The organism is Bordetella parapertussis, assembly GCF_020735925.1.
Classification (GTDB): domain Bacteria; phylum Pseudomonadota; class Gammaproteobacteria; order Burkholderiales; family Burkholderiaceae_B; genus Bordetella; species Bordetella pertussis.
In genome coordinates this window covers 3068943-3297552 of record NZ_CP085971.1, presented here as the reverse complement: position 1 = coordinate 3297552, position 228610 = coordinate 3068943, and the positions used below count along the sequence as shown (strand labels likewise).

The 228610-nt window shown below is 67.2% G+C and carries 200 protein-coding genes, 3 tRNA genes and 5 pseudogenes (2 of these 208 only partly in view); 123 read left to right on the top strand and 85 right to left on the bottom strand.

The genetic code is table 11. The features are described 5' to 3' along the window. Nucleotides 1-266, bottom strand: partial view of a DUF1841 family protein gene (locus LK409_RS15535; RefSeq protein ID WP_010929081.1) — the 5' portion only. 160 nt of this gene lie to the left of the window's left edge; the window shows 266 of its 426 coding nt (coding positions 1-266); it begins with the start codon at nucleotides 264-266; its stop codon lies off the left edge, out of view. 202 nt (nucleotides 267-468) lie between these two features. On the opposite strand from LK409_RS15535, the gene icd reads away from it, so the two are divergent. The 3 genes from icd to LK409_RS15520 all read left to right on the top strand — a co-directional run bounded on the left by icd (nucleotide 469) and on the right by LK409_RS15520 (nucleotide 4305). Beyond that, the gene (icd, locus tag LK409_RS15530; RefSeq protein ID WP_003821191.1) at nucleotides 469-1725 is read left to right on the top strand and encodes an NADP-dependent isocitrate dehydrogenase; all 1257 of its coding nucleotides are present in this window, start codon (nucleotides 469-471) and stop codon (nucleotides 1723-1725) included. Nucleotides 1726-1999: 274 nt separating this feature from the next. Continuing rightward, nucleotides 2000-2905 carry a glycosyltransferase family 9 protein gene (locus tag LK409_RS15525; RefSeq protein ID WP_010929080.1) on the top strand — a complete coding sequence of 302 codons (906 nt, stop codon included), beginning with the start codon at nucleotides 2000-2002 and terminating at the stop codon, nucleotides 2903-2905. Between the two features lie 149 nt (nucleotides 2906-3054). Next, nucleotides 3055-4305 (top strand): O-antigen ligase family protein, encoded by a 1251-nt coding sequence (locus LK409_RS15520; RefSeq protein WP_010929079.1) that lies wholly within the window; start codon nucleotides 3055-3057, stop codon nucleotides 4303-4305. Nucleotides 4306-4312: 7 nt separating this feature from the next. Here LK409_RS15520 and kdpE read toward each other — a convergent pair whose 3' ends face one another. The 6 genes from kdpE to kdpF form a co-directional block, all read right to left on the bottom strand. Continuing rightward, on the bottom strand, nucleotides 4313-5008 hold the full coding sequence (gene kdpE, locus LK409_RS15515; protein ID WP_010929078.1) for a two-component system response regulator KdpE: 696 nt from the start codon (nucleotides 5006-5008) through the stop codon (nucleotides 4313-4315). Between the two features lie 6 nt (nucleotides 5009-5014). Beyond that, complete coding sequence (locus LK409_RS15510; RefSeq protein ID WP_256623964.1) at nucleotides 5015-7762, bottom strand: sensor histidine kinase; 2748 nt, start codon at nucleotides 7760-7762, stop codon at nucleotides 5015-5017. Nucleotides 7763-7827: 65 nt separating this feature from the next. After that, nucleotides 7828-8427, bottom strand: coding sequence for a potassium-transporting ATPase subunit KdpC (kdpC, locus tag LK409_RS15505; RefSeq protein WP_003821197.1), 600 nt, complete (start codon nucleotides 8425-8427; stop codon nucleotides 7828-7830). Between the two features lie 10 nt (nucleotides 8428-8437). Beyond that, nucleotides 8438-10603 carry a potassium-transporting ATPase subunit KdpB gene (kdpB, locus tag LK409_RS15500; protein ID WP_010929076.1) on the bottom strand — a complete coding sequence of 722 codons (2166 nt, stop codon included), beginning with the start codon at nucleotides 10601-10603 and terminating at the stop codon, nucleotides 8438-8440. Between the two features lie 23 nt (nucleotides 10604-10626). Further along, nucleotides 10627-12411: a potassium-transporting ATPase subunit KdpA gene (kdpA, locus tag LK409_RS15495; protein WP_010929075.1), complete on the bottom strand. Its 1785-nt coding sequence runs from the start codon at nucleotides 12409-12411 to the stop codon at nucleotides 10627-10629. Then, nucleotides 12411-12500: a K(+)-transporting ATPase subunit F gene (kdpF, locus tag LK409_RS15490; RefSeq protein ID WP_017685545.1), complete on the bottom strand. Its 90-nt coding sequence runs from the start codon at nucleotides 12498-12500 to the stop codon at nucleotides 12411-12413. Before kdpF ends, kdpA begins: the two co-directional genes overlap by 1 nt. Before the next feature lie 692 nt (nucleotides 12501-13192). On the opposite strand from kdpF, the gene LK409_RS15485 reads away from it, so the two are divergent. Together LK409_RS15485 and LK409_RS15480 are read left to right on the top strand one after the other, a co-directional pair. Continuing rightward, nucleotides 13193-13465, top strand: a complete 273-nt coding sequence (locus LK409_RS15485; protein ID WP_003814042.1) for a DUF4212 domain-containing protein — start codon at nucleotides 13193-13195, stop codon at nucleotides 13463-13465. Continuing rightward, nucleotides 13465-15531 (top strand): sodium:solute symporter family protein, encoded by a 2067-nt coding sequence (locus LK409_RS15480; RefSeq protein ID WP_010929074.1) that lies wholly within the window; start codon nucleotides 13465-13467, stop codon nucleotides 15529-15531. Before LK409_RS15485 ends, LK409_RS15480 begins: the two co-directional genes overlap by 1 nt. Before the next feature lie 13 nt (nucleotides 15532-15544). On the opposite strand, the gene LK409_RS15475 is transcribed toward LK409_RS15480, so the two are convergent. Genes LK409_RS15475 through trxB form a run of 3 tightly spaced genes read right to left on the bottom strand, consistent with a single transcriptional unit; the run spans nucleotide 15545 to nucleotide 17506 of the window. Further along, on the bottom strand, nucleotides 15545-15877 hold the full coding sequence (locus tag LK409_RS15475) for an SMR family transporter (RefSeq protein ID WP_003814037.1): 333 nt from the start codon (nucleotides 15875-15877) through the stop codon (nucleotides 15545-15547). Further along, nucleotides 15874-16560, bottom strand: a complete 687-nt coding sequence (locus tag LK409_RS15470) for a Smr/MutS family protein (RefSeq protein ID WP_010929073.1) — start codon at nucleotides 16558-16560, stop codon at nucleotides 15874-15876. The genes LK409_RS15475 and LK409_RS15470 overlap by 4 nt, the downstream gene beginning before the upstream one ends. Continuing rightward, nucleotides 16547-17506 carry a thioredoxin-disulfide reductase gene (trxB, locus tag LK409_RS15465; RefSeq protein ID WP_041937275.1) on the bottom strand — a complete coding sequence of 320 codons (960 nt, stop codon included), beginning with the start codon at nucleotides 17504-17506 and terminating at the stop codon, nucleotides 16547-16549. The genes LK409_RS15470 and trxB overlap by 14 nt, the downstream gene beginning before the upstream one ends. A gap of 41 nt (nucleotides 17507-17547) precedes the next feature. Here trxB and LK409_RS15460 point away from each other — a divergent pair, with 41 nt between their 5' ends. The 6 genes from LK409_RS15460 to LK409_RS15435 all read left to right on the top strand — a co-directional run bounded on the left by LK409_RS15460 (nucleotide 17548) and on the right by LK409_RS15435 (nucleotide 25355). Then, nucleotides 17548-19908, top strand: a complete 2361-nt coding sequence (locus LK409_RS15460; protein WP_003814032.1) for a DNA translocase FtsK — start codon at nucleotides 17548-17550, stop codon at nucleotides 19906-19908. Beyond that, nucleotides 19908-20540: an outer membrane lipoprotein chaperone LolA gene (lolA, locus tag LK409_RS15455; protein WP_010929071.1), complete on the top strand. Its 633-nt coding sequence runs from the start codon at nucleotides 19908-19910 to the stop codon at nucleotides 20538-20540. The genes LK409_RS15460 and lolA overlap by 1 nt, the downstream gene beginning before the upstream one ends. A gap of 101 nt (nucleotides 20541-20641) precedes the next feature. Further along, nucleotides 20642-21982, top strand: coding sequence for a replication-associated recombination protein A (locus LK409_RS15450; RefSeq protein WP_010930945.1), 1341 nt, complete (start codon nucleotides 20642-20644; stop codon nucleotides 21980-21982). Between the two features lie 46 nt (nucleotides 21983-22028). Then, nucleotides 22029-23384 carry a serine--tRNA ligase gene (serS, locus tag LK409_RS15445; protein ID WP_003814026.1) on the top strand — a complete coding sequence of 452 codons (1356 nt, stop codon included), beginning with the start codon at nucleotides 22029-22031 and terminating at the stop codon, nucleotides 23382-23384. Between the two features lie 278 nt (nucleotides 23385-23662). Then, entirely contained in the window at nucleotides 23663-23911 is a 249-nt protein-coding gene (locus tag LK409_RS22825) for a hypothetical protein (protein WP_003814025.1), read from the top strand. Between the two features lie 223 nt (nucleotides 23912-24134). Further along, a complete protein-coding gene (locus LK409_RS15435) occupies nucleotides 24135-25355 on the top strand; it encodes an ISL3-like element IS1001 family transposase (protein WP_010927279.1) in 1221 nt (406 codons plus the stop codon). 58 nt (nucleotides 25356-25413) lie between these two features. On the opposite strand, the gene LK409_RS15430 is transcribed toward LK409_RS15435, so the two are convergent. Together LK409_RS15430 and LK409_RS15425 are read right to left on the bottom strand one after the other, a co-directional pair. Beyond that, nucleotides 25414-25731: a virulence factor gene (locus tag LK409_RS15430; RefSeq protein WP_003814024.1), complete on the bottom strand. Its 318-nt coding sequence runs from the start codon at nucleotides 25729-25731 to the stop codon at nucleotides 25414-25416. Between the two features lie 272 nt (nucleotides 25732-26003). Beyond that, nucleotides 26004-26519, bottom strand: coding sequence for a hypothetical protein (locus LK409_RS15425; protein ID WP_010929069.1), 516 nt, complete (start codon nucleotides 26517-26519; stop codon nucleotides 26004-26006). Nucleotides 26520-26639: 120 nt separating this feature from the next. Between LK409_RS15425 and LK409_RS15420 the strand changes: the two genes are divergently transcribed. After that, on the top strand, nucleotides 26640-26849 hold the full coding sequence (locus LK409_RS15420) for a hypothetical protein (protein ID WP_162096903.1): 210 nt from the start codon (nucleotides 26640-26642) through the stop codon (nucleotides 26847-26849). A gap of 15 nt (nucleotides 26850-26864) precedes the next feature. Here the strand turns inward: LK409_RS15420 and LK409_RS15415 are convergent, their stop codons facing one another. Further along, nucleotides 26865-27620 carry a GGDEF domain-containing protein gene (locus tag LK409_RS15415; RefSeq protein ID WP_003814021.1) on the bottom strand — a complete coding sequence of 252 codons (756 nt, stop codon included), beginning with the start codon at nucleotides 27618-27620 and terminating at the stop codon, nucleotides 26865-26867. 338 nt (nucleotides 27621-27958) lie between these two features. On the opposite strand from LK409_RS15415, the gene LK409_RS15410 reads away from it, so the two are divergent. Further along, nucleotides 27959-28165 carry a hypothetical protein gene (locus tag LK409_RS15410; RefSeq protein WP_033446552.1) on the top strand — a complete coding sequence of 69 codons (207 nt, stop codon included), beginning with the start codon at nucleotides 27959-27961 and terminating at the stop codon, nucleotides 28163-28165. Nucleotides 28166-28172: 7 nt separating this feature from the next. On the opposite strand, the gene LK409_RS15405 is transcribed toward LK409_RS15410, so the two are convergent. The 10 genes from LK409_RS15405 to LK409_RS15360 all read right to left on the bottom strand — a co-directional run bounded on the left by LK409_RS15405 (nucleotide 28173) and on the right by LK409_RS15360 (nucleotide 40183). Continuing rightward, nucleotides 28173-28832 (bottom strand): MarC family protein, encoded by a 660-nt coding sequence (locus LK409_RS15405; protein WP_003814020.1) that lies wholly within the window; start codon nucleotides 28830-28832, stop codon nucleotides 28173-28175. Nucleotides 28833-29126: 294 nt separating this feature from the next. Then, the gene (gene fauA / locus LK409_RS15400; protein ID WP_010929067.1) at nucleotides 29127-31331 is read right to left on the bottom strand and encodes a TonB-dependent alcaligin siderophore receptor FauA; all 2205 of its coding nucleotides are present in this window, start codon (nucleotides 31329-31331) and stop codon (nucleotides 29127-29129) included. 111 nt (nucleotides 31332-31442) lie between these two features. Beyond that, complete coding sequence (bcr, locus tag LK409_RS15395) at nucleotides 31443-32666, bottom strand: alcaligin export MFS transporter Bcr (RefSeq protein ID WP_010929066.1); 1224 nt, start codon at nucleotides 32664-32666, stop codon at nucleotides 31443-31445. Nucleotides 32667-32788: 122 nt separating this feature from the next. Next, nucleotides 32789-33763 (bottom strand): alcaligin siderophore biosynthesis transcriptional regulator AlcR, encoded by a 975-nt coding sequence (gene alcR / locus LK409_RS15390; RefSeq protein ID WP_041937273.1) that lies wholly within the window; start codon nucleotides 33761-33763, stop codon nucleotides 32789-32791. Between the two features lie 67 nt (nucleotides 33764-33830). Further along, a complete protein-coding gene (gene alcE, locus LK409_RS15385; protein WP_005013753.1) occupies nucleotides 33831-35024 on the bottom strand; it encodes an alcaligin biosynthesis hydroxylase AlcE in 1194 nt (397 codons plus the stop codon). A gap of 14 nt (nucleotides 35025-35038) precedes the next feature. Continuing rightward, nucleotides 35039-35839: an alcaligin biosynthesis protein AlcD gene (gene alcD, locus LK409_RS15380; protein WP_010929064.1), complete on the bottom strand. Its 801-nt coding sequence runs from the start codon at nucleotides 35837-35839 to the stop codon at nucleotides 35039-35041. Further along, complete coding sequence (alcC, locus tag LK409_RS15375; protein ID WP_010926978.1) at nucleotides 35836-37692, bottom strand: alcaligin biosynthesis protein AlcC; 1857 nt, start codon at nucleotides 37690-37692, stop codon at nucleotides 35836-35838. The genes alcD and alcC overlap by 4 nt, the downstream gene beginning before the upstream one ends. Continuing rightward, the gene (alcB, locus tag LK409_RS15370; protein WP_003814014.1) at nucleotides 37689-38294 is read right to left on the bottom strand and encodes an alcaligin biosynthesis acetyltransferase AlcB; all 606 of its coding nucleotides are present in this window, start codon (nucleotides 38292-38294) and stop codon (nucleotides 37689-37691) included. The genes alcC and alcB overlap by 4 nt, the downstream gene beginning before the upstream one ends. An 18-nt stretch (nucleotides 38295-38312) precedes the next feature. After that, nucleotides 38313-39698 (bottom strand): alcaligin biosynthesis hydroxylase AlcA, encoded by a 1386-nt coding sequence (gene alcA, locus LK409_RS15365; protein WP_003814013.1) that lies wholly within the window; start codon nucleotides 39696-39698, stop codon nucleotides 38313-38315. 395 nt (nucleotides 39699-40093) lie between these two features. Beyond that, nucleotides 40094-40183, bottom strand: a tRNA-Ser gene (locus tag LK409_RS15360). Between the two features lie 233 nt (nucleotides 40184-40416). Here LK409_RS15360 and LK409_RS15355 point away from each other — a divergent pair. The 4 genes from LK409_RS15355 to LK409_RS15340 all read left to right on the top strand — a co-directional run bounded on the left by LK409_RS15355 (nucleotide 40417) and on the right by LK409_RS15340 (nucleotide 44513). After that, complete coding sequence (locus tag LK409_RS15355; protein ID WP_041937272.1) at nucleotides 40417-41589, top strand: cation:proton antiporter domain-containing protein; 1173 nt, start codon at nucleotides 40417-40419, stop codon at nucleotides 41587-41589. Between the two features lie 88 nt (nucleotides 41590-41677). Next, the gene (locus LK409_RS15350; protein ID WP_003814011.1) at nucleotides 41678-42460 is read left to right on the top strand and encodes a 3-hydroxybutyrate dehydrogenase; all 783 of its coding nucleotides are present in this window, start codon (nucleotides 41678-41680) and stop codon (nucleotides 42458-42460) included. A 26-nt stretch (nucleotides 42461-42486) separates the two neighbouring features. Beyond that, entirely contained in the window at nucleotides 42487-43260 is a 774-nt protein-coding gene (yaaA, locus tag LK409_RS15345) for a peroxide stress protein YaaA (RefSeq protein ID WP_003814010.1), read from the top strand. A gap of 11 nt (nucleotides 43261-43271) precedes the next feature. Next, nucleotides 43272-44513, top strand: a complete 1242-nt coding sequence (locus tag LK409_RS15340) for an MFS transporter (protein ID WP_010929062.1) — start codon at nucleotides 43272-43274, stop codon at nucleotides 44511-44513. 6 nt (nucleotides 44514-44519) lie between these two features. Here LK409_RS15340 and LK409_RS15335 read toward each other — a convergent pair whose 3' ends face one another. Beyond that, nucleotides 44520-46748 carry an FUSC family protein gene (locus tag LK409_RS15335; protein ID WP_010929061.1) on the bottom strand — a complete coding sequence of 743 codons (2229 nt, stop codon included), beginning with the start codon at nucleotides 46746-46748 and terminating at the stop codon, nucleotides 44520-44522. 416 nt (nucleotides 46749-47164) lie between these two features. Here LK409_RS15335 and LK409_RS15330 point away from each other — a divergent pair, with 416 nt between their 5' ends. The 4 genes from LK409_RS15330 to pssA all read left to right on the top strand — a co-directional run bounded on the left by LK409_RS15330 (nucleotide 47165) and on the right by pssA (nucleotide 51472). Next, entirely contained in the window at nucleotides 47165-48934 is a 1770-nt protein-coding gene (locus LK409_RS15330) for an acetolactate synthase 3 catalytic subunit (RefSeq protein WP_223851196.1), read from the top strand. Nucleotides 48935-48944: 10 nt separating this feature from the next. Further along, on the top strand, nucleotides 48945-49436 hold the full coding sequence (gene ilvN / locus LK409_RS15325) for an acetolactate synthase small subunit (protein ID WP_010929060.1): 492 nt from the start codon (nucleotides 48945-48947) through the stop codon (nucleotides 49434-49436). Between the two features lie 72 nt (nucleotides 49437-49508). Next, nucleotides 49509-50525, top strand: coding sequence for a ketol-acid reductoisomerase (ilvC, locus tag LK409_RS15320; RefSeq protein ID WP_003814005.1), 1017 nt, complete (start codon nucleotides 49509-49511; stop codon nucleotides 50523-50525). 167 nt (nucleotides 50526-50692) lie between these two features. Beyond that, the gene (gene pssA / locus LK409_RS15315) at nucleotides 50693-51472 is read left to right on the top strand and encodes a CDP-diacylglycerol--serine O-phosphatidyltransferase (RefSeq protein ID WP_003814004.1); all 780 of its coding nucleotides are present in this window, start codon (nucleotides 50693-50695) and stop codon (nucleotides 51470-51472) included. Nucleotides 51473-51490: 18 nt separating this feature from the next. Here the strand turns inward: pssA and LK409_RS15310 are convergent, their stop codons facing one another. After that, entirely contained in the window at nucleotides 51491-52018 is a 528-nt protein-coding gene (locus LK409_RS15310; RefSeq protein ID WP_010929059.1) for a hypothetical protein, read from the bottom strand. Between the two features lie 293 nt (nucleotides 52019-52311). On the opposite strand from LK409_RS15310, the gene rpsO reads away from it, so the two are divergent. The 4 genes from rpsO (at nucleotide 52312) to LK409_RS15290 (ending at nucleotide 56927) form a co-directional block, all read left to right on the top strand. Further along, nucleotides 52312-52581: a 30S ribosomal protein S15 gene (rpsO, locus tag LK409_RS15305; protein ID WP_003814002.1), complete on the top strand. Its 270-nt coding sequence runs from the start codon at nucleotides 52312-52314 to the stop codon at nucleotides 52579-52581. Nucleotides 52582-52671: 90 nt separating this feature from the next. Continuing rightward, the gene (pnp, locus tag LK409_RS15300; protein ID WP_003821234.1) at nucleotides 52672-54831 is read left to right on the top strand and encodes a polyribonucleotide nucleotidyltransferase; all 2160 of its coding nucleotides are present in this window, start codon (nucleotides 52672-52674) and stop codon (nucleotides 54829-54831) included. A 120-nt stretch (nucleotides 54832-54951) separates the two neighbouring features. Then, on the top strand, nucleotides 54952-55671 hold the full coding sequence (locus tag LK409_RS15295; protein WP_003814000.1) for a lipoprotein: 720 nt from the start codon (nucleotides 54952-54954) through the stop codon (nucleotides 55669-55671). Nucleotides 55672-55709: 38 nt separating this feature from the next. Continuing rightward, entirely contained in the window at nucleotides 55710-56927 is a 1218-nt protein-coding gene (locus tag LK409_RS15290; RefSeq protein WP_003813999.1) for a threonine ammonia-lyase, read from the top strand. Here the strand turns inward: LK409_RS15290 and LK409_RS15285 are convergent. Beyond that, nucleotides 56921-57532, bottom strand: coding sequence for a PIN domain-containing protein (locus LK409_RS15285; protein WP_010929058.1), 612 nt, complete (start codon nucleotides 57530-57532; stop codon nucleotides 56921-56923). The two genes, LK409_RS15290 and LK409_RS15285, sit on opposite strands and share 7 nt — an antisense overlap. 59 nt (nucleotides 57533-57591) lie before the next feature. Beyond that, nucleotides 57592-57676 (bottom strand) — tRNA-Leu (locus tag LK409_RS15280). A 489-nt stretch (nucleotides 57677-58165) separates the two neighbouring features. Here LK409_RS15280 and LK409_RS15275 point away from each other — a divergent pair. The 5 genes from LK409_RS15275 (at nucleotide 58166) to betT (ending at nucleotide 63622) form a co-directional block, all read left to right on the top strand. Continuing rightward, complete coding sequence (locus tag LK409_RS15275; protein ID WP_010929057.1) at nucleotides 58166-59143, top strand: NAD(P)H-quinone oxidoreductase; 978 nt, start codon at nucleotides 58166-58168, stop codon at nucleotides 59141-59143. A gap of 144 nt (nucleotides 59144-59287) precedes the next feature. Further along, the gene (gene tpiA, locus LK409_RS15270; RefSeq protein WP_003813996.1) at nucleotides 59288-60034 is read left to right on the top strand and encodes a triose-phosphate isomerase; all 747 of its coding nucleotides are present in this window, start codon (nucleotides 59288-59290) and stop codon (nucleotides 60032-60034) included. A 21-nt stretch (nucleotides 60035-60055) separates the two neighbouring features. After that, the gene (gene secG / locus LK409_RS15265) at nucleotides 60056-60520 is read left to right on the top strand and encodes a preprotein translocase subunit SecG (protein WP_003813995.1); all 465 of its coding nucleotides are present in this window, start codon (nucleotides 60056-60058) and stop codon (nucleotides 60518-60520) included. A gap of 126 nt (nucleotides 60521-60646) precedes the next feature. Continuing rightward, a tRNA-Leu gene (locus LK409_RS15260) sits at nucleotides 60647-60731 on the top strand. A gap of 659 nt (nucleotides 60732-61390) precedes the next feature. Further along, complete coding sequence (gene betT / locus LK409_RS15255; RefSeq protein ID WP_003813994.1) at nucleotides 61391-63622, top strand: choline BCCT transporter BetT; 2232 nt, start codon at nucleotides 61391-61393, stop codon at nucleotides 63620-63622. A gap of 22 nt (nucleotides 63623-63644) precedes the next feature. Here betT and LK409_RS15250 read toward each other — a convergent pair whose 3' ends face one another. Then, nucleotides 63645-64445, bottom strand: a complete 801-nt coding sequence (locus tag LK409_RS15250) for an IclR family transcriptional regulator (RefSeq protein WP_010929056.1) — start codon at nucleotides 64443-64445, stop codon at nucleotides 63645-63647. A gap of 281 nt (nucleotides 64446-64726) precedes the next feature. Here LK409_RS15250 and LK409_RS15245 point away from each other — a divergent pair, with 281 nt between their 5' ends. From LK409_RS15245 to LK409_RS15225, 5 genes are all read left to right on the top strand, one after another. Then, nucleotides 64727-65959, top strand: a complete 1233-nt coding sequence (locus tag LK409_RS15245; RefSeq protein ID WP_010929055.1) for a methylaspartate ammonia-lyase — start codon at nucleotides 64727-64729, stop codon at nucleotides 65957-65959. Nucleotides 65960-66069: 110 nt separating this feature from the next. Further along, on the top strand, nucleotides 66070-67059 hold the full coding sequence (locus LK409_RS15240) for a tripartite tricarboxylate transporter substrate binding protein (RefSeq protein ID WP_010929054.1): 990 nt from the start codon (nucleotides 66070-66072) through the stop codon (nucleotides 67057-67059). Between the two features lie 30 nt (nucleotides 67060-67089). After that, a complete protein-coding gene (locus LK409_RS15235) occupies nucleotides 67090-68478 on the top strand; it encodes an MmgE/PrpD family protein (protein WP_010929053.1) in 1389 nt (462 codons plus the stop codon). A 47-nt stretch (nucleotides 68479-68525) separates the two neighbouring features. Beyond that, nucleotides 68526-70019 carry an argininosuccinate lyase gene (locus LK409_RS15230; protein WP_010929052.1) on the top strand — a complete coding sequence of 498 codons (1494 nt, stop codon included), beginning with the start codon at nucleotides 68526-68528 and terminating at the stop codon, nucleotides 70017-70019. Nucleotides 70020-70077: 58 nt separating this feature from the next. Next, on the top strand, nucleotides 70078-71061 hold the full coding sequence (locus tag LK409_RS15225) for a tripartite tricarboxylate transporter substrate binding protein (protein ID WP_003813988.1): 984 nt from the start codon (nucleotides 70078-70080) through the stop codon (nucleotides 71059-71061). A 197-nt stretch (nucleotides 71062-71258) separates the two neighbouring features. Here the strand turns inward: LK409_RS15225 and LK409_RS15220 are convergent, their stop codons facing one another. Both LK409_RS15220 and LK409_RS15215 read right to left on the bottom strand, forming a co-directional pair. Further along, nucleotides 71259-72083: an SDR family oxidoreductase gene (locus tag LK409_RS15220; protein ID WP_003813987.1), complete on the bottom strand. Its 825-nt coding sequence runs from the start codon at nucleotides 72081-72083 to the stop codon at nucleotides 71259-71261. A gap of 77 nt (nucleotides 72084-72160) precedes the next feature. After that, nucleotides 72161-73084 (bottom strand): LysR substrate-binding domain-containing protein, encoded by a 924-nt coding sequence (locus LK409_RS15215; RefSeq protein ID WP_010929050.1) that lies wholly within the window; start codon nucleotides 73082-73084, stop codon nucleotides 72161-72163. A gap of 170 nt (nucleotides 73085-73254) precedes the next feature. Here LK409_RS15215 and metC point away from each other — a divergent pair, with 170 nt between their 5' ends. From metC to LK409_RS15195, 4 genes are all read left to right on the top strand, one after another. Continuing rightward, nucleotides 73255-74406, top strand: a complete 1152-nt coding sequence (gene metC, locus LK409_RS15210) for a cystathionine beta-lyase (RefSeq protein WP_010930021.1) — start codon at nucleotides 73255-73257, stop codon at nucleotides 74404-74406. Between the two features lie 3 nt (nucleotides 74407-74409). Further along, nucleotides 74410-75438 (top strand): M14 family metallopeptidase, encoded by a 1029-nt coding sequence (locus tag LK409_RS15205; protein WP_010929049.1) that lies wholly within the window; start codon nucleotides 74410-74412, stop codon nucleotides 75436-75438. A 129-nt stretch (nucleotides 75439-75567) separates the two neighbouring features. Then, nucleotides 75568-76542 carry a tripartite tricarboxylate transporter substrate binding protein gene (locus tag LK409_RS15200; RefSeq protein ID WP_041937448.1) on the top strand — a complete coding sequence of 325 codons (975 nt, stop codon included), beginning with the start codon at nucleotides 75568-75570 and terminating at the stop codon, nucleotides 76540-76542. A 24-nt stretch (nucleotides 76543-76566) separates the two neighbouring features. Further along, the gene (locus LK409_RS15195; protein ID WP_010929047.1) at nucleotides 76567-78657 is read left to right on the top strand and encodes a rhodanese-like domain-containing protein; all 2091 of its coding nucleotides are present in this window, start codon (nucleotides 76567-76569) and stop codon (nucleotides 78655-78657) included. 67 nt (nucleotides 78658-78724) lie between these two features. Here LK409_RS15195 and LK409_RS15190 read toward each other — a convergent pair whose 3' ends face one another. The 4 genes and pseudogenes from LK409_RS15190 to LK409_RS15175 all read right to left on the bottom strand — a co-directional run bounded on the left by LK409_RS15190 (nucleotide 78725) and on the right by LK409_RS15175 (nucleotide 85202). Beyond that, nucleotides 78725-79717 (bottom strand): Bug family tripartite tricarboxylate transporter substrate binding protein, encoded by a 993-nt coding sequence (locus LK409_RS15190; protein WP_010929046.1) that lies wholly within the window; start codon nucleotides 79715-79717, stop codon nucleotides 78725-78727. A gap of 108 nt (nucleotides 79718-79825) precedes the next feature. Then, a complete protein-coding gene (locus LK409_RS15185; RefSeq protein ID WP_010929045.1) occupies nucleotides 79826-81121 on the bottom strand; it encodes an NAD(P)/FAD-dependent oxidoreductase in 1296 nt (431 codons plus the stop codon). Between the two features lie 25 nt (nucleotides 81122-81146). After that, nucleotides 81147-83157, bottom strand: a pseudogene (locus tag LK409_RS15180) (hydantoinase B/oxoprolinase family protein). Continuing rightward, on the bottom strand, nucleotides 83154-85202 hold the full coding sequence (locus LK409_RS15175) for a hydantoinase/oxoprolinase family protein (protein WP_010929044.1): 2049 nt from the start codon (nucleotides 85200-85202) through the stop codon (nucleotides 83154-83156). The pseudogene LK409_RS15180 and the gene LK409_RS15175 overlap by 4 nt, the downstream one beginning before the upstream one ends. 103 nt (nucleotides 85203-85305) lie before the next feature. Here LK409_RS15175 and LK409_RS15170 point away from each other — a divergent pair, with 103 nt between their 5' ends. Together LK409_RS15170 and azu are read left to right on the top strand one after the other, a co-directional pair. Then, nucleotides 85306-85953 carry a helix-turn-helix domain-containing protein gene (locus LK409_RS15170; RefSeq protein ID WP_010929043.1) on the top strand — a complete coding sequence of 216 codons (648 nt, stop codon included), beginning with the start codon at nucleotides 85306-85308 and terminating at the stop codon, nucleotides 85951-85953. A gap of 148 nt (nucleotides 85954-86101) precedes the next feature. Beyond that, entirely contained in the window at nucleotides 86102-86596 is a 495-nt protein-coding gene (gene azu, locus LK409_RS15165; RefSeq protein ID WP_003813974.1) for an azurin, read from the top strand. Nucleotides 86597-86639: 43 nt separating this feature from the next. On the opposite strand, the gene LK409_RS15160 is transcribed toward azu, so the two are convergent. The 5 genes and pseudogenes from LK409_RS15160 to LK409_RS15140 all read right to left on the bottom strand — a co-directional run bounded on the left by LK409_RS15160 (nucleotide 86640) and on the right by LK409_RS15140 (nucleotide 93807). Next, nucleotides 86640-87311 (bottom strand): helix-turn-helix transcriptional regulator, encoded by a 672-nt coding sequence (locus tag LK409_RS15160; protein ID WP_003821266.1) that lies wholly within the window; start codon nucleotides 87309-87311, stop codon nucleotides 86640-86642. A gap of 14 nt (nucleotides 87312-87325) precedes the next feature. Further along, entirely contained in the window at nucleotides 87326-88789 is a 1464-nt protein-coding gene (locus tag LK409_RS15155; RefSeq protein WP_010929042.1) for an efflux transporter outer membrane subunit, read from the bottom strand. Continuing rightward, nucleotides 88786-91897: pseudogene (locus LK409_RS15150) on the bottom strand (MexW/MexI family multidrug efflux RND transporter permease subunit). Before LK409_RS15150 ends, LK409_RS15155 begins: the two are co-directional and overlap by 4 nt. A gap of 12 nt (nucleotides 91898-91909) precedes the next feature. Next, complete coding sequence (locus LK409_RS15145) at nucleotides 91910-93016, bottom strand: efflux RND transporter periplasmic adaptor subunit (protein ID WP_010929041.1); 1107 nt, start codon at nucleotides 93014-93016, stop codon at nucleotides 91910-91912. A gap of 122 nt (nucleotides 93017-93138) precedes the next feature. After that, complete coding sequence (locus LK409_RS15140) at nucleotides 93139-93807, bottom strand: winged helix-turn-helix transcriptional regulator (protein ID WP_010929040.1); 669 nt, start codon at nucleotides 93805-93807, stop codon at nucleotides 93139-93141. Nucleotides 93808-94009: 202 nt separating this feature from the next. Between LK409_RS15140 and LK409_RS15135 the strand changes: the two genes are divergently transcribed. From LK409_RS15135 to LK409_RS15115, 5 genes are read left to right on the top strand one after another with little or no spacing between them, the layout of a single operon-like run. Next, nucleotides 94010-95968, top strand: coding sequence for a BCCT family transporter (locus tag LK409_RS15135; RefSeq protein WP_010929039.1), 1959 nt, complete (start codon nucleotides 94010-94012; stop codon nucleotides 95966-95968). A gap of 27 nt (nucleotides 95969-95995) precedes the next feature. Continuing rightward, complete coding sequence (locus tag LK409_RS15130) at nucleotides 95996-96892, top strand: LysR family transcriptional regulator (RefSeq protein ID WP_003821275.1); 897 nt, start codon at nucleotides 95996-95998, stop codon at nucleotides 96890-96892. Nucleotides 96893-96936: 44 nt separating this feature from the next. Continuing rightward, entirely contained in the window at nucleotides 96937-97896 is a 960-nt protein-coding gene (locus LK409_RS15125; protein ID WP_003821276.1) for a diacylglycerol/lipid kinase family protein, read from the top strand. After that, nucleotides 97893-98708 carry a metallophosphoesterase family protein gene (locus LK409_RS15120; protein WP_010929038.1) on the top strand — a complete coding sequence of 272 codons (816 nt, stop codon included), beginning with the start codon at nucleotides 97893-97895 and terminating at the stop codon, nucleotides 98706-98708. Before LK409_RS15125 ends, LK409_RS15120 begins: the two co-directional genes overlap by 4 nt. 16 nt (nucleotides 98709-98724) lie before the next feature. Further along, nucleotides 98725-99528 carry a phosphatase PAP2 family protein gene (locus LK409_RS15115; protein WP_010929037.1) on the top strand — a complete coding sequence of 268 codons (804 nt, stop codon included), beginning with the start codon at nucleotides 98725-98727 and terminating at the stop codon, nucleotides 99526-99528. Here LK409_RS15115 and LK409_RS15110 read toward each other — a convergent pair. From LK409_RS15110 to LK409_RS15100, 3 genes are read right to left on the bottom strand one after another with little or no spacing between them, the layout of a single operon-like run. Further along, a complete protein-coding gene (locus LK409_RS15110; RefSeq protein ID WP_003821277.1) occupies nucleotides 99512-99946 on the bottom strand; it encodes an NAD(P)-binding domain-containing protein in 435 nt (144 codons plus the stop codon). The genes LK409_RS15115 and LK409_RS15110 overlap by 17 nt on opposite strands. Then, on the bottom strand, nucleotides 99943-100377 hold the full coding sequence (locus LK409_RS15105; RefSeq protein ID WP_003813949.1) for a PaaI family thioesterase: 435 nt from the start codon (nucleotides 100375-100377) through the stop codon (nucleotides 99943-99945). The genes LK409_RS15110 and LK409_RS15105 overlap by 4 nt, the downstream gene beginning before the upstream one ends. Before the next feature lies 1 nt (nucleotide 100378). Beyond that, entirely contained in the window at nucleotides 100379-100972 is a 594-nt protein-coding gene (locus LK409_RS15100) for a TetR/AcrR family transcriptional regulator (RefSeq protein WP_010929036.1), read from the bottom strand. A 454-nt stretch (nucleotides 100973-101426) separates the two neighbouring features. Here LK409_RS15100 and LK409_RS15095 point away from each other — a divergent pair, with 454 nt between their 5' ends. The 20 genes and pseudogenes from LK409_RS15095 to LK409_RS15000 form a co-directional block, all read left to right on the top strand. Then, on the top strand, nucleotides 101427-102593 hold the full coding sequence (locus tag LK409_RS15095; protein ID WP_003821279.1) for a porin: 1167 nt from the start codon (nucleotides 101427-101429) through the stop codon (nucleotides 102591-102593). A 189-nt stretch (nucleotides 102594-102782) separates the two neighbouring features. Beyond that, entirely contained in the window at nucleotides 102783-103142 is a 360-nt protein-coding gene (locus tag LK409_RS15090) for an NADH-quinone oxidoreductase subunit A (RefSeq protein ID WP_003813943.1), read from the top strand. A 36-nt stretch (nucleotides 103143-103178) separates the two neighbouring features. Next, nucleotides 103179-103655 carry a NuoB/complex I 20 kDa subunit family protein gene (locus tag LK409_RS15085; RefSeq protein WP_003813941.1) on the top strand — a complete coding sequence of 159 codons (477 nt, stop codon included), beginning with the start codon at nucleotides 103179-103181 and terminating at the stop codon, nucleotides 103653-103655. A 74-nt stretch (nucleotides 103656-103729) separates the two neighbouring features. After that, nucleotides 103730-104353 (top strand): NADH-quinone oxidoreductase subunit C, encoded by a 624-nt coding sequence (locus LK409_RS15080; RefSeq protein ID WP_010929035.1) that lies wholly within the window; start codon nucleotides 103730-103732, stop codon nucleotides 104351-104353. A gap of 2 nt (nucleotides 104354-104355) precedes the next feature. Beyond that, entirely contained in the window at nucleotides 104356-105612 is a 1257-nt protein-coding gene (locus LK409_RS15075; RefSeq protein WP_003813935.1) for an NADH-quinone oxidoreductase subunit D, read from the top strand. Between the two features lie 45 nt (nucleotides 105613-105657). After that, nucleotides 105658-106152 carry an NADH-quinone oxidoreductase subunit NuoE gene (gene nuoE, locus LK409_RS15070; RefSeq protein ID WP_010929034.1) on the top strand — a complete coding sequence of 165 codons (495 nt, stop codon included), beginning with the start codon at nucleotides 105658-105660 and terminating at the stop codon, nucleotides 106150-106152. After that, nucleotides 106149-107516, top strand: coding sequence for an NADH-quinone oxidoreductase subunit NuoF (gene nuoF / locus LK409_RS15065; protein ID WP_010929033.1), 1368 nt, complete (start codon nucleotides 106149-106151; stop codon nucleotides 107514-107516). The genes nuoE and nuoF overlap by 4 nt, the downstream gene beginning before the upstream one ends. 15 nt (nucleotides 107517-107531) lie before the next feature. Next, nucleotides 107532-109859: an NADH-quinone oxidoreductase subunit NuoG gene (gene nuoG, locus LK409_RS15060; protein ID WP_010929032.1), complete on the top strand. Its 2328-nt coding sequence runs from the start codon at nucleotides 107532-107534 to the stop codon at nucleotides 109857-109859. After that, complete coding sequence (gene nuoH, locus LK409_RS15055; protein WP_003813926.1) at nucleotides 109859-110932, top strand: NADH-quinone oxidoreductase subunit NuoH; 1074 nt, start codon at nucleotides 109859-109861, stop codon at nucleotides 110930-110932. Before nuoG ends, nuoH begins: the two co-directional genes overlap by 1 nt. A 21-nt stretch (nucleotides 110933-110953) precedes the next feature. Beyond that, entirely contained in the window at nucleotides 110954-111442 is a 489-nt protein-coding gene (gene nuoI, locus LK409_RS15050; protein ID WP_003813924.1) for an NADH-quinone oxidoreductase subunit NuoI, read from the top strand. 17 nt (nucleotides 111443-111459) lie between these two features. Beyond that, entirely contained in the window at nucleotides 111460-112107 is a 648-nt protein-coding gene (locus LK409_RS15045; RefSeq protein WP_003813921.1) for an NADH-quinone oxidoreductase subunit J, read from the top strand. Further along, nucleotides 112104-112412, top strand: coding sequence for an NADH-quinone oxidoreductase subunit NuoK (gene nuoK / locus LK409_RS15040; RefSeq protein ID WP_003813920.1), 309 nt, complete (start codon nucleotides 112104-112106; stop codon nucleotides 112410-112412). Before LK409_RS15045 ends, nuoK begins: the two co-directional genes overlap by 4 nt. Before the next feature lie 17 nt (nucleotides 112413-112429). Then, the gene (gene nuoL, locus LK409_RS15035; protein WP_010929030.1) at nucleotides 112430-114442 is read left to right on the top strand and encodes an NADH-quinone oxidoreductase subunit L; all 2013 of its coding nucleotides are present in this window, start codon (nucleotides 112430-112432) and stop codon (nucleotides 114440-114442) included. Continuing rightward, a complete protein-coding gene (locus LK409_RS15030) occupies nucleotides 114439-115941 on the top strand; it encodes an NADH-quinone oxidoreductase subunit M (protein ID WP_003813918.1) in 1503 nt (500 codons plus the stop codon). The genes nuoL and LK409_RS15030 overlap by 4 nt, the downstream gene beginning before the upstream one ends. A 10-nt stretch (nucleotides 115942-115951) precedes the next feature. Continuing rightward, nucleotides 115952-117436, top strand: a complete 1485-nt coding sequence (nuoN, locus tag LK409_RS15025) for an NADH-quinone oxidoreductase subunit NuoN (RefSeq protein ID WP_010929029.1) — start codon at nucleotides 115952-115954, stop codon at nucleotides 117434-117436. 16 nt (nucleotides 117437-117452) lie between these two features. Next, a complete protein-coding gene (locus LK409_RS15020; protein ID WP_003813915.1) occupies nucleotides 117453-117782 on the top strand; it encodes a DUF2818 family protein in 330 nt (109 codons plus the stop codon). A gap of 302 nt (nucleotides 117783-118084) precedes the next feature. After that, on the top strand, nucleotides 118085-120316 hold the full coding sequence (locus tag LK409_RS15015) for a TonB-dependent receptor (protein WP_010929028.1): 2232 nt from the start codon (nucleotides 118085-118087) through the stop codon (nucleotides 120314-120316). Between the two features lie 212 nt (nucleotides 120317-120528). After that, nucleotides 120529-122775, top strand: a pseudogene (locus LK409_RS15010) (TonB-dependent receptor); the annotation flags it as partial. A 115-nt stretch (nucleotides 122776-122890) separates the two neighbouring features. After that, nucleotides 122891-124111 carry an ISL3-like element IS1001 family transposase gene (locus LK409_RS15005; RefSeq protein ID WP_010927279.1) on the top strand — a complete coding sequence of 407 codons (1221 nt, stop codon included), beginning with the start codon at nucleotides 122891-122893 and terminating at the stop codon, nucleotides 124109-124111. Between the two features lie 75 nt (nucleotides 124112-124186). Next, a pseudogene (locus LK409_RS15000) lies at nucleotides 124187-124696 on the top strand (GNAT family N-acetyltransferase); the annotation flags it as partial. Nucleotides 124697-124713: 17 nt separating this feature from the next. Here the strand turns inward: LK409_RS15000 and LK409_RS14995 are convergent. Genes LK409_RS14995 through LK409_RS14985 form a run of 3 tightly spaced genes read right to left on the bottom strand, consistent with a single transcriptional unit; the run spans nucleotide 124714 to nucleotide 128317 of the window. Then, on the bottom strand, nucleotides 124714-125490 hold the full coding sequence (locus LK409_RS14995) for an SDR family oxidoreductase (protein WP_004566414.1): 777 nt from the start codon (nucleotides 125488-125490) through the stop codon (nucleotides 124714-124716). Then, nucleotides 125487-127277, bottom strand: a complete 1791-nt coding sequence (locus LK409_RS14990; RefSeq protein ID WP_102967415.1) for an acetolactate synthase catalytic subunit — start codon at nucleotides 127275-127277, stop codon at nucleotides 125487-125489. Before LK409_RS14990 ends, LK409_RS14995 begins: the two co-directional genes overlap by 4 nt. A 59-nt stretch (nucleotides 127278-127336) precedes the next feature. After that, nucleotides 127337-128317, bottom strand: coding sequence for a Bug family tripartite tricarboxylate transporter substrate binding protein (locus tag LK409_RS14985; protein WP_003821297.1), 981 nt, complete (start codon nucleotides 128315-128317; stop codon nucleotides 127337-127339). Between the two features lie 137 nt (nucleotides 128318-128454). On the opposite strand from LK409_RS14985, the gene LK409_RS14980 reads away from it, so the two are divergent. Further along, nucleotides 128455-129372, top strand: coding sequence for a LysR family transcriptional regulator (locus LK409_RS14980; RefSeq protein ID WP_003821300.1), 918 nt, complete (start codon nucleotides 128455-128457; stop codon nucleotides 129370-129372). A 100-nt stretch (nucleotides 129373-129472) separates the two neighbouring features. Here the strand turns inward: LK409_RS14980 and serB are convergent, their stop codons facing one another. Together serB and mfd are read right to left on the bottom strand one after the other, a co-directional pair. After that, nucleotides 129473-130333, bottom strand: coding sequence for a phosphoserine phosphatase SerB (serB, locus tag LK409_RS14975; RefSeq protein ID WP_010929026.1), 861 nt, complete (start codon nucleotides 130331-130333; stop codon nucleotides 129473-129475). Between the two features lie 35 nt (nucleotides 130334-130368). After that, nucleotides 130369-133824, bottom strand: coding sequence for a transcription-repair coupling factor (gene mfd, locus LK409_RS14970; protein WP_010929025.1), 3456 nt, complete (start codon nucleotides 133822-133824; stop codon nucleotides 130369-130371). Between the two features lie 29 nt (nucleotides 133825-133853). Between mfd and ispD the strand changes: the two genes are divergently transcribed. Next, on the top strand, nucleotides 133854-134537 hold the full coding sequence (gene ispD, locus LK409_RS14965) for a 2-C-methyl-D-erythritol 4-phosphate cytidylyltransferase (protein ID WP_010929024.1): 684 nt from the start codon (nucleotides 133854-133856) through the stop codon (nucleotides 134535-134537). Beyond that, the gene (ispF, locus tag LK409_RS14960; RefSeq protein WP_003813893.1) at nucleotides 134534-135022 is read left to right on the top strand and encodes a 2-C-methyl-D-erythritol 2,4-cyclodiphosphate synthase; all 489 of its coding nucleotides are present in this window, start codon (nucleotides 134534-134536) and stop codon (nucleotides 135020-135022) included. Before ispD ends, ispF begins: the two co-directional genes overlap by 4 nt. Nucleotides 135023-135031: 9 nt before the next feature. Here the strand turns inward: ispF and LK409_RS14955 are convergent, their stop codons facing one another. Then, nucleotides 135032-136000: an MFS transporter gene (locus LK409_RS14955; protein WP_227909704.1), complete on the bottom strand. Its 969-nt coding sequence runs from the start codon at nucleotides 135998-136000 to the stop codon at nucleotides 135032-135034. A 12-nt stretch (nucleotides 136001-136012) separates the two neighbouring features. Then, a complete protein-coding gene (locus tag LK409_RS14950; RefSeq protein WP_226376437.1) occupies nucleotides 136013-136282 on the bottom strand; it encodes a hypothetical protein in 270 nt (89 codons plus the stop codon). A 60-nt stretch (nucleotides 136283-136342) separates the two neighbouring features. Between LK409_RS14950 and LK409_RS14945 the strand changes: the two genes are divergently transcribed. After that, entirely contained in the window at nucleotides 136343-137170 is an 828-nt protein-coding gene (locus LK409_RS14945) for an AraC family transcriptional regulator (RefSeq protein WP_076879861.1), read from the top strand. A 67-nt stretch (nucleotides 137171-137237) separates the two neighbouring features. On the opposite strand, the gene LK409_RS14940 is transcribed toward LK409_RS14945, so the two are convergent. From LK409_RS14940 to risA, 4 genes are all read right to left on the bottom strand, one after another. Continuing rightward, nucleotides 137238-137756: a carboxymuconolactone decarboxylase family protein gene (locus LK409_RS14940; protein ID WP_003813887.1), complete on the bottom strand. Its 519-nt coding sequence runs from the start codon at nucleotides 137754-137756 to the stop codon at nucleotides 137238-137240. A 55-nt stretch (nucleotides 137757-137811) separates the two neighbouring features. After that, entirely contained in the window at nucleotides 137812-138360 is a 549-nt protein-coding gene (locus LK409_RS14935) for a peroxiredoxin (protein WP_003813886.1), read from the bottom strand. 62 nt (nucleotides 138361-138422) lie between these two features. After that, a complete protein-coding gene (gene risS / locus LK409_RS14930) occupies nucleotides 138423-139817 on the bottom strand; it encodes a sensor histidine kinase RisS (protein ID WP_033446543.1) in 1395 nt (464 codons plus the stop codon). 34 nt (nucleotides 139818-139851) lie between these two features. Further along, on the bottom strand, nucleotides 139852-140586 hold the full coding sequence (gene risA / locus LK409_RS14925) for a response regulator transcription factor RisA (protein WP_003813882.1): 735 nt from the start codon (nucleotides 140584-140586) through the stop codon (nucleotides 139852-139854). Between the two features lie 129 nt (nucleotides 140587-140715). Here risA and tsaB point away from each other — a divergent pair, with 129 nt between their 5' ends. Both tsaB and LK409_RS14915 read left to right on the top strand, forming a co-directional pair. Further along, the gene (gene tsaB / locus LK409_RS14920; protein ID WP_003813880.1) at nucleotides 140716-141963 is read left to right on the top strand and encodes a tRNA (adenosine(37)-N6)-threonylcarbamoyltransferase complex dimerization subunit type 1 TsaB; all 1248 of its coding nucleotides are present in this window, start codon (nucleotides 140716-140718) and stop codon (nucleotides 141961-141963) included. Beyond that, on the top strand, nucleotides 141950-142846 hold the full coding sequence (locus LK409_RS14915; protein WP_010929022.1) for a uracil-DNA glycosylase: 897 nt from the start codon (nucleotides 141950-141952) through the stop codon (nucleotides 142844-142846). The genes tsaB and LK409_RS14915 overlap by 14 nt, the downstream gene beginning before the upstream one ends. A gap of 18 nt (nucleotides 142847-142864) precedes the next feature. On the opposite strand, the gene lplT is transcribed toward LK409_RS14915, so the two are convergent. After that, nucleotides 142865-144175: a lysophospholipid transporter LplT gene (gene lplT / locus LK409_RS14910; RefSeq protein WP_010929021.1), complete on the bottom strand. Its 1311-nt coding sequence runs from the start codon at nucleotides 144173-144175 to the stop codon at nucleotides 142865-142867. Between the two features lie 262 nt (nucleotides 144176-144437). Here lplT and smc point away from each other — a divergent pair, with 262 nt between their 5' ends. From smc to ligA, 3 genes are read left to right on the top strand one after another with little or no spacing between them, the layout of a single operon-like run. After that, nucleotides 144438-147965 (top strand): chromosome segregation protein SMC, encoded by a 3528-nt coding sequence (gene smc, locus LK409_RS14905; RefSeq protein WP_033448079.1) that lies wholly within the window; start codon nucleotides 144438-144440, stop codon nucleotides 147963-147965. A gap of 44 nt (nucleotides 147966-148009) precedes the next feature. Beyond that, nucleotides 148010-149068 carry a cell division protein ZipA C-terminal FtsZ-binding domain-containing protein gene (locus LK409_RS14900; protein WP_003813876.1) on the top strand — a complete coding sequence of 353 codons (1059 nt, stop codon included), beginning with the start codon at nucleotides 148010-148012 and terminating at the stop codon, nucleotides 149066-149068. Then, nucleotides 149068-151158, top strand: a complete 2091-nt coding sequence (ligA, locus tag LK409_RS14895) for an NAD-dependent DNA ligase LigA (protein ID WP_010929020.1) — start codon at nucleotides 149068-149070, stop codon at nucleotides 151156-151158. Before LK409_RS14900 ends, ligA begins: the two co-directional genes overlap by 1 nt. 83 nt (nucleotides 151159-151241) lie before the next feature. Here the strand turns inward: ligA and LK409_RS14890 are convergent, their stop codons facing one another. The 4 genes from LK409_RS14890 to msrB are packed head-to-tail and all read right to left on the bottom strand — an operon-like array spanning nucleotide 151242 to nucleotide 153320. Further along, a complete protein-coding gene (locus tag LK409_RS14890; protein WP_003821314.1) occupies nucleotides 151242-152018 on the bottom strand; it encodes a peptidylprolyl isomerase in 777 nt (258 codons plus the stop codon). A 28-nt stretch (nucleotides 152019-152046) separates the two neighbouring features. Then, nucleotides 152047-152331 carry a BolA family protein gene (locus LK409_RS14885; RefSeq protein WP_010929019.1) on the bottom strand — a complete coding sequence of 95 codons (285 nt, stop codon included), beginning with the start codon at nucleotides 152329-152331 and terminating at the stop codon, nucleotides 152047-152049. 21 nt (nucleotides 152332-152352) lie between these two features. Continuing rightward, the gene (locus tag LK409_RS14880; RefSeq protein WP_003813872.1) at nucleotides 152353-152922 is read right to left on the bottom strand and encodes a septation protein A; all 570 of its coding nucleotides are present in this window, start codon (nucleotides 152920-152922) and stop codon (nucleotides 152353-152355) included. Further along, nucleotides 152919-153320 carry a peptide-methionine (R)-S-oxide reductase MsrB gene (msrB, locus tag LK409_RS14875; RefSeq protein WP_003813871.1) on the bottom strand — a complete coding sequence of 134 codons (402 nt, stop codon included), beginning with the start codon at nucleotides 153318-153320 and terminating at the stop codon, nucleotides 152919-152921. Before msrB ends, LK409_RS14880 begins: the two co-directional genes overlap by 4 nt. 51 nt (nucleotides 153321-153371) lie before the next feature. Here msrB and LK409_RS14870 point away from each other — a divergent pair, with 51 nt between their 5' ends. The 7 genes from LK409_RS14870 (at nucleotide 153372) to LK409_RS14840 (ending at nucleotide 160428) form a co-directional block, all read left to right on the top strand. Then, the gene (locus tag LK409_RS14870) at nucleotides 153372-154049 is read left to right on the top strand and encodes an energy-coupling factor ABC transporter ATP-binding protein (protein WP_010929018.1); all 678 of its coding nucleotides are present in this window, start codon (nucleotides 153372-153374) and stop codon (nucleotides 154047-154049) included. Continuing rightward, nucleotides 154046-154639, top strand: a complete 594-nt coding sequence (locus tag LK409_RS14865; protein WP_003821317.1) for an energy-coupling factor transporter transmembrane component T family protein — start codon at nucleotides 154046-154048, stop codon at nucleotides 154637-154639. Before LK409_RS14870 ends, LK409_RS14865 begins: the two co-directional genes overlap by 4 nt. A 43-nt stretch (nucleotides 154640-154682) precedes the next feature. Next, a complete protein-coding gene (locus LK409_RS14860) occupies nucleotides 154683-155240 on the top strand; it encodes a biotin transporter BioY (RefSeq protein WP_010929017.1) in 558 nt (185 codons plus the stop codon). A gap of 232 nt (nucleotides 155241-155472) precedes the next feature. Further along, entirely contained in the window at nucleotides 155473-156636 is a 1164-nt protein-coding gene (locus LK409_RS14855; RefSeq protein ID WP_003813867.1) for an ABC transporter substrate-binding protein, read from the top strand. A gap of 161 nt (nucleotides 156637-156797) precedes the next feature. After that, nucleotides 156798-157835, top strand: a complete 1038-nt coding sequence (locus LK409_RS14850; protein WP_003813866.1) for a branched-chain amino acid ABC transporter permease — start codon at nucleotides 156798-156800, stop codon at nucleotides 157833-157835. 5 nt (nucleotides 157836-157840) lie between these two features. Then, the gene (locus tag LK409_RS14845; RefSeq protein WP_003813865.1) at nucleotides 157841-159679 is read left to right on the top strand and encodes a branched-chain amino acid ABC transporter ATP-binding protein/permease; all 1839 of its coding nucleotides are present in this window, start codon (nucleotides 157841-157843) and stop codon (nucleotides 159677-159679) included. After that, a complete protein-coding gene (locus tag LK409_RS14840; RefSeq protein ID WP_003813864.1) occupies nucleotides 159676-160428 on the top strand; it encodes an ABC transporter ATP-binding protein in 753 nt (250 codons plus the stop codon). The genes LK409_RS14845 and LK409_RS14840 overlap by 4 nt, the downstream gene beginning before the upstream one ends. 46 nt (nucleotides 160429-160474) lie before the next feature. Here LK409_RS14840 and LK409_RS14835 read toward each other — a convergent pair whose 3' ends face one another. From LK409_RS14835 to fdxA, 12 genes are all read right to left on the bottom strand, one after another. Continuing rightward, a complete protein-coding gene (locus tag LK409_RS14835) occupies nucleotides 160475-161314 on the bottom strand; it encodes a branched-chain amino acid aminotransferase (RefSeq protein ID WP_010929016.1) in 840 nt (279 codons plus the stop codon). Nucleotides 161315-161345: 31 nt separating this feature from the next. Then, entirely contained in the window at nucleotides 161346-162344 is a 999-nt protein-coding gene (locus LK409_RS14830) for an ABC transporter substrate-binding protein (protein ID WP_010929015.1), read from the bottom strand. Nucleotides 162345-162439: 95 nt separating this feature from the next. Next, nucleotides 162440-163411: a branched-chain amino acid ABC transporter permease gene (locus LK409_RS14825; RefSeq protein WP_010929014.1), complete on the bottom strand. Its 972-nt coding sequence runs from the start codon at nucleotides 163409-163411 to the stop codon at nucleotides 162440-162442. Next, nucleotides 163408-164295 (bottom strand): branched-chain amino acid ABC transporter permease, encoded by an 888-nt coding sequence (locus tag LK409_RS14820; RefSeq protein ID WP_003813860.1) that lies wholly within the window; start codon nucleotides 164293-164295, stop codon nucleotides 163408-163410. The genes LK409_RS14825 and LK409_RS14820 overlap by 4 nt, the downstream gene beginning before the upstream one ends. A 91-nt stretch (nucleotides 164296-164386) precedes the next feature. Next, entirely contained in the window at nucleotides 164387-165601 is a 1215-nt protein-coding gene (locus tag LK409_RS14815) for an ABC transporter substrate-binding protein (RefSeq protein WP_010929013.1), read from the bottom strand. A gap of 58 nt (nucleotides 165602-165659) precedes the next feature. Then, on the bottom strand, nucleotides 165660-166370 hold the full coding sequence (locus LK409_RS14810) for an ABC transporter ATP-binding protein (RefSeq protein WP_010929012.1): 711 nt from the start codon (nucleotides 166368-166370) through the stop codon (nucleotides 165660-165662). After that, entirely contained in the window at nucleotides 166367-167140 is a 774-nt protein-coding gene (locus tag LK409_RS14805) for an ABC transporter ATP-binding protein (protein ID WP_003821323.1), read from the bottom strand. The genes LK409_RS14810 and LK409_RS14805 overlap by 4 nt, the downstream gene beginning before the upstream one ends. Before the next feature lie 259 nt (nucleotides 167141-167399). Further along, complete coding sequence (gene nth / locus LK409_RS14800; protein ID WP_003813856.1) at nucleotides 167400-168035, bottom strand: endonuclease III; 636 nt, start codon at nucleotides 168033-168035, stop codon at nucleotides 167400-167402. Further along, complete coding sequence (rsxB, locus tag LK409_RS14795; RefSeq protein WP_010929011.1) at nucleotides 168032-168673, bottom strand: electron transport complex subunit RsxB; 642 nt, start codon at nucleotides 168671-168673, stop codon at nucleotides 168032-168034. Before rsxB ends, nth begins: the two co-directional genes overlap by 4 nt. 57 nt (nucleotides 168674-168730) lie before the next feature. After that, nucleotides 168731-169957, bottom strand: coding sequence for a polyhydroxyalkanoate depolymerase (locus LK409_RS14790; RefSeq protein WP_010929010.1), 1227 nt, complete (start codon nucleotides 169955-169957; stop codon nucleotides 168731-168733). 144 nt (nucleotides 169958-170101) lie between these two features. Further along, complete coding sequence (locus LK409_RS14785) at nucleotides 170102-170899, bottom strand: ferredoxin--NADP reductase (protein WP_010929009.1); 798 nt, start codon at nucleotides 170897-170899, stop codon at nucleotides 170102-170104. Nucleotides 170900-170944: 45 nt separating this feature from the next. Further along, nucleotides 170945-171268 carry a ferredoxin FdxA gene (gene fdxA, locus LK409_RS14780; protein WP_010931551.1) on the bottom strand — a complete coding sequence of 108 codons (324 nt, stop codon included), beginning with the start codon at nucleotides 171266-171268 and terminating at the stop codon, nucleotides 170945-170947. Nucleotides 171269-171434: 166 nt separating this feature from the next. On the opposite strand from fdxA, the gene pncB reads away from it, so the two are divergent. Both pncB and LK409_RS14770 read left to right on the top strand, forming a co-directional pair. Beyond that, a complete protein-coding gene (gene pncB / locus LK409_RS14775; RefSeq protein ID WP_033459649.1) occupies nucleotides 171435-172610 on the top strand; it encodes a nicotinate phosphoribosyltransferase in 1176 nt (391 codons plus the stop codon). Between the two features lie 51 nt (nucleotides 172611-172661). Then, entirely contained in the window at nucleotides 172662-173012 is a 351-nt protein-coding gene (locus LK409_RS14770) for a RidA family protein (RefSeq protein ID WP_003813850.1), read from the top strand. A gap of 194 nt (nucleotides 173013-173206) precedes the next feature. On the opposite strand, the gene LK409_RS14765 is transcribed toward LK409_RS14770, so the two are convergent. Both LK409_RS14765 and LK409_RS14760 read right to left on the bottom strand, forming a co-directional pair. Next, on the bottom strand, nucleotides 173207-173716 hold the full coding sequence (locus LK409_RS14765; protein ID WP_003821327.1) for an NAD(P)H-dependent oxidoreductase: 510 nt from the start codon (nucleotides 173714-173716) through the stop codon (nucleotides 173207-173209). Next, nucleotides 173713-174546: a M90 family metallopeptidase gene (locus LK409_RS14760; RefSeq protein ID WP_003813848.1), complete on the bottom strand. Its 834-nt coding sequence runs from the start codon at nucleotides 174544-174546 to the stop codon at nucleotides 173713-173715. Before LK409_RS14760 ends, LK409_RS14765 begins: the two co-directional genes overlap by 4 nt. 83 nt (nucleotides 174547-174629) lie before the next feature. Between LK409_RS14760 and LK409_RS14755 the strand changes: the two are divergent. The 7 genes and pseudogenes from LK409_RS14755 (at nucleotide 174630) to LK409_RS14725 (ending at nucleotide 183226) form a co-directional block, all read left to right on the top strand. Continuing rightward, nucleotides 174630-176843 (top strand): annotated as a pseudogene (locus LK409_RS14755) (RelA/SpoT family protein). Nucleotides 176844-176919: 76 nt separating this feature from the next. Further along, nucleotides 176920-178071 carry an acetylornithine deacetylase gene (gene argE, locus LK409_RS14750; protein WP_041937268.1) on the top strand — a complete coding sequence of 384 codons (1152 nt, stop codon included), beginning with the start codon at nucleotides 176920-176922 and terminating at the stop codon, nucleotides 178069-178071. Nucleotides 178072-178180: 109 nt separating this feature from the next. After that, nucleotides 178181-179380 (top strand): tryptophan synthase subunit beta, encoded by a 1200-nt coding sequence (trpB, locus tag LK409_RS14745; protein ID WP_059565546.1) that lies wholly within the window; start codon nucleotides 178181-178183, stop codon nucleotides 179378-179380. Nucleotides 179381-179383: 3 nt separating this feature from the next. Then, nucleotides 179384-180241 (top strand): tryptophan synthase subunit alpha, encoded by an 858-nt coding sequence (gene trpA, locus LK409_RS14740; RefSeq protein ID WP_010929007.1) that lies wholly within the window; start codon nucleotides 179384-179386, stop codon nucleotides 180239-180241. A 36-nt stretch (nucleotides 180242-180277) separates the two neighbouring features. Beyond that, nucleotides 180278-181156, top strand: coding sequence for an acetyl-CoA carboxylase, carboxyltransferase subunit beta (gene accD / locus LK409_RS14735; protein WP_003813843.1), 879 nt, complete (start codon nucleotides 180278-180280; stop codon nucleotides 181154-181156). Between the two features lie 209 nt (nucleotides 181157-181365). Next, complete coding sequence (locus LK409_RS14730) at nucleotides 181366-181902, top strand: acyloxyacyl hydrolase (RefSeq protein WP_003813842.1); 537 nt, start codon at nucleotides 181366-181368, stop codon at nucleotides 181900-181902. Nucleotides 181903-182158: 256 nt separating this feature from the next. Then, nucleotides 182159-183226, top strand: coding sequence for a linear amide C-N hydrolase (locus LK409_RS14725; RefSeq protein WP_010929006.1), 1068 nt, complete (start codon nucleotides 182159-182161; stop codon nucleotides 183224-183226). A gap of 75 nt (nucleotides 183227-183301) precedes the next feature. On the opposite strand, the gene LK409_RS14720 is transcribed toward LK409_RS14725, so the two are convergent. Continuing rightward, nucleotides 183302-186427 (bottom strand): ribonuclease E/G, encoded by a 3126-nt coding sequence (locus LK409_RS14720; protein WP_010929005.1) that lies wholly within the window; start codon nucleotides 186425-186427, stop codon nucleotides 183302-183304. Between the two features lie 507 nt (nucleotides 186428-186934). Between LK409_RS14720 and LK409_RS14715 the strand changes: the two genes are divergently transcribed. The 4 genes from LK409_RS14715 (at nucleotide 186935) to msrQ (ending at nucleotide 190360) form a co-directional block, all read left to right on the top strand. Next, nucleotides 186935-187900, top strand: coding sequence for an RluA family pseudouridine synthase (locus LK409_RS14715; protein ID WP_003813839.1), 966 nt, complete (start codon nucleotides 186935-186937; stop codon nucleotides 187898-187900). Between the two features lie 2 nt (nucleotides 187901-187902). After that, the gene (locus LK409_RS14710; protein ID WP_003813838.1) at nucleotides 187903-188574 is read left to right on the top strand and encodes an HAD family hydrolase; all 672 of its coding nucleotides are present in this window, start codon (nucleotides 187903-187905) and stop codon (nucleotides 188572-188574) included. A 156-nt stretch (nucleotides 188575-188730) separates the two neighbouring features. Next, the gene (msrP, locus tag LK409_RS14705) at nucleotides 188731-189690 is read left to right on the top strand and encodes a protein-methionine-sulfoxide reductase catalytic subunit MsrP (protein WP_003813837.1); all 960 of its coding nucleotides are present in this window, start codon (nucleotides 188731-188733) and stop codon (nucleotides 189688-189690) included. Between the two features lie 7 nt (nucleotides 189691-189697). Further along, complete coding sequence (gene msrQ, locus LK409_RS14700) at nucleotides 189698-190360, top strand: protein-methionine-sulfoxide reductase heme-binding subunit MsrQ (RefSeq protein WP_010926950.1); 663 nt, start codon at nucleotides 189698-189700, stop codon at nucleotides 190358-190360. On the opposite strand, the gene LK409_RS14695 is transcribed toward msrQ, so the two are convergent. The 3 genes from LK409_RS14695 to LK409_RS14685 are packed head-to-tail and all read right to left on the bottom strand — an operon-like array spanning nucleotide 190357 to nucleotide 192492. Beyond that, nucleotides 190357-191184 carry an N-acetylmuramoyl-L-alanine amidase gene (locus LK409_RS14695; RefSeq protein ID WP_010926949.1) on the bottom strand — a complete coding sequence of 276 codons (828 nt, stop codon included), beginning with the start codon at nucleotides 191182-191184 and terminating at the stop codon, nucleotides 190357-190359. The genes msrQ and LK409_RS14695 overlap by 4 nt on opposite strands. A gap of 1 nt (nucleotide 191185) precedes the next feature. Continuing rightward, the gene (locus tag LK409_RS14690; RefSeq protein ID WP_010929004.1) at nucleotides 191186-191896 is read right to left on the bottom strand and encodes an SAM-dependent methyltransferase; all 711 of its coding nucleotides are present in this window, start codon (nucleotides 191894-191896) and stop codon (nucleotides 191186-191188) included. Continuing rightward, on the bottom strand, nucleotides 191893-192492 hold the full coding sequence (locus LK409_RS14685) for a Maf family nucleotide pyrophosphatase (protein ID WP_003813831.1): 600 nt from the start codon (nucleotides 192490-192492) through the stop codon (nucleotides 191893-191895). The genes LK409_RS14690 and LK409_RS14685 overlap by 4 nt, the downstream gene beginning before the upstream one ends. Nucleotides 192493-192600: 108 nt before the next feature. Here LK409_RS14685 and LK409_RS14680 point away from each other — a divergent pair, with 108 nt between their 5' ends. From LK409_RS14680 to LK409_RS14590, 19 genes are all read left to right on the top strand, one after another. Next, a complete protein-coding gene (locus LK409_RS14680; protein WP_010929003.1) occupies nucleotides 192601-193194 on the top strand; it encodes a YceD family protein in 594 nt (197 codons plus the stop codon). A gap of 51 nt (nucleotides 193195-193245) precedes the next feature. After that, nucleotides 193246-193428 (top strand): 50S ribosomal protein L32, encoded by a 183-nt coding sequence (gene rpmF, locus LK409_RS14675; RefSeq protein WP_003813827.1) that lies wholly within the window; start codon nucleotides 193246-193248, stop codon nucleotides 193426-193428. A gap of 56 nt (nucleotides 193429-193484) precedes the next feature. Then, nucleotides 193485-194543, top strand: coding sequence for a phosphate acyltransferase PlsX (gene plsX / locus LK409_RS14670; protein WP_003813826.1), 1059 nt, complete (start codon nucleotides 193485-193487; stop codon nucleotides 194541-194543). After that, the gene (locus LK409_RS14665; protein WP_041937267.1) at nucleotides 194543-195529 is read left to right on the top strand and encodes a beta-ketoacyl-ACP synthase III; all 987 of its coding nucleotides are present in this window, start codon (nucleotides 194543-194545) and stop codon (nucleotides 195527-195529) included. Before plsX ends, LK409_RS14665 begins: the two co-directional genes overlap by 1 nt. Nucleotides 195530-195610: 81 nt before the next feature. Beyond that, nucleotides 195611-196546 (top strand): ACP S-malonyltransferase, encoded by a 936-nt coding sequence (gene fabD / locus LK409_RS14660; protein ID WP_010929001.1) that lies wholly within the window; start codon nucleotides 195611-195613, stop codon nucleotides 196544-196546. 1 nt (nucleotide 196547) lies between these two features. Next, nucleotides 196548-197300: a 3-oxoacyl-ACP reductase FabG gene (gene fabG / locus LK409_RS14655; protein WP_010929000.1), complete on the top strand. Its 753-nt coding sequence runs from the start codon at nucleotides 196548-196550 to the stop codon at nucleotides 197298-197300. Between the two features lie 182 nt (nucleotides 197301-197482). Continuing rightward, complete coding sequence (gene acpP, locus LK409_RS14650; RefSeq protein WP_012248678.1) at nucleotides 197483-197722, top strand: acyl carrier protein; 240 nt, start codon at nucleotides 197483-197485, stop codon at nucleotides 197720-197722. Between the two features lie 189 nt (nucleotides 197723-197911). Then, entirely contained in the window at nucleotides 197912-199141 is a 1230-nt protein-coding gene (gene fabF / locus LK409_RS14645) for a beta-ketoacyl-ACP synthase II (RefSeq protein ID WP_003813802.1), read from the top strand. A gap of 1 nt (nucleotide 199142) precedes the next feature. Beyond that, complete coding sequence (locus LK409_RS14640) at nucleotides 199143-199643, top strand: hypothetical protein (protein ID WP_010928998.1); 501 nt, start codon at nucleotides 199143-199145, stop codon at nucleotides 199641-199643. Further along, nucleotides 199640-200239, top strand: a complete 600-nt coding sequence (gene rpoE / locus LK409_RS14635) for an RNA polymerase sigma factor RpoE (RefSeq protein ID WP_003813797.1) — start codon at nucleotides 199640-199642, stop codon at nucleotides 200237-200239. The genes LK409_RS14640 and rpoE overlap by 4 nt, the downstream gene beginning before the upstream one ends. 12 nt (nucleotides 200240-200251) lie before the next feature. Further along, nucleotides 200252-200752, top strand: a complete 501-nt coding sequence (locus LK409_RS14630) for a sigma-E factor negative regulatory protein (RefSeq protein ID WP_003813794.1) — start codon at nucleotides 200252-200254, stop codon at nucleotides 200750-200752. Continuing rightward, the gene (locus LK409_RS14625; RefSeq protein WP_042144922.1) at nucleotides 200752-201810 is read left to right on the top strand and encodes a MucB/RseB C-terminal domain-containing protein; all 1059 of its coding nucleotides are present in this window, start codon (nucleotides 200752-200754) and stop codon (nucleotides 201808-201810) included. The genes LK409_RS14630 and LK409_RS14625 overlap by 1 nt, the downstream gene beginning before the upstream one ends. 37 nt (nucleotides 201811-201847) lie before the next feature. Then, nucleotides 201848-203335, top strand: coding sequence for a DegQ family serine endoprotease (locus LK409_RS14620; RefSeq protein WP_003813791.1), 1488 nt, complete (start codon nucleotides 201848-201850; stop codon nucleotides 203333-203335). Between the two features lie 130 nt (nucleotides 203336-203465). Next, nucleotides 203466-205259 carry a translation elongation factor 4 gene (lepA, locus tag LK409_RS14615; protein WP_003813789.1) on the top strand — a complete coding sequence of 598 codons (1794 nt, stop codon included), beginning with the start codon at nucleotides 203466-203468 and terminating at the stop codon, nucleotides 205257-205259. Between the two features lie 22 nt (nucleotides 205260-205281). Then, nucleotides 205282-206166 (top strand): signal peptidase I, encoded by an 885-nt coding sequence (gene lepB, locus LK409_RS14610; protein WP_010928996.1) that lies wholly within the window; start codon nucleotides 205282-205284, stop codon nucleotides 206164-206166. A 5-nt stretch (nucleotides 206167-206171) separates the two neighbouring features. Continuing rightward, nucleotides 206172-206933, top strand: a complete 762-nt coding sequence (gene rnc / locus LK409_RS14605; RefSeq protein WP_023853248.1) for a ribonuclease III — start codon at nucleotides 206172-206174, stop codon at nucleotides 206931-206933. Then, entirely contained in the window at nucleotides 206930-207820 is an 891-nt protein-coding gene (gene era / locus LK409_RS14600; protein ID WP_003813784.1) for a GTPase Era, read from the top strand. Before rnc ends, era begins: the two co-directional genes overlap by 4 nt. Further along, the gene (recO, locus tag LK409_RS14595) at nucleotides 207813-208400 is read left to right on the top strand and encodes a DNA repair protein RecO (RefSeq protein WP_003813782.1); all 588 of its coding nucleotides are present in this window, start codon (nucleotides 207813-207815) and stop codon (nucleotides 208398-208400) included. Before era ends, recO begins: the two co-directional genes overlap by 8 nt. A gap of 19 nt (nucleotides 208401-208419) precedes the next feature. Beyond that, entirely contained in the window at nucleotides 208420-209340 is a 921-nt protein-coding gene (locus tag LK409_RS14590) for a LysR substrate-binding domain-containing protein (protein ID WP_041937266.1), read from the top strand. Here LK409_RS14590 and LK409_RS14585 read toward each other — a convergent pair. The 7 genes from LK409_RS14585 to LK409_RS14555 all read right to left on the bottom strand — a co-directional run bounded on the left by LK409_RS14585 (nucleotide 209337) and on the right by LK409_RS14555 (nucleotide 215693). Continuing rightward, nucleotides 209337-210437, bottom strand: a complete 1101-nt coding sequence (locus LK409_RS14585; RefSeq protein WP_010928994.1) for a PLP-dependent lyase/thiolase — start codon at nucleotides 210435-210437, stop codon at nucleotides 209337-209339. The two genes, LK409_RS14590 and LK409_RS14585, sit on opposite strands and share 4 nt — an antisense overlap. Before the next feature lie 3 nt (nucleotides 210438-210440). Beyond that, a complete protein-coding gene (locus LK409_RS14580) occupies nucleotides 210441-211421 on the bottom strand; it encodes a M14 family metallopeptidase (RefSeq protein ID WP_010926945.1) in 981 nt (326 codons plus the stop codon). Then, nucleotides 211418-212371, bottom strand: coding sequence for a Bug family tripartite tricarboxylate transporter substrate binding protein (locus LK409_RS14575; protein ID WP_076879831.1), 954 nt, complete (start codon nucleotides 212369-212371; stop codon nucleotides 211418-211420). Before LK409_RS14575 ends, LK409_RS14580 begins: the two co-directional genes overlap by 4 nt. A gap of 182 nt (nucleotides 212372-212553) precedes the next feature. Further along, nucleotides 212554-213264 carry a Bax inhibitor-1/YccA family protein gene (locus LK409_RS14570; protein WP_003813772.1) on the bottom strand — a complete coding sequence of 237 codons (711 nt, stop codon included), beginning with the start codon at nucleotides 213262-213264 and terminating at the stop codon, nucleotides 212554-212556. A gap of 99 nt (nucleotides 213265-213363) precedes the next feature. Beyond that, nucleotides 213364-213690 carry a hypothetical protein gene (locus LK409_RS14565; protein WP_003813770.1) on the bottom strand — a complete coding sequence of 109 codons (327 nt, stop codon included), beginning with the start codon at nucleotides 213688-213690 and terminating at the stop codon, nucleotides 213364-213366. Between the two features lie 30 nt (nucleotides 213691-213720). Further along, nucleotides 213721-214176, bottom strand: coding sequence for a DNA polymerase III subunit chi (locus tag LK409_RS14560; protein ID WP_003813769.1), 456 nt, complete (start codon nucleotides 214174-214176; stop codon nucleotides 213721-213723). A gap of 17 nt (nucleotides 214177-214193) precedes the next feature. Beyond that, entirely contained in the window at nucleotides 214194-215693 is a 1500-nt protein-coding gene (locus LK409_RS14555) for a leucyl aminopeptidase (protein ID WP_010928991.1), read from the bottom strand. A 53-nt stretch (nucleotides 215694-215746) separates the two neighbouring features. Between LK409_RS14555 and lptF the strand changes: the two genes are divergently transcribed. Continuing rightward, a complete protein-coding gene (gene lptF / locus LK409_RS14550; RefSeq protein ID WP_010928990.1) occupies nucleotides 215747-216859 on the top strand; it encodes an LPS export ABC transporter permease LptF in 1113 nt (370 codons plus the stop codon). On the opposite strand, the gene LK409_RS14545 is transcribed toward lptF, so the two are convergent. Next, on the bottom strand, nucleotides 216856-217776 hold the full coding sequence (locus tag LK409_RS14545; protein WP_010928989.1) for a LysR family transcriptional regulator: 921 nt from the start codon (nucleotides 217774-217776) through the stop codon (nucleotides 216856-216858). The genes lptF and LK409_RS14545 overlap by 4 nt on opposite strands. Before the next feature lie 139 nt (nucleotides 217777-217915). Here LK409_RS14545 and LK409_RS14540 point away from each other — a divergent pair, with 139 nt between their 5' ends. The 4 genes from LK409_RS14540 to LK409_RS14525 all read left to right on the top strand — a co-directional run bounded on the left by LK409_RS14540 (nucleotide 217916) and on the right by LK409_RS14525 (nucleotide 222294). Then, nucleotides 217916-219133, top strand: a complete 1218-nt coding sequence (locus LK409_RS14540) for an ABC transporter substrate-binding protein (RefSeq protein ID WP_010928988.1) — start codon at nucleotides 217916-217918, stop codon at nucleotides 219131-219133. Nucleotides 219134-219229: 96 nt separating this feature from the next. Further along, complete coding sequence (locus LK409_RS14535; RefSeq protein ID WP_003813760.1) at nucleotides 219230-220723, top strand: CoA-acylating methylmalonate-semialdehyde dehydrogenase; 1494 nt, start codon at nucleotides 219230-219232, stop codon at nucleotides 220721-220723. A 99-nt stretch (nucleotides 220724-220822) separates the two neighbouring features. Further along, nucleotides 220823-221767 carry a CysB family HTH-type transcriptional regulator gene (locus tag LK409_RS14530; protein WP_003813758.1) on the top strand — a complete coding sequence of 315 codons (945 nt, stop codon included), beginning with the start codon at nucleotides 220823-220825 and terminating at the stop codon, nucleotides 221765-221767. 215 nt (nucleotides 221768-221982) lie between these two features. Further along, nucleotides 221983-222294, top strand: coding sequence for a DUF2325 domain-containing protein (locus LK409_RS14525; protein WP_003813757.1), 312 nt, complete (start codon nucleotides 221983-221985; stop codon nucleotides 222292-222294). Between the two features lie 134 nt (nucleotides 222295-222428). Here the strand turns inward: LK409_RS14525 and LK409_RS14520 are convergent, their stop codons facing one another. After that, complete coding sequence (locus tag LK409_RS14520) at nucleotides 222429-223088, bottom strand: C40 family peptidase (protein ID WP_041937265.1); 660 nt, start codon at nucleotides 223086-223088, stop codon at nucleotides 222429-222431. 233 nt (nucleotides 223089-223321) lie between these two features. Here LK409_RS14520 and LK409_RS14515 point away from each other — a divergent pair, with 233 nt between their 5' ends. The 4 genes from LK409_RS14515 to acs all read left to right on the top strand — a co-directional run. After that, a complete protein-coding gene (locus tag LK409_RS14515; RefSeq protein ID WP_010928986.1) occupies nucleotides 223322-225211 on the top strand; it encodes a propionate--CoA ligase in 1890 nt (629 codons plus the stop codon). Continuing rightward, on the top strand, nucleotides 225208-225615 hold the full coding sequence (locus tag LK409_RS14510) for a heme-binding protein (protein WP_010926942.1): 408 nt from the start codon (nucleotides 225208-225210) through the stop codon (nucleotides 225613-225615). Before LK409_RS14515 ends, LK409_RS14510 begins: the two co-directional genes overlap by 4 nt. Continuing rightward, the gene (locus LK409_RS14505; RefSeq protein WP_010928985.1) at nucleotides 225612-226952 is read left to right on the top strand and encodes an MFS transporter; all 1341 of its coding nucleotides are present in this window, start codon (nucleotides 225612-225614) and stop codon (nucleotides 226950-226952) included. Before LK409_RS14510 ends, LK409_RS14505 begins: the two co-directional genes overlap by 4 nt. Before the next feature lie 211 nt (nucleotides 226953-227163). Then, nucleotides 227164-228610, top strand: partial view of an acetate--CoA ligase gene (acs, locus tag LK409_RS14500; protein ID WP_010928984.1) — the 5' portion only. Its footprint extends 533 nt past the window's final position; only the first 1447 of its 1980 coding nucleotides appear in the window; its start codon is at nucleotides 227164-227166; the stop codon falls past the right edge of the window.

Sequence of the window (228610 nt, the reverse complement as noted above, 5' to 3'; positions counted from 1 at the left end):
CGGATGTCGCGCGGATGGTCGATCGACAACTGCTCGGCGATCGCCAGGTGCATGGACAGGTGCAGGAACGGGTTGGTGCGGCCGTGTTCGACCGGGTACTCGGCGGTCATGGCCTCGGGGCTTTCGAGGTCGCCGTGGTACTCGGGATGTTCGAGGATCCAGTCCAGCGCCATGGATTCGAGCGGGGTCAGGACCTCGGTGGCGCGGTGCTTGCGCCAGGTTTCGATAAAGAATTCGCGAACCTGGTCGCGGGAAGGATTGAACATCGGCGCTTCAAAGACAGGCGGGAAGGATAGGCCATTTTACCGCCTGCCGGACCCCCTGCCGGGCGCGCCGGGCCAATGCGATATAGAATTGGAGGTTGTCCGCCATCCGGCCCGGGTTGCTTTGCGTGGTTACAAACGTGCATCTCCGGCAGAAACACGGTCAGGCGAGCGGTAAAAACCACCCGGAGCAACTGGAGCATTCATGTCCTATCAACATATCAAGGTTCCCACTGGGGGCCAAAAAATCACGGTCAACGCCGATTACTCGCTGAATGTGCCCGATCAGGTCATCATTCCGGTCATCGAGGGTGACGGTACGGGCGCCGACATCACGCCGGTGATGATCAAGGTCGTCGACGCGGCCGTGCAGAAGGCCTATGCGGGCAAGCGCAAGATCCACTGGATGGAAGTCTACGCCGGCGAGAAGGCCACCAAGGTCTACGGCCCGGACGTCTGGCTGCCCGAGGAAACCCTCGACGCCGTCAAGGACTACGTGGTGTCGATCAAGGGTCCGCTGACCACGCCGGTCGGCGGCGGCATCCGTTCGCTGAACGTGGCGCTGCGCCAGCAGCTGGACCTGTATGTCTGCCTGCGCCCGGTGCGCTATTTCAAGGGCGTGCCCTCGCCGGTGCGCGAGCCCGAGAAGACCGACATGGTCATCTTCCGCGAGAACTCGGAAGACATCTACGCGGGCATCGAGTACATGGCCGAGTCCGAGCAGGCCAAGGACCTGATCCAGTACCTGCAGACCAAGCTGGGCGCGACCAAGATCCGCTTCCCGAACACCTCGTCGATCGGCATCAAGCCGGTTTCGCGCGAAGGCACCGAGCGCCTGGTGCGCAAGGCGCTGCAGTACGCCATCGACAATGACCGCGCCTCGGTGACCCTGGTCCACAAGGGCAACATCATGAAGTTCACGGAAGGCGGCTTCCGCGACTGGGGCTACGCCCTGGCCCAGAACGAGTTCGGCGCGCAGCCGATCGACGGCGGCCCGTGGTGCAAGTTCAAGAATCCCAAGACGGGTCGCGAGATCATCGTCAAGGATTCGATCGCCGACGCCTTCCTGCAGCAGATCCTGCTGCGTCCGGCCGAATACGACGTGATCGCCACGCTGAACCTGAACGGCGACTACATCTCCGACGCGCTGGCCGCGCAAGTGGGCGGCATCGGCATTGCCCCGGGCGCCAACCTGTCGGACTCCGTGGCCATGTTCGAAGCCACCCACGGCACCGCGCCGAAGTACGCGGGCAAGGACTACGTGAACCCCGGTTCCGAAATCCTGTCGGCCGAAATGATGCTGCGCCACATGGGCTGGACCGAGGCCGCCGACCTGATCATCGCCAGCATGGAGAAATCCATCCTGTCCAAGAAGGTCACCTATGACTTCGCCCGTCTGCTCGAAGGCGCCACCCAGGTGTCGTGCTCGGGCTTCGGTCAGGTCATGATCGACAATATGTAATTGCTGTAAGGCTTCAGCCGCATCAGCCGAGAAACCCGCGCCCCTATGGGGGTAGCGGGTTTTTTGCCGAATGGGCAACGGCCATCCGTGGCCGGCATGACCCTGCCAGGCTCATAGGTATGTAACGTTTCGTTGTAAAATTTCCAGTTTTGCGTTTCAAATTTTATCCGGGGGACGTTGGCTCGGACGATAGAGAACATGGCTAAACCTGCTTCCGATATGCCCCCCCTACGACAAGGCGGCCGCGCTGCGCGGCCTGGCCGGCGCGCGCCGTGTGGCGCTGCTGATGGCGCCACGGCTGGGCGACACGCTGCTGATGATGAACATGGCCCGCAACCTGGCCGCGCACGGCCGCGAAGTCAGCATCTTCGGCGACTATATCCACGGCTTGCGCGACTGGTTCCCGGGCCTGGATATCCGCCCATCGCTGTCCGAGGAGCAGGCCGGCCAGGTGCTGCCCGGCTACGATTGCGCGGCCCAGATGCACGTGGGCTGGCCCTACGCGCTGCATGCGCACCAGCCGAACTATTTCTATTACGACGCGCATGTGGTGATTACCGGGCGCGGCTTCGTGAAGCTGTTCCAGATCCGCGATTTCTGTCGCGAGCAACTGGGGCTGGCGCAGGCCGGCGCCGATAACGGCTTGCGGCCGCCGCCGCAGGTGCAGCCGCACCGCAGCCATCCGCGCCGGGTGGCGCTGCATCCCACGTCGACGGGGGCCCAGCGGTGCTGGGCGCCGCGCCATTTCAAGGAGCTGGGGCTGCGCCTGCTGCACGAGGGCTACGAGCCGAACTACATCGTCGCGCCGCACGAGCGGGCCGAGTGGAGCTGGGTGCTGGACCATGGCCTGCATCTGCCCCAGTTTCCCTCCCTGTCCGAGGTGGCGGGCTTCATCCATGCTTCGGGCTGGTTCATCGGCAACGAGTCCGGCATCGGCCACCTGGCTTCCAACGTGGGCGTGCCCACCCTGTCGCTGACCGGCAGGCCCACCCGCACGCGCGCCTGGCGGCCGGCCTGGTCGACCTCGCGCATCGTCTACCCGGCCCTGATTCCCGGAGGCCGCTGGCGCGATCGCCTGTGGCGCGAGTGGCTCTCGCCGCGCCGCGTCATGTCGGCATTCCACAAGTTGCAGGCGGACGACCGGCGGCAGCCCGTGGGGGTGCCTTGGGGAAAAATCTGAGGCGATGGTGCACTGGCGCCGCGCTCAACGGTCCCAGGTGGATGTGGGATTCCGTTTCGGGTTGAGGCCGGTCCGGTATTTGCTTCTACACTGCTGCGGCGCTCAGTGCCCGATATGAAAGCGCCCCCTGTTTTTCTGCTCTTGATGCCATGCCTGTTGTCCAACTGAAAATCTTCGCCGTTCTTGCCCTGTTGATACCTGCGCTGGCGCTGGTCAGCAAAGGCGGGGGCGTCGCCGTGTTCTACACGCTCGCCGTACTGGCGTCGCTCGCAATCATGGTCTACGCCGGCCGTGGCCGCGCACAGCCGTCCTGGCGCGACCTGGCCTGGCCCGGCGCGGTGCTGGCGGTGCCCTTGCTGTCGATGCTGGTCACCAACGCCTATCTCGGTATCTGGAGCGGTTCCGAGTTCGAGAAACTGCTGCGGTTCGCGCTGGCGCTTCCCCTGTTCTGGGTACTGCTGTGCGTGCCGCGCCCATGGCTGCAACAGATCCAGTGGAGCCTGCTGTTCAGCGCCTATGCCGGCGCGATCATGCTTTATGTCATCGTCGGCTGGTACGGCGGGCGCATGCAGGTCAGCTTCTACGGCGCCGAGTACAACGCCGTGGCCTTCGCCAATCTGACGCTGTTCTTCGGGTTCGCCTCGCTGTTGACGCTGGGCTGGCGGCTGACGCCCTGGCCCGGCCTGGAAGCGCTGTTGAAGGTGGGGGCGGCATGCGCCGCGGTGTATGCGGCCCATGTATCGGAGACGCGCAGCAGCTGGATGCTGCTGCCGGTTTTCGGGCTGGTGTTCCTCATGTCCCGCCGTGTCTGGAGCCTGCGCAGGAAACTGACCGTGGGCCTGGTGCTGGTCGCGGCGCTGGCGGTGTTGGTGGGGGCGATGCTGTCCTCGCAGGGAAACCGGATGCACAAGATCCTGACGGATCTACAGCGCTATACCGTGCAGAACGATCGCAATACTTCCGTGGGCATACGCCTGCAGCTGTGGCATGCCTCGTGGATGATCTTCCAGGAGGCGCCGGTGCTGGGGGTGGGGCCGCGCAATTTCCGTACCGAGCTGGCCAAGCTGCGCGACCGGGGCGTGGTCACGCCGGAGGTCGCCAGCGGGTATGGCGAACCCCACAATGACTTCATGGCGGCCATGGCCGGCTACGGCCTGCTCGGCCTGCTGAGCATGCTGGCGCTGTATCTCGCGCCGGCCTGGGTGTTCCTGCGCCGCATGGCCAGCGACGACCGCGTCATACGGACGGGCGCGCAGATCGGCCTGTTGTTCTGCCTCGGTTATTGCGCTTTCAGCCTGACCGAGATGATGTTCCGCAACATGCGCAGCGTGCCCATCTACAGTGCCACGCTGGTGCTGCTGCTGGCGCTGACCGCGCCGCGCGCGCCGCGCGCAGCCTAGCGGGCGGCTATTCGCCCGCGTAGCGGTAGCCCACGCCGATTTCCGTCAGCAGGTAGCGCGGCCGGGCCGGATCGGCTTCCAGCTTCTGCCGCAGGTGGCCCATGTAGATGCGCAGGTAATGGTGGCTTTCCACATGGGAGGGCCCCCATACCTCGCGCAGCAGCTCGCGGTGCGTCATGACCTTGCCGCGCGATGCCACCAGCGCAGCGAGCAGCCGGTATTCGATCTGGGTGAGGTGTACGTGCTCGCCCGCGCGGGTGACGACCCGCCGGGCCAGGTCGATCTGCACGTCGCCGAAACCGGCCTGCGCGGCATTGCCGGCGCCGCCGCGGGCGTGCCGGCGCAACAGCACGCGCAGGTGCGCCAGCAGTTCGCCGACGCCGAACGGCTTGGTCAGGTAGTCGTCGGCGCCGGCATCCAGGGCAGCGATCTTGTCGCCTTCGCTGCTGCGCGCCGACAACACCAGCACCGGCAGTTCGGTCCAGCCGCGCAGTTCGCGCAACAGCGCCATGCCATCCTCGTCGGGCAGGCCCAGGTCCAGCACCACGGCATCGGGCTGGCGCGTGCCGGCCTCGATCAGCCCCCGCCTCACGGTGTCGGTCTCGTGGACCTCGCAGCCTTCGGCTTCGAGCGCGCTGCGCACGAAGCGGCGGATATGGGCATCGTCCTCGACGATCAGTACGGTGGGGCGGTAATCGGGCATGGCGGGTCAGGCGGGTTCGGGGGGCACGGCCGGCGGCGGGCTCAGCGGCAGCGCGAAGACGAAGCAGGCGCCGCGCAGGCGCCGGGCCGGCTCGACCCAGATGCGGCCCTGGTGGGCATCCAGGATGGCGCGGCATACGGCCAGCCCGAGGCCCGCGCCGGGGGTGGCCGACTCGCGCTGGCCGCGCGCGAATTTCTCGAAGATCCGCTGGCGGTCGGCCTGCGCGACGCCCGCCCCGTCATCGGCCACCCGTACCTGCAGGGTATGGGCGTCGGCCAGGGCGTCGATGTGGATGGCACTGCCGGGCGGCGTGTATTTGGCGGCATTTTCCAGCAGGTTGCACAGCACCCGTTCGATCAGGATGCCATCGCATTCCACCAGCGGCAGGGCAGAAAGCGGCGCGACCGTGACGGGGCGATCCTGCAGCGCGGCGTTCATGGCCGCCAGGGCCGAGCCCACCAGCTCCTCGACCGATTGCCATTGGCGCCGCAGCGGCGCATCGTGGCTTTGCAGCCGCGCCATGTCCAGCAGGTTGACGACCAGCGCGTGCATGCGCCGCGCCTGGTCCTGCATGGCGGCCACGGTTTCGAGCGCGGCCGGCGTCATGGCGGCGGGCGAGCGCTGCAGGGTCTCGGCCATGCCGAGCAAACTGGTCAGCGGCGTGCGCAGATCGTGCGAGACCGCCGCCAGCAGGGCGTTGCGCAGGCGTTCGGATTCGATACTGAGCAGCGCCTGCTGGGCGACTTCCACATAGTGCAGCCGTTCGATGGCGATGGCGATCAGGGTGGCGTAGGCGTCGAGTTGGCGGCGCGCCGGCGCCGCGCTGTAGAGCGGCGGGCCGGCGTGGTGCAGGGCCAGCACGCCGCGCACCCGCATGGGCGCGCGCAGGGGCAGGTACAGCACGGGGCTGTTCGACAGGGTGTCGGTGCCGGCGCCACAGGCCTGGCCGTGGTCGAAGGCCCATTGCGCCAGAGCGGGTTCGAGCGCCGCGTCGCCGGCGCCGGGCGCCAGCCGCAGCCGGTCGTCCAGGCCCAGTATGTAGAGGGCGCCGCGGGCGCCGAACGCGGCGTTCAGGAATGCCGAGGCCGCGCCGGCGATTTGCTCCGGCTGCAGGGCCGCGGACAGCTCCCGCGCGAACTCGTACAGGCCGCGCGCATCGGCCTCGCGCCTGGCGGCGGCCCGGGCCTGCTGGCGCAAGCCGGCGGTCAGCTGGCCGATCAGCAGCCCGACCGTCAGCAGGACCGCGAACGTCAGCAGGTACTGCACGTCCGAGACGGCGAACGAGGCCAATGGCTGCACGAAGAAGAAATCGAACAGCGCGACGCTGACCACCGAGGCCAGCGCCGCCGGCCCGCGTCCGTGGCGCAGGGCCGCCGCCACGACCGCCAGCAGGAAGATCATGACGATATTGGTCTGGTGCAGAACGGGAAAGGCCAGGCGCGAGGCTAGGGTGGCCGCCGCGCAATAGGCCAGGGTCCACAGGTAGGCGCCGGCGGCGGCGTGGCCGGCAGGCGCGGGAGCGTTGCGCCACGAACGCGGGTCGCGCCGCGGCGCGGCCGTGGCTGCCGAGGGCGCGCCGACCCGCACGATGTCCGCTTCCGGGCAGGCCGACGCCAGGGCATCGGCGAAGCTGCGCCGGCGCAGCAGCCGGCCCGGCGTCAGGGCGGCATCCAGCAGGCCCGACAGGCCGCGGCGGCGCCACGCGTCGCGCCCGACCACGGCCTTGGTGATGTTGTGGCGGCGCATGTAGCGGGTCGCGGCGTCGACCATGTCGGTGCCGGCCACGGTCTCGACATGCGCGCCCAGCGTCTCGGCCAGCGCCAGCGCCTGGTCCAGCCGCGCCCGGCCGGCGCGCGGCAGGGGCGCGACCCGCGGCGCCTCGATGGTGATGGCATGCCACTCGCAGTCCAGCTGCTGGGCCAGCCGGTGCGCGCTGCGCAGCACATGCTCGGCATGCGGGTCGGCGTCGATACAGGCGACCACGGCCTCGCGCGTGCGCCAGACCGGCTCGATCGCGCGTTCGTGGCGGTACGCGCGCACATCGTCGTCGACGTGTTCGGCGGTGCGGCGCAGCGCCAGTTCGCGCAGGGCGATCAGATTGCCCTTGCGGAAGAAGTGCCGGCTGGCGTGGCGGGCCTGTTCCGGCACATAGACCCGGCCTTCGCGCAGGCGGCGCAGCAATTCGTCGGCCGACAGGTCCACCAGGATGATCTCGTCGGCCGCATCGAATACCGAGTCGGGCACGGTTTCGCGCACACGCACGCCGGTGATGCCGCCGACTGCCTCGTTCAGGCTTTCCAGGTGCTGGACGTTGAGGGTGGTCCAGACGTCGATGCCGGCCGCCAGCAGTTCCTCGATGTCCTGCCAGCGCTTGGCGTGGCGCGCCCCGGGCGCGTTGGTGTGCGCCAGTTCGTCGAGCAGCAGCAGGCGGGGCCGGCGCGCCACGGCGGCCTGCAGGTCGAATTCGCGCAGGCGGCGTCCCTGGAAGTCGAGCGTCTGCAGGGGCAGGGCGGGCAGCGTATCGAGGAGCGCGGCGGTGTCGGCGCGGCCGTGGGTTTCGACCAGCCCCGCCACGACATCCACGCCCTGCGCGGCCTGGGCGCGCGCCGCGGCCAGCATGGCATAGGTCTTGCCTACGCCGGCGCAGGCGCCGAAGTAGATGCGCAGCCGCCCGCGCCGGGCGTCGGACTGCGCCTGCTCCAGGGTCTGGAGCAGGCGGTCGGGGTCGAGGCGGTCGTTGCCGGGGTCGGCCATGGGGTGGAGGTGTCGCGTCGGGACGGGTCGCGCGCAGGCGGCACGCATACTATACGCGCGCCGCTTCAGCGCAGGCGGTCCAGCGCCAGGTTGAGGGCCAGCACATTGACGACCGGTTCGCCCAGGATGTCCGGCACCGGGCGTTCCGTGTGCCGGGCGATGAGCTGCTCCACCGTGGCGGTGGGCAGGCCGCGGGCGCGCGCCACGCGGGCGGCCTGGTAACCGGCCGCCGCCGGGCTGATGTGCGGATCCAGGCCGCTGCCCGAAGCGGTGGCGAGATCCACCGGAATCGGCGCCGGATTGCCGGGATCGGCCGCCCGCAAGGCGGCGATGCGCGCCCGGACGGCCTGCGCCAGCGCCGGGTTGGCGGGGCCCAGGTTCGATCCGCCCGAGGCGGCGGCGTTGTAGGGCATGGGCGCGGTGGCCGATGGCCGGCCCCAGAAATAGCGCGGATCGGTGAACGACTGGCCGATCAGCGCCGAGCCGACCACGCGGCCGTCCTGCTCGAGCAGCGAGCCGCCGGCCTGGAAGGGCCACAGCAGGCGGGCCACGCCGGTGGTGGCCAGCGGATAAAGCAGTCCGAGCAGCACGGACAGCGCCAGGAAGATCACCAGGGCGGCGCGCAGGGGGCGCCCGGCGGGGGGAAGCGGAGGGTGCATGGTCATGCTCCTTTTGTCAGGTCCAGCCCAGGGCGGCCAGCGCCATGTCGATCAGTTTGATGCCGGCAAAGGGCGCCAGCAGCCCGCCCAGCCCATAGACCAGCAGGTTGCGGCGCAGCAGCACCGCCGCGCCGAGCGGGCGGTAGCGCACGCCCTTGAGCGCCAGCGGAATCAGGGCCACGATGATCAGGGCGTTGAAAATGACGGCCGAAAGAATGGCCGAGGCGGGCGTGGCCAGGCCCATCACATTGAGTTGCGCCAGCTGCGGGTACACCGCCATGAATGCCGCGGGAATGATGGCGAAGTACTTGGCGACGTCGTTGGCGACGCTGAAGGTGGTGAGCGCGCCGCGCGTCATCAGCATCTGCTTGCCGATTTCGACGATTTCGATCAGCTTGGTGGGGTTGGAGTCCAGGTCCACCATGTTGCCGGCCTCCTTGGCGGCCTGCGTGCCGGAGTTCATGGCGACCGCCACGTCGGCCTGGGCCAGCGCCGGCGCATCGTTGGTGCCGTCGCCCGTCATGGCCACCAGGTGGCCGTCGGCCTGGCAGGCGCGGATCAGTTCCAGCTTGGCTTGCGGGGTGGCTTCGGCCAGGAAGTCGTCCACGCCGGCCTCGGCGGCGATGGCGGCCGCGGTCAGGGCGTTGTCGCCGGTGATCATGACCGTCTTGATGCCCATGCGGCGCAACGCGGCAAAGCGCGGCTGGATCCCGGGCTTGACGATGTCCTTGAGCTCGATCACGCCCAGCGCCTGCCCGCCTTCGGCGACCACCAGGGGCGTGCTGCCGCGGCGCGCCACGTCGTCCACGTCGCGCGCCACGGCGGCGGGCAGGCCGCCCTGTCCTTCGCCCAGCCAGCGTGCCAGGGCGTCGGCCGCCCCCTTGCGGATGAGGCGGCCGTCGAGGTCCACGCCGCTCATGCGCGACTGGGCGGAGAACGGCACGAAGCGCGCGCCGGCGGGCGCCTCGCTGCGGGTGTCCAGGATGCGCTCGGCCAGGGCGACGATGCTGCGGCCCTCGGGCGTTTCGTCGGCCAGCGACGCCAGCCGCGCGGCCTCGGCCAGCATCGCCGGGGATATCCCTGGCGCGGGGACGAAGGCCGCGGCCTGGCGATTGCCGAACGTGATCGTGCCGGTCTTGTCCAGCAGCAGGACGCTGACATCGCCGGCCGCCTCGATCGCGCGCCCCGAGGTGGCGATGACGTTGGCCCGCATCATGCGGCTCATGCCCGCCACGCCGATGGCCGACAGCAGGCCGCCGATGGTGGTGGGGATCAGGCAGACCAGCAGGGCCACCAGCACGGTGATCGACACAGCCTGCCCCGCGCCCGAGGCGGACACCGCGTACATCGAGAACGGCAGCAGACTGGCCACGACCAGCAGGAACACCAGCGTCAGGCCCACCAGCAGGATGGTCAGCGCCAGCTCATTGGGGGTTTTCTGGCGGCGGGCGCTTTCCACCATGGCGATCATGCGGTCGAGGAAGCTGTCGCCAGGGTCGGCCGCGATGCGCACGAAGATCCAGTCGGACAGGACGCGCGTGCCGCCGGTGACCGAGCAGAAATCGCTGCCGGCCGCGCGGATCACCGGCGCCGATTCGCCGGTGATGGCGCTTTCGTCGACCGAGGCGATGCCGGCGATCACCTGCCCGTCGCCCGGCACGGTTTCGCCCGCTTCGATCAGGACCACGTCGTCCCTGCGCAGCGCGCCCGAGGGGCGCGAGGTGGCGCGCGAGCGCCAGTACGGCGGCAGTGCTGCGGCGGCGTCGCTATCGCGAAAGCCTGTCAGCACCCGCGCCTCGATGGTGGTGCGCAAGCCGCGCAGGGCGGCGGCCTGCTGCCTGCTGCGCCCCTCGGCCAATGCCTCGGCGAAGTTGGCGAACAGCACGGTGAACCAGAGGCCGGCTGCGACGGCGAGGATGAAGCCCGCGGGGGCCTCGGCCAGGCCGGCCAGGGCCAGCAGCCACAACAGGGTGGTCAGGATGCTGCCGGCGTAGACGACGAACATGACGGGGTTGCGCAACTGGGCGGCCGGCGACAGTTTGCGCAGGGTGTCGCGCAGGGCGGGGCCGGCCAGCGCGCGCGACCACAGGCCGAACGCGCGATGCGGCGTGGCCGCCGGCAGGGAGGGGCTTGCAGCCGGCAGGCCGGCCTGGGCGGACAGGGGGGTAGGGGAGTTGGCCATGGAGCGTTCTCGGTTCGGAACCGTCAGGGTTGCAGGTGTTCGGCCACCGGGCCCAGCGCCAGCGCCGGCACATAGGTCAGGGCGCCGACCAGCAGCACGGCGCCGACCAGCAGCGCGACGAACAGCGGGCCGGTGGTCGGCATGCCGCCGACGCTGGCCGGCAGCCGCGGCTTGGCGGCCAGCGAGCCGGCCAGCGCCAGGATGGCGACGATGATGGTGTAGCGGCCGAACCACATGGCCAGGCCCAGCAGGACGTTGTAGAAAGGGGTGTTGGCCGACAGGCCGGCGAACGCGCTGCCATTGTTGTTGGCGGCCGACGACATGGCGTACAGGATTTCCGAGAATCCATGCGCGCCGGGATTGAGCACGCCCGCCCTGCCCGCATCGGCCAGCACGGCGACGGCCGTGCCCGCCAGCACCAGCGCCGGCGTGGCCAGGATCACGAGGGCCACCATCTGCATGTCCAGGGCTTCGATCTTCTTGCCCAGGTACTCGGGCGTGCGGCCTATCATCAGCCCGGCGATGAACACCGCGAGAATGGCGAAGGCCAGCATGCCGTACAGGCCCGAGCCCACGCCGCCGTAGATCACCTCGCCCAGCTGCATCTGCAACAGCGGCGTGACGCCGCCCAGGGCGCTGAATGAATCGTGCATGCCATTGACCGCGCCGCACGAGGCCGCGGTGGTGACGGTGGCGAACAGCGCCGTGGCGGCCACGCCGAAGCGGGCTTCCTTGCCTTCGAGATTGCCGCCGTCGGCCAGCAGCGCCGCTTCGGCCTGGCGCAGGGCAGGCGTGGGCTGCTGCTCGAAATACGCCGCGCTGGCGGCGAATCCGGCAAACAGCACCGTCATGGCCGCCAGGATGGCGACGCCTTGCCGGCGGCTGCCGACCATCTCGCCGAAGGTCCAGCACAGCGCCGCCGGGATCAGGAGAATCGCCAGCATTTCCAGCAGGTTGGACCAGGCGTTGGGGTTTTCGTACGGGTGGGCGGAATTGGCGTTGAAAAAGCCGCCGCCGTTGGTTCCCAGCAGCTTGATGGCCTCTTGCGAGGCGACCGGGCCCATGGGCAGGGTCTGCACGCGGGTGACGACGGTGTCGGTCAGGGGTTGGCCGGCTGGTCCGGTCATGGGCTGGCCCTGCGCGTCCAGCCGCGCGGTCTCGTACTGCTGCGCCTGCACGGTTTGCGCTTCGACGTACGGGTCCAGGTTCTGCACCACGCCCTGGCTGACCAGCGCCAGCGCCAGGATGAACGACAGCGGCAGCAGCACGTACAGCGTGGCGCGCACCAGGTCGGCCCAGAAATTGCCCAGCGTGGCGGCGCTGTGGCGGGCCAGTCCGCGTACCAGGGCGATCAGCACGGCGATGCCGGTGGCGGCCGAAACGAAGTTCTGCACCGTCAGCGCCAGCATCTGCGTCAGGTAGCTCATCGTGCTTTCGCCGGCGTAGCCCTGCCAGTTGGTGTTGGTCACGAAGCTGATGGCCGTATTGAGCGCCGAGTCGGGCGCGACGCCCGGCAGCCCGGCGGGATTGAGCGGCAACCAACCCTGGAGGCGTTGCAGGGCGTAGACGGCCAGCACTCCCAGCACGTTGAAGACCAGCATGGCCACGGCATAGCGGCGCCAGTCCATTTCGGCGGCGGGGTCCACCCCCGCCAGGCGGTAGAGTCCGCGCTCCAGTGGCTGGCCCCAGGCGGTGAGCCAGGTGCGCTCGCCGTTCATGGCCTGGCGGATGTGGCGCCCGAGCAGCGGCGCGGCGCACAGCAGGATCGTCAGGTACAGCAGCAGCAAACCGAGGAAATCGGCGTTCATCAGAATTTCTCCGGATTGAACAGCGCGTAGGCCAGGTAGGCGAAGAGCAGCGCGGCCGTCAGGCCGCCGAGCCAGTAAAGCGCGGTCATGGGCGGCCTCTCGCGAACAGTCGGGCGCACAGGCGCAGTTGCGTGCCGGTCAGGGCCGCCATGGCGGCAAAGACGGCCAGGTAAACCAGATCCATGTAGCGTTCTCCTTGGGCGCGGGGCCGCGGGGTTGGGCCGGTGGTGCGTTGTGCACGGAGCACCGGCGGACGCTGGCAGGTTACGGATCGGCGGATAAAAACGGGGTAAATGTTCCGAGGCCGGGCGTAAACGCGGCGTAAAAAACCCCTTGCCGGCCGGGCGTCCATGCACACGTGTGGGGCGCTGGTGGATTCACCGCTTTTTAAAAAAACAAGTGCACGTTTGTCAATTTCGATGGCGAATTCACCGACAATTGGCGAAAATCGGCGATGTAAGCCTCAGAAAACGGTTTTTTGCACCATGTTGGTGCGTTTTATATGCATATGCGTGCGCCTTCTTAGGGCATTCCCCTAGTGTTGCCGGCCCGCTTATGGTGCAGAATCTCGTCCCATGCAGGTGAGGAGACAAAGCCCTGCATGGGCATAACCGGCGGCACCGGTATACAAATAGAAAGCGAAGCAGTACCCAAAAAAAGCAAAACGCACAACGGCTGGCACCTCACGGGCCAGCCGTTGTCGCTTAAAAAGCCGTCGCTGACAGGCCGACCGGCACGAAGGGCTTTTCAAGTGCTGCGTTTCGCGATATTCAGGTAAGCCATGCCGGAATCCCGCGTCAAATCCGAGCCGTCCCCCGCGCCATACTGGCGCCGCAATGTGCGGCTGATCGTGCTGCTGCTGGCCTGCTGGGCCGGGCTGACCTTCGTGCCGGCCTATTTCGCGCGCCAGCTTGCCTTCGATTTCATCGGCTGGCCCTTCTCGTTCTGGATGGCTGCCTATGGCGCCCCGCTGGCCTATTTGATCCTCATCGTGATCTATGCGCTGGTCATGAACCGGTTCGATGCCCGCTCGCGCACCCGGCGGGACGACTGATGCCCTTTACCGGCAATACCCCCCAGGAATTCGAACAGCGCCTGCGCCGTATCTACACGCTGTATACGCTGGGCTTCATCCTGCTGGTGCTGCTGCTGGCGCTGGCCGAGCTCATGGGTATGGCCCGCAGCTGGATCGGCTATGTGTTCCTGCTGGTGACGGTCAGCCTGTACGCCTGCATCGGCATCGTGTGCCGGACTTCCGACCAGGTCGAATACTACGTCGCGGGCCGGCGCGTGCCGGCCTTCTACAACGGCATGGCGACGGCGGCCGACTGGATGTCCGTGGCGTCGTTCATCGGCGTGGCGGGCACGCTGTACCTGACCGGCTACGGCGGGCTGGCCTACATCATGGGCTGGACGGGCGGCTATGTGCTGGTGGCGCTGCTGCTGGCGCCCTATCTGCGCAAATTCGGCCAGTACACCATTCCCGATTACCTGGGCGCGCGCTACGGCGGCAAGCTGCCGCGCCTGGCGGGGGTGTTCTGCGCCATCCTGTGCTCGTTCACCTACCTGGTGGCGCAAATCTACGGCGTGGGCATCATCACCACCCGCCTGACCGGCATCTCGTTCGAGCTGGGCATCTTCGTGGCCCTGGGCGGCATGCTGGTGTGCTCGTTCCTGGGCGGGATGCGCGCGGTGACGTGGACCCAGGTCGGCCAGTACATCATCCTGGTGATCGCCTACCTGGTGCCGGTGGTCTGGCTGTCGGTCAAGCATACCGGCATGCCGGTGCCGCAATTGTCGGCCGGCACGGTGCTGCAGGAGATCACCGAAAAGGAAGTCTATCTGGCCCACGACCCGGGCGAGCGGGCGGTGCGGCAGTTGTGGCGCAGCCGCGCCGACGAGATGGACGAGCGCCTGCGGGCCTTGCCCGATTCGCTGGCGCACGAGAAAGACCGGCTGCGCGGCCGCCTGGCGCAACTGAACGCCAGCGACGCGCCCATGGTGGAGATCCGCTCGCTGGAGCGCGAGCTGGCCAGCTACCCGGTCACGGTGGAGGAGGCGCGCACGCTCTGGTCGCAGGCGCGCGCCGCCTTCGAGGCGCGCGCCACCCCGCCGGTGCCGCACGCGGAGCCGTTTCCGGCCGAGGATCCGCGCGAGCGCGAGAACATGCGCATCAACTTCCTGGCGCTGGTGCTGTGCCTGATGCTGGGCACGGCCGGCATGCCGCACATACTGATGCGCTCATACACCACGCCATCGGTGGGCGAGGCGCGCCGCTCGGTGTGCTGGTCGCTGTTGTTCATCCTCCTGCTGTATTTCATGGCGCCGGCGCTGGCCCTGCTGGTCAAGTACGAGGTGTACACGCAGGTGGTCGGCACCAGTTTCCTCAGCCTGCCATCGTGGGTGCACGCCTGGAGCGCGGTCGACATCCATTTGCTGGACGTGTTCGACGTCAACCGCGACGGCATCGTGCAGCTGGGCGAAATCAGCATGGGGGCCGATGTGGTGGTGCTGGCCATGCCGGAGATCGGCGGGCTGCCCTACGTCGTGTCCGGCCTGGTGGCCGCCGGCGGGCTGGCCGCGGCGCTGTCCACCGCCGACGGGCTGCTGCTGACGCTGTCGAATTCGCTGTCTCACGATACCTGGTACCGCGTCGTGTCGCCGCGCATGTCGGCCGGCCGGCGGGTGATGGTGTCCAAGATCCTGCTGCTGCTGGTCGCGTTCGGCGCGGCCTGGGTGGCCGCGCGCAAGCCGGCCGACATCCTGTTCATGGTGTCGGCGGCGTTCTCGTTCGCGGCGTCGTCGTTCTTCCCCGCGCTGGTGATGGGGGTGTTCTGGCGGCGCGCCAACAAATGGGGCGCCACGCTGGGCATGTTTGCCGGGCTGGCCGCCACCTTCGCCTACATGGCGCACACCCATCCGTGGCTGCGCGAATGGGTGTTCGGCGTGACGCGCGCCGAGCCGGTGGACCTGTGGTGGGGCATCCAGCCGGTGGCCGCCGGCGTGTTCGGCGCGCCGATGGCGTTCCTGACGATTATCGTGGTGTCGTTGCTCACGCCGCGCCCGGACTCCGCCACCGAGGCCCTGGTCGACTATCTGCGCGAGCCCGGCGGCCGCTAGCGTGGCCGCGCCTTCAGTGGCCGACGGACTTCGAGAACACGTTCATGACCACCACGCCCGCCAGGATCAGCGCGATGCCGATGATGGCGGGCAGGTCCAGGTGCTGCTTGAACAACAGCGCGCCAACCAGCGAGATCAGCACGATGCCCACGCCGGACCAGATGGCGTAGGCGACCCCCACCGGGATGACCCGCAGCGTGAGGGCCAGGAAGTAGAACGCGATCGCGTAGCCCGCCACGGTGACCAGCGAGGGGAGCAGGCGGGTGAAGCCCTCCGAGCTTTTCAGGGCACTGGTGGCGATGATTTCGGCCACGATGGCCACCGACAGATGGATCCAGCTGTTCATGGCCTGCCTCCGGCTTCGGCCTGGCGCAGCAGCACCAGCAGCGCGCCGGCGCCGCCGCCGCGCTCCGGCGCTTCGGAAAACGCCAGGACGTCGGCCTTCTGCACCAGCCAGGTGCGGGCCTTGTCCTTGAGCACCGGTTCCAGCCCCTGCGAGCCGTAGCCTTTGCCGTGCACGATGCGCACGCAGCGGATGCCGTGTTCGAGGCATTCGTCCAGGAACGACAGCACCGCATGGCGGGCCTGTTCGACGCGCAGGCCATGCAGGTCGAGCTCGGCGCCCACCCGCCACTGGCCGCGCTTGAGGTTGCGCGCGGTGTCGGGCGCGACGCCGGCGCGCACGTAGGCCGTGCCGCCGTCGGTCAGCAAGGCGCCGATATCGCTGGCATCGGAGACGCCGGCATCGGCGCGCGGCGCCGCCTCGCCCAGCGCGGCGGCCCGGCGCGACGCCACGGCCGCGGCCGTGGCCGGCGTGGCATCGGGACGGCGGTTGGCGAGCCGGCCCGAGGGTTTGAGCGGCGTGGCGGCCTGGACCGCGCGCCGGAACGCGGCGACGTCGGCCTCGGGGGCGGCGGCCGACGCGCGGGCCGCCGCTTCGCGCTCGGCGGCCTCGGCCCGCGCCCGGGTCTCGCGCACTTGCTCGTGCAGCCGTTTCAGGTCGGCCAGCCCCGTCTTATTGCCCCGCATTCTCCAGCCACCGCTGAGCGTCCAGGGCCGCCATGCAGCCGGTGCCGGCGCTGGTGATGGCCTGGCGGTATACGTGGTCCTGCACGTCGCCGGCGGCGAACACGCCCGGCACCGAGGTCATGGTGGCCATGCCCGACAGGCCGCTCTTGGTGATGATGTAGCCGTCCTTCATCTCGAGCTGGCCTTCGAAGATGCCGGTATTGGGCTGATGGCCGATGGCGACGAAGCAGCCGGCCACGTCCAGGTCCTCGGTGGCGTCGGTCTCGGTGCTGCGGATGCGCACGCCGGTGACGCCGCTATCGTCGCCGAGCACCTCGTCCAGGGTGTGGAACAGCTTCAGTTCCATGTTGCCATTGGCGACCTTGTCCATCAGCTTGTCGACCAGGATGGGTTCGGCGCGGAACTTGTCGCGCCGGTGGATCAGGGTCACCTTGCGGCAGATGTTGGACAGGTACAGCGCCTCTTCGACCGCCGTATTGCCGCCGCCGATCACGACGACGTCCTTGTTGCGGTAGAGAAAGCCGTCGCAGGTGGCGCAGCCCGATACGCCGCGGCCCATGAAGGCCTGCTCGCTGGCCAGCCCCAGGTACTTGGCCGAGGCGCCGGTCGCGATGATGAGCGCGTCGCAGGTGTACAGGTTGCCGGTGTCGCCGGTCAGGGTGAACGGACGCCTGGAGAGGTCGACCTTGGCGACATGGTCGAACAGGATTTCGGTGTTGAAGCGCTCGGCGTGCTGCAGGAAGCGCTGCATCAGGTCGGGGCCCTGCACGCCCTGCACGTCGGCGGGCCAGTTGTCGACTTCCGTGGTGGTCATCAGCTGGCCGCCCTGGGCCAGGCCGGTGATGAGCGCGGGGCTGAGATTGGCGCGCGCCGCATAGACGGCAGCGGTGTAACCGGCGGGGCCGGAACCCAGAATCAGGACTTTGGCGTGTTTAGGCGTAGACATGGCGGGTATCTTTAGGATAACGCCCAATTATAATGAGCCGCATGCCGCGTATTTCGAATGCTACTCCGCGCGCCTCGCGCAACACCCGCAACGGGCCGTCTCCCTTTCAAGCGCGCATCTCCGCGCTCCTCAGGGAGGCCCGCTGGATCCTGTTCGCCGCGCTGGCCGCCTGGCTGACCCTGGTGCTTGCCACCTGGAGCCCGGCCGACCCTGGTTGGTCACATTCTGTTTCCGGTGACGCCATCCACAACGGCGGTGGCACGCTGGGCGCCTATCTCGCCGATATCCTGCTGTACCTGTTCGGATTTTCCGCCTGGTGGTGGGTCGTGCTGCTGCTGCACCGCGTGCGCGCCGGCTACCGCCGCCTGGCCAGCAACCTGCGCGTCACCAGCGGCAAGCAGCCCGACGCCTTGCCGCGCGTGCACTGGGAAGAGGGCATCGGCTTCGTGCTCCTGCTGACCGGTTCGCTGGGCATCGAGGCGCTGCGCCTGTACAGCTGGGGCATGCACCTGCCCGGCGGCACCGACGGCGAAAGCGGCGCCGGCGGCGTGATCGGCCAGATGCTGGCCGGCTGGCTGTCGCGCGGCGTGGGCTTTACCGGCGGCACCCTGGCCCTGCTGGTGCTGCTGGCGGTCGGCCTGAGCCTGTTCTTCTCGTTTTCGTGGCTGCAGATCGCCGAACGGGTCGGCAGCTGGCTCGAAGGCCTGGTGCGGCGCGTGCGCGATTCGTACGCCGCGCGCGAGGACCGCAAGGTCGGCGAGGTCGCCAAGGCGGTCCGTACCGAGCAGGTGGTGGCCAAGCAGGAAAAGCTGGTGCACGAGCAGCCCGTGCGCATCGAGCCCGCCATTACCGTGGTGCCGCGCTCGGATCGCGCCGAGAAGGAAAAGCAGCAAAGCCTGTTCGCGCCGCCGGCCGGCGAGAGCGACCTGCCGGCCATCGGGCTGCTGGATCCTCCCCTGCAGAACCAGGAAACCGTTTCCGCCGAGACGATCGAATTCACCTCGCGCCTGATCGAGAAGAAACTGGCCGATTTCGGCGTTTCCGTGGTCGTGGTGGCGGCGCAGGCCGGCCCGGTGATCACGCGCTACGAGATCGAGCCCGCCACGGGCGTGAAAGGCAGCCAGATCGTCAACCTGGCCAAGGATCTGGCGCGCGCGCTCAGCCTGGTCAGCATCCGCGTGGTGGAAACCATCCCGGGCAAGAACCTGATGGGCCTGGAGCTGCCCAACCCGCGCCGCCAGATGGTCAAGCTGTCGGAAATCCTCGGCTCGCAGACCTACCATGCCAGCCATTCGGTGCTGACCATGGCGCTGGGCAAGGACATCGCCGGCAACCCGGTGGTGGCCGACCTGGCCAAGATGCCGCACTTGCTGGTGGCCGGCACCACCGGCTCGGGCAAGTCGGTCGGCATCAACGCCATGATCCTGTCGCTGCTCTACAAGGCCGACGCCAGCCATACCCGGCTGATCCTGATCGACCCGAAGATGCTCGAGATGAGCGTCTACGAAGGCATTCCCCACCTGCTGGCGCCGGTGGTCACCGACATGCGCCATGCCGCCAACGCGCTGAACTGGTGCGTGGGCGAGATGGAAAAGCGCTATCGCCTGATGAGCAAGATGGGCGTGCGCAACCTGGCCGGCTACAACAGCAAGATTCGCGACGCCATCAAGCGCGAAGAGCCCATTCCCAATCCGTTCTCGCTGACGCCGGACGCGCCCGAGCCGCTGCAGGCGTTGCCGCATATCGTGGTGGTGATCGACGAGCTGGCCGACCTGATGATGGTGGTGGGCAAGAAGATCGAGGAGCTGATCGCCCGGCTGGCGCAGAAGGCCCGCGCCGCGGGCATCCACCTGGTGCTGGCCACCCAGCGCCCCAGCGTGGACGTGATCACCGGCCTGATCAAGGCCAACATCCCGACCCGTATCGCCTTCCAGGTGTCTTCCAAGATCGACTCGCGCACCATCCTGGACCAGATGGGCGCCGAAACCCTGCTGGGCCAGGGCGACATGCTGTACATGCCGCCGGGCACCGGCCTGCCGGTGCGGGTGCACGGCGCGTTCGTGCACGACGACGAGGTGCACCGCGTCGTCGAGGCGCTCAAGGCGCAGGGCGAGCCCAACTATATCGATGGCCTGCTCGAAGGCAGCGAAGGCGAGACCGGCGATGGCCTGAGCTCGGTCACCGGCATGGGCGACGCGGAGTCCGATCCGATGTACGACCAGGCCTGCGAAGTGGTGCTCAAGCACCGCCGCGCCTCGATCTCGCTGGTGCAGCGCCATCTGCGTATTGGTTACAACCGTGCCGCACGGTTACTCGAACAGATGGAGCAGGCGGGTATGGTGTCGCCCATGCAATCCAACGGCAACCGGGAAATCCTGGTGCCGGCCCGAGAGGAAGCCTGATGCACATGATCCGCCGCGCCGCCGGCGCGCTTGCCGTTTTCGCCGTGGCGGCCCTGGCCGCCGCGCCGGCCTGGGCCGCCACGGCCCAGGAGCAGCTCGACACCTTCGTGGCCACCGTCAAGGGCGCCACCGGCTCGTTCAAGCAATCGACCGTCAGCCCGCAGGGCGCCACCCAGCCCACGCAAAGCGGCACTTTCGCGTTCCAGCGCCCGGGCAAGTTCAAGTGGGCCGTCCAGCTGCCGTACGAGCAACTCATCGTGTCCGATGGCAAGCAGGTTTTCCAGTACGACCCGGACCTGGCGCAGGTCACCGTGCGCCAGGTCGATCAGGCCATCGGCACGTCGCCCGCCGCCATCCTGTTCGGCGCGGGCCAGCTGGGCCAGGCGTTTGCCGTCAGCGCGCTGCCCGACCGCGACGGCCTGCAATGGCTGCGCGCCAAGCCGCGCAACGCCGACGCGGGTTTCTCGCAGGTCGATATCGGCTTGCGCGACAACCAGCCCGCGCGCATCGAACTGGTCGACGCCTTCGGGCAGACCACGCGCGTCGAGCTGTCCAACCTGCTGCCCGGCGCCGTGCCGGCCTCCGAATTTCAGTTCACCCCGCCCCAGGGAGTGGACGTGGTGAAGATGTAGGGCCGCGACGCTCTGCGTCGCGCGCAGGGCAATCCTGCGGGCCAAGGCCGCCGCATGGTGTAATGCGCGTTGGATCCGCCCGTGTTTTTTTCCTGCTGTCCATGAGCAACGACCTGTTCGCCTCCGATCCGGCCCATCGGCCCTATGTGCCGCTGGCCGAACGCCTGCGGCCCCGTACGCTGTCCGATGTGGTCGGGCAGTCGCATCTGCTGGGGCCGGACAAACCGCTGCGCGTCGCGTTCGACTCCGGGCGGCCGCATTCGATGATCTTCTGGGGCCCGCCCGGCGTGGGCAAGACCACCCTCGCGCGCCTGATGGCAGACGGCTTCGATGCGCAGTTCATCGCCATTTCGGCCGTGCTGGGCGGCGTCAAGGACATTCGCGACGCAGTGGTGACTGCCCAGGTCGCGCAAGGGCAGGGGCGCCGCACGATCCTGTTCGTCGACGAGGTGCATCGCTTCAACAAATCGCAGCAGGACGCCTTTCTGCCGTATGTGGAAAGCGGCCTGTTCACCTTCATCGGCGCCACCACCGAGAACCCTTCCTTCGAGGTCAACTCGGCGCTGCTGTCGCGGGCGCGCGTCTACGTGCTGCAGTCGCTGTCGGCCGAGGAGTTGATGCAGCTGGTCGACCGCGCCGTCGCCGCGCTCAACGAGGGCCTGGAGGACGGGCAGCAGATCCGCTTCGAGGCCGAGGCGCGCGAGCAATTGGCGGCCTGGGCCGACGGCGATGCGCGCCGCCTGATCAGCGCGGTCGAGGTGGTGGCCGAGTCCGCCCAGGCCGCCGGGCGCGACAGCGTCGACGCGGCCTGGCTGGAAACCTCGCTGTCGCAGAACCTGCGCCGTTTCGACAAGGGGGGCGACGCCTTCTACGACCAGATCAGCGCGCTGCACAAGTCGGTGCGTGGCTCCGACCCGGACGCAGCGCTGTACTGGCTGGCCCGCATGCTCGACGGCGGCGCCGATCCCAAGTACCTGGCGCGCCGCCTGGTGCGCATGGCGATCGAGGATATCGGCCTGGCCGATCCGCGCGCCACCGAGCTGGCCGTCAACGGCGCCGACATCTACGAACGCCTGGGTTCGCCCGAAGGCGAGCTGGCGCTGGCGCAGGCGGTGGTCTACATGGCCTGTGCGGCCAAGTCCAATGCGGTCTACAACGCGTACAACGCCGCGCGCAAGTTCGCGGCCGAGCATGGCAGCGCGCCGGTGCCCTTGCATCTGCGCAATGCGCCCACCAAGCTGATGAAGCAGCTCGGCCATGGCAAGGCATATCGCTATGCCCACGACCAGCCGCATGCCTATGCCGCGGACGAGCAATATTTCCCCGACGGCCTCAATCCCACCTTCTACCGGCCGACCGACCGGGGGCTGGAGGCTAAAATCCAGCAGAAGCTGGCATTCCTGGATGAGCTTGACGCCCAGGAACGCGCCAGGAAACGGTAGCGGCGCGACCGCCGCCGCCGTGAATGCCAACCCTTACTGACACACCATGCTAGATCCGATACTGCTGCGCAAAGACCTGCAAACCGTCGTCGACCGCCTCAAGAGCCGTGGCGTCGATTTCGACATCGCCCGGTTCAACGAGCTGGAGTCCCGCCGCAAGGCCGTCCAGACCGAAACCGAGTCGCAGCAGGCGCGCCGCAATGCCTTGGCCAAGCAGATCGGCCAGCTCAAGGGCAAAGGCGCGCCCGAAGCGGAAGTGCAGGCCGTGATGGCCGAGTCGCAGGCCTTGCCGGCCCGGCTCAAGGCGCTCGAGGACGAACTGGCGCAGACGCAGGCGCAACTCAACGACCTGCTGATGTCCGTGCCCAACCTGCCGCACGCCAGCGTGCCGCAGGGCGCGTCCAGCGACGAGAACGTCGAGGTGCGGCGTTGGCTGCCGGGCGCGGCCGACGAGCGCGGCAACCCTGCGGCGCTGGGTTTCGAGGTGCGGGATCACGTGGCGGTGGGCGAGCCGCTGGGCCTGGATTTCGATCTGGCCGCACGGCTGTCGGGCGCGCGCTTTTCTTTCATGCGCGGCCAGATGGCGCGCCTGCACCGCGCGCTGGCGCAGTTCATGCTGGACTTGCAGACGGGCACGCATGGCTACACCGAGTGCTACACGCCCTACATCGTCAACAGCTCGACCTTGTTCGGCACCGGCCAACTGCCCAAGTTCAAGGACGACATGTTCTTCGTCACCAAGGGCGGCGGCGACGACGAGCCCAAGGTCGACGAGCAGGGCAACCCGCTGGCGCGCGAAGACCAATACCTGATCTCGACCTCGGAAATCACCCTGACCAGCGTGGTGCGCGAGACCATCGTGGCCGGCGCCGACCTGCCGCTGCGCCTGACCGCGCATACGCCGTGCTTCCGCTCCGAAGCCGGCAGCGGCGGGCGCGATACGCGCGGCATGATCCGCCAGCACCAGTTCGACAAGGTCGAGATGGTGCAGATCGCCCATCCCGAGCATTCGTACGAGGCGCTCGAGGAAATGGTCGGCCATGCCGAGCGCGTACTGCAGCTGCTGGAGCTGCCGTACCGCGTCATGCTGCTGTGCACCGGCGACATGGGTTTCGGCTCGGCCAAGACCTACGACCTGGAGGTCTGGCTGCCGGCGCAGGATACCTGGCGCGAGATCTCCTCGGTTTCCAACTGCGAAACATTCCAGGCGCGCCGCATGCAGGCCCGCTTCCGTAACGCGCAGAACAAGCCCGAATACGTGCATACGCTCAATGGGTCCGGGCTGGCCGTGGGCCGCGCCCTGGTGGCCGTGCTGGAAAACTGCCAGCAAGCCGACGGCAGCGTGCGGGTGCCGGCCGTGCTGCAGCCCTACATGGGCGGCCTGACCGTTCTCGAACCTTGAGACGGCCGCGCCGCACGTGAACCAGAAACGGAACCCGCGGGTTCCGTTTTTCATTTCGGCGGGCCGCCATGCGCGTATTGCAACGGCGCGCAACTGGTACAAACGCGGCCGGGGGTTTTCCCGGGTTAGCCACAAATTTGTCGCTTTTGGCAGGTAATCTCCGTAGAACAGCCTAAGTTGATGTGAATAAATGTGTACCGGCAATAAACAGGGCCATATCTGCGGCAAAATATCGCCTGGCAACACGTCCCCTTCATTTCAATAAAGGAAGCTGTTTTATGACTTCGCGAATGATTGGCGATTTTCGCGTCAGGTGTACCGTCGTTCAGGAAGAGGGCAATCAGTACAGCGTGCAGATCTGCACGCGCCGCGTCGGCGGCAATGCGCCTGAGAAATGCTGGACGGTGCCGGGCCAGGTTTCTTACCAGGACCGCGAGGACGCCGAGCGAACGAGCCAGCAGATCTTTGAAAGAATCAATGGAGTACGTTTCAATGGTGAACCGGAATTCGCACACGCGTCCGCATAACGGCTGGTGGAAGGCCTCCAGCGCGCCGCGCCGCTGGCTTGACGCCATGCGCAGCGACAAGCCCGCCGAGGGGCAGACGGCCGCGCCAGCCGCCAAGGTCCCGGCCGAACAGGCCTGAACCCAGCCGTGCCGCAAAAAAAGGTTCATCGCGCAATAGCGTGGAGGGGTTTGGCAAGTTTTCGTATTCTTGACGGCAGGTATTTGCCATCAGGAGTGCAGGGAGATGCTGGATCGCAAGTTGCTGGAGTCGCTGGGAGGCTGGCAGGGCTATGGCGTCGAACGCGTGGAATGGCCCGAAGACCCAGGGCGCACGCTGTCGATCTATTTGAAGCCAACGGCCAAGGTGATGCTGTGCGAGCAGTGCGGCGCGCGGTGTCGCCAGGTGCATGAGACCACGGTTCGACGGGTGCGAGATCTGCCGTTATTCGAGTATCGGGTCGTTCTGCACGTGCCGCGCCGACGCTTGTGGTGTGAGCAATGCGGCGGCCCGCGCCTGGAGCGGCTTGCCTGGCTGGGGCGATATCAACGGGTGACGGATCGGCTGGCGCAGGCCTGCAGCCAATTGCTGCAATCGAGCAACGTGCAGGCGGTGGCGAGGTTCTTCGAGCTGGGTTGGCATACCGTCAAGACGCTGGACAAGGCTCGGCTGCGTGCGTCGGTGCGCGAACCGGATTGGTCCAAGATCGAGTATTTGGCGATGGACGAGTTTGCCCTGCACAAAGGGCATCGCTACGCGACAGTGGTGGTCGATCCGATCGGCAGGCAGGTGCTGTGGATTGGCCCAGGACGCTCACGCGAGACGGCCCGGGCGTTCTTCGAACAATTGCCGCCTGGGGCCGCCCAACGCATCAAGGCCGTTGCCATCGACATGACCACCGCCTACGAGTTGGAGATCCAGGCCCACAGCCCACAGGCGGAGATCGTCTATGACTTGTTCCATGTCGTGGCCAAGTATGGACGAGAGGTCATTGATCGGGTGCGCGTGGATCAGGCCAATCAACTACGCCAGGATCGTCCCGCACGCAGGATCATCAAATCGAGTCGCTGGCTGCTGCTGCGCAACCGTGACAACCTGGATCGGCAGCAGGCCGTCCGGCTCGACGAATTGCTGCAAGCCAACCAGCCGCTGCTGACGGTCTATGTCCTGCGTGACGAACTCAAACGGCTCTGGTTCTACCAAAGACCTGCCTGGGCAAGACAAGCCTGGAACCACTGGTACGAGCAGGCCGAGCAAAGCGGAATAGCCGCCTTGAACACCTTCGCTCAGCGCTTGAAAGGCTATCTGCACGGCATCCTGGCCAGATGCCGACATCCCCTGAACACCAGCATTGTCGAGGGCATCAACAACACTATCAAGGTCATCAAGCGGCGCGCTTACGGCTACCGCGACCAGGAATACTTCTTCCTCAAAATCCGTGCCGCCTTCCCCGGCAATGCGCGATGAACCAAAAAAAAGGCCGCCCATCCGGGCGGCTTTTTCATTGATTTGCGGCGATCGCCGGTCAATCGCGCCAGTGGCCGCGGCCATGGCCGCGGTGGCCGCGATGGCCGCGGTCATAGTGCCGATGGCCCTTGTAGTAGCGGGGGCCGCCATAGTAGACGGGCGCCGGATACACCACCTGCGGGCGCACATAGACCGGCGCCGGGTAGTGCACCACGGGCGGCGGGGCATACACCGGGGCGGGCGCCACATACACGGGCGCCGGGTACACCACGCCCGGAATGCCGATCGACACCCCGATATCCACACGGGCCAGGGCGGCGCTGGAGAGCATGAGTCCGGCAGCGCCGATGCCGGCAGCAACGAACCACTTTTTCATTTTTCACCTGCCTTGCTGCGCGTGCAGCCAAGTTGACTAATCGACGGGCCTATTCTCGGCTGTTTTGCGCGTAAATTTGTGAAAACAGCCCCCGCAATGGCGACAATCCGCAACCGCCCGCAGTCCGGGACGCCGGCGTTTGCTGCGTTGCGGCAAATTTATCCCGCTGGGGCGGGCGCGGCTTTGAAATGGGTTGAAACGCGGGGGGAGCCAAGGCGGGCCCCAGGTGGGGTTACATTTCCACACCTTGCGTGGCCTGCCCGCCACGAGGATCAATGCCCGTTCTGGTTCAGCAGACGGAATTCCAGCACCCATACCCAGGGGTTGGCCGCCCAGGCGCGCGCGCCGTAGCGTTCGCACCAGGCCAGCGCAAACGCGGCCTGGGGCGGGGTTTCCGGCAGGAATTCATCCAGCCGGGATGCGGCGGCGAAGCCTTCGGCCGCCGCGTCGGCCTCGTTGATGGCCTGCAGGCGCTGGATGCGCACCCCCATCAGGATGGCCCGCCCGAACGGCTGGCCCGATTCGTGGGCCAGGTCGATCAGGTCGCCTGGCTTGCCGTAGGGACATACCAGCCATTTCGATACGGTCTGTGCGGGGGTCGCGTCATCCGGGCGAGCCGTGGCGGCGATCCAGCGTTCGGCGTGCGCGGGGTCGCAGTACCAAAGCGTGGCGGCCGGCGGGGGCTGCGGCTTGACGATCCGGCGCGCCTGCCGCTGCTTGCCGGCCTTGATGGCTTGTATCGACGCGCTCGCGAACACGAGCGGTGACGTACGCGGGCCGGGTGTCATGTGTGGCAGTATGCGCGCAATCGCCCCCTGGGGACACTGGCGTTTCGTCCAGGCAACGTTGTTCCCGGCGCTCTTGCGCTGCGTCAAGCCATGTGCATGTCTTGTTTGTATACTCGAGGCATGACGAATACGACCCACGACCTCAAGCCCGGGTACTACTGGTACACCATGGAAAACGATCCGTTGGCCATCATTCATATCCATGAAGATGGCGGCGCGACGTTGATGGGTACCGACTACCGCGTGGAGCCCGAAGGCGTCGCCAGCATGATCCGCCAGGGCGAACGTTTTTTCTGGATCGAACCGCCGGTCATCAGCCAGGAAGGCTGACCGGCCCGCGGGCCGTTATGCGCCAGCCGTGCGGCTGGCGATCAGGTGCAGGCGATTCTTGCCGGCCTGCTTGGCCCGGTAGAGCGCCCGGTCCGCATCGCTGTAGGCCTGCTCCCAGGTCAACGAGACGCCGGGAGCGATCCACGCCAGACCGAAGGTGGCCGTGACATGGCGCGGCCCGTGCGGCGTGTCCAGCGGCGCAATGGCGCGTATCGCGTCGAGCACGCGCTGGGCCTGCGCCAGCGCCGCCGACGCGCTGGGCGCCGACAGCACCGCGGCGAACTCGTCGCCGCCCACCCGGCACAGGTCGTCGCTGGTGCGGCGCATGCAGCGGCGCGCCGCCAGCGCCACGCGGCGCAGCAGGTAGTCGCCCGCGAAGTGGCCGTGGCGGTCGTTGATGGTCTTGAAATTGTCGATATCGAACAGGCACAGCGCCAGCCCGCCGCCGCGCACGCGTTCGCGCAGCGCATCGCGCAGCATGGTGGCGAAGTAGCGCCGGTTGTACGCCCCGGTCAGGTCGTCGGTCAGCGCCAGGCGGCGCAGCCGCGCATTTTCCAGCTCGAGCGTGTCGACCTGCGCCTGCAGTTCCTGCAGCGTCGCGGCGCCGGATACCGGCGGCTGCGGATAGCGGCGCCGGGGCAGGGCCGCTTCGGCGCGCAGGTAATTGGCGCTGGCACGGCAGCTGGCACGCGAGGACTTGCGCTGATCGTTCATGATGAGTGGCGGACGCCCGGTCATGGATGTGGCGTCGGCGTTGTCCAGCCTCGCCATCGCAATCCCTCCGGTTCTGATAAGTCGCATGTTGTTTTTCGGAGCAGGGGTTTCCGCTACCGGTGGGATGTCGATCCCACCACCAAGCGTAGGCTACGGCGTTTTGCTTGAAACCTCTACGGTTCGGCTGTCAACAATTGTCAATACGCGATTTCCCGCTTTTCAGGCTGCTTCAACGTAGCGTCCATCGCCTTCGCCGGCCTTGCGCGCATGCGCTGGTTCTCTCGAAGTGTTCGCCCGGCAGGGCGAGCTGAGTTATCGCCGCCTGGCGGCAGGAAGCGGCCCATCGCAAGAGTGTGATATATGTCACGTCTTATTTTGCACAGAGGGGCGGGTAGGTGGGCGCGACGCGTGAAGGTCGATCGGTCTGGTACGGTGACAGGCGCTATGAGTTCCTGTCGATAGAGCAGGCGATGGGATTCGTCAGGTTTCTGGACCAGGGCAAGGACCTGGATCATGCCTGCCGCATCTGGAGACCCAAGCGCATTTACGCCGGCGTCGGCGCCTGTGGCGAGCGTCCCGCGGCCGACGGGCAGGCTGCCTGACGCCGCTTCAGCCGTGGCCGATGATCGGACGCAGGAATTGCTCCAGCCCGGTCAGCATGATCTGCACGCCCACGCACAGCAGCAGGAACGCCGATACCCGGGTGACGATGCGGGTGCCGTCCGCGCCCAGGTAGCGCGCCAGCGTGCCGGCTCGGCTATAGGCGAGATATACCGTGGCGGCTACCGCCATGGTGATCAGGACCGACGCCAGGCTGGCCAGCAGGAAGTCGCGCAATTCGTTGGTGCGGTTGGCGCTCAGGGCGATGGTCGCCGCGACCGTGCCCGGGCCGGTGGTCAGGGGCATGGTGAGCGGGAAGAACACCATCTCGCGCGCCATGCTGGGCGTGATCTGCTGCAGCGCCTGGGCCTGCGGGTGCGGCTCCGGGGCGTTGAGCATGGCCCAGCCGGACACGGCCACCGACAGGCCGCCCGCCACGCGCAGCGCCTCCAGCGAAATGCCGAACAAGTGCAGGATGTAGGCGCCGATGAAAAACGTCACCAGCAGCAGGAACATTGCGTTGAGCGCCACGCTGTAGGCCAGCCGGGCGCGTTCCTCGGGCGTGAGCGTGGCGGTCTTGTTCAGGAAGACGAAGGCCAGGCCCAGCGGGTTGATGATGCTGATGAGCGTCGTGTAGCCAAACAGGATCTCCGACACGAAATTACCCATGTTCTTCCTCGCGGCCATCGGGGCGCAGCCAGTGTCCGCGCTTTTGCGCCGCCACGCAAGCCGGCGCCGGCCACGCAGCATTGCCAGGGGGTGCTGCCTTCACGGTGGCGGACGCGCCCATCGCCTGGGACCATGGCGTGACGGCCAATCCGTCGGTGGCGTTCTGAGGCCAAACCCGAAAGAAAAACCCCGCAGACGCTCGGTTCTACAGGGGTTTCCCGGGTATTTCGGCAGCCCTGATCTGGTCACCGATCCACTATCGCGGGTCGGGCCCTCCAGGCTGGCCGGACCACTTCAATACTGCGCCCGCAAGTTGAGCATTACATTGCGTGGCGCACCCCACCAACCCTGGCTGTAGAAGCCGATCTGATCGTAGTACTTTTTGTCGAACAGATTGTTCACGTTCAGTGTTGCCGACAGTTTTTTGTTAAAGTCGAAGCGCGCCATGAGGCTCACGAGTGCGTAGCTGTCCTGTTCGACTTCGACATTGCCGCGCGGACTGGCTGCGGCCTGGTACATGCGACTTTGCCAGTCAACGCCGCCGCCCACGGTAAGCCGGTGCAGGGCGCCCGGCAGGCGGTACGTGGTGTAGAGCTTGAACAGGCTGCGCGGATGATTGGTGTTGATGGGGTTGCCGCTGGCGTCCTTGGTGGTGAAGTGTGTATAGCTGGCGCCGATGTTCCAGTCGGGCAGGATCTGGCCGCTGGCCTCCAGGTCTATCCCCTCGACCTTGGCGCCGGAGGCGGCACGTGAGGCCTGCATGTTCGGAAAGCCCGGAATGGATGAGCCCGGGATGACCTGGGCCAGGTTATCCTGCCGCGTCTGAAAGAGCGCGGCGGAGGTATTGAGCCGTCCCTCCAGATAGGCTGCCTTCAGACCCAGCTCATAGCTCTTGCCTTTGATGGGAGGAAGAATGCCGCCGCTGGTGTCGCGCGCGTTCTGCGGCTGGAAGATCTCCGTATAGCTGGCGTACGCCGTGTAGGTGTCGTTGATGTCGTAGGTCAGACCGGCATAGGGGGTGAACTGATTCTTGATCCTGTATTCGCGGCGCGAGCCAAAATACATCTGTTTGGTTTTCCAGTCGCTCCAACGGCCGCCCACGATGAGGTGCAGGGGTTCGGCTAGTGCAAACCGGCCGACCAGATAGGCGCCGGTCTGCTTGGTGCGCACGTCGTCGGCGGGCGACAGCGTGTCGGCCCAGCTGGGCTCTTGGATGTGGGCGCGGCGCCAGTCGAAGAAGCTGCCGATGGCTGGGGCCGGTCCGACCATTGTGTATCGCTGGATGTCGCTATGGTTGTCGATGCTCATCCAGCCCAGGGCAACTTCGTGGCGCAGGCCGAAGGCCTCGAAAGGAGCGGACAAGGACAAATGGATGTCATCCCGATCGAGGTTGCCGTCGTAGTTGGAAAATGCAGGGGGGGCAGCGATGATGCCAGTATGGCGATCGGGGTAGCCGCCCCGGTACACATGTTTCATGAGATAGCGGCCATCAGTGTGGCTATAGGCCGCGCGCAGCTTCCAGTCATTGGTGAAGCGGTGCGTGAGGTCCACGAAATAGGTGGTGGCTTCGGTATCCTGCCGGGCCCAGGGAGCGTTGTTGGCCACCGAGCGGTTGAAATCGGTGCGCGAACCGTCGCTATAGAACAGCGGAAAGCCGCTGCCAAACCCGTTGCTGTGGTTGTGCTGGTACTCCACGCTGGTCGTCAGCACCGTATCCGGCGTCAGATCGGCGCTGACCACGCCATAGAATGTGCGCCGGCGCGTATCTAAAAAGTGCACATAGCTGTCGCCCTGACTGTAGGCGGCCACCAGGCGTGACCGTATTCTGCCGTCTTCCGTGATGGGCACGGAGATGTCGGCATCGCCGCGCACATAGTCCCAGCTGCCGACACTCGCATTGAACGTAGCCGCGAACTCACGCAAGGGACGCTTGCGCACGAAGTTCACGGCGGCTGAAGGATTGCCCGAGCCTGTCATCAGGCCTGTGGCGCCACGTACGATTTCCACGTGATCGTAGATGGCGGCGTCCATATCGGTCGAACCATAGTTCCATTGGCTCAGGATGGGCGATACCAGGCCGTCAAACTGGAAGTTGTCGATGGTGAAGCCGCGGGCCGAGAACGAATAGCGGTTGCTGTCGCTGCGCGTGACGGAAATCCCTGGCGCGGTCGCCAGGATGGCGCCGGTGTCGGTGAGGCCCTGATCCTCGATCTGCTGTCGGGTGACCACACTGACGGATTGTGGTGTTTCGCGTGGCGAGAGTGTCAGGCCCGTGGCCGTGCTCATGGCCTCGGTTGTGTAGGCGTTTGTACCCTCGGTGAGGTCGGAAATCTCACGACCTGTGACGCTTATGGCGGGCAACTGAGCGATATCGTTCCCCGTTCGTGCTTCCTGGGCCAGGGCGTGCTGGGTAAAGAGTGCGCCGAGCAGGTGCAGAACGTGGGCAAAGAAACGCAAACGGCGCGAATGCGCCGGGGAGAAGTGAGCGGGATCTGGCATGGGGACAGATGCAAGATGGCAAGAAATTAAAGGGAATAGGAATTATTATTTTTTGTAATCGGACGATTGTATCGGCGATGACGGAGTGCGTATGGAAAACGCCGAAGATGTTCAGCGTGCCTGGACCTTGGCCGATATTCTCGATAAATGCTGCAACCACGCCCAGGCCAGCGCGCTTGCCGTCACGCAGGCCAGCATGGCCAGGGCCAGGACCGAGGGCTGCCCATAGGTCAGCGGTACGCCCCAGCCGCTGGCTATCGAAAAGGCCAGCATCTGCATGAAACCCAGCACCGAGGCCCCTGTGCCGGAGAGCGCGGGCACAGACTCCAGGATGTGCAACGTCATGGCAGGCACCGACATGGCCAATCCGCAGGTGAATAAAGCGGGGGGCAGCACCGCCCAGGGCAGTGCCGGCGACAAGGCGGTCCAAAAATAGATGGCGTAGGCGAGGCAACTACCGTTCATGAGCAGATAGGCCAGTCCGATGATCCGTGTATCGCGCCAACGTCCGGCATGCCGCGCCGCGATCACGGCCCCGGTCATCGCGCCGGCCACCAGAGGGACGAATAGATAGGCAAAGTTGGTTTCGGGCAGATCGAGCACATTGGCGATGAAATCCGGCGCCGCACCGATCAGCAGGCCCTGTGCGGCGAAGACCAGGCTGAACGCCAGGCCGGGCGCGGTGAAATTTCCATTGCGCAACACGTCACGATAGCCCGCGGCCAGACCCCGCAAGGAGAGCGTTTGGCGCTTGGCGGGCGCGAGCGTTTCTGGTAGGCGCCAGGCGCATAGGGTCAGGGCAGTGGCGGCCAGAAGCCCCAACATGAAGAAGATCGAACGCCAACCATGATGGACGGCCAATTGACCTCCGATGACGGGCGCGAGCGCGGGCGATAGATTGAACACCAGGATCAGATAAGACATGCTGCGTTGTGCCGCTGCGCCCTGATAGCAATCGCGGATGATGGCCTGTCCTACCACGACCCCGGCGCCGGCGGACAGTCCCTGCAGGGCCCGGGCCGCCAGCAGCCAGCCAAAACCGGGTGCGGCCGTGGCAAGCAGGGCGCCCCAAACATAGAAGCCCAGGGCGCCCAGCACAACGCGACGCCTGCCCAGAGAGTCAGACAGTGTTCCGTGTAGCAAGAGCATCGCCGCATAGCAGAACATGTATACGCCGAGCGTGAGTTGCACGGTTTCCTGGGGTACGCCGAACTCGCGTTGCAGCGCGCCGAAGGCTGGCAGGTAGGCGTCGATGCTGGCGGGTGCGACGCAGGACAGCAGCCCCAGCATTACCATCATGAGCGAATATGAGGGGGCCGACGCGGCGCGGCTCATGGCGGCTCCATGGACAAGGCCGCCCGGAGCGGGCAGCGGCCTTCCATGATGATCCAGCTGGCAACAGGAATGGGATGGTCAATGCCGCAATGTCAATGCCTGCCGCCGCAAGGCACCAGCCGCTAACCGAGTTGACTGGGCGCGACGCCGTAGCGTTCGCGAAACGCCGTGGCGAAATTGGTCGCGTGGCGGTAGCCGACGAAGTGCGCCGCCTGCTGTACGCTCCAACCCCGAGCCAATTGTTCGCGGGCAACCTCCAGGCGGCGTTCGCGCAGCCAGCTGAATACCGAACGGTGATACACGGCATGGAACTTTGCACGCAGCGTGCTTGGACTCATGCAGGCCAGTCGCGCCAGGTCATCCAGAGTATGGTCTTCGCCGGGCGCCTCGTGCAGGCGCTCGCGCACCCTCTCCAGAAGCTGGCGATCCCGCTGGGTCAGGCCGCGGTGGGTCACAGGGGCGTGTTGCAGCGCAGCCAAGGCGTGGGCCAGCAGTTGCGTGCCCACGCTTTCACGCACCATATTGCGTAGAGGTTGATCCCAGTCGCATTCCAGCAGATGCTCAATGGATAGCAGCAAATGGTGCGGCACCGGCCAGCGGCGCAGCCTGGGCGCCGAGGACTGCATGAGTTTCCATATGATTTCGCTGGTGTACTCATCGTCGGCCGCTTCAGGGGCCGTCACGGAGAGATTGACGCTGCGCAGACGCTGGCCGGCCGGATGAACGCCCGTCATGGCGACGGTATCGCCATATAGCGCATTGAGGCCGCTCTGAGCGGCCAGGCGCACGTCGTCCTGCTTGTCCAGCCGAGCCCGGGCCTGGCCCTGGAGCATAACGATGGCTGAAAAGCGCGGCGTCATGACGGACGTCGATTCGTAATGATGATACACATGCACGTCGGAGACGATCAGGGTGATGCCGGGGCGGATCTCACATTCCTCCACACGGCCCTCGGCGATGCAAAGGTTCTCAATGCCGGCGCCCCCGCCTTCCTGGCCGGGCAAGCGGTAATTGAAGCCGACCGACCCGCCCATGCGGTTGAAGTCCGAGACCGTGAATCGGGTGCGGGGCGGTGGGGGGAGCGTCGGTTGTGTCATTGGCGTTGCCGGAGGAGGCCTGGTCCGCATGAGCTGTTAATGATAATGCAATTCATTCGCTTTTATTTCATGAGCGAAATGGCATGGGCCGTTGGGTCGATGCGACATGCGGCGCGGCGCTGTCACCAAGCTGCTCTCCCATGTTGCTCAGGTACCACTCATGGAAATGCAACATGCCGTCTTCCATGGGTGATTGATAGGGGCCGCTGTCGGAAACGCCGCGGCGCAGCAGCGCCAGGCGTCCGGCGTCCATGCGCTCACCGATTTCATCGTCTTCGACCGCCGTCTCCATGTAGGCAGCGCGTTGGGCCTGTACGAAATCACGCTCGAACAGCGCAATTTCCTCCGGATAGTAGAACTCCGCGATGTTCAAAGTCTCTTGCGGCCCCTTGGGATAGAGCGTCGAGAGCACCAGCACATGCGGGTAGAGCTCAATCATGTGGGTGGGGAAGTAGGTTACCCAGATGGCTCCGAAATCCGGGGTCCTCCCGCCCCGGTAGCGCATGAGATTGTCATGCCAGCCGCGATAGACCTCGGTACCGGGTTGTTCCAGTGAGTCGTGCACGCCCACCTTCTGGAGACTGTATTGCGCGCCGAACTCCCAGGACAGGTCGGCGCAGGTGACAAAGCGTCCAAGGCCCGGATGGAAAGGGCCCACGTGATAGTCCTCCAGATAGACTTCGATGAAAGTCTTCCAGTTGTAATTGCATCGATGTACTTCGACGTGGTCCAGCACATAGTCGGAGAAATCGAATTCGGGTCGGCGGAAAAGCACGTCGAGGTCTTTCAATGGATCGCGTGGGCCTTCGAACAGTAGCCCATGGCAGTTATGCAGGGGGAAGCGCGACAGATTCAGGCAGGGCGTACTGGGAAAGTGGGGGGCGCCTAGAATCCGGCCCTGGCCGTCGTAAGTCCAGCGGTGCAACGGGCAGACGATGTTGCCTCCCGTGACTGACAGATTGCCCTTCATGGCCTCGCCGCCTGCAATCGGGCCTAGCATGACGGCCTGGCGATGGCGGCAGACATTCGACAGCAGTGCCACTTCATTTCCATTGCGCACGAGGATGCGACTGCCGTCGTCCTGCGGCAAGCGACGCCAGTCGCCCGGCTCGGGCACGCTCTTCTCATGCCCGACATATAACGCAGATTGTCGGAACAGGATTTCCTGTTCTCGCACGAAGAGGGCTTCATCAAAATAGGCCCGTGCGTGCAGAGGGCTGAGCGCTTGCTGCAACTGCGCCAGGCTGGCGATATCCGTCATGTCCGGTTCCTTACTCAGGCTGCCGCCTTGTCCGCCTCGATGCGCGCGATACGCTCGGCGGGGGGCAATTTGGGGCAAGTACTGCAATAGTCGCCGTCGTGGCGGCGGAAATGGTGGCAGCAGACCTGGCGGTCAAGCGCCAGGACGGGCCGGCCGGCGCGCGCATAAACCAGATAGCCGCTGTGGCCGGCGATTCCCAGGCGATCCAGCCAGTCGGCCGCCTGCTCATGCGCCCAGGCCACGGCGGCCTTGTCCTCATTGGCACGGGCGGCTAGCAGAGCGGATAGCACGCAGTCCGCCTGCATGCACGCCGCGGCGCGCGGGCTCAGGCGCAACAGTTGGGAGAGCTCCCGAAAATAGGTCGCGCAGATCCGGCGTAGCTGAGCGGCAACTGCCTGCTTGCGCTGTTCCAGACAACCGCGTAACGGCTCGTGGCGTTCGAGAATGTAGCCCGCGATGAAACCATCGCGCACCGGCTGGCCGAGGCGATCCAGATCCGGAGCAATGTCGCTGCAATGCACCGCGATTACACCCAGGTAAATCGGCTGCCAGATCAGCAGGCCCCAGCAACGTAGCGCCAGATAATGCGAGCCGGCTTCGGGATGGCGCAGAAGCCACCAGTCTTGCAGCGTCCGCAGCGTAGCCCGATTGTCGGCGCCCGGCCGGATATCGCCGGAGACCGGACCGATGCGTCCATCGAGCCCGGGCACCAGGGAACCAGCCAGGGCGAGCAGAGCATCCAGGTCCGAGCAGGCGGTCCGATTGATGTCTTGGGCCACGCCGGCGCCGGTCTGGGCGGCAATGTCCCAGCTCATGCGGCCGTCAGCGTCTGCAGGGCTTCGCCGCTACCCAGCCACGACGGACGGAAGCAGGCGATAGGGTTGGGCAGATTGGGGGCCATTTGGAAACTGCCAATGGGATCGGCCAGGTTGACCATCTGCAGATTGTTGGCCAATTGCAGGCGGTTCAGGCACGAATGGATCATGTCGGGCGCAAACAAGTCGTAGCGCCGATACTTGTCGAGCCGTTGCGGATGCGCTTGCTGATAAGCGGCGATGCGCCCAGCCACTAGCCGCCAGAAATCATGTTCCGGCATCAGTTCCGTCTCAACCAGGATCTGGGTCAGATGGCGGAAATAGCCCTCGAAGACATCCACGAAAATCGTCAGCAGCTTATAGGCCTCCGGCACATCGGCGGCCAGGCGCTGAGCCGCCTGCGGAAGCCTGACCTGCGGATTGAGGATGGAAGACTCTTCCGCGATGTCCTTCATGAAGGCGCGCACAGGTACGCCATCCTGGATGACGAGAATCACGTTTTCACCGTGCGGCATGAAAACCAGGTCATGAGCATAGAAACAATGGATCAGTGGAGTCAGATAAGCGTCCACATAGCGCTCCAGCCAAGTCCCTGCATCCAGTCCTGAAGCCTGTATCAATTCGGGAAGCAAAGCCCGGCCTTGTGGGTCCACATGCAGCAGCGCAGCCATGGTCATGAGATTTTGTCCGGGAGCGATCAGCGTCAGGGGGTTCTCGCGCCAAAGCGCCGAGAACATCTTCTTGTACGGTGTGTCCGTATCGATGGCGGCTTCGTAGTAGTAGTTGCGAAAGCCCATCGAGGCGACTTCGCGCAGAATTCTGAAACCATTGGCGCGCAGCCACGGATCGGCCGATATCAGGTCATGGATGTATTCGTTGATGGCTGGCGTACCTGCCATGTAGTAGGGTGACAGGCCGCGCATGAATCCCATGTTGAGAATGGACAGCGAGGTCTTCACATAGCGCTTGCCGGGTCGGCTGATGTTGAAAAAGGTGCGGATGGACTGCTGAGCGAGGTATTGCTCCTCGCCGTACCCCAGGCAGACGATTTTGCGCTGGGCGACGTAGGGGGCAAAAGCCAGGGACAGCTTGTTGAACCATTGCCATGGGTGGGCGGGCATGAAGTAGTAGTCCGCGGGATGCAGGCCCTGCTCGCGCAGTCGGGCGGCGAAATCCGTTACAGCGGACTCACCCAACTCCTCGCTCATCAGGCTGTCGTAGTCCATGTCGGACAAGCAGGAAAAATGCGCGTTGTCCTTGTGAACCGCCAGCCACATCAAGCGCACCGGCGTGGCAGCTTCGGGCGCGTAGCCATGGTAATCCTCGGCATCAAAGCCAAGGCGGCCATTGTTGGCCACGAAGCTGGGGTGGCCCTCGATCATCGATGTTTCTATGGTCTGGTAGTCGGCTCGTGCCAATGCCGCGGCGCCAAGCGTCGTCCGGCCATGTTTATAGGCGCTGCCGTGTAGAGTGCTGGTGATTTCGTCCATATAGATGGGCAGACGGTCCACCGGCAAGCCGAGTTTGTCCCGGATCTCTATCACGAACTGCAGGGCATCCAGCGGCGCCGGAACCCCGGCCACGGTCTTTACGATGGATTCAGGCGGAATACGCCAATGGCGCATGGCCATGACCTGAGCGTCAAAGTCATATTGCGCGCCGTCAGCCAGTGTCAGGCGAAAGCGTTCAAATCCCGGCGTTTCGCCCGGACCGAGTCGCTGAGGTTCGAGCAGCCACTCATGTGCATATTCGGATATCGCCTTGCGCACCAGCAGGCGATTGACCTTGTTCCAGATTTCCGGCTGCAGATGAGCAACGATCTCGGCGGGATGAGGAGGGGTGGTGCGGCTCATTGCGTCAACTCCTGGCGTTGGGCTTGCTCGAATTGGGCGCGCGTGCAGAAGGCAAGACTTGCCGTCTTTTCCCGAAAGCGCGCCAGCCCGGCATAGACGAAGCCCATGGATAGATTCAATGCATGGATCTTGGTGTTGTTCACGTCGGGTTCCACGACGACACGGGCCGCATGGAGGCGGTCGAACATGAAGCGCATGACGAGCGCGAACACCGCACGGCTGAAGCCGGGAATGTGCTCGGTCGGGGGGGCGATGAGAAGATGCATGCCCAGGTCGCCTGGGCGCACGCAGTAGTGCTCGCCGACTTGGTCGCGAGCCGGGTCATAGCATTCCACCAGAAAGGCCGCACGGCCATGGTGCAGGCCCAGCCAGGCTCCGGCGTGTCCACTGGAGCACAACGCAGTGTAGAAGTCGCGCACCTGGTGCACGCTAGAGTCTTGCATGGACCAGAAGCGGGCATAGTCCATGGAAAACCATTGCTGCAGCTGGGCTGCGTCCGCCTCGGGGTCGAGCGAACGTAACGCCAATCCCTTGCCTTCGTCATAGTGGGAGCGGGCTTTTTGGTCGATCACGTCCAGGAACGTTGCCATCATCGTCATCATCGCGCTTCCTTGGCAGCCTCAGAGTGTGGCGCGGTGGATGTCCATCAAGGGTCGGGCTGCAACCGTGGGCCTCCGTTCGGCTCGCCGGGCTGGACGGTGCTTGAGCACGCCGTCTGCTGGTGGAGAGAACTCCTGCAAGGCGGTTCGTGTCTCGATGCGGTAATGTTCCGTGCCGGTCAGTTCACGCAGGATCTGTGAGTTGCGATAGCAGCAGAAGCCCAGATCCGGATTCGTCACTCCATGGCTGAGCAAACCGGTGTTCTGCACGAAGATCTCGCTGCCCTCGTGGTCAATGGCGTAATTACGTCCGATGCGGTAGCTACCGTCGGCATTCCAGGCAATTCGGTCGTGAATGGGATTGATGCAGGCCGGGATCTCATGAGAATAGCCTGTGGCCAGGACCAGTCCGTCGGTGGCGTGGCTAAAAGGGCGGTCGCAATCGAGATGCTGAAAGTCCAGCTGAAAGCGTTCCTGCAGCGGGTCGTAGCGGCAGGCGCGTAGTTCGGAGTTGGTCAGAAGCGTATAGCGGTTGTCGCCATCATGGACCTTCTCGTCGAGAAGATCGTAGATCTGGTTGATCAGCGAGGCATTGATGCCTTTGTACAGGCTGTTCTGTTGAGTCAGGATCTCCTGGCGGCGTGCCTCGGGCAGATCATGGAAATATTCGGTGTAGTCCGGCGATATCAGCTCCAGCGTGAGTTTTGTGTTCTCCATCTGGAAAAAGCGCGGAGAGCGAGTGATCCAGGCCAGACTGTAATCATGTCGCCCGCTCTCACGGAGCAGATCATGGAACACTTCGGCCGCGCTTTGTCCGCTGCCCACTATGGTGATTGACGCGCGGCCCTGGAGTTCGTATTTATGGCGCAGATAGTCCGCGCTATGGATGAAGGGCGCGGCACGTCGATCGCAGCACGCTGGCAGATAGGGCTGGGAACCAAGACCCAGGACCAGCTTGCGGCAGCGGAACATGAACCGCTGGCCGGACATGGTGTGTTGGCCGGTGACGAGATAGCTGTGGCTTTCGGGATCGTGCAGTACGCCCTGTACATCGCAGCCGAAACGCAGGTTCGGCAAGCGTGCAGCTACCCATTGGCAATAGCGGGTGTACTCGGCGCGGCTCAGGTAATGGTTCTCGCGCATGTAGTAGGAATAAATGCGGTTGGTGAGTTTGCAATAGTTCAGATAGCTATATTCGCTGCGTGGGTCGGCCAAACTGACCAGATCGGCGAGAAAAGGGTTTTGCAGAGTGGACGTCTCGATCAGCATGCCTGGATGCCAATCAAAGCCGGATTTCTTGTCCAGGAAGAGCGTGCGCACGCCTCGCAAGGGCGCAGACAGGCTCGCCAGGCTGAGATTGAAAGGTCCGATACCGATAGCCACGAAGTCATAGATTTCACGATTCATGTTGGATTCGCCTTTGCTGTGTCTGTCCCGTATGCCGCCTTGCCGAAGCACTGAAAGAGGCTGTGCGAAGAAAGCCTGTCCTTCAGCCGGTTTGAGAATGCGGTTGATGCGGTGTGGGCTTATTCATTGTCTTATTAATGAGAATAATTATGACTTCTATTCTCATGTCTGTTGTGCGAAAAACTCTAGCAAATTGAAATTCTGCGCGACAGACGCTCGCCCGCTCTCCGGCAGGATGCATATGCATGGTGGCGGCCGACATAGGGGGCGGTCCACAGGCGTGGGTTTCGCCGGTCGGGGCCGCATGAGTCGCCCTCTCCTTGATTCACAAGGCGTTTGTCGAGGGGCATGGGGCCAAGAAAAAAGCCCCTGACGAATCAGGGGCTTGCAATGTCTGGCGGAGAGGGTGGGATTCGAACCCACGATACGCCTAAACGTATACCGGATTTCGAGTCCGGCGCATTCGACCACTCTGCCACCTCTCCGGGGTGTGCTGTCTTGCCTGTGTTCTTGCCGCCTGGACCGTGGTCATGGCCCTGGGCAATCTCCCCGCCGGCATTTCTGCGCGGGATCCAGCAAAGCCAGCTATTCTACCTGAAAATTTTCGGCCATGCCAGGATTGCGGCAAGATTTTGCCCGGCGCCGATGCCGGATTTCGCGCCGGCCGGGTTTTTGTCAGAATTGCCGCAATATTGCCGCCACCGCCAAGCCCCGCGCCATGGAACTGCTCACCATTTTGCTGATCGCCGCCGTCCTGTGTGTGCCCCTGGCGCAGCGCCTGGGCCTGGGCGCCATCCCCGGCTACCTGCTGGCGGGCGGCGTGATCGGGCCGTCCGGGCTGGGGCTGGTCACCGACGTGCCGGACATCATGCGCGTCTCGGAATGGGGCGTGGTGATGATGCTGTTCGTGATCGGCCTGGAGCTGGCGCCCAAGCGACTGTGGGCGATGCGCCGCGAAGTGTTCGGCGCCGGGCTGCGCCACCTGGCCGGCATGGGCTGGCAGGCGGCCATCCTGTGCGGCCTGTCGCTGGCCCTGTCCTCGACCGCGGTGGCGCTGCGCCTGCTGGAGGAGCGCGGCCTGGTGCGCACGCCGCTGGGCCGCTCGGCCCTGGGGGTGTTGCTGCTGCAGGATATGGCGGCCATCCCGATGCTGGTGGCGGCCGGCCTGCTGGGTTCGGATGGCGATTCCGCGCCGTCGTTCGAGGCGGCCCTGGTGGCGGTGGTGGTGGTGCTGGCGTGCTACCGCCTGCGGCTGCTGGACTGGGCGGCGCGTTCGCAGCTGCATGAGCTGTTCACTGCCGCCACGCTGCTGGTCGTGCTGGGCACGGCGCAACTGTTCGACTACGCGGGCCTGTCGGCCGGCCTGGGCGGTTTCCTGGTCGGCATGCTGCTGGCCGAGTCGCGCCATCGCAATGAGCTGGAGCACACGATCGAGCCGTTCAAGGGGCTGTTGCTGGGCCTGTTCTTCCTGGCCGTGGGCATGTCGGTGAATGTGGAGGAGGCGCTGGATTACTGGCCGTATGTGCTGGCCGGGGTCGTGGCGCTGCTGTCGCTCAAGGCGCTGGTGCTCTACGGCATCGCGCGCCTGATGGGGCTGCCGCACTATCATCGCCTGCTGTACGCGCTGGTGCTGGCGCAGGGCGGCGAATTCAGCTTCGTGATTTTCAACGAGGCCTGGGACAATCATTTGATGTCGCTGGAGCAGCGCGACCTGCTGGCCATCGTGGTGGCGATTTCCATGGGCGCGGTGCCGATCGTCATCCGGCTGCTGGAGCGCCTGCCGGGCCGCTACGGCGGTATCGGCGACATGGCGGTCACGCTGGTCGGATTCGCCGGTTCGCCGCCGCCCCAATCCGCCGCGGACAACGAGGAGCGGTCCGGCCCGGGCTGACCGCGCCCGGTCACGGATCCGTGCCATCATTGCCGGCGGCGGACGGCTACACTTGAGGCCGTCCCGCCCACTCCACAGGAGAACAGTCATGCTCAAAGGAAAAGTTGCAGTCGTCACCGGTTCCACCAGCGGCATCGGCCTGGGGATCGCCAGCGCGCTGGCGCAGCAGGGCGCCGACATCGTGCTCAACGGATTCGGCGACGCGGCGGACATCGAGAAATTGCGGGCCGGGCTGGCCAGCCAGTACGGCGTGCAGGTGCGCTATGACGGCGCCGACCTGTCCAAGGGCGAGGCGGTGCGGCAACTGGTGTCCGGCGCCGTCGCCGAGCTGGGCCGCATCGATATCCTGGTCAACAACGCGGGCATCCAGCACACCGCCTTGATCGAGGACTTTCCCGCCGACAAGTGGGACGCCATCATCGCGCTGAATCTCTCGGCGGTATTCCATGGCACGGCCGCGGCGCTGCCCCACATGAAGAAGCAGGGCTGGGGGCGCATCATCAACATCGCCTCGGCCCATGGCCTGGTGGCCTCGGCCGCGAAGTCCGCCTACGTGGCCGCCAAGCACGGCGTGGTCGGCCTGACCAAGGTCACCGCGCTGGAGACGGCCGGCATGGGCATCACCGCCAACGCCATCTGCCCCGGCTGGGTGCGCACGCCGTTGGTGGAAAAGCAGATCACCGCCCTGGCGGCCAAGGACGGCGTCGACCAGGAAAGCGCCGCGCGCGAACTGCTCGGCGAGAAGCAGCCGTCGCTGCAGTTCGTCACGCCCGAGCAACTGGGCGGCACGGCCGTGTTCCTGGCCTCGGAGGCCGCGGCCCAGATCACCGGCACCACCATTTCCGTCGACGGCGGCTGGACAGCCCGCTAGTCTCGTTCAAATCCAAGGAAACCCTCATGTTGTTCCTGTTGTCTCCCGCCAAGAAGCTGGACTACGACTCTCCCGTTCACGTCGAAACGCACACGCAGCCGCTGTTCGTCGACCAGGCCGCGGCGCTGATCAAGGTGCTCAAGACCAAGTCCGCCGACGAAATCGCCGAGCTGATGAGCCTGAGCCCGGCGCTGGCCGAGCTGAACGCGGGCCGCTACGGCGCCTGGAAGCGCAGCTTCACGCAGGCCAATTCGCGCCAGGCCGTCCTGGCGTTCAATGGCGACGTCTACGAAGGGCTGCAGGCCGACACGCTGTCGGCCCGCCAGCTCGATTGGGCGCAGGACCATGTCGTGATCCTCAGCGGCCTGTACGGGGCGCTGCGCCCGCTGGACCTGATGCAGCCGTACCGCCTTGAAATGGGCACCCGCCTGCACACGCCCAAGGGCAAGAACCTGTACGAGTACTGGGGCAGCGGCATCGCCGAGTATCTGAACGAACGCCAGGCGGGCGCGAAAGCGCCGGTCATCGTCAACCTGGCCTCCGAAGAGTATTTCAAGGTCGTCGACCTCAAGACGCTGAAGGCGCGCGTGGTGCAGTGCGTCTTCCAGGACTGGAAGAACGGCGCCTGGAAGGTGATCAGCTTCCATGCCAAGCGCGCGCGCGGCCTGATGGCGCGTTACGCCATCGCGCACAAGGTCGCCCGTCCGGAAGGCCTGCAGGGTTTCGATTCGGAAGGCTATGCCTACGACGCTGCCGCTTCCAGCGCCGACAAGCTGGTGTTCCGCCGCAAGCAGGCCTGACAGGACGCGCGATGTCGGCAGGCTTACGCGTCTTCCTGTTCTTTTCGCTCGGCTACCTGGTCTCGTATCTGTTCCGGGGCCTGAACATCGGCTTCGGGCCGACCTTGAGCGCCGAACTGGGCCTGTCGGCCGCCGATCTGGGCATCCTGACCAGCCTGTACTTTCTCGGTTTCGCGCTGCTGCAGATCCCGGCCGGCGTGCTGCTCGATACCTGGGGGCCGCGGCGCGTCAACGCCGCCCTGCTGGTGGTGGCCGCCGTGGGCACCCTGGTCTACGGGCTGTCGCAGGGCCTGCCCGGCCTGATGGTGGGGCGGCTGCTGATCGGCGCCGGCGTGTCGGTCTGCCTGGGCGCGGCATTCCAGGCGCTGGCGCTGAACTACCCGCTGGCCCGGTTGCCCCTGATCAACGGGCTGGTGATGGCGGTGGGCGGGCTGGGCGGCGTGCTGGTGGGCTCGCCGCTGTCGTGGCTGCTGAATTTCTCCACCTGGCGCGAGGTCAGTATCGGCATGGTGGTGGTCACGCTGTGCGTGGCGGCGCTGCTGTGGTTCGGCGCGCCGCGCGAACCCGCCCGCGACCGGCCGCACGCCAGCCTGGGCGAGCAGCTGCGCGGCACGTTCGTGCTGCTGCGCACGGCGCACTACTGGCGGCTGGTGTCGCTGCCGGTGGCGACCGGCGGCGTGTTCTACGGCGTGCAATCGCTGTGGGTGCGTCCCTACCTGGCCGACGTCAATATGCTGCCGGCCGCGCCGGCCGCGGCGCTGGTGTCGCTGCTGGGCTTTGCCATGATGGGCGGCAACGTCGGGCTGGGCGCCATGGCGCGGCGCGTCGAGCGCATGGGCCTGGGGCTGTATGGCTTCAGCGGCGTATGCCTGGCGCTGTTCATCCTGATCCAGCTGCTGATCGTGCTGCGCGCGCCCGTGCCGCTGGCGCTGCTGTGGGCGGGTTACGGCGTGTTCGGTTCGGCCAATATCCTGGTGTTCGCCCTGCTGGCGGGCGAGTTTCCGCGCGAATTGCTGGGGCGCGTGGCCGCGACCACCAATCTGCTGACCTTTGTGTCCATCTTCGTGTGCCAGGTCACGTTCGGCTGGATCGTCGAACTATGGCCGCGCGGCGACGCCGTGTATGAGCCCGGCAGCTACCCGGCCGGCGGCTACCTGGCCGCGTGGGGGGCCTTCCTGGCGCTGCAGATAGCGGTGGCCCTGTACTACTTCTGGCCGCGTCGCCGCGCCGCCTCGGCCAGGCAGGGCGCTTGAGCCGGCTCAGGCCGAGGCCGGCGCCGGACGCGGGTCTTCGGGGTCGGCGACGCCGGCCAGTTCCTGGCGGATCATCACGCAGGCGCGCAGCATCTGCTTGAGCGGATAGGCCAGCGCCGCCTGCTCGCCTTCGGTGTCGAACTGCGCGGGCAGCGCGGCCGGCGGCTTGCGGGCCGGGTCCAGCAGGTCCATCATCGCGTCCAGCGCCTGCTGCACCGCGGGCGGCGTGTGCGGCAGGCCGGCCAGGATGGGCACGACGGCCGTGATCTGCGAGGCCAGGATGTGGTTCTGCACCAGCAGGTTATTGAATTCGGGCACGCTCACCTGGTGCTGCGTCGGCTCGCTCATCATGCGATAGAACGCCTCGGCGAAATTGCTGAACGCGATATGCACGTTCTTGCGGCCCAGCCGCCAGGCCAGGTCGGCGTCGGCGCGCTCGCCGGTCTCGGGCGTTTCCTCGCCCGCCGCCGCGCCGCCGGGCGCCGGCTGGCGCATGGCCTCGATATAGCGCAGCCCGGCGCGCAGGTATTCGCGGTTGGCGCGCGAGGCGGCCCGCGCCAGCGGCTTCATGTAGCGCGCCTCCCACCAGGGCAGCACATAGCTGCAGATCAGCGCCAGCGCGCAGCCCAGCGCCGTATCCATCGCCCGCTCGCCGATCACCTCCAGCGAAACCGTGCCCGGGGCGACGAAATGGAACACCAGCACCACGAACAGCGTGTTGAAGATGGCGCTGGCCATGTAGTTCAGCTGCACCAGGCTGTTGCCCATGATGCAGGCGCCCAGCAGCACCGCGAACAGGATGGTCGGGTTGTTGGTCAGCGTGAACAGGGTCAGGGCCAGGATGCAGCCCACCAGCGTGCCCATCAGGCACCAGCCGTTGCGCTGGCGCGTGAGCGCGAAGCCCGGCTTCATGATGATGACGATGGTCAGCAGCACCCAGTAGCTGTGCGCGGCCATGTTGGGCGCCAGCCAGATGCCGATCAGCGTCATGGCCAGCGCCGCGGCCAGCGTGACGCGGATGGCGTAGCGGAAGTGGGGCGAGTCCAGCCGCAGGTTGCTGGTGATCATGCCCAGGCGCAGCTCCTGGCGCGAGATGAACTGCGTCAGCGATTTGTCGATGCGCAGCATGCTCGTGGGGATGGCGTCCGAGCGTGCCTCGGTGTGCTGGGCCAGCTTGTCGACGATGCGCGCGGCGTTGCGCAGCCGGCGCAGCACCTGCACGGTCAGCGCCAGCATCTCGGGTTCGCGCTCGCCCAGCCCCTGCTGCTTGAGCTGCTCGATCTCGTACTCGATGGCGCGCAGCTCGGCCTTGGCGCTGCTGCGGTATTGCGTCTTGTGGCCGCGCGAGACGTCCAGCGCGACGCGGTTGAGCTCCAGCGACATCTTTACCAGGGCGTCGCGCATGAAGACCAGCGCGTCGTGGCCGGCCAGGGTGCGGCGCAGCGAGGCGTAATCGGTATGGGTGGCGACCAGCGTATCGAGCAGCTGCAGCATGTCGACGAACATGTTCCACAGCATGACCCGGTCGTCTTCGCGAAAGCCGCCGCCGCGCGGCAGGGCGCGCAGCACCATGTCGCGCGCGGCCTGGTGCTTCTCCGTCATGGTCGACTGGCGCTGGATCAGGGTGCGGTAGGCGTCGTCCAGGTCGGCGTTCTCGTCGTAGAAGCTGGCCCGCGCGGCCATGTAGTCGGCGGTGGCGAACAGCGCCACCGACATCGCCTGGCGCTCCTCGCGCAGCCAGAACAGGCGGCTGAAGGCCAGGCTCCAGCCGAGGTAGAACAGCGCCCCGCCCAGCGTGGCGGCCGAGTGCAGCAGCACCTCGTGCGGGGCCAGCGGCGAATGCATGGTCAGGGTCATCAGCAGCAGGCCGGCAAAGCCGATCAGGCCGCCGCGCTTGCCGAACACCGAGAACATCGAGAACGTGAAGCACTGGGCGATCACCGCCAGCCACAGCAGGATGGGGTAGGTGGAGGCCGCGCCGGTCAGCGTGACCGTGGCGGTGCCCAGCAGGGCGCCGCCCAGCATTTCGTTGGTGCGATGGCGCTGCGGCCCGCCCGGCTGGTCGATGATGGCCAGGCACTGGGCGCCGAAGGTGGCGACCAGGCCGATGCTGTACTGGCCGAACAGCCCGCCCAGCACCAGGACGGGCAGAAGCATGCCGATCGCCTGTCGGATACCGCCAAAGAAGTAGTGGCTGTATAGAAAGCGCCGGATGCTGGCGATGCGCAAATCCATGGAGATGGGGCGATTTGTCCGCGACAACGCCAGTATAGAGAGATGTGCGCCACTTTTGGGGCCGGATCGGAAAACGACGGGTTGCGGGGCTTTCCCAACACCCGATTTGCTCCGGATGCCGCAACGCGGTAAATTGCCCGTCTTGCGCCGGCGTGACTATCCGAAGCCGGTGCGCCGGCTTACAGCTGCCCCGGGCCACCTTCCGGGCGGATTGCGCCAGTTACACCTGCCGTTGGCCGCGCCACAAGCGTGTGCTGCCAAGGCTTCCATTTCGACCTCCAGCGCCCCCAGGGCGTTTGCACTGCGTTTCTGACGAGCGTGTGCCGGGTCGACAATGTGTCCGGGTGGCGTGGCTCCGTGAGCCGCAAAGCGCCGGATCATGTTGTTGTCGCCGGTTCGGGTTCAGCTGCCGTCGTATCCGGGCGGGCAGCGCTCAGGCGTGCAGGGCCGGTACTGAAAGGAAAGACAACATGGAACTCAATGGCGCCGACATCGTCGTGCGCTGCCTGGCCGAAGAAGGCGTGGAACACGTTTTCGGCTACCCTGGCGGCGCGGTGCTTTACATCTACGACGCGATTTTCAAGCAGGACAAATTCCAGCATATTCTGGTGCGTCACGAGCAGGCTGCCGTGCACGCCGCCGACGCGTACTCGCGCGCCTCGCAGAAAGTGGGCGTATGCCTGGTGACCAGCGGTCCGGGCGTCACCAATGCCGTCACCGGCATCGCCACCGCCTACATGGACTCCATCCCCATGGTCATCATCAGCGGCCAGGTGCCGACTGCGGCCATCGGCGAGGATGCCTTCCAGGAATGCGACACCGTGGGCATCACGCGTCCCTGCGTCAAGCACAACTTCCTGGTGCGCGACGTCAAGGACCTGGCCGAGACCATGCGCCGTGCCTTCTTCATCGCCCGCACCGGCCGTCCCGGCCCCGTGCTGGTCGATATCCCGAAGGACATCACCGTCGCGCAGTGCAAGTACGCGCCGCCCAAGGGCGAGATCTCGATGCGCTCGTACGCGCCGGTGAACAAGGGGCACCAGGGCCAGATCAAGAAGGCCGTGCAGATGCTGCTGCACGCCGAGCGTCCCATGATCTACACGGGCGGCGGCGTGATCCTGTCCGATGCCGCCGAGGCCTTGCGCCACCTGGTGGACCAGACCGGCGCGCCGTGCACCAACACCCTGATGGGCCTGGGCGCGATGCCGGCCACCGACCACCGCTTCCTGGGCATGCCCGGCATGCACGGCACCTACGAGGCGAACATGGCGATGCAGCACTGCGACGTGCTGCTGGCCATCGGGGCGCGCTTCGATGACCGCGTCATCGGCAATCCGCGCCATTTCGCGCAGAACGCGCGCAAGATCATCCACATCGACATCGATCCCTCGTCGATCTCCAAGCGCGTGCGCGTCGACGTGCCCATCGTCGGCAACGTCAAGGACGTACTGGCCGATCTGAGCGCCCAGTACGACCTGGCGCGCGCCGACGCCAAGCCGGCGCCGATCGAGAAGTGGTGGCAGCAGATCGAGGCCTGGCGCGGCAAGGAGTGCCTGAAGTACGCCGGCTCCGACGAGGTCATCAAGCCTCAGTTCGTGGTCGAGAAACTGTGGGAAGTGACCGGAGGCGACGCCTTCGTGACCTCCGACGTCGGCCAGCACCAGATGTGGGCCGCGCAGTACTACAAGTTCAACAAGCCGCGCCGCTGGATCAACTCCGGCGGCCTGGGCACCATGGGCGTGGGGCTGCCCTATGCCATGGGCGTGCAGATGGCCAATCCGGGCGCCGACATCGCCGTGATCACCGGCGAGGCGTCGATCCAGATGAACATCCAGGAATTGTCCACCTGCCACCAGTACCACCTGACGCCCAAGATCATCTGCCTGAACAACCGTTTCCTGGGCATGGTGCGCCAGTGGCAGCAGATCGACTACGGCTCGCGCTATTCCGAGTCGTACATGGATTCGCTGCCGGATTTCGTCAAGGTCGCCGAGGCCTATGGCCACGTCGGCCTGCGCATCGAGCGGCCCGCCGACGTCGAGCCGGCGCTGCGCGAAGCATTCAAGAAGCACAAGGATCGCCTGGTCTTCCTGGACTTCATCACCGACCGCACCGAAAACGTGTGGCCCATGGTGAAGGCCGGCCGCGGGCTGACCGAGATGCTGCTCGGTTCCGAGGATCTGTAAGGAGGCCACCATGAAACACGTGATTTCTGTGCTGATGGAAAACGAACCCGGCGCGCTGTCGCGCGTGGTCGGCCTGTTCTCCGCGCGCGGCTACAACATCGAGACGCTGACCGTGGCGCCCACCGAGGACGCGACCCTGTCGCGCCTGACCGTGGTGACCGTCGGTTCGGACGAGGTCATCGAACAGATCACCAAGCACCTCAATCGCCTGGTCGACGTGGTCAAGGTCGTGGACCTCACCGAAGGCGCGCACATCGAGCGCGAGCTCATGCTGATCAAGGTGCGGGCAGTGGGCAAGGAGCGCGAGGAAATGAAGCGCATGGTGGATATCTTCCGCGGGCGCATCATCGACGTCACCGACAAGTCCTACACGATCGAGCTGACCGGCGTTCAGGAGAAAATCCAGGCTTTCATCGAAGCCCTCGACCGCAGTGCCATCCTGGAAACCGTGCGCACCGGCGTGTCCGGCATCGGGCGCGGCGAACGGATACTGAAAATCTGACCGGCGCGCCTGGCGGCGCGCCACCCTGCATTAGCATTCACGATTACCAAAATTCAAGAACCGGAGCACAACATGAAAGTTTTCTACGACAAAGACTGCGATCTCTCCCTGGTCAAGGGCAAAACCGTCGCCATCATCGGCTACGGCTCGCAAGGCCACGCCCACGCGCTGAACCTGCATGATTCGGGCGTCAAGGTCGTGGTGGGCCTGCGCAAGGGCGGCGCCTCGTGGAACAAGGCCGCCAACGCCGGCCTGGAAGTCGCCGAAGTGGCCGAGGCCGTCAAGCGCGCCGACATCGTCATGATGCTGCTGCCCGACGAGAACATCGCCGCCGTCTACCGCGACGAAGTGCACGCCAACATCAAGGCCGGCGCCGCGCTGGCCTTCGCCCACGGCTTCAACGTGCACTACGGCCAGGTCGTGCCGCGCGAAGACATCGACGTCATCATGGTGGCGCCCAAGGCCCCGGGCCACACCGTGCGCTCGACCTACAGCCAGGGCGGCGGCGTTCCGCACCTGATCGCCGTCTACCAGGACAAGTCGGGCAGCGCCCGCGACGTGGCCCTGTCGTACGCCAGCGCCAACGGCGGCGGTCGTGCCGGCATCATCGAGACCAACTTCCGCGAAGAGACCGAGACCGACCTGTTCGGCGAACAGGCCGTGCTGTGCGGCGGCACCGTCGAGCTGATCAAGGCCGGCTTCGACACGCTGGTGGAAGCCGGCTACGCGCCCGAAATGGCCTATTTCGAGTGCCTGCACGAGCTCAAGCTGATCGTCGACCTGATCTACGAAGGCGGCATCGCCAACATGAACTACTCGATCTCGAACAACGCCGAATTCGGCGAGTACGAGACCGGCCCGAAGGTCGTGACCGACGCGACCCGCCAGGCGATGCGCGAGTGCCTGACGGCCATCCAGACCGGCGAATACGCCAAGAAGTTCATCCTGGAAAACGCCGCCGGCGCCCCGACCCTGACCTCGCGCCGCCGCATCAACGCGGAATCGCAGATCGAGCAGGTCGGCGGCAAGCTGCGCGCCATGATGCCCTGGATCGCCGCCAACAAGCTGGTGGACAAGGCCAAGAACTAAAGGCCACGGCCACGCCGGGTCCCGCAGGGCCCCGGCAGGCTGGTCCAGACGCGCCCCACGGGGCGCGTTTTTTCTTTTCCGCGGTGCAAACGACACGGTGATGCGCGCCCGCAAGTGGGGTCATATGGGTTAAGCTTTCACTTCCGCTGCAAGCGATTCTGTCATCTATGCCCAATTTCTCCATGCGCGATCCCGAAAATCGCCATCGCAGCATCTACCTGCTGCCCAATGCCTTCACCACGGCGGCCCTGTTCGCGGGGTTCTACGCCGTCGTGCAGGCCATGAACGACCGCTTCGAGACCGCGGCCATCGCCATCTTCGTGGCCATGGTGCTCGACGGCATGGACGGCCGGGTGGCGCGCCTGACCAACACCCAGTCGGCCTTCGGCGAGCAATACGATTCGCTGTCCGACATGACCTCCTTCGGCGTCGCGCCCGCGCTGGTCATCTACGAATGGATCCTGCAGGACCTCGGCCGCTGGGGCTGGCTGGCCGCCTTCGTGTACGTCGCCGGCGCGGCCTTGCGCCTGGCGCGCTTCAACACCAACATCGCGGTGGTCGACAAGCGCTTCTTCCAGGGGCTGCCCAGCCCCGCTGCCGCGGCGCTGGTGGCCGGCTTCGTCTGGCTGGCCATCGACAACAAACTGCCCATCCACGACAGCATCATGGCCTGGGTGGCCTTTGTCCTGACGATGTACGCCGGCGTGGCGATGGTCAGCAACGCCTCGTTTTTCAGCGGCAAGAACTTCGCCTTGGGCCGCAGCGTGCCGTTCTGGGGCATCCTGCTGGTGGTGGCCGTGTTCGTGTTCGTCTCCAGCGATCCGCCGGTGGTGCTGTTCGGCCTGTTCGTGCTTTATGGCCTGTCGGGCTGGGTGGTGATGGCATGGCGCTGGAACCGCGCCCGCAGGCTGCAGCAGGAGCGCCGCAGCGGCCATCATTCCCCGTGATGGCCGGGCGCTGTCCGCTCAGTGCCAGCGCCAGTCTTCGTCGTACATCGGGTCCGGCCCGGGATGAAAGCGCGTGATGCGGTCTCCCTCGCGGCCCATGTACACGTACATCAGCGAATTCCAGACCCGCGATTCGCGGTAGCGGTACGACCACACCACCTGGCGCACGCTGGGCAGGCCGACCTGCTTGATCTCGGCTGGCGGGCCGAATTCGCAGCGCACCTGGTCGGCCGTCCAGGTGTCGGTGCCCAGCACCTTGAAATGCTCGTCGGTCAGCACCTCGACGACGCGGTCGACGCGCCCGTCGGGGCCCACGTTGGCGCCCCAGGCGAACTGGCCGTATGGCTGCTGGGTCCAGATCACCCGCTGCCCGCCATTGGGCAGATCGCAGGCGAAATTGGGCGCGCCGAATTGCGCCTGCACGTCGGCCAGGGGCGTGCCGGGCGGCACCTGGTTCAGGTTGGCGCAGGCGGCCAGGGCGGCCAGCAGCATGCCCGCGCCGGCCAGGCGCAGGGCGCGGCCGATGGGGCGGCGAATAGGGGGCATGGCGGTCTCCTTCAATAAGGGGCGGATCATCGCGGCCGGAATCCGCCCGCGTGCGGCCTCACTGGGCAATTCTACCGAATCGGCTATAATCATCGTCGCTTTTGCGGTCATGGTTGTCGAAGTTGCTTTTCCGGCCGCAAGACACGCCAGCCTGCCGAGTCCGAGAATGATCAAGAATGGATCCGGCGCGGCGGCAACAGCGTAACAGGGCGCCCGGTTGTCTCGGGGCTCGTTTTTCTTGAAACCCACGTCCGGGCGCCTCGGCCCTGACGCATGTCCGTAGAGGTCATCAAATGTCTGTAGCTGACATCAAAAAATCCGAAATCGTCGCGCAATTCCAACGCGCTCAAGGCGATACCGGCTCCCCTGAAGTTCAGGTGGCACTGCTTACCGCTCGCATCAACGAACTGACCGGTCACTTCAAAGAACACATGAAGGACCACCACTCGCGCCGCGGCCTGCTGCGCATGGTCAGCCGTCGTCGCAAGCTGCTCGACTATCTCAAGGGCCGCAATCCCGATTCGTACCGCGCACTGATCGAAAAACTCGGTCTGCGCAAGTGATCGACGGGGCTGGCTCCCCATGACGCAACCGTGGTCGGGGCGACGCATGTCGCAACGGCCACGGTTTTTCATTTGTAAGGAATCACCGTCATGTTCAATAAAGTGACCAAGACCTTCCAGTACGGCCAGCATTCGGTCGTGTTGGAAACCGGCGAGATGGCTCGCCAGGCGTCCGGCGCGGTGCTGGTGTCCGTGGAGGACACCGTCGTGCTGGCAACGGTCGTGGCGGCCAAGAAAGCCAAGGCCGGCCAGGACTTTTTTCCGCTGACCGTCGACTACATCGAGAAGACCTACGCCGCCGGCCGCATCCCGGGCGGTTTCTTCAAGCGCGAAGGCAAGCCCTCCGAAAAGGAAACGCTGACCTCGCGCCTGATCGACCGTCCGCTGCGTCCGCTGTTCCCGGAAGGCTTCTATAACGACGTGCAAGTGGTCATCCACACGCTGTCGGTCAATCCGGACATCGATCCCGACATTCCCGCCATGATCGGCGCCTCGGCCGCGCTGGCCATCTCGGGCATCCCGTTCAACGGCCCCATCGGCGCCGCCCGCGTCGGCTATGTCGACGGCCAGTACGTGCTCAACCCCACCGCGACGCAACTGAAGTCGTCCAAGATGGACCTGGTGGTGGCCGGCACCGAGAACGCCGTGCTGATGGTCGAATCCGAGGCGAAGCAGCTGTCCGAGGAAATCATGCTGGGCGGCGTGGTGTTCGGCCACGAGCAGATGCAGGCCGCCATCAACGCCATCCATGACCTGGTGCGCGATGCCGGCAAGCCCGACTGGGACTGGCAACCCGCCCCCAAGAACGAAGCGCTGATCGCCGCCGTGAGCGCCGCCGCCCAGGAAGGGCTGAACGCCGCCTACCAGATCCGCGAAAAGCAGGCCCGCACCACCAAGCTGCGCGAAGTCTACGCCGCCGTGCAGGCCGCCATGGCCGAACAGGCCGCGCAGGCTGGCCAGCCCGCGCCCGACAGCGTCGGCGTGGACAACATCCTGTTCGACCTGGAAGCGCGCATCGTGCGCAGCCAGATCCTCAACGGCGAGCCGCGCATCGACGGCCGCGACACTCGCACCGTGCGTCCGATCAGCATCCGCCTGGGCGTGCTGCCGCGCGCGCACGGCAGCGCGCTGTTCACCCGCGGCGAAACGCAGGCGCTGGTGGTGGCCACGCTGGGCACCAAGCAGGATGAGCAGATCATCGACGCCCTGATGGGCGAGTACCGCGACCGCTTCATGCTGCACTACAACATGCCGCCGTTCGCCACCGGCGAAACCGGCCGCATCGGCGTGCCCAAGCGCCGCGAAATCGGCCACGGCCGCCTGGCCAAGCGCGCGCTGCTGCCGCTGCTGCCGGCCCCGGAAGACTTCCAGTACACCATCCGCCTGGTGTCCGAGATCACCGAATCCAACGGCTCCTCGTCGATGGCCTCGGTGTGCGGCGGTTCGCTGGCCATGATGGACGCCGGCGTGCCCACCAACGATCACGTGGCCGGCGTGGCCATGGGCCTGATCCTGGACAGCGGCAAGTTCGCCGTGCTGACCGACATCCTGGGCGACGAAGACCACCTGGGCGACATGGACTTCAAGGTGGCGGGTACCGAAACCGGTATCACGGCGCTGCAGATGGACATCAAGATCCAGGGCATCACCAAGGAAATCATGCAGGTCGCGCTGGCCCAGGCCCGCGAAGGCCGCCTGCACATCCTCGGCAAGATGCGCGACGCGCTGGAAGGCTCGCGTACCGAGCTGTCGGCGTTCGCGCCGCGCATGCTGACCATCAAGATCAACCCCGAGAAGATCCGCGACGTGATCGGCAAGGGCGGCGCCACCATCCGTGCGCTGACCGAGGAAACCGGCACGCAGATCGATATCTCGGACGACGGCACCATCGTGATCGCCAGCGTGGACGAGACCCAGGCCAAGGAAGCCCAGCGCCGCATCGTCGAACTGACCGCCGACGTCGAAGTGGGCCAGATCTACGACGGCTCGGTGCTGCGCCTGCTGGATTTCGGCGCCATCGTGCAAGTGCTGCCGGGCCGCGACGGCCTGCTGCACATCTCCGAGATCGCCAACTACCGCATCGCCAACATTAACGATGTGCTGAAGGTTGGCCAGCCGGTCCGCGTCAAGGTCATCGAGGCCGACGACAAGGGCCGCCTGCGCCTGTCGATCAAGGCGATCGGCGGCATCGAGCAGCAGCAGTCCGGTACGGCCGAGCCGGCCGCCCAGTCGGAGCCGCAAGCCGAATAAGGTTTGCGATTCCTGACGCAAGAACGGCGCCCGCGGGCGCCGTTTTTGCGTCCGCATACGGTAAAGTCATGCCACGCGCGGCCAGGCCGCCTCAGGACAAGGGACACGGACGGATATGGCATGACGAGCAGGCGGCTGGCCGCACTGTCAGGATGGGCCGCCAGCGTGCTGCTGGCCGGCTGCATCGCGCCCGGCGGCAGCGGTGGGCCGCGCGGCGAATCGATGTCGGCCGACCAGTTCATGCAGACCGACTTCAACCGCACGGTCACGCTGGAGATCCGCGACAACCTGGCCAGCCTCGACACGCTGCTGGACAAGCTGTACCGGCGCAATCCGCGCGAATGGCGCAAGAGCGGGGTGGCGGACCAGGCTGCCGCGGTGGCGCGGGTCAAGCGCCTGATCGAAGAGCGCCGTCCTCCGGCGGGCCTGGCGGGCCTGCGCGACATCCAGGTGCTGGCCGTGTCGCTCGATCCGGCCTACGGCGGCGATCGCGTGGCGGCCTTCGTCTATGGCCTGGCCGACACCCTGATCGCGGCGCACAACGACAAGACCCGCATCTACCTCTCGGACGTGCTCGACGGCCAGCGCATCTACAACGCGGCGCGCAATGTCGAGGCGGCCGCCTGGCTGCTGGCCTCGCGCCGCACCGCCCAGGGCGAGCCGCTATTGCTGGCCAACGAGATGTCGGCCGCGGCCACGAATCTCAGCTTCGAGCGCGAATTCGGCGCTATCATCGGCAGGCTGGACTTGATTGCCAACCTGCTCGGCGAAAACTCCCGGCGCATCGGCATCAACTACGCACAGGGCCTGCTGTTCTTCAATTTCCTGCCAGTCCGCTAGGCTGCGGGATATCGCGCACTCACCCAGACGCCGCCATCGTGATCGATCTTGCCGCCATCCAGACCGCCCGGGACATCCTGCGGGGACAGGTCCTCAATACGCCGTTCACGCATTCCCGCACGCTGTCCGATATCCTCGGCGCCGAAATCTGGCTGAAGTTCGAGAACCTGCAGTTCACCGCCTCGTTCAAGGAGCGCGGCGCCCTCAACCGGATGCTCAACCTGACCGAGGCCGAGCGCGCCGCCGGCGTGATCGCCGTGTCGGCCGGCAACCATGCCCAGGGCGTGGCGTACCACGCGCAGCGCATGGGCGTGCCGGCGGTGATCGTCATGCCGCGCTTCACTCCCACGGTCAAGGTGGCCAACACGCGGCGCTTCGGCGCCGAAGTCGTCCTGGCCGGCGACACCTTCGACGACGCCAAGGCGCGCGGCTACGAACTGGCGCGCGAGCGCGGCCTGGTCATGATCCATCCCTACGACGATCCAGCCGTGATTGCCGGGCAGGGTACGGTGGCGCTCGAAATGCTGCAGGCGCGCCCAGACCTGGACGCCATCGTGGTGGGCATCGGCGGCGGCGGCCTGATCGCGGGCATCGCCACCGCCGCCAAGGCCATCAAGCCGGACATCGAGATCATCGGCGTGCAGACCGAGCGCTTTCCGTCCATGTACGCCGCCGTCAAGGGCGTGGCCATGGAAAGCGGCCACTACACGATCGCCGAGGGCATCGCCGTCAAGTCACCCGGCACGCTGACCCAGGAGATCGTCACGCGCCTGGTCGACCACATCGAGCTGGTCAACGAAAGCGATATCGAGCATGCCATCGTGGTCCTGCTGGAAATCGAGAAGACCGTGGTCGAAGGGGCCGGCGCGGCCGGCCTGGCGGCGCTGCTGCGGCTGCAGGAACGCCGCGACGAGCGGTTCCGCGGCAAGCGGCTGGGGCTGGTGCTCACGGGCGGCAACATCGATCCCCTGATGCTGGGCGAGCTGATCGAGCGCGGTATGGTGCGCGCCGGGCGCCTGGCGCGCATCCGGGTCGACCTGCGCGACCTGCCGGGCGCGCTGGCGCAGGCCACCAAGCTGATCGCCGACGCGCACGCCAACATTACCGAGGTGCATCACCAGCGCGCCTTCACCACCTTGCCAGTGCGCAATGTCGAGGTCGATTTCGTGCTGCAGACGCGTGGCCATGACCACATCCAGGAAGTCATCGCGGTGCTCAATGCCGCGGGCTTCGCGGCCAGCAACCACGATCACTGATCCGCATCGGCCAGGCGCCTGAGCCGGTACAGGCGCTCGCGCTGCAGGATCGCGGCCAGCGGCAGGGGCTCGCGCCCGAGCGCCACATAATCGTCGGCAACCGTCGCCAGCGCGTCGCGTAGCGCGGCCGGGTCGGCCTGCCACCAGCGCGCCAGCAGATGATCCGGACTGAACGCGTCCAGGCCCTGGCGGCGCAGCTCGGAGCGGTTGAAATCCTTCAGGTTCCAGGTCATCACCAGGGTGGCGGGCGCCTGCGGCAGGCCGCAGCGGGCCCGTCGCGCCAGGCCGGCGGCGATCACATGGAAATCCTTGGGGTCGCTGTAGCGCAGCCCCGTTTCGTAAGGCTGCGTACCAACTTCCAGCGCCCGCGGAAAGCTGGCGTTCATCGCCTCCCATTGCGCGGCCAGGGCTGCGGCGGGAATGTCCCACAGGCGCGCGGCGTTGCGGCGCCATTCTTCGCCGATGCGCTCGGTCCAGACGGGCTGGAAGACGCCTGTCCGCGCTACTCGCAACAGCAGCTGGCGGGCGATGCCGGACATCAGTACGCAGGCATCGAGAACGACAAACGGAGGCGCGGGGTTCGGTATCAAGTTGAGGTAGGGCATGCGCGGCCCGTTGGCGCGGCGCGTCTATCGGGCCTGGGGAAAACAGCGGTGCCGTTTGATGGTGCACCCACCCGGAATCGAACCGGGACGCCTTGCGGCGAGGGATTTTAAGTCCCTTGCGTCTACCAATTTCGCCATGGGTGCGGCTGTCCGGCAGGGCGACAATGATAACGTGCTTTAACGGGCCGCTGGCCGCGCCGCGGGCCTGAATCCTATACAATGCGCGCCGTGGAAGGTTGGCAGAGTGGTTGAATGCACCGGTCTTGTTCAATCGAGCGCCACGCGGGAAACCGCATGGCTGTAAGGAGTCAAATTCGGCGAAGCCCCTGGCCCTGTCCGAGGTAACGCCGAGCGAAGGCCACCCCTGCCGGGGCGGCAACGTGTAGAGACTTGACGGCTCCCACCTAAGGTCGCCCGACTATGGTGAAGGCAAAGTCCAGACCAGCAAACAGACATCGTTCTGGTGGCGAAAGCCATAGCGGTACGGAAAACCGGCGGGGCTTCACGGCCCTCGTGAGTTCGAATCTCACACCTTCCGCCATTTCATCGCGGCGCCATGCCTGCCTGCGGCAGGGGCCGTGCAAAAAAGCGCATAATTGCCGTTTCGATATCGACTCTGGTTGGAGGCGCGACATGCGAGCCGTAGAAATCACCCGTCCTGGCGGTCCTGAAGTCCTGGTGCCCACCGAGCGCAGCGTTCCCGAGCCTGCTTCCGGCGAAGTGCTGATCAAGGTGTCCGTTGCCGGGGTCAACCGGCCCGACGTGCTGCAGCGCAAGGGCAACTATGCCCCGCCGCCGGGCGCCTCGGACCTGCCCGGCCTGGAAGTGGCCGGCGAGATCGTCGGCGGCGATGCCGCCGCGGGGGGCTTTGCCATCGGCGACAAGGTCTGTGCCCTGGTGGCCGGCGGCGGGTACGCCGAATACGTGGTGGCGCCGGCGCCGCAGTGCCTGCCGATTCCGCGCGGCCTGACCGAGATCGAGGCGGCCGGCCTGCCCGAGACCTATTTCACCGTCTGGAGCAACGTGTTCGACCGCGGCCGCCTGGCGGCCGGCGAAGCGCTGCTGGTGCACGGCGGCGCCAGCGGCATCGGCACCACGGCCATCCAGCTGGCGCGCGCCATGGGCAACAAGGTCTACGCCACGGTGGGCAGCGACGAGCGCGCGCGCGCCGTCGAAGCGCTGGGCGCCGCGCTGGGCATCAACTACAAGACGCAGGACTACGTCAAGGAAGTGCTGGACGCCACCGGCGGCGCCGGCGTGGACGTGGTGCTGGACATGGTGGCCGGCGAGTACATCGGCCGCAACCTCAAGTGCCTGGCCGACGACGGCCGCATCGTCATCATCGCGCTGCTGGGCGGCGCGCATGCAAACGTGGATTGCAATCAGGTGCTGCGCCGCCGGCTGACCATCACAGGTTCGACGCTGCGTCCGCGCCCGGTCGAGTTCAAGGGCGAAATCGCTCGCGCGCTGCGCGAGCGGGTCTGGCCCTTGCTGGAAAACGGCACCCTCAAGCCGGTGGTGCACGCCACGCTGCCGCTGGAGCAGGCCGCCGCGGCCCATGCCATGATGGAAGCCGGGGAAAACATCGGCAAGATCATCCTGACCGTATAGCGCCAGCCGGACGGCGGGCGCGCCGGATCGCCCGGTGCGCCCGGATTTTCTTGCCCTGGTAACGGCGCATCGGCCGGCAACAGGATACAATCTCAGGTTTGACCCGACCCCGGGTCAGGCCTTTTTGACTCTTTTTTCTGCGCCATGACCACAGCTGAGAATCGCGCCCGCCTGGTGCTGGGCAACTGGAAGATGCACGGCAACCTGGCCGAGAACGCCGCCTTGCTGGCCGAGTTGCGCGCCGCCGATGCCGCCGCCCATTGCGAAATGGGGGTGTGCGTGCCGTTTCCGTACCTGGCCCAGACCGCTGCCGCCTTGCAGGGCAGCGCCATCGGCTGGGGCGCGCAGGATGTCAGCGCGCACGCCAAGGGCGCCTACACCGGCGAAGTCGCCGCCCCCATGCTGGCCGAATTCGGCTGCCGCTGGGTGCTGGTGGGCCACTCCGAGCGGCGCACGCTGCATGCCGAGAGCGACCAGCTGGTGGCCGACAAGGCCCGCGCCGCGCTCGAGGCAGGCCTGACCCCGGTGGTTTGCGTCGGCGAATCGCTGCAAGAGCGCGAAGGCGGCAACACCCTGGGCGTGATCGAGCGCCAGCTCGAACCCGTCCTGGCCCTGGGCCGCGATGCCCTGGTCCGCATGGTCCTCGCCTACGAACCCGTCTGGGCCATCGGCACCGGCCGTACTGCCAGCCCCGAGCAGGCGCAGGAAGTGCACAGCGCCATCCGCGTGGCGCTCGACGGCCTGCAAGCCAGCCAGGTGCGCGTGCTGTACGGCGGCAGCGTCAAGGGGGCCAACGCCGCCAGCCTGTTCGCCATGCCCGACATCGACGGCGGCCTGGTGGGCGGGGCCTCGCTCGTCGCTGAAGAATTCCTGCGCATCGCCGCAGCTTAAGTTTCCGTTCCGGAGTCTGTAATGTCTTTGATGCTTACTGTCCTGCTGGTCGTCCAGGTTGTATCGGCGCTGGCTATCATCGTTCTGGTCCTGCTGCAGCAGGGCAAGGGCGCCGACATGGGGTCGGCGTTCGGTAGCGGCTCGGCCGGCAGCCTGTTTGGCGCCACCGGCGCGGCCAACTTCCTGTCGCGCACCACCAAGTGGGCCGCCGTGGTGTTCTTCGTCAGCACCGCGGGCCTGGCGTACGTCACCCACAAGGGGCCGTCCGGTCCCGCCATCGATTCGGGCGTGATGCAGAATTTCCCGCAGGATCGCTCGGTGCCGCAGGCACCCGGCAGCGCGCCGGCCGGCAGCGGCTCGTCGGTGCCGCAGGCCCCGGGCAGCGGCGTGCCGGCCGCCCCCGCCCAGCCTGACGCCTCCGTGCCCCAGGCGCCCAGCCAGCCGGCTGCCCCGGCCGCGCCCGAGCAGCCCAAGCCCGCGCAATAACGCCGGGCCGGCGGCGCGCCGCGCATGGCGCGGCCAGCCGCCCTGGCGGTTTTGCCCATGGGCATTTACATGCTAGAATGCCCGACTTTCCAGGATCTTCGGATCCTGGTCGAAGTTTTGCAGGATGCCGACGTGGTGAAATTGGTAGACACGCTATCTTGAGGGGGTAGTGGCGAAAGCTGTGCGAGTTCGAGTCTCGCCGTCGGCACCAAGGATTTGTCCAGGCAGGCCCTGGCGCGGGAAAGACCCGCAAGAGAAAGCCAGCAAAAAAGCCCATATGCGTCAGCGCCTATGGGCTTTTTGTCGTCCAGGCAGATGCCCAGGCTATCAATGGCCTGGGCATCTGCCAATCCAGGCTCAGTGGCAATGCACCGTGCCTGCCTTTCTGTCCATGTGGCAGCATTTTCCAGGCGGCGAGTCTTTCCGGCAGCCACCGCCGTGGGCCGAGGCCGGAAACGGCAGGGCGAGTGCCAGAAGCAGCCACGCCGTGGCGAAAAGTTGGATCTTTCTCATTGGTCTCTCCCGGATCGATGAAGGTGAACAACCGGCTGTTCCAGCGCTATCCACTGCCTCCCTGGGCCGGCCTTCTCGGGCATGGGTGCCCCTGCGCTCTTGTCTCTTGTTTCGCATGGTTACATTAACAACAAAATCGCCAAGCGTCGAATCTGTGGGCCGTGCGGGCGCCAGGGGGCTTGAGCGCCGCCGCCGCGAGGTCTGACCGAATCGGGGACGCGTGGCGCATAATGGTTCCGGGCTTGGCATCCAGGATCCGGCTGAAAGGCGCGCGGGACGGGCACGGCATGTCCACCCGGCTGGCGCGTCCCCGGTGGACGGTTCCGGAGCGGCGCCCCTTCTGGAAAGGAGTCAGCCATGTCGATCACACCACCCGACGACGAGGGGGCCGAGCCCGGGCCGTCCAGCCAGGCGCCGCACGCGCAGGCCGCGGCGTTGCGCCGGCCGATCGAACGCAGCCGGTTCGGCGGCTCGCAGCGCCGCCCTGAACGCCAGGACGGCGACGATGCGCCGGTGTCGCGCAGCGACCTCAGCAAGGGGCCCGAGGAGGTGCTCGAGCGCCGCACGGCCAGCATAAATTGGCGTGTGCTGCTGGTCTCGTCGGCCGTGATCGTCGCGTTCTCGGTATGGGCGATCCTGGTGCCCGGCGATGCGCGCATGAGGATGAAGACGGCCGTCGACTGGATTGCGGCCAATCTGGGCTGGTACTACGTGCTGACCATGACGCTGGTGATCGGTTTCGTGCTGTGGGTCGCGTTTTCCAAGGAGGGAGACGTGCGCCTCGGCCCCGATCATTCGCGGCCGCAATACCGGCTGTCGACCTGGGTCGCGATGCTGTTTGCCGCCGGCGTCGGGATCGACATGCTTTTCTTCTCGGTCACCGGGCCGGTCGTGCAGTACCTGCATCCGCCGTCCGGCGAGGGCGGCACGGCGGCAGCCATGCAGGACGCGGTCGTCTGGACGATGTTCCACTACGGGGTGGCGGGCTGGTCCATGTATGCCTTGCTGGGCATGGCGATGGGATACTTCGCCTACCGCTGGGGCATGCCCCTGTCCATCCGCGCGGCGCTCTATCCGCTGTTGGGCAAGCGCGTGCGCGGCCCCCTGGGCGACGGCATCAGCATCATCGCGCTGGTCGGCACGGTGTTCGGCGTGGCGACCTCGATGGGCATCGGCGTGGTGCTGCTCAACGTCGGTTTCTCGCTGATTTTCGGGCTGGAGCAAGGCCTGTCGCTGCAGATCGCCCTGGTCGTGGGCGCCGTGATCCTGACCATCGGGGCCACGACGTCCGGGGTCGACCGCGGCATCCGCTGGATTTCCGAGCTGAACCTCTGGAGCGCGGTGGCGATGATGGTCTACATCCTGCTCACCGGGCAAACGGCATTCCTCCTGAATGCGCTATCGGAGAACATCGGCCGGTTTCTCGTGACGTTCCCCGCGCGCACCTTGCAGACGTTTGCCTACGAGCCCGGCGGGCCGGAGTGGATGGGCGGTTGGACGCTGTTCTTCTGGGCGTTCTGGCTGGCGTGGGGGCCGTTCGTCGGCGTCTTTCTCGCGCGCATTTCGCGCGGGCGGACGCTGCGCGAATTCGTGATCGCCGCGATCACCGCGCCGGTGCTGTGCGACTTCATCATCGTTTCGCTGTTCGGCAACTCGGCCCTTTATCACGTGCTGCAGGGCGACACCGCGTTCGCCGCGCTCGCGGTCGAAAGCCCCGAGCGTGGTTGGTACGCGCTGCTGGCGATGTTTCCGGGGGCCATGTTCCTGATAGGCCTGGCCACGCTGTCCGGGTTGTTGTTCTACCTGACCAGCGCGAATTCGGGCGCGATGGTGATGTCGAACTTTTCGGCGTCGATCCCCGACCCCTCGCACGACGGGCCGAAGTGGCTGCGCATCTTCTGGGCCGTGCTGACGGCAGTACTGACGGTGGCGATGCTGCTGGCCGGCGGCGTGACGACGATGGAGTACGCCACGCTCATCTTTGCCTTGCCGGTAACCATCATTGCCTACACGGTCATGGCGTCGTTCTACAAGGTGCTGAGGATGGAGCGGGCCGAGCGCGAGGGGCAGGTGCTGCGCAGGCCGTCCATGGCGCCGATGGGCGGCCATCTGCCGGAGCGCTCATGGAAGCAGCGCCTCGAACAGCTGCACGCGTTCGCGTCGCTGCGGCAGGCTACCCAGTTCCTCGACCGTACCGTGCGCCCGGCGCTCGGCGACGTTGCCGCCGAGTTCCGCAACCAGGGCTACGAGGTCGCGAGCGAATCCCTGGCCAGCGAGCGCGGCATCGAGGAACCGCTGCTGCGCGTGTCGATGGACGGTTTTCGCGCCTTCCAGTACCACGTCGCCGTCGTCGAGGCGCCGGTGCCGATGTTCAGCGGCCGCATGTCGCGCGAGACCGACGTCTATTACCGGCTCGAGGTGTTCACCCAGACCGGTTCGGGCGGCTATGACCTGATGGGTCTGACCCGGCAGCAGGTGATCGACGACGTGCTCGAGCGCTTCGAGGCTCACCTCGCATTCCTCACCTTTTCCACCAATACCGATACGGCATCGGTGCTGACGCCGCCGGCGCCGGCCAGGAACCCGTAGCCCGCGCACGCCCGACGGTATCTCAGCGCGCCGCGCAGGGCGCGCCGGCGGGCGCTGCCTGCCGGCCGGCCAGTACGTCGGACAGGGCCCCGGCCTCCCGGACCAGCAGTTGCGCCAGTTCGGTTTCCCGATGCTCCGGGTAGCGGATGCGGGGGATGAACAGCGAGAAGCAACCGATGACGTGTCCCCCGGTGCCGAAGATGGGGGTGGAAATGCCGGCGGCGCCTTCGATCTTCTCGCCGCGCGTGCTGACGGAATAGCCTTGCTCGCGGATTTGCTTCAGGTCGCGATTGAGTTCGCGCGCCGGCAGGGCGGCCAGGCCGGTGGGCGAGAGGGGCTCTTTCTTGAGCAACGTGCGCACGCGTTCGGGCGGCAGGTGCGCCAGCACGGCATGTCCCGAGGCGCCCCAGAGCACCGAGACCGGGCGGTACAGGTCGAGCTGGTAGCGCAACTGGTTGGCCGATTCGACCTGCTTGGCGAACACCAGGGTGGCGTCCTGGTCGCGGTACAGCGCCAGCGCGCAGGACTCGTTGGTGTAGGCGACGATGCGATGCAGCGGCGCGCTGGCCAGCTGCACCACGTTCACCTTGTTGGAGATCATGGCGCCCAGCCGGTACATCTCCGGGCCGAACGCGTAGCGGCGCGCGCCCTGCACGCGCTGCATCAGGTTCAGCGCCACCAGTTGCTGCAGCAGGCGGTGCGCCGTGCTGTGCGGCAACTGCAATTCATCGGCGATGTCTTTCACCCCGACGTCATCGTCCTGGGAGGCGAGAAAGGCGATCAGCCTGACGATTCGTTCGACGGTACCGCGCTCGTTTTCCATGTCTGCGCATTCTCCGAGTGACCCGGCCCAGGAGGGGCCAGGGTGCTGCGTGAGTGATCGGCCAGTGCCGGCGACAGCGTGAGTGTAGAGGGTGGCGGCGTTGCCCAAGCGCGACCGCCGGCGCCGGCCGGGCACGCTTTCGCCACGGTTCCGGCTTGCTTTTTGCCGATTATATATTCCGTTGTTCGGAATTTACATCTCATTTAATGACATCCAAATCCGGCGTGCCTAAACTGGCCTGGCCTCGAGAAGAAGGCGGATGCCACAGGAGACAGGACGACATGCGAGTGCAACGGTTGCTGGCGACGGACGGGATAGGCGGGTACTACTGGCGCGACCAGGAGGCGATCGGGCAGGGCGCGTCGCGTGACGGCTTCCTGTACCGGGGCGCGCCGGTCACGCCCGGTTTTACGTCCATCATCCAGGTGAGTTCCACGGTGCTGCTGACCGGCGTGGCCGACGACGGCAGCGAACTGTACGGCGATTGCGCGACGGTGAATCACGCCTTCCGGTCGGGGCGCCAGCAGGCGCCGGATGCGGCCAGCCTGATCGCACAGGCCGAGGGGCCGCTGTCGCGCTGGCTGGCGCAGTGCGACCTGTCGTCGTTTCGCGACGCCGCCGCGCAACTCGATACCATGCGGCTCGACGGGCAGCCGTTGCACATGGCGCTGCGCTACGGCCTGTCGCAACTGCTGCTGCAGGCGGTGGCCGCGCATTACCGCGTCACGATGGCCGAGATCCTGGCGCGCGAGTATGGCCTGACGCTGGCCGACACGCCGTGCGACCTGTTGGGTTCCTGCGGCGGCAACTGGTACGAGAACGTCGACAAGGCGATCGTGCGCGAGCTGCCTTATTTTCCGCAGACCGCCATGGTGCGCACCGACCAGCTCGACGAACTGCCGGCGTACGCCGAATGGATCAGCCAGCGCATCCGCGCGGTGGGCCGTCCGGATTTCTTCCCGACGCTGCATTACGACCTGCACGGGCTGCTGTCGCAGCGGGTGGGCGACGACCTGGATGCGGCGCTGGTCTATCTGCGCAAGGTGGAGGCGGCCAGCGCGCCGTACCCCGTGCTGTTCGAGGATCCGCTCGACGCGGGCGAGCGCGGCGCCCAGATCGCGCTGATGGGGCGGCTGCGCGAGGCCCTGCGGCGCGCCGGCTCGGGCATTCGCCTGATCGCCGACGAATGGTGCAACACCCGCGAGGACGTGCGCGAGTTCGTCGCGCAAGGGTGTTGCGATCTCATCCAGATCAAGATGCCGGACCTGGGGGGCGTGGACAACACCGTGCAGGCCTGCCTGATCTGCCGTGACGGCGGTGTCGGCGTGTACCTGGGGGGCAGTTGCAACGAGACGGACATCTCGGCCCGCGTCGCCGCGCACGTCGCGCTGGCGGTGCGTCCGGTCGAGTTCCTGGGCAAGCCGGGGCTGGGGCTGGACGAGGGCGTGATGATCGTCACCAACGAAATGCAGCGCGCGATCCGCTCCTATCGGACGCGCCTGTCCGCGGCGTAGCGTCCGTCCGCACGGCGCGGGCGGTTTGTCGGCATCACTGGTTTTGGGGGCCCGTCGGCCACGCATGGCGTGCGGCCGGCGCACAACATGATCGAACCAAGGACACAGACATGACACGTTGGCAGCAATGGATCATCGCCGCGCTGGGGTGCGGCGCGGCCTGCCTGGGCATTGCGACGAGCGCCCTGGCAGCTCCGGCCGGCTACCCGAAAGGACCGGTCACCCTGGTGGTGCCGACCGGCCCCGGCGGCGGCACCGACCTGGCGGCGCGCGCGTTTTCCGAGCGGCTCTCCGCCATACTGGGCCAGCCCGTGGTGGTGGACAACCGCGCCGGCGCCGGCGGCATCATCGGCACGCAGGATGTGGCCAAGTCCAGGCCGGACGGACACACGCTGCTCATCTCCAGCAACCAGTTCGGCATCCTGCCGGCGGTGCAGGACAACCTGCCTTTCGATCCGATCAAGGATTTCATCCCCGTCACCTCCATCGGCCTGATTCCGACCCTGGTGCTGGTGAACCCGTCGTTGCCGGTGCGGTCGGTCGCCGAACTGATCGATTACGCGCGCAAGCAGCCCGGCGGCGTGCAGTACGCGTCGGCCGGAATCGGCTCGCCCAACCATCTGTTTGCGGCAATGTTCGGTTCGATGGCCGACGTGCCGATGATGCACGTGCCGTTCCGGGGCACATCGCCGGCGCTGGTGGCCGTCGCCGGCGGGCAGACCGCCGTGGCCTTCGCCTCCCAGCCGGCCTCGCAGAGTTTCGTCGCCGCCGGCAAGCTGCGCGCCATCGCGGTCACCTCGGCCCGGCGCCTGCCGTCCTTGCCGGACCTGCCGCCGGTGTCCGATACCGTGCCCGGCTACGACGCCGATATCTGGCTGGGCGTGTGGGCCGTGGCCGGTACGCCGGACACGGTGGTGGACGCCATTCATGCCGCGTTCGAGGAGGCCTTGAAGGATCCACGCGTGATCGACAGCCTGGGCAAGATGGGCATCGTGGTGGCGACCCGCTCCCGCCAGGACTTCACCGCCATGGTCGAGCGCGAGATCGGCAAGTGGGCCCGCGTCGTCGCCGAGGCCGGCGACGGTTTCCAGAAGCAATAGCCGCCAACCATCCGATCGCTGGAGTGCCGCATGCAGCTCGCATCGCCGTCGCCCGCCGTGGGCGTCACCCGGCCGCTGGCCGACGCCATCGTGGCCACCGCATCCTCCAGGCTGGGCGCCGCCACGCTTCAGACGGCGCAGGCCTGCCTGCTCGACAGCCTGGCGGTGACGCTGGCCGGTGCGCAAGAGCCGCTGGTTGCCGTGCTTGACCGCACGCTCGCCGGTTTCGGCGGCGCGGGGCAGGCCACGCTGATCGGCCGGGGCAGGCGTGCGCCGTTGCCCGACGCGGCGCTGGTCAATGGCGCCGCGGGCCATGCGCTCGATTTCGACGATATGCACATCGAGTCGGCCATGCATCCGAGCGTGCCGGTGGTCGCGGCCGCCCTGGCCGTGGCCGAACACGAGGGCGCGGACGGAGCGGCGCTGCTGCGGGCCCTGGCGCTGGGCATCGAGGCGCAGCTGCGCATCGGCGAGGCGGTGCGGCCCCACCATTACCAGCGGGGCTGGCATGCCACCGGCACGCTCGGCCATTTCGGCGCGGCGGTCGCGGCGGGTTGCCTGCTGGGACTGGACGCGCAACAGACGACGATGGCGCTCGGTATCGCCGGTACGCAGGCCAGCGGCCTGAAAGAGACTTTCGGCACCATGTCCAAGCCGCTGCATGCCGGCCAGGTGGCGCGCAACGGCGTGATGGCCGCGCTGCTGGCGCGCCAGGGGTACACGAGCGCCGAGGATATCCTGGGCGGGCATTATGGGTTCGGCCGCGTGTGCGGCGATGGCGCGCATTGGGACGGCCTGCTCGACGGCTGGGGCGAGCGCTGGTCCATGCACGACATTCTCTACAAGCCGCACGCCTCGTCCTTTTGCACGCAGGCATTGATCGAATGCGCCCTGGCCCTGCGTGCGACGCCGGGCTTTGCCTGGACGGCGGTGGCGCGGATACATGGCGAAGTCAGCGCGATGTCCATGGCCAATGCGCGCATCGTCGAGCCGCGCGACGGCATGCAGGCCAAGTTCAGCCTGCCCCATGCGATTGCCCAGGGCCTCGTGCATGGCCAGGCCACGATTGCAGATTTCTCCGATGCCCGCGCGCGCGAGCCGGCCCTGCGGGCCTTGCGCGCGCGCACCACGATCGCGCAAGGGGCCGGGCTGGCCTGGCCCGAAGCCATCGTCACCGTGACGCTGGCCGACGGCAGCCAGTTGCGCCGGCACGCGGACCTGCGCGCGAGTACCGCTACGTCGCAGGACAAATGGCGCGTCACGCTCGGCAAGTTCATGAGCGTGGCCGGCGCCGTGCCCGGTTTCGCGTCCTGCGACGCGGTGCGCGACGCCGTGCTGCGCCTGCCCGAGGCGCCCGGCGCGGTAGCGGCCCTGATGGCGCTGCTGCGGCCGCAGGCCGCGACGCCTTCCGGAGCCTGAGACCGCCTGCTTTCCCAACCCCATTGCCATTACACGAGGAGACCCGCATGACGACTTTGGGAGTCGGGGCGATCCTGTCGGCGGAACCCGCCGAGATCGTCCGCCGCTTGACCTTCGCCACCAAGGAGGCCGCCGCAGCCGGCCACGAGGATCTGTTCCATGCCATGTCGCGCGTCAATCTCGCGCATGCCGTGATGCTGCGCGACCGCAACCTGATACCGCCCGAGGCCGCGCGGGCGCTGGTGGCGCTGATGGCCGAACTGTTCGAGCGCGGACCGTCCAGCGTCGCGCTGGAGGCCGGCGCCGGCGACCTGTATCCGCAGATCGAGGCGCACGCGGCCGCGCTGCTGGGCGCCGACGTGGCGGGCTACCTGCAGCTCGGGCGGTCGCGCGGCGACGTCATTCCGTCGGCGATGCGCCTGAAGCTGCGTATCAAGCTGATGCGCCTGCTGGCGTCGGTGCTGGCCCTGCGCGAAGCGATTCTCGATCGGGCCGTCGAGCGTGCCGATACCATCATGCCCGCCTACACGCACTGGCAGCAGTCGCAGATCATGACGGTGGGGCATTTCCTGGGCCGGTTCAGCGCCTGGCTGGAGCGGGATACGCAGCGCCTGTTCGAATGCGTGTCGCGCCACAATCTTTCGGTGCTGGGCAGCGCCAACGGCGTGGGCACCAGCGTGCGGGTCGACCGCGCAATGACCGCCGCCTGGCTGGGGCACGACGAGCCCACGCTGTCCACGGGCGACGGCACCAATGCCTGGGACTACATGATCGAACCCGTATCGGTGGCGGCGCTGCTGTGCTCCCACCTGGCGCGCCTGACGGGCAACTTCATTCTCTGGCACACCCAGGAGTTCGGCATGGTGCGGCTAAGCGATGCATTCTGCACCGCCAGCACCTATTTGCCGCACAAGCGCAATCCCGAACCGCTCGAGACCGTCAAGGTGTTCGCCGAGCAGGTGCAGGGGGCGCTGGCCACGGTCTACCTGATGGCGCGCAACGAGGACTGGCCGCACAGCCTCATCAACCACGGCTTCGACGCGATCAATGGCGCCTTGACGCTCAGCGGCGACGCGGCGGACCTGACCGGCGCCATCATGCGCGACATCAGCTTCGACCCCGCGCGCATGCGCGAGCTGCTGGACCTGAGCTATGCCACGGCGTCGGAAGTGGCCAACACGCTGGTGGCGGCCGGCGGCCTGCCGTTTCGGGAGGCGCACGAGATCGTCGGCACGGCGGTACGCGCCTGCATGGCGGACGGACGGGCTGCGCTCACGCCGGCGCGAGTGCGCGACGCGGCCCGCGGCATGGGCATCGACCTGCCGCCGATCGACGATGCGCAGCTGGCTGCCTGCATCGATCCGGGCAATTTCGTGCAGGCCATCCATTCCAGCGGCGGGACGGCGCCCGCGGAGGTGCGCCGCGTGCTCGCCGTGTGGCGGGACGCGCTGCGCGCGGACCAGCGCGCGTGGCGGCAGTGGCAGGACCGCTACGACGAGGCGGACCGCGCATTGCTGGCGAGCGCGCGCGGCGGCGCTTGAATCCGGACCGGCGCGGCGGCCGCTACCGTCGCCCGGCTGTTTACTTCAGGAGGTTTGCATGGCTGACCTGTTTTCAGTGCTGCGTATCGCATACACCCTTGCGCTGGGCGCGGCGCTGGCCGCGCCGGCGGCCGTCGCGGCGCCGTTTCCCGACCGTCCGGTGCGCCTGGTCGTGCCCTATCCGCCGGGCGGCGGCGCCGACATCTTCGCCCGCACCCTGTCCGAGCCGCTGGCGGCCCAGCTGGGCCAGCCAGTCATCGTCGAGAACCGGCCCGGGGCCAACGGCATCATCGGCACCGATGCCGTCGCCCGCGCCGCGCCCGACGGCTACACCATCCTGCTGGGCAACAGCGGGCCCAATGCCATCAACCAGGCCATTTATCCCGACCTTCCCTATGACGCGGTCGACAGCTTCGAGGAAGTCAGCCTGATCGGCTACACCACCCATGTGCTGGTGGTGCATCCGGGCGTGCAGGCCCGCTCGGTGACCGAGCTGATCGCGCTGGCGCGCCGCTCGCCCGGGCAGCTGAACTTCGCCTCGACCGGGCAGGGCGGCACGCCGCACCTGGCGGGCGAGCTGTTCAAGCTGATGACCGGCACGGACATGGTGCACGTGCCCTACAAGGGCGCGTCGCCCTCCAACGCGGACGTGATCGCCGGGCAGGTGCAGCTGACGTTCAACACGCTGCCGCCGTTGATGACCTCGATCAGGGCCGGCAAGGTGCGCGCGCTGGCCGTCACCGGCAAGCAGCGTTCGCAACTGCTGCCCGAGGTGCCCACCATCGATGAGGCCGGCGTGGCCGGCTACGATGTGCAGACCTGGTACGGCATCCATGCGCCGGCGGGCACGCCGGCGGCGGTCGTGGATCGGCTCAACCAGGCCCTGGTGGCCGTCCTGTCCAACGCCCAGGTGCGCGCGGCGCTGGTGGGGCAGGGCTATGAGGTTGCCACCAGCACCCCCGGCGAGTTTTCCCGGATGGTGCGCGACGACGTGGCGAAGTGGCGCAAGGTCGTGAAGGAGGCCAAGGTCAAGGTCGACTGAGCCGGCGCGCAGGTGTCTGTCCCCGCAGGGGGACTGGCGCCTGCAAGATTTCATGGCGTCTGCCCGTGCGTGTGCCTGTCCCCGCTGGGACAGGCACACTGCCGTACGCCATCGACGCTTGACGACTAAGACAGTATCTGTCCCCGCAGGGGGACTGACACCTGCTGATTGTCGACACCCGCCCCGTGCGCCAGCGCTCAGTACGTGCCGGGGTACGCGCCGCCATCGATCAGCATGTTCTGCCCGGTGATGTAGCCGGCATGCACGCTGCACAGGAAGGCGCAGAGCGCGCCGAACTCGTCGGGACGGCCGAAGCGGCCGGCGGGGATGCCCAGCTGCTGTTCCTCGCGCAGCGCTTCGATGCTTTGGCCGCACGCCTGCGCCGCGACGCGCATCGTGCTCTTCAGCCTGTCGGTGTCGAACCTGCCCGGGAGGATGTTGTTGATGGTGACCCCGCGGGCCGCGATCTCCGAGCGGGCCAGGCCGGCGATAAAGCCGGTCAGGCCGGAGCGGGCGCCATTGGACAGGCCCAGCGTGCTGATCGGCGCCTTCACGGCGGTCGAGGTGATGTTGACGATGCGTCCGAAGCCGCGCGCCTGCATGCCGTCCACCGTGGCCTTGATCAGCGCGATGGGCGTCAGCATGTTGGCGTCGATCGCCTTGATCCAGTCATCGCGGTCCCAGTCCTGGTATTGCCCCGGCGGCGGACCGCCGGCGTTGGTCACCACGATGTCGAAGTCCGGCCCGGGGCCGCCCGGCGCTTCGAGCGCGGCCTGCCTGCCTGGCTCGGTGGTGATGTCGCAGGCGACGGCGATGACCTTGCCCGCCTGGCCGCCCGATTGCCGGGCCTGGTTTTCGGCGTCCTTGCGCAGCGCGGACGCCGCGTCCTGCAAGACGCCGTCGTTGCGCGCGTTGATGACGACGTTGACGCCGTTCTGCAGCAGCGCGCTGGCGCAGCCATAGCCGAGCCCCTTGCTGGCGCCGCATACCAGCGCCCACCGTCCTGCAATGCCGAGATCCATGTGTGTCTTCCTTGGGTTGGATGGCCGGTTCGAGCGGGAACGGGCCTGAATTACGAAAGGCGTGGGGGGCGCCGCCGTCAGCCTGCGGCCGGGCCGGCGCGCGCCGCCGGCACTGCGTCGACCAGCTCCCAGGCCTGGCGCAGCATCTCGTAGGCCTGGCGCGCGGGCGAGTCGTCCGCATGCGGGCGTATCCACAGGTGATAGGTCATCTCGGGCAGCGGCGGCAGGCCGTCGGCCTCGTCCAGCATGCGCATGTCGGGCGCGAGCAGGTCGATGCTGCGCGGGGTGACGCCCAGTCCGGCGCGGATCGCCGCCTTGATGCCGACCAGGTCGGGCACGATGCGTGTGACCGTCCAGCGTATATGGTGCTGCTCGAGCGCCGCCAGGGCCATTTCGCGATAGATGCTGGAGCCGTCGGCCAGGATCAGCGGCAAGGCCTTGTCGGGGCGGTGCACATAGTCCGCGGCGCATAGCCAGACCGCCGGCGAGCGTTTCAGGATCAGCCCCTCGAATTCCTGGTGAAAGCGGGCCGAGATGGCCATGTCGATTTCGCCGCGCTGCAGCAGCTCGAACAGCCGCGGCGCGCGGTCTATGCAGACGTCGATGTTCAACTGCGGCAAGGCCTGGCTGGCCTGCCGCAGGATGGAGGGCAGCAGGGTCTCGACGGCGTCGTGCGGCGAGCCGATGCGCAGCGTGCCCTGCAGGCGTTCCTGGAAAACGCGGAAGACCTCGTCGTTGAGCGCCAGCACCTGGCTTGCGTACTTGAGCATCTTCTGCCCGTCCTCGGTCAGGACGCGGCTGCGCCCCTGCTTCTCGAACAGGGCGGTGCCCAGCGTCGCTTCCAGCTGATGCATCTGGTGGGTAATGGCCGGCTGTGTCTTGAACAGCTTTTCCGCGGTGGCGGAAAAGCTGCCGGTCTGCGCAATGGTCACCAGAGTGCGCAACTGCTGCATGTCCAGATGGCGCACGGATCGTATCCCCTGTCTTGATTTATTAATCATTTTAATGGTTCAGGAAAATCTTTCATTAGTAGACGCTGCGCCGGCTACCTAGAATTCCTCTCGTTGTCTGTGCCCGCCGCATGCGCGGGCGCGCATTTCGCTCCTGCCCGGGCGGCGCCTGTCGCGCCGCGGGCAGGTCCGTCCGAACACTTTCACTTCTGCAGGTGCTCATGAAGTTCGATACGCTGCTGACCCATGGCGGTCGCGACCCGAAGGCGCACAAGGGGATGGTGAACACACCTGTCTACCGCACCTCAACCGTTGTATTCGAGTCCATGGCCGAGTACAAGGCAACCCGTGGCGCGAAGTTCGACCACGTACGCTACGGGCGGCTCGGCACGCACACCGTGAAGGAGCTGGAGAACCTGGTGGCCGCCATCGAAGGCGGCCATCGGGCGGTTCTCACGCCCTCGGGCGTTTCGGCCATCGCCACGACCCTCAATACCCTGGCCCGTCCGGGCTCGCACATCCTGGTGCCGGACAACGTCTATTACCCCTGTCGCGAGTTCTGCGAAAAGGTGCTGGCGCCGCGCGGCGTGCGCGTCGAGTACTACGCCGGTTCGGAGGTCGAGCGCCTGGTCCGCCCCGATACCTCGGTCGTGTACTGCGAGAGCCCTGGTTCGCTGACCATGGAAATGCAGGATTTCGCCCGCATCGCCGCCGCCGCGCATGCGGTCGGCGCCAAGGTGGTGGCCGACAACACCTGGGCGACGCCGGTATTCCTGCAGCCGTTCGAGCACGGCATCGACGTCTCCATCCATGCCGCCACCAAGTACCTGGTGGGCCATTCGGACGTGATGATGGGGACGGTGACGGCGCATGACCCCGAGCTGTGGCTGGCCATCCGCACGGAAGCGGCCGCGCAGGGCCTGTCCATCAGCCCCGACGACGCCTATCTGGCCACGCGCGGTATCCGCACGCTGGGGGTGCGCATGGCGGCGCACTACCGCAACGCGCTGGACGTGGCGCAATGGCTGGCCGGGCATCCACGGGTGGCGCAGGTGCTGTATCCGGCGCTGCCGCAGCACCCCGACCACGCGCTGTGGCGCCGCCAGATGCGCGGCGCCTCGGGCCTGCTGACCCTCGAACTGGAGCCCTGCAGCCTCGAGCAGCGCGACGCCTTCATCGACCGGCTGACGCTGTTTGCCATCGGCGCGAGCTGGGGCGGCTACGAGAGCCTGGTGCTGCCGGCCGATACCGCCGGCAAGCGCAGCCTGGCGGGCAGGGACTATGCCGGGCCGCTGGTGCGGCTGCATATCGGATTGGAAGATGTCGAAGACTTGAAGCGCGACCTGGACCAGGCGCTGCGCCGGGAGGATTGAGCCGTGTCGAAAATACAAGACTTGTTGTCCGGCATGCAGCCGGGAACCGTGGCGCATGACTACCTGCCGGTGGGCACCATGAGCTCGGGCATGGCCATCGCCATCCCGGTGACGGTGATCAAGGGGGCGGCGCCGGGACCTTGCCTGTGGGTCAATGGACAGGTGCATGGCAATGAACTCAACGGCGTGATCGCCGCGGTGGAGCTGGGCCGCCGGGTGGATCCGGCCGCGCTGTCGGGCAGCCTGGTCATCACGCCCACGGCCAACCCCCTGGGGCTGGACAACCGCACCAAGACGGCGCCGCAGGATCTGCAGGACCTGGACCAGACTTTCCCGGGCAATCCGCAGGGGATGGTGACCAACCATATGGCCCATGCCCTGTTCCAGGAAGTTCGGGCGGTGGCCTCGTGCCTGGTGAACATGCATACGATGGGCTCGATCCACGACAGCAAGCCGTACTGTGTCTACAAGGTCTTTCCGGGCAGCGCGGTCACCGAGGCGCAGCTGCTGCGCATGACCTCGTTCTTCGAACCCTCGGTCAGCTGCCGCATGGACGTGGGCGGCGCGGGCGAACTGCCCGGCAACATTGCCGGCGGGCTGGATTACCAGTGCCTGGCCATCGATGTGCCGGCCTTCATGGTCGAACTGGGCCAGGGCAGCTGGTACACGCCGGAGAACGTCGAGCAGGCGCTGACCGGGCTGCTGCGCCTGGCGAGCCACCTGGGCCTCATCGACGAAAGCGGCGTATCCGCCGGCGCTCCCGCGCCCGCCAGCGTGCGCCGGGTCACCCGGCGCCGCTGGGTGATGGCGCGCCATGGAGGGTTGTTCCTGGCGGCCGGGCGGGCCGGCCAGATCGTGCCGGCCGGCGCGCCGCTGGGCCGCATCGTGGATTTGCATGGCGCCGAGGTGGAGGCCGTCAGCCTGGATACCGATTGCATCGTCATCGGCATGCGACGCGATCCGGTGGTGCACACCGGCGACCGCGTGGCCGTGGCAACGCAATGGGACCAGGCCGATATCGGCGCCGGCTGAGGCGCGGCGCCGCGATACCAGTCCATTCCGATTCGAGCAGGTCCGGCGCCGCGGGCGGCGCCGGTGGTTGCGTTCGGCCCGCGCCCGCGGCGCGTGGCCTTTTTCAACGAAGAACAGAGGGGGAATACCATGCAACATACTCTCGCGAAGTATCTGGCCGCCGCCGCCGTCGCGGTACTGCCCTGGACCGCCGGGGCGCAGGACAAGGCCGCCAAGCCCTGGCAGCCGGATGGCTCGGTGACGCTCATCCTGGGCTATGGCGCGGGCGGCGGGCACTATGCCCTGGCGCAGGTGCTCCAGGCCCGCATGGCCGAGGAGCTGGGCCAGCCGCTGATCGTCATGCCCAAGCCGGGAGCCGGCGGATTGATCGCGACCGACTTCGTCGCCAACGCGCGGCCCGACGGCCGCACCATCACCTGGTCCGGGCCGGGCGTGCTGACGATCTGGCCGCAGCTGCGCCAGATTTCCTATGACCCCAAGAAGCTGACCCCGGTCAACCTGCTGGTCCAGATGGGCTACATGCTGGTGACCAAGCCGGGAGAAAGCCGCTGGAACAGCGTGCAGGACGTGATCGACGGCAGCAAGAGCGGCGACGTGACGTATTCGTCGGTGGGCGTGGGCACGTCGAACTCGATGACCGGCCATTTGCTCAATGCCATGACCGGCAGCCGTCTGCGCGAGATCGGCTACAAAGGGGGCGGCCCGGCGCTGATGTCCACCATGGCCGGCGAGACCGATATCGGGTTCGGCGATACGGCCACCCATGAGCTGATCGCCGCCGGCCGGCTGCGCGCCATCGCCACCACCACCCGCCAGCGCGAGCCGCGTTTTCCCGACGTGCCGACGGTGGCCGAGACCGTGCCGGGCTACGAGGTGACCAACTGGCTGGGCGTCATCGCGCCGCCGGGCACGCCGCAGCCCATCGTGGATCGCTACCAGCAGATCTTCGCCAAGCTGATGGCCGAGCCGGAGATCGCCAAGCGCGTCAAGGAACTGGGCATGACGCCCGACGTCGGCACGCCGCAGGCATTCAGCGAGCTGATCGATTCGGAGACGCAGCTGTGGAAGCGCCTGATCCGCGACCAGAACATCAAGGTTGAGTAAAGCATGCCGACAGGAGAGAAGACGATGACTACGATGCAACAACGTTACGATGCGGTGAAAGACGCCATGGCGCAGATCGGCCGTCTGGCTGCGCAGCTCGACGGCGAGGCGCTGCGCGAGGCGATCGGCCCGGTGCTGGTCGCCCTGGGCGAGCGCGACGAGCTGTTTCCGCGCGATGAGTTCCCGATCCGGGCCGGCAAGCCCGGCGGGCTGTATCAGTTGTGGCGCGGCGAGAGCGGCGACCTGGCCCTGTATGCGTCGGCGGGCAAGACCGGCAAGAAGCAGCCGCCGCACGATCACACCACCTGGGCGGTGATCGCCGGCGTGTACGGCGAAGAGCACAACGTGTTCTTCGAACGCACCGACGATGGCTCGCGCGCCGGTTTCGGCACGTTGCGCCAGATCGACGCCCTGACCGTGGTCCAGGGCAACGCCGCGCGCCTGAGCGGCGAGGTGTTCCACACGATCGAAGTCGTGTCCGAGGAAGATTCGCTGCACCTGCACCTGCACCTGTATGGCCGCGCGCTCGATACGCTGAGCGGACGCATCAATTTCGCCACGGAAGAAGGCGGCGCCTATACCCGCTTCATGGCGGTGCCGGAAACCTACGCGCCCTGGATCGCGCCGCGCGATCTGTACGAGATGCTGACCGACGGCGGCGAGCTGGCCATCCTGGACGTGCGCGAGAACGGCGTCTATACCCAGGGGCACCTGTTCCATGCCGCGTCCATGCCGTTGTCGGTGTTCGAGCTGCGCGTCGACGACGGACTGCCGTCGCCGCACGTGCGCATCGTGGTGATCGACGACGCCGACGGCCTGGCCGAGCAGGCGGTGCGCCTGCTGCATCAGCGCGGCTACCACAACGTGGCGGTGCTGCAGGGCGGACAGCCGGGCTGGAATGCTGCCGGCCTGCCGGTATATACCGGCGTTTTCGTGCCCAGCAAGGCTTTTGGCGAAGTGGCCGAGCACGTCTACGGCACGCCCAGCATCAGCGCCGTCGAGCTCGACGCGCTGCGGCGCAGCGAGGAGGTGCTGGTGCTCGACAGCCGCACCGAACAGGAATTCAACCTGATGTCGGTGCCGGGCGCCTATTCGTGCCCGGGCGCCGAGCTGGTGGCGCGTGCGCTGGACCATGCCGGCCCCATCGTCGTCAACTGCGCCGGCCGTACCCGCTCCATCATCGGCGCGCAGTCGCTGCGCAACGCCGGCAAGACAGACGTGCGGGCCCTGGAAAACGGCACGATGGGCCAGCACCTGGCCGGCCTGCCGCTCGAACGCGGCAAGTCCGCCAGCTACCTGGACCGCCCGGTCGCCGCCGGCGCCGCGCAGGCGGCGCAGGCGTGGGCGCTGGGCATGTCCATCGCCACGCTGGACGCGGGCGAATTGCACGACATGCTGTCCAACCCCTATCGCACCACGTACCTGTTCGACGCACGCGATCCGTCCTGCTCGTCGCGGGCGACCCTGCCGCGCGCGGTGGCCGCGCCCGGGGGACAGCTGGTCCAGCAGACGGATTACTACGCGCCGGTGCGCAATGCGCGCATCGTGGTGTTCGACACCGACGGCGTGCAGGCGCCGATGACCGCCGGCTGGCTGCACCAGATGGGCTGGGAAGTCTACCTGCACCGGCCCGAGGCAACGGCGCTGGTCGCGCCGCCGCGCGTCGAGTACGACGACGAGCGTGGCGTGCCGGTCGAGGCCGTCGCGGCCGACGCCGTGATCATCGACGTGGGGGATTCGCGTACCTATCGGGCCGGCCACCTGGCCGGCGCCGCCTGGGCGCCGCGCTCGCGCCTGCCGGCCTTGCTGGCGCAGCGCAAGCCCGCCGGGCCGCTGCTGTTCACGTGCGCGGACGGGCGGGTCTCGCGGCTGGCGGCGGCCGACGCCGCCGCGCAGGGCTACCAGGCCGCCTACCTGAAGGGAGGCACCGCGGCGCTGGGCGCGGACCGGCTGCGCGGCGACGCGCCGCAGTTCCTGACCGAGGCGATCGACGTCTGGTACCGCCCCTATGACCGCGAGACCGGCATCGAGGAAGCCATGCACCAGTACCTGAGCTGGGAAACCGGCCTGCTGGACAAGGTCCGGTCCGACCCCACCGTGGCGTTTCGCATCTGAACGCGGCGACGGCCCCCGCGCGCTTGCGCGCCGGGGCCGTCGCGGCCGGCAGGCGAGCCCGGACTGCTCAGCTGGGCGTGATGCCGGCCGCTTCCACGAACGATTTCCAGCGCTGCTTGTCCTGCTGCACGAAGGCGTCGATTTCGGCGGGGGTGGCCGGCGGGTAGGTCAGAAAGCCCTGGGCCACGTAGGTCTTCTGTACCGAAGGCTTGGCGATGGTCTGCCGGAACTCGTGGTTCAGCTTCTGGACGATCTCCGCCGGCGTCTTGCGCGGCGCGAACACCGCATGCCAGGTGACGACTTCGTAGTCGCTGCCGATCACGCTGGCGATCGTCGGCAGCTTGGGGGCCCAGGGCAGGGGCTCGGCGCTGGAGACGGCCAGGGCGGTCAGCTTGCCGGCCCTGACCAGCGGGTCGACGACCGACCAGGCATCGATGTGGAAGGTATTGCGTCCGGCCGCCAGGTCGGACATCGCCGTCATGTCCTTGTAGGGGACATGCAGCACGCCCGGCGCGCCGATCTTCTTGGTGAAGATCGCGCTGGCGATGTGGCTGGACGTGCCGATGCCATACGAGCTGTAGCTGCACTGCTGCTGGTTCTTGCGCAGGTAGTCGATGAAGGCCTGCGGGGTCTTGATGCCCAGGCCGGCGTTGACCACCAGCACCAGGGGCAGCTTGGCGGTGCGCGAGACGGCCGCGAAATCCTTGTCGGGATCGAAGGGCAGGGTGCGGTAGACGTACGGGTTGATGCAGAACGGCGTGGCCGTGGAATAGAGCAGGGTGGTGCCGTCGGGGCGGGAAATGCCGACCTGGCGGGTGCCGATGTTGCCGGCGGCGCCGGGCTTGTTCTCGACGATGAACTTGCCGCCCAGGCGTTCGCTGACGTCATTGACCAGCAGGCGGGCGATGACATCGGTGCTGCCGCCCGAGCCGTACGGCACGACGACGGTGACCGGGCCGGCGGGGTAGGCGCCCGCCTGCGCCAGGGCAAGCCGGGGCAGGGCGGCGGCTCCGCACAGGCCGGTCAGTACTCTCAATGCATTGCGACGCTGATTGTTCATGGAGCGCTCCATAGATATTTTTCCGGTTCGCTTCGGCGGCCGGGGCATCGGGACGGTGCGAGGCCCTGGCCGGGTGGATGAGCGAGAACCGGTGTCTGCGCCCGCTGTTCAGCGGGCCCTCCAGTGGTCGTAGGCATCCCGCGCCTGGTACCAGCTGCCGATCGCGAACAGGAACCACGGGTTGCCGAAGTAGAAAGGATGGCCTGGAATTTCCCCCATATCGAATGCGTTGATCGGTTCGCCCGACTGCGTGGCGATCTTGCGGCCGACGCAGTGGCCCAGGTAGCTCATCATGGCCACGCCGCTGCCATTGCAGCCCAGCGCGTAATGCAAGCCGTCGGCGCCGCCGATGTGGGGCATCGAGTCCAGCGTCATGGCGACGTTGCCGCCCCAGCTGTGGGTGATGCGCGTGCCGGCCAGTTGCGGAAAGCGCTTGAGCATGGCGCGGTACAGCAGCCGGGCGGTGGTCGCCTCGTCGGTGGGCACGAAGCGCGCGCGCCCGCCGAACAGCAGCCGCCGCCCGTCCGGCGAGAGCCGGTAGTGGTTGACGACGCGGCGCGACTCGGACACGGCCCGATTGGTCGGCAGCAGGCTGGCGGCGAGGTCCGGCGGCAGCGCTTCGGTGGCGATCATGTGGGTGCAGACCGGCACGATGCGGCGCTTCAGGCCGCCGAGGTTGGCGCCTGTATAGCCGTTGGTGGCGATGACCACCTGGCCGGCCCGCACGGTGCCCCGCGCGGTATGGACGTCATAGCCGCCGGCGCGGCGCTCGATGCGTTCGACCGGCGTGCGGCCAAGCACGCGCGCGCCCGCGTCGCGTGCCGCCCGCAGCATGCCGCCATAGAGCTGGGCGGGTTGCAGGTGGCCGGCGTGCTCGATCAGCGCGGCGCCGTGGTACACGGACGAGCCGATCTCGGCGGCCAGCTCCGCGCGCGGGATCATGCGCGCCTGCCAGCTCTGGTAGTGCGCGGGCACCCACATGGTGGTGAGCCGCCCCGTGCGGTGCCAGCCGCACTCGATGGCGTGCCGTTCGATCAATGATTCGACATAGGCCATCGAGGCCGCGGCGTCGCGCAGCCGCGCGGCCAGGCGCTCGGCGCGCTGGCCGGCGCTTTCGCCGACCGCGGCGAGCGCCTTCTTCTGCACGTTGACGCCGCCCGACACCTGCCCGCCGGAACGGGTGCTGGCGCCTTCGCCGGGACGGCCGGCTTCCAGCACCACGGCCTCGATGCCGGCCTCGCGCAGGGCCAGGGCGCAGCACACGCCGGTGTAGCCGCCGCCCACGATGGCCACGTCGGCGCTGGCCGGCAGGGTGTCCTCGCCGCATTCGGGCGGCTCGTAGCCCTCCCACCAGTAGGGCCGCCGGCGAAAATCCGGCGCAAAGATGTCCCTGGACGCGGCCATGTTCGGCTCCCGCATGGCTGCGCGCTCAGGCGGCCGCGCCGCTGGCCGCGGCAATCGCCTGCGGCGAGGGCAGGTCCGCGTAGCGCTGGCTCAATTGCGCATAGAGCCGCTCGATATCCTGCGCGCCGCCGTCTTGCGGCGGCGCCGAGCCGGCCAGCGCGGCGAACATCTGGTGCTTGACGAAATGCCGCCAGCTGATGGGCAGCGCCGCCATGATGCGCGTCATCGCGTCGTAGCGCGCCGGCGTCCAGACCGCCTCGAAGCGCGAGCGGCCCGGGCCATGGTCGAAATGGGCCTGGCCGCCCCGGTCGGCGCGGCGCAGTTCGCGGGTGGCCGCCTCGTCCACGCTGAGGTCCGCGCGCACCGCGACGCCATAGGCCTCGCGGGCGCGCTGGCGCGACACGAAACCGCAGCGCACGTCTTCCACCACCTGCTCGATCGGCCGTTCGTAGGGATGGCCATAGCCGCCGCCGGCCGGGCCCTGCAGTCGGATGACGTCGCCCGGGGCGCAGTTCACCAGGTCGCTGTTGCGCAGCTCCTCCGGCGCGTCGGAGTCGGGGTTGCGGATGAAGCGCGAGTTGGCGCCCGCCTTGCCGCCCATGACGCCCCAGGCCGCCAGCTCGGAGCGGTTGCGGTTGCGCGCCGTGACCACGCCGTTGGGCGCCAGCAGCCGGAATTCCATCGTGGCCGCGTTGCCGCCGCGCTGGCGGCCGGCGCCGCCGGTGTCCGGCACCAGGCCGTAGCGGATGATCTCGATCGGCACCTCGGCCTCGTTGATCTCCACCGGCGTGTTCTTCAGGAACGCGTTGTTGGCGCCGCAGCCTTCGACGCCGTCATGTTCCGGTCCGCCGCCGGCGCCGCCGCCGCACGGGCCGATCGACGACAGCACCTGGCGGCCCTCGCGCGTGACGGTCTTGACGTTGAGCAGGGTCGAGCCGCCGGCCGGGCAGGCCGGCAGGCGATCGGGCATGGCGCGGCTGAAGACGCCGAAGGTGCAGGCCTGGATGACCGCCGCCATCAGGCTGCGCATGCCCACGGCCGCCGGCGCCTGCGGATTGACCACCGTGCCTTCCGGCAGGACGGCATGGCAGGGCCGTACGCTGCCGGCGTTGAGCACGTTGCGCGGCGCCAGGGTATGCATGACGTAGATCAGGCCGACCGTGATCACCGAATGGTGGCCGTCGCCGCCGGTGGGTACGTTCAGCGACGAGGCGACCTGCGGGTCGCTGCCGGTGAAATCCAGCTCCAGTTCGTCGCCGCGCACGCGTAGCGTGATCTGGATGCGGCACGGGTAGCCGCCCACGGTATCTTCGTCGGCGTACTCGGCGAAGCGGTACTCGCCGTCCGGGATCTCGCGGATCAGGGCGCGGGTCTGTTGCTCGGCGTAATCGAGGATGGCCTCGGCGCCCTGCATGAATTCGTCCACGCCGAACCGGTCGATGATCTCGTGCACCTTGCGCTCGCCGACATTGAGCGCGGCGATCTGGGCGTTGAGGTCGCCGCGGTTCTGCTCCGGCATGCGCACATTGACTTCCATGATGCGCAGCACTTTCTCGTCGATGACGCCGTCGCGCCAGCAGCATCGGCGGGATGCGCAGGCCCTCCTGGTGGACTTCGGTCAGGGTGCGCGACAGCGACGCCGGCACGGCGCCGCCCATGTCGGTATTGTGGATGTGGCTGCCGACGAAGCAGACCAGGCGGCCGTCGCGGAACACCGGCTTCCAGACGTGCATGTCCGGGGTATGGGTGGCCACGAAGCCGCTGTACGGATCGTTGGTGAGATAGATGTCGCCTTCGCGATAATCGTCGAACATGGCGATGACCCGGCCATAGTCCAGCCCGGTGTACCAGGTCGCGCCGAAGGTCTTGGGCGAGGCGAAGGTCTTGCCCGCCGGCGTCATCAGCTGCGCCGAGAAGTCCTCGGTTTCCTTCACGAAGGTCGAATAGGCGGTGCGCATCAACGTATAGCCCATCGCCTCGGCGGCGGCGGTGCAATGGTTGGCGAGCACTTGCAGGCGGAAATTGTCCACGGTCACGACGCGGCTTCTTCGGTGATGCGCAGATTGGCGTACTCGTCGACCCGGCATGCATAGTCGGGCGGGATGACGGTAGTGCAGTCGCCCTGGGTCACGATGGCCGGGCCGGTGAACTGCTGGCCCGCCGCCAGGGCGGTGCGCGCGTACAGCGGCACCTCGTGCCAGGCGCCGTCCAGCCAGACGCGTACCTTGCGTTCGGCGCGCGGCGCGCCGGGGCGCAGCGCATGGCGCGGGAAGGCGGGCTTGTCGTTGTTGCCAGCGATGACCACGCGCAGGCTGACGATCTGAACCGGAGCCTGTTCGTCGGCGTGCCCGTACAGGCGCCGGTGCATGTCGTGGAAGGCCTGGCCCACCGCCTGCACGTCGCCGGCCTCGATGTGGATCGGGTCCAGCACGGTATCGATCTCGTACGACTGGCCGCGATAGCGCATTTCGGCCGAGTACACCAGCTCGGCCTCCTCGGCGTGTCCCTGTTCCTGCGCCAGCCATTGGCGCGCGCGCCCGGCCAGGGTGGCGAATTCGTCGCGCACGAAGGCCAGCCGGTCGGCGCTGAGGTCGGTGTACACGGTCTTCAGGAAGTCGCTCTTGAGGTCGGCGATCAGGCCGCCCAGCGCGCTGAGGGTGCCGGGCGAGGGCGGCACCACGATCTCGCGGACCTTGAGCTCGCGCGCCAGGAAGCAGCCCAGCATCGGGCCGGCGCCGCCGAAGGCCAGCACGGCATACTCGCGCGGATCGATTCCGTAGCGCGACACCAGGCCGCTGACCTCCGAATACATGCCGGAGACGGCGATCTGGATGATGGCCTCGGCCGTTTCCTCGATGCCGCGGCCTAGCCTGTCGGCCAGCTCGCCCACCGCCTGGCGCGAGGCGTCGGCATCGACCGTGACGGCCTGGTAGCCCAGTTCGGAATGGCCGACCAGCCCGCAGCAGACGAAGGCGTCGGTAATGGTGGCGCGCGTGCCGCCGCGCCGATAGCAGGCGGGGCCCGGATGCGAGCCCGCGCTTTCCGGGCCCACCTTGAGCACGCCCAGCGGGTCCACCCAGGCAATGGAGCCGCCGCCTTCGCCCACCGAGGACACCGAGACGGACGGGATGTAGATCTGGAAATCGCCGATCAGCTCGCCCACGCCGTATTGCGGCTTGCCGTCGACGATGACCGCGATGTCGGCGCTGGTGCCGCCGATGTCCAGGCTCAGGCAGCGCGGCAGGCCGGCCGTTGCCGCGACGTGGCTGGCGCCGATGACGCCGGCGGCGGTGCCCGACAGGATCATCTGCACGCAATCGCGCTTGCCCTGCTCGGCGGTCATCACGCCGCCGTTGGATTTGGTCAGGCGCGGCTCGGGCTGCACGCCGGCGTTCTTCAGCGCCTGCTGCAGCGATGTCAGGTAATGGGCGACGCGCGGCTGCACATAGCCGCCGATCACGGCGGTGATGGTGTGCTCGTACTCGCGGATGATGGGCCAGGTCTCGCTGGAGCACGACACCGGCAGGCCGGGCGCCAGCGCTTCGGCGATTTCACGCACGCGCAGTTCATGCGCCGGGTTGCGGTAGGCGTGCAGCAGCGAGACCACGATGCCTTCGGCGCCCGCGTCCAGCGCCTGCCGGACCGCGCGCTCCACGCTGGCCTCGTCCAGCGGCGCGCGCACCGTGCCGTCAGGGCCCATGCGCTCGGCGATGCCGAACACCATGCTGCGCTTGACCAGCGGCGCGGGCCGCCGCGACAGCAGGTGATACATGTCGGGGGTTTTCAGCCGCGCCAGCTCGAGCACGTCGCTGAAGTTCTCGGTGGTGAACAGCGCCAGCTTCAGGCCCTTGCGCTGGATGACCGTATTGATGCCGACCGTGGTGCCGTGCGTGAAATACGTGATCTGCTCGGGCTGGATGCCGTAGCGCTCGCCCAGCATGCGCACCCCGGCGATGACTTCTTCGCCGGGTTGGTCGGGCCGCGAAAAGACCTTCAGACTTTTGATTTCACCGCTGTCTTCGTCGAATACGGCGAAATCGGTGAATGAGCCGCCGATATCGACGCCTACCCTGTACCCCATGGTGCCCCCATCGATGTCGCGCAAAGCCGATAAACGCTTGCAAAGTGCCCGCGAGCCGTTTAAACTTTCCGCTAGGTGAACAATATTTTCATGCAGTGGTCAAATGAATGATAATCGCTCGGTCCAGAGGTGTCTAGCGCTGCTGCGCAGTTTCCGCAGCGGCCCGGGGCAATCGCTCACCGCCTTGTCCAAGGCGGTCGACCTGCCGCATTCCACCGTGCTGCGCTTTCTGACCACGCTCGAGAGCGAAGGCTATGTGCGCAAGGAAGGCACGTTGTGGTCGTTGACGCCCCAACTGCTGGAGATCGGCTTTGCCGCGCTGGCCAACACCGGGGTCAACGATGTGATCCAGTCCGCCCTGCAGGAGCTGGCGGATCAATGCGCGGGCACGGCCAATATCGGCGAGCGCAGCAAGAACGAGGCCATCATCATTGCGCGGGCCAGCTCGGAAGCCGAGCGGCGCAAGATCCTGGTGGTCAATCTGCGCGTGGGCAATGCGCTGCCGCCGGCCAGCGCGCTGTGCTCGGCGCTGGACCTGCCCGAAGACCAGTGGGCGATCGCCCGGTACCCCGAGCGCAAGGTCACCACCGTGGGGGTTGCGCTCTTCTCCAGCCAGGCGCGCGGTCTTTCATTGGGCCTGTCCGTCAACGACGACGACTACGACATGCCGCGCATCGAGGCCGAGGTGTTGCCGCGCCTGCGTGCGCAGCGCGATCACATCCGGCGTCTGATGCGCCTGGGCGAGATGTAGGCCTGCGCCACTATTCCTCTGGTCCCCTGGTTGCAGCATGGATCGCGCGGCATGGCGCGGGCCGGCCGCATTGTTTGATGGCGCGCAAACGGGCGAGCCGCGCGCCTTTCCCTTTGCGCGCGCGGGGGCGTAAAGTAGGGATTGCCCGATGCGCGGTCGCGCGTCGCACAATGTGTTGATGGAGGACGTTATGTTCAAGCAGGTATTGGGTGGCATGGCCTTGATGGCGGCGTTCAGCGCGCCGGTTCTCGCGGCCGAATGCTCGGTGGACATTGCCGGCACGGACCAGATGCAATTCGACAAGAAGGCCATCGAGGTCAGCAAGTCGTGCAAGCAATTCACGGTCAACCTCAAGCACACCGGCAAGCTGCCCCGCAACGTGATGGGGCACAACTGGGTGCTGACCAAGACGGCCGACATGCAGGCGGTCGAGAAGGATGGCATAGCCGCGGGCCTGGACAACCAGTACCTGAAGGCCGGCGATACGCGCGTGCTGGCGCACACCAAGGTGCTGGGCGGCGGCGAGTCGGATTCGGTGACGTTCGACGTGGCCAAGCTGGCCGCGGGCGATGACTATACGTTCTTCTGCTCGTTCCCCGGCCATGGCGCCCTCATGAAGGGCACCCTCAAACTGGTCGACTGAGCGCCGGCGCCGACCCTGGCGGCGCTGCCGCCGGGGCGCGCTGTCAGGCAGCCTGGCGCAGCGGCCGGACCGTATAGGCGCAGCGGCGCGCGCCGGCCAGGATGTGCTCGGCCCGCTCGACCTGCGCCTGCGGGCCGATGATCTCGCGAAACAGGTCCAGTTCGCTGCGGCAGAAGGCCATGCAGGCTTGCGCGGCCGCACAGATGGGACAGTGATTCTCCACCAGCAGGTAGCCATCGTCGGTGGCGACCAATTCGGCCATGTAGCCCTCGCGGCTGCGCACGGCCACCAGGCGCTCCAGGCGCTCGCGCAGGCCGTCGGCGCCTTGCATGGCCTCGGCGTAGCTGGCGCGCATGCTGGCCTCGCGCGCGCCGATCAGCTTGTCTATCCCGCTTTCGCCGAAAACCTGGCGCACCGCGCCCAGCATCTGCACCGTCATCTCGGCGTGCATGTCGGGAAAGCGCGCATGGCCGGCCTGCGTCAGCCGCCATATCTGGGTGGGCCGGCCGCGGCCGGCCGAACGCGTTTCGGCGTCCACCAGGCCTTCGACCTGCAGGCGCGCCATCTGCTGGCGCACCGCCTCGGCCGTCACGTCCAGCACCTCGGCGATGGCCGCGATGCCTTGCGGGCCGCGCGTCTTGAGCGTCATGAGAATGCGCTCGGCCGGTTGGTGCGGAACCCAGTGCGTGCTGACAGGGGCGGATTGATCGGACATGGCGGTTGGGCGTCTCAGGGGCTGGCCGGCAGGGCGGCGGTGCGGTCGGAACGGGCGGGCGCGGCGGCGTCGGTATTCCAGCCTCCGCCCAGGGCCTTGTAGAGCGCGACCAGGCTGGTATAGGACTCCGACTCGGATTGCGCCACGGCATCCTGTGCGCGCAAAAGAGTACGCTGCGCGTCCAGCACCGTCAAATAAGGCGCGGCCCCTTCACGATAGCGCGTTTGCGCCAGGTCGGCGGCGCGCTGGCTCTGCGTGGCGCTGTCAAGCAGGTCGCGCAGCCGCTGCTGGTTCTGTCCATAGCGCGTCAACGCGCCTTCCACTTCCTCGATGGCCTGCAGCGCCACCTGTTCGTAGCGCGCCCGCGCCGCGTCGTGCCGGGCCTGGCCCGCGCGCAGTTGCGCCTGGACGCTGCCCAGGTGCAACGCCGGCCAGCTGATCGTCGGCGCCAGCGCGAAGGCCTTGCTGCTGGCCTGGCCCAGGTCGCCGCCGCGCAAGGCAATGAAACCGAGGAACCCGCCCAGGTCGATGCGCGGATACAGTTCGGCGGTGATGGCGCCGACGTCGGCGTTGGTGGCGGCCAGCAGGCGCTCGGCGGCGCGCACGTCGGGACGGCGTTGCAGCAGCATGGCCACGTCGCCGATGGGCAATTGCGCGGCCAGCGGCGCTAGCGGCTGCTCCTGCCGCAGCTCGCCCAGTTCGGCCGGCCGCATGGCCGCCAGGACGGCGATGCGGTACTGGGCCAGGCGCCGTTGCGTCTCCAGCGGCGCGAGCAGCGCCCGCGTGCCGGCCAGCTCGGCCCGTGCGCTGGCCAGGTCGCCGGCATAGCCGCGGCCGGTTTCCACCAGCGCCGCGGTGACGCGCAGCGTCTCCTGCTGGGTGGCGAGGTTGGCGCGCGCCATGGCCAGCCGTTGCTCGGCGCCGCGCATCTCGAAATAGTTGCGTGCCAGCTCGGCCACCACCACCAGGCGCGTCTGGGCCAGGTCGGCGGCGGCGGCCTGGTCGCGCGCGGCCGCGGCCTCGGCCCGTCGCTGCAGGCGGCCGAACAGATCGATTTCCCAGGTCGCGTCGAAGCCCGCGCGGTAGCTTTGCGCGAGGTTGCGCTGGTCGGGGCCGGGGTTGATCTGCGACAGGCTGCGCGTGTAGCCGCCGGCCGCGGTCACGGTCGGCCAGCGGTCCAGTTCCTTTTCGTCGAGCGCGGCGCGCGCTTCGCGCAGGCGCGCCTGCGCCTGGCGGATATCGAGGTTGCGCGCCAGCGCCAGGCCGATCAACGCGTCCAGCCGGGCATCCTGCAACTGGCGCCACCATTCGCGTTGCAACCGGTCGGCCGAGAACAGCGCCTGTTCGGGGCTGGCCAGCTTCACCGGCGCGGGCGTGGGCGCCTGGTACTGCGGCCCTACGGCGCAGCCGGCCAGCGCCAGCGCGGCAAGCAGCGCGCCGGCGGTACGTGCAAAGGTCGTCGGGACGGGATGCGTCATGATGCGGTCTCGTGTGCGGGGGAGGCGGCGCCCGCCTGGGCGTCCAGCCGCGCCAGTTCGCGGGCGCGCGCGGATTGGCCGGCGGCGCGGTGGTCGCGCGCCAGCAGGGTGTACATGGTGGGCAGCACGAACAGGGTGAACAGGGTGCCCACCAGCATGCCCACCACGATCACCAGGCCGAGGCTGAAGCGGCTGTGCGCGCCGGCGCCGCTGGCGAACAGCAGCGGCACCAGGCCCACCACCATGGCGGCCGTCGTCATCAGGATGGGGCGCAGCCGGATGCGCGCGGCCCGTTCCATGGCGGCGCGGCGGTCCAGTCCGGCATGCGCCTGCATCTCGTTGGCGAACTCCACCATCAGGATGCCGTGCTTGCTGATCAGGCCGATCAGGGTCACCAGGCCGATCTGGGTATAGATGTTGATGGTGGCCATGCCGAGCGCCAGCGGAATGAGCGCGCCGCAGATCGACATCGGCACGCTGATCAGGATGATCAGCGGGTCGCGCAGGCTTTCGTACTGGGCGGCCAGGACCAGATAGATGACGATGATGGCGAACAGGAACGTCACCACCAGCGCCGAGCCTTCCTGGCTGTACTGGCGCGCATCGGACTGCCAGTCATGGCTGGAGCCGGGCAGCAGCAGGCGCGCCTGTTCGGTAAGGAACTGCACCGCGTCGCCCATGGTCACGCCGGGCATGGGAATGGCCTGGAACGTGGCGGAATTGAGCTGGTCGAACTGGGTCAGCCGGTTGGGTTCGACGCCCATCGAGATCTTCACCAGCGTGGCCAGCGGCACCTGCGCGCCGCTGGCGCTCTTGACATAGAACTGGCCCAGCGATTGCGGCGTCAGGCGCATGCCGCGCGGGCTTTGCGGTATCACGTCGTACGAGCGTCCGTCCATGCCGAAGCGGTTGACGTAGTTCTCGCCCACCAGCACGGCCAGCGTATCGCCGATGGCCTTCATGGTGACGCCCAGGCTGTTGGCCTTGGCGCGGTCGATGTCCACCCGCACCACCGGATTGTTGTAGTCCAGGTCGCTGTCGACCACCATGAACAGGCCGCTTGCGCGCGCGGCCTGTTTCAGGGTTTCCATGGCGTCGTAGACCACGCGGTAGTCGGCCGCGCTCATCAGCACCATCTGCACCGGCAGGCCGCCGGTCGAACCGGGCAGCGACGGCAGCTGGAATGCGAAGGTGTTGCTGCCCTCGATCGCGTTGACGCGGTTCTGCAGATCGCCCTGGATCTCGTCGGCCGAGCGCTTGCGCGCCTGCCAGGTGACCAGGTTCACCCCTCCGATGCTGTTGGCCACGCCGTCCGAGCCGTTGATGAGCCAGCGGCCGTTCTGCTCGGGAATCTCCTGCATGACGGCGTCCCACTTCTGGCCGAACTTCTCGACGTAGTCGATATTGGCGTGCTGGGGCGACTTGACGGCGGTCAGGATCATGGCCTGGTCTTCCACGGGCGCCAGTTCGCGCTGCGCGCTGCCGTACAGCACCGGCAGGCTCGCCAGTACCACGGCGGCGATCAGGCCGGTCACCCAGCGGTGGCGCAGCGAGACGTCGAGCACGCGCCCATAGGCGTCGCCCAGGCGCTGGAAGAAGTGCTCGGCCTTGCGCGCCATCCAGCCTTCGGAGACACGGCTGTTCAGCAGGAACGAACTCATCACGGGCGAAAGGGTCAGGGCGATCACGCCCGACACGCCCACGGCCGCGGCCAGCGTGAAGGCGAACTCCTTGAACAGCGAGCCGGTCAGCCCGCCCATCAGGCCGATGGGCGCGTACACGGCGGCCAGGGTGAGGGTCATGGCGATCACCGGCCCGGCCACCTCGCGCGCCGACCAGGGCGGCGTGCACCGGCGACTTGCCTTCCTCGATATGGCGGTGCACGTTCTCCACCACCACGATGGCGTCGTCGACCACCAGCCCGATGGCCAGCACCATCGCCAGCAGCGTCAGCAGGTTGATGGAGAAGCCCAGGGACAGCATGATGGCGGCCGCGCCCAGCATGGACAGCGGAATCGTCACCACCGGAACCAGCACCGCGCGCAGCGAACCCAGGCACAGGAAGATCACCGCCACCACGATGAGGACCGCCTCGAGCAGCGTATTGCGCACTTCGTCGATCGAGGCGTTGATGAAGCGCGCCAGCTCGAACGGAACCTGCACTTCGACGCCAGGCGGCAGGTTCTGCTTGATGCCCGGCAGCAGGGCGTTGATGCGTTCGACGATGGTCAGGGGGTTGCCGACCGGCGTGGCGTTCAGGCCGAAGTAGACGGCCTTCTCGCCGTCCATGCGGGCGCTGGAGTCGTACGAGGCGGCGCCCAGCTCCACCGTGCCCACGTCGCCCAGCCGCACGATGGCGCCGTCGACCTGGCGCACCACCATGTCGCGGAAATCGGCCAGGCTGTTCAGGTCCGTGTTGACCTGGATGTTGGATACCACGTACAGCCCCTTGGTCTGGCCGGGCGCGGCCTGCACGTTGTTGTCGCGCAGCGCCTGCGCGATCTCGCCCGCCGAGATGCCGCGCGCGGCCATGCGGGCCGGATCGAGCCAGACGCGCATCGCCAGGGTCTGGCCGCCGTACAGGTCCACGCTGGCCACGCCGTCGATGGACGAGAGCTGCGGCAGCACCACGCGCTGCAGGTAGTCGGTCAGCGCGGGAATCGGCATGGTCTTGCTGGAAAAGCCCACGTAGGCCACCGACGTGGCCTCGCCCGAGGACTTGGCCAATACCGGGTCGTAGATCTCCTGCGGCAGCCGGTACTTGACCTGGTTGACCTTGGCCATGATCTCGGTGAGCGCCTTGTTGGAATCGGCGTTCAGCTTCATGCGCACCGTGATCAGGCTGCGCCCCTGGGTGGACGAGGACGAGAGATAGTCGATGTTCTCGACCGTCGCCACCGCCTGGGCGATGGGCTGGGTCACGAAGCCCTGCATCAGTTCGGGCGAGGCGCCCGGGTACTGGGTGGTGATGGTGATGGTGGTGTTTTCGGTCAGCGGGTACTGGCGCACCGGCAGCTCGCCGGTGGCGCGCAGGCCCAGCAGCAGGATCAGGGTGCTGACCACCAGGGCCAGCACCGGGCGGCGCACGAACAGGTCGGTGAATGTCATGGTCGGCCCCGTTCAATGGCTGGCCAGCGCCGTGGCGCCGCCGGCGGCCAGCGTGTCCTGGCCGGAGACCTCGACCGCCGCGCCGTTGTGCAGCCGCAGCTGGCCCGAGGTCACGACCCGCTGTCCGGCCTGCAGCCCCTCGGTCACCACGATGCGGCTGTCCACCCGCTCGGCGGTCTTGACGAACACTTGCCGCACCGTCGCGGGCCGGACGGTGTCGTCCACGACGTAGACCGAGTCGCCGTAGGCGCTGTAGCTCACCGCGGTTTCCGGCACGGTGATGACGCCGGGGCGTTCGGGCAGCGCCACGCGGGCATTCAAGTACATCCCGGGCGCCAGCACGCCGTCGGGATTGGGCAGGGTGGCGCGCACCAGCAGGGTGCGGGCCTGTGCCGACACCTGCGGTTCTATGGTGCTGACCACGCCGTCGAACGCCCGGCCCGGATACGCATCGACGCCTACGCTGACGGCCTGGCCGGTCCTGATGTCGCGCAGCGCCTGTTCCGGCAGCGTGATGTCCGCGTACATGGTGCGCGCGTCGGTCAGCGACACGACCGGTTCGCCGGCGCGCACGAATTGGCCCAGGTCGACCCGGCGCACCCCCAGCACGCCGTCGAAAGGCGCCTTGACCTGCTTCTGCTCGACCAGGGCCTGCACCCGGCGCACCTCGCCGGCAGCCTGGTCGTAGGCGGCGCGGGCCTGGTCCAGCTGCTCGGCGGTGGCCGCCTGCTGCGGCACCAGGCGGCGCGTACGTTCCAGCACGCTGCGCGCGTTGCGCAGTTGCGCCTGCAGGCGCGCCAGGTCGCCCTGTTCGGGGGCATCGTTCAATTGCGCCAATACCTGGCCGGCCTGCACCGCCTGGCCCGACTCGAAGGCGATCCGCGCGATGCGCCCGTCCACTTCGGCGGGAATGACCACCTGGCGGCTGGCCTGCAGCGTGCCGATGCCGGCCAGCGTTACCGGCAGCGGTCCCAGCGCCGCGGGGGCGGCCGCGACCTTGACGGGAGCCATCGTCCAGGCCGGCGCCGAGCCCGCGTCACGCAGGTACAGCCACGCACCTCCCGCTATTGCCACGGCGGCCACGATGCCGGCCGCCAGCGTCCCTTTCTTGCTTTTCATGACGCAACCTAATTATCAAAGAATGTTCTTGGATAATTAGTCAAAGCGAGATTGCCGTCAAGAAATTAAAGATAATCCGACAGACCTTGTGGGGTTATTGTGGCTTGGGTTTTGGGGGCGATTCAGTCTTGCGCGGCGGGTTCCGGCAGCGTGAACAAGCCGAGAAAGCGCGCAATGCTTGCGCGCGGGCCGCTGTAGCGTAGTTGCTCGGCCGCAACGGCGGCATCGAGGTCGCCATCGTCGTACACCAGCGCCGCCAGCGCGTTGGGGGAGCCTTCGATGGTCGCATCGGGCCGCGCCGGCGGCCGGCCGCGCAGCAGGGCGATCTGGCCGTTTTCCACCCGGGCCCAGAAATGCTGGCCGTCCAGCACCAGTTCGTAGGTGGCGCTCAGGCGGGCGGCCGCGCGCGGGTCGAACATGGCGCGAAACGACAGCACCAGCGAGTCCACGCTCAGCCCGGCCTCGCGCGGCAGGGCCGGCGAGCGAGCGCCCCATTTGCCCAGCTGGAGGATGACCGGCTCCAGCTCGCGGCCCCAGTCCGTCAGTTCGTAGACCCAGGCGCCTGCCGGCGGGTCCAGCTTGCGGCGGCGCAGCACCGCGACGGCCTCCAGCTCGGTCAGGCGCTGCGTCAGTACATTGGGGCTGATGCCCGGCAATCCCTTGCGCAGGTCGGTAAAGCGCTTGGGGCCGAGCAACAGCTCGCGCACGACCAGCAGCGCCCAGCGCTCGCCGACCAGATCCAGTGCATGGGCGCCCGCGCACCCATCTTCATAGCTTCGTTTGCCTGCCATGCCTGTGCCGCCGGGCTTGCCTGCCCGCCAGTATGCGGTTCCAAAATAGGACCATTGACTCCGCTATCAGGAGTATTGCGCCGATATTACCAGTCCGGCGCGCGAGGCGGCGCCACACCTAGGCAGGTCCGGTGCCGTGTGTTAGTAATAGGGCCGGTACGGGGCTGCGGGGGCAGCCGATGACCATCGACCAGAGGCGCGCATGCAAAACGAACTCAAGCCGACCATCAACAAGCCGGTGTTTCTGACCTCGGCGCTGTTCATCCTGCTGCTGGTCGTCTTCACGATCGCCGCTCCGGCCACCGCCCAGGACTTCTTCAACGTGATCCAGGCCTGGATCCTGGGCAACGCCAGCTGGTTCTACATCCTGACCGTGGCCATCATCCTGCTGGCGGTCATCTTCGTGGCGGTCAGCCGCTACGGCAATATCAAGCTGGGGCCGGACCACAGCGAGCCCGACTACCGCGATATCACCTGGTTCGCCATGCTGTTCTCGACCGGCATGGGGATCGGCCTGATGTTCTTCGGCGTGGCCGAGCCGGTCATGCACTTCATCGATCCTCCGGTGGGCGAGGGCGGCACCGCGCTGGCGGCGCGCGAGGCCATGAAGATCACCTTCTTCCACTGGGGCCTGCACGCCTGGGCCATCTATGCCAGCGTGGCGCTGGTCCTGGCCTTCTTCTGTTTTCGCCATGGCCTGCCGCTGACCCTGCGCTCGGCCCTCTATCCCCTGATCGGCGAGCGCATCTACGGCCCGATCGGCCATGCCGTCGACATCTTCGCCATCATCGGCACGGTGTTCGGCGTGGCGACGTCGCTGGGCCTGGGGGTGGCGCAGATCAACAGCGGCCTGAACCACCTGTTCGGCGTGCCGGTCGGCATACCGACGCAGATCATTCTCATCGTCATCAGCTGCGGGCTGGCCACGATTTCGGTGGCCAGCGGGCTGGACCGGGGCATCCGCATCCTGTCGGAGGCCAATCTGCTGCTGGCGGTGGTGCTGCTGCTGTTCGTGCTGGTGCTGGGGCCCACGGTGTTCCTGCTGCAGACCTTCGTGCAGAATACCGGCGCGTACCTCTCGGATATCGTCAACAAGACCTTCAACCTCTATGCCTATGAGCCGACCGACTGGATCGGCGGCTGGACCTTGTTCTACTGGGGCTGGTGGATTGCGTGGTCGCCCTTCGTGGGCCTGTTCATCGCGCGGATCTCGCGCGGGCGCACCATCCGCCAGTTCGTGGGCGGGGTATTGCTGGTGCCCGCCGGCTTCACCCTGTTCTGGATGACGGTGTTCGGCGATGCCGCCATCCACGCCGTGCTGGTCGAAGGCGTGGGCGGCCTGGCGGAGACGGTCAGGGCGGACAGTTCGCTGGCGCTGTTCGCCTTCCTGGAGCACCTGCCCTGGGGGAGCGTGACTTCCGTCGTGGCGATCGTGATGGTGGTGGTGTTCTTCGTGACCTCGGCCGATTCGGGCGCGCTGGTGGTGGACCAGCTGGCGTCAGGCGGCGTCGAGAGCACGCCGGTCTGGCAGCGCATCTTCTGGTCCACCCTGATGGGCGTGGTCGCCATCGCGCTGCTGCTGGCCGACGGCCTGCAGGCGCTGCAGACGGCCACCATCGCCAGCGCGCTGCCGTTCTCGATCATCCTGCTGCTGGCCTTGTGGGGGCTGTTCAAGGCGCTCAGGCTGGACGCCACCAAGCGCAGCCTGCTTCATCGCACCATCACGCGCACCCAGCCGGTGCGCGGCCAGAACTGGGAGCACCGCCTGCGCAACATCGTGATGATGCCGCGCCGCGCGCATGTGCTGCGCTTCATTTCGGACGTGGTGCGTCCCGCCATGGACGACGTGGCCGAAGCCTTGCGCAAGGAGGGCTACGAGGCCCAGGTGGTCGACGGCGAGGAGAGCGAGGTCAGGCTGGAGGTGTCGCATGGCGTCTACCTGGACTTCTCCTATGCCGTCTACCCGCGCTCCGAGGTGCGCCCCAGCCTGACGCCCCAGGAGGCCAACGACGAGGAGGAGCGCCGCTACTTCCGCGCCGAAGTGCACTTGCGCGAGGGGGGGCAGGACTACGACATCATGGGTTGGACGCGTGACGAGGTGATCGGCGACATCCTCGACCAGTACGAGCGCCACCGCCACTATCTGCACGTGGTGCATTGACGCCCGCGCGGCTCCTACAATCGCCGCATGACGCTCAAGCAACTCGAAGCCTTCTACTGGGCCGCCACCTGCGCCAGTTTCGCGGTGGCGGCCGACCGCCTGCACCTGTCGCTGTCGTCGCTGTCCAAGCGGATCGCCGAACTCGAGTCGGCGCTGGGCCTGGACCTGTTCGACCGCAGCGGCCATCGCGCGGTCCTGACGGCCGCCGGCGAACGGCTGCTGCCGCAGGCGCGCGACCTGCTCGCCAGCGCCGATCGCATCCGCGCCAGCCTGCGCGCCGAGCCCGAGCTGGGCGTGCGCTGCCGCTTCGGCGTGGGCGAACTCAGCGCGCTCACCTGGCTGCCCAGGCTGATCGGACGCGTGCGCGGCCGCTATCCGGGGCTGGCGCTCGAACCCTATGTGGATGTCGGCCAGGTGCTCAAGCGCAAGGTTGCCGAAGGCGAACTCGATTTCGCCGTCGTGGCCGGCGCCTCCTCGCACAGCGCCATCGCGTCCGCGCCGGTGGGGCAGGCGCATTTCGCGTGGGTGGCCGCGCCGTCGGTGGCCGGAGCGGCCCAAAGCCTGACGCCGCAATTGCTGGCCGGCACCGCGCTGGTTTCGCTGCCCGACGGGGCGGGCACCACGCGCCTGCTCGATCCCTGGCTGGCCGGCGGCGCGCCGGCCGGTCCGCGCCTGGCCTGCAACAACTGGGGGGCGATCGTGGGCATGTTGCTCGAAGGCATGGGCATCGGCCTGCTGCCTCGCCACTGGGCGCAGGCCCTGGCGCGCGACGGCGCGCTGCGCATCCTCGCCAGCGATCCGGAGCCGGTGCCGTTGCACTATGCCTTTCATTGGCGGCGCGACGATACGCGGCCGCTGGTGGCCGCCATGCGCGACCAGGTGCTGCTGTCGGTCGACTTCGCCGCGCCTTGCCGGCTGCCCTGAGCGCGTCTTGCGGGGCACGCCGCGCCTGCGCTATCTTTGACCGCATGACCCAACCCCTACGCGGCGGCCTGAGCGGGCGCGAGCCCCTTTTCATCGTCTTGAACACCGGCTCCGGACGCGATGACGCGCCCGCCGCGCAGGCCGCCATCGTGCATGTGCTGCAAGCCGCCTCGCGCGCGCACACGCTGATGCCGGTCAGCGACGCCACGGCGCTGCCGGGCGTGGCGCGCCAGGCTGTCGAACGCGCGCGCGCCGAAGGGGGCATCGTCGTGGCCGCCGGCGGCGACGGTACGCTCAATGCCGTGGCGCGCGCCGTACTGGGCTCGGGCGTGCCGTTCGGCATCCTGCCGCAAGGCACCTTCAATTTCTTCGGGCGCGCGCACGGCATCCCGCAGGATGCGCACGCCGCGACCCGCTGCCTGCTCGACGCCCGCATCGAGCCCGTGCAGGTCGGCTTGCTCAACGACCGCCTGTTCCTGGTGAACGCCAGCCTCGGCCTGTACCCGCAATTGCTGGAAGACCGCGAGGCGTACAAGCAGCGCTATGGGCGCAGCCGCATGGTGGCGCTGTGGTCGGGCCTGGTGACTCTGCTGCGGGCGCCGCCGCAACTGACGCTGCAGCTGGAGCATGGCGGCCAGGCGCGCACGCTGCGCACGCCCACGCTGGTGGTGGGCAACAACGCGCTGCAGCTCGAGCGCCTGGGCATCGCCGAGGCGGCGGCGCTGCAGCAGGGGCAATTGGTCGCGATGTCGGTGCGCCCGGTGGGCACCCTGGCGCTTTACGGCCTGCTGCTCAGCGGCTTGTTCAGCCGCCTGGGCGAGGCCGACAAGGTCGTCAGCTTCGGCTTTGACCGCCTGACCGTCCGCGTGCGCGGGCGGCGGCGCGTCAAGGTGGCCATGGATGGCGAAATCTCCTGGTTGCCGACGCCGCTGCAATTCCAGGTCTCGCCCGAGCCGCTGCACCTGCTGGTGCCGCCGCCCGGCCAGCGGCTGGAGGCGGCATGATGCGCGTGCTGCATATTTCGGATACCCACTTCGGCACCGAGCGCGAGCCGGTGGTGCATGCCTTGCATGCGCTGGCCGATACGCTGCGCCCCGACCTGGTGGTATTGGGCGGCGACATCACGCAGCGGGCCCGGCGCGGCCAGTTCGCCGCGGCGCGGCGCTTCATCCAGGCCCTGCAGCGGCCGGTGCTGGCGGTGCCGGGCAACCACGACATCCCGCTGTTCAACCTGGCCGCGCGCCTGTTCGATCCCTATGGCAATTACCGGCGCGCCCTGGGCGCGGTGCTCGAGCCCGTCTACGAGGACGACCGCCTGCTGGCCATCGGCGTCAACAGCACGCGCGCGGCGCGTCGCAAGAACGGCGAGGTGTCGCGTACGCAGGCGCAGCGGGTGGCGCAGCGCCTGCGTGACGCGCGTCCCGGCCAGCTGCGGGTGGTGGCGCTGCATCACCCGGTGCACGCCATGGTCGAGAGCGACCAGCGCAATCTGCTCATCGGGCGCGAGTTCGCCGTGCCTGCCTGGGTCGACGCGGGTGTCGACCTGATACTGGGCGGGCATATACATTTGCCGTACGTGGCGCCGCTGCACGGCAAGGCCGGCGAAGCCGGCCGGCGCGCCTGGGCGGTGCAGGCGGGCACGGCGGTTTCGCGGCGCGTGCCGGGCAGGGTGCCCAACTCCGTCAACCTGATCGATTACGCGGCGCAAGCCGACAGCCCGGCCTGTACGGTGCAGCGCTGGGATTTCCAGACGGACAGCGGCGCGTTCGTCCTCTTCGGGCAGCAGGTGCTGGCCCTGAATCGCGCGCGCGGATGACGCTCGCCGCGGCGCGATGCCGCTGTTCGTGAACCTTTTGGCCGACGTTTCGTCTATTGACCCCATGGAATCCTACGCAGTCTGGATTGCTGCCCACCCCATCATCATCTTCGTCGCCGCGCCGGTCCTGGCCGCGGCAGGCGCGCTGTTGCTGTGGCAACTGGTCGCCGGCCTGCCCGCCGGCCGCCGCCGCACCATGGTCTTCGCCGTGCTGGCGCTGGTGGCGGTGGGGGTGTTCGGCGCGCTGGCCGCCTCGGTCGAGCACCAGGGCGGCATGGTCGCGTTCGACCAGGCGCTGGCGCGCGCGCTGGGGCTGTCCATGCCGGCCGCGTTGCTGTGGGTGCTGTCCTGGTTCACGCACCTGGGCGATCGAACCTTGCTGACCCTGGTGGCGGTGGGCATGACGCTGACGCTGCTGTGGCGGCGGCGCTGGGTGCTGGCCGGCGCCTGCGTGGCCGCGACGGGGGGCGCGGGCGCGCTGAACTGGCTGCTCAAGCGCGCGTTCCAGCGGGTGCGCCCGGACCATCTCCACGGCTACACGCTGGCCGACGGCTGGAGCTTCCCGAGCGGGCATGCCTCCGCCTCCATGGCCGTCTATGGCATTGCCTGCTACCTGATGTTGCGCACCTTGCCGGCGCGCTGGCGTTCGTCCGCGTTGGCCGGCGTGGCGGCCCTGATCGTCGCGATCGGGGTCAGCCGCGTGCTGCTGCAGGTGCACTTCCTGAGCGATGTGGTGGCGGGGTTCGCCATTACCGCCGCCTGGCTGGCCCTGTGCGTGGCCATCACCGAATGGGCGCTGCGCGTCAACGCGCGAGCATGAGCCGCAGCAGCGCTTGCGGTCCGGCGCGCTCGCCGGCCACCTCGCGCGGGTCGGCGTGGCGGTAGTCCGCGCCCGCTTCCGAGACCGCGGCGCCCAGCGCCCGGACCCAGTCCGGCGGGCTCGGGCACAGGTCCAGTACCCGCTTGCCCTGCAGGTCCACGCCCACCTTGCCGTCGCTGAACCGCTCCAGGGTCCGGTCGATTTCCCGTTCATCGGTAAGCGCCAGCACGATCACGGCCGACTCGCGCAATGCCTCGGCGGCGCTGGCGGCCAGCGTGGCCTGGCCGCGAAACGGTTCGCAGCGCAGCGGCTGGCGGTCGTAGAGCGTCAACGAGACATCCGGGGCGGCGTGCAGCAGCGCATGGGCCGCCTGGCTGCCGGTGGCCCCCAGCCCGATGATGGTGATCCCGCGCGTCATGGCGCCGGCACGGCCCAGGCGCTGACGACATGCGCGACCGGCTCGTCCGCGCCATCGCAGCGCAGGATGGCCTCGGCCATGGCCAGCCGGCCCGTCTTCAGGACCCGCGCATCGGCGATCACGGCGGCGCCGGACGTCTTGCGCAGGAAGTGGATCGTCAGGTTGGCGGTCACGGCGCCGGCCTGCCCGGTGGCGCCGACCACGGCCGCATACATCGTCAGGTCGGCCAGGCCCATCAGCATGGGGCCGGCCACGATGCCGCCCAGGCGCTGATGGGTATCGCGCGCCGGCAGCACGGCCCGCGCCGTGCCATGGCCGATATCGACCACGTCGATGCCCAGCACCTGGGCGAAGGGATGCTGGTCGGCCAGCAGCCGGTGGAACTCGGCCAGCGTCATGCGCGCGCGGGGTTCGGCGGCGGGGATATTCATGTCAGCGCTGCTCCAGGGCGGTGATGAAACTGTCCAGCAGCGATTCGGCCTGCTGGCCCAGTGACTTGAGCCGGCGCGTATGAAACAGCAGCAGGCCCATCAGATAGGTGAAGGTGTTCATTTCTTCCAGGGCGATGCGCTCGGCCGGCCAGCGGCGGGTGCGCGCCAGGCCCGTGCCCAGCAGCTCCACGCAGGTGCGCAGGCGCGCGTTCAGCCTGTCGTCCATTTCGCGCCCCAGGTCGCGAAACAGATACAGGCCCAGCGAGAACTCGGTCTGGCGCGTCGTGTAGTAATTGAAGAAGGCAACGATCACGCTGCGCGCGGCCTGGGCGTCGACAGCGTCCCGCAGCGCGTCGGCCAGGCTTTGCCGCAGACGCTGCAGCGACGCCTCCAGCACGGCGCCATAGATGGCTTCCTTGCCGTCGAACCATGGATAGATCGCGCCGGTCGTGCAGTCGGCCTCCTTGGCGATGGCGCGGATCGTGGTGTTTTCCAGGCCATCGCGGGCGAACACGCGCTCGGCGGCTTCCAGGATCAATTGCCGTCGCAGCGAGGCTAGCTGGTCGGCGCGGCCGGGCGGGCGGGGCAGGGTCATGGGTTTCCTTGTCTGCGCGACGGTGTGGCGGCGACGCGACAAGTCGCCCAGGCAAGTTATAGCAATGTTCTTTCAAAATAACAATGTTATATCCATGTGCGGCAGCGGCAGGCGCGATCGGGGCGCGGGCGGGCGCGGGCACACTTGGTGAGGTCGGGCGAATCGTCCACCAGGGGTGGTAGGAGATCGGCGCGGGGCAGGCGGGCAGGAGCTTGTTGCATTGCGATGCGCCGCCCTAGGGTTAGCCCGCGCGCGATTCCGGATTAAGGGGACAGGATGTTGCAACTTACCAACAATGGGGCGGGAAACCGGCTTTTTTCTGAGCCTGACCATAGCCAGTCCTGCCGATTTTTGATGCAATAGCGTCAACTTCCCTTCGCGGAGTTAGGGGGGCGGCAGGCCGGTATGTGCTGCATTGCTGCTCTTGTCACTCAAATCAACGGAGATTTCTTAAATGAAAAAGACTCTGCTCGCTGCCGCCCTGCTCGCCGGTTTCGCCGGTGCCGCTCAGGCAGAAACGTCGGTCACCCTGTACGGTATCATCGACACGGGTATCGGCTACAACGATGTCGATTTCAAGGTGAAAGGCGCTAACGCCGACGGCAGCGACTTCAAGTACAACCACAGCCGCTTCGGCATGATCAACGGCGTGCAGAACGGTTCGCGCTGGGGTCTGCGTGGTACGGAAGATCTGGGTGACGGCCTGCAAGCTGTGTTCCAACTGGAATCGGGCTTCAGCTCGGCCAACGGTAACTCGGCCCAAGACGGTCGCCTGTTCGGTCGTCAAGCCACCATCGGTCTGCAAAGCGAAAGCTGGGGCCGTCTGGACTTCGGTCGCCAAACCAACATCGCCTCGAAGTACTTCGGCTCGATCGATCCGTTCGGCGCTGGCTTCGGTCAAGCCAACATCGGCATGGGCATGAGCGCGATGAACACCGTTCGCTACGACAACATGGTCATGTACCAGACCCCGTCGTACAGCGGCTTCCAGTTCGGTATCGGCTACTCGTTCAGCGCGAACGACAAGGACGCTGACGCCGTCAACCGCGTTGGCTTCGCCACCGCCGACAACGTTCGTGCCATCACGACCGGTCTGCGCTACGTGAACGGCCCGCTGAACGTCGCTCTGTCGTACGACCAGCTGAACGCCTCGAACAACCAAGCCCAAGACGAAGTTGACGCCACCCCGCGCAGCTACGGCATCGGCGGTTCGTATGACTTCGAAGTCGTGAAGCTGGCTCTGGCCTACGCTCGCACGACCGACGGCTGGTTCGGTGGCCAAGGCTACCCGGTCGCTGTCACGCTGCCCTCGGGCGACAAGTTCGGCGGCTTCGGCGTGAACACCTTCGCTGACGGCTTCAAGGCCAACTCCTACCTGTTGGGCCTGTCGGCTCCGATCGGCGGCGCCAGCAACGTGTTCGGTTCGTGGCAGATGGTTGACCCCAGCAACGACAAGCTGACCGGCGGCGACGAGAAGATGAACGTCTTCTCGCTGGGCTACACCTACGACCTGTCCAAGCGCACCAACCTGTACGCCTACGGTTCGTACGCCAAGAACTTCGCGTTCCTGGAAGATGCCAAGTCGACCGCTGTCGGCGTCGGTATCCGTCACCGCTTCTAATCGGCTGCGGAACGCAAGTTCCGCTTCGATTCCAAGCTGACGCGCGGGCCTTTGTGCCTGCGCGTGAAAAGCCGCCCTTCGGGGCGGCTTTTCACGCTTTTGAATCATGTTTCCGGGCGCTTGGGTTCAGCCGGAAGTAAACCCGTAAATGCTACAATCCAAAGGTTTGCGCATTTGACGGACGCCTGAATGAACCTGCACCCGTATTTTCCCGTCCTGCTGTTTATCCTGGTGGCAACCCTGATCGGGTTTGCCCTGCTTACAGCGGGCTCGTTGCTTGGGCCTCGGCGTCCTTACGCCGAAAAACTGTCGCCCTATGAATGCGGCTTCGAAGCCTTCGAAGACGCGCGGATGAAGTTCGATGTGCGCTACTACCTGGTAGCCATTCTCTTCATCCTGTTCGACCTGGAAATCGCGTTCCTGTTCCCATGGGCCATTGCTCAGGGCACGGTGGGCCTCGTCGGTTTCTGGACAGTCATGGTCTTCCTGGCCGTGCTGACCGTCGGGTTTATCTACGAATGGAAAAAGGGCGCGCTGGACTGGGAATAAATCCCGGCCTCGATCAGCACGCTATCAGAGACGAATATGGCTATAGACGGCATTCTCAAGCAAGGCTTCATCACCACCAGCGCCGACAAGTTCCTCAACTGGGCCAAGACCGGTTCGATGTGGCCCATGACCTTCGGCCTGGCCTGTTGCGCGGTCGAAATGATGCACGCGGGCGCCGCCCGCTACGACCTGGACCAGTTCGGCATCATTTTCCGTCCCAGCCCGCGCCAGTCCGATCTGATGATCGTGGCCGGCACGCTGTGCAACAAGATGGGGCCGGCGCTGCGCAAGGTCTATGACCAGATGCCCGAACCGCGTTGGGTGGTGTCCATGGGCTCCTGTGCCAATGGCGGCGGCTACTACCACTACTCGTACTCGGTGGTGCGTGGTTGCGACCGCATCGTGCCCGTCGACGTTTATGTGCCGGGGTGTCCGCCCACGGCCGAGGCGCTGGTCTATGGCCTGCTGCAGATGCAGAACAAGATCCGCCTGACCAATACGATTGCGCGCTGAACCACCGGCGCGGGCGGCGCGGTTCGATCGCGCCGCCGCCCAGTGAAGCAGTGTCCCGGTTTACCTATGCGTACATGATGATGACCAGGCTCGAAACCCTGAAAAACAACTTGCAGGCCGCTTTTGGCCAGGACCTCGCGCTCACCGAGTCGCTTGGCGAATTGACGCTGGAAGTCGCCGCCGAGCAGTGGTTTTCGGCGTGCACCAAGCTGCGCACCGACCCCGCGCTGCGCTTCGAGTCCTGTATCGACCTTTGCGGCGTTGACTACCTGACCTGGGGCAATGGCACGCAGCCCGAGGAAAAGACCGGCCCGGTCACGCACGGCCGCTATGCCGTCGTCGTGCACCTGCTGTCGATCGAGCACAACTGGCGCCTGCGCGTGCGTACCTGGGCCCCGGACGACGAGTTCCCGATGGTGTCGTCCCTGCTGGAATGCTGGCCCGGCGTGAATTGGTTCGAGCGCGAAGCCTTCGACCTGTACGGCATCGTCTTCGAAGGCCACCCGGACCTGCGCCGCATCCTTACCGACTACGGCTTCATCGGCCATCCGTTCCGCAAGGATTTCCCGCTCTCCGGCACGGTCGAAATGCGTTACGACCCCGAGCAGAAGCGGGTCATTTACCAGCCGGTCACGATCGACCCGCGCGAAATCACGCCGCGCGTCGTTCGTGAAGGCTCTTACGGCATGGGGCGTTAATCATGGCAGAAATCAAGAACTACACGCTCAACTTCGGCCCGCAGCACCCGGCCGCGCACGGCGTGCTGCGCCTGGTCCTCGAGCTCGACGGCGAAGTCATCCAGCGCGCCGACCCGCACATCGGCCTGCTGCACCGCGCCACCGAGAAGCTGGCCGAGCACAAGACCTTCATCCAGGCGCTGCCCTACATGGACCGCCTGGACTACGTGTCCATGATGTGCAACGAGCACGCCTATGTCATGGCCATCGAGAAGCTGCTGGGCATCGAGGCGCCGCTGCGCGCGCAGTACATCCGCGTGATGTTCGACGAGATCACCCGCGTCCTGAACCACCTGATGTCGCTGGGCTCGCACGCCCTGGACGTGGGCGCGATGGCGGTGTTCCTGTACGCCTTCCGCGAGCGCGAGGACCTGATGGACTGCTATGAAGCGGTCTCGGGCGCCCGCATGCACGCGGCGTACTACCGTCCCGGCGGCGTCTACCGCGACCTGCCCGACACCATGCCGCAGTACGGCGATTCGAGCAAATACCGCGGCGAGAAGGAAGTGCGCGCGATGAACGACGCGCGCTCGGGCTCGCTGCTGGATTTCATCGAGGACTTCACCAATCGCTTCCCTGGTTGCGTCGACGAGTACGAAACGCTGCTCACCGACAACCGCATCTGGAAACAGCGCCTGGTGGGCATCGGCGTGGTCGACCCGGATCGCGCCAAGGCGCTGGGCTTTACCGGCCCGATGCTGCGCGGCTCGGGCGTGGCCTGGGACCTGCGCAAGACGCAACCCTATGAAGTCTACGATCTGATGGACTTCGACGTGCCGGTCGGCGTCAATGGCGATTGCTACGACCGCTATCTGGTGCGCGTGGCCGAGATGCGCGAAAGCAACCGCATCATCCGCCAGTGCGTCGAATGGCTGCGCAACAACCCGGGTCCGGTCATGATCGAGAACCACAAGATCGCGCCGCCCAGCCGCACCGCCATGAAGTCCAACATGGAAGAGCTGATCCACCACTTCAAGCTGTTCTCCGAAGGTTTCCACGTGCCTCCCGGCGAAGCCTATGCCGCGGTCGAGCACCCGAAGGGCGAGTTCGGGATCTACCTGGTGGCCGATGGCGCCAACAAACCCTACCGCCTGAAGATCCGGGCGCCCGGTTTTGCCCACTTGCAGTCGCTGGACGAAATGGCGCGCGGCCATATGATTGCCGACGCCGTCACCATCATCGGCACGCAGGACATCGTTTTTGGCGAGATCGACCGCTGATTCTTCATATCAGTCCAGAGCGCCCGCATAACCCGGATTCAAACTATGCTGCTTTCCGAACAGGCCTACAAAAAAATCGACCGTGAGCTGGCCAAGTTCCCGGCCGACCAAAGGCAGTCGGCCATCATGGCCTCGCTTGCCATCGCGCAAGAAGAGAAAGGCTGGTTGCCGGCCGAAATTCTCGAAGACGTGGCCAACTACATCGGCGTGCCGCCCATCGCGGTGCAGGAAGTCGCCACGTTCTACAACATGTTCGACGTCAAGCCGGTCGGCACGCACAAGATTGCCGTGTGCACCAACCTGCCCTGTGCCTTGCGCGATGGCGAAAAGGCCGCCGACTATCTCAAGCGCAAGCTGGGCGTCGATTTCCGTGAAACCACGGCCGACGGCCGGTTCACGCTGATCGAAGGCGAATGCATGGGCGCCTGCGGCGATTCCCCCGTGCTCATCCTCAACAACAAGCATATGTGCGTGCGCATGACGGAAGAGAAACTGGACGCGCTGGTCGATGGCCTGAAGTCGCAAGGAGAGTCGGCATGAACGCGCCTGACCTGTACAAGCGCCTGGCGCAGGGGCTGGACCCCAATCCGCTGAACGATCTGTCGATTTCGATGTGCCTGCATGGCCGGCACATCGCGCCGCAGATCATGGCCGACGTCGATGGCGAGAACTGGCGCCTGCAGGAGTACGTCAAGCGCGGCGGCTACGAGGCGCTGCGCAAGATCCTCACCACCGGCATGACGCCGGAAGACGTGATCGCGGAAGTCAAGGCCTCGGGCCTGCGCGGCCGCGGCGGCGCGGGCTTTCCCACCGGGCTGAAGTGGAGCTTCATGCCGCGCGCGTTCCCGGGTCAGAAGTACCTGGTGTGCAACTCGGACGAGGGCGAGCCCGGCACGTTCAAGGATCGCGACATCCTGCGCTTCAATCCCCATATCGTGATCGAAGGCATGGTGATCGCCGCCTACGCGATGGGGATCAGCGTGGGCTACAACTACATCCACGGCGAAATCTTCGAGGTGTACGAACGCTTCGAGGAAGCGCTCGAAGAGGCGCGCGCCGCGGGCTTTCTGGGCGACAAGCTGCTGGGCTCGGATTTCAGCTTCCAGCTGCACGCGTTCCATGGCTACGGCGCCTACATCTGCGGCGAGGAAACCGCGCTGCTCGAATCGCTGGAAGGCAAGAAAGGCCAGCCGCGCTTCAAGCCGCCGTTCCCGGCCAGCTTCGGCCTGTACGGCAAGCCGACCACGATCAACAACACCGAAACCTTCGCGGCGGTCCCCTGGATCATCCGCAACGGCGGGCAGGCCTACCTCGAAGTGGGCAAGCCCAACAACGGCGGCACCAAGCTGTTCTCGATTTCCGGCGACGTCGAGCGTCCCGGCAACTACGAGATCCCGATGGGCACGCCGTTCTCGAAGTTGCTGGAACTGGCCGGCGGCATGCGCGGCGGCCGCAAGCTGAAGGCGGTGATTCCCGGCGGCTCGAGCGCGCCGGTGCTGCCCGCCGACATCATGATGGACTGCACGATGGACTATGACGCCATCGCCAAGGCCGGCTCGATGCTGGGTTCGGGCGCGGTGATCGTCATGGACGAGACGCGCTGCATGGTCAAGTCGCTGCTGCGGCTGTCGTATTTCTATTTCGAGGAAAGCTGCGGCCAGTGCACGCCGTGCCGCGAAGGCACCGGCTGGCTCTACCGCATGGTGCACCGTATCGAGAATGGCCAGGGCCGCCCCGAGGACCTGGACATGCTCGACAGCGTGGCGGGCAACATCATGGGGCGCACCATCTGCGCCCTGGGCGATGCCGCTGCCATGCCCGTGCGCAGCTTCATCAAGCATTTTCGCGACGAATTCGCGCACCACATCGAGCACAAGTCTTGTGTGGTCCCGCAATATCTGTAGGTCTCAGGAACAGCAATGGTTGAACTAACCGTCGACGGCAATCAAGTCGAAGTGCCCGAAGGCAGCATGGTGATGCATGCGGCCCAGAAGCTCGGGCTGTACGTGCCGCATTTCTGCTACCACAAGAAGCTGTCCATCGCGGCCAACTGCCGCATGTGCCTGGTGGAAGTGGAGAAGGCGCCCAAGGCGCTACCCGCCTGCGCAACGCCCGTGACCAACGGCATGGTGGTGCACACCTGCTCCGAGAAGGCCAAGGCCGCGCAGAAATCGGTGATGGAGTTTCTGCTCATCAATCACCCGCTCGACTGCCCCATCTGTGACCAGGGCGGCGAGTGCCAGCTGCAGGATCTCGCGGTCGGCTATGGCGGCTCGTCGTCGCGCTACAAGGAAGAAAAGCGCGTCGTCTTCCACAAGGACCTCGGCCCGCTGGTGTCGGCCGAGGAAATGGCCCGCTGCATCCACTGCACCCGCTGTGTGCGCTTCGGCCAGGAAATCGCCGGCGTGATGGAGCTGGGCATGCTCAACCGCGGCGAGCATGCCGAGATCACGTCGTTCGTCGGCCGTTCGATCGAGTCCGAGCTGTCGGGCAACATGATCGACCTGTGCCCGGTGGGCGCGCTGACGTCCAAGCCGTTCCGCTACTCGGCGCGCACCTGGGAACTGGCTCGCCGCCGCAGCGTCAGCCCGCATGACAGCATGGGCGCCAACCTGGTGGTCCAGGTCAAGGGCGACCGCGCGCTGCGCGTGGTGCCGTTCGAGAACGAAGCGCTCAACGAGTGCTGGATCAGCGACCGCGACCGCTTCTCCTACGAAGGCCTCAATAGCGACGACCGCCTGGCCGCGCCCATGATCAAGGGCGCCGACGGCAAGTGGCAGGAAGCCTCGTGGGCCGACGCCCTGCAGGCGGTGGCCCAGGGCCTGTCGCGCGTGCGCGAAAGTTTCGGCGCCGGCCAGATCGGCGCGCTGGCTTCCGAGTACGCCACCACTGAAGAGTTCTCCCTGCTGGGCCGCCTGGTGCGCGCCCTGGGTTCCGAGAACATCGACTTCCGCCTGCGCCAGACCGACGCCGGCTTCGACGCGGCCCTGAGCGGCGCGCCGTGGCTGGGCATGCCGGTCGCCGAACTGGACAACCTCGACCGCGTCCTGGTGGTGGGTTCGTTCCTGCGCAAGGACCACCCCCTGATGGCGCAACGTCTGCGCCAGGCCGCCAAGCGCGGCACGCAGGTGCTGCTGCTCGACGCCGCCGCCGACGATCCCCTGATGCCGGTCGCCGGCCGCCTGACGGTTGCGCCGTCCGGGCTGGCGCGCGCCCTGGCCGAAGTGGCCGTGGCGCTGGCGCAGGCCAAGGGCCAGGCCGTGCCGGCCGAGTTCGCCGCCGTGGCGGCCGGAGAGGGCGCCAAGCAGATCGCCGCCAGCCTGGCCTCGGGCAGCAATGCCGCGGTGCTGCTGGGCAACATGGCCGTCAACGCGCCGCAGGCCGCCACGCTGGCGGCCAATGCGCAGGCCGTGGCGCAACTGGCCGGCGCGAAGCTGGGCTTCCTGACCGCCGGCGGCAATACCGTGGGCGGTTACCTGGCCGGCGCCGTGCCGGGCAAGGGCGGCAAGAATGCCGCCGCCATGCTGGCCGACCCGCTCAAGGCCTACATCGTGCTGCACGCCGAGCCCTCGCTGGACGCCGACAACGCGCCGCAAGCGCTGGCCGCGCTGCGCGACGCGCAGTTCGCCGTCGCGCTGACTCCGTATCGTTCGGCGGCCCAGGACTGGGCCGACGTCATGCTGCCGGTCGCGCCGTTCACCGAGACCTCGGGCACCTTTGTCAACGCGCAAGGCCAGCCGCAGAGCTTCAAGGGCACGGTCGCGCCGTTCGGTCAGACGCGTCCGGCCTGGAAAGTGCTGCGCGTGCTGGGCAACGTGCTGCACCTGGCGGGCTTTGACGAGGAAACCTCCGAAACCGTGCGTGACGCGGCGCTGGCGGGCGGCGTGGAAGCGCGCCTGTCCAACGCCATCAGCGCCCCGCTGGGCCTGGGCCAGCCGCTCGATGCGCTGGAGCGCGTGGCCGATGTGCCGATCTACCGCACCGACGCCATCGTGCGCCGCTCCGAACCGCTGCAGGCCGCTCCGGCTTCGCGCGCGCCCAAGGCGCGCATGAATGGCCGCACCCTGGCCAGCCTGGGCGTGAGCGCGGGCGACAAGGTGCGCGTAAGCGGCGCGGCGGGGGCCGTCGAGCTCGAAGCCGCCCTGGACGAGGCCGTGGCCGACCGCGCCGTGCGCGTGGCCGCCGCCTTTGAGCAAACCGCCGCCCTCGGCGGTGCCTTCGGTCAAATCAGCGTGGAGCGTGTCTGATGGAATGGCTTAATGTTCTCGAAAGCCACGGTCAGGCACTGCTGGGCCCCGTGGCGTGGATGGTGGTCTGGTCGCTCGTCAAGATCGTCGTGATCGCCGTACCCATCATTCTGTGCGTGGCGTACCTGACGTACTGGGAGCGCAAGATGATCGGCGCGATGCACGTGCGCCTGGGGCCGACCCGGGTCGGTTTCAAGGGCCTGCTGCAGCCGTTCGCCGACGTGTTCAAGCTGCTGACCAAGGAAGTGGTGGTGCCCAGCGCCGCCAACAAAGTGCTGTTCGTGGTGGCGCCCGTGGTGACGCTGATGCCGGCGCTGGCCGCCTGGGCCGTCGTGCCGTTCGGCCCCGAGGTGGTGCTGGCCAACGTCAACGCCGGACTGCTGTACATCATGGCGATCACCTCGATCGGCGTGTATGGCGTGATCGTGGCCGGCTGGGCCTCGAACTCCAAGTACGCCTTCCTGGGAGCGCTGCGCGCCTCGGCGCAGATGGTGTCGTACGAGCTGGCCATCGGCTTCGTGCTGGTCAGCGTGCTGCTGGTGTCGGGCAGCCTGAACATGAGCGAAATCGTGCTGGGGCAGGGCCGCGGCTGGTTCGCCGAGCGTGGCCTGACGTTCCTGTCCTGGAACTGGCTGCCGCTGTTGCCGCTGTTCATCATCTATGTGATTTCGGCCGTGGCCGAAACCAACCGCCACCCGTTCGACGTGGTCGAGGGCGAGTCCGAAATCGTGGCCGGCCACATGGTCGAGTACTCGGGCATGGCCTTCGCGCTGTTCTTCCTGGGTGAATACGCCAACATGATCCTGCTGTCGTGCATGGCCGCGATCATGTTCCTGGGCGGCTGGATGTCGCCGATCGACATCGCGCCGCTGAACTGGATTCCGGGCTGGATCTGGCTGGGCATCAAGACCTTCTGCGTGGTTTCGATGTTCGTGTGGTTCCGCGCGTCGTTCCCGCGCTACCGCTACGACCAGATCATGCGCTTGGGTTGGAAGATCTTCATCCCGCTGACCGGCGTGTGGCTGGTCGTCTTGGCGATCTGGATGCAGACGCCCTGGAACATTTGGCGCTGATGCGTCAGGCTGAGGCTGGAAATGGAAGCGATCAAGGATTTTTTCGGTAGCCTGCTGCTGACCGAGTTGTTCAAGGGCTTGCGCCTGACGGGCAAGTATTTTTTCAAGCGCAAGGTCACCCTGCGCTACCCGATGGAAAAGACGCCGACCTCGGCACGCTTTCGCGGGTTGCATGCGCTGCGCCGCTATCCCAACGGGGAAGAGCGCTGCATCGCGTGCAAACTGTGCGAGGCGGTCTGCCCGGCGCTGGCCATCACCATCGAATCGGAGCAGCGCGACGACGGCACCCGCCGCACCACGCGCTACGACATCGATCTCACCAAGTGCATTTTCTGCGGTTTCTGTGAAGAGAGCTGCCCGGTGGACTCGATCGTGGAAACCCACATCCACGAGTACCACGGCGAGAAGCGCGGCGATCTTTACTTCACCAAGGACATGCTGCTTGCCGTCGGCGACCGCTACGAAGCCGAAATCGCCCGCCGTCGGGCCGAAGACGCGCCTTACCGTTGATCGCCAGGGTCTGATCCATGACATTTACTACCGTCCTGTTCTACATACTGGCTTTCGTTCTGGTGATCGCCGCTTTCCGCGTGATCACGGCGCGCAGCCCCGTCACCGCCGTCCTGCACCTGATCCTGGCGTTTGCCAACGCCGCCATGATCTGGATGCTGCTGGGCGCGGAGTTCCTGGCGCTGTTGCTGGTGCTGGTCTACGTCGGCGCCGTGATGGTGCTGTTCCTGTTCGTCGTGATGATGCTCGATATCCGCATCGACAGCCTGCGCGACGGGCTCAAGACCTATCTGCCGCTGGGCCTGGTCATCGGCGTGGTGCTGGTGCTGGAAATGGCCTTCGTGCTGGGTTCCACCTGGTATGGCGCCGGCCCGCAGGCCCCTGTCGCCGGCGACTACAACAACGCCCGCGCGCTGGGCGAAGTCATGTACACCCAGTACGTCTACGCCATCGAAGTGGGCGCGGCGCTGCTGCTGGTAGGCATGGTGGCGGCCATCGCGCTGACCCTGCGCCGCCGCCGCGACGCCAAGTACAACGACCCGGTCGCCGCCGTGCGCGTGCGCGCGAAAGACCGCTTCCGCATGGTGAAGATGACCGCGCAGAGCGACCGTGCCCAGGCTCGCGTGGCCTCGCCGTCCGCGGATGCCCAAGGAGAACAACAATGACGCTGACGCTGGCCCACTACCTGATCCTGGGGGCGATTCTCTTCGCCATCGGCATCTTCGGCATCTTCCTCAACCGCCGTAACCTGATCATTCTGCTGATGTCCATCGAGCTGGTGCTCCTGGCCGTCAACATGAACTTCGTGGCGTTCTCGAGCTGGTTCGGCGACATCGCCGGCCAGGTGTTCGTGTTCTTCATCCTGACCGTCGCGGCCGCCGAGGCCGCCATCGGCTTGGCGATCCTGGTACTGCTGTTCCGCAACCTGAACACGATCAACGTTGACGAACTCGATCGCCTCAAGGGCTGACGGGGTATTGGAAGAAAATGTCTAGCTCACCCAATCTCTACTTGCTCATCGCGCTGGCTCCGCTGGTCGGCGCGATTCTCGCCGGCCTGTTCGGCACCGGATTCCTGGGCCGTCCCATCGGCCGCCGCGGCTCGCACGTCATCACCATCCTGGGCGTGCTCATCTCCACCATCGGCTCGTTCGTGGTGCTGGGCGACGTGCTCGACGGCCATACCTACGACGGCACGGTCTACACCTGGAGCCTGATCGGCCAGACCAAGCTGGAAATCGGCTTCCTGATCGATCCGCTGTCGGCCATGATGATGGTCGTGGTGACCTCGGTCTCGCTGATGGTGCACATCTACACCATCGGCTACATGGCCGACGATCCGGGCTACCAGCGCTTCTTCGCCTACATCTCGCTGTTCACGTTCTCCATGCTGATGCTGGTCATGTCGAACAACATGGTGCAGCTGTTCTTCGGCTGGGAAGCCGTGGGCCTGGTGTCCTATCTGCTGATCGGCTTCTGGTACACCCGCCCGACCGCGATCTTCGCCAACATGAAGGCGTTCCTGATCAACCGGGTCGGCGACTTCGGCTTCGTGCTGGGCATCGGCCTGCTGTTCGCGTACGCCGGCACCATGCATTACGCCGACGTGTTCGCCCAGGCCGACAAGCTGGCCGGCGAAATCCTGCCGGGCACCGACTGGATGCTGCTGACGGTCGCCTGCATCTGCCTGTTCATCGGCGCGATGGGCAAGTCGGCCCAGGTGCCGCTGCATGCCTGGCTGCCGGACTCGATGGAAGGCCCGACGCCGATTTCCGCCCTGATCCACGCCGCCACCATGGTGACGGCGGGCATCTTCATGGTGGCGCGCTTTTCGCCGCTGTTCGAGCTGTCGGACACCGCGCTGTCGTTCGTCATCGTGATCGGCGCCATCGGCGCGCTGTTCCTGGGCATCCTGGGCATCATCCAGAACGACATCAAGCGCGTCGTGGCGTATTCGACGCTGTCGCAGCTGGGCTACATGACCGTCGCGCTGGGCGCCTCGGCCTACTCGGTGGCGATCTTCCACCTGATGACCCACGCTTTCTTCAAGGCGCTGCTGTTCCTGGGCGCGGGCTCGGTCATCATCGGCATGCACCATGACCAGGACATCCGCAACATGGGCGGCCTGCGCAAGTACATGCCCATTACCTGGATCACCTTCCTGCTGGGCACGCTGGCGCTGGTCGGCACGCCGTTCTTCTCCGGCTTCTACTCGAAGGAACACATCATCGAGGCCGCGGGCGCGGCCAACGTGTGGGGCGCCAGCTTCGCCTATTACTCGACGCTGATCGGCGTGTTCGTCACCTCGCTGTACTCGTTCCGCGTGTATTTCCTGGTGTTCCACGGCAAGGAGCGTTTCGACGCCCATGGCCACGGCCACCACGGCGACGCGCACCATGACGACCACGGCCATCACGGCGGCACGCCGCACGAGTCGCCGTGGGTGGTGACCCTGCCGCTGGTGCTGCTGGCCATCCCGTCGGTGCTGATCGGCGCCTGGGTGGTCGAGCCCATGCTGTTCGGCAAGTTCTTCGACGGCGTGATCAAGGTGCTGCCGCAGCATCCGGCCATGGCCGAGCTGGGCCACGAGTGGCACGGCTGGGTGGCCTTCGGCCTGCATTCCGTGCAGACCGTGCCGTTCTGGCTGGTGCTCGCCGGCGCCGTCATCGCCTGGTACTGCTACCTGATCAACCCGCGGGTGCCGGCCGCGATCCAGTCCACCTTCTCGGGCGTGTACAAGCTGCTCGAGAACAAGTACTACGTCGACTGGATCAACGAGCAGATCATCGCCCGCGGCGCGCGGTGCCTGGGCTACGGCCTGTGGCAGACCGGCGACCGCGGCATCATCGACGGCGTGCTCGTCAACGGCAGCGCCCGCGTGGTGGGCTGGGTGGCCGCGATCAGCCGCCATCTGCAGTCCGGCTTCATCTATCACTACGCGTTCGCGATGATCATCGGCATCATGGCGCTGGTAACTTTCTTTGTGCTGATTCCCCAATGATGGCAAGCGACATGGCATCCAACAACTTCCCCTGGCTTACGCTTGCGATCTTTGTTCCGATCGTATTCGGTCTGCTGGTGCTGGCGCTGGGCCGCGACGACCGTCCCGGCCTGACGCGGGGCTTGTCGCTGATCGGCGCGCTGGCGGGCTTCCTGGTCACGATTCCCCTCTATACGGGTTTCGACGCCGGCACGGCGCAGATGCAGTTCGTCGAGAAGGCGTCCTGGATCGAGGCCTTCAACGTCAACTACCATCTCGGCATCGACGGCATCTCGCTGTGGTTCGTGCTGCTGACGGCCTTCATCACCATCATCGTGGTGGGCGCCGGCTGGCAGGTGATCACCAGCCGCGTGGCGCAGTACATGGCCGCCTTCCTGATCCTGTCGGGCCTGATGGTGGGCGTGTTCGCCGCGCTCGACGGCATGCTGTTCTACGTGTTCTTCGAAGCGACCCTGATCCCGATGTACATCATCATCGGCGTGTGGGGCGGACCCAACCGCGTGTACGCGGCGTTCAAGTTCTTCCTGTACACGCTGCTGGGCTCGCTGCTGACGCTGGTGGCCTTCGTCTACCTGTGGAACGTGTCGGGCGGTTCGTTCGACATCCAGACCTGGCACCAGACCAAGCTGGGCTACACGCCGCAGGTGCTGATCTTCGTCGCGCTGCTGGCCGCCTTCGCGGTCAAGGTGCCGATGTGGCCGGTGCATACCTGGCTGCCCGACGCCCACGTCGAGGCGCCGACGGGCGGTTCGGTCGTGCTGGCCGCCATCATGCTCAAGCTGGGCGCCTACGGTTTCCTGCGCTTTTCGCTGCCGATCGCGCCCGACGCCTCGCACGGCCTGGCCGGCCTGATGATCGCGCTGTCGCTGATCGCGGTCATCTACATCGGCCTGGTCGCCATCGTCCAGGACGACATGAAGAAGCTGGTTGCCTATTCGTCGGTGGCCCACATGGGCTTCGTGACGCTGGGCTTTTTCATCTTCAACACGGCCGGCCTCGAAGGGGCCATCGTGCAGATGATTTCGCACGGCTTCGTTTCGGGCGCCATGTTCCTGTGCATTGGCGTGCTGTACGACCGCATGCACTCGCGCCGCATCGCCGACTACGGCGGCGTGGTCAACGTCATGCCCCGCTTCGTCACGTTCTTCGTGCTGTTTTCGATGGCCAACAGCGGCCTGCCGGCCACCAGCGGTTTCGTGGGCGAGTTCCTGGTCATCATGGGCGCGGTCGAATACAACTTCTGGATCGGCCTGCTGACCGCCACCGCGCTGATCCTGGGCGCGTCGTATTCGCTGTGGATGCTCAAGCGCGTTGCCTTCGGCGATATCGGCAACGACCGCGTGCGCGAAATGACGGACCTCAGCGGCCGGGAATTCCTGATTCTCGGCGTCATGGCGATCGCCGTGTTGTTCATGGGGATCTACCCCAAGCCCTTTACCGACGTGATGCACGTTTCGGTCGAGGCCCTGCTGCAACACGTGGCTGTCTCGAAACTGTAAGACCTGGACAATGATGCAATCCCATCTCGATTTTGCCCTGGCGACCCCGGAGATCCTGCTGCTGGTTCTCGGGCTGGCCATCCTGCTCATCGACGCGGTCAGTTCCCATCCTGAACGCAAGACCACGTTCGTCCTGACGCTGGCCACGCTGGCGGCGCTGACCGTGGTGTCCCTGCTGCAATGGCGCGACGGCGTCCAGGGCCAGACCTTCAATGGCCTGTACGTGACCGACAGCCTGGCGCACCTGCTCAAGGTCGCCTCGTACATCGCGGTCGCCGCGACCCTGGTGTATGGCCGCATCTATGCGCAGCAGCGCGACATGATGCAGCGCGGCGGCGAGCTCTACGTGCTGACGCTGTTCGCCTTGCTCGGCCAGATGGTCATGATCTCGGCCGGCAACCTGATCAGCATCTACCTCGGCCTGGAACTGATGTCGCTGGCGCTGTACGCGCTGATCGCGCTGCGCCGCGAAGACAAGGTCGCCACCGAAGCCGCCATGAAGTACTTCGTGCTGGGCGCGCTGGCGTCGGGCTTCCTGCTGTACGGCATGTCGATGGTGTATGGCGCCACCGGCCACCTCGACCTGGTGAAGATCGCCGAGGTCATCGCCTCCGGCCAGGCCAAGCAGCTGCCGCTGGTGTTCGGCGTGGTGTTCCTGGTTTCCGGGCTGGCCTTCAAGCTGGGCGCCGTGCCGTTCCATATGTGGCTGCCCGACGTCTACCAGGGTTCGCCCACGGCGGTGACGCTGATCCTGGGCGCCGCGCCCAAGCTGGCGGCCTTCGCCATCACGCTGCGCCTGCTGGTCGACGGCCTGCACGGGCTGGCGGCCGATTGGCAGCCGATGCTCATGATCCTGGCCGTGCTGTCGCTGGCGATCGGCAACCTGACCGCCATCGTCCAGACCAACTTCAAGCGCATGCTGGCCTATTCGACCATCTCGCACACCGGCTTCGTGCTGCTGGGCCTGATGGCCGGCGTGGTCGACGGCAAGCCCGACGCGGCGGCCTCCGCCTATGGCGCGGCCCTGTTCTACATGCTGACCTACGTGCTGACCACGCTGGGCACCTTCGGCATCATCCTGCTGCTGGCGCGCCAGGGGTTCGAGTGCGAGCAGATCGACGACCTGAAGGGCCTGAACCGGCGCAATCCGTGGCACGCCGCCATCGTCTTGCTGCTAATGTTCTCGTTGGCCGGCATCCCGCCGCTGGTGGGCTTCTACGCCAAGCTGGCGGTGCTGCAGGCGCTGGTCGAGGCCGGCCACGTGGCGCTGGCGGTCGTCGCCGTGATGTTCTCGCTGATCGGCGCCTTCTACTACCTGCGCGTGGTCAAGGTCGTGTACTTCGACGATCCGGTCGACCAGCCCGCCGCCTTGGCGGTGACGGCCGGCCAGCGCAGCATCCTGTCGCTCAACGGCGCGCTGATCCTGGTGCTGGGCATCCTGCCGGGCGGCCTGATGGCGCTGTGCGTGCAGGTGATCCAGGCGTCGCTGGGCTGATGGCCGGGGCAGGAGCGTGAACCAGACCGCCGCCGTATGGCTGTTGATTGCGCTGGCCCTGGTCAGCGCCAATCTGCCGTTTCTCAGCGAGCGGGTGTTCGCGCTGCTGCCGTACAAGCGGGCCGGCGTCCATGCGCCCAAGCCTTTCTGGCTCAGGCTGTGCGAAGTGCTGGTCTGGTACGCAGTGGTCGGGCTGCTCGGCTTCGCCTTCGAGGCGCAGCTGGGCAACCGCTTTGCGCAGGCCTGGGAGTTCTATGCCATTACGTTCAGCCTGTTCCTGGTCCTGGGCTATCCCGGCTTCGTGTACCGCTATCTCTACAAGAAGCGCCGCCCGGCCCGGGCTTGAATCCGCCGCGCCGCTTCCGCGATACCGCCTCCACGAGGCGGTTTTTTTTTTCGCCTGCGCCGGCCAGTGTTCTGAGGAGCAGGTGTCGCTTCGATTTGCCACAGATGGCGTGGATGCTGAGAGATTTGTCCCGTCACCAAGGAAGGATCGAGGGTGGCTGCGGATAGGGACTATCTGGTTTTGGGGCGGCGCGGCCGATAGGGGGCCGCGCCGGCGGCAGTCGTCCGTAGCATGGCGCAGCGCCGTATCCGCTTGGCGGATGGGCGTCGCATTCCATGTTTCGTTGACGATAGCGGATTCCCATGAAGTTCTACCCTTCCCATCCGATGCCCGAGTCGCTCGCGGCTGCGATCGCAGTGCCTCTGTTGGGCCTGCTGCCGGCGGCGCAGGCCGCGTCCACGGCGGTCCAGCTGCCATCCGTCACGGTCGAGGGCGAGTACTCGTCCTATCAACCGGAAAGCGCCCAGTCGCCCAAGTTCACCGCGCCCCTGGCGGACACGCCGCGCACGGTGCAGGTCATCCCTGAGCGGCTCATCCAGGACCAGGGGGCCAGCGACCTCGAAGCGGTACTGCGCAATGCGCCAGGGATATCGATGACCGCCGGCGAAGGCGGCCGTCCGGCCAGCGACCTGCCGTTCATCCGCGGCCAGAATTCGGCCAGCAGCCTGTTTGTCGACGGCCTGCGCGATCCCAGCACGCAATCGCGCGATACCTTCAACCTGGAACAGGTCGACGTCGTCAAGGGGCCCGATTCGGTATTTTCCGGGCGCGGCGGCGCCGGCGGAAGCATCAACCTCGTCACCAAGACGCCCAGGAACCAGGATTTCACCGAAGTCCAGGCCGGCATCGGGACGGCCGAGACCTACCGAGGCACCATAGACGGCAACTGGGTGCTGGGCGAGAACACGGCGCTGCGCCTCAACCTGCTGGGCACCAGGGGCACCGTGCCGGGCCGCGACAAGGCGGTCGAGTTCAGCCGCGTGGGTATCGCGCCATCGCTGCGCCTGGGCCTGAGCGGCCCCACCCGCGTGACGCTGGGCCTGTACCTCTATCGCCACCGGCGGGTTCCCGATTATTCGATTCCGTACGATCCGCGCACCGGCACGCCGATCACCGAGACCATCGGGGTCAGCCGCCGCAACTTCTACGGCCTGGTGCAGCGCGACTCCGGCGATACCGAGGACTACGCCGCCACCGTCAAATGGGAGCACGACCTCGCCAATGGCTTCAAGGTGGAGAACCTGGCGCGCTACTCGCGCGCCACGGTGGAGCAGATCACCACCATCCCCGAACTGAAAACCGCCGATCTGGCCAAAGGGCTGGTGTACCGCAATCTGCGCGCCAGCTACCAGGTCAACGACAGTTTCGCCAACCGCACCGACCTGCGCGGCACATTCGACACGGGGCAGTGGCGCCATACCTTCGATCTGGGCGGGGAGTTCGCCACCAGCCGGCGCAGTCGCGACCGCTACAAGCAGGAAATCCCCGACGCCGCCAGTCCTTGCTCGCCCGTGACGGGCGGCAACAATCCCGCCCTGTGCGCCTCGCTCCGGGATCCGGATCCGCACGTGGATTTCCCGGGAACGGTGCGGCGCAACCATAACCCGGCCCGCTACCACACCGACATCCTGTCCCTGTACGGTTTCGACACCATCGCCTTCGACGAGCAGTGGCAGCTGAATCTCGGCCTGCGCTGGGACCACTACAAGACCAGCGGACGCAACCTGCCGGTACGAGGCGCCAAGCCGCCCGTCTACGAGAGCGCCGCGCGTACCGACAACCTGTTCAACTACCAGCTCGGCCTGGTCTACAAGCCTCGTCCGGACGGCTCGGTGTATGCGAGCTACGGCACGGCGTCCACGCCGTCGGCCGTGTCCGACTACGCCCCGGCGGACAACATCTCCGGCACAAGCCAGCAGTTCAAGCCGGAGCGCAGCGAGGTGATCGAGGTCGGGACCAAGTGGCAGGTGCTGGACCGGCGGCTGCTGGTGACGGGCGCCATGTTCCGCGAAACGCGCAAGAACACCAGCATCGAAGTCGCCGAAGGCCTGCGCGCACCGGCCGGCAAGAGCCGCGTCACCGGCATGGAGCTGGGCGTGGCGGGCAGCCTGACGCCGCGCTGGGACGTCTACGGCGGCTACGCGCTGCTCGACAGCAAGCTGGTCAGGGCCAGCCATAACAGCGGGGCGCAAGGCCAGCCGCTGCCCAGCGCGCCCCGGCACGCATTCAGCATCTGGAGCACCTACAAGCTGCTGCCGGAGCTGACCGTGGGGGCCGGCGCGTTCTATCGCAGCAAGGTCTATGGCAACGCAGATGCCGGCCACAACAAGGACGGCACGCCCAAGGCGCGCTGGGTGCCGGCGTACTGGCGCTTCGACGCCATGGCGGCGTACCAGCTCAACAAGCACCTTACGGCCCAGTTGAACGTCTACAACCTGCTCGACAAGACCTATTACGCCAAGACCTACCGCAGCCATTACGCGGCGCTGGGTCCGGGGCGGTCCGCCATGCTGACGTTCAAGCTGAGCTACTGATCCGGGCTGCGACCCCGCCGCTCCGACGGCCTCCCGCAAGGGGGGCCGTTTTTCATTTCCGGCCGGATTTTCCCTGGCCGAAAGGGGGCTCGGCGCGCGGAAAGGGCTGTGGCAGAAATGTGACACCGTAGGAATATTCAGGTTTAGGTCAGGTAAATAGACGAGAATCGCAGTCGATTTAAAGAACAAGAATCGTTGTTATTCAGATTTTTATGGAGAAGCCGTTGAAATCCCTGGACTCGTATTCAGCGAGCACGCTCGCCAACTCGCTGGCCGCCGCCATTGCGGTGCCGGCCCTGTGCCTGATGCCCGGTGCTCAGGCGCAGACCAGCGCGGGCGTTACCCAATTGGCGCCGGTGCAGGTAGAGGGCGAAGCGTCCCCGTATCAGGCCACCACCGTCCAGTCGTCCAAGATGACGGCGCCCTTGCTGGATACGCCTAGGACCGTGCAGGTCGTGCCGCAGCAGGTCATCCAGGACCAGGCCGCCACCACCAATCTGCAGGACGTGCTGCGCAACTCGCCGGGCATCACCATGGGCGCCGGCGAGGGCGGGCGCGCCGGCGGCGACCTGCCCATCATCCGGGGCCAGAATGCGGCGGGCAGCATCTTCGTCGACGGCGTGCGCGACCCCAGCACCCAGATACGCGATACGTTCAACCTGGAACAGGTCGAGATCATCAAGGGGCCTGATTCGGTCTACTCCGGCCGCGGCGGAGCCGGCGGCAGCATCAACCTGGTCAGTAAGACGCCCAAGGCGCGCGACTTCGCCGAGGGCTCGGTGCAGATCGGCACCGACAGCAATTACCGCGCCACCGCCGACGGCAACTGGCTGCTGGGCGACAACGCCGCCTTCCGCCTGAACCTGATGGGCAACAAGGGCGACGTGCCGGGCCGCGACCATGCGGTCGATTTCAGCCGCTGGGGCGTGGCGCCCACCCTGCAACTGGGCGTGGGCACGCCCACCCGCATCACCCTGGGGTACTACCACTACCAGGATGACAGCATGCCCGATTACGCGATCCCGTACGATCCGAAATCGGGGCAGCCGGTTACCGAGACCCAGGGCGTCAGCCGCAAGAATTTCTACGGGCTGACCGGCCGCGACTTCATGAAGTCGCGCGACGACGTGGCCACGCTGGCCATCGATCACGATTTCAGCAGCAAGCTGCGCCTGCGCAACGTCACCCGCTACGGGCGCTCGGTGACCGACTACGCCGCCACCAATCCGGATGACAGCAAGGGCAACGTGCCCAACGGGCTGGTGTACCGGGCGCTGAAGGCGGGCTACTACACCAACAAGACGTTCACCAACCAGACCGACCTGAGCGGCGAATTCGAGACGGGCAGCCTGCAGCACTCGTTCGACGTGGGCTTCGAGTACAGCAACATCAAGCAGGACAAGGACTCGTATACTCAGACCATCGCCAAGGGCGCGATGCCCTGCAAGGTGGGCGCCAACGATGCCAGCAATCCGGCCTTGTGCACCTCGCTGTGGGATCCGGATCCGCATGACTATTATCCCGGCCACCTGTCGCGCAACGACAACCCGGCTCGCTACTCCACCGACACGATCGCGCTCTACGGCTTCGACACGATCAAGTTCAACGAGCAATGGCAGGCCAGCGTCGGGTTGCGTTGGGACAATTACCGCGTAAGCGGCAGCAATATCGCCCGCGGCCGCAACGACCCCGCCAGCACGCCGGCGTTCTACAGCACCAGCCGCGAAGACAATCTGTTCAATTACCAGCTGGGCCTGGCCTACAAGCCGGTGCCCAACGGCACGATCTACGCCTCGTATGGCACGTCGTCGACGCCGTCGGCCGTCGCCGGCTCGAACGTGAGCGACGCAGTGACGGTGAGCAACGAGTCGCTGGCGCCGGAGAAAAGCCGCACCGTCGAGGTCGGCACCAAGTGGCAATTGTTCGACGACCGCCTGACCCTGTCGGGCGCGTTGTTCCAGGACATCCGCAAGAACACCAGCGTGGCCGTGTCGGCGACCGAAACGGAGCAGATCGGCAAGGCCAAGGTGCGCGGCATCGAACTGGGCTTCTCGGGCAGCATCACGCCCAAGTGGAACGTCTACGGCGGCTATACCTTCATGGACAGCGAACTGGTCGAGGGCGCCTACAACAGCGGCGCGGTGGGCCAGGACCTGCCCAACACGCCGCGCAATGCCTTCAGCCTGTGGACCACCTACAAGCTGGTGCCTCAGCTGACCGTGGGCGGCGGCGCCTATTACGTGGACAAGGTATATGGCAACGCCGACAACGGTCGCAATGCCGACGGCACGCCGAAGGCGCGCTGGGTACCGTCGTACTGGCGCTTCGACGCCATGGCCGCGTACGAGTTCAACGACCACCTGACCGCGCAGCTCAACGTGATGAACATCTTCGACAAGACGTACTACACCAAGGCCTACGCGGCGCACTATGCGGCGCTGGGCACGGGCCGCGCCGCAGGGAAAACCGGCGCATTGCGCCGGTTTTTTTTGGTTCATCGCGCAATAGCGTGGAGGGGTTTGGCAAGTTTTCGTATTCTTGACGGCAGGTATTTGCCATCAGGAGTGCAGGGAGATGCTGGATCGCAAGTTGCTGGAGTCGCTGGGAGGCTGGCAGGGCTATGGCGTCGAACGCGTGGAATGGCCCGAAGACCCAGGGCGCACGCTGTCGATCTATTTGAAGCCAACGGCCAAGGTGATGCTGTGCGAGCAGTGCGGCGCGCGGTGTCGCCAGGTGCATGAGACCACGGTTCGACGGGTGCGAGATCTGCCGTTATTCGAGTATCGGGTCGTTCTGCACGTGCCGCGCCGACGCTTGTGGTGTGAGCAATGCGGCGGCCCGCGCCTGGAGCGGCTTGCCTGGCTGGGGCGATATCAACGGGTGACGGATCGGCTGGCGCAGGCCTGCAGCCAATTGCTGCAATCGAGCAACGTGCAGGCGGTGGCGAGGTTCTTCGAGCTGGGTTGGCATACCGTCAAGACGCTGGACAAGGCTCGGCTGCGTGCGTCGGTGCGCGAACCGGATTGGTCCAAGATCGAGTATTTGGCGATGGACGAGTTTGCCCTGCACAAAGGGCATCGCTACGCGACAGTGGTGGTCGATCCGATCGGCAGGCAGGTGCTGTGGATTGGCCCAGGACGCTCACGCGAGACGGCCCGGGCGTTCTTCGAACAATTGCCGCCTGGGGCCGCCCAACGCATCAAGGCCGTTGCCATCGACATGACCACCGCCTACGAGTTGGAGATCCAGGCCCACAGCCCACAGGCGGAGATCGTCTATGACTTGTTCCATGTCGTGGCCAAGTATGGACGAGAGGTCATTGATCGGGTGCGCGTGGATCAGGCCAATCAACTACGCCAGGATCGTCCCGCACGCAGGATCATCAAATCGAGTCGCTGGCTGCTGCTGCGCAACCGTGACAACCTGGATCGGCAGCAGGCCGTCCGGCTCGACGAATTGCTGCAAGCCAACCAGCCGCTGCTGACGGTCTATGTCCTGCGTGACGAACTCAAACGGCTCTGGTTCTACCAAAGACCTGCCTGGGCAAGACAAGCCTGGAACCACTGGTACGAGCAGGCCGAGCAAAGCGGAATAGCCGCCTTGAACACCTTCGCTCAGCGCTTGAAAGGCTATCTGCACGGCATCCTGGCCAGATGCCGACATCCCCTGAACACCAGCATTGTCGAGGGCATCAACAACACTATCAAGGTCATCAAGCGGCGCGCTTACGGCTACCGCGACCAGGAATACTTCTTCCTCAAAATCCGTGCCGCCTTCCCCGGCAATGCGCGATGAACCTTTTTTTTTGGCATGGCGCGGAAATGCTCTACGATTTCAGGTGTTTGCCATCGAGCCACCCGGGCGGAAGACATGACGGATATGCGGCAAGTGCTGAAAACAGACCGGCTGGTGCTGGAGCCGCAATCGATGGCCCGCTTCGATCAATGGTTCGCGATGGAGCGGCAGCGCGATGAAGCCGGGCATCGCGATCTCACCGAGGATCAGGCGTGGTTGCGTCTTTGCGCACGGCAGGGAATGTGGGACGCGTACGCTTGCGGCTTCTACTACCTGCTGGATCCGGTCAGCGGCGAGATGCGCGGCGAGGCCGGTTTCCAGTTCCGGCGCCGCGGCCTCGGGCCCGGCTTCGACAACCATCCGGAGGCCGCCTGGGCCGTCGCCAGCGCCCATCAGGGCAGGGGACTGGCGGCGGAGGCAATGCAGGCGCTTCTCGCGCACCACGATCGATCAAGCGGACGCCAGCGCGTGGTGGCGCTGATAGCGCGTTCGAACCTTCCCTCGCTGCGCCTGGCCGAGCGGCTTGGCTTTCGCGGGTATTCCGACGTGGCGTTCGATGGGGCTGCGCATCTTCTGCTGGAGCGGGGGGCTGAGCGGGCGGGTCACAGCCCCCGTCCGCCGGTCACCGGCAAGGTTTCGCCGGTGATGAAGCCGGCCTGCTCGGAAAGCAGGAACAGCACGGCGTCGGCGATGTCGGCAGGTTGGCCCAGGCGCCGCAGCGGGGTGCTTGCGCGGATCGTCTCGTTGAACTCGCCGCCGGCCACCGAGGCCATCGCGGTCTCGATGCGTCCTGGGGCGACGCAGTTGATGCGGATGCCGAATTCGGCCACTTCGCCGGCGGCCTGCCGGGTCAGGCCGACGACTGCGTTCTTGGCGGTGGCGTACGCCGCGCCGGCAATCGAGGAATAGCGCAGGCCCGCCAGCGAGGCGATGTTCACGACCGCCCCGGCGCGCCGCTCGACCATCCCCGGCAATACCGCGCGTAGCGCGAAAAAGTAGCCGCACAGATTGACCTGGATGACGCGTTGCCACTCCTCGGGCGGGGTTTCCCAGATCATGCGCTTGCGGCCGTCCGGCTTCTTGGGCGAGATGCCCGCGTTATTGACCAGCAGATCGAAGGCGCCGAAGCCATCCTGCATCGACGCGATCGACGCGACGACGGATGCGCATCCCATGTCGTGCACGATAGCCGCCGCTTCCGCGCCCAGCTGGCGCACCATCGCCGCCGTTTCGTCGGCGGCCGCATGGTCGGCATCCAGCACGCAGACATGGGCGCCGTCCTTGGCCAGCGCCAGGGCGATGGCGCGGCCTATGCCGGCGCCCGCGCCCGTCACGAGCGCCCGCTTGCCGCGGAACCGGGGCTGTTCGCGCGGCGTCATGGCGTCTCGCCGCCGAGGGGCCGGAGCTGGGATTCGAACGCCGATATCGGCGGAAAGGCCGAGGGCTCGGTTTTCACGTCGATCACGAACGGGACCGGGCTGCGTTCGGCCGCCGCCATGGCTTGCCGCAGCGAAGCGGCGTCGCTCACGCTGGCGCCATCGCAGCCGCATGCCTTGGTGATCGCGACGTGATCGATGGCGCCGAAGTGGCAAACGTCGGTATGGGTGCCGAAACGGCTTTCTTCGGCGTTGATCTGGAACCCGAGCACACCGTTGTTGAGCACCACGATCGTGACGGGCACCTCGTGCCGGCGAGCCGTTTCCAGTTCGGCCCAGCAATGGGCGAAGCCGCCATCGCCGGTCAGGCAAATCACGCGGGCGCCCGGCCGGGCGATCTTGGCGCCGATCGCCATCGGGACGCCCCATCCCAGGCCGGCGATGCCACGCGGCGTGACGAATCGCGTTCCCGCCTGGGTGCAGGGGATGAACTGGGCAAGCCAGATGGACGAGTAGCTGGCATCGGCGACCCAGATGATGTCGCCATGGCTTGCGCGCAACTCAGCCATGATCCGTTCCGGCCGCATGGGCGAGGCGTCGCTCTGCGCGTAGGGCGCGAGTTCGGCGCGGTGGGCCTGGCGGCAGGCTTCGAATGCCGGCGCCAGCTCGGCCATCCTGCGCGCCGCTACGGCCTGGCCGCGCCCCTGCAGGGCATCGCCAAGCGCCTGCAGCGTGGCGGCGGCGTCGCCGGCAAAGCGCATGGCCCCGTAATTGCGGCCGACTTCCTCGCTGTCGATGTCGATCTGGGCATATTGCGCCTGCTCGGGAAACAGCGACCACGACGCCGTGCCGTTCTCGTTGGTGCGGGTGCCGACGAACAGCACGAAGTCGGCGCTCCGGACGTAATCCATGAAATGCTTGGCCGGACTGCGCGTGCCCATGGCGTTGCCGATCACCCCCAGGGAGAGCGGATGCGTTTCGTCGATCGCGCCCTTGCCCATGTTGGTGGTGGCCACGGGCAGGCCGGCCAGGGACTGCAGCCGGGCCAGGGCGTCGCAGGCGCCCGAAAGATGGACGCCGCCTCCAGCCACGACCAGGGGCCGCTTCGCGTCAAGCAGGCGCTGGGCAAGCTGCGCCAGGCGGCCTGCCACCGGAACCGTCCGGTCCAGCGGGAAGCGGCCCAGCGGCTCGTCGCTGTCCTGCGCCACCGGCCGCGCCTGCGGGCAGGCCGTGGTCAGGACGTCCTGCGATACCAGCAGTACCACCGGACCGGGCCGGCCGGATGTCGCGATACGTATCGCGCGCTCGGTGTACTTCGCGGCGCGTTCGGCCACGTCGATCCGGCGTACCCATTTCGCGCAGGAGGCGAACAGCTGGACGTGGTCCAGCTCCTGGAATGCGTTCTTGTCCGCGTTGGCGCGCGGCACCTCCTGCACGATGGCCAGGATGGGCACGGATGCCTTGGTCGCCTCGGAGAAGCCGGCGACCAGCAGGGCCGCGGCCGGACCGTTTTGCGCCGTGATCACGGTCAGCTGGCGTCCGACGCGAGCGGCGCCGTCGGCCATCGCCGCGCCCGCGTTCTCCGTCCGGTAGCCGATCTGGCGGATACCGATCGCATCGGCGGCCAGGAACAGGGCCGTCGGACAGCTTTGGCCGAAGATCTGGGCGACGCCCGCGGCCTTCAGCACGTCGGCGATCGCATTGGCCGCCTGGTAGGCGCTCAGATCCTGGCGCGCCCAGCTGCCGGTGCTGGTTCGCGCGTCGGGTGGTGATTCAGTGTGTGCTTGCATGGGGTTTCATCTGGTGTGGATAGCTGGGAGGCTGGCCAGGCGGCGGCGTGCGGCGGCTGCTACAGCTTCGACGGCGGCAGATCGATCTTCTTGACGACCTCGGCCCACTTGGCGATTTCCGCGCGCATGAAACTGTCCAGCGCGGCGGATGTGCCGCCGGTCGGCTCCAGCCCCGCGGCGGAGAACTGCGCCAATACCTCTTGCGACTTCAGGCCCTTGTTGGCCGCGGCGTTGAGCGTTTGCACGATCGCGGCCGGCGTGTTCTTCGGCGCGTACAGCGCGACCCACGAGGCCGACGAGAACCCGGGGACGGCTTCGGCCACGGTAGGCAGTTCCGGCACCAGCGCCGAACGTTGCGGGCCCGTCACGGCCAGGGCGCGCAGGCTGCCAGCCTTGACCTGCGGCAGCGACGAGGGCATGTTGTCGAACATCAGCTGGACATGGCCGCCGATCAGGTCGGTCAGCGCGGGAGCGCTGCCCTTGTAGGGCACATGCTGGATATCGGTCCCGGTCATCAGCTTGAAGAGCTCCAGCGTCAGGTGCAGCGAGCCGCCGGTGCCGGTGGACGCATAGGATTCCTTGCCCGGGTTGGCTTTCAGGTGCGCGATCAGGCCCTGGACGTCCCGCACTGGGGACGATGGGTTGACGACCACCAGCAGCGGGCTGGATGCCACGGCGGCGACCGGTTCGAAACTGCCGGTCGCGCTGTACGGCAGGTTGGCGTAGGTGCTGGGGTTCGTTCCATGGGTCGCGCTGGTGCCGATCAACAGCGTGTATCCGTCGGCGGGCGCTCGCGCCACATAATCCGAGCCGATGATGCCGCCCGCGCCCGCGCGGTTCTCCACGATCACCGACTGCTTCAGTTCCTCGCTCATGGCGCGCGCCAGGCCGCGCGCGGCGATATCGGTAATTCCTCCGGGCGGATAGGGCACCACCAGCCTGATCGGCTTGGTCGGATAGGCGTCGGCGTGTGCGGCGCCAAGCACCCCCAAAGTCAGCACGCCCGTGGCGAGGGAAATGAGTACTCGGTGCAATAGCATGTTGCTGCGTCTCCGGAAGGCGATGTTGATACGCCTGTTATCGATGGTTGGCCTGAAGGCGACGCCATTACACCCGTAAATGTTTGATTCGTATAATCTATTCTGTTTATAGTTAATTCAATTTAAGTTATGACGCCATGAACGTGACCTTCAGGCAGTTGACCGCCTTCATCGAGGTCGCAAGCAGCCGCAGCTTCTCGCAGGCGGCGCAGGCCTTGCACGTGACGCAGCCGGCGCTGACGGCCATGATCCAGAAGCTGGAGGCCCAGCTTGGAGTCGTCCTGTTCACGCGTACGCGCCGGGGCGCCGAGCTGACCACCACCGGGCGCGAACTGCTGCCGGAGCTGCAGCGGATCCTGGCCAATCTCGAGGTCGTGATCGAGGATGTGCGTGGTGCCGCCTCGCCGCGCGGCGGCACCGTCACGCTGGCGTGCATTCCGTCGCTCAGCAACACCTGGATCCCATCCCTGATCGCGCGCGTGGAGCAGGCCTATCCGCGCATCAAGGTGATCCTGAAGGACGCCATGACCGAAAACCGCAGCATTCACGAGATGCTGAGAACCGGCGATATCGACTATGGCGTGGGCAGTCCGTCGGTCGAGCAGGACGGACTGGAGTTCGACCTGCTGGCGCACGATGAACTGGTCGCGGTCGTGCCGCAGGATCATCCCCTGGCCAGGCGCACCCTGGTCCGCTGGAGCGAGTTGGCGGAATCGCCCTTGATAGGCATGAGTTACCAGAGCCACGTGAGGATGCTGGTCGACGAAGCCTTCGCGGCCAACGGCATCTCGAAGCGTCCCAAGCGCGAGGTGAGTCTTATCACCACCGCCATCGGCATGGTGCGGGCAGGGCTGGGCGTTTCCGTTCTGCCCACCACCGCCATCGAGGTATGCAACGTCGCCGGGCTGAAGGTATTGCGGCTGCATGCGCCGCGGGTGCGCCGTCCCCTGGGGTTTCTGCATCTGCCGACGCGCAGCCTGAGTCCGGCCGCGCGGCTGCTTCTGCGGTTCGTGAAGGATGCGGGTCCCATCCCGCTGGGCAAGCAGCCGGCGTAAGGCGCTCGGGCCGGCCGGGCGGCGGGAGGCCGTCGCGAGGTGCCTGTCCCCGCGGGGACAGGCACCGGATCCCGGCGGGGACAGGCACCCTGTGCGTGGCTTACTTCTCGAACCAGTTCAGCACGCCGTCCAGGCCGCATACGTTCAGGGCGTAGGGCGTTTGCTCGCGCACGATGGGCTTGGCGTGGTAGGCGACGGCGAAGCCGGCGCGGGCCAGCATCTTGAGGTCGTTGGCGCCGTCGCCGATGGCGATGATCTGCTCGGGGCGGGCCGACAGGCGCTGCGCCAGCGCGGCCAGGTGCGCGGCCTTGGCGTCGCCGTCGAGAATGTCGCCCAGCACGCGTCCGGTCAGCTTGCCGTCGGCGTCGACTTCCAGCGTGTTGGCATGGGCGTGGTCCAGCCCCAGGCGCTCGCGCAGCCGCTCGGTGAAGAAGGTGAACCCCCCGGAGACCAGCAGGGTCTGGATGCCGGCCGCCTGGACGCTGGCCAGCAGGCGTTCGGCGCCCGGGTTCAGGCGCAGCTTCTCGGCGTACACGCGTTCGAGCGCGGCGGCCGGCGTGCCGGCCAGGAGCGCCACGCGGCGGCGCAGGCTTTCCGAGAAGTCCTTGATTTCGCCGCGCATGGCGGCTTCCGTGATCTGGGCCACCTGGGCCCCCACGCCGGCGACGGCCGCGATTTCGTCGATGCACTCGATGTTGATCAGCGTCGAGTCCATGTCCATCGCCAGGATGCGGCAGTCGGCCAGCGCCAGGCCCGCGGGCACGAAGGCGGCGTCGACGCCGTGCGTTTCGGCCCAATGCCGCACCTGGGCGCGCGTGTCGGCATCCTGCTGTACGTCGAGCAGGCGGGCCGCGGTGGTGCTGATGCGCGTCACGCCGTGGGCCTGGGCCAGCGCCGCCAGCTGTTCGGCGTGTTCGGCCGCCAGGGCGGGAGACTGGATGACGAGGTGATGGATAGTCATGGATCGAGGATTCCGGGCCGCGCCGAGCGCGGCGGTTATTTCAGTGCGCGCAGGACGGCGCGCACTGCGTCGGCGCGGGCGGCGATCTGAGGCGCCTTGATCTCCACCCGCAGTTTGTCCTGGCCGGACAGCTTGATATGGCGCTGGCGCTGCACCAGCTCGATGATGCGCAAGGGGTCGACCGTGGTCTTGGCACCGAACTGCAGCAGGGCCTGCGTTTCGCTGGCGTCGATCTTGACGATGCCCAGCGGTTGCGCGGCCAGGCGCAGGCGGTGCGTGGCCAGCAACGTCTGCGCGGCTTCGGGCAGTTTACCGAAACGGTCGATGAGTTCTTCCTGGATGCGGATCAGGTCGTCTTCGCCGTCGGCATGCGACAGGCGCTTGTAGATGGCCAGGCGGCCATGCACGTCCGGACAGTAGTCCGACGGCAGCAGCGCCGGCGCGTGCAGGTTGACTTCGCAGGCCAGGTTGAAGGGCGCGTCCAGGTCGGGCTCCTCGCCCGCCTTCAGCGCCCGCACCGCTTCGTTGAGCATCTCGTTGTACATCGAGAAGCCCACCTCCTGGATGTTGCCCGATTGCGAGTCGCCCAGGATTTCGCCGGTGCCGCGGATTTCCAGGTCGTGCATGGCCAGGTAGAAGCCCGAACCGAGCTCTTCCATGGCCTGGATGGCCTCCAGGCGCTTCTTGGCGTTGTTCGTGATGGCATCCTCGCCCGGCGTCAGCAGATAGGCGTAGGCCTGGTGGTGCGAGCGTCCGACGCGGCCGCGCAGCTGGTGCAGCTGCGCCAGGCCGAAGCGGTCGGCGCGGTGGATGACGATGGTGTTGGCGGTGGGGATGTCGATGCCGGTTTCGATGATGGTGGTGCACAGCAGCACGTTGTGGCGCTGCTGGTAGAAGCCCTTCATGACCTGTTCCAGCTCGCGTTCGGGCATCTGGCCGTGGGCGACCGCGATGCGCGCCTCGGGCACCAGTTCTTCGAGGCGCGCCCGCCGGTTGTGGATGGTCTCGACCTCGTTGTGCAGGAAATACACCTGGCCGCCGCGCTTGAGCTCGCGCAGCAGCGCTTCGCGTATGGTGCTGCCGTCCTCGCGCCGCACGAAGGTCTTGATGGCCAACCGCTTGTGCGGCGCCGTCGCGATCACGGAGAAGTCGCGGATGCCTTCCAGCGACATGCCCAGCGTGCGCGGGATCGGGGTGGCCGTCAGGGTCAGCACGTCGACCTCGGCGCGCAGCGCCTTGAGGGTTTCCTTCTGGCGCACGCCGAAGCGGTGTTCCTCGTCGATGATGACCAGGCCCAGCCGCTTGAAGCGCACGTCCTTGGACAGGATCTTGTGCGTGCCGATGACGATGTCCACGCGGCCGTCGTTGATGCCTTCGACGGCGGCAGCCACCTCCTTGGCGGAGCGAAACCGCGATAGCTCCACGACGCGCACCGGCCAGTCGGCGAAGCGGTCGGAAAACGTCTGGGCATGCTGCTCGGCCAGCAAGGTGGTGGGGCACAGCAGCGCGACCTGCTTGCCGTTGGCCACGGCCAGGAAGGCGGCGCGCAGCGCGACCTCGGTCTTGCCGAAGCCCACGTCGCCGCATACCAGCCGGTCCATGGGGCGGCCCGAGGTCATGTCCATGATGACGGCCTGGATGGCGGCCGCCTGGTCGGGCGTCTCCTCGAAGCCGAAACCTTCGGCGAAGGCTTCGTAGTCGCTCATGGGCAGCTTGAAGGCATAGCCTTCGCGGGCGGCGCGCTGCGCATACAGGGCCAGCAGTTCGGCCGCGGTGTCGCGCACCTGCCTGGCCGCCTTGCGGCGCGCCTTGTCCCATTGGCCCGAACCGAGCTGGTGCAGGGGGGCGGCGTCCGGGTCGGCGCCGCTGTAGCGGGCGATGACGTGCAGCTGCGACACGGGCACGTACAGCGTGCTGCCGCTGGCGTATTCGAGATGCAGGAACTCCATCTCGCCTTCGCCCATGTCCATGTTGACCAGCCCGTGGTAGCGGCCGATGCCGTGCTGGGCGTGCACCACCGGGTCGCCGGCGCGCAGTTCGGCCAGGTCGCGCACCATGGCTTCGACATTGCTGGTGCGTTCCTGGGTGCGCTTGCCGCGCCGGGTGGCGCCGGCATGGCCGGGGTAGAGGTCGTTCTCGGTCAGGAACAGCAGGGCGCCGCCGGGCGCGCCGAAGCCGGCCGACAGCGGCGCCACGGCCAGGCCGAAGCGCGCGCCGTCGTCCAGGAAGGCCTGGATCGAATCGGCCTGGGCCTCGGGCGCCAGGCCGTGTTCGCCCAGCATTTGCGCCAGCGTCTCGCGCCGGCCGGCCGAATCGGCGCACAGCAGCACGCGGTCGCCGGTCTGCGCCAGCAGCGCGCGCAGGCGCGCCACGGGGTCGTCGGCGCGGCGCGCCACGGCGACATCGGGCGCGGCGGCGAAGTCCGGATGCGACCGCTCCGCCGTCAAGGCCAGGCGCGGGAAGTCCTTCAGGCGCGCGAACAGCGCCTCGTGGTCGAGGAACAGCGTGTCCGGCGGCAGCACCGGCCGTTCGCGGTCGACCTTGAGAAAGTCGTAGCGGCTGCGGGTGTCATGGGCGAAGCGCTGCATGGCGTCGTCGATGTCGCCCACCGTGACGGTGATCGTGTCGGCCGACAGGTAATCGAACAGGGTGGCGGTCTGCTCGAAGAACAGGGGCAGGTAATACTCGATGCCGGCGAACGCGATGCCGTTGCCGATGCCCTTGTACGGCAGGGCGCGGGAGGGGTCGCCTTCGAACACTTCGCGAAACCGCGCCCGGAAGCGGTTGCGCGCCTCTTCGTCCATGGGAAACTCGCGGCCGGGCAGCAACTGCACTTCGCCCACCGGATACAGGCTGCGCTGCGTGTCGACGTCGAAGCTGCGGATCGATTCGATTTCATCGTCGAACAGGTCCAGCCGGTAGGGCACCACCGAACCCATGGGAAACAGGTCGATCAGGCCGCCGCGCAGGCAGAATTCGCCCGGCGCGGTGACCTGGGTGACGTGGCTGTAGTTGGCCAGCGTCAGCTGCGCGCGCAGGGCCGCTTCGTCGAGCCGGTCCTTCTGCTTGAACGAAAACGTATACGCGGCCAGGAAGGCGGGCGGCGCCAGGCGGTACAGGGCGGTGGTGACCGGCACGGTCAGGATGTCCACGCCCTGGTTCATGAGCGCGTGCAGCGTGCGCAGGCGTTGCGAGATCAGGTCCTGGTGGGGCGAGAACGCGTCGTAGGGCAGGGTTTCCCAGTCGGGCAACTGGCGCACGCGCAGTTCGGGCGCGAATTGCGGGATTTCATCGGCCAGCCGCTGGGCCTCCAGCGGGTCGGCCGTCAGCACCACCAGCGGCTTGCTGGCCTGGCGGGCCAGGTCCGCCAGCAGCCATCCGTCGCCGGATCCGGGCGGGCGGGGCTGCGTAAAGCGCGCTCCCGGCTTGAGGGCGGACAGGGTGGTGGCGGTGGCGGGGATGGGCACGGCGGGCGGAGTGAGATCAGGCATCAGGGCAAAGATTATAAAATCACCGCAACATGTCCGAGTCCCTGATCGCTATCGTGCCGGCCGCCGGCATCGGCGCGCGCGCCAGCCTGCCCGGCGAGGCGGCCGTTCCGAAACAATATCGCCCGCTGGCCGGGCAGCCCATGCTGCGCCACGCGGTGCGCGCCCTGCTGGCCGATCCGCGCATCGTCCAGGTGCGCGTGGCGGTCAGCGCCGGCGACGGCTGGGTCGAGCAGGCGCTGGCTGGCCTGCCGCGTACCGTATGGCGCCCATGCGGCGGCCCGAACCGCGTCGACACGGTGGCCGCGGCCCTGGCCGACAGCGGGGCGGACGCCGACGACTGGATACTGGTGCACGACGCCGCCCGGCCGGGCTTGCCGGCCGCGGCGCTGGCGCGCCTGATCGACGCCTGCCTGGACGATGCGGTCGGGGGCCTGCTGGCCCTGCCGGTAGCCGATACCGTCAAGGCGGGCCGGCAGCGCGTATCGCGCACCGTCGATCGCGACGGCCTGTGGCTGGCCCAGACGCCGCAGATGTTTCGCGCCGGCTTGCTGCGCGACGCGCTGGCGCGCGCGCGGGCCGCGGGCCTGGCCGTTACCGACGAGGCGTCGGCGGTGGAGGCGGCCGGCCATGCCCCGCGCCTGGTGGCGGGCGCGTTGCGCAATTTCAAGGTGACCTGGCCCGATGATTTCGAACTGATGGAAAAATGGCTATGAATATCCCGTTTCGCGTAGGGCAGGGCTTCGATGTGCACGCGCTGGTCGAAGGCCGGCCCTTGATCATCGGGGGCGTCACCATCGCCCACACGCACGGCCTGCTGGGGCACTCCGACGCCGATGTCCTGTTGCATGCGGTGACCGACGCCCTGCTGGGCGGGGCCGGCCTGGGCGATATCGGCCGCCATTTTCCCGATACCGACCCGGCCTACCGCGGCGCCGACAGCCGGGTGCTGCTGCGGGCGGCGTTCGACAAGGTTCGCGCGGCGGGCTGGGCGCCGGTCAACGTCGACGCGACCATCCATGCGCAGGCGCCCAAGATCGGCCCGCACGCGGCCGCCATGGTGGCCAATATTGCCGCCGATCTGGCGTTGGACGCCGGCGCGGTCAACATCAAGGCCAAGACCAACGAAGGCCTGGGCTACCTGGGCCGCAAGGAAGGGATTGCCGCCAACGTGGTGGTGCTGCTGGCGCGCGCCGGCTAGGGCCGGCCGCTAGGCGGCCGGGGCGCTTTGCGGCTCGGGCCGCTCGCTGGGCAGCAGCAGCACCATGGTGGCGGTGCAGGCGGCGATGACGGCCATGCCCACGAACAGGCTGCCAAAGCCTGCCTGCTTGACCACCGGCCCCAGCAGCCACACGGCCAGCGAACTGACGCCGAACGACACCGTCAGCCGCATGCCGGCCACGCGCGAGCGGCTGCGGTCGTCTACATAGCGCACGATCATCGCGTCGGTGAACGGGATCGCGCCGAAAATGAACACCATGGTTCCCAGCAGCGCGGCAAACAGGGCCCAGCCCTGCGCCACGGCCGCCCAGGCCAGCAGCGGGATCTGCGCCAGCACCATGCACAGGTAGAGCGGCTTGAGCGCGACCCGGTCGATCAGGCGCCCCACCACCACCTGCGTGAGCGATGCCACCACATAGATGAACGCCAGCATGGCGCCGAGGGCGACCGGGTCTTCGACGATGCCGCGAAAACGCTGGTCCAGCAATTGGGCATTGCCGTTGGTGGTGAAGTTGAACAGCAGGCTGCCGGTGACGGCGGCCGCCGTCATGACCGCGAACGCCCGCGCCAGCTGGCGCGGGTCGAGCAGCACGCTGGCGCGGCTCTTGCGGCGGGCCGGCGGCTCGTCCTCGGCGGGGCATACCCGCATGAACAGCAGGCCGCACGCGATCGACAGCAGTCCGGGCACTGCGAAGGCCGCCCGCCATCCCAGCCATTGGACCAGCACGCCGGTGACCAGCGCCGCCAGGGCCACGCCCAGGTTGCCGGCCAGCCCGTTGACGCCGATGACCGCGCCCGGGTTGGTCGCGTGCTGCACGATCATGGGAATGCCCACCGGATGGTAGATGGCGGCGAATGCGCCGATCAGCGCCATCGCGCCGGCCAGCTGCCAGGCATTGCGGGTCAGTGCGCACAGCAGCGCGGCCGCGCCCAGGCCGAAGAAGAACAGCAGCATCATGCGGCGCCGGCCCTACAGGTCGCCCAGGCGGCCGGTCGGCCACGATGCCAGGCCGAACAGGAAGAAGGCCGCCACGCCGAAGGGCATGAGGTCCTCCCAGCGCGCAAAACCGAAATCGGCCGCGATGGCCGCGACCGCCGTCGCGAAGATCAGCAGGAACATATGGTCCAGCGCGTGCGCGACGTTCAGCAACAGCGTCACGCTGCGCGGGAAGGCGGCGGGAGGGGCGGGCGTGCTTGCTGCGGGAGCGTCCATGGCGAAGGCGTCGTAATGAGGATGCATGCCAGTGTGCGCTGGCTGCGCTATTCTGTCCTTCTTGAATTTGACCAAAACTATCGAGAAATGGACAAACCCGCCGCCGAAGCCATCTCGGTTGCCCATGCACGCGCGCCGGCTGTCGTCACGCGGCGCAACCGCTATCCGGCCGACGCGCACGTCAAGCCGCATTGGCACGATCGCGCGCAGTTCCTGTGCGGCTCGTCGGGGGTGATGCGGGTCGCGACCCGGCGCCGGCTGTGGGTGGTGCCGCCGATGCGCGCGTTATGGATCCCGGCGCGCACGGTGCACGAAATCCGCATGAGCAGCGCGGTCGACATGCGGTCCTTGTACATCGACGCGGCGCTGGTGCGGGGCATGCCCGACGATTGCGCCGTGCTGGACATGACTGCGCTGATGCGCGAGCTGGTGGTGCGCGCCAGCACCGATGCGCCCTCCACCCGCGACGCGCCCCAGCGCCACGAGGCCAGCGACGGCGCGCTGGACGAGGAATATGGCCTGCTCAGCGCCTTGATGGTGGCCGAACTGCGGCGGCTGCCGCGCTGCGGCCTCGATCTGCCGCTGCCCGAGAGCGCGGCGCTGCGTGGCCTGTGCGAGCGGGCGCTGGCCGACCTGTCGGCATTCGACAGCGCCCAGGCGCAGGCGCGCCGGCTGAAGCTCAGCGCGCGCACGCTGTACCGGCGTTTTCTCGACGAAACGGGCCTGAGCTTCGCGCGCTGGATCCAGCAGGCCCGCCTGCTGGACGCCGTGCGGCGGCTGGGCGACGGCCAGGCGGTCACCGACGTGGCGCTGGATCTCGGCTATCAGAGCCCGAGCGCGTTCACGGCCATGTTCAATCGGGCGCTGGGCTGCTCGCCGCGCGAGTGGCGGCGGCTGGGCGAGGGAAAGGAATGAGTGCCGGCCCCGCGCAGGGGCCGGCTGCGGCCGCCGGCGGGGGAGGCCGGCGCACCGCGGGGGGCGCTTACTTGCCCTGCGCGGCCAGCGCCAGGGCGGCTGCGTTGACGACGGCGGCAATACGGCCCGCGTCGCGCAGCTGTTCGACGGTCAGGCCGTCCTTCTTCAGGTTTTCGTAGTGCGACTGCACGCAGAAATGGCACTTGCCGATGATCGAGGCGGCCAGCGCGAACAGCTCGAAGCGCTTCTTGTCCACGCCGCCATGGGTGGCGTAGGCATTCATGCGCAGCTGCGCCGGCAGGCTCTTGAGCTGGGCGTCGCCGGTCATTTCGACGTACGGATACCAGGTGTTGTTCATGCCCATCAGCGCCGAAGCGGTCAGGGCGGCATTGGCGTCGGTCTCCGACAGCGCACCCTTGAAGGCGTCGATCAGCAACTGGCTGCGCGCGGCGAACGCGGCCGACAGCGCGGCGCCCAGGGCGTCTTCCGGCGCCAGGGTGGAGCGTGCGATCACGGCGTCCAGATTCAGGCGGATGTCCTTGGCCCAATCCGGCAGTTGATCCTTAATGGTAGAAAGGAATTCCATAGTTTTTCCCTATAGTCTGGAGCAATGAAAGCCCGGACGAGCCGGGCCGGGGAAATTACAGCGTGGCGCCGCCAACCGAACGGTTGCACGGGCACAGCTCGTCGGTTTGCAGGCCGTCGAGCAGACGCAGCACTTCTTCAGGGTTGCGGCCGACGTTCAGGTTGTTCACCGAAACGTGCTGGATCGTGTTGTCGGGGTCGACGATGAAAGTGGCGCGCAGCGCGACGCCGGCACCCTTTTCACGCACACCCAGCTGATCGATCAGCGCGCCGGTGGTGTCGCCGAACTGGTAGTGACCCAGCTTGTTCAGGTCCGGGTGCTCACGGCGCCAGGCCAGCTTGACGAATTCGTTGTCGGTCGAGCCGCCCAGCAGGACGGCGTCGCGGTCTTCGAAATCCTTGGCCAGCTTGTTGAAGCCGACGATTTCGGTCGGGCACACGAAGGTGAAATCCTTCGGGTAGAAATAGATCACTTTCCACTTGCCGGGGAAGGAGCTTTCGGTGATGTCCTCGAAAGCCGAAACGCCGTTTTCTTCATGCTGGTTGAAGCCGGGCTTGACGCCGGTAACCTTGAAAGGCTCGAGTTTGTCGCCAACAGTTTTCATGTGGTGCTCCCAGTAAGTTGGTGGAATTAAGGCAGGCAAGGCCTCAAGCCCTAAATTCTACGCTATTGGTTTTCGCTGTCTAATTGATAATTTCTAAATTTGGCTTTGGGTAACTCTATCCGCGCGATCAGGCCGCCGCCCTGGCGCGGCAGCATGCGCAGCGAGCCGCCCACGTGCTTGAGCAGGCGTTCGACGATCGCCAGGCCTAGCCCCGCGCCGCTGACGCCGGTGCGGGCCGCTTCTCCACGCGAAAACGGACGCAGCAGGCGGTCGACTTCCTCGGGGGCGATGCCGGGGCCGCGGTCGGCCACTTCGATCGCCAGGATATTGCCTTCCGAATGCACGCTGATGGCCAGGTGGGCCAGTCCGTCGGACGAGCGGCCGTAGCGGCGCGCGTTCTCGATCAGATTGCTGACGATGCGCTTGAGATCCAGCGCCGTGATGCGCGCCCGCAGGCCCGGATCGATCGAGGCTTCCAGCTCGCCGCCCAGCGAGGCGGTATGGCTGCGCTCGCGCTCATACAGCTCGGCCAGCACCGACGAAATGTCGGTGGCGAGCTGGGGCAGGGTTCCGGCCGGGCGCGCGTATTCCATCAGCTGCCCGATGCTGTGGTCGATCTGGCCGAGGTCCTCGTCGATGGCCTGGCGGGCGTCCTCCGAGACGCCGCTCATCTCGATTTCCAGGCGCATGCGCGCCAGCGGCGTGCGCAGGTCGTGTGAAATGCCGGCCAGCATGAGCTCGCGATCGGCCTCGGCCTGCCGCAGGTCCTTGGCCATGCGGTTGAACGAGGCATTCAGGTCGCGGATTTCCAGCGGACCTTGCTCGGGCAGCGGCGCGGGCGTTTCGCCGCGCGAGAGCACCTGGGCGGCGCGCGCCAGCCGCGACAGCGGCCGGTTGACGAACCCCACGCTGACGGCCGCGCCGACCAGCGACAGCAGCAGCGCCGTGGCGCCCCAGCCCAGCCATTCGATGCCGCCGGTCAGGCCGATCTGCTCGCGCTCGAAGACCAGCCAGTACAGGTCCTGGTCGATCTGGAAGCTGACCCAGAAGCCGGGTACCTGGTTGACCCCCCAGGCGATCTGGGTTTCGGGTCCGAAACGCACGCGGATATGCTGCGCGACCCGTTGCCAGTAGTCGTCGTCGGGCAGCGCCTCGGTGAAGTCGGTGAGCTCGCGCGGGTAGACCTGGATGCCTTCGTTGGTGGCCAGGTCCAGCAGCAGCTTGCTGCGCTCGTCCGTATGCGAATAGACCAGGGCCGTACGCGTGATATTGACGGCCGTGATCACCCGCTGCGCCATCTGATTGGCGCGCGGCCCCAGCTCCATGCTGAAGAAGACTTGCAGCCAGGCGCCCAGGCTGACCAGCATCAGTGCCGCGAGCAGCAGAAAGGTGCGTCCGAACAGGCCGAGACGCAACCGCGAGGTCAGGTTTCTGAACAGTCTGCGCATGCGGGGCACGAGACGGCGCTCCTGCCCGGGGCGGGCCATTAGGTCAACTGCCGCCATCCGGAACGAAAACGTATCCCAGGCCCCAGACGGTTTGGATGAAAACGGGTTTGGACGGGTTGGGTTCGATCAATTTGCGCAGACGCGAAATCTGCACATCCAGGCTGCGGTCGAACGCCTCGTATTCGCGTCCGCGGGCCAGTTCCATCAGCTTGTCGCGCGACAGCGGGATCTTGGGATGGCGGGCAAAAACCTTCAGGACCGAGAATTCGCCGGTCGTGATCGGCACCTGCTCGCCATTGCGGGTGAGGGTGCGCGTGGACAGGTTCAGGACGTACGGGCCGAAGGCGATCGACTCGTTTTCCTGGCTGGGCGCGCCCGGGTGCTCTTCGGTGCCGCGGCGGCGCAGGATCGCATTGATGCGGGCCAGCAGTTCGCGCGGGTTGAAGGGCTTGGACAGGTAATCGTCGGCTCCCATTTCCAGGCCGACGATCCGGTCGATTTCCTCGGCCTTGGCGGTCAGCATGATGATGGGAGTATTGTCGTGGCCGCCGCGCAGGCGGCGGCAGATCGACAGGCCATCCTCGCCCGGCAGCATCAGGTCGAGAACCAGCAGGTCAAAGTGTTCGCGTTGCCACAGTTTGCCCATTTCCTTGGCATCTTCGGCCACGAATACATTGAACCCTTGTTCCGACAGATAGCGGCGCAGGAGATCGCGCAGTCGGGGATCATCGTCGACGACCAGGATCTTGCGGGTAGGAGTGGTGTTTTGCGTGTTCATGGCCGGAAATGTAACAGTGACAAGAACCAGCGGCTAGTGGGTGTTCACAAGATATTACACATTGCGCGCTACGGTTGAAATCCCCCTTACATACTAGGTGAAGCGCCCGATTTCGTACAATCCGCCCCTATGGATCTAAACCTGCTTGCCTTCGAAACTTCGTCTTCCCGCTGCGGCGTGGCCTTGCTCACCGAGCACGGGGCCGAACCCGTCGTCGCCGTGCTGGAGCACGAGGGCGCCCAGGAGCATGCCGAACGCTTGTTGCCCATGGCACGGGAATTGCTGGTACGCGCCGGCCTGGCGCCCGAAGCCCTGCAGGCGGTCGCCTTCGGCCAGGGGCCGGGCGGGTTCACCGGCTTGCGGGTGGCGTGCGGCGTGGCGCAGGGCATCGCCCTGGGACTGGGGATCCCGGTCCTGCCGGTCGTGTCGCATGAGGCGGTGGCGGAGGTTTCGGGCGCGGCGGCCGACGACGCGGTCGTGGTGGCGCTGGACGCCCGCATGGAAGAGGTCTACCTGGCCGTCTACCTGCGCGGCGATGACGGGCAGTGGCAGACGCTGCAGGCGCCGCTGCTGATCGCCGCCGGCGAGGTGGTGCCCTGGACCGTGCATCACCTGGACGCTTGGTCGGCCCGCGCCGGCCGCGCGTTGCGCGTGCGGATGGCGGGCGATGCATGGCAGGTCTACGCGGCCAGCATAGCCGCGCCGCCTGGCTGGGTGCGCGTGCAGGCCGAGCGGCCGCAGGCCCAGGCAGTGGCGCGCCTGGCGCGCCGTGCCTGGCGGGATGGCGGCGGCGTGGCCGCCGAACTGGCCGCGCCCCTGTATGTGCGCGACAAGGTGGCCTTCACCACCGCCGAGCGCGAGCGGGGGCAGGGGGGCAACCCGCGCGCGGTCTCGGCCCTGGCCGCCACGCAGATGCTGCCCATGGCGCAGCGCGACCTCGACGAAGTGGCCGAACTCGAGGCGCAGGTCCAATCCTTTCCCTGGACGCGCGGCAATTTCGCCGATGCGCTGCAGGCCGGCTATCCGGCCTGTGTGCTGCGCCAGGACGGCAGGCTGGCGGGCTTTTGTGTGATGATGGCGGCGCCCGACGTGGTGCATCTGCTGGTCATCGCCGTGCCGCGCCATCTGCACCGGCAAGGCCTGGGCGGCCTGATGCTGGGCTGGTGCGAGCGCCAGGCGCGCGCGCGCGGCCTGGCCGGCGTGCTGCTGGAGGTGCGGCCGTCCAATGCCACCGCGGTGCAGTTCTACGAGCGGCACGGCTATCTGCGCATCGGCCGGCGCAAGGATTACTATCCCGCAGGTAAGGGCAAGCGCGAGGATGCTTTGGTAATGCAGAAAACCCTGGGCGAAGCGACGGTGGGCGATGAGCGCGCCTGAGGCCGCCGTGCCGGCCGCGCCGCGTCCGAATCCGCTGCAGCGGATCTGGCTGCGCGAGATCGGCATCGAGAAAACCTGGCTGCCGGCGCCATTGGCGTCCGCGGCCGGGGCTGCCGCGCCCGCCGCGCCTGTCGCCGAGGCCGCCAATGCGGCCGTGGCGACGGCCGAGGCCGTCCGGCCGGCGGCCACGACCCCACGCGCCGATGGCCCGGCGGCCAGTCCGGCCCGCGCGCCGCGCCCGCCGGTGGCCGCGCCGCAGCGCGCCGAGCCGGCCGCCGAGGCCGACGGACAGGCCGCGCGGGCCGCCGTGGCGGCGCGGGCTGCCGGCGCCGACTTGGGGCAATTGCAGCAGCTGGTGCAGGACTGCACCGCCTGCGGCCTGTGCCAGGGGCGGCGCCACGCCGTGTTCGGCATGGGCGCCCAGCCAGCGCGCTGGATGGTGGTGGGCGAGGCGCCCGGCGAGCAGGAAGACCGCCAGGGGCTGCCATTCGTCGGCCGCTCGGGAAAGCTGCTGGATGCGATGCTGCAGTCGGTGGGCATGAGCCGCGAGCGCGACGTGTTCATCGCCAACGTCATCAAGTGCCGCCCGCCCGGCAACCGCAATCCCAAGCCCGAGGAAATCGCCGCCTGCAGTCCCTACCTGCGGCGCCAGATTGCCCTGCTGAACCCGGAGCGCATCCTGGTGCTGGGCCGGTTCGCGGCCCAGACGCTGCTGGGCACCGAGGCCACGATAGGCAATTTGCGCGGCCGCGTGCACAGCCTGCAAACCGACGAGGGGCGCTCGATTCCCGTGGTGGTCAGCTACCACCCGGCCTATCTGTTGCGCAGCCCGGCCGAGAAGGCGCGCGCCTGGCAGGACCTGCTGCTGGCGGCGCGCGGCTGAGGCGGCGGCAAGCGGTCCTCAGTGGGCCGAGTCGAGGGCCTTGCCGTGGCCTTCCTGGCCGATCTGCTCGCGCAGGGCGGGGTCGGCCGACAGGTTGCGGCGGCTCCAGCGGATGAACACCACCATGAGGACGGTGACGATCAGGCCGAATATGACGATGATGATGTTGATGGGCAGTTCCAGCCACAGCAGCACCGTATAGATGGCGACCATCAGCAGGATATTGAGCTGCTCGTTGAAGTTCTGCACCGCGATCGAATGGCCGGCCGACAGCAGCACGTGGCCGCGGTGCTGCAGCAGGGCGTTCATGGGAACGACGAAAAAGCCGGCCAGGCCGCCGGTGACCAGCAGCAGGTAGACGCTCCAGGGCGAATAGACCAGCGGCATCAGCAGCACCACCAGGCCCATGGCTGCGCCGACCGGCAGCACCGACAGCGCCTTGCGCAGCGGAATGCGGCCGGCCAGGATGGAGCCGACCACCGTTCCCACCGCCGCCACGCCCATCAGCACCGAAGCCTGGTCCAGGCGATAGCCCAGATGGCTGCGGCCCCATTCGATCACGATCAATTGCAGCGTGGCGCCGGCGCCCCAGAACAGCGTGGTCACGGCCAGCGAGATCTGGCCCAGCTTGTCGCGCCACAGCACGCACACGTAGCCGCTGAATGCGCGCACCAGCTTGAAGGGGCTGCGCTGCTGCGGGGGGTAGCGCACGTGCGTGGGCGGGATTAGCAGATTGCACAGCGCGGCGATCACGTAGACCAGCGCAATGACCAGGATGGCGGCTTCCGCCGGCGTATGGACCAGCTTGTTCAGCCAGGGGTGGGCGAGCAGCACGCTCGAGACATGGGGGGAAATGAGCACGCCGCCCAGCACCGTGCCGATGATGATGGACAGCACGGTCAGCCCTTCGATCCAGCTGTTTCCCTTTACCAGCAGGTCGGGCGGCAGCATTTCGGTGACGATCCCGTACTTGGCCGGCGAGTAGGCGGCCGCGCCGATGCCGACCAGGCCATAGGCCGCGCAGACCAGGTAGGTCTGGTAGGTGGTCGGCACGCCGATGCTGGCATACGAGAACATCAGCATGCAGCCGGCGACCTTGAGCGCATTGGTGATGAACATCACCCGGCCCTTGGGGAACGAATCGGCGAAGGCGCCCACGAACGCGGCCAGCACCACGTAGGCCAGGGCGAAGGACCACTTCATCATGGGCGCCATCCAGTCGGGCCCGCTCAACTCCAGGATCAAGGCGATCGCCGCGATGAACAGTGCGTTGTCTGCCAGGGATGAGAAGGCCTGCGCGGCCATAACCAGATAAAACCCGCGTTTCAAGAATGTCCCCGCTGCCCGCCCGAACGGCTGGCACTGTCCGATTGACCGTATTGGCGAAAAAAAGTGTCAGCGAGTATAGCGCCCGGTCCGGCCGGCCGGCGCTTCGCGTTTGTCCCAGGCTCACCTTTGCTCACGATGGGCGCTACCCTCCTGGGGTATCATACGGGCCTTGGATCGGCCCTCCTGGGGGGCGCATCGCCTATTGTGTGCGGCAGGTCCGTTCAACGCCCCTCGTTCAACCTACCCCGTCCGTCATCGTACTGTGCGTCTCACCCAGCTAAAACTCGCCGGCTTCAAGTCCTTCGTCGATCCAACCGTGATCCCCGTGCCCAGCCAATTGGTGGGCGTGGTGGGTCCCAACGGCTGCGGCAAGTCCAACATCATCGACGCCGTGCGCTGGGTATTGGGCGAAGCCAAGGCGTCCGAACTGCGCGGCGAGTCGATGCAGGACGTCATCTTCAATGGCTCGGGCAACCGCAAGCCGGCTGCCCGAGCCTCGGTCGAGATGGTATTCGACAATACCGAAGGGCGGGCCGCGGGCCAGTGGAGCGCCTATTCGGAAATCGCCGTGCGCCGCGTGTTGACGCGCGACGGCACCAGCAGCTACTACGTCAACAACCAGCAGGTCCGGCGGCGCGACATCCACGACATCTTCCTGGGCACCGGCCTGGGCGCGCGCGGTTACGCCATCATCGGCCAGGGCATGATCAACCGCCTGATCGAGGCCCGCCCGGAAGAGCTGCGGGTCTTCCTCGAAGAGGCGGCCGGGGTGTCGCGCTACAAAGAGCGCCGCCGCGAGACCGAGAACCGCCTGTCCGATACGCGCGAGAACCTGACCCGGGTCGAGGACATCCTGCGCGAACTGGGCAGCCAGCTCGACAAGCTGGAGGCCCAGGCCGAGGTGGCGCGCAAATACCGCGAGCTGCAGGCCGACGGCGAGAAAAAGCAGTTTGCGCTGTGGCTGCTGAAGGAAACCGGCGCCCGCGATGAGCGCGAGCGCAAGAACCAGGACATGGCGCGGGCCCAGAACGACCTGGAAGCCGCCATCGCCGGCCTGCGGGCTGGCGAGGCCGAGCTGGAATCGCGCCGCCAGGCCCATTACGCCGCCAGCGACGCGGTGCACGCGGCGCAGGGGCAGCTGTACGAGGCCAATGCCCAGGTCAGCCGCCTGGAGGCCGAAATCCGCCATGTGGTCGATTCGCGCAACCGCCTGCAGGCGCGCCGCGAACAGCTGCAGGCCCAGATCGCCGAGTGGAACACCCAGCAGGAGCACTGTACCGAACAGATCGCCCTGGCCGAGGAAGACCTGGCCACCGGCGCGGCGCGCACCGAGGAAGCGCGCGCCGCGGCCGAGGACGCCCAGGCCGGCCTGCCGGCCATCGAAGCCCGGGTGCGCGACGCTGCGGCCGGGCGCGACGACATGCGCGCCGCGCTGGCGCGCGTCGAACAGAACCTGGCCCTGGTGGCCCAGACCCAGCGCGACGCCGACCGCCAGCTGCAAACGCTGGAGCAGCGCCGCGAGCGCCTGCAGCAGGAACTGCGCGAACTGCACACGCCCGACCCCGAGCGGCTGGAACAGCTGGCCGGCGATCGCCTGGCCGGCGAGGACCAGCTCGAGGCGGCGCAAGCCGAACTGGCCACCCTGGAAGGGCGCGTGCCCGAGGCCGACGCCGAGCGCAGCCGCGCCCAGGCCGCCGCCCAGCAGGATGCCCAGGGCCTGGCCCGCCTCGAGGCCCGCCTGGCGGCGCTGGTCAAGTTGCAGGAGGACGTCCAGAAGCAGGGCGCGCTGGAGCCATGGCTGGCCAAGCACGAGCTGGCCGGCCTGGGCCGCCTGTGGCAGAAGCTGCATATCGAGCCGGGCTGGGAAACCGCCCTGGAAGCCGCGCTGCGCGAGCGCATGGCCGCGCTCGAGGTGCGCAGCCTGGACTGGGCGCGCGCCTTCGCCGACGACGCGCCGCCGGCCCGCCTGGCGTTCTACCAGGTGCCGGCTGCCGCGCCCGCGCCGGCCGCCCCGCAGGGCCAGACGCCGCTGGCCAGCCTGCTGCGGGTCACCGACCCCGACCTGCGCACGCTGCTCAACCAGTGGCTGGCCGGCCTGTACACCGCCGCCGACCTGACCCAGGCCCTGGCCGGGCGCGCCAGCCTGCCGGCCGGCGCCGCCTACGTCGTCAAGGCCGGGCACCTGGTCGATGCCCACAGCGTACGTTTCTACGCGCCCGACTCCGAGCAGGCCGGGTTGCTGGCGCGCCAGCAGGAAATCGAAAACCTGCAGCGCGAGATCAAGGCGCAGCAGTTGATCGCCGACCAGGCCCGCGCCGCCGTGGCGCGCGCCGAGGCGGCCTGGCAACAGGTATCGCAGGCCATCGCGCCGGCGCGCCAGCGGGTGGCCGAAGTCACCCGGCGCGTGCACGACATCCAGCTCGAGCATTCGCGCCTGCAGCAGCAGGCCGAACAGTCCGGCGAGCGGGCCGCCCGCCTGCGCCAGGATCTCGAGGAGCTCGCGGCGCACGAGGAAGACCTGCGCGCCACCCGCGAGGAGGCCGAAGTGCGCTTCGAGGCGCTCGACGGCGAGCTGGCAGAGCACCAATCGCGCTTCTCCGACGCCGAGATCGACGGCGAAACCCTGTCCGCCCAGGCCGATGCCGCCCGTACCCGGCTGCGCGAGTTGGAGCGCGCCGCCCAGGAGGCCGAGTTCGCCGAGCGCGGCGTCCAGGTGCGCATCACCGACCTGCAGCGCAACCGGCAACTGGCCGCCGACCAGAGCCAGCGCGCCGGCACCGAGCTGCAGCAGCTCGAAACCGACCTGGTCGACCTGGACGCCTCGGCCTCGCAGGCAGGCCTGCAGGACGCCCTGGAGTTGCGCGCCGAGCGCGAAGAGGCGCTGACGCGCGCGCGCCTGGAACTGGACAACCTGTCGGCCCTGATGCGCGGCGCCGACGAGGAACGCATGCAACAGGAGCGCGGGCTCGAGCCGCTGCGCGCCCGCATCACCGAACTGCAACTGCAGGAGCAGGCCGCCCGCCTGGCCGAGGAACAGTTCACCGAGCAGCTCAACGCCCGCGAGGTCGACCGCGAGACGCTGGCCCGCGAGCTGGCCGAGATGCCCGACGAGTGGCGCAAGGCCAGTTGGCTGCAGTCCGAGGTGGGCCGCATTTCGCGCCAGGTCGACGCGCTGGGGCCGGTCAACCTGGCCGCCCTGGACGAACTGAATACCTCGCGCGAACGCAAGACTTTCCTCGACGCCCAGCAGCAGGACCTCCTGACGGCCATGGAGACCCTCGAGGACGCCATCCGCAAGATCGACCGGGAAACCCGCGAGCTGCTGCAGGAGACCTTCAATACGGTCAACCGCCATTTCGGCGAGTTGTTCCCCAAGCTGTTCGGCGGCGGCGAGGCCAGGCTGACCATGACCGGCGACGAAATCCTCGACGCGGGCGTGCAGGTGATGGCACAGCCGCCGGGCAAGCGCAACAGCACCATCCACCTGCTGTCCGGGGGCGAGAAGGCCTTGACGGCCACGGCCTTGGTGTTCGCGCTGTTCAAGCTGAATCCCGCGCCGTTCTGCCTGCTCGACGAGGTCGACGCGCCGCTGGATGACGCCAATACCGAACGCTATGCCAATCTGGTCAGCAACATGAGCGAACAGACCCAGTTCCTGTTCATCTCGCACAATAAAATCGCCATGCAGATGGCCAAGCAACTGATCGGCGTGACGATGCAGGAGCAGGGCGTATCGCGTATTGTTGCTGTGGATATAGACTCGGCCGTGCAAATGGCCGCCGAAGCCTGAAACCCATATTCGGATTTGCGCTGCCTTAGGCGCGGGATATTCTCATGAGTGATTTGCAGATCGGGCTGATTGCCCTTGGTGTCCTGCTCATATTGCTGGTGCTGGGCTTTAACTGGTGGCAGGACCGCCGGGTGCGCCGCAGGATGCAAGCCCATTTCCCTTCGACCGAGCAGGATCCCCTGCTTGGCGCCGGCGCGCAGGATCGCACGGCGGCGGGCGCGACGCGCCGTGAGCCCGGCATGGGCGGCGCCGCAGCGGGTGCCGCGCCGGCCGCGGCGCCCGCCAACCCGGACACCGACGACCAGGAAGAACCCGATCCCGCTTGCGAGGTCGTGATTGAAATCCATTTCAGCGAGCCCGTGCGCGGCGCCGACCTGCTACCTTATCTGCAGTCGCTGCGGCAGGCCGGCCGCAAGCCCTTGCGCGTGTTCGCCGCCACGGCCGAGCAACGCCATCGCGCCCGCATCCATTCCGAAGAGTCCTATGCCAACATGCAGCTGGCCGTGTTGCTGGCCAACCGCAGCGGCCCGCTGACCGCCATCGAATGGTCGCAGGCCTGGGCCCGCGCGCAAGACCTGGCCGACCGATTCGAGGCCAGCGTCGAGGGCCCCGACCAGCAGGAAGTGCTGGAACAGGCGGCCCGGCTGGACGATACCTGCGCCGCCCTGGACACCCAGGTCGGCCTGACGCTGCTGCTGGGCGTTGCGCAACCGGCCGCCGAGGTGCTGGCGGTGGCGCGCGACCTGGGTTTTGCCGCCGATGGCGCGCGGCTGGCCTGGCTGGCCGACAACGGCGCGGTGCGCTTTACGCTGTCGCGCGCCGATGGCGCGGCGTTCGACGCCGGCATGGGTGGCATCGAACGCCTGTACCTGCTGCTGGACGTGCCGTGCAGCCCGGCGGACCAGCGGGCCTTCGGCCGCATGGTCGACGTGGGCCGCGATCTGGCCGCCCGCCTGCGCGCCGAATTGGTCGATGACCAGGGCCGGCCCCTGCAGGACGGCGCGGACGCGGTCATCGACGAGCGCCTGCAGGTATTGTTCGAGCAGCTTGACCAGGCCGGCCTGCCGGCCGGCAGCGCGCGGGCGCAGCGAGTATTTGCATAATGGCGCAGGCAGGTCCTACGCCGCAGCAAGCGATCGCGCGCCTGCGGGCCGAGATCGAGCAGCACAATATCCGTTATTATGTCCACGACGATCCCAGCGTTCCGGACGCCGAGTACGACGCGCTCATGCGCGACCTGCAAGCGCTGGAGGCCGAACACCCCGAGCTGGTCACGCCCGATTCGCCGACGCAGCGCGTGGGCGCCGCGCCGCTGGCCGAATTCGGCAGCGTGCGCCACGCCGTGCCCATGCTGTCGCTGGGCAATGCTTTCGACGAAGAGGACGTGCGCGCCTTCGACAAGCGCGTGGCCGATACCCTGCGCGGCGCGGGCCTGCTGGGCCTGGATCAGCAGGTTGAATACTTCTGTGAGCTCAAGCTGGACGGCCTGGCGATCAGCCTGTGCTACGAGGAGGGCAGGCTGGCCCAGGCGGCCACGCGCGGCGACGGGCAGACCGGCGAGGACGTCACGGCCAACATCCGCACCATCAAAGGCGTGCCGTTGCGCCTGCACGGCGCGCCGCGGGTACTCGAGGTGCGCGGCGAAGTCCTGATGAACCGTGCCGAGTTCGAACGCCTGAACCGTACGCAGGCAGCGCGCGGCGAGAAAGTGTTCGTCAACCCGCGCAATGCCGCGGCCGGCAGCCTGCGCCAGCTCGATCCGCGCATCACGGCGCAGCGGCCGTTGCGTTTCTTCGCGTATAGCTGGGGCGAAGTCCATGGCCTGCCCGAAGGCATGCCGACGCGCTTTGACGAGCCCGCGCCGGGCGTGCGCGTGGCGTCCACGCTGCCGCGCGACACGCATGGCGGCATGCTGGACTGGCTGGCCGAACTGGGCCTGCCGGTCAATCTGCGGCACAACCACCGAGAGCGCGGCGCCGACGGGCTGCTGGCCTTTTACGAGCGTATCGGCAAGCTGCGCGCCGATCTGCCCTACGACATCGACGGCGTGGTCTACAAGGTCGACGCCTTGCCGTCGCAGCGCGTGCTGGGCTTCGTCGCGCGCGCGCCGCGCTTTGCGCTGGCGCACAAGTTTCCGGCCGAGGAGGCCGTCACGCAACTGCTCGGTATCGAGGTCCAGGTGGGCCGCACGGGCGCGATCACGCCCGTGGCGCGCCTGGCGCCGGTGTTCGTCGGCGGGGTGACGGTCACCAACGCCACCCTGCACAACGAAGACGAGATCCGCCGCAAGGATGTGCGCATCGGCGATACCGTGATCGTGCGGCGTGCCGGCGATGTCATCCCCGAGGTGGTCGGGCCGGTACTGGAAAAGCGGCCGGCCGACGCGCGCGAGTTCGTCATGCTGACCGCCTGCCCCATCTGCGGCTCGGCGATCGAGCGCCCCGAGGGCGAGGCCATCGCCCGCTGCACGGGCGGGCTGTTCTGCGCCGCCCAGCGCAAGCAGACCCTGCTGCATGCCGCCGGCCGCAAGGCGCTGGATATCGAAGGCCTGGGCGAAAAGCTGATCGACCAACTGGTCGACGCCGATCGCGTCAAGTCGCTGGCCGATATCTACAGCCTGACTGCGTTCGAACTGGCGGCGCTCGAACGCATGGGCAAGAAATCGGCGGAAAACCTGGTGGCGGCCATCGACCAGGCGCGCCGTCCGGCTCTGGGCCGCTTGCTGTTCGCGCTGGGCATACGCCATGTGGGCGAGACGACGGCCCGCGACGTGGCACGCCATTTCGGCAGCATGGAACGCATCATGGACGCCAGCGAAGAAGCGCTGCTGGCCGTGCCCGACGTGGGCGGCGTGGTGGCCGGCTCGATCCGGCGCTTCTTCGCCGAGCCGCACAACCGCGAGATCGTCGAGCAGCTCACGCAGCAGGGCGTGCACCCGCAAGCCGAGGCCGAGCCCGAGGGCACCAGCCTGGCCGGCAAGACCTTCGTCCTGACCGGCACCATGCCGAACTGGACCCGCGATGAGGCGACTCGCCGTATCCTGGCCGCCGGCGGGAAGGTCAGCGGTTCGGTCTCCAAGAAGACGGCCTACCTGGTGACGGGCGAGGATGCCGGCAGCAAGCTGACCAAGGCCCAGGAACTCGGCGTTCCGGTGCTGGACGAGGACGGCCTGAAGGCGCTGCTGGGCCTATAGGCGAAGCGGGCGCCGGCGCCCGGCAGCCGAAAAAAAATTGCCCGCGAAAGCGGGCAATTTTGTTGATGGCGATGGCCTGGCGCTTACTGAATCTTGGCCTGTTCGCGCAATTGCTTCTGGTAGTTGGCCAGGGTTTGCTGGCGCAGCATTTCTTCCAGTTGCGGGCGCACCTGGTCCATGGCGGGGAATTCGACCGGACGGGTATCGTCGACCTGGATCACGTGCCAGCCGAACTGGGTCTGCACCGGCTTGTCGACCAGTTGGCCCTTCTTCAGCTTGGTCACGGCCTCGGCAAACGGCTGGACGTAGTTGGTGGCAGGCGCCCAACCCAGGTCGCCGCCGCGCTCGGCGCTGCCGGGGTCCTTGGAGTTCTTCTTGGCCAGATCGTCGAACTTGTTCTTGTTGCTCTTGACCTGGGCCAGCAGGTCGTTGGCCGTCTTTTCGTCCTCGACCAGGATGTGACGGACCTTGTATTCCATCTTGCCGGCCTGTTCTTTCTTGATCTTCTCGTATTCGGCCTTGACCTGGGCGTCGGTGACGGGGTGTTTTTGCAGGTAGTCGGCCATCAGGGCGCGCACCAGGATGCCCTGGCGGGCCAGCTCGATCTCAGTCTGCACGTCGGCCTGCTTGGCGACGCCGTCCTTCTCGGCCGCCTGCACGAACACCTGGCGGTTGATCATTTCCTGCTTGATCTGCTCACGCAGCTGGGGCGAATCGGTAGCGCCCTGGCTGACGACCAGCTTGACGAACTCATCCAGGCTCTTCTGGGTAATGGGCTTGCCGTTCACGGTCGCCACGTTCTGGGCGAAAGCGGGCACGGCAATGACGCAGGCAGCAGCCAGCATGGCGATGCGTTTCATGTATGTCCTTTGACCTTTTGAAGGGTGTTTACTTGGCGTTGTCTGGAGAGGGTGCTTGCGCATCCAGCGCAAGTGCATGAATGGGATATGGGAGCAAATCCTGCAAATGATGATACACCAGCCTATGGCGGGCAACGGGCGTCAGACCTGCGAAACGGGAGGCTACGATGTGCACCCGAAAGTGCCCCGCGCCGCCTTTTGCGCCTTCGTGCCCGGCGTGCAGGTGCGACTCGTCCTGTATCTCCAAGATAATCGGATTTAACGCAGTAAGACGTGCGCGAATAATCTCAATTCGTTCAGAATTTTCAGGCATATATAAGGGATTATTTCTTGGTCAGTCTTCGTTTCGATCTTGATCGGGCGTGTCCGACGCCTGCAGATGCTTGCCCAGCCACAGCGACTGGGCGATGACGAAAGCGACCAGCAGGCCCATCAGGCCGAAGACCTTGAAATTGACCCATTGGGATTCGGTGAAATGGCCGGAGAAGGCCACATACAGGTTGACCGCGCCGGCCGCCACGAAGAACAGCGCCCAGCTCAGGTTGAGGCGCTCCCAGACCGGATCGGGCAACGCGATCTGCTTGCCCAGCAGGCGGCGGACCAGGTTGCGCCCGAACAGGTACCGCGCGCCCAGCAGCGCGCCGCCGAACAGCCAGTACAGCACGGTGGGCTTCCACTTGATGAAGACGTCGCTGTGCAGCCACAGGGTGGCGCCGCCGAAAATCACGATGACCGACAGGTTTATCCAGTGCATGCCCTCGATGGCCTTGCCGGTGAGGCGCAGCCAGAGTATCTGGGCGATGGACGCGGTAATCGCGACGGCCGTGGCCGCATAAATATCGGCGTACCGATAGGCAACGAAAAACAGTATCAGCGGAAACAGGTCAAACAGGAACTTCTTCATTCGTCCTCGAGCGGTTCGAATTTCAGGGACAGCGAATTGATGCAATAGCGCAGCCCGGTCGGCTCGGGGCCGTCCGGGAAAACATGGCCAAGATGCGCGTCGCAGATATTGCACAGCACCTCGGTGCGCACCATGCCATGGCTGGTGTCGAGCTCCTCGCGCACGCGTTCGGGCGCCAGCGGCTCGAAGTAGCTGGGCCAGCCGCAGCCGGCATCGAATTTGGTGTCGGATGCGAACAGCGGCGTGCCACAGCCGATGCAGCGGTATATGCCGGGCGTGGAGGTATCCCAGTATCGGCCGCTGAAGGCGCGCTCGGTGCCTTTCTGCCGCGCGACCGCGTATTCTTCCGGGGTAAGTTGGGTGCGCCATTCGGCGTCGGTTTTGCGAATTTTTTCCATGATCAGCTTGGAGTCCCGCCGTGCGAATTGGTTCGGGCATAATCCCGCTCCATGTTAATCGAGTTTGACCAGACGGTCGTCGCCACGCCCCAGGCACAGGTCCTGCATGGCGTGAGCCTGCGCCTGTCCGAACGCCGCGTGGGGGTGATCGGCCCCAATGGCGCGGGCAAGAGCACGCTGGCGCGGCTGGTCAACGGCCTGGCCCTGCCGTCCTCCGGGCGGGTGCTGGTCGACGGCCTGGATACGCGCAACCAGGCCAAGGACGTGCGTCGCCGGGTCGGTTTCGTATTCCAGAATCCAGAGAACCAGATTGTCTTTCCCATCGTGCGCGAGGACCTGGCATTCGGCCTGAAGAAGCAGGGCCTGGCGCCGGCCGAGCGCGACGCGCGCATCGCCGCCGCGCTCGAACGGCTGGGCGTGGGCCACCTGGCCGAACGCACCAGCCACACCCTGTCCGGCGGCGAGCGCCAATTGGTCGCCATGGCGTCCGTGCTGGTGATGGCGCCGCAACTGGTGGTGTTCGACGAACCCACGACGCAGCTGGACCTGCGCAACCGCAACCGGGTGGCCGAGGCCATCGCCGCGTTGCCGCAGCAGGCCATCGTGGTCAGCCACGACCTCGACCTGCTGGCCGGCTACGACCGGGTGCTGGCGGTGGTCGACGGGCGTATCGCCGCCGACGGCGAGCCGGCGGCGGTGCTGGGCTGGTATCGCGAGCATTGCGCATGATCGAGCCCCTGTACGTCGCCGGCGCCAGTTTCCTGCACCGCCTGCCGGCCGGGCTGAAGCTGGCGGCGTTGGCGCTGGCGGGGGTAGGGTTGTTCCTGCTGTCCGACTGGCGCGCGCTGGCGGCGGTGCTGGCCGGCGCCGCGCTGCTGGTCTGGCGCAGCGGCGTCGGCGCGGCCGCCTGGTGGCGGCAGACCCGCGGCCTGGCGTTGATCGTGCTCGCGGTCGGTCTGTTCACCGGCCTGATGCAGGGCTGGCCGCACGCCGCCGTGGTGGTGCTGCGGGTGGCGGCGCTGATCGGCCTGGCCATGGCCGTGACGCTGACCACGCCGGTGCCGGCCCTCATCGACGCGTGCGAGCGCGCGCTGCGGCCGGCCGAACGGCTGGGCCTGCTCAATGCCGCGCAGGTGGCGCTGGCCCTGGCGCTGGCCTTGCGCTTCATCCCCGAAATCTGGCGCAATTATCAGGAAATCCGGGAGGCCCAGGCCGCGCGCGGCCTGGGCGCCCATCCGCTGGCGTTGCTCGTGCCCTTGGTGGTGCGTACGCTGAAACGTGCCGAGGAAGTGGCACAGGCGATCGACGCGCGCGGTTGAGGGGCCGCGCCGGCGCGCCGCATCTACATGAAGGAGAAGCCCGATGACGACCAAGGATACGGTTCTGGCGGCGCTGTTCGCGGCGCTGATCGTGGTGTTGAGCCTGATGCCGCCGATTCCGCTGCCCGCGATTCCCGTGCCGGTGACGCTGCAGACGCTGGGAGCCATGCTGGCCGGCGCCATGCTGGGCCCGTTGCGCGGCGCGCTGGCTTGCCTGCTGTACCTGGTGCTGGCGGCCATCGGCCTGCCGGTGCTGCCGGGCGGACGCGGCGGCCTGGGCGTGTTCTTCGGTCCGACCGGCGGGTTCCTGGTGGGCATGGTGGCCGGCGCCTGCGTCACCGGCTGGCTGGCGCGCCGCCTGGCCCTGCGCGCGGCCGGTACGTGGCGCGGCCTGGCCGGCTACGTGGCGGCCTGCGTGCTGGGCGGCATCGTGGTGGTCTATGCCGTCGGCGTCCCCTGGCTGGCCGGCGTCACGCAGATGGGCATGGCCAAGGCCTGGGCGGCCGTGGCGGTATTCCTGCCCGGCGACCTGGCCAAGGCGGCGGTGGCGGCCTGGGTGGCGTCGCGGGTCGAGCGCGTATGGCCGGTGCTGGGACGCTGAGGGCGCTTCCCAGGGAATCCCCTTAGAGACACTACGGAGGGCTCGGGTAAAAATTTTCTATTAACAAACGCGTTAGAAAATTTTTGGGCGCCGGATTAGGGTTGATCCCGGTGGGGTCGGGGTGGTTATTTGATACTCTTTTAACCCTATAATTCTTTTTTCTGTATAACTTTAATCAGGCTTGCCGCGCTCCATCCCGGGCGCGCCGGCAGGTTCACACAGGAGACAAAACATGCGCAAGCATTTCGGCTTGTCCGCGGTCGCGGCCGCTGTTGCCCTCAGCCTGCCGCTGATCGCCAGCGCCCAGGTCAAGGTCGGCGTGACGATCGCCGCCACCGGCCCGGCCGCCTCGCTCGGCATCCCCGAGCGCAATACGGTGGCCCTGCTGCCCAAGGAAGTCGACGGTACCAAGATCGAATGGATCGTGCTCGACGACGCCACCGATACGACGCAAGCCGTGAAGAACTCGCGCAAGCTGGCTTCGGAAGACAAGGTCGACGTGCTGGTCGGCACCTCGATCACCCCGGGCTCGCTGGCCATGGTGGACGTGGCCGCCGAAGCCAAGGTGCCGATGATCAGCGTGGCCGCCAGCGCCAAGATCGTCGAGCCGGTGGACGACAAGCGCCGCTGGGTCTTCAAGACGCCGCAGAACGACGCCCTGATGGCCAGCGCCCTGGCCGACGCCATGGTCAAGGCCAAGATCAAGACCCTGGGCTTCATCGGCTTCGCCGACGCCTACGGCGACGGCTGGCTGGCCGTGATGCAGGCCGCGGCCAAGGCCAAGGGCATCGAGATCACCGCCGTCGAGAAGTACGGCCGTACCGATACCAGCGTGACCGGCCAGGTGCTCAAGCTGGTGGGCGCCAAGCCCGACGCGATCCTGATCGCCGGCGCGGGCACGCCGTCGGCCCTGCCCCAGAAGGAGCTGCGCGCGCGCAACTACGGCGGCGTGATCTACCAGACCCACGGCGCCGCCAACAATGACGTGCTGCGCGTGTGCGGCAAGGATTGCGACGGCATGCTGCTGCCGGCCGGCCCGCTGCTGGTCGCCGCGCAACTGCCCGACAGCAACCCGGTCAAGCAATCGGCGCTGGCCTACACCCAGGCCTATGAAAAGACGCATGGCGCCGGCTCGACCAACACCTTCGGCGGCCATATGTGGGATGCCGGCCAGCTGATCGTGGCCGCGCTGCCGACGGCCCTGAAGTCGGGCGCCAAGCCGGGCACGCCGGAGTTCCGCGCGGCCATGCGCGACGCCCTCGAAGGCATCAAGAACCTGCCCGCTTCGCAGGGCGTGTTCAACATGAGCGCCACGGACCACGCCGGCTTCGACGAACGCTCGCGGGTGATGGTCAAGGTCGAAGGCGGCAAGTGGGTTTACCAGCCCGACCTGTAAACCGCTGTCGGCATCAAGGGACGCGCCGCGCGGCGACGCCTGACCGGCGTGGCGGTGCGTTCTCCTGCTTCACCTCGCACCGGCCTGAGGGCCGGTGCGTCGTATGCGCCGTGTCCCGGGTGGGGTCGGGGCACCTGAAATCCCCATAAGGTAGTGGTTCGATGGACTCTTCAATTGCGCTGATCCTGCTGCAAGACGGTGTGGTCAACGGCGCCATTTATGCCCTGCTGGGCATGGCGCTGGTACTGGTCTTCGCCGTCACGCGGGTCATTTTCATTCCGCAGGGCGAGTTCGTCGCCTTCGGCGCCCTGACACTGGCCATGCTGGTCGACGGCCGCGTGCCGGGCACCGCCTACCTGCTGCCCCTGCTGGGCGGCGTGTGCCTGCTGCTGGAGCTGGTGCGCGCGCTGCGCACCGGCGCGTGGGGCGCCATGCCCAAGGTGCTGGCCGGCTGCGTGGCGCTGCCGCTGGCGCTGCTGTGGTTGACCGACAGCTATGCGGCGCAGGGCACCTCGCTGTGGCTGAACATGCTGCTGACCCTGGCCCTGGTGATCCCGATGGGGCCGATGGTCTACCGCATCGTCTACCAGCCGCTGGCCGAGGCCACGGTGCTGGTGCTGCTGATCGTGTCGGTCGCCGTGCACTTCGCGTTGATGGGGCTGGCGCTGGTGTTCTTCGGCGCCGAAGGCTGGCGTACGCCGGCATTCGTCAGCGGGCAGGTCGATCTCGGGTTCTCGACCTGGTCGGCGCAAAGCCTGTTCGTGGTGGCCACCTGCGCGCTGCTGATCGTGGCGCTGTGGCTGTTCTTCGGCAAGACGCTGTACGGCCGCGCGCTGCGGGCCACCGCCGTGAACCGGCGCGGCGCGCGCCTGGTGGGCATCAGCACCACCATGTCGGGCAGCCTGACGTTCACCCTGGCGGTGTCCATCGGCGCCATGTCGGGCATGCTGATCGCGCCCATCACCACCGTGTATTACGACACCGGCTTCCTGATCGGCCTGAAGGGCTTCGTGGGCGCCATCATCGGCGGCCTGGTGAGCTACCCGGTGGCCGCGGCCGGCGCCCTGCTGGTTGGCATCCTGGAGGCCTTCTCGTCGTTCTGGGCCAGCTCGTACAAAGAAGTCATCGTGTTCACCCTGATTATCCCGGTTCTGGTCTGGCGTTCGTTCAGCAGCCGTCATGTGGACGAAGAGGAATAAGCGCCATGAACCGCTTCCTGCTTATCGCATTCATCGTCGTGCTGGCCGGCCTGCCGCTGCTGTCGGCCACGCCCGAATTCTGGATCACGCAACTCAACTACATCGGCCTGGCCGCCATGGTGGCGCTGGGGCTGGTGCTGCTGACCGGCGTGGGCGGCCTGACCTCGTTCGGCCAGGCGGCCTTCGTGGGCCTGGGCGCCTACACCACGGCACTGCTCACCACGCAATACGACATCTCGCCGTGGCTGGCGCTGCCGGTGGGCCTGCTGGTGACGGCCGTGGTGGCGTTCCTGCTGGGGCTGATCACGCTGCGGCTGTCGGGGCATTATCTGCCGCTGGGCACCATCGCCTGGGGGCTCTCGCTGTATTACCTGTTCGGCAACCTGGACTGGCTCGGCAAGCATGACGGCATCGCCGGCATCGAGCCCATCAGCCTGTTCGGCTGGTCGCTGGCCAGCGGACGCCATATTTACTACCTGATCTGGGTGTTCGTGCTGCTGGCGCTGTGGGCGACGCGCAACCTGCTCGATTCGCGTCCGGGCCGCGCCATCCGCGCCCTGAAGAGCGGCGCCGGCATGGCCGAGTCGATGGGGGTCAATACCGGCATCTACAAAATCGTCATCTTCGTGTGGGCGGCGCTGCTGGCCTGCCTGTCGGGCTGGCTGTATGCCCACATGCAGCGCGCGGTCAGCCCCAGTCCGTTCGGCCTGAACTACGGCATCGAATACCTCTTCATGGCCGTGGTCGGCGGCGCCGGCCATGTCTGGGGGGCGCTGCTGGGCTCGGCGGTCATCCTGGGAATCAAGGACCAGCTGCAGAACATCCTGCCCAAGCTGATCGATACCAACGCCAACTTCGAACTGATCTTCTTCGGCGTGCTGATGATCCTGGTGCTGCAGTACGCCAGCAATGGCCTGTGGCCCATTCTGTCGGGCTGGTGGGAGCGCGTCACCGGCGCGGCCGGCTCGCGGCGCAACATGGCGCCGCCGCCGCAAGCGCCGGCGCTGCCGCACCGCGCCCGGCCGCAGGCCGGCGAGCTGGTGCTGGAAGTCGACAGCATCCGCAAGGAGTTCGGCGGCCTGGTGGCGGTCAACGACATTACGTTCAAGGTGCGCGCCGGCGAAATCATGGGCCTGATCGGCCCCAACGGCGCCGGCAAGAGCACGACCTTCAACCTGATCAGCGGCGTGCTGCCGGCCACGCGCGGCCAGGTGCGCTTCCTGGGCGATCGCATCGACGGCCGCTCGGCGCGCGAGATCGCCAAGCGCGGCGTGGGCCGCACCTTCCAGCACGTGCAGCTGCTGCCGACCATGTCGGTGCTGGAAAACGTGGCCCTGGGGGCGCACATGCGTTCGGACGTGGGCGTGCTGTCGGGCGCCTTGCACAGCGAGCGCGCCCGCGAGGCCCAGCTGCTGCACGAAGCCGCGCAGCAGCTGCAGCGCGTCGGGCTGGGCGACTATCTGTACGAGCAGGCGGGCAACCTGGCGCTGGGCCAGCAACGCATCCTGGAAATCGCCCGCGCGCTGGCGTGCGATCCGGTGCTGCTGCTGCTGGACGAGCCGGCCGCCGGCCTGCGCTACAAGGAAAAGCAGGAACTGGCCAAGGTGCTGGAACAGCTGCGCGCCGAGGGGCTGAGCATCCTGCTGGTGGAACACGACATGGACTTTGTGATGCGACTGACCAATCACCTGGTGGTCATGGATTTCGGCACCAAGCTGGCCGAGGGCGTGCCCGCCGATGTGCAGAAGAACCCGGCGGTGCTGGAGGCCTATCTGGGCGGTATCGACGACGATCTTCCCGACGCCGGCCAGGGCGCGCCGGCAGCCGCCGGAGGTGCGCAATGAGCCAGGCGCCCATTCTCGAGGTACGCCAGCTGTCGGCCCGCTATGGCAAGGTCGGCGCGCTGAGCGGGGCCGACCTGCAGGTGCCGGCCGGCAGCATCGTGACGGTGATCGGCGCCAACGGCGCCGGCAAGTCGACCATGCTCAATGCGGTCATGGGCGCGCTGCCGCAGACCGGCCACGCCGCCGGGCAGGTGCAGTACGCCGGCGCCGACGTATCGGGCTGGCAGGTCGAGCGCCGCGTCGCGGCCGGCATGTCGCTGGTGCCCGAGCGGCGCGAGCTGTTCGGCAGCATGTCGGTCGAGGACAATCTGCTGTTGGGCGGTTTCCGGCGCTACCGCGCCCGGGAAAGCGGTTGGCGCGATACGCTGCAGGAAGTGTTCGATCTGTTTCCGCGCTTGCGCGAGCGGCGCTCGCAGCAGGCCGGCACCCTGTCCGGCGGCGAGCGCCAGATGCTGGCCGTGGGCCGGGCCCTGATGGCCAAGCCGCGTCTGTTGATGCTCGACGAGCCCAGCCTCGGGCTGGCGCCGCGCATCGTGCGCGAGATTTTCCATATCATCGCCCGGCTGCGCGAAACCGGCGTGGCGATCCTGCTGGTCGAGCAGAACGCCCGCGCCGCCTTGCAGGTTGCCGATTACGGCTACGTGCTGGAAACCGGTGAAATCGTGCTGCACGGCCCGGCGCGCGAACTGGCCGGCAATCCGCGCGTCATCGAGAGCTACCTGGGCCTGGGCAAGGGCGCCCAGGACTGAACGCTGGCGGCGCGGCCTGGCGCCGCGCCGCCAGCGTGCGCGCGGGTCAGCGCCCGCCCGCCGCGTAGTCCATGTACAGCCGGTAGGCGTGCCGCGCCAGCGGCCCGTACGACAGGCTGCGCGCTTCCACCCGGTTGACGTGCACGACCTTGCCGTAGTTGCCGGTAGAAAACACCTCGTCCGCTTCTTCGACGTCGGCGCGGGTCAGGGCGCGCTCGTCCACGGTCACCCCATCGGCGTGCAGCAGCGCCAGCACGCGCTGGCGCGTAATGCCGTTGAGGAACGTGCCGTTGTCGACCGGCGTGGCGATCCGGCCGTTGCGCGCGATCCACAGGTTGCTGGTGGCGAATTCCGCGACATGGCCCGCGCCGTCGAGCATGATGGCGTTGTCGAAGCCCTTGAGGTTGGCCTCGCGGATGGCGCGCTGGCCATTGGGGTACAGGCACGACGCCTTGGCGTCGGTGGGCGCCATGTTGGGCCAGGAACGCGCGAAGCTGGAGAAGCAGGCCGAGAAGCCTTGTTCGCCGGGCAGGGGCACCTTGAATACGTGCAGCACGAACTGCGTCTGCTCGGCGTCGGGCAGCAGGAAGCCGTCGGCGCAGAAGAACATCGGCTTGATGTAGAGCTCGCTGCCGGCAGGGAACCTGGCCACCGCTTCCAGGCATAGTTCCTGGATGCGTTGCCACGGCAGCGCCGGTTTCATCAGCATCTTCTCAGCCGAGCGCACCACGCGCTGGCAATGCAGGTCGAGGTCGGGCGTCAGGCCGGCGAAGGCGCGCGCGCCGTCGAACACCATGCTGGCCATCCAGAATGCGTGGTCGGACGGGCCGAGCAGCTTGGGATTCTCGGTCAGCCATTGGCCGTCGTACCAGTAAAGGGCTTCCATACCGCGGTCTTCCTTGGTGATCGGGGTGCGCCTACAGCGCCGCCTGGACGCGCTGCGCGACATCGGCGGGCACCCATTTTTTCCAGATCTCGCCGTATTGTCGCAGGAAGTACAGCGCGGCATCGTCGGCTTCGGCCTTCTCGTTTTCCAGCCAGCCCAGCGTGGCGCCGATGGCCTCGTCGGGGACGGTCAAGGCCTCGAAGAAGCGGTGCAGGGCGGGCGCCTGGCGGGCGAAATCGGCGTTCAGGCCGGTGACCACCGGATTGGGCTTGAACTCGGTGGGCACGGGCTTGGCGCACCTGGGATCGGTCATGCAGGTGTAGGCGGCCTGGTCGAACGCCGGCAATTGCAGCTTGACCAGGTCCAGGGCGCCGACCAGCGCCGTGGGCGTCCAGTAGTAGAAGACGATATCGCGCTTGCGCTTGTAGGCCGACATGATGGCGGCCTTCTGCGCGGCGCCCGAGCCCGGCGCGAACAGGTTGTAGTCGTGCTCCAGCTGCAGCGCCTTGAGCAGGTTCTCGTTCAGCGTGCCGCAGGCCCAGCCCGCCGGGCATCCGTAGATGCGGCCCTTGGCGGGATCTTCCGGATCGGTGAAGGTGCTCTTGTAGCGTTGCAGATCGGCGGCCTGCCTGAGGTCGGGGTGGCGTTCGACGGTATAGCGCGGCACGTACCAGCCTTCGCCCGCCGTGAACACATGGCCGACGCCCAGCACCTTGCCCGAAGCCAGGGCTTTTTTCCAGGCGCCTTCGATCTGTCCCGGCCAGACTTCCGGCGTGACGTCGACATCGCCGCGCTGCAGCGCCGCCAGCATGGGCAGGGTTTCGCCGATCTCCATCGCGGTCTTGCAGCCATAGCCCTTTTCGAGGATGAAGCGCTGGATGCCGACCATGACCAGGTTGGACTCCCAGTTCAGGCCGCTGAAGCGCACCGGCCGGTCGATTTCACAAGCGCTGGCCGAAGGGGCGCAGGTCAGGGCGGCGACGCTGGCCAGGGCGGCCAGCGCCACGCGGACAAAACGCGGGGCGTGCATGAGCGGTACCTCGAAGTGGGGACGCGGTCCGTCGGACCGGCGCCAGACCCGTTCGATTCTACGGCGTCACGGGCCGGCCTGCCCAGCAGCCGCGCTCAGGTGCGCGCCTGCCGGCGTTCGCGCAGCGCGACCAGTTCGCCCACGATGCCGCGCCGGAATGCCATCACGCACACCACGAAGATCAGCCCGATGACGATGGTGACCGACTCGCCCAGGCGCAGGAACCAGTCCAGGCCGGTCAGGCGCGTGAGCATCTGGCCGAAGTCCCCGACCTTGTTCTCCAGCAGCACGACGATGAAGGCGCCCAGGATCGGGCCGGTCAGCGTGCCCAGGCCGCCGATCAGGGTCATGAGGATGACCAGCCCGGACATTTGCCAGGTTGCGTCCGACAGCGTGGCCGAGACGAATACCAGCGTCTTGGTGGCGCCGGCCAGGCCGGCGATGGCGGCCGACAGCACGAAGGCGACCAGCTTGAAGCGATCGACGTCATAGCCCAGCGAGATGGCGCGCGGCTCGTTCTCGCGCAGCCCCTTGAGCACCTGGCCGAACGGCGAGTGCACGGTGCGCCAGATCACGAAATAGCCCAGCGCGAAGATGCCCATGACCACGTAGTACAGGTTCAGGTCGTTGCGCAGGTCTATGGTGCCCAGCAGCGTGCCGCGCGGCACGCCCTGCAGGCCATCCTCGCCGCCGGTGAAATGGGCCTGCAGGAAGAAGAACACCATCTGGGCCAGGGTGATCATGGCGAAGTAGATGCCGCTGCGGCGTATGGCCAGCGCGCCCATGGCCAGCCCCAGCAGGGCCGCCACCGCGACTCCGAAGGCCAGGCCCAGCTCGGTCGGCAGGCCCCATACCTTCAGTGCGTAGCCGGCCGCGTAGGCGGCGCTGCCCAGGAAGGCGGCGTGGCCGAACGACAGCAGCCCGGTATAGCCCAGCAGCAGGTTGAAGGCGCAGGCGAACAGCGCGTAGCACATGACCTTCATGGCGAAGATCGGATACACGCCCACGTACGGCAGGATGCCGACGACGATGGCGAACGCGGCGTAGCCCAGGAGTTGTCGATTCATTTCTCTTTCCCGAACAGGCCGGCGGGGCGCAGTAGCAGCACGATGGCCATGATGATGAACACGACGGTGTTGGACGCTTCGGGCCAGAACACCTTGGTCAGGCCCTCGATGACGCCCAGCCCCAGGCCGGTCACGATGGCGCCCATGATCGATCCCATGCCGCCGATCACCACGACGGCGAACACCACGATGATGAGGTTGGAGCCCATCAGCGGGGAAATCTGCAGCACCGGCGCGGCCAGCACGCCGGCGAAGCCGGCCAGCGCGACGCCGAAGCCGTAGGTCAGCGTGATCATGCGCGGCACGTTGACGCCGAAGGCTTCCACCAGCCGCGGATTCTCGGTGCCGGCGCGCAGCAGCGCGCCCAGGCGGGTGCGTTCGATGACGAACCAGGTCGCCAGGCACACCGTGATCGAGGCCACGACGACCCAGGCGCGGTAGTTCGGCAGCACCATGAACCCCAGGTTGGTGGCGCCGCGCAGCGCTTCCGGCGTGGGGTACGGCTGGCCGGATACGCCGTAGAAACTGCGAAACAAGCCTTCGATGAGCAGCGTCAGGCCGAAGGTCAGCAGCAGGCCGTACAGGTGGTCCAGCTTGTACAGGTGCCGCAGCAGCAGTTTTTCGATCAGGATGCCGAACAGGCCGACCACCAGCGGGGCGAGGATCAGCATGATCCAGTAATTGAGCCCCAGATAGGACAGGCCCATCCAGGCCACGAAGGCGCCCAGCATGTACAGGGCGCCGTGGGCGAAGTTGATGACGTTCAACAGACCGAAAATCACGGCTAGCCCCAGCGAGAGCATGGCATAGAACGAGCCGTTGACCAGCCCCAGCAGCAACTGCCCCAACAGTGCCTGAATGGGTATGCCGAATAGATCTGTCATCTGTTATGAATCCTGCGCGTACGGGTAGGCGTGTCCGGTCGCGACACGGCCTCGCCGGATGAGCAAGGCCGTGTCGGCTTCCTTCAGGAGGTTACTTCTTGAGCAACGGGCAGGTCGATTCGGACAGCTTGGTGTAGACCTCGTCGCCCGGCAGCGTGGCCACCACGTTGTAGTAGTCCCACGGGCCCTTGGACTCTTCCTTGGACTTGACCTTCATCAGGTACATGTCGTGGATTATGCGGCCGTCCTCGCGCACGTAGCCGCCCTGGGCGAAGAAGTCGTTGATCTTGTTCGACTTCATCCACTTCATGGTGGCGTCGCCGTCGTCCGAGCCCGTGGCCTTCACGGCGTTCAGGTAGAACATGGCCGCGGAGTAGTCGCCCGCCTGCAGCATCGACGGCTTGCGCCCGATCTTGTCCTCGAACTTCTTGGCCCAGGCGCGCGAGGAGTCGCTCTGGTCCCAGTACCAGCCGTCGGTCAGGTACATGCCCTTGGTGGCGTCCAGGCCCAGCGAGTGGATGTCGTTGATGAAGACCAGCAGGCCGGCCATTTTCATGGTCGCCGTCACGCCGAACTCGTTGGCGGCCTTGATCGAGTTGATGGTGTCGCCGCCGGCGTTGGCCAGGCCCAGGATCTGTGCGCCCGAAGCCTGCGCCTGCAGCAGGAACGACGAGAAATCGGAGGCGCCCAGCGGCGCGCGCACCTGGCCCTTGACCTCGCCGCCGGAGGCCTTGACGACGTTGGCGGTGTCGCGCTCCAGCGCATGGCCGAACGCGTAGTCGGCGGTCAGGAAGAACCAGGTCTTGCCGCCGTCCTTCACCACCGCCGAGCCGGTGCCGCGCGCCAGCGCGACGGTGTCGTAGGCATAGTGGATGGTGTAGGGCGAGCACTGGGCATTGGTCAGATCGGAGGCCCCGGCGCCCACGGCGAGGAACGGCTTCTTCTTCTCGGCCGCCACCTGCGCGATGGCCAGGCTGGTCGACGAGTTGGTGCCGCCGATGATCATGTCGACCTTCTGCTGGTCGATCCATTCGCGCGTGCGGGCCGAGGCGATGTCGGCCTTGTTCTGGTGATCGGCCGACACCAGTTCTATCTTCTTGCCATTGATGGCGCCGCCGGCGTCTTCGATGGCCATGCGGATCGCTTCCACGCCCGCCTTGCCGTCGATGTCCGAGTAGACCCCGGACATGTCGGTAATGAAGCCGATGCGGATGACATCATCGGAGATGCCTTGGGCCTGGGCGGGTAGCCCGGCGAATCCCAGGCCAGCCACGGCCAGTGCAACAGTGATTTTGTGCAGCTTCATGGGATGACTCCTCTTCCTGTGTGGGGTGCCGTGATACGGCGGGTGACAGGCTGGTTTTCTACACGCCCAGCAGTTCGTTGAGCGTGCCCTGTTTCCGTGACAGTTCGGCGGCTTCGAAGTGTTCGACGATCTGGCCGTGCTCCATGACGTAGAAGCGGTCGGCCAGCGGCGCGGCGAAGTGGAAATTCTGTTCCACCATGACGATGGTATAGCCGCGCTCCTTGAGCGCCGTGATCATGCGCGCCAGGGCTTGCACGATCACCGGCGCCAGGCCTTCGGAAATCTCGTCGAGCAGCAGGAGGTTCGCGCCGGTGCGCAGAATGCGCGCCACCGCCAGCATCTGCTGTTCGCCGCCCGACAGGCGGGTGCCGGGAGAGTTGCGGCGTTCATGCAGGTTGGGGAACATGTCGTAGATTTCGGTCAGCGACATGCCGCCGCCCAGCGCGCCGACCGGCGGCGGCAGCAGCAGGTTCTCCTCGCACGAGAGGCTGGCGAAGATGCCCCGTTCCTCCGGGCAATAGCCCACGCCCAGGTGCGCGATCTTGTAGGTGGGCAGCTCGATCGATTCGGTGCCATGGATGCGCACCGATCCCTGGCGCGCCCCGGTCAGCCCGAGGATGGCGCGCAGCGTGGTGGTGCGGCCGGCGCCGTTGCGGCCGAGCAGCGTGACCACTTCGCCCTGGCCGACCTGCATGTCCACGCCGTGCAGGATATGCGATTCCCCGTACCAGGCCTGCAGGCCCGCGATCTCGAGAGCGGGGATACTCATGCGTGCGCTCCTTGCAGTTCGCCGTTGGTGGTGCCCATGTATGCCTGCATCACGGCGGGATGGCGCGAGACCTCGGCGTAGGGGCCTTCGGCCAGCACCGCGCCGCGCGCCAGTACCGTGATCGTGTCGGCGATCGAGGACACCACGTTCATGTTGTGCTCGACCATCAGGATGGTGCGGCCCGCGCTGACACGCTTGATCAATTGCGTCACGCGGGCGACGTCCTCGTGGCCCATGCCCTGGGTGGGTTCGTCCAGCAGCATCAGCTCGGGCTCCATCGCCAGCGTGGTGGCGATCTCCAGCGCGCGCTTGCGGCCGTAAGGCAGGTTGATCGTCAGCTCATGGGCGAAGGAGGCCAGGTCGACCTCCTCGAGCAGGCGCAGCGCGGGCTGGTTCAGCGCCGCCAGCTGCCGCTCGCTGCGCCAGAACTGGAACGACAGCCCGGTCTTGCGCTGCAGGCCCAGGCGCACGTTTTCCAGTACGGTCAGGCGCGGGAACACCGCCGAGATCTGGAACGAACGGATGATGCCGCGCCGTGCGATCTGGGCCGGCCGCTCGCGGGTGATGTCGCGGCCGTTGAAAACGATGGTGCCCGAGGTGGGCGCCAGGAATTTGGTCAGCAGGTTGAAGCAGGTGGTCTTGCCGGCGCCGTTGGGACCGATCAGCGCGTGGATCTGGCCGCGCTTGACACGCAGATCGACCCCATTGACCGCGACAAAGCCGCGGAACTCCTTGGTCAGGCCTTTTGTCTCCAGGATCGTGTCATCCATTGCGCCGCATCCGCTTTGGTTTTTTTTTAAGAGTTGCGGCGAGTATGCGGACCCGGTTATCAAATTGCCATGAGGGTTTTTCATAGGTTTTGCGCTGCCGCATGCCCGATTGTCAAGCAGCCGACAAACAGCAGTAAGAAATCCGTCAAAACGCTTCAGAAACCAGGGTTTCCACGGTGTTTCCCACGATGTCGCAGGGGTTATCCGCGGGCGGCCGGGCGTCGTGCACAGCAGCAAGCGGCGGCCTGGCGCGCGGCGTTCAGGCCTTGGTTTTCAGCTTGTATTCGCACAGGTCCGAGATGCCGCACTGCGGGCATTTGGGCTTGCGCGCCACGCACACGTAGCGGCCATGCAGGATGAGCCAATGGTGGGCATCCAGCAGGTACTCGCGCGGCACCACCTTCTCCAGCTTGCGCTCGACCTCCAGCACGTTCTTGCCGGGGGCGATGCCGGTGCGGTTGGAGACGCGGAAGATGTGCGTGTCGACCGCGATGGTGGCCTCGCCGAAGGCGGTGTTGAGCACCACGTTGGCGGTCTTGCGGCCCACGCCGGGCAGGGCCTCCAGCGCTTCGCGGCTTTGCGGCACTTCGCCGCCGTGGCGCTCGAGCAGGAGACGACAGGTGGCGATGGCGTTCTTGGCCTTGGTGCGGTACAGGCCGATGGTCTTGATGTACTCGGCCAGCCCTTCCTCGCCCAGTTCCAGCATGGCCTGCGGCGTGCCATGGCGCGGGAAGAATTTGCGCGTGGCCAGGTTGACCGACTTGTCGGTCGCCTGGGCCGACAGCAGCACCGCGATCAGCAACTGGAACGGCGTCTCGTATTCGAGCTCGGTGGTGGGTTTGGGATTGGCGGCTTGCAGGCGGGCGAAGATTTCGCGGCGTTTGACGGCGTTCATGGGCGCTGGGCTGAGCGGCGGGCGCGGGCGCGGGCCAGCGCCGCCTCGATGGTGGAACGTTTGCGGGCGGCATCCTCGGCGCTTTCGGTCGCGGCGGGCTGGGGCGCCGGCTCGGCGGTCGCGGCCATCAGCCGTTCGTTGGCGGCCGTTTCGCGCCGCACCCGGGCCTGGCGTTGCTGGTGGCGCTGGCGCGCGGCTTGCGCGTCGGCCTCGGACCACACGCGCGCAGCCGGGCGCATGTCGATGCAGTCGACCGGGCAAGGCGCCACGCACAGGTCGCAACCCGTGCACCAGTCGGCCAGCACCGTATGCATGCGCTTGTTGGCGCCGACGATGGCATCGACCGGGCAGGCCTTCATGCACAGCGTGCAGCCGATGCAATGGGCCTCGTCGATGACTGCCACCAGCAGCGGCCCGGGTTCGCCGCGCGCGCGGTCCAGCGGCAGCGGCGGCGTGTCGAGCAGGGCGGCCAGCGCCGCGACGCCGGACTCGTCGCCGGGCGGGCAGCGGTTGATGGCCGCGGCGCCGTCGGCGATGGCCTGCGCATAGGGCCGGCAACCGTCGTAGCCGCACTTCGTGCACTGCGTCTGCGGCAGCAGGGCGTCGATGCGGTCGACCAGCGAACTACAGGAAGACATGGCGTAAAAAGCAGAAACGGGCCAGGCGGCCCGTTGCAGGGAGCGCGCGCGGCCGCATCAGGATTGGCGGATGAATGCGGCGATTTTAGGACAGATCAGTTCGCGCCAGCGTCGGCCGGAAAAAATGCCGTAATGGCCGCAGCCGACCGCGGTGTAATGGCTCTTGCGCGCGGCGGGGATGCCGCTGCACAGCTTGATGGCCGCGCGCGTCTGGCCCTGGCCGGAAATATCGTCCAGTTCGCCCTCGACGGTCAGCAGCGATGTCTTGCGGATGTCGGCGGGCCGCACGAGCTGCCCGTCGATTTCCCAGGTGCCGCCGGGCAGCCGGAACTCCTGGAACACCGTGCGGATCGTGTCCAGGTAGAACTCGGCCGGCATGTCGAGCACGGCGTTGTACTCGTCGTAGAAGCGGCGGTGCGCCTCGGCGTCGCCGTCATCGCCGCGCAGCAGGTCGAGGTAGAAGTCGTAGTGCGACTTCAGGTGGCGGTCGGGATTCATGGCCATGAACCCGGCATGCTGCAGGAAGCCGGGGTACACGCGCCGGCCCGCGCCGGGATAGGGCGCAGGCACCGCATGGATCAGTTGGCTCTCGAACCAGGCATACGGCTTGGTGGTGGCCAGGCGGTTGACCTGGGTGGGCGACTCGCGCGGATCGATCGGCCCGCCCATCATCACCATGCTGCGCGGCTGGCAAGGGTCGTTGGCCGAGGCCATCAGCGATATCGCGGCCAGTACCGGCACGGTGGGCTGGCAGACCGAGATGACGTGGGTGTCCGGGCCCAGGTGGCGCAGGAATGCCTGGATGTAGCGGACGTAGTCGTCCAGATGGAACGGGCCTGCGTCCTGCGGCACCATGCGCGCATCGACCCAGTCGGTGACGTAGACGTCGTGAGCCGGCAGCAGCGCCCGCACGGTATCGCGCAACAGCGTGGCATGATGGCCCGACAGCGGGGCCACCAGCAGCACGCGTGGATCGGCGCGGCCCGCCGTGCGGCGGACATCGCGCTGGAAGTGCACCAGCCGGCAGAACGGCTTGTCGAGCACGACGGCTTCGATCACGGCGACGCGCTTGCCCTGGATCTCGGTGGTGGGCAGATTCCAGGCCGGTTTCTGGTATTCCTTGCCGATGCGGTGCACCAGCTCGCAGCCGGCGGCGAACTGGCGCGACATGGGCATATAGGCCAGCGGGCTGTACGGATGGGTGAAAAGCTGGGAACTGGCGTCGGTGAACGCCGCCAGGGGGCGCAGGAACGCCCGCTGCATTTCGTGCAATTGATACAGCATCGCGACATGACCTAATAAGACTGACGTCTTATTGTCGCCAGAAATATCAATATTTTGAATCTGTCTGTTCAGATTAAGGCTTTGGCGCGCAAATGTTGCGAAAAAGCGACCCCTCATGGCGGATTCCCCCCGCCATAGGGGGGATTACCAGTAGTTTTCGACCGCCAGATTGCCGGGTACGCCGCGCCGGCCGGGGGCGAAACCGCGTTCGCTCAGCAGCTTGCGGGCGTCGGCCAGCATGGCCGGGTTGCCGCACAGCATGATCTTGGCGCGCTGCGGGTCCAGCGGCTGGCCCGCCAGCTGTTCGAGCCGTCCGTCGGCGATCAGCGTGGTCAGGCGCGCCTGCGGCATGCCGGGCAGGGTCTCGCGCGTGGCGATCGGCAGGTAGATCAGCTTGCGCGGGTCGGCCTCGAAATAGGGGGCGAACGCGGGCTGGCTGCGCCATTGCTCGATTTCGTCGCGATAGGCCAGTTCCTCGGCGCTGCGCACCCCGTGCACGAGGATGATGCGGTCGAAGGCGCGCCAGGTGGCCGGGTCGCGCAATATGGACAGATAGGCCGACAGGCCCGTGCCGGAAGCCAGCAGCCAGAGGTCGCCGCCCGGGGCGAAGCGGTCTATGGTCAGGAAGCCGAACGGCTTCTTTTCCACATAGAGGGCGTCGCCGGGCTGCAGGCGCGCCATGCGCGGGCTGAACTGGCCTTCGGGGACCACGATGGAATAGAACTCCAGCCATGGCTCCTCGGGCGCGGAGACCATGGAGTAGGCGCGCCATACGCTGGGTTCGGCCTGCGGATCGTCGCTGTCGGGCAGGCCGACGCGGGCGAACTGGCCTGCCTGGAAGAGGAAGGCGGGGTCTCGGGTGACGCGCACCGAAAACAGTTTGCCCGGCACCCAGGTCTGGACGGCGGTGATGGTCTGGCGCGTGTACTTGGTATCGGTCATCGGCGTGGCGCGGCCGGGCCGCGCAGCGGCGGACCGGACAGAGGGTTACTTTTCCAGGTATTGCAGCTTGTCCTGCACCCCGTTCCATTGGTCGGCGTCTTCGAGCGGCTTCTTGGCCCGGCTGATGCTGGGAAACTCGGCCGACAGCTCGACGTTGAGCGCAATGAAAGGGACCTGGTCCTGCGGCACGTCTTCTTCCGCGTAAATGGCATTGGCCGGGCATTCCGGGATGCATACCGCACAGTCGATGCATTCGTCGGGGTCGATCACGAGGAAGTTCGGACCCTCTCGAAAACAGTCCACCGGGCACACATCCACGCAATCGGTGTACTTGCATTTGATACAGTTTTCGGTGACTACGTGGGTCATTCAGGAACTCCGGGTGCCGGGCGGCCGTTGCATTATTGAAGCGATTTTACCCAATGCGCGCCGGCGGGGCGACCAAGACCCTGGCGCCGGTAGTGGTGGCCGGCCCGCCGGCGCGCGGTATGCTATGGTGTGCCGAAACGTTTCGCGGCAACAGTTTCGCGCCATCATGATCATCACATCGCTGCTCGACACGGACCTGTACAAATTCAGCATGATGCAGGTCGTGCTGCATCATTTTCCGGCTGCACAGGTCGAGTACCGCTACAAGTGCCGTACTCCGGGCGTCAATCTGCGGCCCTATCTCGACGAAATACGCGCCGAGGTGCACGAGCTGTGCCAGCTGCGCTTCACCAGCGAGGAGCTGGATTATCTGCGCGGCCTGCGCTTCATCAAGAGCGATTTCGTCGACTTCCTGGGCCTGTTCCATTTGCCCGAGCGCTGCATATTCATCGGCGAGGGCGAGCAGCCCGGCGAAATATCCATCACGGTCAAGGGGCCATGGCTGCACACGATATTGTTCGAAATACCGGTGCTGGCCATCGTCAACGAAGTCTATTTTCGTAATACGCGCAGGAATCCCGATTGGGAGGAAGGCCGCAAGCGCCTGCAATCGAAGATGAACCTGGTGCTCGACGACCCCGCGCTGGCCGATTTCCGGGTCGCGGAATACGGCACCCGGCGGCGCTTCTCGAAGGTCTGGCACGAGGAAATCGTCTCGACCATGAAGGCGCGCATGGGGGTGCATTTCGCCGGCACCAGCAACGTGCTGCTGGCCATGCGGCACGGCGTGCTGCCGCTGGGCACCATGGGCCACGAGTATCTGCAGGCCTGCCAGGCGCTGGGGCCGCGGCTGCGCGACTCCCAGGTGTTCGCCCTGGAAGTCTGGGCCAAGGAATACCGCGGCGATCTCGGCATCGCCCTGTCGGACGTCTATGGCATGGATGCCTTCCTGCGCGACTTCGACATGTACTTCTGCAAACTGTTCGACGGCGCGCGCCACGATTCGGGCGATCCGTTCGTGTGGGGCGAGCGGCTGCTCGAGCACTACCGCGCCAATCGCGCGGATCCGCGCGCCAAGACCCTGGTGTTCTCGGATTCGCTGACATTTCCGCGCGCCATCGAGCTGGCGCGCCAGTTCGCCGGCCGCTGCAAGGTGTCGTTCGGCATCGGCACCAACCTGACCAACGACCTGGGCCACGAGCCCCTGCAGATCGTCATGAAGATGGTGCGCTGCAATGGGCAGCCGGTCGCCAAGGTATCGGATGCGCCCGAGAAGACGATGTGCGACGATCCCGCCTATCTGGCCTACCTGCGCCAGGTGTTCCAGCTTCCGCCGGCCTGAAGGCCGGCTTGTTTTCGCCAACCCATCCAATCAATGCATCAGGGGTGATTTATGAGCATTAAGCGCTTCAACGTGGAAAAGCGCCTGTCCGACATGGCTGTCTACAACGGCGTGGCCTACCTGGCTGGCCAGGTACCCGACGACGCCTCGCTGGACATGGCTGGCCAGACCGCACAGGTACTGGCCACCATCGACCGCCTGCTGGCCGAGGCCGGCACCGACAAGACCAAGATCCTCATGGCCCAGATCTTCGTGGCCAACATGAAGGAATTCGACGGCATGAACAAGGCCTGGGACGCGTGGGTCGCGCCGGGCAATTCGCCCCCGCGCGCCACGGTCGAGGCGCGCCTGGCCAATCCCGACTACAAAGTCGAGATCGTGGTCACCGCCGCGATCGGCTGATGGCAGGGGTGCCTGTCCCGCGGGGACAGGCGCAGTCTTGGCAGCCAGCCGTTCATGGCGTAGAGCGCCGTGCCTGTCCCAGTGGGGACAGGCACGCCTCGCCGCGGACGTCAGCCTCCATCCGGGGACGGGCGCTCGCGGAATCGACCGGTGCCGCGACGCCCTCATCTTGCCGGGCGCTTGCCGTCCGGGCCTCAACTACCCATCAGCAGGGTGGCCGCCAGCAGGCCGCCGAGCTCCTCGCAGCGAGCCAGAACGTCGGCGGGCACCTGCTTCGGAGCGGCGATCTGCTCGGGCGTTTGCGCGCCGCTGCGCGCGATCAACGGCGGCGCGGCCGCGCGCAGGCGCCAGCCGGTGCAGATGCGCTCGACCTGCCGGGCCGCGCCTTCGCCGTCGGTGCCGGCGCTGATGGCCACGCCGTAGGGGCGGCCCTGGATGCGGTCGAGCACGCCGTAATAGCAACGGTCGAAACATTCCTTCATGGCGCCGCTCAGGCTGCCCAGGTTCTCGGGCGCGCAGAACAGATAGCCGTCGGCGGCCAGCAGCGCCGCCGCGTCGGTGCGCGAGGCCGCCTGCCGCCGCACGCGCAACTGGCCCGGCTGTTCCAGCGCCAGGGCGGCGGCCAGCGCGCCGCGCTCCAGCGCCTGTGCCATCTGCCGCGCCGCGCCGGTGCGCGAATGCCAGGCGATGAGCAAGGTCTTCATGCCAGCCGGGCCAGGGGATCCTGGCGATAGTAGGCGCGCAGCAGGGCGTACCACTGCGGCAGGGCGTCGGCCAGGGGCTCCGGCTCGACGAAGAAGTGTTCCGAACTCACCGCGAAGAACTCGGCCTCGTCGGTGGCGGCGTAGGGGTCCAGCGGCAGGCGCGCATACCAGGGATCGGCCTGCGGGCTTTCCGGATCGACGTGCGCCGGAATGGCGCGCTCGACGGCTTCGACGGCGGCGGCGAAACGGTCCAGGCTGTCTTCCAGCACGCGGCGCCACTGGCGCGGGTCGATGTCCGGGTGGGCCGCCAGCGCCGGCATCCCGTCGGCCTGGCCGGCCAGCAGGTCCAGCTTGTGCGCGAATTCGTGGATGACCACATTGAAGGCGCCGTCGGAGCCCGCCGCATCGCTCCACGAGAGGATCACCGGCCCGCCCTCCCAGGCCTCGCCGACCGCCTCCTCGATGTATTCGTGCATGACGCCGTCCTCGTCCATGCGCTCGCGCTGGATGGAGAAGCCGGCCGGGTAGATGATGATTTCGTCCCAGCCTTCGTACAGGGTGGGCGACAGGTTCAGTACCGGCAGGGCGGCTTGCGCGGCGACCGACAGGCGCATGAAATCGGTGATTTCCAGCCCGTGCGCGCCGTTGATGTTCTTGCTCGCCAGCAGCCATGCCGCGCGCGCCTGCAGGGCCTGCCGCTCGGCCTCGGACAGGGCCGCCAGGAACGGGTAGGCGTGCAGCGTCCGCCGCCACAGATCGGGCGGGATGCGGGCCTGCATGGCGGCCACTTCGCCCGCCTTGGCGCCCCGGCCGCGTAGCCATCGCAACATGACTTGGAGTTCCTTGGAAATGCCTCTTGGCGTTAGTGTAGAGTGTAGGAAAAATTGACCCGAGTACGCTCGTCCCGTTCGCAATGTCCGCCACGTCCGCTCCAGATACGCCTACGCCGTTCGACGATGCCTGGCGCCAGTTGGCCGCCGCCGGGCTGGACGATGCCGGCCAGCGGCAATTGGCGCACGCGGCGGCCTGGGCCTGGCCGCGCTTCGAGGCGCAGAAGGCGCTGACCGGCGAGCCGCTGGCCAGCCATGCCGCCGGCGCGGTGCGCATCCTGGCCAGCCTGCATACCGACTAGGCCACCCGCGTGGCCGCGGTGCTGGCCTCGCTGCCGGCGGACCTGAACGCCCCCGCGCCGACCCTGCGCAACGACCCGGTGGCCAGCGAGTTCGGCGTCGAGGTGGCGCGGCTGGTGCAGGGCGCGCGCGCCCTGCTGCGGCTGGGCATCGTGGCGCGCCATGCCAGCGACAGCGAGGCCGAAAGCGGTTCCCAGAAGGAGATGCAGCGCAAGATGCTGCTGGCCATGGCGGCCGACCTGCGCATCGTGCTGATGCGGCTGGCGTCGCGGCTGCAGAGCCTGCGCTGGCATGCCGAGACCAGGACGCCGTGCGCGGCCGGTTTCGCGCGCGAGACGCTGGACATGTATACCCCGCTAGCCAACCGCCTGGGCATCTGGCAGCTCAAGTGGGAAATGGAAGACCTGGCGTTCCGCTTCCTCGAGCCCGAGCGCTACAAGCAGATTGCGCACCTGCTGGAGGAAAAGCGGGTCGAGCGCGAAGCCTTCATCGCCGAGGCCATCGCCCGCATGCAGGAGGCGCTGGCGCGGGCCGGCGTGGTCGCCGAGGTAAGCGGGCGGCCCAAGCACATCTACAGCATCTGGAACAAGATGCGCCTGAAAGGGCTGGATTTCAGCCAGATGTACGATCTGCGGGCCCTGCGCATCATCGTCGACGACGTGCGCGCCTGCTATACGGCGCTGGGGCTGGTGCACGAGATGTGGACGCCGCTGCCCGAGGAGTTCGACGACTACATCTCGCGCCCCAAGCCCAATGGCTATCGTTCGCTGCACACGGTGGTGACCGACGCCCAGGGACGCGCTTTCGAGGTGCAGATCCGTACCCGCGAGATGCACCAGTTCGCCGAGTACGGGATGGCGGCGCACTGGCGCTACAAGGAGGCCGGCGCGCGCGGCGGCCAGGTGGCCGCCTCCAGCGAATACGATCGCCAGCTGTCCTGGATGCGCCAGCTGCTGGCCTGGAACAGCGACGTCGAGGACGAGGGCGAGGCCGCGCGCCGCGCCGACCAGCGCATCTATGTGCTCACGCCGCAGGCCCGGGTGATCGAATTGCCGGCCGGCGCCACGCCGGTCGATTTCGCCTACCACCTGCATACCGACCTGGGGCACCGGTGCCGCGGGGCGCGGGTGGACGGCCAGATGGTGCCGCTGAACACCCGCCTGGCCACCGGCCAGACCGTCGAAGTCATCGCGGCCAAGTCGGGCGGCCCGTCGCGCGACTGGCTCAATACCCAGCTGGGCTATCTGGCCAGTCCGCGCGCGCGGGCCAAGGTGCGCATGTGGTTCAACGCCATCGAGCTGCAGCAGCGCATCACCCAGGGGCAGGCGCTGGTCGAGAAGGAGCTGCAGCGGCTGGGCAAGACGGCGGTCAACCTGGAGCAATTGGCCCAGGGACTGGGCTTCGCGCGCGCCGACGACCTGTACGTCGCCGCCGCCAAGGACGAGTTCAGCCTGCGCCAGATCGACGCGGTGTTCCAGCAGCCGGCGCCCGTGGCCGAACCCGAGCCGGCCGCGCTTGCGCACGCGCGCAGCGCCGACAGCGCCGAGAAAAGCGGCAAGAGCGGCGTGCTGGTGGTGGGCGTGGGGTCCTTGCTGACCCAGCTGGTTCGCTGCTGCCGGCCCGCGCCGCCGGACGAGATCGCCGGTTTCGTGACGCGCGGGCGCGGGGTCTCGATCCATCGCGCCGATTGCCCGAGTTACAAGGCGCTGGCCGAGCGCGAGCCGGAGCGGGTCATCGAGGTCGCCTGGGGCAAGACCAGCGATTCGTTCTACCCGGTCGATATCAGCGTGCGCGCCCAGGATCGCCCGGGCCTGCTGCGCGACCTCTCGGAAGTGTTCGCGCGCCAGCGGCTCAACGTGGTCGGCGTGAACACCCAGAGCCGCCAGTCGCTGGCGCACATGGTGTTCACGGTGGAAGTGCGCGGCGGCGAGTCGCTGCACAAGGCGCTCGATGCCCTGGGCGAGGTGGCCGGGGTCACCTCGGCGGCGCGCCGCTGAAAGGCTGCCGCACGACGGCGCGCCGGGGGCGGCCGCGTGCCCTACACTAGGTCTTTTGCACGTTCCGGGGAATTCCATGGACACTCGCACCTGGCTCGAGACGCTGGTGGCTATCGACACCACCAGCCGCAATTCCAACCTGGCGTTGATCGAAACCGTGCGGGACTGGCTCGGCCGGCAGGGCGTGCAGGCCTGGCTGGCGCACAACCCCGAGCGCACCAAGGCCAATCTGTTCGCCACGCTGCCAGCCAGCGATGGCGCAGAGCAGGGCGGCATCGTGCTGTCCGGCCATACCGATGTCGTGCCGGTCGATGGCCAGGACTGGTCCGCCGACCCGTTCGCCTTGCGCGAACAGGAGGGGCGGTTGTACGGGCGAGGCGCGTGCGACATGAAGGGCTTCATCGCCGCGTCGCTGGCCCTGGTGCCGGCGTTCCTGGAGATGCCCCGCAAGAAACCCATCCATCTGGCGTTTTCGTATGACGAGGAGGTCGGCTGTGCCGGCGCGCCCGTCATGCTGGCCGACCTGCGCGAACGCGGCATCCAGCCGGAGGGCTGCGTGGTCGGCGAGCCCACCGGCATGCAGGTGGTGGTGGCGCACAAGGGCATCAACCTGTTTCGCTGCCGGGTCCATGGCAAGGCGGCGCATTCGTCGCTGACGCCGCGCGGCTGCAACGCCATCGAATACGCGGCGCGGCTGATCTGCCGCATTCGCGACCTGGCCGACGCCTACAAGGCCAACGGCCCGTATGACGAGTTCTACGATGTGCCGTTCTCGACCATGACCACCAACCAGATCCACGGCGGGATCGCGGTCAACACCATCCCCGAGCTGTGCGAGTTCTCGTACGAGTTCCGCAACCTGCCGGGCATGCCGGCCGACGCCATCCAGGCCGAGGTCGAGCGCTACGTGCGCGACGAGTTGCTGCCGCGCATGCGCGTCGAATACACGCAAGCCCGCATCGACATCGAAACCGGCGCCGCGGCGCCCGGCCTGGAGGCGTCCGAGCAGGCGGCCATCACGCAACTGGTGCGCTCCCTGACCGCGGACCGGGTCACCCGCAAGGTGGCCTACGGGACCGAGGCCGGCCTGTTCCAGGGCATCGGCATCCCTACCGTGGTGTGCGGGCCGGGCCATATCGAACAGGCCCACAAGCCCGATGAATACGTGGCGCTGGACCAGCTGGCCGCCTGCGAGGCCTTCCTGCGGCGGCTCGGACAGTCGCTCTAGCGACGTCCGGGGAGGCATCCCCGGCCGGGGGCGCGCCTCTCGGGTAAAATGACGGGTTGCGAAACCGGTCCGCCGCGCCTGGCGCGGCGGCACCCCGGGGAGATTCCTGGTGAAACCTTACGACCTTCCGGATGCCCGGGGCCATTTCGGCCCCTATGGCGGTGTGTTTGTGGCGGAAACGCTGATGCACGCCCTAGACGAGCTGCGCGCGGCCTATGACCAGTGCCGCGTCGATCCCAGCTTCATCGACGAGTTCAATTACGAGCTCAAGCATTTCGTCGGCCGGCCCAGCCCGGTCTACCACGCCAGCCGCTGGTCGCAGCGCCTGGGCGGCGCGCAGATCTGGTTCAAGCGCGAAGACCTCAACCATACGGGCGCGCACAAGGTCAACAATTGCATCGGCCAGGCGCTGCTGGCGCGGCGCATGGGCAAGCCGCGCGTCATCGCCGAGACCGGCGCCGGCCAGCACGGCGTGGCCACGGCCACGGTAGCGGCCCGCTATGGCATGGAATGCGTGGTGTTCATGGGCAGCGAGGACGTGCGCCGCCAGGCCTCCAACGTCTATCGCATGAAGCTGCTGGGCGCCACGGTGGTGCCGGTGGACTCGGGCTCGCGCACCCTGAAGGACGCGCTGAACGAAGCCATGCGCGACTGGGTCACCAACATCGAGAATACGTTCTACATCATCGGCACGGTGGCCGGGCCCGACCCCTACCCGCGCATGGTGCGCGACTTCCAGACCGTCATCGGCAAGGAGTGCCTGACCCAGATGCCCGAAGTCATCGGCCGCCAGCCCGACTATGTGGTCGCGGCGGTGGGCGGCGGCTCCAACGCCATGGGCATTTTCCATCCCTATATCCCGTACGAGAACGTGCGCCTGATCGGCGTCGAGGCGGCGGGCGAGGGCATGGAAACCGGCCGCCATGCGGCCTCGCTGGCGGCGGGCCAGATCGGCGTGCTGCACGGCAACCGCACCTATGTCATGCAGAATGCCGACGGCCAGGTGCAGGAAACCCATTCGGTGTCGGCCGGGCTGGATTATCCCGGCGTGGGGCCGGAGCATGCGTGGCTCAAGGACAGCGGCCGCGCCGAGTACGCGGGCATCACCGACGACGAGGCGCTGGCGGCGTTCCACGATTGCTGCCGCATCGAGGGCATCATGCCGGCGCTGGAGTCCGCGCACGCCATTGCGCAGGCCGTGAAAATGGCGCCCGCGCTTTCCAAGGACAAGGTCATCCTGGTCAATCTGTCCGGCCGGGGCGACAAAGACATGCACACCGTGGCCGAGCGCGCGGGCCTTCAGCTCTGACCTATGACTACCACTGACCGAATTGCCGCCGCGTTTGCGCGGGTTTCCGAGGCCGGCCGCGCGGCGGCCCTGATCCCCTACATCGCCGCCGGCGACCCGTCGCCGCAGGCGACGGTACCGCTGATGCACGCGCTGGTGCGCGCCGGCGCCGACCTGGTCGAGCTGGGCGTGCCGTTCTCCGACCCCATGGCCGACGGTCCGGTGGTGCAACGCGCCGCCGAGCGCGCCATCGCCCAGGGCGTCGGGCTGCGCCGCGTGCTGGAGCTGGTGGCCGACTTCCGCCGGGACGACAGCGTCACGCCGGTAGTGCTGATGGGCTATGCCAATCCGATCGAACGCATGGGCCAGCGGGCGTTTGCGCAGGCCGCGCAGGCGGCCGGCGTCGACGGCGTGCTGGTGGTCGACTATCCGCCCGAAGAGGTCGACGAGTTCGCGGCCATGCTGGCCGAAGCCGGCGTGGCGCCGATCTTCCTGCTGGCGCCCACCTCCACCGAGGCCCGCATCGAGGCGATCGGCCGCGTGGCGCGCGGCTACGTCTATTATGTGTCGCTCAAGGGCGTCACGGGCGCGGGCAGCCTGGATACGGACGACGTCGCGCGCAAGCTGGCGCTGATTCGCCGCCACGTGCACATTCCGGTGGGCGTGGGCTTCGGCATCCGCGACGCGGCCAGCGCGCAGCGCATCGCCGCGCACGCCGACGCCGTGGTCATCGGCAGCAAGCTGATCGAGACCATGGAGCAGACCGGCGCCCAGGCCGGCGCGGACCAGAAAAACGAGGCTGCCATCGCGGCGGCGCAGCAATGGCTGCACACCATCCGGCTGGCGCTGGATGACGTCAAACGAGAAAACGCGCCGGCCTGAGCCCGCGCAAGCAAGTCACCTACGGGATACCAACCTATGAGCTGGATCGAGAAACTCCTGCCCCCGCGCATCAACAAGAACAGCGACAGCGGCGCGCGTCGCGTGCCGGAAGGGCTGTGGGTCAAATGTCCCTCGTGCGAATCGGTGCTGTACAGCGAAGACCTCGCCGCCAATCTGCATGTGTGCCCGAAATGCGACCATCACATGCGCATCGGTGCGCGCGCGCGTATCGACTCCCTGCTCGATATCGAGGGCCGGGTCGAGATCGGCCAGACCACCCGCTCGGTCGATACCCTGAAGTTCAAGGACTCGCGCAAGTATCCCGAACGCGTCCAGGAAGCCATGAAGCAGACGGGCGAGACCGATGCGCTGGTCGTCATGAGCGGTTCGATCCGCGGCGTGTCGGCGGTGCTGGCCTGCTTCGAATTCGAGTTCATGGGCGGTTCCATGGGCTCGGTGGTGGGCGAGCGCTTCGTGCGTGGCGTGCAGGCCGCGCTGGAGAACAAGACGCCGTTCATCTGTGTGGCCGCCTCGGGCGGCGCGCGCATGCAGGAAAGCCTGCTGTCGCTGATGCAGATGGCCAAGACCAACGCCATGCTGACGCGCCTGTCGGCCGCGGGGCTGCCGTTCATCAGCGTGCTGACCGATCCCACCATGGGCGGCGTGTCGGCCAGCTTTGCCTTCGTGGGCGATGTGGTGATTGCCGAACCCAAGGCGCTGATCGGTTTCGCCGGCCCGCGGGTGATCGAACAGACCGTGCGCGAGAAGCTGCCCGAAGGCTTCCAGCGCGCCGAGTTCCTGCTGAAGACGGGCGCCATCGACATGGTGGTGGACCGGCGCCAGTTGCGCGAGGAAATCGCCCGCCTGCTGGCCTTGCTTGGCAACGAGTCGGCCGACATCGTGGCTGCCGCCTGAGGCTGCCCGCCGGCAGTGCCTGCGAACGCCCGGCCCAGGCCGGGCGTTGTCATTTTTCCATGCATGCGAGGAATGCGGCGGCACTGTACCGCGCGATGTCGAATTCCGGGACGCAGTGTTGCCAGATTAAGACAGATGTCCGTGCTGGCCGCGGACATTTTCTGCTAAGGTTTAGCGCGTATCGAATTCGCAGATTTTGTGGAGCGTTCATGCAATTTCTCAAGAAAAACAAGCCCCTGTTCGGCATCGTTACACTGGCTCTGGCATGTGCCACCGCCCAGGCGCAGCCCACTCAGGGCGGGGTCAGCCTGCACTACGGTATTGGCGACCACTATCAGCGCGTCACGCTGAACTACGAAACCCCCACGCTCTGGAGCCACCAGTTCGGCGGCAATTGGGGCCGCCTGGACCTGACCCCCGAACTGGGCGCGTCGTACTGGTGGGCCGACGGCTCGCGCTCGCCCGGCCACGTGTGGCAGGCCAGCGCCATTCCGATGTTCCGCTGGTGGACCGGCGAGCGCTTCTACATCGAGGCCGGCATCGGCGCCACGGTTTTCAGCAGCACCAGCTTCGCCGACAAGCGCATCGGTTCGGCCTTCCAGTTTGGCGACCATATCGGGCTGGGCTTCCTGCTGACGCCCAGCAACCGCATCGGCCTGCGCTATTCGCACTTCTCCAACGCCGGCATCAAGGAACCGAACCCCGGCCTCGATATCGTGCAGCTGACCTATACGTACCAGTTCTGAGCAAGGCCGCCGATGGGGCAGCAAATCATTGCAAACCCGCCGGCGCACTGGCGGGTTTTTTTCTGAACCCATCGGGTAGTATCGAGGCGCACGGCGCGGCAGTGCCGGATGCCTGTCCCCATGCGGGGACAGATACCGTTTTGGCAGGCTAGCGTACATGGCGTATGGCGGGGTGCCTGTCCCGGCGGGGACAGGCACCTGAGGAATTGGCGGGTGCCAGTTTTCCTGCGGGGACAGGCACCCGAGGAGAAGTTTCATGATTTTCCGGCGATCCAGGCCTGGCACGATCGGTGCCGCCTTGTTTCTATGCGCCAGCCTGCTGGCTACGCCAGCGGCCTCGGCATGCACGCGCTTTGTCTACCATGGCGCCAACGACGAGGTGATCACCGCCCGTTCGATGGACTGGAAAGTGGATGTCGGGACCAACTTGTGGGTCTTTCCGCGCGGCATGAAGCGCTCGGGGCAGGCCGGACCGAATTCGATCCAGTGGACGTCGAAGCATGGCAGCGTCATCGCATCGGGCTACGATATTTCGACCACCGACGGCATGAACGAGGCCGGGCTGGTCGCCAACGTGCTGTGGCTGGCCGAGTCCTCGTACCCCGAATACGATGGCAAGACACCCGGGCTGACCCTGGCCGCCTGGGCGCAATATGTGCTGGACAACTTCGCGAGCGTGCGCGAAGCCGTCGATACGCTGGCGAGCGAGCCGTTCACCGTCGTCACGGACAATGTGCCCGGCGAGCAGCGGCCGGCCACCTTGCATCTGTCCTTGTCGGACGCCAGCGGCGACAGCGCCATCATCGAATATATCGACGGCAAGCAGGTCATCCACCACAACCGCGCCTACCAGGTGATGACCAACTCGCCGACCTTCGACAAGCAGCTGGCGCTGAACGAATACTGGAAGCAGATCGGCGGCACCGTGATGCTGCCCGGCACGAACCGGGCATCGGACCGTTACGCGCGCGCGTATTTCTACGTGAACGCGATTCCCAAGAGCGAGGATCCGGTCGAGGCGATAGCCAGCGTATTCAGCGTGATCCGCAACGTTTCCGTGCCGTATGGCATTACCACGCCCGACCAGCCCAATATTTCATCGACGCGTTGGCGCACGGTCGCCGACCACAAGCGCAAGCGCTACTTCTTCGAGTCGGCGCTGACCCCCAATATCTTCTGGATCGATCTGGGCGCGCTGGATTTCTCGGCGGAAAGCGGGAAGGTGATGAAGCTGGATCTTGGCCCCGATCAGGCCCATATCTATTCCGGCCAGGCCAACGCGCATTTCGAGCAGGCCGCGCCGTTCAAGTTCCTGGGGCTCTGAGCGCCGCGCATTGCGCGCGGGTGGGGCACAGCAGGAAAAAGCGGGTTGCGGCGCTGCCGCAACCCGCTTTGTGCGTCAGTGACGCGTTTCGACTTGCACCAACGGTTCGTTGGAAACCGAAGCCACCGGCTTGCGCTCGCGGCCCAGGCGCACCGGCGCGGCGGCCGCGGCGATGCGCATCTGGGTTTGCGCGTGACGTTCCGGATCGGTTTCGACCCAGGTCAGGCCGGCGGCGTCGAGGACGTCGTGCAGCGCGCCGGTTGCCGGTGCGGCCGCTTGCGCGGGCACCACGATGGCTTCGGCGGGACGGACGGCGGCGGGCTCGGGCGTCTTTTCGGGCTGAGCGACGGGCGCTTCGGCTTCAACCGGGGCCGCGGCCTGCTCGGCAGGCTCGACCGGGGTGGTTGCCGCCGGAGCCGTTTCGACCGGGGCCGTTTCGACCGGAGCCGTTTCGACCGGAGCCGTTTCCACCGGGGCGGCCGCTGCCGGCTCAGCCGGCTGGGCTTGCGCCTGCGGCGTTTCGACCGGCGTCAGTTCCGCTTGCACGGGCTGGACCGCTTGCGGGGCGGTGTCGGCGGCTGCAACCACGGGTTCGGCCCGGGGCGCCTCGGTAGCTTGCGGCGCGGTAGGCTCGGCGGCGGCGGTCTCGATCGTGGCGGCGGGCTCGTCGGCGGCCACGCTGACTGCCACGGGGGCGGCCACGGTCTCGGACTCGGCCGGCTGGGCAGGCGTCTCGATGTCCGCTACGCCCGCCGGCGCGTCGACCTGCTCGTCGTCGGCGCCTTCGACGCCTTCGGCATTGACCGTGCTGCCGTCTTCCTGGCTGCGGCGGCCACGGCGGCTGCGACGACGGCGACGCTTGCGCTCGGGATCGGTACCCGTTTCGGCGCCGGCGTCGACATTGGCGTCGATACCGTCGATGCCGTCGGCATCCTCGGCCACGGGAGCCAGCTCATTGCTGCTGGCGGCTTCGGCCACCGTCAGGGCCGCGGCAGCGGCGGCCGCCGGCGCGGGCGCCGCCTGGCGCTTTTCGGGCAGGGCGGCAGCCACGGTTTCGGCCAGTGCCGCCACCATGTTTTCCTGCTCGGTCATGGGCGTGTCGGTCTGGCCTTCCTCGCGACGGCCACGTCCGCGGCCGCGACGACCACGGCCACGGCCGCCTTCTTCGCCGGTCTCGGCGGTCGAGGGGCGTTCCTGGCGCGGCTGGCCGGCTGCCTGCTGTTGCTGGGTCTGCTCGCGTTCGGCCCGGGCTTCCTTCTGGCCACGCTCGCCGCGTTCACCGCGCTCTTCCTGGCGTCGTCCGCCGCGCACGTGATGACGCGCGTCGCCGCTCTCGGCGTGGTCGCCGCGGGGCTCATTGCGGCGATGGCGGTTGCGGTCCGAGCCGTGGCGTTCGCCGCGGCGGTCCTGGCCGTCGTGGGCGCGCCGCGCACGGTTCGCGCCGCGCTTTTCGTCTTCGGACTTGGTTTCGGTCTTGGCCGGTTCGGCGCTGCCGCCCAGCCAGGAGGTCAGGCGCTTGAACCAGCCGCCCAGTCCGCCCTGGGTGGCCGCCGCGGCGGCAGGCGCCTTGGCGGGGGCGGGCGTGGACACCGGGGCTGGCTGCGCGGGCGTGATGCCCTTGACCAGCGCTTCGGGGCGCGCCTTGATCTCGTGCTCGCGCGGCTGCCAGGTGAGGTCGGTGGCCGGGGCCTCGGCCAGCTCGAAGCTGGTCTTGCTTTTTTCCAGGCGCGGATCGTCGTGGCGCAGGCGTTCGATATGGTGGTGCGGCGTCTCCAGGTGCTTGTTGGGAATCAGCACCAGGTTGACCTTCAGGCGGGCTTCCATCTTGGTGATGTCGGCGCGCTTTTCGTTCAGCAGGAAGGTGGCCACGTCGACCGGCACCTGGGCGTGCACCGCCGCGGTGTTTTCCTTCATGGCTTCTTCCTGCAGCAGGCGCAGCACGTGCAGGGCGCTGGACTCGGCGTCGCGGATCACGCCGGTGCCGTTGCAGCGCGGGCAGGTGATGTGCGAGCCTTCGTTGAGCGCCGGACGCAGCCGCTGGCGCGACAGCTCCATCAGGCCGAAGCGCGAGATCTTGCCCATCTGGACGCGGGCGCGGTCGAAATGCAGGGCATCGCGCAGGCGCTGTTCGACGGCGCGCTGGTTCTTGCGGTCCTCCATGTCGATGAAGTCGATCACGATCAGGCCGCCGAGGTCGCGCAGGCGCAACTGGCGGGCCACTTCCTCGGCGGCTTCCAGGTTCGTGCGCAGCGCGGTTTCCTCGATGTCCGCGCCGCGCGTGGAGCGGGCCGAGTTCACGTCCACGGCAACCAGGGCTTCAGTGTGGTCGATGACCACCGCGCCGCCCGAGGGCAGCTGCACGGTGCGCGAGTACGCGGTTTCGATCTGGTGTTCGATCTGGAAGCGCGAGAACAGCGGGATGTCGTCGCGGTAGCGTTTGACGCGCTGGACGTTGTCCGGCATGACCACGCTCATGAAGGCGGTGGCCTGGTCGGCGATTTCGTCGGTGTCGATCAGGATTTCGCCGATCTCGGGCGAAAAATAGTCGCGGATCGCGCGGATGACGAGGCTGGACTCGAGGTAGATCAGGATCGGGGCGGCATTGTCGCGCGCCGCGCCGTCGATGGCGGTCCAGAGTTGCAGCAGATAGGACAGGTCCCACTGGAGTTCGTCGACGTTGCGCCCGATGCCGGCGGTGCGCGCGATGATGCTCATGCCCTGGGGGACATCGAGCTGCTCCATGGTGTCGCGCAGTTCCTGGCGGTCCTCGCCTTCGACGCGGCGCGATACGCCGCCGCCGCGCGGGTTGTTCGGCATCAGGACGAGGTAGCGGCCGGCCAGCGAGATGAACGTGGTCAGGGCGGCGCCCTTGTTGCCGCGCTCTTCCTTCTCGACCTGGACGATCAGCTCCTGGCCTTCGCGCAGGGCGTCCTGGATGCGTGCGGTGCGCACGTCCACGCCTTCCTTGAAGAAACTGCGCGCGACTTCCTTGAACGGCAGGAAGCCGTGGCGGTCTTCGCCGTAGTTGACGAAGCAGGCTTCCAGGCCGGGTTCGATGCGGGTGATGACGCCTTTGTAGATGTTGCCTTTGCGTTGTTCGCGACCGGCAGTCTCGATGTCGAGATCGATCAGTTTCTGGCCGTCGACGATTGCAACGCGCAGTTCTTCCTGGTGCGTCGCATTAAACAGCATGCGCTTCATGAGTGGTGTTCTCCGTTGTCATGACGCGCCGATATCGGCGCGTGACCTCGGGTCACTCGGGCTGCGGACTGAAGCGGGCAAGAGAATGCGGACCGTACCTGGGCGGCCGCCCAGGCGTATCCGCCGCGGGTCAGGCGGGCACGTCGTGCCGTAGGGCACGGGGTTCGGGCAGCAGGAGGGTCAGCTTCACTGAGTGGTTGACGGATGAGTGCTGTGAACGTCAGTTGCGGCGGGATTGGGTACCCGTACGCACCTGGTGCTTTATTTAAATCTGCGACGATTTTTGCGTTGCTTCAGAGACGCTTGCGGCTTGCAAGGGGGCTGCCAGGAAGGCGGGCATCGTGCCACACCACCGTCCGACAGGCCGCGCTTGCGCCGGCGACCAAGAGACCCCGGAGCTGAACGAGCAGGCAGTACAATGCGGCCTGCGCGTCCGACGGAGACGCTAACGAATATTGCATCTCAACGCCAGGCGGCTGTTCAGCCCCTTAAGGCTGTCCCGATTATATGTCGCTTTCCGCAATGCGCAAAGAAACTTCCCCTGGCACCACGCCACCCGCTGTCCGCATGCTGGCAATCGGCCCCGAGCACGATGGCCAGCGCATCGATAATTTCCTGCTCAGGCTGTGCAAGGGCGTCCCCAAGAGCCATATCTACAAGGCCATCCGCGGCGGTGAAGTGCGGGTAAACAAGGGACGCATCTCGGCCGAATACCGCCTCGTCGAGGGGGACGTCGTACGGGTACCGCCGCTGCGCCTGCCCGACCCGGGCGCGGCCAGGCCGGTTCCCGGCGCGGAATTTCCCGTCGTGTACGAAGACGATGCGCTGCTGGTCATCGACAAGCCGGCCGGCGTGGCGGTGCATGGCGGCAGCGGCGTGTCCTTCGGCGTCATCGAGCAGTTGCGGGCCGCCCGTCCGCAGGCCCGCTTCCTGGAGCTGGTGCACCGCCTGGACCGCGAGACCTCCGGCCTGCTGATGCTCGCCAAGAAACGCAGCGCCCTGCTGGCGCTGCACGCCATGCTGCGCGAAGGCAAGGGCGACAAGCACTATCTGGCGCTGGTGGAGGGCGACTGGGTCAACGACCGCCAGCACATCCGCCTGGCGCTGACCAAATGGACCACCCAGTCCGGCGAGCGCCGCGTACGGGTCGACCAGGCGGGGCAGGCCGCCCACACCATTGTCACGCTCAGGAAGCGTTTTGGCGGTTACAGTCTGGTCGACGCCGAGCTGCGCACCGGCCGCACCCACCAGATCCGCGTGCATCTGGCGTCCAGCGGCTTTCCCATTGTCGGCGATGATAAATACGGGACGGATGAAACCCGGGCCGCGTTCGCGCGGCGCGGGTTCGGACGCATGTTCCTGCACGCACACCAGCTGACGTTGCCTCACCCCCTCACGGGAGAAACCTTGCGCTTGACGGCGGACCTGCCGCCCGCCTGCCTCAAGCTGTTGAAACAACTGGAGACGGCCTGACCATGGGTTATTCGTTGGTGGTATTCGATTGGGATGGAACCTTGATGGATTCCACTCACAGCATCGTGGCGGCCATACAGGGGGCTTGCCGCGATCTGGATCTGCCTGTGCCGTCGGCGTCGTCGGCCAGCTGGGTGATCGGCCTGTCGCTGGAAAGCGCGCTGCGCCGGGCCGTGCCCGAATTGACGCAGGCCATGGTGCCGCGTTTTCTCGAGCGCTACCGGACCCACTACCTGCTGCGCGACCCGGAGCTGCGCCTGTTCGAAGGCGTGCGCGAACTGCTGGCCGACCTGGCCAGCCAGGACGTCCGCCTGGCGGTCGCCACCGGCAAGAGCCGCGTCGGGCTGAACCGGGCCCTGGCCGCCACCGGGCTCGGGCCGCTGTTCGACGCCACCCGCACGGCCGATGAAACCTTCAGCAAACCCCACCCGGCGATGTTGCAGGAACTCATGCACGAGCTCGGGCACGAGGCCGACGCCGTGGTGATGGTGGGGGATACCTCGCACGACCTGCAGATGGCGGCCAACGCCGGCGTGCACGGCCTGGGTGTCGCCTATGGCGCCCATACCTTGGCGGAGCTGGAGGCCTGTGCCCCGCAGGCGGTGGTCGACAGCGTGGCCGTGTTGCGCGAATGGCTGCTGGCGCGCTCGCCGGGCCGCATCGAGAGCGTGTAGGCGAGCCGGCTGCGGGAACGGCCGGCGCGGTGCGCTGTCTTACCTGGATCGGCGCCATGCGCGCGCTGCCGTCGCCCGGCGACGGAATAGCGCGGCGCACGCCACCGTCTATTTGGGTAAGAGCGGGCGGCATGCCCGCCTACACCGGAGATCTCCATGCTGATACGCAAGCCCTCTGATATCCCGTCGTCGCAGATCACGCCCGAGACGGTCTGGCAGGGACGGCGCGACTGGATTGCGCGCGCCGGCCTGGCCGCCGCGGCGCTGGGCCTGCCCGGCTGGGCGCAGCGCGCGGCCTTCGCACAGGATGCCGCCTTGCCGGGCGCGCCCAATTCCCGCTATGCGGTGGTGGACAAGCCCACGTCCTTCAAGGACGTCACCACCTACAACAATTACTACGAATTCGGCCTCGACAAGGGCGATCCGGCCGCCCACGCGGGCCGGTTGCGTACCCGGCCGTGGGAAATCGCGATCGAAGGCGAGGTCGGCAAGCCCGGCGTCTACGCCATCGACGATCTGCTCAAGCTGGCGCCCATGGAAGAGCGCATCTACCGATTGCGCTGCGTCGAGGGCTGGTCCATGGTGATTCCGTGGGTGGGCTATTCGCTGTCGACGCTGCTGCAGCGGGTCGAACCCACCGGCAACGCCAAGTATGTCGAGTTCGTCACCGCGGTGCAGCGCGACACCATGCCGGGCGTGCGTTCCAGTGTGCTCGACTGGCCGTACGTCGAGGCGCTGCGGCTGGACGAAGCCCTGCACCCGCTCACGATGCTGGTGTTCGGCGTCTACGGCAAGGTCTTGCCCAACCAGAACGGCGCGCCCGTGCGCCTGGCCGTGCCCTGGAAATACGGTTTCAAGTCGGCCAAGTCGCTGGTGGCCATCCGGCTGGTGGAAAAACAGCCGGTCAGCTCCTGGATGAACGCCGCGCCGCAAGAGTACGGCTTCTACGCCAATGTCAATCCGGATGTGCCGCATCCGCGCTGGAGCCAGGCAACCGAGCGGCGCATCGGCGAAGACGGCCTGTTCAGTCCCAAGCGCAAAACCCTGATGTTCAACGGCTACGCCGAGCAGGTCGCCAGCCTCTACCAGGGCCTGGACCTGCGGGCCAACTACTGAGGTCCCCATGGCCGATGACGCGATCAAGGCGAGCGCCGCCGCGCGGGCCGTGCCGGCCGCCCCCCTGACAGCCCGCGCGATCGGGCGCATCAAGCCGCTGCTGTTCGTTGCCGGCCTGCTGCCTTTCGCGCGCTGGTTCTGGCTGGGGGCCAACGACGGCCTGAGCGCCAACCCCGTCGAATTCCTGACCCGGTCCTCCGGCACCTGGACGCTGGTGTGCCTGCTGGTCACCCTGGCGATCACGCCGCTGCGGCGGTTGACCGGCCAGCCCGCGCTGGTGCGGCTGCGTCGCATGTGCGGGTTGTTTGCGTTTTTCTACGGCAGCCTGCATTTCCTGGCCTGGGTATGGTGGGATCGCGGCCTGGATCCGGTGTCCATGCTGCAGGATGTGGGCGAGCGGCCATTCATCACCGTGGGTTTTGCCGCGTTCGTGCTGATGGCGGCGCTGGCGGCCACCTCGACCCAGTGGGCCATGCGCAAGCTGGGCAAGCGCTGGCAGGTCCTGCACCGGGCGGTCTATGCCATCGGCCTGCTGGCCATCCTGCACTTCTGGTGGCACAAGGCCGGCAAGAACGATCTGCAGCAGCCGCTGCTCTATGGCTCGGTGCTGGCCCTGCTGCTGGGATGGCGGGTGGCGGCCTGGTGGCGGCGCCGCGGCGCCGCCCGTTAGCGCAGCGCCAGCATGATGGCGGCGGTCTCGGCGTCGGGCTGGCCGTCGTGGCGCGCTGGCCGATAGTGCATCTGGAACGCGGCCAGCACGTTGCGGGTGGCCGTATCGAGCACGCCGGATTGCGGCGTGGCGTATCCCAGGCGGGCCAATTGGCCCTGGAACCAGGCAATGTCCGGTATGCCCTCGGCCTGCAGGCGGGCCAGGTGGGCGGCCGCGCCGGCCTCGTCGTACCAGCGGCCCAGGCCAGCCTGCGCCAGCCGCTGCCATGGAAACAGGGGGCCGGGGTCGACCTTGCGCTGCGGGGCAATGTCGCTGTGGCCAACGATGTTCTCCGGCGCGATGCCGTGCCGCGCCACGATGTCGCGCAACAGCACGATCAGGGTTTCGATCTGCGCGTCGGAGTAGGGCGCCCAGTGCCGGCTGTCGGTATCGCCATGGCCGCCGCGCGTCCAGTTTCCCTCGCCATTGGTCCAGCCGGGGTTGACCAGCTCGATCCCGATCGACGTGCTGTTCATGGTCGATTGGCCGTACCAGGCGCTGATGCCGGCATGCCAGGCGGCGCGGGTCTCGTCCACCAGGCGGTAGACGCGCGGGCGCGGCGTGTCGGTAATCAGGTAGTGCGCGCTGACCTTGCGCTCGGAGAGGATCTTCAGCGAATTCTCGTTGCCCGTGCTGGTGTAGTGCAGCACGACGGCGCGCACGCGGCTGCTCTGGCTCACAGCCGTGATCGAGGTGTCCAGGTCCAGCCCGGCCGGGCCGCGCGCGGCGCAACCGGCCAGGGCGAGCAGGCAGGCGATCGGCGCGGCGCGGGTGATCCAGGACATGTCAGCGGGCCAGGAACAGGAACAGCGTGGGCTTCTTGTCCAGCTCGGGCGCCGGCTGCCTCTTCCAGTCGGCGATGGTGCGCGTTTGCACCAGTTCGTCCCCGGTAGTGAGCGCGCGCGCGATGCACAGGCGGGTGTCGGGGCGCAGCGCCGCCAGCAGGGTGGCGAACATGGCGCCGTTGCGGTAGGGGGTTTCGATCAGGATCTGGGTCTGGTCGTGGCGGGTGGAGTGCTGCTCCCAGGCGCGCAGTTGCCGGGCGCGCTCGGCCGGGTCGACCGGCGCGTAGCCGTGGAAGGCGAAGCGCTGGCCGTCCAGGCCGCTGGCCATCAGCCCCAGCAGGATGGACGAGGGGCCGACCCAGGGGCGCACGGCCAGGCCCAGGCGATGGGCCGCCGCCACCACCTTCGCGCCGGGGTCGGCCACGGCGGGGCAGCCGGCCTCCGACACCAGGCCGATTTCGGCGCCGCCGCGCAGCGGCGCCAGCCATTGTTCTATCTGGCCGGCCGGCACGGCGTCGGTCAGGGTGTGGATGGTGATTTCCTGCAGCGGCCGCACGGTGCCCAGCAGCTTCAGGAAGGCGCGCGCCGTCTTGGCGTTCTCGGCGATATAGGTGTCGAGCCGGCCCGCCAGCGCGCGCACGTCGGCCGGCAGCCAGCGCTCCGGCGGCGCATCGCCCAGGCCGACCGGGATCAGGTGCAGGGCGCCGCTCATGCCGGATGGCCCGTCAGCGGATCCAGGCCGAAGCGGCCCAGCATGCGCGTCAGCGCGATCAGCGGCAGGCCGATGATGGCGGTGGGGTCGTCGCTCCGGATGCTGTCCATCAGCGCGATGCCCAGGCTTTCGGCCTTGGCGCTGCCTGCGGTATCGTAGGGTTCCTCGGCGCGCAGGTAGGCGTCGATGGCCGCATCGGTCAACGTGCGGAAACGGCACAGCGTGACAATATCCGCCGTTTCCGTGTGCACGCCGTCGGTGACGGCCATGGCGCTGTGGAATTCCACGGCGCGCCCGGACAGCCGGCGCAATTGTTCGCGGGCGCGCTCGAACCCGCCCGGCTTGCCGATGGGGTCGCCGTCGACGGTGGCGACCTGGTCCGAGCCGATCACCACGCTGCCCGGGTGGGTGGCGGCCACGGCCATCGCCTTGGCGACCGACAGGCGCAGCGCCAGGTCGGCGGGCGCTTCGCCAGGCTGTGGCGTTTCGTCCACATCGGGCGAAATGGCGGTAAACGGCAGGCGCAGGCGGGACAGCAACTCGCGGCGATAGCGCGAGCTCGATGCGAGGATCAGCTTTGGAGGGATGGCGGGCATGCGTTATTTGACGATGTTCAGTAAGCCACGGTATTATCCAATGTTTTGCGGCATTTTTGCAGGAAGTTCGATATGAGCACTACGCAGGGCGCGCCTGACGGTGAGGCTATGGGTAGCGGGACGGACGCGCAAAATGCACAAAGCCACATTGATGCGTTCATGTTTGCGCGGCAGGCCAAGCGGCTGGAGGGCTCGGTTCCCCTGGTGCGGCTTACGCGCTTCATGGAGGGGCTGCCCGAGCAGCCTGGCGGCGAGGCGGGCCTGGCGCGCTGGGCGGTCGAGGGCGGGACGGGGCAGGGCAGCAGCCGCACCGGCCACCCGATATCCGGGCAGCCGCTTCTGCGGTTGCGGGTGCGGGCGGCGCCGATGCTGGTGTGCCAGCGTTGCAACCAGCCGTTCGTCTACCCAGTCGACAACACGGTGGCGCTGCAACTGGTCAAGTCCGAGGAAGACCTCGACGAAGACCTGAGCGAGACGCAAGATGAAGATTTCGCGGACGACCTGCCTGAAAAGGTGGTGGGTTCGCACAATTTCGACCTGTTGGCCCAGGTTGAGGACGAGCTGATTCTGAGCGTCCCCTATGTGCCCCGGCATGATGTCTGTCCGGGTGCGCAGGCCGAGTCCGGCGAGGCTTCCCAAGAGCCCGCTGTCAAGCGTCCGTCGCCTTTTGCGGTGCTTGAGCAACTGAAGCACAAGGATTGAGATCAACTCGGGTCGGATCGCGTACAATGCGGCCCGTTTCTAGGAGTCATCATGGCTGTTCAACAAAACAAGAAGTCCCCGTCCAAGCGCGGCATGCACCGCTCGCACGATTTTCTGGTCAACCCGGCAACGGCCATCGAGCCCAACACCGGCGAAACCCACCTGCGCCACCATATCAGCCCCAATGGCTTCTACCGTGGCCGCAAGGTCCTGAAGACCAAGGCTGACGAATAAGGCCGCGGCCGAACTCGCGAACCGGACCTCCTGGGCAGAACGCTGACCTGGCACCCGTGATACGCATCGCTATAGACTGCATGGGTGGTGACTTCGGCCTGCCCGTCACGATTCCGGCCGCGATCGAGTTCGCCCGGCAATTTCCGGATACCCGGCTGTTGCTGGTCGGGCTTCCCGACGCGATCGAGGCGGCCCTGGCCGAGCGGCGCGATGCGCCGCGCGATCGCCTGGACATCGTGCCCGCGACCGAAGTCGTCTCCATGGACGACCCGGTCGAGGTCGCGTTGCGCCGCAAGAAAGACTCGTCCATGCGCCTGGCGGCGCAGGCGGTCAAGGACGGCCGCGCCGACGCCTGCATCTCGGCCGGCAATACCGGCGCCTGGATGGCGATTTCCCGCTACGTGCTCAAGACGCTGGATGGCATCGACCGTCCGGCCATTGCCACGTCCATCCCCAACCAGACCGGCCGCGCCACGACCGTGCTCGACCTGGGCGCCAATGTCGACTGCTCGGCCGAGCACCTGCTGCAGTTCGCCATCATGGGCGCGGCCCTGTCCCAGGCGGTCGATCATCGCGACCGGCCCACGGTGGGGCTGCTCAACATCGGCGAAGAGATCATCAAGGGCAACGAGGTGGTCAAGGAGGCCGCCGAGCTGCTGCGCGCCAGTCCGCTCAACTTCTACGGCAACGTCGAAGGCAACGACATCTTCAAGGGCACGGTCGACGTGGTCGTCTGCGACGGCTTTGTCGGCAATGTCGTGCTGAAGTCCGTCGAAGGGCTGGCCAAGATGCTGTCCAGCGTCATCCGCGAAGAGTTCAAGCGCAATTTCATTACCCTGCTGGCTGGCGCCTTCGCCAAGCCGGTGCTAAACCGCCTGCGCAACCGGGTAGACAACCGCCGCTACAATGGCGCGGCCCTGCTTGGCCTGCGCGGCGTGGTCATCAAGAGCCACGGTTCAGCCGATGCGTACGCGTTCGGTTTCGCGCTGCAGCGCGCACGCGAAGCCGTGGCGAGTAAACTGCTCGAGCGCACGGCGCAGACTGTTGCGCAGATAACCCAGCGCGTGCAATCGGGCGAGGCCGTCGCGCCCGGCGCGGCTGGGGACACCGCTTGATGGAAAAAGCTATGAAATACGCCAAGATCGCCGGTTCGGGCGGCTACCTTCCCGAACGCGTCGTCACCAACGACGATCTGGCCGCCGAGCTGGCGACGCGGCAAATTTCCACGTCCGACGAGTGGATCGTCGAGCGCACCGGCATCCGGCAGCGCCACCTGGCCGAGCGTGGCGTGACCACCAGCCAGCTGGCCACCGAGGCGGCGCGCCGCGCCATGGACGACGCCGGGGTGCAGGCCGACGAGATCGACATGATCATCGTCGCCACGTCGACGCCGGACTACGTCTTCCCCAGCACGGCCTGCCTGGTGCAGGCCAACCTGGGCGCCAAGGGCGGCGCGACCTTTGACGTGCAGGCCGTCTGCAGCGGCTTCGTCTACGCCATGACCACCGCCGACAGCTTCATTCGCGCCGGCCGCGCGCGCTGCGCGCTGGTGATCGGCGCCGAAGTCTTCTCGCGCATTCTCGACTGGAACGACCGCGGCACCTGCGTGCTGTTCGGCGATGGCGCCGGCGCCGTCGTGCTCAAGGCGGCCGACGAGCCGGGCATCCTGGCCGCGCACCTGCATGCCGATGGCAGCCAGACCAAGATTCTCTGCGCCGCGGGCAACGTCGCGTACGGGGACGTCACCGGCGATCCCTTCCTTCGCATGGACGGCCAGGCGGTGTTCAAGCAGGCGGTCACGGTGCTCGACCGTTCGGCGCGCGATGTCTGCGCCGAGGCTGGCGTCGAGGTCGACGATATCGATTGGCTGATCCCGCACCAGGCCAACGTGCGCATCCTGAATTTCCTGGCGCGCAAGCTGCGCGTGCCGACCGAACGGGTCGTCATCACCGTGGACCAGCATGCCAACACCTCGGCGGCCAGCGTGCCGCTGGCGCTGGATGTCGCGCGCCGCGACGGGCGCGTCAAGCCGGGCCAGCTGGTACTCATGCAAGGCGTGGGCGGCGGCTTCACCTGGGGCTCCGTGCTGGCCCGCATGTAGGCGGAAGGGCGCGCTGCGCGCGCCTGTGCGCGACCGCGCACGCCGCCATTCCTCCATACCGAATTCTGTCTAGGGACAATCATGAAGCTGGCGTTTGTCTTTCCCGGTCAAGGCTCCCAATCTGTCGGCATGCTCGATGCATGGGCCGGCAATGCCGCCGTGGCCGACGTCGTGGCGCGTGCCAGCGCCGCGCTGGGCCAGGACCTGGGCGCCCTGATGGCGCAAGGCCCGGCCGAGCAACTCAATCTCACCACCAACACCCAGCCGGCCATGCTGACCGCCGGTGCGGCCTGCTTTGCCGCCTGGCGCGCGGCGGGCGGGCCCATGCCCGAGGTGATGGCCGGCCATAGCCTGGGCGAATACGCCGCGCTGACGGCCGCCGGCGCGCTGGCGCTGGAAGATGCCGTGCGCCTGGTGCGCGTGCGCGCCGACGCCATGCAGGCCGCGGTGCCGGTGGGCGCCGGCGCCATGGCGGCGGTGCTCGGCCTGGACGACGACGCCGTGCGTGCCGCCTGCCAGCAGGCTGCCCAGGGCGAAGTGGTCGAGGTCGTCAATTTCAATGCGCCGGCACAAGTCGTCATCGCGGGCCACAAGGCCGCGGTCGAGCGCGCCTGCGAAGCCGCCAAGGCGGCCGGCGCCAAGCGCGCGCTGTTGCTGCCGGTGTCGGCGCCGTTTCACTCCAGCCTGCTCAAGCCCGCCGCCGAGGTGCTGCAGGGCGCGCTGGCCGGCGTGGCGGTGTCTGCGCCGCAAGTGCCGGTGCTCAACAATGTCGACGTCGCCACGCCTGCCGAACCGGCGGCCATCCGCGACGCGCTGGTGCGCCAGGCATGGCATCCTGTACGCTGGGTCGAGACGCTGCGCGCCATGAAGGAACTTGGCGTCACCCACGTGATCGAATGCGGTCCGGGCAAGGTGCTGACCGGCCTGACCAAACGCATCGATGCCGACCTGACGGGCATCGCCATCACCGACCCGGCCTCGCTGGAAGCGGCGCTGGCGGCTGTAAACGGGAACTGACATGGAAAATACCTCCACGGAACTGCAGGGCAAGATCGCGCTGGTGACCGGCGCGACGCGCGGCATCGGCCGCGCCATAGCCCAGGAACTGGCGGCGCGCGGCGCCACGGTGGTCGGTACGGCCACGTCCGAGGCGGGCGCCCAGGCCATCACCGAGGCGCTGGCCGCCCAGGGCGGGCGGGGCGTGGTGCTGGACGTGACCGATGCCCAGGCCTGCGAGGCGCTGATCGAGCAGCTTGGCAAGGATGGCGGCGGCCCGCACATCCTGGTCAACAACGCCGGCATCACGCGCGACACGCTGGCCATGCGCATGAAGGACGACGACTGGTCGGCCGTCATCGATACCAACCTGGCGGCGGTCTTCCGCCTGTCGCGCGCCGTGCTGCGCGGCATGATGAAGGCGCGTTGGGGCCGGATCATCAATATCACGTCGGTGGTGGGCGCAAGCGGCAACGCTGGCCAGGCCAACTACGCCGCCGCCAAGGCCGGCGTGGCGGGCATGGCGCGGGCGCTGGCGCGCGAGCTCGGCAGCCGCAACATCACCGTCAACTGCGTGGCGCCCGGCTTTATCGATACCGATATGACGCGTATCCTGGGCGAAGACCAGACGGCGGCGCTGCTGCAGCAGATTCCGCTGGGCCGCCTGGGCGCGCCCGCCGACATCGCCCATGCGGTCGCCTTTCTGGCCGGGCCGCAGGCGGGTTACATTACCGGTACCACGCTGCACGTCAACGGCGGCATGTATATGCAATAGTGAGAAGCGCGCGGCGCGGCCCATCCAAGCCCAGCCGCGCGTTTCTGTGGAAACGCCGCGCACCTGGATAGCGGCCCGGTAGGGGCCGGAACGGATGCGGTGTTATTTTTGTCACGGCCTGGCGTTTGCATTCCTCTACGCTTGGCTATAATTCGCGGGATTTTTCCCAATTGGAGATCTGCATGGAAAGCATCGAACAGCGCGTCAAGAAGATCGTCGCTGAACAACTTGGCGTGAACGAAGCCGAGATCAAGAACGAGTCCTCCTTCCTTGACGACCTCGGTGCCGATTCGCTCGACATGGTCGAACTGGTCATGGCGCTCGAAGACGAATTCGAGACCGAGATCCCCGACGAAGAGGCCGAAAAGATCACTACCGTGCAGCAAGCGGTTGACTACATCAATTCGCACGGTAAGCAGTAAGCTAAAGCCTGTATCCTCCCGCGCGCCCGGATCGAACACTTCGGGGCGGCGCCGGGAATCGGGGCGGTTTCAGGAATGCCGTGCGGTCCGCGTGCGGGGAGGAAGTAACGGCCTTCCCGTGGTCTTGCGGTCCGCGCGCGCAGTGCTTCCCGAAAACCGCCTTTATTTTGTCTGTTTGAGGAGTCTTCCGTGAAGCGACGAGTCGTCATCACCGGCCTGGGTATCGTTAGCCCCGTGGGCAACGACATTGCCAGCGCCTGGGACAATATCGTCAACGGACGTTCCGGCATCAGCCGCATCTCCCGTTTCGACCCTACCCCGCTGACGACACACATCGCCGGCGAGGTCAAGGATTTCGACGTCACCCAGTACATGCCCGCCAAAGAAGCCCGCCAGATGGATACCTTCATCCATTATGGCCTGGCCGCCGGCATGCAGGCGTGGCGCGATTGCGGCCTTGAGGTCACCGAAACCAATGCCGAGCGCATTGGCGTGATCGTGGGGTCGGGCATCGGTGGCCTGCCGCGCATCGAAGAAACCCAGACCGAGATGTTGGCCAAGGGACCGCGCCGCATTTCGCCGTTCTTCGTGCCTGCGTCGTTGATCAATCTCATTTCCGGCCAGCTCTCCATCGCCTATGGCATGAAGGGCCCGAGCTACGCGGTCGTGTCCGCGTGCACCACCGGCCTGCATTGCATCGGCGATGCCGCGCGCCTGATCGAATACGGCGATGCCGACGTCATGCTTGCCGGCGGGGCCGAATCGACCGTCTCGCCGCTGGGCATCGGCGGCTTTGCCGCGATGCGCGCGCTGTCGACGCGCAACGACGATCCGACCACCGCCTCGCGTCCCTGGGACCGCGACCGCGATGGTTTCGTGCTGGGCGAAGGCGCCGGCGTGCTGGTGCTCGAAGAGTACGAGCATGCCAAGAAGCGCGGCGCGCGCATCTACGGCGAACTGGCCGGCTACGGCATGAGCTCCGACGCGCACCATATCACCGCCCCCGACAAGGACGGCCCGCGCCGCGGCATTCTCAATGCGCTGCGCAACGGCGGCATCAATGCCGACGAGGTTTCCTATGTCAATGCGCACGGCACGTCCACGCCGCTGGGCGACAAGAACGAAACCGACGCGTTGAAACTGGCTTTCGGCGACCATGCCTCCAAGCTGGTGGTGAATTCGACCAAATCCATGACCGGGCACCTGCTGGGCGCCGCTGGCGGGATCGAAGCCGTATTCACGACCCTGGCCGTCCATAACCAGATTTCGCCGCCGACCATCAACATCTTCAACCAGGATCCGGAGTGCGACCTGGATTACTGCGCCAACGAGGCGCGGCCCATGAAGATCGAGATCGGCCTGTCGAATTCGTTCGGGTTTGGCGGCACCAACGGTTCGATGGCCGTTCGTCGGGTCTGAGTTGAACCCGGACGGCGGTATTTTCGATAACCGTTGGCATCTGCGCTTGCCGGTGAGGGTGCCGGCCCTGGCGGTGGCGCTGGGGTGGCTGGCCGTGCTGGCGGCTGCCGGCAGCGCGGCGGTGGCGCTCGTTCAACTGCAATGGCTGGCGCCGCTGTCCGCGGGCATGCTGGCTGTCGCCGCGGGCGGGCTGGGCGGGCTGCTGTGGCTGCGTGGCAGCCGCGGCGGCGCGCCGGCCCTGTGCGCGGCGCCCGTGCCGGGCGGCTGGCGCGTGCTGGGCGGGCGTGGCTGGGTGCAAGCACGCTTGCTGGCGGTCCGCCAGGGGCCGCTGTGGCTGCGCCTGGAGCTTGGGCTTGACGCCGAGGCGGGGCCTCGGGTTACAAATAGCAAAATCATCTGCACCGTCTGGCGGCCGGCATTGCCGCCCGGGCACTGGCGCCGCCTGCGCCTGCTGGCGACAGCGGCGCAGGGGCAGGCGGCGACGAGTTGGGAGGCGTCATGAGCGAACGCGATGTCGACGCCGAACTTGTCGCGCGCGTACAACGTGGCGACAAGAAAGCCTTCGATCTGCTGGTCCTGAAGTATCAGCGCAAGATCCTCCGCCTGCTGGCGCGCATGATCCGCGATCCGGCCGAAATCGAGGATGTCGCGCAGGAAGCCTTTATCAAGGCGTACCGGGCCCTGCCGCAGTTTCGCGGGGACAGCGCCTTCTATACCTGGTTGTATCGTATCGCCATCAATACGGCCCGCAATTGGCTGGCCTCGTCCGGACGCCGTCCGAGCGCGCCCAACGCAATTGAAACCGAAGATGGTGAAACTTTTAACGAAACCGACAACCTAACCGACATAAGCACGCCGGAATCCATGGCCGCAACCCGCGAGATCGCCGAGACGGTGAACGCGGCCATCGAGGAGTTGCCCGAGGAATTGCGCACCGCCATCGTCCTGCGTGAGATTGAAGGTATGAGTTACGAAGACATCGCCCAGAGCATGGATTGCCCGATTGGCACGGTTCGTTCGCGCATATTCAGAGCGCGCGAGGCCATTGCCAGTCGGTTGCGCCCTTTGCTGGACACCGATGCCGAGCGTCGCTGGTAAGGAGTGGCAGTCATGCAAACCGCAGCCAAGTCCCTGACCGCCGAATCCTCCTGGGAGGAGTCGGTTTCCGCCTGGATGGACGGCGAAGGGTCCGAGGACTTTTTCCCCGAGATGTCGCACCCGCATGGGCGCCAGACTTGGGATACATATCATCTGATTGGCGATGCCCTGCGCAACGCCGATCTCGCAGTCAGTCCCAGCGCCCAGTTCCAGGCCCGCCTGGCCCGCGCGCTGGAGGCCGAGCTGCCCATCGTGGCGGCGCCGCGGCGCCGCTCGCCCTTGCGCCTGGGCCTGTCCGGGCTGGCCGTGGCAGCCGCCGTAGCCACCGTGGCCTGGGTGGCGCAACCCTATCTCACGGGCGCGCCGACGGGTGAAACCCGGGTGCTGGCCGATGCGACGCCGGCGTCCGCGGGCGATGACGCCGGCCTGCGCGATTACCTCGAAGCGCATCGCCAGGTGGCGGGCCCCAGCGCCGTGCGCCAGGTATCCTTCGACGCCGGAGCAGGACGTTGATGACACCGTTGCTTTACATGCGCCGGCCCGCATTGGGGCGCATGACGTGGCGACAGCGACAGACGGCCAGCCTGGCGGCTATGGCGGTGCTGATGGGCCTGATGGCCATTTACGCACGGCCGGTCCGGGCTGCCGCGCCGGCGGTGCCCGAAGACCCCGTATTGCTGCTCTCCAGCATCCAGCAGGCCGCCCGCAAGCAGGACTACGCCGGCGTGTTCATGTACCAGCAGGGCGAGTCGATCCAGTCCTCGCGCCTGGTGCACGTGCTCGACGGCACCGGTGAGCGCGAGCGCCTCGAGATCCTCGACGGCCAGCCGCGCGAATACCTGCGCCACAACGAAGACGTGCAGTGCCTCATCCCCGAGCGCAAGACGGTGTTGCTGGAGCGGCGCCGCGGCGACCGCTTCCCCGGCCTGCTGCTGGGCGATCCGGCCGGCCTGGCCGAGAACTACCACATCCGGGCCGAATCGCAGTTGCACCGCGTCGCGGATCGCCAATGCCGGCTGATCACCGTCGAGCCGCGCGATGCGCTGCGTTACGGTTATCGCCTGTGCGCCGACGTGGCCACCAACCTGCTGCTGAAGGCGCAGACGCTGGACGCCGCGCGCCGGGTGGTCGAGCAGGTGTCGTTCACCTCGATCCGCCTGGGCGGCGACGTGGACCCGGCCATGCTGACTTCGCGCTGGAGCACGCGCGACTGGCGTGTGCTCGAACCCGTCATGAAGCCGGTCGATCTGGCCGCGCAAGGCTGGCGCATCACGGCGCCCAAGGGGTTCTCGGCAGTCCTGCAGGTGGCGCGCTCCATGGGGCCGGCCACTGTCAACCAATTGGTGCTGTCCGATGGCCTGGCCGCCATTTCCGTATTCATCGAACCGTACGATTCGCGCCGGCACGCGCATCCCCCCGAGGGGCTGGCCCGGCGTGGCGCGATCAATATCTACGGTACGCGCATCGCCGATTTCTGGCTGACGGCGCTGGGCGAAGTCCCGGCCGGCACGCTGGAGCAACTGGCCGAAACCACCGAATATGTGCCGGTGGATGCGGCGAAACAACAATAAGCCCGCAAAGGGTACTGGGGTCTTTTCGGAGCTCTCTATGAAAGCAATTACAGTGTCGAACCTTTTTTTCCGGCGCTTCGGCGCGGCCGCGCTGGTCGCGTTCATGGCAGTAACCGCCGCGGGCACGCAAGTCCAGGCGCAGACGCAGGTCGCCCCCCCCGCGGTGGCGTTACCCGATTTCACCGGGATCGTCGAGAAAGTCGAGCCCGCCGTTGTCAACATCCGTACCACGGCCACCGTGCCGGTGCGCGGCGGCCCGGGCGGCGGCAACGATCCGTACGAATTGTTCCGCTGGTTCTTCGGCCCCGATTTCCAGCCGCCCGGCCCGGCGCCCGGCCAGCGCCGCAAGCAGCCGCAGCCCCAGCCTGAAGAGCGCACCATTCCGCGCGGCGTGGGGTCGGGCTTCTTCATCTCGGCCGATGGCTACATCCTGACCAACAACCACGTGATCAGCGATGCCACCGATATCTACGTCACCCTGACCGACGGGCGCGAGTTCAAGGCCAAGGTGATCGGTTCGGACGACCGCACCGACGTGGCCCTGATCAAGATCGACGCCAAGGACATGACGCCGCTGACCATCGGCGATCCCAAGACGCTGAAGAAGGGGCAGTGGGTGCTGGCCATCGGTTCGCCGTTCGGCCTGGACTCCACCGTCACCGCGGGCATCGTCAGCGCCATCGGCCGCGATACCGGCGAATACCTGCCCTTCATCCAGACCGACGTGGCCGTCAACCCGGGCAACTCGGGCGGGCCGCTGCTGAACCTGCAGGGCGAGGCCGTGGGCATCAACTCGCAGATCATTTCGCGCAGCGGCGGCTTCATGGGCATTTCGCTGGCCATTCCCATCGATGAGGCCATGCGCGTGGTCGACCAGTTGCGTGCCACCGGCAAGGTGACGCGCGGCCGTATCGGCGTGCAGATCGGCGAGGTCGGCAAGGACGTGGCCGACGCCATCGGCCTGCCGCGCGCCGAAGGCGCGCTGGTCAGCAGCGTCGAGGCCGAAGGCCCGGCCGAGTCGGCCGGCGTGCAGCCCGGCGACGTGATCCTGAAGTTCAACGGCGAGCCCATCAAGCGCTGGTCCGATCTGCCGCGCATCGTGGGCGAGACCAAGCCGGGCACCAGCGCCAAGATGGACGTCTGGCGCAAGGGCCGCAACGTGACCCTGTCGGTCAAGGTGGCCGAGCTGAAGTCCGATCGCAGCGCCGCGACCGCGGACGAGGGCAAGCAGGCCGAGCCGACGGCCGAGAACCACCTGGGCCTGGGCGTCGTCGACGTGCCGTCCGATACGCAGCGCAAGCTGCGCATCAAGGGCGGGGCGCAGGTGCGCGTGGCCGAGGGCGCGGCCGCGCAGGCAGGCCTGCAGGAAGGCGACATCGTGCTGGCGGTCAACGACACCGACGTCACGGACGCGGCCCAGTTCAACAAGCTGGTGTCGCGCCTGGACAAGAAAAAGGCCGCCGGCCTGCTGGTACGCCGCGGCGACCAGACCCAATGGGTCGCGGTGCAGCCCGCCAGCAAATAGCGCTCAATAACCGGCTAAAATGGCTGGTTGCCGCAACGAGGGGGCGCATGGCGCCCCCTCGTTTTTGGCTCGCCCGCGTAAGGCGCGGTCCGACCGATATGCCGGTTTGCTCTGTCCCTAATTAATCACTATGCAGCATATCCGCAACTTTTCCATCATTGCCCACATCGATCACGGTAAATCGACGCTCGCCGATCGCCTGATCCACCGTTGCGGGGGGCTGGCCGAGCGCGAAATGTCCGCGCAAGTGCTTGATTCCATGGATATCGAGCGCGAACGGGGTATCACGATCAAGGCGCAGACCGCGTCCCTGCAGTACAAGTCGCAGGACGGCACGGTCTACAACCTCAACCTGATCGATACCCCCGGACACGTCGATTTCTCGTACGAAGTCAGTCGTTCGCTGTCGGCCTGCGAAGGCGCCTTGCTGGTGGTCGACGCCTCGCAGGGCGTCGAGGCCCAGACCGTGGCCAACTGCTACACGGCCATCGAGCTGGGCGTGGAAGTGCTGCCGGTGCTCAACAAGATGGACCTGCCGCAGGCCGATCCGGAAGCCGCGCGCCAGGAGGTCGAAGACGTGATCGGCATCGACGCGTCCGAGGCGGTGCTGGCCAGCGCCAAGACCGGCATGGGCATCGACGAAATCCTCGAATCCATCGTGGCGCGCGTGCCGCCGCCCAAGGGCGATCCGTCCGCGCCGCTGCAGGCGCTGATCATCGATTCGTGGTTCGACAACTACGTGGGCGTGGTCATGCTGGTGCGCATCGTCAACGGCGTGCTCAAGCCCAAGGACAAGATCCTGCTGATGGCGTCCCACGCCACGCATCTGTGCGAGCAGATCGGCGTGTTCACGCCCAAATCGCAGCCGCGGCCGGAGTTGTCGGCCGGCGAAGTGGGCTTTGTCATCGCCGGCATCAAGGAACTGGAACACGCCAAGGTGGGCGACACCATCACCCTGGCGGGCAAGCCGGCGGCCGAGCCGCTGCCGGGCTTCAAGGAAGTCAAGCCGCAGGTGTTCGCCGGCCTGTATCCGGTGGAAAGCTCCGAATACGACCAGCTGCGCGATTCGCTGGAAAAGCTGAAGCTCAACGACGCCGCGCTGATGTTCGAACCCGAAGTGTCGCAGGCGCTGGGCTTCGGCTTTCGCTGCGGCTTCCTGGGGCTGCTGCACATGGAAATCGTGCAGGAGCGCCTGGAGCGCGAGTTCGACATGGACATCATCACCACCGCGCCATCGGTGGTCTATGAGGTCGAACAGCGCGACGGCACGGTCGTGACCATCGAAAGCCCGTCGCGCATGCCGGAAATCGCCAAGATCGCCGATATCCGCGAACCCATCGTCAAGGTGACGCTGTTCATGCCCCAGGAATACGTGGGGCCGGTGATGACGCTGTGCAACAACAAGCGCGGCGTCCAGCTCAACATGAGCTATCACGGGCGTCAGGTGCACCTGACCTACGAGATTCCGCTGGCCGAGATCGTGCTCGATTTCTTCGACAAACTGAAATCGGTGTCGCGCGGCTATGCGTCGATGGACTACGAGTTCGTGGAATACCGCTCGGCCGACGTGGTCAAGGTGGATCTGCTGATCAACGGCGACCGCGTCGATGCGCTGGCCATGATCGCGCACCGCAACAATGCGCGCTACCGGGCGCGCGAGGTGGTTTCGCGCATGCGCGGCCTGATCCCGCGCCAGATGTTCGACGTGGCCATCCAGGCGGCAATCGGCGCGGAGGTCATCGCGCGCGAGAACGTCAAGGCGCTGCGCAAGAACGTGCTGGCCAAGTGCTATGGCGGCGATATCTCGCGCAAGAAGAAGTTGCTGGAAAAGCAGAAGGCCGGCAAGAAGCGCATGAAGCAGGTCGGCAGCGTGGAAATCCCGCAAGAGGCGTTCCTCGCCATCCTGCAAGTCGAAGACAAGTAAAACCAGATAGGCGACCTACCCGATGAGTTGGAACTTTGCCCTGATACTTTTTGTACTGCTGGTGATTACCGGCGTTATCTGGGGATTGGATCTGGCGCTGTTTCGCAAGCGACGCGAACGGCGGGCCCAGGCGGCGGCCGCGCAAGTGGATGCCGCCGGCATCACGGATGCCGAGCAGGCCGGCCGCGAGCGGCGCGAGGCCATCGACGCGGCGCGCCGCGCGCCCTGGTGGATCGAGTATGCGGTCAGCTTCTTCCCGGTGATCCTGTTCGTGTTCGTGCTGCGCTCGTTCGTGGTCGAGCCGTTTCGCATTCCGTCGGGGTCCATGCTGCCCACGCTGCAATCGGGCGACCTGATCCTGGTGAACAAGTTCAGCTACGGCATCCGCCTGCCCATCATCGATCGCAAGATCATCGAAACGGGCTCGCTGGAGCGTGGCGACGTGGTGGTGTTCCGCTACCCGGTCGATACGGATGTCGACTACATCAAGCGCATCGTGGGCCTGCCGGGCGACCAGGTGGCCTACCTGGACAAGAAGCTGTACATCAACGGAAAATTGGTGCCGCATGAGCGCGACGGGGATTATTTCGAGCCCGATCGCGTGTCTTATATTGCGCAGTACAAGGAAAAACTCGGCGAAGTGGAGCATAAAATCCTGCTTGATGAGCAGAAAATGCAGGATTTTGGCCCCATCTGGAAATTTCCCAACATCCAGAACTGCCAGTACGCCCGCAACGGCGTGCGCTGTACCGTCCCCCCCGGCCATTATTTCGCCATGGGAGACAACCGTGACAATAGTGCGGACAGCCGCTACTGGGGATTCGTGCCAGACGGTAATATCGTGGGGAAGGCATTTTTTGTCTGGATGAACTTCAGCGATTTGAGCCGCATTGGCCGCTTCCATTGACCGCTATGTCCCTTGCCACGCTGGAAACCCGCCTCGATCACCGCTTCGGTGACAAGGCACTGCTCGAGCAGGCGCTCACGCACCGCAGCCACGGTGCGCGCCATAACGAGCGGCTGGAGTTTCTCGGCGACTCGGTGCTGAACTTCGTCGTCGCGGCGATGCTGTTCGAGCGCTACGGCAAGCTGGACGAAGGCGACCTGTCGCGCCTGCGCGCCAACCTGGTCAAGCAGGCCTCGCTGGCCGACATCGCCCAGCGGCTGGACCTGTCGCAATACCTGCGCCTGGGCGAGGGCGAGCTCAAGAGCGGGGGCTTTCGCCGCCCCTCCATCCTGGCCGATACGGTCGAGGCGCTGTTCGGCGCGGTGTTCCTGGATGCCGGCTTCGAGGCCGCGCGCCGGGTCATCGTGCGCCAGTACCAGCCCGTCATGGCGCATGTCGACCCCAAGACGCTGGGCAAGGATGCCAAGACGCTGCTGCAGGAGTTCCTGCAGGGCCGCAAGCTGGCGCTGCCCCAATACACCGTGGTGGCCACGCATGGCGCCGCGCACAGCCAGCAATTCGAGGTCGAATGCGCCATCCCGGCGCTGGAGATCAAGATCGTGGCGCCGGGCGCCAGCCGCCGCGCCGCCGAACAATCCGCCGCCAAGGTCGCCCTGGAGGCGGCCCAGGCCGTGCTGCCAGCGGCGCGTGCCGCGCGCAAGTCGGGCAAGGCCCGCAAGACCGCGCAATTGTCGCTGCCCGTGGCAGTGGCCCAAGAGGTTAAATGAGCAATCCGCAATTTCGCGCCGGCTTTGTCGCCATCGTCGGCCGCCCCAATGTGGGCAAGTCCACCCTGACCAACGCGCTGATCGGCACCAAGATATCGATCGTGTCGCGCAAGGCCCAGACGACCCGCCATCGCATCCATGGCGTGCTCACGCGCGAGCACGAGCAGTTCGTGTTCGTCGATACGCCGGGTTTCCAGACCCGCCACGGCGGCGCCATGAATCGCATGATGAACCGCGTCGTGACGCAGGCGCTGGCCGACGTCGACGTCGTGGTGCACGTGGTCGAGGCCGGCAAGTGGTCCGAAGGCGACGCCAAGCTGCTGCCCCTGCTGCCCAAGTCGCGCCGCAGCATCCTGGTGGTCAGCAAGATCGACGCCCTGAAGAACCGCGACGAGCTCTTCCCGTTCGTCAGCAAGCTGATGGCGCTGCATGCCTATGACGCGGTCGTGCCGGTGAGCGCGACCAAGGGCCAGCAGCTGGACCAGTTGCTCGACGAGATCGCCGCCGGCTTGCCGCAAGGCGATCCCATGTTCGAGGAAGACACCCTGACCGACCGGCCGGTGCGCTTTATCGCGGCCGAGCTGGTGCGCGAGAAGATCTTCCGCCTGGTCGGCGACGAACTGCCCTATGGCTGTACCGTGGTCATCGAGCAATGGGAAGAAACCGAGAGGGGAGTGCGCATCGCCGCCTGCGTGGTGGTCGAACGCGAAAGCCACCGGCCCATCCTGCTGGGCGCGGGCGGCATGCACATGAAGCGCATCGCCACGGAGGCGCGCCAGGATATCGCCAAGCTGCTGGACATGCCCGTGCACCTGGAAATCTACATCAAGGTGCGCAAGGGCTGGTCCGACCGCGAAGGCGCGCTGCGCGACCTGGGCTATGAGTAGACGCGCGCAGCGCGTTCATGACATTCCCGGCTATATGCTCCACGCCACGGCGTGGCGCGAAACCTCGCTGATCGTCCAGGCGTTCTCGCGCGAGTACGGCTGCATTGCGCTGGTGGCCAAGGGCGCCAAGCGTCCCTATTCGGTGTTGCGCCCGGTGCTGTCGGCATTCCAGCCGCTGCTCCTGTCCTGGAGCGGCGCCGGCGAGGTCAAGACCATGACGCGCGCCGAGATCGCCGGGGTGCGGCCGCTGGGCGGCCCGGCGCTCATGTCGGCCTGGTACATGAACGAACTGCTGCTGCGCCTGTTGCCGCGCGAGGACGCGCATCCGGTGCTGTACGACGCCTACGACACCGCGCTGACGCAATTGTCGGCGGGCTCGCGCGCGGCCGGGGCGTTGCGGCGCTTCGAATGGATCCTGCTGCGCGAGACCGGTTATGGCCTGGACGAGGCCGAGCCCGATTTCAACGATCCCGCCATCGAGCCGGCGCTGCGCCGGGACCTGCGCGAACGCCTGGAGGCCAACCTGGCCGGCCGGCCGCTGTCCACGCGCAAGGTGCTGCTCGAGCTGCAGCGCCTGTAGCGCAGTGCGGAACCACGCCATGACTTTCACGCTGAGGCAGGTCGAGACGTTCCGCACCGTATACGAAACCGAAAGCGTGACCGCGGCCGCGCGCCGGCTCGACGTCTCGCCGGCCACGGTGAGCGCCACGCTGGCGGCGCTGGAGACGGCGATCTCGATGCGGCTGTTCGAGCGCGTGCGGCAGCGCATGGTGCGCACGCCCGAAGCCGATCTGCTGTACGAGGAAATCCGGCGCCAGAGCCTGGGCCTGGAGACGCTCGGGCGCAAGATCCGCGCCATCAAGGGCGCGGGCCAGCCGCGCTTGCGCGTGGGTACCATCCATGCCTACAGCGGCCTGGTGATCGAGCAGGCGCTGGTGCGCTTTCGCGGCCGTTATCCCGATACGCCGCTGTACCTGCAGGTGCGCGATTCCAATACCTTGCGCGACATGGTGGTGGCTGGCGAGCTGGACCTGGCGCTGGTGGCCGACGAGTCCGAGCTGCAAGGCCTGCGCGGCCATTGCCTGGCTCGCCTGGGCGCGGTGGCGGTGTTTCCGCGCGGCCATGCGCTGGCGCGTTTCGCGCAGCTGGAACTGTCGCAGCTGGCCGACGCAGCCCTGGTGCTGCTCAATCGCGAGGACGGCTCGCGCAAGCGGCTAGATGCGGTGTTCGCGCAACGCGGCATCGCGCCGCACGCCGCCATCGAAACGCCGTACTCGTCCACCGTCTGCCAACTGGCGCTGGCCGGCCACGGCGTGGGCATCGCCAACCCGGCCACGGCGATGGGCATGGCACAGGCCGGGCTGGAGTTCCGCCCGCTGGACGCCGACGTGCATTTCGCGTGCTACATGATCCTCCATGGCAGCCGGCCGCTGTCGAACGCCGGCAAGTACTGGGCAACCTGCCAGCGGGCCGCGCTGGCCCTGCTGGTGGAGCAATTCGGCGTCGACGCGCAGGTTTAGTCGCGCCGCCCGTCCGAGGTCAGGATCAGCGCCACGCGCGACCTGGCGTCCAGCGCGCCGGCAGCCTTGAGCGCCGGCACGGCGGCAAGCGCCGCGGCCGACGACAGCTCGGCGGCGATGCCCAGCGCGCCCAGCGCCGCGCGGGCCCGCGCGGCCTGCTCGTCCGCGACATCCACGGCCCGTCCGCCGCTGCGCGCCAGGGCCTGCATCGATTGCAGGGTCACGGTGCCGCCGGCGATGGAATACTGCGCCGTCGGCTGTTCCCACACGCCGCGCGCATCGCCGGCGGCCAGCGCGTGCGCCAGGCGGGGATAGGGTTCCACCGCATGCAGGCGCGGCAGCCGCGCGATCGCGCCGCGCCGCAACAGCGCCTGCCAGCCCAGGCAGATGCCCCACAGCAGATCGCCCCGGGCCGTGGGCACGATGATGTCGGTGGGCAGGTTGTCGCACTGGGCAGCGAGTTCGGCGGCGATCGGCTTGTAGCCCTCCACGCCGTAAGGGTGGGTGCCGACCGGCGGGTTGAGATAGTTGGTGCCGGCGAACGCGCCCTCGTCGCGGCATAGCGTCGCCACGTAGGGCCAGCGCGCCAGGCTGTCGGCGAAGCTGTGCAGGCGCGCGCCGAACTGCTCCATGGCGGCGCGTTGCCGCGGCGGGCAGGTGGGCGCAATGGCGATGTCCACCCGCAGGCCGGCGGCGGCCCCGTAGGCCGCCAGCGCCACGCCGGCGTTGCCGCTGGACGCGGCCGCCAGCCGCTTGGTGCCGGCCAGCACCGCGCGCGACACCAGTTGCGCAGCCATGCGGTCCTTGTGGCTGCCCGTCGGGTTGCCGCTTTCGCATTTCAGCCAGACTTGCGCCACCCCGTGCGCATGCGCCAGCGCCGGCGCGTCGAGGCAGGGCGTGCGGCCTTCGCCCAGCGTGATCGGCGCGAGGACCGGCAGCGGCATCGGCTGCGTATCGGCCGGTTCGTATTCGCATGCGAGCGAGGCCGGGTAGCCGGCCGCCAGGCAGCGCGGGCAGCCTTCCGGGTAGTCGCCCGGCGGCACGGCGTGGGAACAGCGCAGGCAGCGCAGGCGGGACAGCGAGGGGTTCATCAGCATGGATCAGTACAGCGTGGAGAGAGTTTCGAAAGGACGGGCGGGGGCGATCTGCAGCAGGCAGTCGCCGTCGTCGCTGCGCGCCAGCGCACGCAGGCACACCACCGTGCCATCCTGCGGGCTGGCCAGCGCCAACGGCGGCCGATCGGGCCGGGCCGGTTCGCACAGGGTGCCGACTTGCTGGCCGGCGGCGACCTGTTGTCCCAGCGCGACCGACGGGATGAAGACGCCGGGCGCATCGGCCCGCATGCTGGCCCGGGGCGCGTCCACGTCATGGAAGGCCTCCAGCGGGCCAGGCATGGCATGGTGTGCGTCGACCATGTCCAGTCCGGCCAGGCAGGACAGCATGCCGTCGCGGCACAGCCTTACCAGCTCTTGGGACGTCTCGGCGCCGCCGCCGATTTCCGCGCTCAGGCGCGCCACGCCCAGCCGGCTGGCGGCCGCCGGCATGGAGCCGGTTTCGACGCCGCGGAAGAACAGGCAGCGCGCCAGGCCGAAACCGCGCGCCAGCCGCGCCACGCGCTCGTCCCACGGGTCGTCGCCGTAGCGCGTGATCACCGTCGCCGGCAGGTAGCGCAGCGAGGCGCCGCCGCTGTGCACGTCGATCATGTACTGCACCTGCGGCAGGATGCGCGTCTGCAGGGCATGCGCCACGGCTTCGGTATAGCCGCGCGCCGGCGCGCCCAGGAAGGCGCGATTGAGGTTGCCGCCGTCGGCCGGCGACAGCCGCGTGCCGGCCAGGCTGGCCTCGGCGTTGGCCGCCGGCGCCACGTACACCGTGCCGCGCCGCAGCAGGCCGGGCAGGGCGTGCCATAGTTCGAGCAGGGCGGCCTGGCCTTCCCACTCGTCGCCGTGCACGCCGGCCATCAGCAGCACGGCCGGCCCGGCGCCGGCCTCGATGCGCAGCACCGGCACCGTTACCCGCCGGTACGCCGAGCGGTTGGTGGCCGCGGCACATGAAAAATCCGCCCGGCTGGTGCGGGTCATGGGTTGGCCGCCTGGATCACGCTGCGCCATTTGGGCAGTTCCTTGTCGACCTGCGCCTGCACCTGGGCGGGCGGGCCGCCCAGGGGTTCCTGCGAACGGCTGCGCAGTTCCGCGGATACCGCCGGCGCGGCCAGCGCCGCATTGAGGGCCTGGTTGAGCCGCGCCAGCGCCTCGGGCGGCGTGCCGGCCGGGGCGACCAGGGAGCTCCAGGCGCCTTGCTCGTAGTCGGGGTAGCCCTGTTCGGCCACCGTCGGCACGTCCGGGTTGGAGGCCACGCGCTTGCGCGTGGTGACCGCCAGCGCCCGCAAGCGGCCATCCTTGAGATTGCCGATCAGCGGCGGCAGGTTCTCCATCATGGAGTCGACATGCCCGCCCAGCAGGTCGGCCAGTTGCGCTGCGGTTGCCTTGTACGGAATCTGGCGCACCCCCGCGCCCGTCTGCGCGATGAACAGCTTCACGTCCACTTCGCTGGTGGTGCCCGGATCGGCCGAGGTCATGGTGATCCGGTCGGGCTGCGCCTTGCTTGCGCCGATCAGGTCCTGCAGGGTCCGGTAGGGCGAGGCCTGGCTGACCACGATGACGTTGGGCGTTTCCGCCACCAGCCCGATCGGCGCGAGGTCCTTGTCGATGTCGTACATCTGCTCCTTGAACAGGAAGCGGTGCAGGACGAGGGTGCCGACGTGGGCATAGCCGATGGTGTAGCCGTCGGGAGCGGCGCGCACCACGGCCTGGGTGCCGATCCGCCCGCCGGCGCCGACGCGGTTCTCGATGACCACGGGCTGGCCCAGTTGCTTGCTCATTTCCTGCCCGACCAGGCGGGCCGTGATGTCGGCATTGCCGCCCGCCGCGGCGGGAACGATCATCGTGATGGCGCGGGCCGGAAAATCCTCGGCCTGTACGCCGGAACAGGCCAGCGTCAGCGCGCCGGCCAGGGCATAGCGTAGGTACATGGCGATTCCCCTGTCGTAGTGGTGATGGTGCCGCCATTGTGCGAGGGGCAGGGGCGTCTGTTGTTTAGTGCAATCGAATGGTTGTTCGGATAGATCAAGTACTTGGCCCGCCTCGGGCATGCCGGAGGCGAAAAAAAAAGGCTTGCCGTCGGCAAGCCTTTTTCGATGCGCAGCAGGAATGCTTATTCGCGGTCGCCGCCAAAGATTCCCAACAGCATCAGCAGATTGGAGAAGACGTTGTACACGTCCAGATAGATGGCCAGGGTCGCCGACACATAGTTGGTTTCGCCGCCGTTGATCACGCGCTGCAGGTCCACCAGCATGAAGGCCGAGAAAATGACGATGGCCAGCACGGAGATGGTCAGCATCAGCGCCGGCATCTGCAGGAAGATGTTGGCCAGCGCCGCCACCAGGATGACCACCGCGCCGGTGAACAGCCACTTCTGCATGCCCGAGAGGTCACGCTTGATGGTGGTGGCCAGCGTGGCCATGGTCCCGAACACGATGGCGGTGCCGCCGAATGCGGTCATGACCAGCTGGGCGCCATTGCCCATGCCGAGCACGAACCCCAGCAGGCGCGACAGCATCACGCCCATGAAGAACGTGAAGGCCAGCAGCAGGACCACGCCCAGCGAGTTGTTCTTGTTCTTCTCGATGGCGAACATCAGGCCGAAGGCGCCCACCAGGAATACGATGGCGCTCAGGCCGGGGCTGGCGCCCATGACCTGGTTGATGCCGGTGTACAGGCCGACCGCGGCGCCCAGAACCGTTGGCACCAGGGACAGCGCGAGCAGCCAGTACGTATTGCGCAGCACCTTGTTCCGGACGACTTCGCCCGGGGCGCCGGCATACGCGCCGGAGCGGTTAAAGGGGGACGGACGGGTTTCGTTCATTGACGACTCCTATGTGCGGCAAAAAAACTTGCCTCGCGAGCTTAGACGATAAGTCTACCTGACAGTTCCCTGAAAAATCCATCGGAAACCGGGCCCTGTTCAGCCGGGCCGCACGTTGCGCATGACCCGCGCCAGGATGGCGGGCAGTTCGGCATCCAGCCGGGCGCGGATGCCCGCCACGGCCTCGTCGATGGCCGCCGTGAGGGTTTCCTCCAGCTCGGCTTGCAGCACCGCGCGCAGCACGGCGTCGCCGGGCTGGAACGGGGTATCGGGCGCGCTGGCCGCCCCGGACTCGTGGGAGACCGGGGGCGCCGATGCCTGCTCGGACAGGCGCGGTATGGCGGCTGGGGCCTGCGGGCTGCCCAGCCCGGGTTCGACGCGGTCGGTCAGGGTGGGGATGCTGGAGTCGGAGTAGTGGTGGGGCATGGCAGCCTCCCGGAAAGGCGGGCGAGTCCGTCAGGCCTCGCCCGCGCGGCTCAGGTCATGGCTGTGCAGCGCATGGCCGGCATTCTGATAGTCGCGCCAGCGCTGGCGCGCCGCCTGGCGGTCGGCCGGGTCGTCGGAGACGATTTCCAGCAGGCGCTCGTAGCCATCGAAGTTGGGCGGGCAGCCGTCATCCAGGTTCAGCAGCCAGGGGCGGCTGTCGCCGGTGGTGGCCAGCGCCAGGGCAGCGGCGGGGTCGCCCGCGGTCAGTAGGACCGGCGTGTCGGCCGCCAGCGCGTCGTTGGCCAGCACATGCGGCACGAACGAGACGTCCTCCAGGGCCCACAGCATCCGGTCGAAGGCGGCCAGGCGTCCGCCGTCGGCGCAGTAGACCACCAGCCGCTGGCCCGCCTGGAAGCGCTTGCGTGCGGTGCGGCAGGCCGCGCGCAGGCGGTCCGGAGCGCCGAAGGCGAAGTCGATGCGCGTCATGGCGGCCAGCCCCGCGTTCAGCCTGCCTGGTCCAGCAGGTACTGCATCAGCAGCGGCACCGGCCGGCCGGTGGCGCCCTTGTCCTTGCCGCCGCGCCAGGCCGTGCCGGCGATGTCCAGGTGCGCCCACGGATAAGCCTTGGTGAAGCGCGACAGGAAGCAGGCCGCCGTGACCGCGCCGGCCGGGGGGCCGCCGATGTTGGCGATGTCGGCGAAGTTGGACTTGAGCTGGTCCTGGTAGGCATCGTCCAGCGGCAGGCGCCAGGCCGGGTCGAGCGACTGGCGGCTGGCGGCCAGCAGCGCGTCGGCCAGCGCGTCGTCCTTGGAGAACAGGCCGCTATTGACGTTGCCCAGGGCTACCACGCAGGCGCCGGTCAACGTGGCGATGTCGATCACGGCCGCGGGCTTGAAGCGCTCGGCGTAGGTCAGGGCATCGCACAGCACCAGGCGGCCTTCGGCGTCGGTGTTGAGGATCTCGATGGTCTGGCCCGACATGCTGGTGACTACGTCGCCGGGCTTGTTGGCCTTGCCGCTGGGCAGGTTCTCGCACGCCGCGATCAGGCCCACCACATCCAGCGGCAGCTCCAGCTCGGCCAGGGCGCGGAACGTGCCCAGCACGCTGGCCGCGCCGCACATGTCGTACTTCATTTCGTCCATCGTGGCGGCCGGCTTGAGCGAGATGCCGCCGGCATCGAAGGTGATGCCCTTGCCCACCAGGACGACCGGGCCGGCCTTGTCCTTCTTGGCGGGCTTGCCGGCATGGCGCAGCACGATGAACCGCAGCGGCTCTTCCGAGCCGCGCGCGACCGAGAGGAACGAGCCCATGCCCAGCGCCTCGACCTGCTTGCGTTCGAGCACCTCGACCTTGAGGCTCTTGAATTCGCGCGCCAGCTTCTTGGCGGTATTGCCGAGATAGGCCGGCGTGCACACGTTGCCGGGCAGGTTGCCCAGCGTGCGGGTCAGTTCCATGCCGTGGGCGATGGCCGCGCCTTCGCGCAGGCCCAGCTGCGTCTGCGCGGAGGCCGCGCGGTCGACCACCTGGACGATTTTCTTCAACCTGGGGCGGGCGTCGCGATTGGCCTTGCCGAACGTCGCATCGTAATGGTAGGCCGCCGCGCCCGCGGCGATGGCGGCGCTGCGCGCGCGGGCGCGCACCGGCACGCCCTCGATGGCCACGCCGGCCAGGGTCGACACGCCTTCGCCCACCTGGGCCGCGACGCACGCCGCGGCGAACGCCTGTTCGGCGCTGGCGTGCGCGCGGGCGTTGTATTCGGCCTGCTTGCCCAGGCCCACCAGCACCACGCGCTGGGCGCTGACGCCGGCCAGGCTGCGCAGCACCAGCGTGCCGCCGGTGCGGCCGCGGAACTCGCTTTTCACCACGGCGGCCACGGCACCGTGGCTGGCGCGGTCGATGACTTCCGCCGCGGCGCTGAGCACGCCGTCGGCGAAGACGCCGACGGCCAGGGCCGCAGTCTTGATCTGATGCAGGGAGGCAGTGGTCTGTGTGCTAAATTCCATGAGGCTTTTCCGATTGCACGTAAGTTGCGGTCGATTATCCCGCATATTCTCACATGTCTCTATTCAAACGGTCTGTCGTCAGCGAGATCACCAGTCACGCTGGCGTCGTGTTTTCCACGCTGGTGGTGGTCTGGCTGAGCGTCCTGCTGGTGCGCCTGCTGGGCGAAGCCGCCGGCGGCTCGATCGGCGCCGATGTCGTGCTCGGCCTGGCGGCCTTTTCCACCATCACGGCATTGCCGACCATCCTGGCCGTGTCGCTGTTCATCGCCGTACTGACCACGGTAACACGCAACTATCGCGAGTCCGAGATGGTGGTGTGGTTCGCCAGCGGCTTGTCCCTGGCCGACTGGCTGCGCCCGGTGGCGCGGGTGGCCGTGCCGATTGCGATGCTGGTGGCGGCGCTTACGCTGGTCGCGTCGCCCTGGGCCTACCGTCAGATCGGCGAATACCGCGAGCGCTTCGAGCAGCGCTCCGATCTTTCCAAGGTGACGGCGGGGCAGTTCGCCGAATCGGGGCGCGGAGACCGCGTATTCTTCGCCGAGGACCCCGTGCGCCCGGGCGATGAGCTGGGCGCGGTGTTCGCGCGCTCGATCGATCCGGAGTGGCTCAGCGTGCTGACCGCCAGCAATGCGCGCAGCGAAACGCTGCCCAACGGCGACCGTTTCCTGGTCCTGGGCGAAGGGCACCGCTACGATCTCAAGCCGGGCACGCCGGAAATCAGGCTGGTCAATTTCGATCAGTATGGCGTGCGGCTGGAAAGCAAGGCGGGCGAAGATCCCATGGCCGAGGCGCGCGCGGCGGCCGAGCGCTTCAGCAAGGCGCGCTCGACGATGCAACTGGTCCAGGACAACACCGACAGCAGCTGGTCGCAGATCATGTGGCGGGTGGCGATGCCGCTGGCGGCCCTGAACCTGGCGCTGCTGGCGATCCCGCTGGGCGCGGTCAATCCGCGCCTGGGACGCTCCGGCGACCTGCTGATCGCCGGCCTGGTCGGCCTGCTGTACATGAACATGATCAACCTGTCGCGCGCCTGGATCAGCAGCGGCAAGATCAGTTTCAGCATCGGCGTATGGGCCGTGCACGCCGTGGTGGCGCTGCTGGCGGCCTACCTGCTGATGCGCCGCCTGCGGGTGAAGGCGCCGCGCAACGCCGGACGCGGCGCCTAGGGCAGGTATTGCAATGCGGCGCCGCGGCCTTGCAGCAGCGCCGCATTGCGCATGACCGAGCGGCGCATGAACTCCCACAGCGCGCTGACGCGCTTGAGGCGGCGCAGGTCTTCGTGGCAGTACATCCAGAAGCTGCGCATGATGGCGATGTCGTCGGGCAGCACGGGGGTCAGGCGCGGGTCCTGCGCGGCGATGAAGCAGGGCAGGATAGCCAGCGACTGTCCTTGCAGGGCGGCGTGGTACTGGGCGATGACGCTGGTGCTGCGCAGCACCACCTGGCTGTTGGGCAGCACGTCCTCGAGGTAGCGCAGGCGTTCGCTGAACAGCAGTTCGTCCACGTAGCCGATGAAGTTGTGCCCGGCCAGGTCGGCGCGCTCGCGGATCGGCGCGTGGCGCGCCAGGTAAGCGGGCGTGCCATACAGCATCAGCGTGTAGTCGCACAGCTTGGTGCAGACATACGGGCCGCGCTGCGGCCGCTCGATGGTAATGGCCAGGTCCGCCTCGCGTTTGGACAGGCTGACGAAGCGGGGCACCGGCAGGATATCCAGGGTGATGTGCGGGTAGCGGCGCTGGAAGTCCGCCGCCAGCGGGGTCAGCACATAGCTGCCGAATCCCTCGGTGGCGCCGATGCGCACATGCCCGGACAGCGCCTGCCCGATGCCGGAGAGGTTTTCCCGCGCGGTGTGCACGGTGCTTTCCATCTGCTCGGCGAAGACGAACAGGCGTTGCCCGTCCTCGGTCAGCACGTAGCCCGCGCTGCGCGACTTCTCGAACAACAGGCTGTCGAGCTCGGCCTCCAGCGCGCGGACGCGGCGCGCCACGGTCGTGTGTTCCACGCCCAGCTTGCGCGCGGCGGCGCTGACTCGCTGCGTGCGCGCCACTTCCAGGAAGTAGCGCAGGCTGTCCCAATCCAGCATGGCGGCTCTCTTGTGTATTTTTGCACAAGGAATGTGCATTTGTTTCGTTGATTGTGGATTTTCACACATCTACACTAGGACGGGAGGACGCCTTGGGCGCACCCGTGCAGGACCTAGAAAAACCACAGGAGACAGATTCATGAAATCGCGCGCACGCGGGTTTGCCGCAGGCTTGTGCCTGGGCGCCATGTTGGTGGGTCAGGCGATGGCGGCGGACAAGCCGCCGGTGAAGATCGGCATCCTGACCGATATGTCGGGCACCTATGCCGGCATGGGCGGGCCTGGTTCGGTCGCGGCGGCGCAACTGGCGATCGACGATTGCCTGGCCGCCGAATGCAAGGGCATGAAAATCGACCTGGTTTCGGCCGACAACCAGAACAAGACGGACGTCGGGGCGGCCAAGGCGCGCGAGTGGTTCGACCGCGATGGGGTCACTGCCATCTCCGACCTGACCAACTCGGCCGTGGCGCTGGCGGTGCAGGGTATCGCGCGCGAGAAGAACAAGGTCGTGATGTTCTCCGGGCCGGCCGCCACGGCGCTGACCAACCAGGATTGCTCGCCGCTGGGCTTTCACTGGATGTTCGACACCTATTCGCAATCGGCCGGCGGGGCCAAGGCCACGGTGCGGGCGGGCGGCAAGTCCTGGTACTTCATCACCGTCGATTACGCCTTCGGCCACTCGCTGGAGGCCGATACCGCCAAGGCCGTCCAGGCGCTGGGCGGCACGGTGGCAGGCAGCGTGCGCCACCCCTTGAACGCGCCCGATTTCGCCTCGTACCTGCTGCAGGCGCAAAGCTCCAAGGCCCAGGTCGTGGCGCTGGCCAATGGCGGCCAGGATACGGTCAACGCCGTCAAGCAGGCGCGCGAGTTCGGCATCGTCGAAGGCGGCCAGCGGCTCGTTTCGCTGCTGGTATTCCTGTCCGACCTGCGCGCGCTTGGGCTGGACAACGCCCAGGGCCTGTCCTATGTGGACGGCTTCTACTGGGACTATGACGACGCGACGCGCCAGTGGTCGGCGCGCTTCGAGAAGGCGTTTCGCGGCCTGAAGCCCACCATGGTCCAGGCCGGCGTCTATTCGAGCGTGCTGCATTACCTGCGCGCGGTCGCCGCCAGCGGCAGTACCGACGGCAAGGTCGTGGCCGACAAGATGCGCGAATTGCCGGTCAAGGCCCCGATCATGCGCAACGCGAGCATCCGGCCCGACGGCCGGGTGATCCACGACATGTATCTGTACGAAGTCAAAAAGCCTGCCGAGTCCAAGGGCGGCTGGGACTATTCCAAGCTGGTGGCCACCATTCCGGCCGCCGAGGCCTTCCAGCCGCTGGCCGAGTCGACCTGCCCGCTGGTCAAGAAGTAAACCGGTCCGGTGCCGCGCGCCGCGCGAGCGGCGCCGGCAGCGCCTGTCCAACACGGCCCGCCGGGCCGCATTCCAAGCAGTGTGAGGAGCAGAGAAATGAGCGAAGTTCACCGTTTGCCGCTATTGATCGGCGGCAAGCTCGTGCAGTCCAAGACCACCCAATGGCGCGACGTGATCAACCCCGCCACCCAGGAGGTCGTGGCCCAGGTGCCGTTCGCCACCCGCGAAGAACTGGACCTGGCCGTCGCCAACGCCAAGGAAGCCTTCAAGACCTGGCGCAATACCGGGCAGGGCGCGCGCATGCGCGTCATGCTCAAGCTGCAGCAGCTGCTGCGCGACAACACCGGCAAGCTGGCCGAGATGATCACCCGCGAGCATGGCAAGACCCTGCCGGATGCCGAGGGCGAGGTCGGCCGCGGCCTGGAGGTGGTCGAGCATGCCTGCTCGATCGCCAACCTGCAGCTGGGCGAGTACGCCGAGAACGCCGCCGGCGGCATCGACGTCTACACGCTGATCCAGCCGCTGGGCGTGTGCGCCGGCATCACCGCGTTCAACTTCCCGGTCATGCTGCCGTGCTTCATGTTCCCGATCGCGGTGGCCTGCGGCAACACCTTCGTGCTCAAGCCGTCCGAGCAGGATCCCTCGTCGTCGCTGTTCCTGGCCCAGCTGGCGCTGGAAGCCGGCCTGCCGCCGGGCGTGCTCAACGTGGTGCACGGCGGTCCGGACATCGCCAACGGCCTGTGCGAGCACCCGGATATCAAGGCGGTGTCGTTCATCGGTTCGACCCGCGTGGGCACCGAGATCTACAACCGCGCCTCGGCCGCGGGCAAGCGCTGCCAATCGATGATGGGCGCCAAGAACCACTGCGTGATCCTGCCCGACGCCGATCCCGAAGTGGCGCTCAACCAGCTGGTGGGCGCGGCATTCGGCGCCGCCGGCCAGCGCTGCATGGCCACTTCGGTGGCGGTGATGGTGGGCGAGGCGCGCAACTGGCTGCCCGATTTCGTCGAGCGCGCCAGGAAGCTGAAGGTCAACAATGGCGTGGACCGCGAGGCCGATCTCGGCCCGCTGGTATCGCCCGCGGCCAAGCAGCGCGTCGAGGGCCTGATCCAGAAGGGCGTGGACGAGGGCGCCAAGCTGCTGCTGGACGGCCGCAGCCTCAAGGTGGCCGGCTTCGAGCAGGGCAACTTCGTCGGCCCGACCATCTTCGATGGCGTGACCGAGAACATGACCATCTACACCGAGGAAGTGTTCGGGCCGGTGCTGTGCGTGGTGGGCGTGGACACGCTGGAGGACGCGGTCGAATTCATCAATCGCAACCCCAACGGCAACGGCGTGGCGCTGTTCACGCAGGACGGCGGCGCGGCGCGCTACTTCCAGAACAACATCGACGTCGGCCAGGTGGGGATCAACATTCCTATCCCGGTGCCGGTGGCCTGGTTCAGCTTTACCGGCTCGCGCGGGTCCAAGCTGGGCGACCTCGGGCCCAACGGCAAGCAGGCGGTGCAATTCTGGACGCAGACGAAGACGGTGACGGCGCGCTGGTCCGCCCACGGGCGCGGCGTGAACACCACCATCTCGATGAAATGACGGCTCGATGCTGCGGGATCGCGTAAACTTATAGTAAAAAGTAATATAGACTCCTTCCTATATTACTTATAATTGGCTCCGTCTAACAGGGGCCAATTCATGAACCTGCAGCAATTCCGTTTTGTGCGCGAAACCATCCGGCGCGACTTCAACCTTACCGAAGCCGCCCGGATGCTCTATACCTCGCAGCCGGGCGTCTCGAAGGCGATCATCGAATTCGAGGACGAGCTCGGCATCAAGATCTTCGAGCGGCACGGCAAGCGCATCAAGGGGCTGACCAAGCCCGGGCTGGCCGTTTCGCAGGTGATCGACCGCATCATGCGCGAAGTCGACAACCTGAAGAAGGTCAGCGACGAGTTCGCCCGCCGCGACGAGGGCGGGCTGGTGATCGCCTGCACCCATACGCAGGCGCGCTACCTGCTGCCGCGCGTGATTCCGGCCTTTCGCAAGCAGTTTCCCAAGGTGCACCTGTCGTTGGCAGAGGGCAGCCCGTCGCAGCTGGCTGAGATGGTGCTGCACGAGCAGGCCGACCTGGCGCTGGCCACCGAGTCGCTGGCGCTGACGCCCGGCCTGGCGACCCTGCCGGTCTACACCTGGGAGCACACGGTGGTGGTGCGCCCCGACCACCCGCTTACCGAACTGACCTCCAGCCAGGCGCGGCGCCTGACGCTGGCCCAGCTGGCCGAATACCCCATCGTGACGTACGACCGGGCCTTTACCGGCCGCACCACGATCGACGAGATATTCGCCAACCAGGGCATCCACCCGGATATCGTGCTCGAAGCCATCGACGCCGACGTGATCAAGACCTATGTCGACGTGGGGCTGGGCATCGGCATCATCGCCGGCGTCGCGTACGACCCGCGCCGCGATGCCAACCTGGTGGGCCTGCCGGTGGGGCACCTGTTCGGCACGCACACCACGCGGGTAGGAGTGAAATCGGGGGTGTTCCTGCGCGATTACGTGTACACCTTCATGGAAATGATGGCCCCCGGCCTGACGCGCCAGGTGGTCAGCGAAGCGGTGCAGGGCGGGCCGGCCTGAACGGCCAGGCCCATGTCCCGGTGAAAGCGCGCCTGCGGCGCGCTTTTTCTTGCCCGTTCGCCCGGGGGACAGGCCGGCCGTGCGCCCGCGGATGCCGGCTATCCGAACAGGCCGAGCCATTGATAATATTAAATAAGAATCGGTCTCATTTATGTTGACTATACAATGGGAATCATTATCATTACCTACAGTCTCAACGACCGATGAGGTAAATCATGACGGCAGGACTCAGTGCAGTAGTGGTGGGCGCGGACCGGCTGGGCAACATCCCGGACCTGCTCAAAGGGCACAACATTTCGATCACCCATCACATCAGCGGGCGCGATCCATCCCATCAGAAGAAAACCTTGCAGCTACCGTCCGGTACGCAGCTTGTCATCCTTCTTACCGATTTCCTCGGCCACAACGTCATGAAAACGTTTCGCCATGCGGCGCAGCGAGGCGGCATCCGCGTGGTGGCGTGCCGGCGTTCGGTGTGCAGCATGCAGCAGGCATTGCACCAGTGCGGCCTGTGTGCGCGGTCGTGACCGCGCGGTAACGCCGTGCCGCCGTCATAGCCGCCAGGCATGGTCGCCGTAGCCGGCGCGCCAGTTGAGGCCCAAGCAAAAGCGCCCCGTTCGGGGCGCTTTTGCTTGGGCCTTCCGACAGGGAAGGCGGGCGTTCAGTTCGACGCGCGCGCCGAGGCGAGGCGGCTGTCGTCGATGCGGCGCGCGCCGTTGTAGCGCTTGGCCCAGTAGGCCACGGTCATGTTCTCGACACGCACCACGCCGCCGGAGCTGGGCGAGTGGATGAAGCGGTTTTCGCCCATGTAGATGCCGACATGCGAGTAGCGCCGGCCCAGGGCGTTGAAGAACACCAGGTCGCCCGGGCGCAATTCCTTGCGGTCGATATTGGTGCCCCAGCGGGCGATGTCGGCCGAGATGCGCGGCAGTTTCAAGCCCAGCGAGCGCTCGGCGGTATAGGCCACCAGGCCGCTGCAATCGAAGCCGGTATCGGGCGAGATGCCGCCGAACCGGTAACGCACGCCAAGCTGGCCCAGCGCTTCGCTGACCAGCGGGTTCTCGCCGCTGGTCTGCGACTGGCCGGCGCGCCGGTCGCGCTTGAGCTTCTGGGTGACCAGGATGCCTATCGGATCGTCGGCGCTGGCGACCCACTCGGTGTCGTAGGGATCGCTTTCGAAGGTATACGACGTTTTCTTGGCACCGGTGCCGGCGCAACCGGCCAGTCCCACCGCGCACGCTACCACCGCCAGCAAGCGCAGACCGCGGCTCGACAGGCTGATATTGCGTTCAGGTAGCGCGGGGTTGGAGTGTCGATGCATTCGCCGCAATAGGCCGTCCCCGATAAACGGAGCGTCCGTGGTTGTAATGAAATTTTCGGGGATTCTACCAAAGCTGTTGTGACGCTAGGATTTCGCAATACCGTCTGTAAGAAAAAAACTAGGCGAATATCGGGGGAATCCCCAGGATGCGCGGCAAGCCTGATGCAAGGTTTGCCGGCCACAATAGATGGTTGAGGCGCCAAAGAGCTACCGAACCATACCAGGAGACACCAATGAAAAAAACCCGGGATTTCCATTACCGTTCGATACATGATCGCGATGGGTTCTGGCGCGAGGAGGCAGGGCGGATTCATTGGGAGACGCCGTTCGAGCAGGTGATCGATTATTCCCGGCCGCCGTTTGCGCGGTGGTTCGTGGGGGGCAGGACCAACCTCTGTTACAACGCCGTCGACCGCTGGCTGCCGCAGCAGGCCGACCAGCCGGCGCTGATCTGGGTATCGACCGAAGTCGACCAGGAGCGCGTCTACACCCGCCAGCAGTTGCACGACGAGGTCAACGCCGTGGCGGCTATGCTGCGCGAGCAGGGGGTGGAGCGGGGCGACCGGGTGCTGCTGTACATGCCCATGGTGCCCGAGGCGGTGTTCGCCATGCTGGCGTGCGCGCGCATCGGCGCCATCCATTCGGTGGTGTTCGGCGGCTTCGCCTCGGTCAACCTGGCCCAGCGCATCGACGACGCCGCGCCCAAGGTCGTCGTCAGCACCGACGGCGGCTCGCGCGCGGGCAAGGTGGTGGCGTACAAGCCCCTGCTGGACCGCGCGCTGGCGCTGTGCCAGAAGCCGCCCGGCGCGGTGATCATCCTCGACCGGGGGCTCACGCCATGCGAGCGGCAGGCCGGCCGCGACCTGGACTACGCTGAGCTGCGCGCCCGCCACGAGGGCTCGCGCGTGCCGGTGCAATGGCTGGAGTCGTCCGAGCCGAGCTACATCCTCTACACCTCGGGCACCACCGGCCGTCCCAAGGGCGTGCAGCGCGACACCGGCGGCTATGCGGTGGCGCTGGCCTCGTCGATGGAGTACCTGTTCGACGGCAAGCCTGGCGATACCTATTTCTGCACCAGCGACATCGGCTGGGTGGTGGGCCACTCGTACATCGTCTATGGTCCGCTGATCGGCGGCCAGACGACCATCCTGTACGAAGGCACGCCGGTGCGGCCGGACGGCGCCATCCTGTGGCAGCTGGTCGAGCGCTTCGGGGTCAACACCCTGTTTTCCGCGCCGACCGCGGTGCGGGTGCTCAAGCGCCAGGACGCCGCGCTGCTGCGCCGGCACGACCTGTCCACGCTGCGCGCCGTATACCTGGCCGGCGAGCCCCTGGACGAGCCGACCGCGCAGTGGATTTCCCAGGGGCTGGGCAAGCCCATCATCGACAATTACTGGCAGACCGAGTCCGGCTGGCCGATCCTGTCGGCGCAGCCTGGCGTCGAGCGCGTGCCGACCCGCTTCGGCAGCCCCTCGTTTCCGGTCTACGGGTTCGACGCGCGCATCGCCAGCGAAAGCACCGGCGAGGACCTGGGGCCCGACGAGAAAGGCGTGGTGGCCATTGTGCCGCCCCTGCCGCCCGGTGCCATGTCCACCATCTGGGGCGACGACGAACGCTTCGTGCAGACGTACTTCACCTCGATTTCCGGCCGCCAGGTGTATTCCACGTTCGACTGGGGGCTGGTCGACCCGGACGGCTACTGGTTCATCCTGGGGCGCACCGACGATGTCATCAACGTCGCGGGCCACCGGCTGGGCACGCGCGAGATCGAAGAGTCGATCAACAGCCATGCGGGCGTGGCCGAGTGCGCCGTGGTCGGCGTGGCCGATACGTTGAAGGGGCAGGTGGCGATGGCCTTCGCGGTGCTCAAGGATCCGGCCGGCGCGGAAACGCGTGACGGGGCGCTGGCGCTGGAAGGCGATATCATGCGCGTGGTGGAAGACCAGCTGGGCGCGGTGGCGCGGCCGGCGCGCATCCGTTTCGTGGGTGCCTTGCCCAAGACGCGTTCCGGCAAGGTGCTGCGCCGCGCGATCGTGGCCGTCTGCGAGGGCCGCGACCCGGGTGATCTGACCACCATCGAAGATCCTTCCGCCCTAGAACAGATCAAGGAATCCCTGCAATGAAAACCAAACCCGTGCTGGTCGCCGACGATGTGAAGAAAATCCTGGCGGCGGCCGAAGCGCATGCGTTGGCCAACAAGTGGGCGGTCACCATCGCCGTCGTCGATGATGGCGGCCACCTGCTGGGTCAATTGCGGCTCGACGGCGCGGCACCGATTTCCGCGCACATCGCGCCGGCCAAGGCCGGCACGGCCGCGCTGGGCCGCCGTGAATCGCGCGTCTACGAGGAGATCATCAACAACGGCCGCCAGGCTTTCCTGTCGGCGCCGCTGCTCGAAGGGATGCTCGAAGGCGGCGTGCCCGTGACGGTGGACGGCGAAGTCGTGGGCGCGGTGGGCGTGTCGGGCGTGAAGTCCAGCGAGGACGCCGAGATCGCCCGCGCCGGCATCGCCGCGCTGGGCCTGTGACGTATCCGCTGCCGCCCGCCGGCGATCCGCCCGGGGGCGGCGCGGCGGCTGACGCCGGCGCGCTCCCCGCGCTGAACCCCGGCGTGACGCGCCGGGAAGTCTGGGCCTGGGCGATGTACGACTTCGCCAACTCGGGCTACACCACCGTCATCCTGACGACGGTGTTCAGCACCTATTTCGTCAGTGTGGTCGGCGGGCGCGCCCACTGGGCCACGCTGGCCTGGACGGCCGCGCTGTCGCTGTCCTACCTGGCCATCATGCTGACCATGCCGACGCTGGGCGCGCGCGCCGATGCGCGCGCCGGCAAGCGCCGGCTGCTCTACACCAGCACCCTGGGCTGCGTGGCGGCGACGCTGGTGCTGACACAGGCCGGGCCGGGCGACGTCTGGCTGGCGCTGGCCGCCGTGGCCTTGTCCAACTATTGCTATTGCATCGGCGAGTCGGTGGTGGCGGCGTTCCTGCCCGAGCTGGCCCGCCCGCATGCGCTGGGCCGCGTGTCCGGCTGGGGCTGGAGCTTCGGCTATTGCGGCGGCATGCTGGCGCTGGGGCTGTCGCTGGCGGTGGTGACGCTGGGCGAGGCGCGCGGCCTGGATGCGCCCCAATACGTGCCCTGGGTGATCGTCGTGACCAGCGCCATTTTCGCCATTTCCGCGCTGCCGTCGTTCTTCCTGCTGCGCGAGCGCGCCGTGCCGCATGCGGTGGCCCTGCAGGCGCCCGACATGCTGGGCCGGCTGCGGCGCGCCTGGCAGGACACCGGCGCCCACTATCCGGAGTTCCGCCGGCTGCTGATGTGCGGGGCCTGCTACCAGGCGGGCATCGCGGTGGTCATCACGCTGGCCGCGGTGTATGCGGAGCAGGCCATGGGCTTCACCATGCCCCAGATCATGCTGCTGGTGTTCACGGTGAATATCGCGGCGGCGGCCGGCGCTTTCGGATTCGGCTACCTGCAGGACCGCATCGGCCACAAGCGGGCGCTGGCGCTCACGCTGGCCGGCTGGATCGCCATGGTGCTGGTGGCCTACGCGGCGGTGACGGCCCCGGTGTTCTGGGTGGCGGCGGTGCTGGCCGGGCTGTGCATGGGCACCAGCCAGAGCGCCGGACGCGCCATGACCGGAGCCCTCGCGCCGGCCGGGCGGCTGGCGGAATTCTTCGCGCTGTGGACTTTCGCCATCCAGCTCGCGGCGGTGGTGGGGCCGCTGACCTACGGACTGGTGACCTGGCTGACTGTCGGCAATCATCGCCTGGCCATCCTGGTCACCGGGCTGTTCTTCGTGGGCGGGTTGATCCTGCTTACGCGCGTGGACATGGCGCGCGGCATCGCGCGCCGTGCTGCCTAGCCCCCGTGCCGGCTGCTATCCTTATGGTCTGACCACCACGCGGCTTATGGTCCGGCCACGATGGCCGCGCGCCTGCGATGATCGCGGATTGCCTGCCGCGCCTGTCGGCGGCGGCGCTCCGTCACCGTAAGGTGCCCGTAAGAGCGTGGCGATACGGTTGCGTGTCGGCAAGAAAAACGGCAGCACCAGAATCATTCATCGGAGACACACCATGTCGAATGCCATTCAATCCGTCCTGGTCGAGAATCGCGTATTCCCGCCGCCGGCGAGCGCCGTGCAAGGCGCCGCGATTTCGGGCATGGACGCCTATTGGGCCCTGTGCGAGGAAGCGGACAAGGATTTCAACGGGTTCTGGTCGCGCCTGGCGCGCGAGAACCTGCAATGGAGCAAGCCCTTCACCCAGGTCCTGGACGAGTCCGAGGCGCCTTTCTATCGGTGGTTCGGCGATGGCGAACTCAACGTATCGGCCAACTGCCTGGACGTGCACCTGCATAACGGCAACGCCGACAAGACCGCCATCATCTTCGAATCCGACGACGGCAAGGTCGACAAGATCAGCTACCGCGAACTGCTGGCGCGCGTGTGCCGCTTCGCCAATGGCCTGAAGGCCATGGGGTACAAGAAGGGCGACCGCGCCATCATCTACATGCCCATGTCGATCGAGGCGGTGGTGGCCATGCAGGCCTGCGCCCGCCTGGGCGTGACCCACTCGGTGGTGTTCGGCGGCTTCTCGGCCAAGAGCCTGCAGGAGCGTATCGTCGACGTCGGCGCCACGGTGGTGATCACCGCCGACGAGCAGGTGCGCGGCGGCAAGACCATCCCGCTCAAGCCCGCCGTCGAGGAAGCGTTCGCCATGGGCGGTTGCGAGGCCGTTTCCAAGGTGGTGGTGTATCGCCGCACCGGCGGCAAGATCGCCTGGCAGGAAGGGCGCGATGTCTGGATGCACGACGTGGAAGCCGGCCAGGCCGATACCTGCGAGCCGCAGGCGGTCAATGCCGAGCATCCGTTGTTCATCCTGTACACGTCGGGCTCCACCGGCAAGCCCAAGGGCGTGCAGCATGCCTCCGCGGGCTATCTGCTGTGGGCGCTGCTGACCATGAAGTGGACCTTCGACGCCCGCGCCGATGATGTGTACTGGTGCACGGCCGACGTGGGCTGGGTGACCGGCCATACCTATATCACCTACGGCCCGCTGGCCGCCGGCGTGACGCAGGTGGTGTTCGAGGGCGTGCCCACGTTCCCCAATGCCGGACGCTTCTGGGACATGATTGCGCGCCACAAGGTGTCGGTGTTCTATACCGCGCCGACCGCGATCCGCTCGCTCATCAAGGCCGCCGAGGCCAACCAGGAGGTGCACCCGCGCCAATACGACCTGGACAGCCTGCGCATCATCGGTTCGGTGGGCGAGCCCATCAACCCCGAGGCCTGGATCTGGTACCACAAGAACGTCGGCCGCGAGCGCTGCCCGGTCGTCGACACCTGGTGGCAGACCGAGACCGGCGGGCACATGCTCACGCCGCTGCCGGGCGCCACGTCGCTCAAGCCGGGATCGTGCACGCTGCCGCTGCCGGGCATTGTCGCGGCCATCGTCGACGAGACCGGCGGCGATGTCGCGCAGGGCAATGGCGGCTTCCTGGTCATCAAGCGTCCCTGGCCGG

Coding starts and splice junctions, on each gene's coding strand:
- icd (WP_003821191.1), top strand. CDS start 469: ATGTCCTATCAACATATCAAGGTTCCCACTGGGGGCCAAAAAATCACG.
- LK409_RS15520 (WP_010929079.1), top strand. CDS start 3,055: ATGCCTGTTGTCCAACTGAAAATCTTCGCCGTTCTTGCCCTGTTGATA.
- kdpE (WP_010929078.1), bottom strand. CDS start 5,008: ATGCCCGATTACCGCCCCACCGTACTGATCGTCGAGGACGATGCCCAT.
- LK409_RS15510 (WP_256623964.1), bottom strand. CDS start 7,762: ATGGCCGACCCCGGCAACGACCGCCTCGACCCCGACCGCCTGCTCCAG.
- kdpC (WP_003821197.1), bottom strand. CDS start 8,427: ATGACCATGCACCCTCCGCTTCCCCCCGCCGGGCGCCCCCTGCGCGCC.
- kdpB (WP_010929076.1), bottom strand. CDS start 10,603: ATGGCCAACTCCCCTACCCCCCTGTCCGCCCAGGCCGGCCTGCCGGCT.
- kdpA (WP_010929075.1), bottom strand. CDS start 12,411: ATGAACGCCGATTTCCTCGGTTTGCTGCTGCTGTACCTGACGATCCTG.
- kdpF (WP_017685545.1), bottom strand. CDS start 12,500: ATGACCGCGCTTTACTGGCTCGGCGGCCTGACGGCCGCGCTGCTCTTC.
- LK409_RS15485 (WP_003814042.1), top strand. CDS start 13,193: ATGCCGGAATCCCGCGTCAAATCCGAGCCGTCCCCCGCGCCATACTGG.
- LK409_RS15480 (WP_010929074.1), top strand. CDS start 13,465: ATGCCCTTTACCGGCAATACCCCCCAGGAATTCGAACAGCGCCTGCGC.
- LK409_RS15475 (WP_003814037.1), bottom strand. CDS start 15,877: ATGAACAGCTGGATCCATCTGTCGGTGGCCATCGTGGCCGAAATCATC.
- LK409_RS15470 (WP_010929073.1), bottom strand. CDS start 16,560: ATGCGGGGCAATAAGACGGGGCTGGCCGACCTGAAACGGCTGCACGAG.
- trxB (WP_041937275.1), bottom strand. CDS start 17,506: ATGTCTACGCCTAAACACGCCAAAGTCCTGATTCTGGGTTCCGGCCCC.
- LK409_RS15460 (WP_003814032.1), top strand. CDS start 17,548: ATGCCGCGTATTTCGAATGCTACTCCGCGCGCCTCGCGCAACACCCGC.
- lolA (WP_010929071.1), top strand. CDS start 19,908: ATGCACATGATCCGCCGCGCCGCCGGCGCGCTTGCCGTTTTCGCCGTG.
- LK409_RS15450 (WP_010930945.1), top strand. CDS start 20,642: ATGAGCAACGACCTGTTCGCCTCCGATCCGGCCCATCGGCCCTATGTG.
- serS (WP_003814026.1), top strand. CDS start 22,029: ATGCTAGATCCGATACTGCTGCGCAAAGACCTGCAAACCGTCGTCGAC.
- LK409_RS22825 (WP_003814025.1), top strand. CDS start 23,663: ATGACTTCGCGAATGATTGGCGATTTTCGCGTCAGGTGTACCGTCGTT.
- LK409_RS15435 (WP_010927279.1), top strand. CDS start 24,135: ATGCTGGATCGCAAGTTGCTGGAGTCGCTGGGAGGCTGGCAGGGCTAT.
- LK409_RS15430 (WP_003814024.1), bottom strand. CDS start 25,731: ATGAAAAAGTGGTTCGTTGCTGCCGGCATCGGCGCTGCCGGACTCATG.
- LK409_RS15425 (WP_010929069.1), bottom strand. CDS start 26,519: ATGACACCCGGCCCGCGTACGTCACCGCTCGTGTTCGCGAGCGCGTCG.
- LK409_RS15420 (WP_162096903.1), top strand. CDS start 26,640: ATGACGAATACGACCCACGACCTCAAGCCCGGGTACTACTGGTACACC.
- LK409_RS15415 (WP_003814021.1), bottom strand. CDS start 27,620: ATGGCGAGGCTGGACAACGCCGACGCCACATCCATGACCGGGCGTCCG.
- LK409_RS15405 (WP_003814020.1), bottom strand. CDS start 28,832: ATGGGTAATTTCGTGTCGGAGATCCTGTTTGGCTACACGACGCTCATC.
- fauA (WP_010929067.1), bottom strand. CDS start 31,331: ATGCCAGATCCCGCTCACTTCTCCCCGGCGCATTCGCGCCGTTTGCGT.
- bcr (WP_010929066.1), bottom strand. CDS start 32,666: ATGAGCCGCGCCGCGTCGGCCCCCTCATATTCGCTCATGATGGTAATG.
- alcR (WP_041937273.1), bottom strand. CDS start 33,763: ATGACACAACCGACGCTCCCCCCACCGCCCCGCACCCGATTCACGGTC.
- alcE (WP_005013753.1), bottom strand. CDS start 35,024: ATGACGGATATCGCCAGCCTGGCGCAGTTGCAGCAAGCGCTCAGCCCT.
- alcD (WP_010929064.1), bottom strand. CDS start 35,839: ATGAGCTGGGACATTGCCGCCCAGACCGGCGCCGGCGTGGCCCAAGAC.
- alcC (WP_010926978.1), bottom strand. CDS start 37,692: ATGAGCCGCACCACCCCTCCTCATCCCGCCGAGATCGTTGCTCATCTG.
- alcB (WP_003814014.1), bottom strand. CDS start 38,294: ATGATGACGATGATGGCAACGTTCCTGGACGTGATCGACCAAAAAGCC.
- alcA (WP_003814013.1), bottom strand. CDS start 39,698: ATGAATCGTGAAATCTATGACTTCGTGGCTATCGGTATCGGACCTTTC.
- LK409_RS15355 (WP_041937272.1), top strand. CDS start 40,417: ATGGAACTGCTCACCATTTTGCTGATCGCCGCCGTCCTGTGTGTGCCC.
- LK409_RS15350 (WP_003814011.1), top strand. CDS start 41,678: ATGCTCAAAGGAAAAGTTGCAGTCGTCACCGGTTCCACCAGCGGCATC.
- yaaA (WP_003814010.1), top strand. CDS start 42,487: ATGTTGTTCCTGTTGTCTCCCGCCAAGAAGCTGGACTACGACTCTCCC.
- LK409_RS15340 (WP_010929062.1), top strand. CDS start 43,272: ATGTCGGCAGGCTTACGCGTCTTCCTGTTCTTTTCGCTCGGCTACCTG.
- LK409_RS15335 (WP_010929061.1), bottom strand. CDS start 46,748: ATGGATTTGCGCATCGCCAGCATCCGGCGCTTTCTATACAGCCACTAC.
- ilvN (WP_010929060.1), top strand. CDS start 48,945: ATGAAACACGTGATTTCTGTGCTGATGGAAAACGAACCCGGCGCGCTG.
- ilvC (WP_003814005.1), top strand. CDS start 49,509: ATGAAAGTTTTCTACGACAAAGACTGCGATCTCTCCCTGGTCAAGGGC.
- pssA (WP_003814004.1), top strand. CDS start 50,693: ATGCCCAATTTCTCCATGCGCGATCCCGAAAATCGCCATCGCAGCATC.
- LK409_RS15310 (WP_010929059.1), bottom strand. CDS start 52,018: ATGCCCCCTATTCGCCGCCCCATCGGCCGCGCCCTGCGCCTGGCCGGC.
- rpsO (WP_003814002.1), top strand. CDS start 52,312: ATGTCTGTAGCTGACATCAAAAAATCCGAAATCGTCGCGCAATTCCAA.
- pnp (WP_003821234.1), top strand. CDS start 52,672: ATGTTCAATAAAGTGACCAAGACCTTCCAGTACGGCCAGCATTCGGTC.
- LK409_RS15295 (WP_003814000.1), top strand. CDS start 54,952: ATGACGAGCAGGCGGCTGGCCGCACTGTCAGGATGGGCCGCCAGCGTG.
- LK409_RS15285 (WP_010929058.1), bottom strand. CDS start 57,532: ATGCCCTACCTCAACTTGATACCGAACCCCGCGCCTCCGTTTGTCGTT.
- LK409_RS15275 (WP_010929057.1), top strand. CDS start 58,166: ATGCGAGCCGTAGAAATCACCCGTCCTGGCGGTCCTGAAGTCCTGGTG.
- tpiA (WP_003813996.1), top strand. CDS start 59,288: ATGACCACAGCTGAGAATCGCGCCCGCCTGGTGCTGGGCAACTGGAAG.
- secG (WP_003813995.1), top strand. CDS start 60,056: ATGTCTTTGATGCTTACTGTCCTGCTGGTCGTCCAGGTTGTATCGGCG.
- betT (WP_003813994.1), top strand. CDS start 61,391: ATGTCGATCACACCACCCGACGACGAGGGGGCCGAGCCCGGGCCGTCC.
- LK409_RS15250 (WP_010929056.1), bottom strand. CDS start 64,445: ATGGAAAACGAGCGCGGTACCGTCGAACGAATCGTCAGGCTGATCGCC.
- LK409_RS15245 (WP_010929055.1), top strand. CDS start 64,727: ATGCGAGTGCAACGGTTGCTGGCGACGGACGGGATAGGCGGGTACTAC.
- LK409_RS15240 (WP_010929054.1), top strand. CDS start 66,070: ATGACACGTTGGCAGCAATGGATCATCGCCGCGCTGGGGTGCGGCGCG.
- LK409_RS15235 (WP_010929053.1), top strand. CDS start 67,090: ATGCAGCTCGCATCGCCGTCGCCCGCCGTGGGCGTCACCCGGCCGCTG.
- LK409_RS15230 (WP_010929052.1), top strand. CDS start 68,526: ATGACGACTTTGGGAGTCGGGGCGATCCTGTCGGCGGAACCCGCCGAG.
- LK409_RS15225 (WP_003813988.1), top strand. CDS start 70,078: ATGGCTGACCTGTTTTCAGTGCTGCGTATCGCATACACCCTTGCGCTG.
- LK409_RS15220 (WP_003813987.1), bottom strand. CDS start 72,083: ATGGATCTCGGCATTGCAGGACGGTGGGCGCTGGTATGCGGCGCCAGC.
- LK409_RS15215 (WP_010929050.1), bottom strand. CDS start 73,084: ATGATTAATAAATCAAGACAGGGGATACGATCCGTGCGCCATCTGGAC.
- metC (WP_010930021.1), top strand. CDS start 73,255: ATGAAGTTCGATACGCTGCTGACCCATGGCGGTCGCGACCCGAAGGCG.
- LK409_RS15200 (WP_041937448.1), top strand. CDS start 75,568: ATGCAACATACTCTCGCGAAGTATCTGGCCGCCGCCGCCGTCGCGGTA.
- LK409_RS15195 (WP_010929047.1), top strand. CDS start 76,567: ATGACTACGATGCAACAACGTTACGATGCGGTGAAAGACGCCATGGCG.
- LK409_RS15190 (WP_010929046.1), bottom strand. CDS start 79,717: ATGAACAATCAGCGTCGCAATGCATTGAGAGTACTGACCGGCCTGTGC.
- LK409_RS15185 (WP_010929045.1), bottom strand. CDS start 81,121: ATGGCCGCGTCCAGGGACATCTTTGCGCCGGATTTTCGCCGGCGGCCC.
- LK409_RS15175 (WP_010929044.1), bottom strand. CDS start 85,202: ATGGGGTACAGGGTAGGCGTCGATATCGGCGGCTCATTCACCGATTTC.
- LK409_RS15170 (WP_010929043.1), top strand. CDS start 85,306: ATGAATGATAATCGCTCGGTCCAGAGGTGTCTAGCGCTGCTGCGCAGT.
- azu (WP_003813974.1), top strand. CDS start 86,102: ATGCGCGGTCGCGCGTCGCACAATGTGTTGATGGAGGACGTTATGTTC.
- LK409_RS15160 (WP_003821266.1), bottom strand. CDS start 87,311: ATGTCCGATCAATCCGCCCCTGTCAGCACGCACTGGGTTCCGCACCAA.
- LK409_RS15155 (WP_010929042.1), bottom strand. CDS start 88,789: ATGACGCATCCCGTCCCGACGACCTTTGCACGTACCGCCGGCGCGCTG.
- LK409_RS15145 (WP_010929041.1), bottom strand. CDS start 93,016: ATGAAAAGCAAGAAAGGGACGCTGGCGGCCGGCATCGTGGCCGCCGTG.
- LK409_RS15140 (WP_010929040.1), bottom strand. CDS start 93,807: ATGGCAGGCAAACGAAGCTATGAAGATGGGTGCGCGGGCGCCCATGCA.
- LK409_RS15135 (WP_010929039.1), top strand. CDS start 94,010: ATGCAAAACGAACTCAAGCCGACCATCAACAAGCCGGTGTTTCTGACC.
- LK409_RS15130 (WP_003821275.1), top strand. CDS start 95,996: ATGACGCTCAAGCAACTCGAAGCCTTCTACTGGGCCGCCACCTGCGCC.
- LK409_RS15125 (WP_003821276.1), top strand. CDS start 96,937: ATGACCCAACCCCTACGCGGCGGCCTGAGCGGGCGCGAGCCCCTTTTC.
- LK409_RS15120 (WP_010929038.1), top strand. CDS start 97,893: ATGATGCGCGTGCTGCATATTTCGGATACCCACTTCGGCACCGAGCGC.
- LK409_RS15115 (WP_010929037.1), top strand. CDS start 98,725: ATGCCGCTGTTCGTGAACCTTTTGGCCGACGTTTCGTCTATTGACCCC.
- LK409_RS15110 (WP_003821277.1), bottom strand. CDS start 99,946: ATGACGCGCGGGATCACCATCATCGGGCTGGGGGCCACCGGCAGCCAG.
- LK409_RS15105 (WP_003813949.1), bottom strand. CDS start 100,377: ATGAATATCCCCGCCGCCGAACCCCGCGCGCGCATGACGCTGGCCGAG.
- LK409_RS15100 (WP_010929036.1), bottom strand. CDS start 100,972: ATGACCCTGCCCCGCCCGCCCGGCCGCGCCGACCAGCTAGCCTCGCTG.
- LK409_RS15095 (WP_003821279.1), top strand. CDS start 101,427: ATGAAAAAGACTCTGCTCGCTGCCGCCCTGCTCGCCGGTTTCGCCGGT.
- LK409_RS15090 (WP_003813943.1), top strand. CDS start 102,783: ATGAACCTGCACCCGTATTTTCCCGTCCTGCTGTTTATCCTGGTGGCA.
- LK409_RS15085 (WP_003813941.1), top strand. CDS start 103,179: ATGGCTATAGACGGCATTCTCAAGCAAGGCTTCATCACCACCAGCGCC.
- LK409_RS15080 (WP_010929035.1), top strand. CDS start 103,730: ATGATGATGACCAGGCTCGAAACCCTGAAAAACAACTTGCAGGCCGCT.
- LK409_RS15075 (WP_003813935.1), top strand. CDS start 104,356: ATGGCAGAAATCAAGAACTACACGCTCAACTTCGGCCCGCAGCACCCG.
- nuoE (WP_010929034.1), top strand. CDS start 105,658: ATGCTGCTTTCCGAACAGGCCTACAAAAAAATCGACCGTGAGCTGGCC.
- nuoF (WP_010929033.1), top strand. CDS start 106,149: ATGAACGCGCCTGACCTGTACAAGCGCCTGGCGCAGGGGCTGGACCCC.
- nuoG (WP_010929032.1), top strand. CDS start 107,532: ATGGTTGAACTAACCGTCGACGGCAATCAAGTCGAAGTGCCCGAAGGC.
- nuoH (WP_003813926.1), top strand. CDS start 109,859: ATGGAATGGCTTAATGTTCTCGAAAGCCACGGTCAGGCACTGCTGGGC.
- nuoI (WP_003813924.1), top strand. CDS start 110,954: ATGGAAGCGATCAAGGATTTTTTCGGTAGCCTGCTGCTGACCGAGTTG.
- LK409_RS15045 (WP_003813921.1), top strand. CDS start 111,460: ATGACATTTACTACCGTCCTGTTCTACATACTGGCTTTCGTTCTGGTG.
- nuoK (WP_003813920.1), top strand. CDS start 112,104: ATGACGCTGACGCTGGCCCACTACCTGATCCTGGGGGCGATTCTCTTC.
- nuoL (WP_010929030.1), top strand. CDS start 112,430: ATGTCTAGCTCACCCAATCTCTACTTGCTCATCGCGCTGGCTCCGCTG.
- LK409_RS15030 (WP_003813918.1), top strand. CDS start 114,439: ATGATGGCAAGCGACATGGCATCCAACAACTTCCCCTGGCTTACGCTT.
- nuoN (WP_010929029.1), top strand. CDS start 115,952: ATGATGCAATCCCATCTCGATTTTGCCCTGGCGACCCCGGAGATCCTG.
- LK409_RS15015 (WP_010929028.1), top strand. CDS start 118,085: ATGAAGTTCTACCCTTCCCATCCGATGCCCGAGTCGCTCGCGGCTGCG.
- LK409_RS15005 (WP_010927279.1), top strand. CDS start 122,891: ATGCTGGATCGCAAGTTGCTGGAGTCGCTGGGAGGCTGGCAGGGCTAT.
- LK409_RS14995 (WP_004566414.1), bottom strand. CDS start 125,490: ATGACGCCGCGCGAACAGCCCCGGTTCCGCGGCAAGCGGGCGCTCGTG.
- LK409_RS14990 (WP_102967415.1), bottom strand. CDS start 127,277: ATGCAAGCACACACTGAATCACCACCCGACGCGCGAACCAGCACCGGC.
- LK409_RS14985 (WP_003821297.1), bottom strand. CDS start 128,317: ATGCTATTGCACCGAGTACTCATTTCCCTCGCCACGGGCGTGCTGACT.
- LK409_RS14980 (WP_003821300.1), top strand. CDS start 128,455: ATGAACGTGACCTTCAGGCAGTTGACCGCCTTCATCGAGGTCGCAAGC.
- serB (WP_010929026.1), bottom strand. CDS start 130,333: ATGACTATCCATCACCTCGTCATCCAGTCTCCCGCCCTGGCGGCCGAA.
- mfd (WP_010929025.1), bottom strand. CDS start 133,824: ATGCCTGATCTCACTCCGCCCGCCGTGCCCATCCCCGCCACCGCCACC.
- ispD (WP_010929024.1), top strand. CDS start 133,854: ATGTCCGAGTCCCTGATCGCTATCGTGCCGGCCGCCGGCATCGGCGCG.
- ispF (WP_003813893.1), top strand. CDS start 134,534: ATGAATATCCCGTTTCGCGTAGGGCAGGGCTTCGATGTGCACGCGCTG.
- LK409_RS14955 (WP_227909704.1), bottom strand. CDS start 136,000: ATGATGCTGCTGTTCTTCTTCGGCCTGGGCGCGGCCGCGCTGCTGTGC.
- LK409_RS14950 (WP_226376437.1), bottom strand. CDS start 136,282: ATGCATCCTCATTACGACGCCTTCGCCATGGACGCTCCCGCAGCAAGC.
- LK409_RS14945 (WP_076879861.1), top strand. CDS start 136,343: ATGGACAAACCCGCCGCCGAAGCCATCTCGGTTGCCCATGCACGCGCG.
- LK409_RS14940 (WP_003813887.1), bottom strand. CDS start 137,756: ATGGAATTCCTTTCTACCATTAAGGATCAACTGCCGGATTGGGCCAAG.
- LK409_RS14935 (WP_003813886.1), bottom strand. CDS start 138,360: ATGAAAACTGTTGGCGACAAACTCGAGCCTTTCAAGGTTACCGGCGTC.
- risA (WP_003813882.1), bottom strand. CDS start 140,586: ATGAACACGCAAAACACCACTCCTACCCGCAAGATCCTGGTCGTCGAC.
- tsaB (WP_003813880.1), top strand. CDS start 140,716: ATGGATCTAAACCTGCTTGCCTTCGAAACTTCGTCTTCCCGCTGCGGC.
- LK409_RS14915 (WP_010929022.1), top strand. CDS start 141,950: ATGAGCGCGCCTGAGGCCGCCGTGCCGGCCGCGCCGCGTCCGAATCCG.
- LK409_RS14900 (WP_003813876.1), top strand. CDS start 148,010: ATGAGTGATTTGCAGATCGGGCTGATTGCCCTTGGTGTCCTGCTCATA.
- ligA (WP_010929020.1), top strand. CDS start 149,068: ATGGCGCAGGCAGGTCCTACGCCGCAGCAAGCGATCGCGCGCCTGCGG.
- LK409_RS14890 (WP_003821314.1), bottom strand. CDS start 152,018: ATGAAACGCATCGCCATGCTGGCTGCTGCCTGCGTCATTGCCGTGCCC.
- LK409_RS14885 (WP_010929019.1), bottom strand. CDS start 152,331: ATGCCTGAAAATTCTGAACGAATTGAGATTATTCGCGCACGTCTTACT.
- LK409_RS14880 (WP_003813872.1), bottom strand. CDS start 152,922: ATGAAGAAGTTCCTGTTTGACCTGTTTCCGCTGATACTGTTTTTCGTT.
- msrB (WP_003813871.1), bottom strand. CDS start 153,320: ATGGAAAAAATTCGCAAAACCGACGCCGAATGGCGCACCCAACTTACC.
- LK409_RS14870 (WP_010929018.1), top strand. CDS start 153,372: ATGTTAATCGAGTTTGACCAGACGGTCGTCGCCACGCCCCAGGCACAG.
- LK409_RS14865 (WP_003821317.1), top strand. CDS start 154,046: ATGATCGAGCCCCTGTACGTCGCCGGCGCCAGTTTCCTGCACCGCCTG.
- LK409_RS14860 (WP_010929017.1), top strand. CDS start 154,683: ATGACGACCAAGGATACGGTTCTGGCGGCGCTGTTCGCGGCGCTGATC.
- LK409_RS14855 (WP_003813867.1), top strand. CDS start 155,473: ATGCGCAAGCATTTCGGCTTGTCCGCGGTCGCGGCCGCTGTTGCCCTC.
- LK409_RS14850 (WP_003813866.1), top strand. CDS start 156,798: ATGGACTCTTCAATTGCGCTGATCCTGCTGCAAGACGGTGTGGTCAAC.
- LK409_RS14845 (WP_003813865.1), top strand. CDS start 157,841: ATGAACCGCTTCCTGCTTATCGCATTCATCGTCGTGCTGGCCGGCCTG.
- LK409_RS14840 (WP_003813864.1), top strand. CDS start 159,676: ATGAGCCAGGCGCCCATTCTCGAGGTACGCCAGCTGTCGGCCCGCTAT.
- LK409_RS14835 (WP_010929016.1), bottom strand. CDS start 161,314: ATGGAAGCCCTTTACTGGTACGACGGCCAATGGCTGACCGAGAATCCC.
- LK409_RS14830 (WP_010929015.1), bottom strand. CDS start 162,344: ATGCACGCCCCGCGTTTTGTCCGCGTGGCGCTGGCCGCCCTGGCCAGC.
- LK409_RS14825 (WP_010929014.1), bottom strand. CDS start 163,411: ATGAATCGACAACTCCTGGGCTACGCCGCGTTCGCCATCGTCGTCGGC.
- LK409_RS14820 (WP_003813860.1), bottom strand. CDS start 164,295: ATGACAGATCTATTCGGCATACCCATTCAGGCACTGTTGGGGCAGTTG.
- LK409_RS14815 (WP_010929013.1), bottom strand. CDS start 165,601: ATGAAGCTGCACAAAATCACTGTTGCACTGGCCGTGGCTGGCCTGGGA.
- LK409_RS14810 (WP_010929012.1), bottom strand. CDS start 166,370: ATGAGTATCCCCGCTCTCGAGATCGCGGGCCTGCAGGCCTGGTACGGG.
- LK409_RS14805 (WP_003821323.1), bottom strand. CDS start 167,140: ATGGATGACACGATCCTGGAGACAAAAGGCCTGACCAAGGAGTTCCGC.
- nth (WP_003813856.1), bottom strand. CDS start 168,035: ATGAACGCCGTCAAACGCCGCGAAATCTTCGCCCGCCTGCAAGCCGCC.
- rsxB (WP_010929011.1), bottom strand. CDS start 168,673: ATGTCTTCCTGTAGTTCGCTGGTCGACCGCATCGACGCCCTGCTGCCG.
- LK409_RS14790 (WP_010929010.1), bottom strand. CDS start 169,957: ATGCTGTATCAATTGCACGAAATGCAGCGGGCGTTCCTGCGCCCCCTG.
- LK409_RS14785 (WP_010929009.1), bottom strand. CDS start 170,899: ATGACCGATACCAAGTACACGCGCCAGACCATCACCGCCGTCCAGACC.
- fdxA (WP_010931551.1), bottom strand. CDS start 171,268: ATGACCCACGTAGTCACCGAAAACTGTATCAAATGCAAGTACACCGAT.
- pncB (WP_033459649.1), top strand. CDS start 171,435: ATGATCATCACATCGCTGCTCGACACGGACCTGTACAAATTCAGCATG.
- LK409_RS14770 (WP_003813850.1), top strand. CDS start 172,662: ATGAGCATTAAGCGCTTCAACGTGGAAAAGCGCCTGTCCGACATGGCT.
- LK409_RS14765 (WP_003821327.1), bottom strand. CDS start 173,716: ATGAAGACCTTGCTCATCGCCTGGCATTCGCGCACCGGCGCGGCGCGG.
- LK409_RS14760 (WP_003813848.1), bottom strand. CDS start 174,546: ATGTTGCGATGGCTACGCGGCCGGGGCGCCAAGGCGGGCGAAGTGGCC.
- argE (WP_041937268.1), top strand. CDS start 176,920: ATGGACACTCGCACCTGGCTCGAGACGCTGGTGGCTATCGACACCACC.
- trpA (WP_010929007.1), top strand. CDS start 179,384: ATGACTACCACTGACCGAATTGCCGCCGCGTTTGCGCGGGTTTCCGAG.
- accD (WP_003813843.1), top strand. CDS start 180,278: ATGAGCTGGATCGAGAAACTCCTGCCCCCGCGCATCAACAAGAACAGC.
- LK409_RS14730 (WP_003813842.1), top strand. CDS start 181,366: ATGCAATTTCTCAAGAAAAACAAGCCCCTGTTCGGCATCGTTACACTG.
- LK409_RS14725 (WP_010929006.1), top strand. CDS start 182,159: ATGATTTTCCGGCGATCCAGGCCTGGCACGATCGGTGCCGCCTTGTTT.
- LK409_RS14720 (WP_010929005.1), bottom strand. CDS start 186,427: ATGAAGCGCATGCTGTTTAATGCGACGCACCAGGAAGAACTGCGCGTT.
- LK409_RS14715 (WP_003813839.1), top strand. CDS start 186,935: ATGTCGCTTTCCGCAATGCGCAAAGAAACTTCCCCTGGCACCACGCCA.
- LK409_RS14710 (WP_003813838.1), top strand. CDS start 187,903: ATGGGTTATTCGTTGGTGGTATTCGATTGGGATGGAACCTTGATGGAT.
- msrP (WP_003813837.1), top strand. CDS start 188,731: ATGCTGATACGCAAGCCCTCTGATATCCCGTCGTCGCAGATCACGCCC.
- msrQ (WP_010926950.1), top strand. CDS start 189,698: ATGGCCGATGACGCGATCAAGGCGAGCGCCGCCGCGCGGGCCGTGCCG.
- LK409_RS14695 (WP_010926949.1), bottom strand. CDS start 191,184: ATGTCCTGGATCACCCGCGCCGCGCCGATCGCCTGCCTGCTCGCCCTG.
- LK409_RS14690 (WP_010929004.1), bottom strand. CDS start 191,896: ATGAGCGGCGCCCTGCACCTGATCCCGGTCGGCCTGGGCGATGCGCCG.
- LK409_RS14685 (WP_003813831.1), bottom strand. CDS start 192,492: ATGCCCGCCATCCCTCCAAAGCTGATCCTCGCATCGAGCTCGCGCTAT.
- LK409_RS14680 (WP_010929003.1), top strand. CDS start 192,601: ATGGGTAGCGGGACGGACGCGCAAAATGCACAAAGCCACATTGATGCG.
- rpmF (WP_003813827.1), top strand. CDS start 193,246: ATGGCTGTTCAACAAAACAAGAAGTCCCCGTCCAAGCGCGGCATGCAC.
- LK409_RS14665 (WP_041937267.1), top strand. CDS start 194,543: ATGGAAAAAGCTATGAAATACGCCAAGATCGCCGGTTCGGGCGGCTAC.
- fabD (WP_010929001.1), top strand. CDS start 195,611: ATGAAGCTGGCGTTTGTCTTTCCCGGTCAAGGCTCCCAATCTGTCGGC.
- fabG (WP_010929000.1), top strand. CDS start 196,548: ATGGAAAATACCTCCACGGAACTGCAGGGCAAGATCGCGCTGGTGACC.
- acpP (WP_012248678.1), top strand. CDS start 197,483: ATGGAAAGCATCGAACAGCGCGTCAAGAAGATCGTCGCTGAACAACTT.
- rpoE (WP_003813797.1), top strand. CDS start 199,640: ATGAGCGAACGCGATGTCGACGCCGAACTTGTCGCGCGCGTACAACGT.
- LK409_RS14630 (WP_003813794.1), top strand. CDS start 200,252: ATGCAAACCGCAGCCAAGTCCCTGACCGCCGAATCCTCCTGGGAGGAG.
- LK409_RS14625 (WP_042144922.1), top strand. CDS start 200,752: ATGACACCGTTGCTTTACATGCGCCGGCCCGCATTGGGGCGCATGACG.
- LK409_RS14620 (WP_003813791.1), top strand. CDS start 201,848: ATGAAAGCAATTACAGTGTCGAACCTTTTTTTCCGGCGCTTCGGCGCG.
- lepA (WP_003813789.1), top strand. CDS start 203,466: ATGCAGCATATCCGCAACTTTTCCATCATTGCCCACATCGATCACGGT.
- lepB (WP_010928996.1), top strand. CDS start 205,282: ATGAGTTGGAACTTTGCCCTGATACTTTTTGTACTGCTGGTGATTACC.
- rnc (WP_023853248.1), top strand. CDS start 206,172: ATGTCCCTTGCCACGCTGGAAACCCGCCTCGATCACCGCTTCGGTGAC.
- era (WP_003813784.1), top strand. CDS start 206,930: ATGAGCAATCCGCAATTTCGCGCCGGCTTTGTCGCCATCGTCGGCCGC.
- recO (WP_003813782.1), top strand. CDS start 207,813: ATGAGTAGACGCGCGCAGCGCGTTCATGACATTCCCGGCTATATGCTC.
- LK409_RS14590 (WP_041937266.1), top strand. CDS start 208,420: ATGACTTTCACGCTGAGGCAGGTCGAGACGTTCCGCACCGTATACGAA.
- LK409_RS14585 (WP_010928994.1), bottom strand. CDS start 210,437: ATGCTGATGAACCCCTCGCTGTCCCGCCTGCGCTGCCTGCGCTGTTCC.
- LK409_RS14580 (WP_010926945.1), bottom strand. CDS start 211,421: ATGACCCGCACCAGCCGGGCGGATTTTTCATGTGCCGCGGCCACCAAC.
- LK409_RS14575 (WP_076879831.1), bottom strand. CDS start 212,371: ATGTACCTACGCTATGCCCTGGCCGGCGCGCTGACGCTGGCCTGTTCC.
- LK409_RS14570 (WP_003813772.1), bottom strand. CDS start 213,264: ATGAACGAAACCCGTCCGTCCCCCTTTAACCGCTCCGGCGCGTATGCC.
- LK409_RS14565 (WP_003813770.1), bottom strand. CDS start 213,690: ATGCCCCACCACTACTCCGACTCCAGCATCCCCACCCTGACCGACCGC.
- LK409_RS14560 (WP_003813769.1), bottom strand. CDS start 214,176: ATGACGCGCATCGACTTCGCCTTCGGCGCTCCGGACCGCCTGCGCGCG.
- LK409_RS14555 (WP_010928991.1), bottom strand. CDS start 215,693: ATGGAATTTAGCACACAGACCACTGCCTCCCTGCATCAGATCAAGACT.
- lptF (WP_010928990.1), top strand. CDS start 215,747: ATGTCTCTATTCAAACGGTCTGTCGTCAGCGAGATCACCAGTCACGCT.
- LK409_RS14545 (WP_010928989.1), bottom strand. CDS start 217,776: ATGCTGGATTGGGACAGCCTGCGCTACTTCCTGGAAGTGGCGCGCACG.
- LK409_RS14540 (WP_010928988.1), top strand. CDS start 217,916: ATGAAATCGCGCGCACGCGGGTTTGCCGCAGGCTTGTGCCTGGGCGCC.
- LK409_RS14535 (WP_003813760.1), top strand. CDS start 219,230: ATGAGCGAAGTTCACCGTTTGCCGCTATTGATCGGCGGCAAGCTCGTG.
- LK409_RS14530 (WP_003813758.1), top strand. CDS start 220,823: ATGAACCTGCAGCAATTCCGTTTTGTGCGCGAAACCATCCGGCGCGAC.
- LK409_RS14525 (WP_003813757.1), top strand. CDS start 221,983: ATGACGGCAGGACTCAGTGCAGTAGTGGTGGGCGCGGACCGGCTGGGC.
- LK409_RS14520 (WP_041937265.1), bottom strand. CDS start 223,088: ATGCATCGACACTCCAACCCCGCGCTACCTGAACGCAATATCAGCCTG.
- LK409_RS14515 (WP_010928986.1), top strand. CDS start 223,322: ATGAAAAAAACCCGGGATTTCCATTACCGTTCGATACATGATCGCGAT.
- LK409_RS14510 (WP_010926942.1), top strand. CDS start 225,208: ATGAAAACCAAACCCGTGCTGGTCGCCGACGATGTGAAGAAAATCCTG.